A 230,686-nucleotide genomic window follows, 5' to 3' on the forward strand; every position below is an offset into this window, starting at 1 on the left:
TGTGGGCGATGGCTCATGATGGAATGGCACCAAAGCTGTTCGGTAAGTTGTCTAAGAGAAAGGTGCCGTTAAATGCCCTCCTTTTTACTATATCTTTTTCGCTATTATCGTTATTAACAAGTTTCATTGCTGCTGATACTGTTTTCGTCTTACTTATGTCGATAGCGGGAATTTCCGTTACAATTTCCTGGATGGGAATCGCCTTATCGCAATATATGTTTCGAAGGAAGTTTATTAAAGCGGGTGGGAGAGTAGAGGATTTACAATACAAAGTTCCTTTTTATCCATTCGTTCCATTGTTTTGTTTAGGGTTTTGTTTGTTGATTCTAGTCTTTCTTGCCTTTGATCCTACACAGCGAATTGGCTTATTTTATGGGATAGGGTTTTTAATTGCCTGTATAGTATTCTATAAATTTAAACTTGCAAAAAAAGTAGAATTATCAAAAAATATGGATAGTAGTAAAGAAAATAGTATGTAATAGTAACAGAAGGGGCAGCTGCTTCTTCTGTTAAGCTTTGTTTTTATCTTGAAGTGGTTTTAGCATTCACCATTATGACATAAAAGGAGTTACGAACGATGAATAATTTGAGATGGGGTACACCTGAGGAATTAAGAGCTTTACTAACTGAGCTTGTAAGCTGGAAGAGCATGACATTCTCAGAAGGTGAGCGTCAGTTTCCGATGAAATTACAAGCAAAATTACAGGATCTTGATTATTTTCAAGAGTTTCCTGAATACCTCTCCCTTCATAACGCTGATTTAAGACGGAAATTTTTGACGGCACTTTATAAACATCCAGATGCGAAAGATACGATTTGTTTAATTAGTCATTTTGATACAGTAAATACTGAAGAATATGGGGATTTTGAACCGTTAGCTACCCAACCAGAAGAGTTGACGAAAATATTTCTTGAAAGGCAAGACGAATTGCTTGATGAAGTGTTGAAAGATTTAGAATCCGGCGAGTATTTGTTCGGACGGGGAACAATGGATATGAAAATGGGGCTCGTTATGCATATGAGTCTGATTGAAAAAGCAAGTATTGAGAAATGGCCGATTAATTTACTACTATTAACGGTTCCAGATGAGGAGGTAAACTCTTCTGGTATGCGATATGCGGTTCCGACTCTTCTCGGTCTCCAAGAGGAACACAATCTTACTTATAAATTGTTTTTAAATGGTGAGCCTGTTTTCGAGCAAAAGCCAGGGGATCACAACTACTATATTTACTCAGGAGCTATTGGGAAAATCCTTCCAGCTGCACTCTTTTATGGGAAAGAAACACATGCTGGAGAGCCGTTGAGTGGATTGACGTCACCTTATATCGCATCATTTTTAACCCAGCAAATGGAATGGAATGATACCTTTCAGGAAACGAGTTTAGATGAAAAGACACCAGTTCCCGTTACCCTTCAGCAGAAGGACTTAAGGCTGGAGTATTCTACACAAACACCTTATCGCTCAGCTGCCCTTTATAATGTCTTTATTATGGAACGAAATGCGGCTGAAATCATGACTCTATTTGAGCAAGTAGCAAATGAAGCGGCCACTGCCTGCAATGAAGCTTACTTGAAGGTTTGCCAAAAAAATAAAGTCGACCCAATTGGGAATGTAAAAGTCATGCGATATAAAGATTTACTAGAGTACGCCACAAATAAGTTTGGAAGTGAATTTATAGAAGAAGTAAAGATGGAAATTTATGCTCATGAAGAATGGGATGATCGCGAAAAGTCATTTAGAATCACGGATAAACTAATGATTCAATGTCAAGAGCTTGCACCAAGTATCATTATTCTATTTGCTCCTCCCTACTATCCTGCTGTTAATTCCACGGGGGACGAGCTTGTTGAAGATTGTATAAAATTTGTAAAGGACAAGGCATTTGAAAAATTTCATTTATCAGCTGAAAGAATTCATTATTTTAATGGGATTTGTGATTTAAGCTATGTAAATTATACGGATTCAGGGGACGGTTGGACGGCATTTGAAAGCAACACACCTGTATGGGGCGATAGCTATACATTGCCATTTAAAGAGATGAAAAGTTTGAATGCTCCAGTATTAAATATAGGGCCATTCGGGAAGGACGCCCATAAACGGACAGAGCGCTTGCATATTAAAAATGCATTTGAACAAGTGCCATTGTTAGTAGAAGAAATGATTCATATGATTAGCAGGAAGTAGAGACAATAATTCTATAGTTGAAATCATTTTAGGCTGTTCTAAAAGGTTCAGGAACCATATTGTTTGTTTAGATAGAAGGTTTTCTTTTATGTGGTTCCCTCGGTTATGGGTGGTCTATTCTAGTTTCTAAACTAAGTTCTTTTTATTGTTTCCTAGTTTTATTCATGTGTTGTAAGTCAAATTTTTTTAAAAGAGAACGTTGAATAGACAATCGGTTAGTTTCTATTGTTTTTAGAATAGTAGACATGATATTATCTAAATATTAATAATTATCTAAATGTTTAGCGAGGGAATTTAGAGAAAGGATTATTCGTTGTAAAGCTTTCGAGGAAAAGTCAGTCTAGACTCAAGGGGGGAACAAAATGAAAAAGGTTTTGACACTGTTAATATGTGGAGTGTTATTAATGCTCACTGCTTGTGGTTCTGGGAGTGAAGAAAGCGGTACAGAAGCAAAGGAAGTAGTGAAATTAGGTATTTTACAACATGTTGAACACCCTTCTTTAGATGCTGCAAGGGAAGGGTTTATTGAAGCACTGAAAGAAGCTGGTTACGAAGAAGGGAAGAACTTGGAGATTAATTACCATAATGCCCAAAATGATATGAACAATAATATGACGATTGCGAATAAATTAGTTGCTGAAGAAAGTGATTTAATTCTAGCTATCGCCACACCAAGCGCCCAGGCTGTCGTTCAGTCAACAAAGGATATTCCGGTATTGTTCACGGCCATTACGGATCCAGTTGGGGCTGACCTTGTTGAAAGCTTAGAGAAACCAGGTGGAAATGTGACAGGAACATCTGATACACATCCAGAAGCCATCAAAAATACCATTGATTCTATTAATGAATTTATCCCTGACGCTAAAAAGGTTGGGATCATTTATAACGATGGAGAGCCTAACTCGGTTGTAAACGTAGAGAATGCAAAGAAAGCATTGGAAGAAATCGGCCTAGAAGCGGTGGAAACAACAGTTTCTACTAGTTCAGAGGTGAAACAAGCAGCAGAATCATTAGTAGGACGTGCTGACGTATTCTACATACCAAAGGATAATACGGTCGTGTCTGCGCTTGAATCTGTCATTACAGTAGCAAATGAGAAAAAAATCCCTACGTTTGTGGGAGAAAGCGATTCAGTAAAACGCGGGACCTTTGCTTCATACGGTTTTGAATATCATGATTTAGGGATGACTACAGGTAAGATGGCCGTTGATATTATCGAAGGGAAAAAACCGAGCGAGATTCCTGTTGGTTTCCCTGAAAATCTTGAGCTTGTGATTAACAAAAAAGCAGCCGAAAAAGAAGGAATTACTTTGACAGAAGAAATGATGAAAGACGCAACAGTTGTAGGTGAATAACATTTAAGAATGTTCATCAAAATTCAATCTCGATCAATCTTGCAAAGATTTAGAGATGCTTTTAGCTTGTAGACAAATCTGAGAAGTCAGGAAGGTCTACAAGCTTTTTTTGTCGATTTTGAAACAGGGATATTTTTTCTTTCCAGTAGGAAAATGGACTATATGTTTGTTCTGCATAATTCTGTCATAAAACATAAATGTAGGAATATTATCCAATGGTAATGAGTTCATGAAAAATCTTATTGTGCTTGTAAGCGACGTACGATTTAGAGAGATTAGTATGATCGGGGTTGGAAAACGTGAATATTTCTTTTTGGTCAAATTTAAATCTACTGACATAGTGCTGTCAGTGTTGGTTTTATATAATTTGTAAATAAGGGAGATCACTATTTTGAAAAGGTGATCATCATAGGATGTTCTTATTGGTGATGAAAGCGGGGGATGACAGACAATAAATAAAGACTTAACAAAAGAATAAGGTAGACTATTGAACAATTGGAGGATAAAGGCGATGGAGAAATCAACGAATATGTCGGCTTTTTTTAAAAACCGTTTCATCCGAGCTATTTTAATTTCTGGGTTATTTCTTCAACTTGGAATTTGGATTCGAAACTTTGCTGTATTATTGTTTGTAATGGAAAAAACAAACGGAGATCCTTTGGCGGTATCGATGATATCGGTTGCAGAATTTGCTCCAATCTTTGTATTCTCAATCATTGGAGGGACTTTCGCTGATCGTTGGAAACCAAAGAAGACAATGGTCTGGTGCGATTTATTAAGTGCGATCTCTGTCTTTTCGGTGCTTGCTACGCTTATGTTTGCTACTTGGCATGCGGTTTTTTTCGCTATGTTACTTTCCGCGATTTTATCGCAGTTTTCACAGCCGTCAGGGATGAAATTGTTTAAAATTCATGTACCGAAAGAACAGCTTCAAATGGGGATGTCTATCTATCAAACGATGTTCGCGATATTCATGATTATCGGTCCTATTATAGGTACATTTGTCTTCCAGCAATATGGGATTTATTTATCCATTGCGATTACAGGAGTGATGTTCCTGTTATCAGCGGGTGCCCTTCTATTCCTTCCAGCTGATAAGACTGAGGAAGAAAAGGAAGAGAAGACCACTCTTCTACAAGAGCTTGGTCAAGGCTTTAAATATGTAAAGAACAATCGGTTTCTCACGATTCTAGGCGGAAACTTCCTTGTTGCTGGTTTGGCGATTGGTCTTATTCAGCCTCTAGGAATCTTCATTGTGACAGAACAATTAGGAATGCCTAAAGAGTTTCTTCAATGGCTATTGGCAGTCAATGGGATTGCGATGGTGATCGGCGGTATCATGGCGTTAGCCTTATCCAAAAAGGTTTCACCCATCCGTATGCTTGCCATTGGTATGGCGGTGGATGCTGTTATGATTTCCGTTGTAGGATTTTCAAACGTGGTCTGGATTACTCTCGTTGCCCAGTTCTTTAACGGACTAATGTTACCAGCCATTCAAATCAGCATTAATACGATGATTCTAGAAAACTCGGAGGAGAACTTTGTGGGCAGGGTAAATGGGATCATGACTCCACTCTTCATGGGAGGAATGGTCATCATGATGAGTTTGGCTGGGGTTTTGAAGGAATTAATGAGTCTTACGATAGCCTATCAAGCAGCAGCTATCCTATTTGTGATCGGCATTGCCCTGATCTTTCCCCTGCTAATTATGCCTAATCATCCTGGTCAGGACAAAAAGGCGAAAGTGGAGGTGCAGTAATGGTTGAGCATAAAGGGTCGACTGATGCCGTGAATAAGCATGGAAGGGGAAATGGCGATAAGAAAAGAGTTCTTTAATGCCATAAAGTCGAGAAGATCCAAAATGGAGTCAACAAAGGAGCTCGAATTTATAATGCATCATATTAATTTACGGAATTTTACATTATTTAAGCTGATAAACCCATTACGCTTATTAGTTGAATTTTGAATTCAAGTGGTCAATACTGCCTTTAGTAGGGTGTAGAGATGGGGATTCAAGACATTTACCTCTTAATCAAACGTTTGATTAAAGAAGTATAAGCACTCTTATATAAAGAAAACAAGCCTGATTATAGGGGGCTTGTTTTCTTTTAGATTACATTTATTGGAATCAATCTTTATAATAGTATTATTTTTTGATTAGTCCCAAGGTCGTTACGTTCTCTAGTTATAGGAAGTTCTTACTTTATGAAAAACAAAATTATAAGTCTGGAGTCTTAGATTCATTTAATCCTAGAGTAGGGTTAATTTTTAGCGGAATTCTTCTAAAATAAAGTAAAGTGAGTTTTTTTAACCTTATAAAGGTGGAGAGGGTTGTTTCATTTGATAAAAGAAAAATACAAGTTTTCTTTAGAAATTTTGTTGAACCTTGCATTATCAGCCATAACCACCTATTTGTTATTTGCCTTTTTGCCTACGCTTTTACCAGTATATAAGGTTGCTTTTGTACTTATTATGTTAGGGATTGTGCTTCTTAATTTATCCTTTGTCTTATCAAATAATAAAAAGCTATATAAGATAACAAAAGTAGCTTTGATTGTCTCTTGTTCCTTTGTTTTTGTTATTATATTCCTTTTTTACATGACAAAAATTTTAGTACTAACTGATACGTATGGAGTCGAAAATGTTTTAAGAGAAAATTTAGCTGCAGCAAAGCTGATTTTTTTCTTGATTTGCTTTGCCCAACCCATTATTTTACCGTTACCAGAGGCTGTAACAATCCCTGCAGGAAGTGCTGTTTTCGGACCTTTGATTGCCGCTTGTCTAGGTTTCCTCGGAACGATTTTAGGAATAGTGGCGATGTTTTTCATAGCCAGAATAGGGGGAACGAAGCTAGCTTCAAAATTAGTAAAAGAAAAGCATTTGAAAAAATATCAAGAATATGTGGCGAAGAATGAGACGTTAATCCTTGTACTGCTGTTCATTGTCCCTATTTTACCAGATGAAATTATTTGTGTCGGAGCAGGTATTGGTGGTGTAACCTTCAAGAGATTCCTATGGATTGCTTTCATTTCTAAGTTCATCACATCCTCACTTTTAGCTTTTTCCGTTCAGTTTGCCAAAATGCTTTCGTTATCAAGGTCAGAATTGGTTCTTGCTTGTTCCGTTGTAATAGGCTTAATTTTTGTTGCTTCTTATATAATAAAAAGGTTTTTAATAAAAAATAAACCGGAGGAAGGGTTCGAGAAATAGTTATAAGAATTTGAGGATAACCGTAAACACAAAAAAGAATTCCCTTATTATATGATGTTCTATTCACTAACTTTTGATTGAATTTTCCACTCATTCTTTGTTTTTCCTTATAGAAATCAAACGATAAAATCATTCCAGCTCACTACATCAAAAGGAGAATCATCATTTTCCTTGTCTTGAAAGTGGGGATGCACAACTTTTTGATTTTATGCACGAAAATTTAGAGTGAATGCACAGGATTTCAAATTTATGCACATGTAAAAATGTAGGGGAACGATTCAAAACGGAATCCAACCTAACAATTCTGAAATTAATGATAAAAACAAAGGCTGCCCAAAACTAAGAGTCAGGAACCATAACTTGAATAGTTAGAAGAAGACCTCAGAAGCATCTTCTATCTATTTCCGATGCCTTTTTGGACAGCCTTCTTGTTTAGAATTGTTTTTTACTTACCATTTTTATCGAGGATATCGATATCTAACGTCTTGAGGTTTCTCATTTCCGTATGGATTTAGAAGAATCCATGAGTCAATCACCCTCACTTTTTCACTGGACAAGGCGTAATAGATCCTAGTATCACAGGCTCACTAGCACCAGTGGCATTTGGTACGTTTCCAGGGTTTCCATTAAGTGTTTCGTTAGCTAAAAGGGCAAAGGCTACGGCCTCCTTTGCCTCTGAAGAGAAGCCGATATCCTCTTGGACTTTAACCTCTTGATGTGGAAGTAGCTCACGGAGCCAATGAAGAAGTGTCCTGTTAAAGCTGCCGCCTCCAGCAACAATCACCTCGTAAATGTCATGGGTTGGGAACACAAATTTTTTATAGGCGTTTGCTATTGAAAGTGCTGTTAAGTAAGTAGCAGTTGCAATAAGATCCTCATTTGCTAAATGGTGATTTTCTTGTATTATTTTGTTCACGAACACTTCTCCAAACATTTCCCTGCCTGTTGATTTAGGAGGAGTTTTGTTGAAAAAATCGCTTTCCCATTCAAGCCAGTTTTGCGCTAATGTATCATGAACCATCCCCTTTGAGGCAATCATTCCTCCTTTGTCAAATGGTATTCCTTGTAGGCGTTCACATAATCCATCAATGACCATATTCCCTGGTCCAGTATCGAAGGCGAAAACATTTTGAAGACTAGGTTTCTTTGGAAGAACAGTGACATTTCCGATTCCGCCAATATTTTGTAACGCCCGTCCGTGTGAGTTACTTCTATATAAAAGGTAATCGCTGTAAGGAACGAGCGGAGCACCTTCCCCGCCAGCAGCCATGTCCATTGAACGGAAATTAGAGACAACCTTGGTTTTAGTATGATAGGCAATTATGCTTGGTTCTCCAATTTGTAGTGTTGACGGAAAGGTATCCTTTGTTTGAAAGGGCTGGTGATAAATCGTTTGTCCATGTGACCCAATAAAACTTAATTTATCTAAAGGAATATGAGCTTCCTTACAAACCTGTTTCACTGCATTAGCAAAGACTTCACCTAATTCAAAATTCAGACTGCAAATGAGAGCAGAAGTAGACTGATTCTCACTCATCGCTTGGAAAATCCTTTCTTTTAAATCAGGGGAGAAGGAGGTCGTAACAAAATGCACCAACTCTACTTTTGTATTCGTACCAGAACCTTCAATGGTCACAAGGGCAGCATCGATTCCATCTACAGAGGTTCCGGACATTAGTCCGACAGCATATTGCTTAGTCACGATGAATCATTCCTTTTTCCAAGTTTTTTAATACTTCCATTGCCCCGATTGCAGGGGATAATTCCTGTGTAAGGAACTTAACGCGGGGAGAATGAACCATAACAGCTTGTTTGAAAGCAGATTGAACAAATTGACTCTTTTCCAGGACGCTCCCTTTCATTGCTACCAAAAAGTCGTCAGTTATCATTAATTGATCTATTAATCGGATTGCCTGCCCGGCAAGCTGATGGCCTGCATTTGATAAGAACATAACAGCTTGCTCATTCCCTGCAATTGCCTCTTTATGTACTATTATTGCCAGCTGAGCAATTGCTCCTTTTGTAGAAGAATAAATAAAACCTTTTAATCCTCGAGAATTATCTGCCTGAATCTCTTGCAGAAGTGCTCTTGAGAGGGGAGAGAAAGGCTTGGATGTTTCTTCTTCCAAGAAAATCGTTTTACAAGCTTCGACGGCAATGCTGTAAGCACTACCTGGATCACCCAGGAGATGCCCCCAGCCGCCAGTAATTTTTTCGTGATTATCGTTACGTCCATAACTAATCGAACCTGTTCCAGCAATAGTAAGAATACCGTTTTGATTCCCTATTAAACTGTAAAAAGCTAATTGAGCATCGCTGATTACGAGAATAGGAACAGAGGTAAGTTTCTTTAAGTCTTTTACCAATCTTTTTGAAGTGTCTCCAGCTCCTGCGCCAGCCATTCCGATGACAATGTTGGAAATCTGGTTTGAACCAGTATATTGGAAACAATTTTTCATACATATTGAGATATTTTTTAAGGTTTCCTCATAGGATACGGCTGGATTTCCGTGCCCTGCTTTAGTTTCAAATAATACATTTTTAAGGTGATCTAGAACTAGTGCTTCGGTTTTTGTCCCGCCGGCATCAATGCCGATGACTTTCTTCATATAAGAAACCTCCAAGTGTAAAAGAAATGGCCTCAACTTGTAGCAAAAGCAAATTTCCCCCAAGGATTCAAGTAATCTAGTAAGAAAATTTCTTCTGCGAGGATATGTCCGACTACATTTGTTTTTCCTGAATTCTCCATATCTTTTAAGGCGATCTGAAGTTCACCTGCGTACTGTCCATATAAATCATTCTCTATTAAAATGTCACCTCGTTTAATATCTCTTGTGTTAAAAGGCTTAAATTCGCTTCCGCGGTATTTCACTCGGCTTTGGGTTGAACGTATCAAATAATCTGAAACATCTCCTCGATAAAAATGCGGTTCTTCGAAGATAATCGTCTTTTCCAAGTCACTGATGCCTTCTTCAACCTGAATATCAAAAGTTAATTTTGATTTATTTAGTTGGCTTAATCGTTGCAGTTCACGTTCTGAAGCATATGCATTCCCGATCATGACATCGTCGATTAAGTCTGTCGCAAATAGATGTTTTGCTTGAACCTGTATAGGAAGATTCCGATGCATTTCAACCGTTGGTAAACCTTCTACAATTGGCCAAGGTCCAAAGGTGGCGTCCTGTGAAGAAACAAAGGCAGCTGTTCTCATTCCTAGCTCCTTGAATTTTTTACTACAGTCGATAAAAAAAGGGTAGGACAATCCTGAGTATCGGTGGGGATAAAAGTTATGGCATCCGAGCAGCTGTTGTGTATTAGGTTGATAGGTCATGATATTATCTACATATTTAGTCGCATTACTCATATTCAGTTCAATTTTAAGATGATAAGGATTATAGGACATAATCGCTTCCTCATGGCCTGTATATCCAATATCAAGGCGTATCCCGTGGGCACCTAAATCAGCAAAGAAAGACAGATCATTATAGGAAATATTTAGTTCATTAAAAATTCGGGGGTTAATATCTGCAATGACTTCCATCCCTTTTTCCCGGGCAAATCCTATCGTTTTTTTAAAATCGGCTAGTATTTTACCTTTGTTTTTATCTACTGACAATAAACAAGTGAAGATTCGCTTGAATCCATAAGAAGCGGCTAATGTAATATATTTTTGATCTCTTTCTAGGGTAGAGTGGTTTGGATAAATTGATATCCCAAGTCTTTTTTCCATTAGAATCTCCTCCTGTTATCCTTGATTTTCAAAACGATGAATTCGTTTCACCATTTTAATCATCTGTTCAATCAGTGAGAGCTCACTAATAGAGGACATCAAATGGTCTTGTGCATGGATCATGAGCAGTGATTTTTCAAATTTTTCCCCGTTAATTTCAGCCTGTATGAGCGTAGTTTGCGTATTATGGGCTTTATTAAGTTCATGGTGAGCTTTTTCTATTAATTGATCAGCCTCCTCGAAATGTCCTTCATGAGCCTTATTTAAAGCTTCATAAGCAGTGCTTTTAGCATTTCCGCCATTTGATATAATCTCAAAAATCTCTAGTTCTACATTTCGAACTTCTGCCATTCTATCATCACCTCAAATTATTTTATTAGAATAAAATTAAAATTTAAATATTTCAGAATAATATTGAAATTTAATTTCAATATAGCATATAATCATATTAAATTGAAAGCATTTTCAAAATATTATTTCTGGAGGTGACTATGAATACGTTTCAAGTTTTAAAGCATATCGAAAGCCAACTAGAATATTACACTCCTTCGGAAATACTTGTGGCGGAGTATGTTCTGAAGTTTCCTGAAAAAGTGATGGAAATGACGACAAAGCAATTAGCGCTGGCTGCTGGGAGTAGCGAAGCAGCAATTATCCGTTTCTGTAAACGAATAGGGATTAATAGGTTTAGCGGGTTGAAGATTGAATTAGCAAAAGGCGTGAATATGAAAGAAGTTTATGGACGAGTAATGAATTCACCTCTTCACTTTGAGGATAATTTAGAAACCGTATTGAACAAAGTAATGGTCAATACTTCTCAAGCCTTGAACAATACGGAAAAATTAATCTCGCTTTCAGAGATTGAAAAAGCAATTGAATCGCTCCATAACGCAGAAAGAGTGTACCTTTATGGTGCCGGGGGCTCTGCCGTTGTTGTAGAAGATTTTACTCAGAAGCTATTAAGAGTAAATTTTCTAGCATTTCAAGCAAGTGATATTCATGTGCAGATGATGATGTCTGCGAACTTAACTAGTAAGGACGTTTTATTTGTGGTCTCCACTTCGGGACATACCAAAGAGGTCATCAAACTGATGTCGGTAGCTCAGGAAAAAGGGGCTACCATTATATTGCTGACACAGCACGGTAAATCTCCAGCAAGGAAGCTAGCAGGCATTACGTTAACCATTTCAGAGGAGGAACATAATCTCCGGATTGGTACGATGACCGCAAGGATTGCTCAATTAGTGGTGATCGATTGCTTATTTGTTTCACTTTGTATGAAAAAAGGACATGGAGTCTATGAGCAGATTATTAATACACATCAAGTTGTTCAAAGAATGAAAGAAGGGGAGGAATAAGTAATGAAGGTGTTGTTTGTATGTTCAGGTGGGATGTCCAGTGCCATTGTTGTAAATGCATTAAAAAAAGAGGCGGAGAAATCAGGTCTAGAAATGCAAGTCCATGCCATTGGAACTGGAGAAGTATCAGATGAAATCTCAAAGGGGTGGGATGTTTGCATGGTCGCACCGCAAATCCGTCATCGTTTTGACCAAGTAAAAAAGGAGGCAGATCAAGCCGGGATCCCTTGTGGTCCAATTCCACCACAAGCCTATACTCCACTGGGAGGTCCGACATTATTGAAAACCGTTAGAGAATTAACAGAGTGATTTTCTAAAAACAAGGGGGAATAAGTTATGCAATCGTTTGTGAACTTTCTTGAGAAGAATTTGTCAGGACCAATGGCAAGGCTTTCAGAACAAAGGCATCTTCAAGCGATCAGGGATGGGGTTATTTCAGCATTACCTTTTATTATTGTCGGTTCATTCTTCTTAATTCTCGCTTTTCCACCGCTACCAGATGCGGGCGTGTTTGGAGATATTAAACAATGGGCAGCAGACAATATTGTCGAAATTTTAATTCCTTATCGATTAACGATGTTTATTATGACCCTCTATATTGCTTTTGGGATAGGATATAACCTTTCAAAAAGCTATAATCTTGATCCTTTATCAGGTGCCCAAATCGCCGTTGCTGCATTACTATTAACGGTTACACCAAAGGCAATAGATGGAGAATGGATGCTTCCGATGACCAATCTTGGAGGGCATGGATTATTTGTTGCTATGATTGTTTCGATAGTCGCCGTTGAAATATTAAGATTCTGTAAGACGAAAAATATAACGATTAAAATGCCGGAGCAAGTACCAGCCTCGGTATCTAGAAGCTTTGAAGCACTTATTCCTGTAGCGATTGTCATTGTAATGATTTCATTAGTAACTGTAGCAGCTGGGGTTGATCTTCATCATTTAGTCAATCTCGCAGTAGCTCCATTAGTAACAGCAGGAGATAGTATTTTTGGTGTGTTAGTACCGGTCTTCTTAATTACGTTCTTTTGGTCATTTGGTATTCATGGTGTATCTGTAGTTGGAACAGTAGCTCGTCCCCTTTGGGAGGTTTTCCTTGTCAATAATGCGGATGCTGTAGCAAATGGAGAAGCGATACCTCATATTGCACCTGAAACGTTTTATCAATGGTTTATATGGATTGGCGGCTCTGGAGCTACCCTAGGGTTGGTTTTGGCGATGGTATTCTTCTCTCGTTCGAAGTATTTAAAAGCTCTTGGGAGAACATCGGTTGTGCCTGGAATTTTCAATATTAATGAGCCCGTCATCTTCGGTGCACCGATTGTACTAAATCCGATCTTAATTATTCCATTCGTGATAACACCAATTGTAACGGCATGTCTTTCTTACGCAGCGACAGTGATTGGGTTAGTTTCTCCAACCTATATTATGCCGCCTTGGACATTGCCCGCACCAATTGGGGCATTCTTGGCAACAGGTGGAGATTGGAGAGCAGTAGTCTTAGTCCTTATAAATATCGCCATATCCTTTGCGATCTATTTCCCATTCTTTAAAATGTACGATAAAAAAATGTCAAAATTAGAGGAAAGCGATCAGCAAGCAGCTTGACGATTAAAGGGAAAAGGACTATCCCAATATTGAAGATGTCAGGAACTACAATAAATAGAAGACACCTGCAAAACGTTTTCTATTTATAAAAAATATATTGTGGTTTCGGACCTCTTATGGGATAGCCTTTTCTATTCATTTATAAGGAGTGAAGATCATGACCGAGACAGTCATTCCAAAGCGGATTGGGTTTAAGAGTGTGTTCGTATTATTAGCATCATTATCAATAGGGATGTTATTGCTATCCAAACCACTTATGGATATCGGATTAACAAAAGATTGGAGTATTTTCTTGGCATCGGCCACTTCTGCAGCAGTAGGATTAATCTTAGTTTTATTAAAAATAGAAGGGCCTATTGAGAACCCTGCAGTTAAGAGGAAACGGATGATGTTGGCGATCATTCTCAGTGTCGTTTTAAGTTTTGTTTTAGCATTTGTAGCAAAGTAACAGAGGGGGGATCAACATGAAAGTAGTGACAATAGGCGGAGGCTCGAGTTATACTCCTGAATTTGTCGAAGGCCTGATCAATCGCTATGAGGAGCTTCCTGTTAAAGAGCTGTGGTTAGTCGATATTGAGGAAGGAAAAGAAAAGCTTGAAATTGTTGGTCATTTAGCAAAAAGAATGGTGGAAAAGGCTAATGTCCCAATGACGATTTACCTGACTCTCGATCGCCAAAAGGCATTGAAAGGAGCAGATTTTGTCACTACTCAAATGAGGGTAGGACAGCTTGATGCTAGGATTCTTGATGAGAGACTCCCATTAAAATATGGAATGATTGGTCAGGAAACAAATGGGGCAGGGGGATTGTTTAAGGGGCTTAGAACGATTCCCGTTTTATTAGATATTGCGGATGAAATGAATCAGTTATGTCCTGATGCCTGGTTAATCAATTTCACAAACCCTGCCGGCATGGTGACAGAAGCCTTATTGCGTTATGGTCGTCATGATAAGGTCATAGGGGTTTGTAATTTACCTGTTAATATACGGATGACGATTGCCAAGTTATTGAATGTGGAGGAAGAGAGAGTCCATATTGACTTTGCGGGATTAAATCATATGGTTTATGGAATTGATGTATTCGTCGATGGGGTTTCTGTATTGGATCATGTACTGGAATTAATGAGTTGTCCTGAAAAACAAATGTCGATGAGAAACATTGCCCCACTTCCATGGGACGCTGATTTTATCCGCAGTCTAGGTGTTATTCCTTGTCCATACCATCGTTATTATTATAAAAAGGATGAGATATTGGAGAAGGAACTTGAGGAGTACGAAACAGGGGTGACCCGTGCGGAAGTGGTTCAAAAATTAGAAGGAGAATTATTTGAGTTGTATAAAGATGAGGAATTAAAGGTCAAACCACCACAATTAGAGCAAAGAGGAGGAGCCTATTATAGTGACGCTGCCTGTAACCTGATGTCATCTATCTTTAACGACCGCGGTGACATTCAAACGTTAAACGTTCGGAATGATAGTGCTATTAAGGACTTACCATCGGAATCGGCTGTTGAAGTTAATTGTGTCGTAACGAAATCAGGTCCCAAGCCAATAACTGTTGGCCACCTTCCCGTAGCTATTAACGGACTGATACAACAAATTAAATCCTTTGAAAGAATAGCAGCTGAAGCAGCTGTCACAGGATCCTATGAAAAGGCTCTGCTTGCTATGACGATCAATCCACTCATTACAAGTGATATCAAAGCCAAGAGTCTTTTAAATGATATGCTTGAAGCCCATAAAAAATATCTTCCTCAATTTAAAGAGAGGATTTATATTACGCTGTGAAAGGCGTTATGTAGAAAGAGGAGGGGGCTGTCCCAAATGGGATCCGGAACCACCACGATCATCAATAGATAGAAGGGTCTATGAGGATTTTTCTATCTATTGAAATTGTGGTGCCTGGTCCCTTAAGTTTGGGACAGCCTCTTTCTTTTATTACTTTACAACCCTAACCGTTTTTGCCTTCTTGCTTTCTACTCCTGTGGGGGAAATTGAAGTAACTCCATACGTATACTTTTTATTAGACTCAATGGTTTCGTCTATATAGGTAGTAGTATCTTCATGTTTATAAACCACATCAATAATATTTGCTGGATTCTGATAATTGCCTTCTTTTACACCTTCAAAACGATAGATTACGTATTTTCTAGCATCCGAATGTTTTTTATCATCTATTACAATTTTCACTTCATCCTTTGCTTTTATCGCTTTAACATTGTTTGGTTTTTTCGGAATGTCATGACCATTCCATGGGGTAGCCGGTGTTAAGGCAGTATAGTTGTATAGCTCATTTTGGATAATGTCAGCATAACCAAGCGGGTTTTCTTGAATTTGTTGTAAAGAAAAATGCATCTGCCCTTTGACAGATTCTTTCTCGCGATTGTCTTGAATTTGTCCTGGTAATTCATAGGGATCAAACCATGCTTGGTCAAAATTGTCAGCGACTTTATAGTCGGCCATTCCAATATAAAGATTAATAGGGTGAGTACGATCATATTTTGTAACCTCCTGATTCCACCAATCTAATAGAATAGAATAATTAGCTACCTCCAATTCTCTTGACCAATAAATTTGTGGTGTCAAATAATCAATGCTTCCATCTTTTATCCATTGTCTGGTATCTGCGTATAAATCATCATAGTTTGTTTGTCCTGCTTGCGTATTGCTTCCTGTCGGGTCATCGGCTATATTTCGCCAAACACCGAATGGAGAAATACCAAATTGAACCCATGGTTTCACTTCTTTAATGGAGGAGTTAATGTCAGACACAAGCTGATTTACATTGTTCCGGCGCCAATCTTCTATATTTGAAAATGACTCACCATACTTTTCATAGGTTTCCTGATCTGGAAATGTTTCTCCTGCTATTTTGTACGGATAAAAATAGTCATCCATATGAACAGCATCAATATCGTAGTTTTGGACTAACTCTATTACCGTATCAATCAAGTAATCTTGCACTTCAGGAATACCAGGATTCAAATAATATTGCTTTCCGTATTTCAGTACCCAATCAGGATGCTGATGGGCAACATTATTGTCCGCAAGATCACTTAATTCCTGTCCTGGCATGGTAATTCGATACGGGTTGACCCATGCGTGGATTTCAATTCCCCGCTTATGGGATTCACCGACCATGATTTGGAGTGGATCATAGCCAGGGTCTGTGCCTTGTTCTTTACCTGTTATGTAAGTAGACCATGGGGCAAGCTCTGAAGGGTAAAGAGCGTCAGAAGTCGGCTTTACTTGATAAATGACGGTATTGAATCCTTTCATTTTCAATTCGTCGAGTGTTTTCTGAACCCAACTTGTGTACTCTTGTTTGTTCATTCCTGCTGCCATATCAATATTTTGCACGGTCGCAATCCAAGCTGCTCGCATTTCGTGCTTTGGTGAAGTGGATGTTGATGCATCTGCATTCTTTGGGAGGCTGACAAAAACTGAGCTAAATAGAAGTGCAATGACAATACCCAATCTTGTTAAACCAAAAGCTCTCACATTAATCCCTCTCTTTCATTTTTTATTGATGTTTTACGATGTGGAGTGATATTTCAAAATGTTTATAATTTTCTTGAAATATTATTTCTAATTCTATTATATCGACTCTATTAAAAATGGTACATAGTACCAATATCATATAATTTGAATTTTCAGAATAAATCATGACCTATTTTCAAATTTCATCTAGGTATAAAGACTTTAGGGAAAGATAAAATTTTACATAACAAGTGCCAGGTACAAAACCATCGAAATGTACCTGGCACAACTATTCATATAGAGTGAAATGGGATCAAAAGGGGTTTTAAGGTGGATATATGTATTTTTGAATAATTTCTATTTATCATAGTGAGAAATTAAAGCGAGTTTAATAAATCTGATTCTCACTTTGATGCCGTTTTTTTATTACCTTTTTTATTTTCGTTACACTAAGCAGGAGTATCGGCAAAACTAACCCAAAAGTTGCGGCATAAAACATCCAAATTTCTTTATTATACTCCATGACAACCTGAACATTTGGATAAACAATTAGAGAGAGTAAAGTCATCATCATTCCCAGAGGGGTAGCAAATGGATGGTGATCCTTTATGTTAAATAAATTGGCGAATACAACAACCGATACATAAAAGTACACAACGGCTCGAATATAGGTGGTAATCACCCATGTTACAGCGAGTACTGCTTCAATACGCATAATGAAATTCCCGATATTGATTTTTTTCGCTAATACATAACTGGGTGCAATATTATTTGCTGTTAAATTGGGGCCGAGTACTAAGAGATTTAGAAGGATGACAATAACGAGGATGATTCCCCCAATCAATGTTCCCATATAAAATGCTTTCTCTCCTTGTGAACGTTGATTAATTTTTGAAGGGAAAATCATCAGAAACATAATAGGAGACATCGAAAAAACACTCACATAAAAAAATGTCGCCTGAATAACCGGTTTGAATCCTTCTTCTAATACAGGTTGTATGTTATGTACATCTGCATGTGGAAGAATGGTAAGGATGAGAATGATAAGTAATAGTATAAAGGGAATGAATAAAATCTCTACAGAGCGAGTAAAAGTTTCAATTCCAAGACGTACAGCCATAACGACGATAAGGATAAATAAGATATTTAACATTGCTATAGGGGTTTCAGGCATCCAAAATATTTTAATGAAATCACCAACATAGAAAATGATCTCTGCGGCCGTTGAAAAAGCCCAGAAAAAAAGGGTGAAATTGACTGCCTTACCTATCCATCTTCCAAAAACCTTTTCAATTACTTGATCTAAAGTTATATCAGGATACAGCCTTCCGATTCTAATATACAACCATACGAAAGTTAAACCGATACAAGCACCCAAGGTGGAGGACAGCCATGCATCCTGCTTGGCATAACCAGCTAATGGTGCAGGAGTATGTAAAATAACGGTTCCAACCGAATACAAGAGAACTAAAATCATAAATTGCCGAGCTGATATTTTAAAATTCTCTATCATCTTCCCACCTTGGATCCTTTCTGTAAGAGGTGTATTCTTTAAAGTTCTTTTCGCAAGGATATGGAGTTATTTCAAAGCTTTCAAATTAGTAAATGGGCCAGCAGCCCATTTCGTCAATTCAATCATCTCTTGCAAAGTTTAAGAAAATTGCCTTTCTTTAAAAGAAATTTTATTACTTGAAAAAATTCATCATCACATCACTTATAGGTTTGTAAATGAAAGTAATGAAATCAAGGGGATTTGGAATTTTTATATCTAAGCTTTTCGCAATACTTAGCCCTGTTCCGAATAAAAGTAGAAATGAAAACACGATTAATTCCTTCTTCTTTTTTTTCTTCCATAAGGGGGGAACCTCGAAAGCAAAAATGAGGATCGTCACCAATAGTATTCCAGCTATAACCCACATAATAAGCTCCTTCCATTTCAATGATCATTAGAGACAAAACTAAATTATCCTAAAACTTTCACTCTTTTGGTTTTGGTGCAGGCGTGTCTTCACGCGTTATATTTTGCTGACTGATTAGCCGGGGTCTTGAAAATAACCCCCAATGTGGTATACGCAATAGAGCATCCTTCTGGTCGGCCTTAATATACGGGGCAAAAGGTGCCATATAAGGAACGCCAAAGGATCGTAAGCTGCATAAATGGAGAATAAGAGCAATTAAGCCAACAATAATCCCAAATAAACCAAATGATGCTGCTAAGCCCATAAAGGGAAAGCGTAGCATTCTAACAGCAATCGCCATATTGAAAGAACTTACGACAAAGCTTGATATCGCCGTAATGGATACAACAATGACCATCGCAGCAGAAACAATTCCTGCTTCAACGGCTGCAGTCCCAATGACCAACGTTCCAACAATGGAAACGGCCTGCCCTACTGCTCTTGGCATTCTGAGTCCTGCTTCTCGAAGAATTTCAAAGGTTACTTCCATCATTAGGGCCTCTATAAAGGCTGGAAATGGAACGCCTTCTCGCTGTGCTGCCAAACTAATCAAAAGGGGTGTCGGCAGCATTTCCTGATGAAAAGTAGTAAGAGCGATGTATAGTGATGGGCCTAATAACGCAATCATGAAACCTAAAAATCGTAACATCCGAAGTAATGTACTACTATCTGCTCTTTGATAATAGTCATCGGCAGTTTGAAAAAATTGTACAAATAGTCCTGGGACAAGCAAGGGATGCGGGGAACCATCAACCATGATGACCACCCTGCCCTCAAGTAATGCAGCTGACGTAACATCTGGACGTTCAGTATGAAATATAGTGGGAAAAGGTGTATAGGTTTCATCTTGAATTAATTCTTCAATATAACCACCGTCTAATATCCCATCAATATCAATTCTATTGAGACGAGTTCGGACTTCCTCTACTACTTTTTCATTCGCAATCCCATTAATAAATAAAATGGAAATGTCTGTTTTGGTTTCTTTTCCGATTTTCATGCTTTCGATCCAAAGGTTTGGATTATTGATCTTTCGTCTAACTAAGGCTGTATTCGTACGAAGAGTTTCAGAGAAAGATTCTTTTGGCCCTCTAATGGAAGGTTCATTGGTGTTTTCATTAACACCTCGATCCTGTCCTCCCTTCATATCTACTGAAAGACAATCTTTATAACCATCTACAAGTATAATGACCTTTCCAGATAACAAGCACGAAAACAATTTTTCGTAATCTTCTATATTTTCGATGTTCCCTACCGTGAGAATCGACTCTTTTATGTGCGACAAAAAGTTTCTATCTACTTTAATTTTAGTTGTGTTTATTTTTTGGAAATCTGACATTAACGTTTCTAGAATAAAATTTTGAATAGAGGGACAGTCTACGAGGCCCTCAGTATAGATGACAGCGATACTAGTATTAAAATCTTCACCAATTTTAATGCTTCTAATCGTAATATCATCACTATGTCCTGTTTTATCTTTAATAAATTGGATATTATCCTCCAAACCTTCGAAAATGGGGTGTTGTTCTGTACTTTTTACTTTGGTTTTTTGAAAATCGGAGGGGGTTCTTCGATTTTTTTTAAACTTACGCACTATAATCCTCCTAAACCATTTTTATAGACTTTCATGTCAATCCTTTAGTAAAACGATTATAATGGCATTTTATAGTTGTGTTCTATCTAGTCATCATTTTTAATCCTCGGTGATTTCATTTAAAGGTGAATTTGCTATCGTACCAATTCTGCGTATTTTAACATCTATGTCTACTTTTACTGGCATTTCTGTAAAAAGTTGATTCCAATCATCTTTATTCTTTTTCCAATATTCAGGGTTTGATCGATGGATTGCTTCCCCGAATCCAAATGCATCTGCTTCATATTCGTTTTGGGTCACTTTTAAAGCTTTTTTAATTTTATCTTTAATATTTTTTTCCGTTCTTTTTTCCAATTCAGCAATCTTCTTGGTTTGAGTTATGTCAAGTCCCTTGCACCCGACTTCAGCTACGTTCCCTTCAACTTGTATTTTAATGTTTCCTTGGGGTTGTCCATCTTTAATAGTCGCCTTTAGATCCGTTTTTGTTTCAAGGACCTCAACTCCTGCGCTCCCTTCTTCTTTAGGGCAAGAGATAGTGACAATGGTACTTTTCACTTTTCCCAGAGCATAGTGAAGACCTTTACTCTCGGATTCATTCAACCATCCAATTAATTTATCTCTTTTAAATATGGCTAAACCCTGATATTCCAATTGTGTTAATGGTACAATCTGTTCTATATTTTCTTGCTTTTGCCCTGTAGAAGGATCTCCATGGATGGCGATTCCTGTCAATTTTGCCTCGATCCCCTTACTGACCAATTCCATGATTAATTGGTCCAATGTCATAGTAGCACTAGGTGCCCAGGCTTTTTCTGATGTTTCAAGGGACGAAAATAATTTATTTGATGGAATATCTTCTAAGGGAGTTAAAACTTTTAAAACATCTTCCGCTCTTGCATCCTTTGCGATGGCGAAATAAAAATCAGTTCGAAGTTCTTGATCCCTCGATAACAAATCTAAAACCTCACTGATCCCTTCTGTTGCCATTTCACTTCCTATAACAACCATTCGAAGATGTGCGGCATAAATTTTCCGTGGTGCAGTGGTCGTCATTCTTCGTATCGCTTCAAGTAACGTTTTTCCAGTTGATTTATAAACAACAATGGGGGTTTTCCCGCCGCCCCCTGATTTTGCCGCGATTTCCCCTGGATTAACGACTTGAAAGGTAACCGTATATTGACCATCCGATTTATCAATACCCATTCCGATTCCAATAGCCAATTCATTTAACTCAATTCGGTTCCAGCACCCTGAAAGAAGGGTGCAAAGACATAGACAGATCGCTATTTTAATGAATCTTGTAAACATCCGAAATCTCCTAACTAGGTTTTTATCCGGTCACTCCAAAATAGATATTGAGTGATTGGGTATGGATTTATTCCTGTTAGTTTTTAATGAAAGAATAGTTATTATTCATGATTCAATTGATTAGTTCAAAAAAACAATGAGCAAGTAATGAATGGATATTATAGGAAGTTCCTAAGGGGAGGATCTTTAAAAATCGCTCTTTTCTAAACGATAGCTGTTTTAGAAATAGATTTTTTAAAAGCAAACCATCGATAAAGAAGTTAATTGAAGCGGAAGATACGAGACACCTGCAGAAAGCAAACTGGAGCGGAAATCACCCACATTTTTTTGGGGAAAATAGCAGCAAAGTATACGATAAAAAAATTAAGGCATTCGGCCCCCATAATAAAAACAAATTAAAAACGAGCCATGAAAGTGAAAGTCATGACTCGTTTAGCAATTAACAGCCTTTGAAGGAAGCGCCAATAATGATTAACAGAATAAATAGAACGACGATTAAGGCAAAGCTTCCGCCAAATCTATGGCCACCATACCCATATCCACCAAAACGATTGCAAAACATATAAATTCCCTCCTTACCTTTTCTCTAGCCATTTTATGAACAAATCATTCGTTTTGCTTGTACTCATGTCCATGGACAAATTCTGATCTAGAGGGGAAATTTTTTTTTGATATCTTTATACACTCTTTACATTATGAAAAAGTCATCTCAATATCTATTTGCTAGTCTATGAATGATTCTAGTAGGTAGAGGAGGAATTTTTTATGAGTCATCAGAATTCGAACAAAGGCTTGAATAGAAGGGATTTTATCAAAATTGGCGGTATGAGCACTGTTGCGTTAACACTTGGATCTGTCGGTCTTCCATCCGATTTGTTGGGGGAAAACACGGCTTATGCAAAAAAACATCAGAATGCCAAGCTTAAATTTAATCAGGATGGGAAATTTAAGGTAGTACAATTTAATGATACTCAGGATGATGAACGAATTGATCGAAGAACGATCGAACTTATGGAAAAAGTACTTGATTCAGAAAAACCAGACTTTGTTGTGCTAAACGGTGACAATATTTCCAGTGGCTGTGATACAGCTTTGGAGATGAAGCAAGCGATGAACAATGTTGTCCAGCCAATGGAAAAACGTGAAATCAAATGGGCTGTGACATTTGGGAATCATGACGAGGATTCGACGCCAAATAGTGGTGTTGATGAGGAAGCCATGCTTAAGTTTTATAGGTCATACAAATATAATTGCAACGAACCAGGGGAGAAAAACCTTACTGGAACGGGTAACATGAATCTCCTTATTAAAAACTCAAAAGGCAATAAAGCCGCTTTCAATTTATGGCTGCTTGATAGTGGAAGATACGCACCAAAATCGATTGCAGGACAAAGCTTTGAAGGATATCCTACATGGGATTGGCTTCGTTTTAATCAAGTCAACTGGTACTATGAGACTTCAAAGAAGATAGAGAAGGAGTCTGGGAAGAAGATTCCTTCGCTTGTCTTTATTCATATCCCACTATGGGAACATCGGAATATGTGGTTTGCCAGTGTGGATGAAAGAACGGATGCAAACCATGCAGTAGCTCTAGAGAGACATAGTATTGTCGGCGAGAGAAACGAAGACGAATGTCCAGGACCTGTTAACAGTGGTTTATTTTCAGCAATGCTAGAGCGGGGAGATGTCAAGGGAGTATTCTGTGGCCATGATCATATCAATACATATGCAGGTAATTATTATGGCATCATGCTTGGTTATGGTGGTAATACCGGGTTTGGTACCTATGGCCTGCCGGGTGCGGAAAGAAATCGATTGCGTGGAGCCAGAGTCTTTAATCTTGATGAAAATACTGAAGACGTTCTAGTCGACACCCATATGGTGTTTGCTAAGGAATATGGGATTGATTTGACTGCGAATGATCAGAGTATTGACCCATTGCCGTTAGAGGATAATAAGGGTAAAGTTCGCTCATAAAGGGGACTATTCAGTGAAAAAGATGATAAAGGTCCAAAAGGGTCCGCTTCATAAGGGTCATTTTTAAGTGGAACCCATTAATTTGTCCAAAATAGGCAATATTTTGTCCGCACCTGTCGATAATTTGTCCAGTTGCCCATATATATTGACCGCTCGACAAAATACTACATAAGTGGCAAAGCTGCTTTCTTGTACACAAAAGTAAAGTGACCAATCTGAAGATGGGGCTGTCCAAAAAAGGTTCGGAACCACATGATCTATATAGAAGTTGCTTTGAAAAATTCCTTCTATATAGTGAAGCTGTGGCTCCGGTCATTTGGTCAGCTCTTTTTTAAAGGCTCTTTTCGTAGAGATTGTTGTTTTTGGGGAATAAACATTTGACCGTTCCTTTTCGCTACAGGTACTTGCTTTCCGCGGGGAGGAAGTCGAGCCTCCTCGACGTTCCGTCTGCGGGGTCTCGACTTTTCCTCTGCATCCCGCAGGAGTCAAGTGCCTTCCGCTCCAATCCACTCTGCATTTTCCATGTTGTTAAAAGCAACAAACTTTTAGAAAAGAGCCTTTTTAAAATACAATACTCTATTGTCGACACCCTTTTTAAAAGAATAAAGTATGTGCTAGGATAAAAAGAATGAAGTGACAATGAACTAAGGGTGAAGAGAATGAGCGAAATGGAGAAGGATCAGTTAAGTATTGAAGTGGCAAAGCTTTATTATTTATCGAGCTTAGGACAGCAGCAGATTGCCGATAAGCTTAAACTATCCAGACCGGCTATATCAAGATTACTAAGCTATGCCAAAGAAAAAGGGTATGTACAGATCGAGATAAGGGATCCTTATACAGATATAGATCAATTAGCGAGGGATGTGAAGGAACGATATGGTTTAGAGGATATTATCGTGACCTCCTCACCATCAGACGATTATGAGACCATTAAACAATTTATAAGTGAAGCTGCGGCAGTTTATCTACAGAATCATGTAAAACAAGGAGATATTCTAGGCGTTAGTTGGGGAACGACTATTTACGAGACTTCTAAGCATTTGTTAAAACAACCGATAAAAGGCGTGACAGTTGTTCAGCTAAAAGGTGGGATTAGTCATTCGAAAGTTATGACGCATGCCTATGAAACAATCGATATGTTTGCTGATGCGTTTAATACGATTCCAATGCATTTACCGCTACCCGTCGTTTTTGATAATGCACAAGTGAAAAATCAGGTTGAAGAAGATCGCCATATACGTCGCATCATCGAAATGGGCCGTCAAGCGAATATTGCTGTTTTTACCGTCGGGACCGTCCGCGATAAGGCTTTATTGTTTAAGCTTGGCTATTTTAGTTCTGATGAAAAGGAGCTATTACAGAAGGAAGCTGTAGGGGATATTTGTTCCCGCTTTTTTAATGAGAAAGGTGAAATCGTTCATGAAGAAATTAACAATCGAACGATTGGAATTGAATTGCAAGAATTAGAGCAAAAAGAAAAAGCAATTCTAGTGGCAGGGGGGAAGCGTAAATTAAAAGCCATTAAAGGCGCTCTGACAGGCAAACATGCGAATGTTTTAATTACAGATCAATATACGGCAGAGAACCTACTAAGGGACGACTGAACAAAATTTCAGTTGTCCTTTTACATTTGTTCAAAATCGAGTTATAATGAAAACGAAATCAAAAAACAAAAGAAAAATTGGAGGATATAAATCTATGAATATAGCAAAATATATTGATCATACAGCATTAAAAGCAGATACAAGCAAGGAAGCGATTCAAAAACTAATAGATGAAGCAAAGCAATATGGCTTTAAATCTGTATGTGTGAATCCTGGATATGTTTCATTTGCAAGTGAGCAATTGAAAGATACAGGTGTTGAAGTTTGTACGGTCATTGGTTTTCCACTAGGGGCATCAACAACTGAAACGAAAGTATTTGAAACAAAGGATGCCATCGAAAAAGGGGCAACGGAAATTGATATGGTTATTAATGTTAGCCAGTTAAAAGATAAAGAAGATGCTGCTGTTGAATTTGAAATTAGTGAAATTGTGAAAGCGGCAAAAGGGAAAGCCATTGTTAAAGTGATTATTGAAACATCTCTTTTAACAGATGAGGAGAAAGAAAGAGCATGTCTTTTAGCGAAAAAAGCGAATGCTGATTTTGTCAAAACTTCAACTGGTTTTTCAACTGGTGGTGCAACCGTTGAAGACATTAAATTAATGCGTTCAGTGGTTGGTGAAGACATGGGAGTAAAAGCTAGCGGTGGTATTCGCACGATTGAGGATGTAAACAGTATGATCGAAGCAGGTGCAACTCGAATTGGAGCAAGTGCGGGTGTATCGATTATGAAAGGCGAAAATAATATCGTTGATAATTATTAAGATTTAGGACTGTCTCTTCAGGAATCACAACTCAAATCTTCTTCAATTTATGGGCGATCAATGTTGTTCCGACCACTTATGGGACAGCTCCACATTCATATAAGGTTCCAGGGATTTTTTTGTAAAAACCATCTTAGGATGGTTTTCCCTATTTTTGCACCAAAAGAAAACGCTTACTAGGAGATGAATTATGCACTATATTGTAGGTATTATCGGGCTTTTTGTGTTTTTATTTTTAGCTTGGGTAATGAGTAGTGACAAAAAGAAGATCAAAATCAAACCGATTATCACGATGCTAGTGATTCAGTTTGTTTTAGGTTTTATTTTACTCAATACCTTTGTTGGAACTTTTATTGTTGGACATATTGCAAGAGCTTTTGAAAAGTTACTAGGATTTGCAGCAGAAGGAGTCAACTTTGTATTTGGCGGCTTAGTAAATGCTGAAGAATCTACTTTCTTTATTGGTGTGTTATTACCTATTATATTTATTTCAGCATTAATAGGAATCCTTCAATATACGAAAATTTTACCGGTATTTATGAAGGGAATTGGTTTTGTCTTAAGTAAAGTCAGTGGTATGGGAAAATTGGAATCCTATAATGCGGTGGCAAGTGCTATGATCGGCCAATCTGAAGTTTTTATAACATTGAAAAATCAACTAGCACATATCTCCAATCAACGACTTTACACATTATGTGCCTCTGCCATGTCAACCGTTTCAATGGCAATTGTGGGCTCGTATATGACATTAATTAAACCGGAGTATGTTGTGACTGCTATCGTTTTAAATTTGTTTGGTGGTTTTATCATTGCATCTATCATCAACCCTTACACCGTTCATGATGAGGAAGATTTAATTGAAACGAAAGATAAGAAGCAGTCTTTCTTCGAAGTTTTAGGTGAGTATATTTTAGATGGATTTAAAGTAGCCGTGATTGTTGGAGCAATGTTGATTGGATTCGTTGCGATTATTGCGATGATCAATGGTATTTTTGATGCCGTGTTTGGCGTAACCTTCCAACAGGTGCTAGGTTATGTATTCGCACCACTTGCCTTTATGACAGGTATTCCTTGGTCTGAAAGTGTGAATGCCGGAAGTATTATGGCAACAAAGATTGTAACAAACGAATTTGTTGCAATGGGTGAGCTTGCAGGTACAACCATCGACTTTAGTGAGAGAACAACGGCATTAATCTCAGTATTCTTAGTATCATTTGCTAACTTTTCATCGATTGGGATTATTTCAGGAGCCGTTAAAGGCTTGGATGATGAAAAAGGGAATGTTGTTGCGAAGTTTGGGTTGAAATTACTTTACGGTGCAACATTGGTTAGCTTTTTAACTACAGCCGTTGTGGGATTAATCTATTAAGCTGACGAGTAAAAAGTGAACATAAAGGAGTGCATAAGCATGAGAATGGTCGATTTAATTGAAAAGAAACGAGAAGGACATGAATTAACAAAAGCCGAGATTCAGTTTATTATCGATGGTTACACTAAAGGTGATATTCCAGACTATCAAATAAGTGCGATTTTAATGGCTGTCTACTTTAATGATATGACGGATCAAGAGAGAGCTCACTTAACGATGGCAATGGTTGAATCAGGTGATACCATTGATTTATCCGCTATTCATGGAATTAAAGTGGACAAGCATAGTACTGGTGGAGTGGGGGATACAACCACATTAGTCCTAGCACCATTAGTAGCAGCACTCGATATCCCAGTGGCAAAAATGTCAGGTCGTGGACTGGGGCATACAGGCGGTACGATTGATAAATTAGAGAGTATTGATGGCTTCCATGTTGAAATTTCAACAAATGACTTCATTGAATATGTGAATCGAGATAAAATGGCCGTTATTGGACAAACAGGTAACTTAACACCCGCTGACAAAAAATTATATGCCTTACGTGATGTAACAGCGACAGTGAATGCGATTCCATTAATCGCAAGCTCGATCATGAGTAAAAAAATTGCAGCAGGATCCGATGCAATTGTCCTTGATGTAAAAACAGGCGCAGGTGCGTTTATGAAAACGATTGAAGAAGCTGAACAATTAGCTCGTGCAATGGTCAAGATCGGTCAAGAGGTCGGACGTCAAACCATGGCGGTTATATCTGATATGTCTCAGCCATTAGGATATGCGATTGGTAACGCTCTTGAAATGAAAGAAGCCATTGATACACTAAGAGGCGAAGGACCAGAAGATTTAACAGAGTTATCGTTATTACTAGGCAGCCAGATGGTTGTACTAGCGAAAAAAGCGGATACTCTTGAAGAGGCAAGAGGAATGTTACAAGAAGTCATTGACAATGGTAAAGCTCTCGAAAAATTCAAGGTTTTTATTAAAAATCAAGGGGGAGACCCTTCTATTGTCGATCAACCAGAAAAGCTGCCTGAAGCAACGTATAAAATCGATGTCCCAGCAAAGCAAAGTGGTTATATTTCAAAGATTGTTGCGGATGAAATGGGTGTAGCATCGATGTTATTAGGGGCAGGTCGTGCGACTAAAGAAGATGACATTGACTTAGCAGTGGGAATTGTCCTAAAAGCAAAAATTGGTGATGAAGTGAAAGAGGGCGAAACTCTAGTAACGATTCATTCAAACCAAGAAAATGTCGACGATGTCATAGGAAAAATATATGACTGCATTTCTTTTGCAGATGCTGTTGAATCACCTAAATTAGTTCATAAAGTGATTACTGAGTAATGATATAAAAAACCTTTCAAATTATAAATAGGGAGAGAACGAACCCTCATAGATTATGGGGGTTTTTATTATTCAATAAAAATATATTATATTTCAATTTAGCGTAATTTATCATGAACTGGGTGTGTTGAAGGTCACAAGTAGCTCTTTGGTACTGACTTGGTAAAGTGAATTTGTCAGTATAATATATTGGCTTAAAGTAGTGTTCCAAAAGGGGCGGAACACTACGATGATCATATATATAGATGCTTTAAGAAATGACTCTATATAGTAAAATTGTAATTTCTGGCATCTTTGATTTGGGATAGCCCCTTTGCTTTATTTACAAAAGATTAATAGAAAGTAGCATTGTAGTTCATAAAATATGATTAGAATACAATCAAAAGCACATTAAAATAACTAAAACAATATTGTTTATGTGTTTTTATTTGGTTTTGGGAAGGAGGAGTTCGTAAGAGGCTATAGCTATAACGCAAATAGGTAGGACCGTTTCTTTGAAAATTGTAAATGATATTCTTTTAAATTAGTAAAAATAGTATTAGGAGGAGTATTATGAAATTTAATATCAGAAATTTGTTAACCCTCATTGTAGCAATTGCTGTTGTCTGTGCTGCTATCCCTGTCCTTACTTTTGCTAAAGAATATGGTAAAGCTGTTGAAACTCCAAAAGCCTCAGAACCTAGTGGTAGATACGAAAATGCCAAAATCATTTCACTCAGTACTCAAACTAAGAATGCCGATATTTACTACACACTTGATGGAACTTTGCCAACTAAAAAAAGTAGGAAATATAATAAAAATAACCCTATAACCATAACAAAAACGACTAATTTAAGTGTAATAGCAATTAAAAAAGGGTTATCTAGTAAGCCAGCAACTTACTCCTATATTATAAAGACAAAAGAAAAACCATTACTTCAGTTTGTTGCAATGTCAGACGTACATGTTGGGTCACATGAAAAAGGGGATGCAAGATATGCAAGTTTTTTTGACACGATCGCAACGATTTTTCCTCAACCTGATGCTATTTTATCAGTAGGAGATATGATAAACGATAATGGTTTTGATAAACCGAATGATCATAAAATAGTAAAAGAAATATTTCTAGATAACTTAAAAAGAAAAAATATGACGAATACCAAAATACAATTGGCAATTGGTAACCACGATGCGAGCGTTTCTAAAATGCAGGAACATTACCCAGCTGAGTGGTTTACTAGTCAAAAAAATGGATATTATGAAACGCAGATTGGAGGATACTCCTTCTTCTTTCTGAATGGAAATAATTACAACTATGATACAACCCAAAGAAATTGGTTGAAAGGGAGGTTATCTGAAATTATAGCTGACCCTAAAAACATGAATAAACCTATTTTTGTAAGCGTGCATCAACCGATTTCCGGTTCAGTGATGGATGGTCAACAGTCTTCTAACCCAAACTTGTATAAAGATCTTAAAGAATATCCGCAAGTCATTACCCTTTCTGGACATTCTCATCTTAATATTAATGATGATCGCTCTATTTATCAGAATGATTTTACCTCTATTAATCTAGGATCCATGTCTTACATAGAGTCGGATCGAGGGTATCAATCTGTAACTTCTGAAGGAATTGCTGACAGATTTGAATTCCCTGTATCTCAAGCGCAATTTATCGAGGTATATGAGAATCGAGTGGAGATAGAGAGAGTCGCGTTAAATGCTGATCCTGGTGATATTTATACAAATGGAAAATGGTCAGCTGAACCGCAGCCACCATATAATAGCGCAGGAGCTACCGTGGGTGAAAAATGGGTAGTTGAGTTAAAAGGAAAAACCGATGAAGAAATTAAAAGCAATTTCAAATATACACCTGAAAACAGAAATCAAGTTGCTCCCCAATTTAAAGGAAACAGTAAACTTCATGTTAGAGAAAAAATGGGTGTCCCAAATTTATCATTTTTACAAGCTAAGGATGATCAAATGGTCCATCATTATGAAGTAAAAGTGAGAAATGAAAGCACGGACAAAATAGTAAAATCTTTGAAGGTGTTTTCTGATTATATGTACTCGCCGATTCCGGACAAAATGATCATTCCTTTAGAAGGCCTTGAAGCACAAACAAAGTATAATGTTGAAGTGGTTGCTGTGGATAGCTATGATAATAAATCATTATCTATTCAAAAAGTATTTAAAACAGGCGTAACGTTTTAGAGGTAATACCTACTATAATTAAGTATTAATGTCTGAGCAATTGCAAAAAAGTGATTCCAGTATCCATGTAAAATAGTATCGATTTATATAACCCGATCTTAGATGATAAAGGTAGAGTTATTCCTATTCGTTATGGATAATTTAATTCTTGGCGATTAGGAAGTGGTTTTTATAACAAATCCACTTCTTGGGCTGTCCCCTTATGGGACAGCCTCACTATTATTCAATCAGCTTGTACAACCGTATAGCCAGCTGGAGATTCAGTAGTTGCTGAGCATCTTGAATGTTGCATACCAGTTATAATATTATGTTAAAATTTATGTGTTTTTTTTTTGTAATTGACTTATAACCAGGATGAAAAGTGGGAGAAATAAACCAAAACTTAGAGTAAAGGCCCACCATGATGATAAAACGAATTTAATGAAATATGGTGAGTTTGGTACTATGATAAGAGAGAGGTTAACAAGAATGATGCCCATCGGTAATGTCACTATTTTTTGGTTATTAATTTTTAATATTTGAGCTAATCCTAATATTGTCGCATAAAAACAAATCAATAATTTGAAAAATAGAGTAATATACCATATAAAAGCTAATAATGCCTCAATTCGTTGGAAAAAGTTTCCGATATTGATTTTCTTGGCAATTGCATAAGAGGGATACATATTTCGATTGGTCAAATCAGCACCAAGAACGGTAATACTGAGAAAAATGATGATGGATAGACAAATACTTCCGATTAGCATTCCACTAATATAAGCTTTTGTAGCTTGACTTTTTTGATTAATATAAGGAAAAAACATTAACAGAATAACAGATTCTAAGTAATAGCCCATAATGGGAATAGTTCCCCCAAACAATGGTTTTATCCCATCTTCTAATACGGGTTGAATATTCTCGAACTTAATTTCAGGTGAAATCGAAATGATTAAAACGACAAAAAGAATCAACACCCAAGGTAAAAAAATTTCTGCTGCACGGGCCATAACCTCTATGCCAAGACGTGTCCCCATAATAATGATACTTAAAAAAAGAATAAGAATCGCTTGAATAGGAGTTTCCGGCATAATTTGCGTCTTCATGAAATCTCCTAGTTGCCAAAGAATAACACCTGCATCTATAAAAAAGAATGAAATAAATAATAGACCAATCATTTTTCCTACCCATGGGCCAAGAACTTTCTCACCGATCTGGATAATATTCTTAGACGGAAACTGATTCCCAAGCAAACTGTACAACGATACTAACAAAACTCCTAGTACGCTAGCTAATAGAGCTGAAATCCATGCATCCTGTTTTGCTAAAACGGTAACATTTGCAGGAATGAATAATATTGTATCTCCAATCACAAATAGTGTGAATAATACAGTAAATTGATTCGGGCTTATTTTTGTATTATCGACCATTTTTTTCCCCATTTCATACTTATAAGACAAATAACTTATTGTTATTGATTATCTCCTAAACTTACCCAAATTAGACATGCGATCAGAGTACTTGTACTACCTTAATGTATTAACAAAACGATGTAATTCTTATCCTTTTTAAGTAATTCTTGTAGGTATAGTACTATATCTCAGGAGAAGAACTATTAATCAAGTTTTATTTTTTGTATTGAAAGAATCCTCCTTGGCCTCAAATGGATAGTAAAAACTCCCTTTACTAATCCCGCATTCAAAATGTTATATTTAAATAATAGAATTTTCAGTAATCTACTAATTAGGAGCTCTGAGATGAAACGATTTTTACGAGTACCTCTTCAAGTCAAGATATTAGGCCTTGTCATTTCACTTTTATTGCTGGTTATTGGGTTGTTGACATTATTATTTGCATACATGGAAACAAATGAAGATGTAGAACAAGCAGAAGAGCTGGCATTACAGACGGCAAAGACCCTTTCCTTCATGCCGGTTATTCAAGATTCTTTTCGTGAAAATAAACCGTCAGAAAATCTTGCTGCAACTGCGGAACAGCTAAGGGATCAGGTAGACGCTTCTTCCATACTAATTGAGGATCGGGAAGGGCTGCCCTTTGGGTATGTTGGGCAAGGTTCGGGTGAGGATGATCCGAAAGACCGCTACCGGGCACTTGTGTTCGGTAGTTATTATGTGACACGAGAAGGGAATGGGGATGAGGAGGTTTTGAAAGGGATTGCTCCCATTATCATTCGCTATGATCAATATCAGAAAGTTGAAGGAACCGTCATCGTAGAATTTAAAATGAAAACGATCCGTGAGAACATGACGAAGGATATTCGAACGATGCTGATTCTTTCTTGTTTTGTCCTCTTTCTTGGGGTTTTTGGGAGTATTATTCTCGCCCATAGTATCAGAAAGGATACTTTCGGATTAGAGCCTTATCAAATTGCTGCGTTGTATCGGGAAAGGAATGCTGTTTTTCAATCCGTAAAAGAAGGAATAGTGGCTATTGATGAACACGGAATGATTACCATGATGAATCAATCGGCGAAAGAGCTTTTAGGAATTACATCACGTGTAAGAGGGTTAAAAGCCGAAGAGGTAATCCCTTCTAAGAGCATGCTGCAAGCTTTATATTCTAGTAAAATCCAATCTAATTTAGAACTACAGTATAACGAAAAAACGATGATTATAAACTCCCAGCCGATTATGGAAGAAGGGAAAATGGTTGGGACGGTAACGAGTTTCCGTGACCGCACAGAAATTAAAAAAATGGTAGATGCCTTGTCAGAAGTCAAACAATATTCGGAGGATCTACGTGCACAAACCCATGAGTTTAAGAATAAACTCTATGTTCTTTTAGGTCTCATCCAGCTGGGAAAACTAAAGGAGGCAATTGAGCTTATACAGGATGAAACAGAGCTCCAAGAACACCATAGCCATCTATTCTTTAATAGTATTCTAGATGAAAAGGTACAGGCGATTTTGCTGGGGAAGCTGGCGAAAGCATCTGAGAAAAAAATTCAATTTGAAATAGAGGAGGAGAGCTCATTGACTCCGCTGCCTGAACGAATCGGGCTTTCCCCACTGATTGTCATTCTTGGAAATCTTATCGACAATGCCTTCGAAGCAGTAAACGAAAGGAATGAGAGGGTTGTGTCGTTTTTTGTAACAGATATCGGGAAAGACATAATTTTTGAAATAGCCGATAGCGGCGCAGGGATTCAAGTAGAGAATGAAGGGCTGCTCTTTCATAAAGGAGTTTCTTCAAAAGGAGATAACCGCGGATACGGACTTGCAAATGTAAAAGAGGAAGTGGACCTACTAGGGGGTTCCATTGAATGGATCTCCAGAAAAGAAGGTGGCACAATTTTCACTGTTTTTTTACCGAAAGGATAGTTGATAGAAAGGGAGAATGAGTGATGATCAATGTTTTAATAGCTGAGGATGATTTCAGAGTCGCGCAGATCCATGAAGAATTTTTAGCAAAGAATAAACAAATGAAACTTATAGGAAAGGCCACTAATGCCAAGGAAACCTTTCAGCAGTTAAAAGAGCATAAAGTGGATTTACTTCTTTTAGATGTATACATGCCGGATGAGCTGGGAACCGAGCTCCTACATTCTTTAAGGTCCGATTTTCCAGAGGTGGATATCATCATGATTACGGCAGCGAAAGAAAAGTCATTTCTAGAAAAAGCCTTGAAATATGGAATACAAGATTACTTAATAAAACCAGTTACGATGGAGAAATTTCATAAAGCACTTGAAAATTATTGTCAAAAGAGAAGAACTCTTCAGTCCGCTTCAGAGGTTGATCAAGAGGTATTAGACATGTATTTTGGATCGAAGAAAAAAGTGTCCGAAAAGAAGAATGACTTGCCACCGGGAATCGATTATTTAACACTAAACAAAATTAGTAAACTATTAGCAAATGAAAAAGACGGGATCACCTCAGAAAGAGTAGGGGAAAAAATTGGGGCGTCTAGAACAACTGCAAGAAGGTACCTAGAATATCTCGTTGGTATGGAAGAAGCTACGATAGAGCAGGTATATGGAATTGTAGGAAGACCGGAAAGAAGGTATTGTATGAAAAAATAAAATAAAAACTTTTGAAAATTATGAACAAAATGAACAAAACACCCTTTAAGTTTTTAAAAGACAATATTTTGGAAACGTTTACATGGTGGTAGCAAGCCATTAGGATGAGAATAATCGTACTATACCTTAGTACAAATTATTCGTTAATATTGCTGTTTTCGGCGAGTAATAAGTGGATGGAATTACCCATTTTATTGCTTCCGGTCACTATGTTGGTTCGGAGATTTAAATAACAATATTAATGAAAAAACCAATATTAAAAAGGGGTGTACATTGTTTATGAAGAGATTAGGAATACTGTTGATCGTGTTTTTCATGATGTTAGTAACGGCTTGTTCGAACTCGGCTTCAGGTGGTGAGGAGTTTCCTTCGAAAAATATTGAAATCATTGCTCCCGCTTCTCCTGGTGGAGGTTGGGATTTGACTGCACGTTCTGTTCAAAAAGTACTGAAGGATAATAATCTTGTAGATGAAAATATTAATGTCATTAACAAGCCTGGTGGCGGTGGTGAGGTAGGATGGAAATACCTTGAAACTAAGGATTCCCATTACCTGGCGATTAATTCTAGTCTGGTGTTGACGAATAATCTATTGGGGCAAAGTGAACTAACACATGAACAATTTACACCGATTGCAACTCTTGCGACAGAGTGGCAGGCGTTAGCCGTACCAGTAGATTCAAAATACGAAACGGCTTCACAGTTACTGGATGCAATGAAAAAAGATCCTAAGTCCGTCAAGATCGGTGTAGGACCTGGGCTTGGGAACGATGACCATTTATCATTGGTTCAAGCTGCTAGTGAAAAAGGAATCGATCCTTCTAAGCTCGACTTCCTTGTATATGAAGGTGGCGGGGATGTGGTCACTGCTCTATTAGGTGGTCATGTAGATACTGTCACGACATCGCTATCAGAAGTAAAGGAGCAGCATCTTGCAGGGAAGCTGAAGATTCTTGCAGTATCTTCAGAAAAGCGACTAGAAGATATTAAAGATGTTCCTACTTGGAAAGAAGAAGGAGTGGATATGGTATTCCCGCACTGGAGAGGAATCATGGGGCCGCCGGATATGACAGAAGAAGAAATTGCTTACTGGGACGAAAAAATTGGGAAAATGGTTGAATCAGAAGAGTGGAAGAAAATGCTCGAAAATAATGACTGGGAAGATTTTTATAAAGACAGTAAAGAAACGGAAGTATTCATGAAAGAGCAGGCTGAACTTTATGAAGAGCTTGTTAACAACTCTGGATTAATGCAGTAAAGGGAGGCTGGATCCATTGAAAGTCATAAAAATAGGAATGCCCATCTTTTTAATTCTTTTAAGCTGCACCTTTTTGATTGCATCTATTAATTTACCAAAAGCAAATCTAGGAAATCCGAATGGGCCACTCTATTTTCCGTTAGGGTTGAGCGTTTTAATGATGATTTTTAGTGTTATCTATTTATTTCAAGAATTAAAAAGGCTGCATGAGAAGAATGAGAGTGTTAAAGATCTGCTTGAGGGAAGGACTCCTATGTTAATTGGTTTAACTGTTGTTTACGGTGCGATTTATGCCGTGATTTTTGAACAGATTGGATTCCTTTTCTCGACAATCCTTTTCTTAGGAGCCTTATTGTTTACCTTGAATGGACGGAAAAAATGGTTGGTGAATATACTAGTGTCCATCATTTTTTCCTTCATATCTTGGTATGCATTCAGCGAATTACTAGGTGTCAGTCTACCTTAGGAGGTTACAGGGAATGGATATGAGTAACTTTATGCAAGGCTTAATGACTGCCTTGGAACCGATTAATATTATGTGGGTAATTGTTGGAGGATTCCTTGGAACGATCGTCGGGATGCTCCCAGGGCTTGGACCTGCAACAGCTGTTGCGGTCCTTATTCCGATCACTTTTGGAATGGACCCTGTGAGTGCCATCATTTTAATGGCTGCTATTTACTATGGGGCAATGTATGGAGGCTCGAGAAGCTCTATTCTTTTAAATACGCCAGGTGATGGATCTGCCATTGCAGCAACATTTGATGGATATCCGATGGCTCGGAAAGGACAGACGGGACAAGCAATGGCGATTTCAGCGGTCGCTTCCTTTATCGGAGGGATAATGGCGGTTGTAGGGTTTATTCTTCTAGCAGAGCCATTGGCTAATTTCGCTTTAAAGTTCGGACCGGCAGAATACTTTTTATTAATGCTACTCACGTTATCGGCTATTGTGTCTCTCTCAGTAGGGAAAATGACGAAGGGATTCATCGCTATGTGTCTCGGTCTTATGTTGAGTACCGTTGGAATTGACACTCAAACGGGTGTATATCGGTTCACGTTCGGCAGCGCCCATTTAAGTGAGGGAATCGATTTTCTTATCGTCATTATTGGGGTATATGCAATCGGGGAAGTCCTTTATAACTATCTGAGTATCGATAAAGAGAAAAGGGAAAAAAAGAAAGTAGGAAAGATCTGGTTTACAAAGGATCAATGGAAACGATCAAAGTGGCCAATTTTAAGAAGTGGTCCACTTGGGTTTATTGTTGGGGTTCTGCCTGGTGCTGGCGGTTCTATTGCGTCAATGATCAGTTATTCCACAGAGAAGCAGATTTCCAAAAAGCCTGAAGAATTTGGCGAAGGGGCAGTAGAAGGGTTAGCAGCTCCTGAATCGGCAAACAATGCAGCTTCCGTTGGGGCGATGATTCCTTTATTGACCATGGGAATTCCAGGATCTGGTACGACAGCCGTTATGCTTGGAGCTCTAGTAATGCTTGGTTTAAAGCCGGGTCCGCTCCTGTTTGAAAATGATCCAAACTCAGTATGGACGTTGATCAACAGTATGTTTATCGGAAATATTGCTTTGGTCATTATCAATATTCTTCTGGTCGGACTACTAGTGAAAATTTTAGATACTCCAGCAAAAGTACTTTATCCAGTGATTGTATTATTAGCTTTTATTGGGACGTATACCTTAAGTTACAGCGCTATTGACTTCTTTTTGCTTCTTGTATTCGGAATATTCGGTCTTTTTATGAAGGTATTAGATTTCCCAATCGCTCCTTTAGTATTAGCATTGATCGTTGGAGGAGATATGGAGCAAAACTTCAGGAAAGCAGTACTTTCCTCTGATGGAAGTCTCTCGATATTTTTTGCTTCACCGATTTCAATAAGTTTAACGGTGTTAACGATTATTTCTCTTTTCTATCCATTACTTATTAAAGCTCTAAAGAAAAGAAAAATAGATACGAAGCCACCTGTTGACGGGAGTGTGTAAATCACGATTAAAGGAGAAATAGATATGTCTGATTTTAACTATGATGTTGTTGTTGTAGGTGCTGGGAATGCTGCCCTTTGTGCCGCTATTTCTGCAAGAGAAGAGGGAGCAAAGGTATTAGTTCTTGAAAAAGGACCAGAACACAAACGTGGAGGGAACTCTTTCTTTACTGATGGTGCAATCCGAGTGGCCTATCACCATTTGGAGGACATTCGCAAAGTAATACAGGATCTTACGGATGAAGAGGCTGAAAATATCGTAATGCCTGAATATGGAGAAGAAGCCTATCTTGAGGATATTATGCGGGTGACAGAAGGAAAAAGTGATCCGGAACTAGCAAACCAGTTAGTCAACCGTTCATTTGAGACGCTCTTATGGATGAGAAGCCATGGAGTAAAATTTGAACTTAACTATGACAACCAGTCATTTGAAAAGAATGGGAAGCGTGAATTCTGGGGTGGTCTCCCAGTAAAGACGGAAAACAAAGGCGTTGGCTTAATGAAGCAATTGTTTTCTCGAGCAGAAGAGCTTGGAATTGATATTTGGTATGAAGCTGCTGCAGTGGAGCTGTTAAGGGAAGAAGGTCAAGTTAATGGTGTTGTTGTGGAAAGAAATGGTGGAAAAATAATTGTAGATGCATCAGGTGTCGTTCTAGCTTGCGGAAGCTTCGAAGCCAATAAACAACAACGTAGTCAATCTATTGGGGAAGAGTGGGAAGCGGCGATTGTTCGTGGAACTGAGTACAACACGGGAGATGGCATTGCGATGGCATTAGCAGTAGGGGCACAAAAACATGGTGAATGGTCTGGCTGCCATTCCATTGGAACCGATTATAATGCCCCAAAGGTTGGTGATTTCACGAAACCCGGAGACATTTTTAAGAAGCATTCTTATCCATTAAGTGTCATGCTGAATAAAGAAGGGAAACGCTTTGTAGATGAAGGAGCCGACTTCCGAAACTATACGTATGCCAAATATGGACGAGAAATTCTGAAACAGCCTGGACATGTGGCCTACCAAATTTATGATTCGCAAGTACGCCCATTGCTTCGAAAAGAGTACGACTTAGAAGAAGCTACTTATTATAAAGCGGATACTCTAGAAGAGCTTGTTGCATTACTTCCAGTGGACAAATCAGAATTTTTAAAGACGATAACCGAATACAATGAAGCAGTTCAGGAAGGCGCCTATCACCCTACAGAAAAAGATGGGAAAGGTACAGTGGGAATTACTCCTCCTAAAACGAACTGGGCACTCAGAATGGAAGAAGGTCCATTCTACGCATTTCCGGTAACATGTGGAATCACCTTCTCATTTGGTGGATTACATGTTAACAACAGGGGGGAAGTGCTAAATAAAGAAGGAAACCCCATTGCTGGCCTATACGCAGCAGGAGAAATGATTGGCGGAATCTTCTATCACAACTACCCAGGTGGATCCGGACTAATGTCTGGGGCAGTATTCGGCAAACTAGCAGGACTAACAGCTGCAACAGCAGTTTCCGAACAAAACACCAACACAGTAAAGCACTAACGCACCCGGGGACGGTTCTCGATTACGGCACCGCGTTAAATCACTGCGGGACGGTTCTCGAGCGCGGTAATTCGTTAAAGCGGATAGAACAAGAATAATGACAAAAGTCACCTTTCGCTTGGTGGCTTTTTCATTTTCAGATTCATTAGTAGGATTTTGTGATAGGAGTATAAAAAATGAACAATAAACGAATTTTATTAGGTTTTTCACTATTATTATACTTAATGTTCTTTTTTCCTTGTTTTGATTGGGATATTCGATGGAAGGCAGTTATCGCTCTTGCGATTATCCAAATTTTGTGGATTGGTAGGGTCTTTCCATTGGCATTTAGTTCATTATTATTTATGTTAATTCTCTCCTTTCATTTTTTTAGCTATGAAGAAACATTGGGGTATTTCAGTTCCGGAATCGTCTGGTTGCTCTTCTCTACTTTTATCTTATCGAAGTCTTTCATTGAAACGGGTCTTGCAAGCCGAGTCTCCCTTTTCATCTTGAAGCTTTCAGCTGGATCGGGGAAGGCACTCATTCTCATTTCTTTTCTATTAATGATAGTGCTATCCATCCTTATTCCCTCTAATGTAGGCAAAGCAAGTCTAGTTTCTTCTGTATTAGATAGTCTAGTTAAAAGCTTAAAGCAGCTTGGGGAGGTTCGTAAGCTAGCAAAATCTTTATTTATTGGTATTGCTTACTTGGCGGCCATCTCTGGAGTATTTGTAGCTACCGGTGCTAGTTCGACTATCTACACGTTTGGAATCCTATCGGAAATTTCCCCAGACATCGATTATCTAAATTGGCTCATTCTTTTTGGAGTCCCAATCTTGTTGTATATTCTTCTACTTTGGATTATTTTTTTGGTGATTTTCCCACCAGAAAAAATAGATAGGAAGCTTATATTAAATTTTATCGATGACAAGATCAAGGAACTAGGAAAATTAAGTGTTAGAGAAAAGAAATTGATGATTTTAATAGGATTCACACTATTATTATGGATCACACAAAATTGGCATGGCTACTCCATCCCTCAGATTGGCTTATTAGGAGCATGTATAACTATATTGCCTTATATAGGGATATGGAATTGGGAGCAAGCCAGAAAATCAATAGATTGGGACATGATGCTCTTTTTCGCATCAACATTAATGGTTTCTGGGATGCTGGTTAAAACGGGGACAATTGATTGGATGGCTAGTGTTTTGAACACTCATCTTTCAGCCCAATCCACATGGCTGGCTGTACTGATATTAGTGATATTTACCGCTATTCTTAGGATCGTTTTTGTAAATATTCTAGGGTTTCTAACGATCATGCTCCCCCTCGCCGTCACTATTGGTGAAACAATGCCGGATGTCTCTCCAATAACGATTGCTATGCCCGTCTTTCTTGCAGGTGTTCCAGGCTTCTTTCTTGTCACGCAATCTCCAGTCCATCTGATTAGCTATACTTATAGTTATTTTAGTGATAAAGACCTATTCCGTGTTGGAGTTTATTCTGCATTTTTATGGATTGTTGTTATACTTTTTTCGGTGTTTTTTTGGTGGAGTTAGTAACAAAGTGTATTAGAAGTAAATTTAGGGTGAGAAGTTTTTATGCTGAAATCTAAAGAAGAATAACGTGCTTTAATTATAGGAAAAGGAGGTGAAAAAGATGGAAGAAATAATCCATCTACTGAAACCGTTAAAAGGTCAGAAAATAGAGAACCTAAACAACGAAAAAATATCAATAACAATAAAGATATTTAATGTTTTTAATATATAGAGATTAATAGATTATTAGACGAAAAAGTGAAATAAGGGAGTTAATTAAAATGAACTTATGTAAAACTTGGAAAAATCGTTATGAAGATCTTTATTATCAGGATTTCTGTTTTAAATGCTTTTTAAAATCAGATGACTTAGATTTAGTTATTGAAGAATTAGCCGAAATTCATTATCAGTAACACGCGTCAGAATGACCTTTAGAAAGGAGAGCATATGCAAGGTGTTTAGAAGAAAGGAGCAAAAACTGCCGGAACGATTGCTTTTCTTAAATACGCTCTCACGTGGATTATTGCAGGTATCCTGCTTCTTCTCACATCGATTTTCGGACCCGCATTGTTTGTTTCCATTAGCCTGGGTGGTACGAATCAGTTTGAATCTGGTATGTCAGGAGAGGGAGCCGGAGGAACAGCGCAAGTATCGGCTGAAGTATTACGCTATAAACCTCTTATAAGGAAATATGCTGAAGAATACGGAGTCGGTGAATATGTGGGGCTTATTATGGCTCTTATACAACAAGAATCAGGAGGAAGGCATTAGATGTGATGCAGTCTTCAGAATCCATTGGGCTTCCTCCTGGAACCATCACAGACCCCGAATATTCTATTCAAATCGGAGTCAAATACTTTGCAGAAGTGATGAAACAAGCCAAAGGCGATATTCACCTCGCCTTCAATCTTACAACTTCGGAAATGGCTTCATTGGGTACGCATTAGAGCGTGGTGGTTATTCCAAGGAAGTAGCCATTGAATTTAGTAATATGATGGCTGCTAAAATGGGGTGGTCCCGATATGGGGATGTCCATTATGTAGAGCATGTTCTTCGTTATTATAATGCTGGAAATGGCAGCGTTGTGGTAGGAGGCGATGGAACACAATCATTTGATGTAGAGGAAGTCCATAACATCATGAAACAGTTCCTTGGCCGACCTTATGTATGGGGGGAAGGACACCAGCAGTAGGAGGGTTTGATTGTTCTGGGCTACTAGAATATGCTTTCGCACAAATCGGAGTTGATCTATACGGAACAGCACAATCACAATACAACAAGACCATCCTAGTTCCTGAAGATCAAATTAAGCCAGGCGATTTAGTTTTCTTTTCCACTTATAAGCCAGGACCTTCCCACGTCGGGATGTATGTGGGAGATGGAAAATTCATTAACTCGAATGGGAGTAATGGTACTTCCTATTCTTCCGTTGAAGAATGGAAAAACTTATATCCCTTCTTAGGTTTTAGAAGGCTTCAGTAATGGAGGTGGAAGGGGATGGAACCAATCCAAAAGAAAAATTACATTTTACTGATGATCGGTTTTGTTGCTGCTGTTGTGATTATGTATGTCTTCAGTTTACGAATGCAATTGCAAGAAGTCCGAGCGAACCAAAGCAACTATGAAGAGAAGATTGCTTCGTTATCATCAATCCAGAACACAGATGCATTAAAGGTGAATCGAGAGTTTCTAAAAAGCTTTTTCACTTACCAAACCACTGCTGAACGATATAAGAATATTAAACCATTCATGACCGATCGGGGATATAAGGCTACCCACCCTTCAGGAACCAAACTTCCGGATTCGGACCAATCAGTGAAGTCATCCATGGTGGGATTAAAGCCTTTTGAATATCAATCATCAAAGAGTGAAGCAGAATTCTTTAATGAATTTAAACTAAGTACCGAATTTAATGATGTGACCAATACGGAAACCGTCATTGTCAAAACGTCCTTGATCTATGTCAAAGAGCAAGGATGGAAAATAGATGATGTTGAGTTTGTGGGGCAGTTAACAGGAAGGGGATAAAATGAAAAGGGAGAAGAAAAATATGAGAGTAAGGATGGTTTAATATGAAGAGTACAGGCATAGTTCGAAAAGTTGACGAATTAGGTAGAGTGGTTCTACCAGTTGAACTAAGGAGAAATTTAGAGATTGGGGAGAAACGTGAAGCTGTTTCCTCAGGAAGCTCTTTTATGAACGGTCCTAACAGCGTTATAAAAAAATTGAGTTTGTAGTTAGTAGCCAAGAATTTTTGAGCAATCGAGAAGAAGTTTTTAGCATTCTTATGTGATTAACTAAAAATCCATTGAACGTAATAAGGAGGATTCTATCATGGGTAATAAGTCAAGTAACAGGAGAACAGATTCTGCTTCAAGAGTGATTATGGCATCACCACAAACCATATATCGGCATTCATGAACCCGGAAGCATTGGTTTTGTGGCTTCCACCGAAAGGAATGTCGGGTCATATTGACATGTTTGATCCCGTAAGATAGAAAAAATAAGAGGCTGTTCGAAAAGGGCAAACTCATTAAAAACTGAAATTCAAGAATGTTGGTATAGCAGTATTCATTAACAAGTAATGGGGCGTCCAATAGCCGAAAAATCGACTTATTGGACAGCCCCATGTATTTGTGGATTGTTTTCTAAGAAAATGAAAGTATGTATACCACTAAACTTGAAAAAGAAGAGAAATTGATTAGCTGAAGTTCGGGCAGCAGCCTTTCACTTTGCCTTCTGTAAAATTAGTTAGCATATCTTAGGGAGTTTATTATTGGAATTAGTATTATTCTAATTGGAGGTTAAAAATGGAGAAGCGTAAAAAAAAATATTCATTTGAAATTCAAAATAAATATAGACAAAAAACCAGAAAAAAAAGAGAGAATAATAACAATAAATTTGAAGTGATAATTATTGCTATTATATTCTTAACAATAATAATAGTAAAATGGCTAGACTAAATTTATACTTAAGCGGGATTATTTGTAATAAGATAAGCTACTTTTTGTAAGGTTTTTCTTGAGTAAATTCTTTTTTAAAGGCTGTTTTCGCATAGATTGTTGTTTTTTCCACATACTAATTAAACCTTGATATAATCCGTTTTAAGGATGGTGTTTAGTGTGTGGGAGAATGTATATGAAGAATTTAGTGAATTGAATAAATCGCAATAAATTGCTTTATTTGAAGCAATAAAACAAGATTTGCTTCCAGAAGATCCTAAGAAAGTCGATAAAATGCTCAACTCTAACCGTGAGGCTCGATTTGCTTCAGGTATAGCCTGTGTTCATTGTGGAAGTAAATCTGTTAGAAGTAATGGTAAATATCGTTCAAGACAACGATATTTGTGTAAGGACTGCAAACATTCAATGATATAAAGAATACTCCCTTCTCAGGTTCGAAATATCCCGAAAAATGGGTCAGATACATTGAACTAATGGTGGAGGGCTATACGTTACCCAAGATTGCTAAACTCCTGCACATCCATATTTCTACTGATTTTTACTGGAGACACAAAATTTTGAACGCTCTTGGCAGCCTTGGCTTTGCACAATTAGAGGGTATCGTCGAAAGTGACGAAACCTTATTTCGTGAGTCATTAAAGGGGCGACGCGAAATTCCCCATAGAAAATCAAAGAAGCGTGGAGAGAAGGATTCTAAACGTGGGATTTCAAAACAAAAGATAGCTGTTGTAGTTGCACAAGATTGTAATGGGAAATATAATTGCCCGTAAAGCAGGTACAGGTCGGGTAAAAGCGGCAGAAATTGATGCAGTGATAGGTGGTTTTATTCACCCATCTGCTTTGTTATGTACCGATACTGCAACAAAACTATAAAAAATTTGCAAAGATAAAAGGCTTGCTGCACGAAACCATTAACGAGCGTCAGAAACAAAGGGTGAAAAAGGGAATATATCATATACAACACGTCAATAACTTCCACAATCGTTTAAAGGGCTGGATGGAGCGTTTTCAGGGCGTTGGAACATACTTTCTGGATCATTACCTAGACTGGTTTCGCTGGCTTGAATTAGGAAAGCATTTATCCCTGGATAAACGGGTTGAGCATATGTTGATTTCGGCTTGTCAGAGATCTAATTACAATTTTACAATACTGTAGCTATGTTAAGGAACTGATTTAATCGACAAATAAAAAACGCTCAGATTCTTTGCTCTAAACGTAAAAAATTTACTGGATCAGTTTTGGTGTTAACTGAATAAGACTATTCAAACTCTAATTTTTGTAATAACTCACTTTTTGTATTTTCAATCTCACTTGTTAAATCCACTACAGACTCTTCATTTAACTTGTACGTTAAACTGTCTTTATTTGTTAGGCTTTGGATATATCCTTTTCCGTCTGTGGTGAGCCATAAATGATACTCGTTAGTGTCATCATCTTGCATAACTAATGTATATGTAAGTAGTGGTGGTGTTTTAATTACCTTTTGTTTATCTAATTTTTCAGCATTGTTGGTAGCATTAACGAAATTAGATATTGTCTCATCTTCTTGAATGAATTCTGTTTCACTTTGCATTTCGTCGTTCAACCAATAATTTACCTTAATTTCTTCAACGTTTTCCTGATTAGCGTTAGAACAAGCTCCCATTGTAAAGATAATCAATATGCTCAGTAAGAATTTTATTGTATTCAAGAAATACCCCTCCTTAAAATTAATTCATCTTTTGTTTAGTTATCCTGCTCTTTGAGGAATAATCCTTTTTGTATATATAATACCATAAAAAGTAATTTATCCCTCGTCTTACTTGAAAACAACAATCTTTACGAAAAAAGCCTTTTAAATAATTGGAATTGAGTTATAGGGGCAGGTTAGTTAGAGAAGGAATCTCTCTTCTTTTTTATTTGAATATTTTGAACCTTTTCGCTCGTTGTTCGTAAGTAAATTATGAGGGGCCGCATTATGAGGGAAATTTTTCTTTTGCTTATCGCTGTATCTTTTCTTCTATTAGGGGTCACGTTATCAAAAGTGAAAAATTGTACGTTTAGACACAATTTAGACACAAATTTGCCGGTTACCTGTACGGTAAGAAACCGGCTGTTGTTTTCTTTTATTTCTTAACCCGTAGTGGTCGTAATTGATCTATTGTCCCATCCTGTTTCAGGTTCCACACATAATCCCCTGTTAATGCGATATGCTCCCAGCCCAAAGGGGATATATGCTGAAGATATTCTTCTGGAATTTCTACTCCTCTTTCACGTAATGATGTAATAGCCTGCTCAATATAGACGGTATTCCAAGAGACGATCGCTGACACGATGAGTTGAAGGGCACTCGCTCGGTGTAACTGATCTTCATACGAACGGTCGCGTACTTCACCTAACCGATTAAAAAATATGGCACGAGCTAATCCGTGCTTTGCTTCTCCTTTGTTCAGTCCAATCTGTACACGTCTACGGTGTTCAGGGCTTTGTAGCCATTTTAATGTGTACAAGCTTCTCTCAATGCGTCCCATTTCACGTAAAGCCACTGATATGCCATTTTGGCGAGGGTATGATGCCAGTTTTTTTAATATAAGGGAGGCTGTAACGGTCCCTGTCCGGACAGAGCTTGTTAACCGTAATAAATCATCCCAATGTTCCCTAATTTTCTTCACCTGAATAGTCCCGCCAATCATGAAATCCAACGGGATCCCTATAGACCGGTCAAACGTATACAGATTATTGTTTTTCACAGTTTTAATCCGTGGTGAGAACCGGAATCCAAGCATATAACACATGGCAAAAACATGGTCAACAAAGCCTGCAGCATCTGTATAGTGTTCTTCAATCTGTAGATCCGCCTCATGATACAACAAACCATCAATGATATGTGGTGCCTCTTCCGAAGTACTAATGACCTGGACATAAAAGGGGTCATATTGATCAGAGATATGACTATAAAAACTTACACCTGGATCTCTTCCGTACTTTGCATTCACTTGTGCAAGCGGACTTGAAGTACCACCAGCTCGAAAGTATTGTCCATCTGAAGAGGAAGTGGATCCATCACCCCAGTGTGAAGAAAATGGCTGTTTGGTATGGAAGTTTGTAACAGCGCCAAGCGCTTTGTTGTAGCTATCGTCCCGGATATACCAATCCGATACCCAAGCCAGTTGGGCATACGAGATATGAGGACAAGCATCTGCCATCTTGGTAAGACCAAGGTTGATTCCATCCGCCATAATAGCCGCAAATAATACGGATTTTTCTTTTGGTTGTGCGCCTGTATGTAGATGAACAAAATGTTTACTAAACCCCGTCCAACGATCTACCTCGACTAATAACTCTGTCAGCTTGATACGAGGCAATACGTCATAAATAAGTCTTGTAACATCCTTTACCTCATCTGGTACCACCTTCGACAAGGATTTCACTTGTACTTTATTGGCATACACCGTAGCATCCCGTAATTGTTGATTTTCTACAAGGTAACTGACTCTTTTAACTTGCTCTTCCATCTGTTGTGCTCGTTCTTGTAGATATTGATCCACACCTGTGGGAATAGGCAAAGGAATGCTCTCTGTTCGCTTCATGGTATCCCATTTGGATGAAGGCAACAGGTATTCTTCAAAGTCTTTGTATTGTTTACTTCCTGTTACCCACATGTCACCAGAGCGAAGGTGATTACATAACTCTGATAATACACTAAATTCATAGTAATGACGGTCAATGCCCTCTTCTCTAAAGACATGTTTGTTCCATTTTTTCTTGATAAAACTGGTAGGAGCTGTTTCAGGAATTTTCCGTTTCTTGGACTGATTTGCTTCCCGTAAAAGTTCAATCGCTTGGAAAAGAGAGCGACTTGCATTAGAAGCTTTAAAGACATAGGTTCGTAATAAGCGTGGGGCGAACTTCCGCAGTTGCCCATAATGATTGTCAATTAAGTCTAAGTAATCGAATTCTACAGGCCGTGCTAATGTTTCTGCTTGTTCGACAGTTTGAATAAATTGATCCCACGAAATGATAGATTGTAAGGATTCATACGGATCTAAATCCTCTTCTCTTGCTGTAATTAATGCTTTTCCTACTCTTGCATACAATTGTACTTTCTCATTAATTGCCTTTCCGTCTTTTTGAAAATTTTCTTTATGTACTTTCTCTCCACGGTTAAAGATTCTACCAATCAACTTCTCACTCATATGTAGTCCCTGGTCCGTCAAAAAGGCATAAATATGGATGAGAAAAGCCATTAAGGTGGCATGTCGTTTGAGCGTATGAAAGCGAGAGAGATGCTGGGTTGAATAACGTGAGCCTTCTCGAGCCATTTGTAGCAATCGATTTTGATGTATCTCTCGTCCATTATCCAGTGGTAAGTTGAGCTTTTGCATATACTCCAACCGGTCCATTAGCTTATGGAAATTCTTTACGGACACAACACCAGGTGGCTGGCGGAGCCACGATAAATCCGACTGCTTACCAGGTTGACTTACATGTAGTAATTGATCTAATTGCTGCTCTTGTTTTGGAGAGAGACCTTGCACAAGTTGTTTAAATGTACGTCTTTGTGCACGCTCACGCACCGCCCATGCTAGATGTTCTACAGCATATATGGCAGGCAAAATAATCTTACGCCTACGCATTTCTGTAACAAGAGCTTCTACGAGTACATATCCTTTATCTGTTCCCATTGCAGTGGGAAGAAGCCAATGAGATAACTCTCTGTATTCTCGCATGGTAAAGGAGCGAAAATGAAGTTCTTTCCGAATTCTACCCAAGTGTTCGCGTCGAGTTTCGTCGCGCCCTTGTGCATAGTGTTGAATAACGGAGGGAACAATCCCAAGCTGATTAGCAATCCTATGTACAAGATGCGCTGGAATCTTCTCTCTAGATGCTAACGGGCGACCTGGAAACCGCAAGTAAGCAATCTGGATAGCAAATCCCAACCGGTTTGTCGCACTACGCTGTTTGTAGATGATATTTAATTCTTCTTCAGATAGTGTATAGTACCGGATCGCGTCGCGATCACTCACATACTCTGGTACATCATAAAACTCTTTTCGTTGTGCTTCTGTAAGAAGTTCTTGTCTTGCCATATGTATTGCCCCCTTATGTATCTAATGTATGATCAATAATTATGTAGCGTAGCTCTCCCATGATTAGTTGTAAGGTAATGAAAGACTAATTACTAGCAATCTATCAATAGGGTATACCCTATTGATAGATTGCTCAAGTGTTGATTTTACTGTACAATCTAACCATCATATACACTTGTCTTTTGATTGGTGTTTTTGGGAGGGATTTTATGATTTATGGGTATGCGCGTGTTTCTTCGTTTGATCAGAACTTGGATTCACAAATTGAACAATTGCGAAATGCAAAAGTAGATCGAATTGTTCAAGAAAAAGTGTCAGGCGTACAAAATCAAAAAGAAGCGCTGAATCAACTACTGAATCAATTGGTCAAAGGAGATACCCTGATCATTACAAGGATGGACCGTCTGGGAAGAAATACGAAACAATTATTAGAGCTCATTGAAGAGTTAGAAGAACGTGGCATTCATTTAGTCATATTGAATCTAGGAATTGATACTAGAACTCCTTCAGGAAAATTTATTCTGACGGTTATGTCTGCATTTAGTGAGCTTGATCGAACGATGATCAAAGAAAAGCAACAAGCTGGAATTGCTATTGCGAAAAGAAAAGGGACATACAAAGGAAAAAAACAAAAATTTACTTTAAAGCATGAAGGTGTCAAACATGCGATGGAATTACATGAAACCACGAATAAACCTATAAAGGAAATCTGTAAGATCACCAATATAAGTGAAGCTACTTTTTATCGTCGATGGAGGGAGTATAAGAAACAGAAAAGTGAGCTGCCTGTATAGGGCATTTAATCTATGTATGTTCCGGCAGTATGTTTATTAATAAAGTAGTATGAATATACAATTCGTTAGATGAATTATTAGTTATTTTTATTCAAAATTTAGAAACTGCTTTGTTCCGTTATAGGGCCATTTAATGGAATAAAAGCAGGATATTTTGCAGGGAAATCGAAGTTGTTTATAAATCACATTCTGGTGGAGGGAATAGACAATGCAAATGCCAGTACATATCGTTGCAGCACTAGGTTTTGTAGAGAACGATCAGGAAGAGATATTGGTTGTTAAGGAACGACGAAGTGGTAAGTGGGTTTTTCCCGGTGGTCAAGTGGAGGTTGGTGAAAACTTGATGGATGGAATAATTAGGGAAGTAAAAGAAGAAAGCGGCATTGATGTTGAAATCTCCCATCTAACTAGCATTTATTCAAACACTGGAACATACGAAGGACATAGTGGTGTAAAAATTGTACCTACAAAAGTTATGTTTGATTTTGTATGCAAACCCGTGGGTGGAGGACTGGCAACATCGGATGAAACATCGGATAGTCGTTGGGTTAGTAAAGAGGAAGTTCTTGATATGGTATCAGACCCAGCTCTACGTATACGTTATCAAGCATATTTGGACTATAACGGAAATATCAATTATATGGACTATATAACTAGGCCGCAATTTGAATTGAAACTGAAGAGAAATGTGTAGGAATAACTGATTGACATATTCCGGAATTTTTGGGTCATCGAATAACACAGTATCCAATAAACGGGCGCATTTCTTAATAAAATGACGTCTCTGATTGGTTTTTAAAATAAAAGAAGGAGGAAAAATGGTTAATATAAAAGATATTATCTCTTTACACAGTTTACCTGTAGACACTTTCGAAGAATTAAAATCTGGGTATTCATCTGCAAAAAAATATAAGCTCTATTCAGTCGGTTGCAAACCATTATATTTATTAAAAATTTACACCATTGAGAAAAGGGATAGAGTTGAGCGTGAATTTGAATTATTAAACAAACATTACAAAAATAATGTTTTATGCCAAAAACCAATTATATTTGATTTTAAGAAAGAAGAGAAAATATGCTATGTAGTTTTATCATATATAGATGGCACTAGTGGCGATACAGCTTTAGCGACATTAGGGAAAGATTTACAATATGAGATTGGATTACAAGCTGGAAAAGAACTAAGGAAAATTCATTTAATAACACCAGATAACTCATTTAATTGGTATAAAAAGCGATTAGACAAATACCAAAATAAAATTGAGACTTGTAAAAGAATAGGACTGACTTTCTATAAACAAAAATTTATAGAAAGTTATATTAATGAGAACATAAATTTGTTGAAAAATAGTCCTATTTGTTTTCAACATGACGATTTTCATCCTCAAAATATTATTATCAAAAATAAAAAATTAAATGGCATTATTGATTTTGATTCATTTGACTGGGGCGACCCATTTGAGGAATTTTTTAAATTACCTAAATATACAATACAAACTAGTACTTATTTTGCGAAAGGTCAGATTATGGGATACTTTGATAACAAAATTCCTGATATATTCTGGAGAAAGTACAACTTGTTTGTTGCATTAAATCAACATGCAAGCCAAATTGGTGGTTACTCAATGGGGAATTTAAAGTATGTACAAGAAAGAACTCGATACATAATTGAAACGCATGACTTTTTAAATAATAAACCACCTGAATGGTTTGATAATTGTAACTTTTAACAAAGTGAAATTAAAGAGTAGCAATTGTTAAACGATATCATGTAATCTTCCGCAAACGTTGGCTATCATAGAACAAGGATAAGCGCTCATTTTTTATCTAAAGGCCAGATTCAAAAGTAAGAAATGGAATTAAATTGCACATCTAATCAAAGGGGGATAATCATGGAGAAATGGCTTGGCGCAGCAGGGGTATGTGTTAAAGACAAAAAAGTTTTAATGGTATTACAAGGAACAAAAGAAGAACCAAAGTGTTGGTCTGTTCCCTCTGGAGGGATGGAGAAGGGAGAGACGTATGAAGAATGTTGTATTCGAGAGATAAAAGAGGAAACTGGATATGATGTAGAAATCATAAAACCATTATTTCAGAAAGAAAGTCCTTACGGTGAGGTACATTATTTTGAGGCTAAAGTTACTGGGGGAAGTCCAATAATACAAGATCCTGATAATTTAATTTATGATATTGATTGGAAATCAGAAAGTGAAATTGAAGAATTGACTCTTACATATGAAGAAGATAGAGATTTTCTAATTAAAATAATTGGGAAATAAGTTAATATTTATCCTCTAAAATTACTTAAACAAAACAGCTGATATAATATTGTTTATTCCATTATAGGGCGCGTTTCCAGAACAGAGGGCACTGCAAAAGTAGTAGTTTTCGAAAAATGAATGATTTTAGGGGGTACAAAATGTCTCCCTATATGCTAAACAAGCCTTAGAAACGATTCTGGAGGCTTGTTTTTCTCTTTACCATTTTTCATATTAAAAAATTGTACTTTTGCAGTACCCTCAGAACAAGGAATGCGTCTTTTTTAATAGAATAAAGGATTGAGTCAAATTACAAATTTTAAAATAATTGTTACTAGGTACTCAGGGCTTATCTACAGTATCATCGAAAAAGTATGTAACGATAAGTGGTTAAGGACTTGACATGGAGCCTCTGTGGGTATGATGGGTCTTGAAAGGTTGAAGCAGTTGGTGTTTCATCAGGTATCCAAGCCTATCATACTAACCCCTCCACGTAAAGTCCTATCTTTGTGTACGTTGAATACTATAGATTATAACTGTAGAAAATGTTTCCTCGAAGTTAAATTCAGCCATTTTTGGTATCTAAAAATACGATGAATACGGTGGAAAAACATACTGTAGATAAGGAAAGAATTGTGGAAGAAGAAATTTAGATTTTGATAATACAATATGGGGGGAGATTAGATGAAAAAAATAAATTGGTTAATTTATGGGGCAATTGCTTTTTTTATTGCTCTGAGTTGGTTTGCATATCAACAAATCACTAATGACACGCATGAGGGAATGTCCATAATTCCAGAACACCACAAAGATATTCCTTTGTTTGAGGGATTGAAACCAACTGAACATCAATATGTGGTTAAAGGAAATAAATGGAATGATATTTATAACTTTTATTTAAAAGAGCTACCTGCTTTGGGGTGGAAAGTTGAGTATGAGGATTCTGCTCTTAATGATGGCGATACGGAAAATGATTGGTCAGGATTTTATTCCCGATGGAGAAAAGAAGGTTTTGACGGTGAGTTATGGATTTCGGCAAACTACAATGAATTTGAAGAACAAACAGAGGTCATCTTTGACAAAACATCTCTATATAATTCAACAACCTGGATTGAAGATGCTCCAGAAAGTATCTGTATTTATCAGAATCAAAATGATGAAAAATGTTCTGAAATAGAAGAAAAATCTAAGATAGAGAAAATCGTAAGGTTTATAAATGATGCGATTGATTGGGATAAAGAAGTATTATCTCGTGAAAAAACAAGTGTCATTGAATTAGGAAATATAGAAATAAAGGTTTTTTATGAAAATGACAAAGAAATATATTTTCAATCAGAAAAAGGTACAAAAATGATGAAACCAGACCCTGATTTCTTTAAACTTACAAACCTTTAATAATTATTGTCTAATTGCATTAAAGGGGCTTTTCTAGAACATCTGTGGAGCCCCCTATACCTTAATCAACGATCTTCCGCAATCGGGCGCGATTGTGGAGTAAAGCTTAGATTTTTAAACGACTTTATTGTTACATCTAAGAAGTGTTATTAAGCAATTGTACCAAAAATTAAACAACTTTATTTTTACACCGTCCACATCTGTGGACGGTGTAATGCGTATTTGCGACTTCAAAATTAAACAACTTTATTGTTATTACACAACACTTTTGTAAGCCCTCAATTATTAGGGTATTGAAAGGTGTCCTAACTTAGAGTCAAAAATAAAACTATATTAGTAGTAGTTTTGTATTCTTCAACAAACGGGCCAGTTGGTTAGGGAAGTAGTAGAGATGGATGGGAATTTTACACTAGATGGGTATCCAACTCTTCAGTTGGATTTAATACGATAAATTTGGTTGAAATATAAAGTAAATCACTTTTTTATTACAGAATCAGAGATTTCCAAAGAACTACAAAAAATTGTAGTTCTTTGGTTCTATTTGTATTAAATTGTAAAAAGCACCCTCGAATTATACAACATTATGTTAGAATAGGTTTGTGTTTCCAAATTATCTATTTATTTGGTAAAAATAAAGGTTTAGGGGGAGTATTATGAAAAAGTTATTAGAATCAGTTGTCATAGCATTTGCTTTATGTTTTTGTGGAGGAATATTTGCTGAAGCTAAGTCGGATGAGATTATTTATGAATCTACAGAAAATAATGTGTATCTTGATTGGAAAGATACTGGTGATAACTATAAAGTTTATAGAGACGGGGAATTAATTGCTTAAGGTAAAGAATCTTTTATAAATGATACTGCTGTAAAGGAAAATTATTTGTATACATATAAAGTTGAGGTATATAACAATAATGAATTAACGGATATACTAGAATATAAAATTAAAACTAAAAATAAATCTAAAGAAAACAAAACGGATACCAATTCATATGAAAATAAGACTGAAATAGTTTCACTGACTAAGAAGAATCAAGTAATTCTAGATTGGGAAGACCTTGAGGATAAAGATGGTACCTATGAAATCTATAAAGATGGTGAATTCTTAGGGAAAGCTAATAAGTCTTTCTTTAAAGATAAAAATATTAAGAGTGGAATGTCATATCATTATCAGATAATTGCTGAAAAACCTGTTTCTGATAGTAAAAAGAAAGAAATAATAGAAAAATCTATTGAAAAAGGATATTCATTATTTGAAATACCTTCGTCTGCATTTTTAGAAAGAAAGACAATTAATAAATTAATAAAAACACCTGAAGAAAATAGTACTAGTGAACTAAGTCAAAAAAGTGGTATTGTTACCCTTTCTGCAAGTACTCTTGATAGCTTTATTGTTAGATACACAACTTTTATACCTTACTATAAAGTTGATAATCCCAATATTTTAGAAGAATGGTTTGAGTCAGGCGTTCCTACAGGTTCTTATGTTACTGGAGATGGGTATTCTAATGGTACTCTAAGGGACTTTAACTATTTTAATAATAGCTATAGAACGAGAATTGACGTGTATGCAGAGTGGTATAACTCCTCTCCTTCATACACATCGTACAAGTACGTTATGCCAACACATTTATATGGTCCTGATGGGACATTAGTTGATGAAGAGACTGCCCCTAAAGATGGAATGACGTTTAGTGGGTTAGGAAAGCTCTCTGATCGAATTTCTTGGAAAGTATTCCATGATGTAGGATTAGGAACATCATCAACATCACCTAATATTAATTATGAATATACTGCTACCATGTATAAGAATGGAAATATATCAGCTAGTGGAGAACATGACAGCGCACCTAACCATGAAGTCTACTTAGCACGTGCATATTCAGGATTACCACCTGTTACTTTGCATACATACTCTGTTAATAGTAAAGATGACTTTAAATACTTGTTCCCATTTTACACTAATGAACATTGGCAAAGTAGTTAATAAAATAGGAACGCAAACAGCTTTAAGCTGTTTGCGTTTTTCAAATGGGGGTTCTTTTTTGAAAACTTATAACAATCTATATACAAAATGTGTTTCCTTGTTAATTTGTAGTCTTATTATAACCTTTATTTATTTTTATCAAAACTTTGAAAGTCCTCCTCAGATAATAGATTTAATAATTTACCTATTTCTAACTTTATTAGTTATATTGTTTTTAGGTTTACCTATTTCTCTTGTAATTGATTGGATCTCCTCAAGGTATTATAGTAAGAGAAGAATTATTTCAAAAGTGCTTCACTCTACTGTTTTTTGTATTATTTTATTACCCTTTAACTTTGAAGAGTTCTCCACAGCTAATACAGATTTAGTATTTTATTTTTTATATTTTTCTTTGGCACCTTTACTATTTTGCTACATTAATATTTTTCTTATTGAAAAAAAATATAAAAAATAACAATCCCAGACAACAGTCAATAGCTAGTTGCTTATACGAACCAGTTAATAAGAGCTTATTGTTTATTCAAGAAAAGAGCGCTTAAATGGAATAAATAGTAAAGAAAAAGACCGCAAAATATACAAAGTTTTATACAAAACTTATATATTGCGGTCTTTTTAATATGCAAAAATTATACTGTTATTTCATACATAAATTAAATGCCAAATATATGAGCTGCCTACATCTACACACTAAAAGGCCTCTTAAAATTGCCAATAGGTTGCGTATGGACGCGACCTAATTGGTTCTACCAACGTATATTTTCATTATTAATCAATGTCTTCCGCATTTTATATTTTCTGTCTTACCGTACAGGAAACCGGCTAAAATGTGTCCAAATTGTGTCTAAACGTACAATTTTTCACTTTTGGTGACGTGACCCCAAATACTGGCTACTCGTTCGGCAGCCATTTGCATTTTGAACATCGGGTTAAATATGAGCCCGTAAAAAGACTCGAGAACTTTAGAGACCCTAAGTTTATTCTTGGTTTGTAAGAAAGGGGAAGAGACATGAAGCGGTATATCATAATGGGATTTTCGGTTTGTGTACTTCTAATCGGGTATCTATTTTTCCATACAGGTCAATTAAAGGAAGAGTTAAAAACCGCCCGAACAGATGTGAAACAATTGCAGGAAGAAAATAGATCGATTGCAAAAACACCTGAAGATCAGCAGGAAGCAAAAGCCCTAACAGTAGCAGAAAAGTTTATCAATAACTATTACGTTTTTGAAAATACACCAGACCAAAAGAAGGTAGAAGCATTATTAACCGAAAAAGCCAAAGAAGTGGTCTTTTTTGAAGGCGATTCCGAAGTGAATTTTGAAGGTAGTCATGTTACCTCAACAATTGAGAATGTAAAGCTCTTTAGAGGTGATTATACGGATAACCGAATGCAAATTCTTGCTACCTTCAACAATATTATTACGGCTAATGAGATTTCGAGTAAATCAATCTCCTATGCCACACTTGATCTGCTCAAAGACGGCGATACATGGAAAATTGATGATCTAAACATTGCTCAATACTAATTAAGAGAATATGGTTATTTATGGATGTTGGAGAAACGCTCTGTGGCGCAATTAGAAAGATATTTTATGAACTATGGTACTTAAAGTGGTAGAAATAAGTGAAATAAATGGAGGATTTCAAATGGAAATGTTAACTGGGATTATTAGACAAGAAGATTTTACACATAAGTCTAAATTTTCATATGCCTTTGATAGGGAAAATCATATTCTTCATCTGAGAGATAAAGATGATCATGATGGTGCTAGTCTCATAAACACAATTGATTCAAACTTCAGGGATAAAGTAACTAAGATTGTTGAACAGGAATATGGTATTTCGGTTAATTCGGAAAAAGTTAGGTGTTTTATTTATACCGATGGAGACGGGGACTTTTTCGGTCATGAAGTAGATGAATATGTTTTTGTTTATGAAAGTGAAAATAAAAATCCATTTGAGTCTGTGAAAAAAGAGGATAAACCTTTACTCTATTGGTATAGGGGATAGCGTCAATTTAAACACAATATTTTACTTGTTTCTTCTTCTGCTTTCAAATATGAAAATGGCAGTTATTCCGAGCAAATAAGAGATCGTCCTTTTTCAAAAAAGGGCGGTTTTTTATTATTTTCCAAAGGGTACCGCCAACATTTTCTAAGGGATAATTTTCCCGGGTGCGTTCCTTTAAAATTGATATATAAAAGACGAGCAGTTCTAATTCGGGATTAATATACATAGAGTATAGCAATATGAAAAAAGGGGTGAATCCTAAATTGAAAAAAAAGGGAATTATAATTACATTATTAAGTTGTTTAATAGTAATAGGGGGCTTTTCAATTAATTATTTTACTGAATTTGTAGGTGCTGATTCAACTGGTCACCCATTCGACTTGCATTCTACTGCTGATAAAACGAAAAAAATAGATTTTACCGAGATACTTGAAACATCTTTAAAAGAAGAAGGATATGAGACAGTAGATGGGATGGTTCTTCAACAAGGTAAACAACTATCTAGAGCTACTATTTTTATTTCAAAGAAAGAGTATAAAGGTGAGACAACTAGAAAAAGTATAGAAAAAATAGTTAATCGTTTAGCAAAAGAAAATGAAATTGGTAGTTTCAAAGTTTTGGTTAAAACAAAAAGCTGATCGGACAAATTGATCAGCTTTTGTTTTTTAATCATCTATACGGACGGTAACGCTGTCAGCACTATGCTGTCCTTGCATTTTTAAATAAAGTTCTGCATAATCTCCATCTTTATAATGGTCTACATTAATACTACTTGAACAATAACTACCGGTAAAAGTTATATAATCTACTGTTCTATCAAGTGAATCATCTGACCTTAATTCAACAGTAATACTATTGCCACTATTAACACCACTTAAGCAAACTCTTACATTTCCCCCACCTGAAAGAACTGTACGAGTTGTTGTTACCGATGGTAATCATATACTGTGTAATTACTTTTTAAAATAATATCCCACTCTCCTGCACCAAGTGGTGTAACATCACCAGTATTTGCAAACGCTGAAGTTGGAACTAACGCGATAATTAATGCTAAAACCATCATTCTAAGCTTTTTCATGTTTTTATCTCCCCTTAAAATCAAATTGTGACACAGCCTTACAAACAACTATGTAGAAACGTGTTGTAATGACAGTAGCCTCCTTTCATTTTATGGAATTATATTAATATTTCGTCATTTATTGTAATTTACCTGCAATAAATTTGAATAAAATGAAATATCTTGAAATATTATATCTCTTTTTGCTTAGTAAGCATCCCTACACGGGGTAATTTTAGAAATATGGTTAAGTTGTAAATACGGAATATTGGCGGTACCTCTTAACAAAAAATCCTTGTTACTTAATTGGGGAATTGTAAGATTATGAGGAAATGAAAAATTAACCGAATAAGTGTAATGGTTTTTTTCTCTAATTTCAAATATGAAAATGAGAGTTATTCGGAGCAAACAAGAGATCGTTCTTTTTGAAAAAGGGGCGATTTTTTAATTATTTCCCAAAACGAAAATCGGCTGAAATCACTCCATAGGGCGAAATTTGAGGGGCGGAGTGTTGGGGAACTTCCTATAGGTACAATTATGTAAACTAGAGTCTCTTATCTTTGGATATTAATATTCAATTATAATTTATTACTAATTACACTGTTCGGGTTTTCATCATTTCAGGAATCCTGGTCAACAAAAAACGTTCTTGTTTTTTAAGAATTTTGTCCAGGTATTCGGATCTACAGCCAGCTGTAAACTGCATAAAAACCGAACGATTAAGTTAAATTGATATTATTCTTTTAGGGCTAAAACAAGCAACTGGCTACTGAGGGGCAATGTGACCATAAAATGGAAAAGGACTTTTTTGGCATTTAAAAAAATGCTGTTTACGGCAGTATGTTTTGGATAGAAAAAAGCCGAAAATATGCAAGAAATGAATAAAAACTTGCATATTATCAGCCTTTGGTTATTTTAGCCATTCACTAAAGCGCCCTTATGTGGAGACTCGAATTCAAGATAATCTTAAAAGATATTGCCCCCCATTGTTAAGGAAGAAAACTTAATTTTTCAAATCTTACTAACGTTTTTTCGGAAATTTCAATCTGGTTAATATCAAAGTTATTGATTTGGAGGGTTATCTATCAAATTTAATTTTATTTTGCATAGAAAAAGCCTTGCTAACTTTTTAAAATGGTTGTCAGAAATCAATTTAATTCTAATAATGTAGTAATAAAAACAAAATCTCCATCATTCTGCCTCTATCGCCTCTACAATCAATTATATCTATCCTTAAAGATGAGGATCTTCTTTCTGAAATAAAAGTAACTGATTTGCAATAAATGTGTTAAAAAAGAAGGACTTTACTTAAATTACCTAGAATTAGTTAGTAAAATAGTAAAAATAAGGAAAAGTAGAGAATAAAATGAAAAGATTGTTAAAGTTGTTAATGTCAGTAGGGTTCTCTTTCACCATGATACTCGTTGTATTTTCTACTAATGTAAACGCTGAACAATGGACTATCAATGATGGAAAAGAGGGTCCGGCTAAAGTTGGCGTAAAATTAGAGTCGAAAAAGAAAAACGATGATTTTTCAACCCAACATTTAGTTTATTGTGAGGGTTATAGCTATTTATATACCTCTGGAAGTGGAAGCTATGTAAACGGTATGGGCTGGTCAGATTGCGGTCCTAATGTAATCGAAAAAATTGCTGTTCATACCGAATTATTGAAAAACGGTAATATAATGAAATCCGGTTCTGATACCCAAACGTATAGTAATCTTGCAGAAGCTTATGCCGGTCAAATTCCTCACGATCGATGGGAGGACTACAAAGAACGTTCTACTCATTTTTATATTCATGACGGAACTGGCGCTACAGCATATTCAGAAGATAACTGGCTATAAAGGATAAAGAATATAAAGGGAAATCCAACTTGTCTGGATTTCCCTTATTTTCAGGAGTGAAAAGCGTTGAAGAAGTTATGTTATGTAATTAGTATCGTTTTCTTATTACTAGTTAGTTGTTCTAATCAAGGTGAAAATAAAAATAAGGTGGAAAAGGAAGTGGTTAATAAACAAACTGAAACAAATTCACCACAAATTGAGGCATTACCCACTGAAGTTATTGAGGATGACATGCTAGGCTTTCAAATAACAGTAGTAGATGAAACAACTTCAAACAAACAAAATTTCACTCATAATATACAGGAAGGACAGTCTTATACCCCTTTTGTACAGATCATTAATGACCACCCTAAAGATACACCTTATCGGATTTATTTTCTTTTAGATTATCAATTGATTCCTGTAACTTATAAAGGACAAAAAAATCAATACATTGATGTAACAGTACCTAAAAGTAGTATTTATAGGTTAAAGGATATTGAGATTAATGGAATCGGCCGAGGACTTCACGACTTTATTGTATTATTAGTCAGGAAACCAGAAACTTATCTTAGTAAAGAAAGGTGGATCCCGTGGCACCATGAGAAAATTTTTCGAAGAGTGACTGTACTAGTTGGGGAAGAACCGGACTCTCCAAAAATAAAATTTCACGAGATAGAAAGTGAAGAAACCGAACAATTTATAGGACATATGTTTTTAAGTAAAGAACCAACTAGAAATCTTCAAAAAGCAAAGTCAATAATAAAGGATCCAAAGGAGAAACTATGGCTAAACATTGACATCCAGAAAGCACCTACAACTATTGCTATTGGAGCTATTGTAGGAGGAGAACAAGTTGAATTAACCGGCCCTTCATCTTATGTTAAAGCAACTAGTAAAGGGGTTTTGCATATTCCTTTAGACTTAAGTAGTATAGATTATAATAGTCAGAAAAATCTTATTGTTTTTGCCGTAGCCAATCCTTATGTAAGACAGGAGAAAGACGGGAAACTAAAGGACATTCCTTTAGAAGTTAATCTTAATAATCGTGTCACTATTCAAGGGAGGTGAATTTTTGAAAAAAATCATAATGGCCCTGGGGATTTTATTTCTCTTAACTGCTGGTTATTCATTAGTAAATGCTAGCAACGGTAGTAAAATACCAGCAGGAGCTGAAGGAGTAAAAATTAAAGTTGGCGATCCTAATGAACCTGCTCCTGATTGGAATAAGAAATAATTCATTTAGTTGATTAAAGCCCCATAAAGTGGGCTTTAATCATCATTTTTTTTCTTATAGATATATTTGTAACCAAGATAAATAATATATAATCCCACTATCGTTACTAACATTTCAATTCCATTCGGACAATCCATGAATTCAAATTTAATCATTTGACAAGGTTTAATACTGGGCACTTAAATCATTCCTTTAAAATAAAAAGTTAATATAACTTTAAAACCAACAATAAAGGGTACAACGTAATGGATTGTATTGTATTAAGTATTTTGCATTTCAGTAATATTGTGTGATGCTAGTATAATGTATGCATAAAAAAATGTAGTTAATAAAGATTTACACACTTTTATCTTTTACTATAAGCTTACCGTGATACTGGCCCAGATTGTTCAGTAAGAAAGTTAAAAGTTCTTAGAATTGATGGAGTCGGTACTTTTCTATACTAATGAGTGTAGCAAGCATAGAGAGTATAGACAAGGAGAATGTCAAAAACACACGAAGTTCCAACTCCAATTTAAAAAACGGAACTTTATATAAATAACAATTTTTTGTTTCTAAAAATAAAAAACAAGGAATCTGATTAGATACCTTGAATCTGTTTTTCCATTATATGGTTACGTTACCCCTCAGTAGCCAGTTGCTGGTTTTACCCCTGAATGAATTCTGTTTCACTTTGCATTTCGTCGTTCAACCAATAATTTACCTTAATTTCTTCAACGTTTTCCTGATTAGCGTTAGAACAAGCTCCCATTGTAAAGATAATCAATATGCTCAGTAAGAATTTTATTGTATTCAAGAAATACCCCTCCTTAAAATTAATGCATCTTTTGTTTAGTTATCCTGCTCTTTGAGGAATAATCCTTATTGTATATATAATACCATAAAAAGTAATTTATCCCTCGACTTACTTGAAAACAACAATCTTTACGAAAAGAGCCTTTTTAAATAATTGGAATTGAGTTATAGGGGCAGGTTAGTTAGAGAAGGAATCTCTCTTCTTTTTTATTTGAATATTTTGAACTTTTTCGCTCGTTGTTCGTAAGTAAATTATGAGGGGCCGCATTATGAGGGAAATTTTTCTTTTGCTTATCGCTGTATCTTTTCTTCTATTAGGTTGTAGCAGCAACAGTAATGGAGAAAGTTTGGCAACATACGATTACAGCCAGCTTGTAAGTGATTTAGAAAAAGAAGGGATTGAACCTAAATTACCGACAGGATTTCCAATAGGTATAACAGAATACGAACTGTTGAAACCGTCACACGAAACACCTCTTATTCAATAAAAGGGCGAGATTGTAGAGCAACACAGAGTAGAAAGTGAAAAATTTATATTAAACAACACGAGGTCGCCTTAAGGCGACTTTACATAAAGCACAGAAATGATACTTAGAAATATAAATCCCGACCAGATCCGCCTCTTTCTATTTTTTCCTGAAACTTTAAAAGCAATTAAATTTGCACTCTCTAAGGCTAAGACAATTATTACAATAAATAGCCTCCATTACACCATCACCTTTCACTAATAGCTGCCCTTATCAGGAGAAACCGATGAGCAATCACGTATCCAGTAATCGCCCCCTTTCTTGGGTAAGGGAAAATGCAGATTTTTAATTTTTTAACTAATTAAAGATATTTCTTTCATAGAATTTGCCATAATTACTAATTGGCTAATAGTTATTTTCTCACCCTTGGACTTCATTGCCAATGTATGAGTAACATTGTCATTATCTGTCCACTCTATAATTTTTACATCGTCCTCATCTTTTTTTATATAAGCTTGAACTCCCCCGTCTAATACAGTTGTTTGATTACTTTTAGTTTTATCTAAGCCTTCAGCATAACTGGTCGTCAAGTGAATATTTATCTTATCGCTTAGCTCTGCATCAACAGGTTCAAAATCAACAGCTGTTAAGATAACTTGCTCCTTCACTTCATCTTTTGAGAAATTCAAGAACTCTACCTCAAATGGAAATTCAGTTGGGACTTTCATTTTTTCTTGGTATTCTTTAGGTAATTTACTTACCTCTTGAAGAAATGTTTGAGGATATTCATCTAGTGGTAACTCAAACGTCTTTTGATTGGAACAAGCCACCATCATAAAACAAAATATGATAATCATTATCTTATTCATAATAATTAAACCTCCCTCTATAGATTAAAAACCTACAGTTACCAAAGGATAAATTTCAATTTACTTTTAAACCTCTTATTTAACAATCCTGCCCTTCTGGCATATCTACAAATTCAAGATGGACCATTTAATTTCCTTTCTTACTCCAGAATATGGCCCTTTAATGGAATAGAATGTAGCACTAAGTGTTTGTAAAAGTACACCTTTCCGAACGGTTCTTTTATTTCTAAAATCAATCATATATTACGTCCGTTAAAGTTTGAAATCAATTTACGAACGTTCGTTGATTATCATACACTTTTACGAACGTTATTTGATAGAATAATAGGAAAGAAAGTTGAAAAGGAGTAATAAAATGGATATTCGGAAATTTGGTTACATACGGTAAGAAGCAAAGATCAAAATGAAGGTAGACAATTAGATGCCATCAAAAAATTAGGAGTCGATGAACGAGACATCTTTATGGACAAACAGAGTGGAAAAGATTTCAATCGAGCTCAGTACCAAATATTGAAACGAGTACTCCGGAAAGGGGATATTCTTTATATTCATTCCCTTGATCGTTTCGGAAGGAATAAAGAAGAGATTCTGCAGGAGTGGAATGACATTACAAAAAATATTCAGGCGGACATCGTCGTTTTAGATATGCCATTGTTGGATACTACTCAATTTAAGGATAGCCTTGGCACTTTCATTGCGGATCTTGTTTTACAGATCCTTTCTTGGATGGCACAAGAAGAACGAGATCGTATTCGGAAACGGCAGCGTGAAGGAATTGATGTAGCTTTGCAAAACGGCACAGAATTTGGTCGTCCAAAAATTCAAATGACAGATGAATTCAAAGAAGTGTATAAACGTTGGAAATTGGGAGAGATGACAGCTGTTAAAGCTATGGAAGAATTAGCTCTTAAAAAGACAACTTTTTATAAGTTGGTTAAAGAGTACGAAAGAGAAATAAAAAATCGGACTATATAATAGAAGAAACTCGTCAAAAAAAGTATTAGCTTTACGATGAATTAATGGTTGCATATCTTCAACAAAAGGGCCATATTCTGGAAAAAGGAAGGGATTTAGATAGGGCATCTAGAAAGTTAAAGTTATTCCCAAAAAAGGGCAGTATTTTCGCTCTGCTCGGCTCCTATGGGGCGGGCAAGACAACGGTTGTAGAATAAACGTCTGATGAACACATTGCTCTATGCTAAGTGCAGGACATATCTCGATTCTGATAGCCCAGAAAAGGAGGTGAGCCAGATTTTGATTGCCAATATTCATTCTCTTTGATGCATCGAATCCACCTTTTAGACAAAGGGCTTTCAAGCATGAATAACAAAAGAGAATTTGTAGTTTAAAAACAATAGGGCTGATAAAAAAGTGAAAAGAGGGACCAAATTAAAAAGATTACAACAGAAGATTTTCGTTCATCAGGAAATGGAAAAAAGGAGAGATTCATGATGGGACAAAGTAACAAAGGCTTCTCCGAAACAGGTCTGCGCAAAATGCGTCAGGTGCTGACACGGCATGTCGATTCCGGGAAGATTCCTGGGCTCGTCGCTTTAGTCAGCCGAAACGGCGAGACGCACGTCGAAGCACTTGGCACGATGCGCCATGATGGCGGCGCGCCGATGCGCCGGGACACGATCTTCCGGCTGGCATCCACTACCAAGCCGATCACGGTTTCGCCGGTGATGATCCTGCTCGACGAGTGCAAACTACATTTGGACGACCCAGTAGACACATGGCTGCCAGAACTCGCCAACCGGCAGGTGCTGAAACGGCCCGACGGCCCGTTAGACGACACTGTGCCGGCCCGACGGCCAATCACGGTAAGAGACCTGTTGACCTCCACATTCGGACTCGGAATGGATCTGGCGTTGTTAGGCTCCCCGATCCAAAAAGCGATCTTCGAATCGGGGATATATGACACGCCAGAAGAGGATTTGCCCGAACCGGATGAGTGGATGAGACGCCTCGGCACACTCCCACTGTGCTACCAGCCTGGAGAGCGTTGGCAGTACCATATCAGCCTCGAAGTGCTCGGCGTGCTCGTTGCCAGAGTCACGGGTCAGACATTCGAGACGTTCCTGCGCGAACGCATCCTCGATCCGCTGGGGATGAAGGACACTGGCTTCTACGTGCCCGAGAGCAAGATTGACCGGCTACCACCCGCCTACACCCCCGATCCGCAGACCGGAGAGTTCATCGTGTGGGACGAGGCCGCAGGCGGACGATACAGCAAACCCCCAGCGTTCCAAGCAGGCGGAGGTGGGCTGCTCGCAACCGTCGACGACTATCACGCGTATTTGCAGATGCTTTTGAATCAAGGGATGTACGGGAACAAACGAATCCTGTCCCGACCCGCAGTCCAGCTGATGACCACCAACCGCCTCACGCCCGAACAACAAGCATTCCGAGACGATTTGGCCAAAAACAACGTCCATTTGTCGCACGGTCAAGGGCAGCACGGCGGCTGGGGCTTTGGGATGGCGGTACGTACCTATCGCGGCGACTACGCGTCTATCGGCCAGTTCGGCTGGGACGGAGGAGCTGGCACCGCGGCGTACGCTGACCTGGACAACCAGCTCACCGGAATTCTGTTCACCCAAGTTGGGATGTCCACTCCGGATTCATCGTATCTTATCCAAGACTTCTGGACCACAGTCTACCAGGCAATCGAAGACTAATACCGAGCCCGCGGGGCATCGTTTGTTTTAAAAAAGGCCGGTGCACCCTTCGCTTTGAACATTATTTTTACGATTCCCGCTTTAGCTATCTCAAACCCTGACACATATGCTCCTATATATCCATGGGTGCAACCAATGCTAGTCATGTTACCAACACAAAATGGGATTCTGAATGTCACCCAGAAACTACTATAACCATAATTCTTGCGGGAATTGCTTTTATTATTGGAGGTTGGCTTTACTTTATAAAACGGGATATACATGTATAACACAAACAGACGATCTAAGTGATACTTCATCTATGGATTATTTTTAAAAGGTGAACTTTCATTTGGAGGTTTGCCTTTTTTCTTATCAATTTAAACGGGAACTTTAGTAACAAAATAAGGAGCTATTTTTGATTTGATTTCTTTTTCATATACTGCAATCGGGAGCATTTCTTTGAAGAAGGAGAAGTGCACTTTAGTATAAGATTTAAAAATGAAACAATCGGAGTGTGAAATATGATTCATGCAAAAGAGTTATTGTCTGATCAATTATTAGCCAATGCCAATGATCCTAGCTGGTATCTTCCGTTTTCCGAATCAGTCAAAAACCTTAGAGAAGAAGCTTTTTGGAAATCTAACGGAAATGGCAATAGTATTGCTGAAATTGTGCAACACCTGCTTTATTGGAATGAAACATGGCAGATAAGATACCAAAAATCTCATGTTAATGCCGTCTCTTCGTTAGAAAATAATGATAAGAGTTTTGTAGTACCCGAAAATGTGAAGTTTGATCAATTGAAGGGACGTCTTTTAGAGGTCTTGTTGAATTGGCAAGACTTATTATCTGAAGAAAAAATGGAAGACGATGTGATAGGCTTTTCTGTACCTGCTAAATGGTGGTCCGTCATTGGAAATGTCACCACCCATAACGCTTATCATATTGGCCAGATCATATACATTCGTAAGCTGCAAAAGAGCTTGAAAGTTGAATAAGTGTAGACCCAAACAATTAGAATTTATGTAAAGATCCTCTAACTTTATATATCTCAATGTTCGGGCGCTTAAATGGAATAAGAACAAAACCCTATCATTAAAATAATGGGGTGTTTAAACTTCATAATTTCTTTGCTTAGATAAAACGCTACATACTCAAATGCAATTATTTTAATTAGTTCATATTTGGCTATTCTACAGACCGTATTGATTAGTAAGTTTCTTTTTATATAAAAAATAAAGGAGGGTTTTATATGGAATTAGATTTTTAAACATATTGATATATTTTGAATTATGTATCGCTCAAAGCTTCCTAAATAGAAAAAAGAGCGTATTTTAAAGAAAAAGAGCGTATTTTAAGGAAAAAGTCATTTTTAGTTTAATAAATGGGTGATTTTGTTAATATATGAACAATTATTTGTTTAAAATCGACTTTTGTTTTCTTTACAACTCAAAATTTGAAGAGTAATATATCAACCATCAAATTAATATTCTATTTCGCTTAATCAATATAGCGGGGGAACCAAATTCTGTGTAGAGTATTTCTACTTGGGGTGAGTCCTTTTATTAAAGGTAGGGTTACTTCCATGACCCAAATCCGACAGCTAACCTCGTAAGCGTATTGGGAGAGGATGTGATACTTGTGATCAAAAAATAAAGGCCACAGGCATAGTTCCTTGTGGTCTTTTTGTGCATTCATAAAATTTCCAATAGGGGTTATTCTAAACAGTATATCGATTTAATTACATAATTGGGGGATTTGAAGTGAAAAAACAATTTGCTGTCATTGGTTTAGGAAGATTTGGTGGGAATCTTGTGGCAGAACTAAGCAAACTAGGGGTTGAAGTATTAGCCATCGATTTAGATGCTGAAGTTGTAGATAAGTATGCAGATATTGCTACCCATGCTGTACATGCTAATGCTATGGATGAGTCGGTTTTAAGACAACTGGGGTTAAGAAATTTTGATCATGTTATAGTTTCCTTTGGTGAGAACATCGAGGCAAGTATTCTGACTACATTACAGTTAAAAGAACTTGGAGTAAAAGAGGTGTGGGTGAAAGCTTCAAATGCTTATCATCAAAAGGTACTAGATAAAATTGGAGCCGATAAAGTGATTCATCCAGAGCGAGACATGGCACGAAGAATTGCTCATCATATTACCTCAGAGAAGATTATTGATTTTATTGAGTTATCAGATGAATATAGTATTGTTGAAGTTTTAGCTACCAATAAAGTGGCGAATAAAAGCTTAATAGATCTTGATGTCCGTGCTAAATTTGGATGCAATATTATTGCCATTCAACGTGGGGAAGATACCATTGTATCTCCCCCTGGAGAGGAGGTTATTCAGAAAAATGACCTTCTAATTGTAATTGGGCAGAATCGAGACATTAATCGTTTTGAAAAAGTAGGGGTTTAACCATGAAAAATAAGATTAAAAATCTGAGTCCACCACAGCTACTAATTACAGTTTTTTTATTTTTTATCATTCTAGGTACCTTTCTTTTAAAACTACCATTTGCAACTACAGAATCTGTGTCGTGGTTAGATGCTTTATTTACGGCTACTTCAGCTATGACGGTGACTGGATTGATTGTGGTTGATACTGGAACAGCCTACACTCTTTTTGGTGAAATTATTATTATGAGTTTAATTCAAATTGGCGGACTCGGAATCATGTCCTTTGCTATGATTATTTTTATAATGTTAGGAAAAAAAATTGGATTTAAAGAACGGTTACTTGTACAACAAGCATTAAATCAAACATCTTTTGGCGGCGTTATTCGACTAGTAAAGCATCTATTTATTTTTTCTTTTATTGTGGAAGGCTTTGCATTAATACTTTTAGCTTCAGAATGGATTCCAGAGTATGGGTGGGGTAAGGGGTTTTATTACAGTTTATTTCATTCCATATCTGCTTTCAATAACGCCGGTTTTTCAATCTGGTCTGACAGTTTAATGGGGTATGTAGGTAATCCTTTAGTAAACATAGTAATTGCCGGTTTATTTATTATTGGAGGTATTGGTTTTACTGTGTTGACAGATATGTGGTATTCGAAGGAATTTAGAAGACTTTCACTTCATACAAAGCTTATGCTTATTGGAACGTTAATCATTAACATAGTTGCTATGTTTCTTATTTTTGTTCTTGAATTCAATAACCCGAAAACATTGGGAGAGCTGCCACTTCCTGATCAAATTTTAGGTTCTTTCTTTCAAGCAGTTACCCCACGTACAGCTGGTTTTAATTCAATTGATATTGGAAGTATGGAAGATCCAACTATACTATTGACAATATTTCTTATGTTTATTGGGGCAGGAAGTGCTTCTACTGGAGGTGGGATCAAGTTAACGACTTTTTTAGTAATAATACTCTCTGTATTTGCTTTTTTACGCGATAAAAACAAAATACTTGTTTTTAGTAGGACCATCGACCATCCTTTCATTTTTCGGGCATTAGCGATCACAATGATAAGTGTATTACTGGTGTTTTCAGCCTTATTTGTCTTAACTATCACTGAAAAAGGTGCACCATTTATTCAAATTTTATTTGAAGTAGTATCTGCATTTGGTACTGTTGGACTCTCGATGGGTTTAACAGGTACACTAACCTGGATAGGGAAATGTATCATCATTTTCGTTATGTTTGTCGGAAAGCTAGGTCCATTAACACTTGCTTTTTCTCTTTCTAAACCAAGTAAAGATAAAATCGGTTATCCAAAAGAGGACATTCTCACAGGTTAAACTCAAAATATTTATTTCGTTTCCTCGAAAAAGCAGTTTTCCTAAAAAAGGAAAGCTGCTTTTTGAATAGGAGAAGAATTTTAAGGGTTGATGAATATTTTAATCGATACGTTCTATAAAGACTAAATTATCTCCACTTTGAATTTTTAACTTAGAATAATGATTTAAACTTAAGTGGTCTCCTTGAGTAATTCCAAGCGGTACTTTTCCTTCCTCTATTACTTCCTTGAAGTATTGGGAATAGGTCTTATTAATATGATTGTTTGGTATCTTTATACAATTGATGACATTTTCATCATTGGAAAGTATCTCTAACAAATTCAACTTATTTTTTTCATTTGAAAATCTATGTAAATTAGAAGCAGCAGATAGAATATTAGAACAAATAATTTCATCAGCTCCTGCTCGTTTAGCATTATTAAACTGTTCGTCAGTTAAAATTTCAACTATACAATGAGCATTAGGATTTAGGCACTTAATAGTTAACAAAGAAAGTATAGTTTCTTTATCGGCATTCCTTTCATTTTTATGATGATTCGATGTAATGAGTATGTGATCCGCATTAAATATGTTAGCTTGTATTAGGGTTTCTCTATAAAGGGAACTTCCTTTTATAAAATGAATTATTCCTTCATTAATAGGATTAGTATTTAATGTATTGTCAATTAAACACATTAGTAAATGAGGATACTTACTATTCAATTTATAGATGATGTTTTTTGATCCTTCATTCCAGCCAATAATCAATAAAGTTTTAGAATCCATTGTTCTATTCATACTTTTGCCCTCTTTTTACTAAAGTTAATCTCTATTATTAACAATGTTAACTTTTTTAAGCAAAGGGGGTATAAATAATTATCGTCCCTTTTAGAATTTAAATAATATTTAAAAGGAAATATTGAAATTATTTCTTTGCTTAGCTTGAAACACTACAACTCAAAATCTTTTAAACTTTTTATTCAACAAACGGGCCATATTGTTGAATAAGCCTTTATAATAAAAAACGACTCCTTTCAACGTTTAGGTTCTCTTCTTTGTACCCGAGAAGGGATCAAACGTTCATAGGAGTCTGGCTATTGTAAGATAAATTTATTTCTTGGTTAAGCTTTTTATTAGTCAATATCTGAAACTTCTTGAATCTTAAAAGAATCAGATTTATAAGATTGAATCATAACGTTGATGAATTCTTTTGTTGTGGGTGTTACCTCATTAAATGAGTGTGTTATTATACCGATATCACGGGTTATCCTCGGATTAATGTTTTTTATGATTAAATTATGAGACACAGAAGAAAGTGTAAATTTCGAAATAATACCTATACCTATATTATTTTTGACCATATTAATTAAAGTTTGAGCATTTTGGACTGTTAGGTTCTCTTTAAACTCAATATTATTTTTTTGAAATATTTTTGATATAGCAATTTCATGTCCACCTTTACAAAAAATAATTTCATTCTGATATTTTTCTAAATCAATCTTTTTTTCTTGACTTAATCTATGATTTTCAGGAATTATTGCAACCATATAATCATTGTTTATTATTTCAAATTCATACGGATCAAAGGGAGAGGCAACGATACCCATATCAACAGTCCGATCCTCCACCCATTCTTTTATTTGATTTGATGTCCCTTCTACTAATTCTATAGTAACAAGTGGGTATTTTGACCTAAATAATGCGATGGTGTTTGGTAAAATATTTGTTGATACAGCAGGAAAAGAACCTACTTTAATCTTACCACTAAGAAGTTTATTTTCTCTATCTGCAACTTGATATATTTTGTTCTCAATAACTTTCATTTGTCTCGCCAAAATCAGAATTTCTTTCCCCACTTCAGTAAGCATTAATCCCTTTTGTTTATCCCTAATGAATAATTTAATATTTAGGGACTTTTCTAAATTTTTTACCGCCTTACTTACTGCTGGTTGTGATATAAATAAATCTTTAGAAGCCTCTGTAATATTCATTTTTTCGGCGACTTTCATAAATATTTTTAGGCTATTCATGTTCATAACCAATAGGTTATACCTCCTATAAAATAAATGTATTTGAGTTATAAATAAATATAACATAATATGAAATCACTTCAGAAGAAAGGGGATTAAATTATGTTTAAAGTTTTCTTGGGAATGATCTCTGTTACTCTTGTTTGGGGGTATACATGGGTTACGATGAAAATAGCAATTAGTGACATCCCCCCGATTTTATTTTCATCTCTACGTTTATTAATTGGGGCGATTCCTTTGTTTATCCTTCTCATAATACAAAGGAAAAAGCTTAAAGTAGGTAAGGAGAATTTTAAAAACTATCTCATCATGAGCTTGTTCATGGCTTTAGGTTATATGGGATTATTGACTTATGGTATGCAATTTGTTGATTCAGGAAAAACTTCTGTTTTAGTGTACACAATGCCTATATTTGTTACCATTATTAGTCATTTTAAATTAAATGAGAAAGTTACTATTTATAAAATGGTGGGATTGATATTTGGTCTAGTCGGTCTTTTATTTATTTTAGGAACAGAAATTATTAATTTTGATCCAAAAGTAGTATTTGGAGAGTTATTAGTATTATTTTCAGCCCTTAGTTGGGCATCAGCAAATGTTTTTAGTAAACTAAAGTTCAAAAATATAGATATTATTCATATGAATGCTTGGCAACTTATTATGGGAACATTATTTTTATTCATTTTCTCTTTAATATTAGAACCAAACCATTCAATCGAGTGGTCTAATGAGGCAGTGCTATCACTATTATTTAATGGTTTGTTCTCAACTGCCTTTACATTTGTAGTTTGGTTTTGGGTACTTAAAAAAATAGATGCTTCGAAAGCATCTATGGCATTAATGTTTGTTCCTATTTTAGGTATTATATTTGGATGGCTACAACTTGGGGAGATCATAACAATTGGTATTATTATCGGGGCACTTCTTATATGTGCTGGTATCTTTATGAACATGTACAATTTTAAAAGCACCACAACAATAAAGAAACAAGAGGATTTATCATGCGAAAAATGTATTAATGGATTAAGGTCAAAGCTCAACTAATCATTTCCTATCAATCAGTGGCCAAAAGGTAACTTATTTACCTTTTAACGTCATCCCTTTCTTTTTTTGCAATCGGATGGCGTTTGTTGATGGGTTAGGTTTCGGTAGGTATTACCTCTAATTTAAGTTGTTGTATTTATTCAAGAATCGGGCGCTATCCTTGAATAATGGCAGTGCTTTTTTCTTTAAAAATATTTAGAAAATCCAGTTGACTGTCAAGCTACTGCGTGTTACGATATACCTGTAATAAGTAACACCAGATACCAACACTACTGAGTAGAGAGGTTGCAAAAATATTTTTAATTAAAAATATTTGACACCCCTGCTACTCGGTGTTACAATGTACTTGTAATAAGTAATACTTGATAGCATGATTTCTCAAAAGCTATTCAGCGAAAATTTACCTTAGTACTAAGTTATACTGAATATAAGTTAGACAAAATAGAGGTGGAGCTAAACATGGAAAATTTAACTGAAATGCTGAAGGGTTCGCTGGAAGGCTGCGTGCTGGAAATCATCAGCCGCCATGAAACCTATGGCTACGAGATTACCCGCCGCCTGAACCAGCTTGGGTTTACCGAAGTCGTGGAAGGGACTGTCTACACCATCCTCGTGCGATTAGAAAAGAAAAAACTGGTGAACGTAGAAAAGAAACCGTCAGATATGGGGCCGCCCCGCAAGTTTTACTCACTTAATGAGGCTGGCCGCCAGGAACTTGAATTGTTTTGGGAAAAATGGGATTTCGTCTCGAGCAAAATTGACGAACTCAAAACGAAAATAAAATCAAAAGGAGAATTAATATGATGAGTATTTTAGAAAAAATCTTTGGAGATTTTAGCGAAAAGAAAACATGGCGTGAAATGGAAAACCGCGCAAAAGCCTTACCTAAAGACTACTACAACGCCTACAAAGCGATGCAAAAATATCTCTGGAACACTGGCGGCGTGATGGATTGGCAAGAAACGAAATTCGTCTTTAATCACATCATCGACCTTCTTGAAGAAGCCGCAGCCGATGGTAAGCGCGTTAAAGAAGTTACTGGCAACGATGTAGCAGCCTTCTGTGATGATCTCGTCATTGATGCAAAATCGTGGGTTGATAAGCAACGTCATAAACTGAACGATGCGATTAAATAATAGAACTTTGCTGAACAGCTTAGTATCTAAAAGGAGACTACAATGAACTTTTTTGAAAAAATAACCGGCAGTGATATGACTAAAGAAATGAAAGGTTTTGAAGCACGAGCAAAAGTCTTGCCAGCTGAATATCAAACTGCTTGGAAAGAAATTATAAGTAATCTCTGGATTCACGGAGATTTCACCGGTCGTAATCTGATGCCTATTCTTGACAGTGCTCTTGAACTGCTTGAAGTTACATCAGCAGACGGCCAGAGCGTCGAAGAAGTACTAGGAGATGATATCAAAGGCTTCTGCACAGCGCTTGTTGGTGACGAAGGAGCAAAAACTTATAGAGATAAATGGCGTGATCAACTCAACAAGAACGTAGCAAGAAAATTAGGAGGACTGAAATGAGTATCAAAAAAATCATCGCAGGTAAAAAACAATGGAGAGCCCATGTTTCTCGTGTCAAAGCGCTTCCACAAGATTACCAAATTGTCTATAAAGAGATCCAAAAATATCTCTTCAAAGTCGGTCCTGTTGAGCTAAACGAAGGTATCGGACTGCTCTCTGAAATTCTCAGCTTCTTTGAAGAAGGCGCAGCTGCTGGGAAAGGTGTACTTGAAGTCACAGGAACAGACGTTGCTGCTTTCTGCGATGCGCTGATTGAAGATTCAAAAACTTACGCTGATCTCTATCAAGAATCGGTCATTCAAAAAGTCGATAAGGCTATGAAAAAATAGAAGGAACGTAGTACTTGATGGGAAAGTATCATGAAGCGATTGGGAAAAAAGTAAATTCAATAATTAATTCCGACTGAATAGCTGGTTACAAATGTGTCACTTTCACTATTCAGTTATATTTTTAACCATGTAGTAAGTAATACAGATTATCAGTCAGAATGAGTAGAAAAGTATAGGTAATCTATCGCCTTGTTGCGCGTTATAAAGGAGGAAAATAATTATGAGCAATGCAGCGATTTCTGTAAAGGGGTTAAAAAAATCCTATAAAGAAAATGAAGTTTTAAAGGGGGTGGATTTTGAGGTACGGCGTGGAGAAATTTTCGCACTGCTGGGTTCAAATGGATCGGGCAAGACGACGACGGTCAACATCCTCTCAACGCTGATGAAGCCCGATGGCGGCGAAGTAGGTATTTACGGCTTTGACGTCCAGCGTCAACCGGATCATGTTCGCCAGAGCATCAGCCTGACAGGGCAGTTCGCAGCTTTAGATGGCATGCTCACAGGAAGGGAAAACCTGATGATGATCGCCAAGTTGCGGGGAGTTTCCGATCCCGCTCAAGTCGCCGACAATCTGCTTGCAAGATTCAATCTGACCGATGCGGCCAACCGCCGGGCTGACAAGTATTCCGGCGGGATGAAGCGCCGGATTGACATTGCCATGAGCCTGATCGGGACGCCAGCAGTGATTTTTCTCGACGAACCGACGACTGGGCTTGACCCCGAAGCGCGGATTGAAGTCTGGGATACCGTCAAGGAGCTTGCCGGCGGCGGTACGACCATCTTGCTGACAACCCAGTACCTGGAGGAAGCCGAACAGCTGGCGGACCGTATCGCCATCCTGCATGGCGGAAAAATCATCACGACCGGTACCCTTACCGAACTCAAAGAGATGTTCCCGCCAGCGAAAGTGGAGTACATCGAGAAGCAGCCGACATTGGAGGAAATTTTCCTCGCGATCATTGGCAAAAAGGAGGAGATGTAAATGAAAAGCAAAACAGGGGTATTACTAGGGCGTTTAATGCGCAACATCATGCGCAGCCCAGATACGATTATCACGGTGGCAATTACGCCGATTATGATGATGCTGCTGTTTGTCTACGTATTTGGCGGCGCCATAGAGACAGGCACGGACAACTATGTCAATTATTTATTGCCGGGAATCTTGTTGATGGCTATCGCATCCGGAGTCGCTTACACTACCTTGCGGCTGTTTAACGATGTAAAGAGCGGGCTGATGGCACGTTTCATTACTATGCCCATCAAGCGCTCGTCGGTATTGTGGGCTCACGTGTTGACTTCGCTTGTTTCCAATGTGCTTACTCTTGTGGTGGTTTTCCTTGTCGCCCTCTTGATGGGCTTCCGTTCTAGCGCTGATTTTCTGGATTGGCTTGCGGTAGCTGGGATACTCGGGCTGTTTACGCTGGCACTAACGTGGATTGCGGTCATTCCTGGATTGACAGCGAAATCTATGGAAGGAGCGACAGCCTACTCGTACCCGCTGATTTTCCTGCCGTTTATCAGTTCGGCTTTTGTCCCCACCGAAACCATGCCTAAACTTGTTCGTGCATTCGCTGAGAACCAGCCCGTGACTTCAATCGTGAATGCGATTCGTGCCCTCTTGTATGAAGGGTCTGTTGGCAACGATATCTGGATCGCGCTTGCCTGGTGCGTCGGCATCATGGTCATCGCTTACTTCTTCGCCAGTAAAGCATTTAAACGCCAGTTAGGGTAAGTACACCATTATGGGATTAGCCATATCTATAGTCAGCCGTTGCGATGAATGCATTTACTACACATAGAAGGCTGCTTAAATCCCGGTGCAACCATCGATGAATTAGGGCTCTAGCTTTATTTAATTATCGTTATTCAACAAACGGGCGCTTTAATTGAATAAAAACAAAACCCTATCATTAATTTGATGGGGTTTTATTCTTCCTTATTTCTCTCCTTACCTGAAAACTTTCTACATATCAAAATCTTTTAAACTTTTTATTCAACAAACGGTCGTTTATGGCACTTTTTTCACCAATTGGACAGGTTTGTAGTGCGCAATACAAAGGTGTGAGTAGAAGATTGCGTTTTTTACTCATGTTTCCTTATATGTTGAATAATAAACTTAACATATTAATAAATTGAAGGGAGTAAATATGATGAATACATTAGTATCTGCAAAAAATGTGACAAAGATTTACAACAAAAATCAATTACCTGGACTTAATAAAGTATCTTTTGACATTGAATCGGGTGAATTTGTTGGGATTATGGGGGCGTCCGGATCAGGGAAGACAACTTTATTAAATATCCTATCAACCATTGATACGCCTACAGATGGAGATGTTTTGATAAATGGTGTCAATATTAAAACACTTAATGATAATAAATCTGCGGATTTTAGGAAGAATCATTTAGGCTTTATTTTTCAAGAGTATTTTTTACTCGATAGTTTAACAGTGCAGGAAAATATTGCTGTGCCACTTACTCTGTTACACAAATCCCCAAGAGAAATTGAATCGTCTATAAATAGTTTAGCAAAGCGTTTCGGGATATTCGAACAATTATCAAAGTACCCTAGTCAACTATCTGGAGGGCAAAAACAAAGGGTTGCGGCAGCAAGAGCGATTGCGAAACAGCCAAGTATTTTATTTGCAGATGAACCCACAGGTGCGTTAGATTCAAACTCTGCGACAGAGCTACTTCAAAAATTAAGAGAAGTAAATGAGGAACTTCATACAACAATTTTAATGGTAACTCATGACGCTTATGCAGCAAGTTTTTCAAGCAGAATCCTAATATTTAAAGATGGGGGTATTATAAAAGAATTAATAAACAACGGACAGGGTCGCAAAGAATTTTTTGAAGAGATATTAAAGGAAATCTCTAAAGTTGATGAAAAACGATATAACTAAGTGTAAGAAAGGAAGACATGAGCGTGGGATTATTAACAATAGCAAAAAAGAATCTGAAGAATAACTTTTCCTTCTATTCGTTCTATTTTGTTTCAGTAGCTTTTGTGCTGATGGTGTTTTTCTCCTTTATTTCTTTTTCCATGAACGATACTATCATGGAAAAGATTTCGTCTGATGGTAGAGTAGAAACAATGTCGAGAACGGTGGCAGTCTTTGTTATGACATTTGTATTATTTTATATGTCATATTCCAATACTTTCTTTATGAAAAAAAGAATGAAAGAACTTGGAATTTATTCGCTCTTGGGGTATCGAAAGTCAACCATGGTAAAGCTATTAACCTTTGAAAATATTGTTATTTGTTTTGCTGCTCTAATTGTAGGGATCACTTTTGGTGCTATTGCTCATAAAGGAATTGTCGAAGCGATAGTTAGAGTACTAAAATTACAAATTGATACTTCTGAAGTGCCAATTATTAATCCTAATGCGGTACTATTCACTTTTGTTTTTATATTTGCTGTTTTGACTGTTTTATTTTTATCAAACTGGATAATTCTTCGAAAAAGTTCCTTATTGACTTTGGTACGTATGGAAAAAAAGGAAGAAAAAAAAGTAAAAATCAATACAGCTTTCTCGTTACTGGGATTATTCTTGATTTTAATTGGTTATTTCTTAGCTCTTGATATTACAAGAGGAACTAAATCATTTTGGAAAACGATAGGGTTTTCACCAATCGCACTTTTAACAATGTTAAGTGTAATACTAGGGACAATTTTCTTTATTCAATCTTTTTTACCATATGCCATTCAAAAATTGAAGAAAAAGAAAAATTGGTTTTATAAGGAATCGAATATTATTATCATTCCAAACTTTATATTTAAAGTCCGTTCGAAGGCAAAAACTTTAATTTTGCTAACTTTATTAGCTGCAGGAACTTTGGCTATATTTTGTTCCACTATACTGACTCTCTACTACCCTGTTGCTGCTACAGAACGTATCATACCGTCAGCTATTGAGTTTCCGGTGGAGGATAAGCAATTAGCTACTAAAGCAATTAAAATCGCACAAGATACAGTCGGCAAAGAAAATATGAAGTATAAAGAAACGACTATTATCCACGCAACATCCTCTTCTGACAATTTGCCTAAAGAATATAGCGCAAAAAAAGAACATGGATTTGATCTTATATCCGAGTCGGATTACAAGGAATTAATAAATATTCAGGATAAAAATGTAGAGTTTAAGAATTTAGCTAAAAATGAAGGTATCTTAGTAAAATATCGACCTGAAAAAGAAAAGTTAGATAAAGGGAAAATATATACTCTGAACTTAACACCTACAAATAACGTGGATATAAAAATAAAAGAGACTACATTACTTAATCCAATCGGATTTGCAAATAGTGTAGGAACTCTTATTATTTCGGACCAACTTTACAAAGAAATAAAAATCTTAGGGCTTACAGGAAAGACTATGATGAGCTTTAATGGAGCAGATATGAGAGATAACAAGGAAGTTTATGAAAACTTAGCTCCACTATTTAAAAATAATATTTATTTTACAAGTAGTTACCAAAAAGTAGACTATATTATTCAACAAAATAGCTCAACATTCTTGCTCATTAGTTTTGTTACTATCATCTTCTTTATTGCAACAGGTAGCATTCTCTATTTCCAAAACCTTTCAAGTATGATGTCGAATAAAGATGAGTTTACAATTCTAAAAAGAATGGGGTATAACAGGAAAAATATAAAAAGAATAATAAGTAAAGAAGTCTTTACGTTATTTAGCATCCCCTACGTATTAGGGTTAACGCATAGTATTTTTGCACTGCTGGCCTACAAAACTGCTTTAATGGACGATTTATTAGGAAAAAGCAGTGCCTTTATATTACCTATTCTTGTTGCGGTAATTATTTTTACCCTGGTGTATATCATTTATTATTTGTTAACAAAACGAGCATGCTATAAAATCATATTTAACGATAAAAAGTAAAAATTTGTAGATAAAGCTGATGATAGTAGGCAAACATCAGCTTTATCTGTATTTAACCTAGTAAAGGCAAGTGAGTTTATGGAAAAGTACTATGAGCAAAAACAAATCTTTATTTTAATTAATCAACTTTGTATGATTATTTTTTTATGTTATGAATTTTTGCAAAGTAATATTGTAGGAACAGCAAAGTTACTTCCACTAACGCTTATAACGATAATGCTCATCTACGGAGCATACATCAGTTTTGTAAACGTAAAAGAAAACAACACGCTATCACAATTTTCTAATTTGCTACTCTTTACTTCATGGCAGTTTTTACTAACGCTTAATGGGAGTGAAATTTTTTATACACTAAGTATGCTACTTAGTGTAGTGCTTCTATATATGACAGTACAATTTTTGCTCCTGTTCTTTTTCCAAGATTCTAACTTTACTTATAAAAAAGAAACAGATTGGATTCTACAGGTTACATGTACATTAACATTAATTGCGAACTTTATAAACGATAAAATATTTGCCATTTTATTTTCATGTCAATGGATTTTTAGTTTTAGTTGTATTATTTTTCTGTTCTTGAAGCATCGAAAACGAATTAAATTTGTCTTCAAAAGTGAAAAGAAGCATTTGCTTAGATCTGTTACTATTCTTATTTTTCCCTTTAGTATATATGCTATGGTGTTTGCAGAGAGTCCCGAATATTTAAGTAATTTAGGATGGTATATAGTGATCCTGTTACCACTATTTAGTATTACTGCAATAGCTTTTAAAAACCATATATCTATGAGGCAATATTTTCTCTTAAAAGAAGATAAAATGGGCTTAATATTTTTATGTTTTCTTGTTTTTATTAGTTCGCTTGGGGTGTTGTTTAGATTTAATATGATTACTTATTTCATCATTATACATACAATTTTTTGGTTTATTCAGCTTTATTTCATATTATTATTTCAAGAAACAAAAAATACTATCTTAAATTCAGATACAGAAGAACTAAAAACCTTGCCAGAGAGCTCTTACGTTCATAACCTCGTACAGATAGCTAAAGAGGAAAAATTAAAAAGTGGGTTTTCTGATTATTTACATGATGAAATATTACAAGATATATTAGCTGTTAAAAATATGATGAATAAATCTAATAAAGAAGAGATCCATGAAATGATAGTAGAAACGCTGAGAAACTTAAATCAGTCAATACGTGTACAAATGCAAGAGTACCATCCAACCCTATTAAAAACACTCACATTAAAAGAAAATTATAGAAATTTGCTTGAGATGCTACAGCATAAATATGGAATGAAAAATATTAATATATCTTTTAAGTGTAATGAAAATTTATTTTTAGTTGAACCCTATCATCTTGTTATATACCGAATTTTAAAAGAATTGGTAACAAATGCATTCAAACATTCGGAATGTTCAAAGCTAGTTTTGAGTTTGACACAAGAAAATAGTGAAATAGAACTTATAGTAAAAGATAATGGTAAAGGCCTGATGGCTACCGAAACAGGCGCTCTTAATGGCCATAGAGGATTGAATTCGATTAAAGAACAGCTATTTTTATTAAACGGTAAAATGACAATTTCAGAGTGCAATCCTACTGGATTATGTGTTGCTATTCTTATTCCCATGAGAGGAGATGATTCCTATCAATATTTTATTAATAGATGACCATGCTTTGTTTGCAAAAAGTTTGGAGATAGCCTTAGAAGATTATCCTGAAATAGACCATTTTTACTCATTACACTTATTACAAAATATTGAAAATGTCATTGCAATCATCAATGAGTTTAAGCCAGACATTACCTTAATAGATATTAACTTAAGTTACATCAGTAGTGAAGATGGTTTAGGAATAGCAAAAAATATTTTAGATAGTAAATGTGAAACGAAAATAGTCATATTAACAGGCTATGATTTGCCTGTTTATCGGTATGAAGCTCAAAAAATCGGTGTAAGTGGTTTTATTAATAAAAACATTATGCCAGATAAGTTATTGCAAATTTTAATTGAGATTAATGAGGGTATTTTCTATTTTCCAATGTCCACGGACTATGTTGAGGAATTGACCCATAGCGAAAAACAAATCTTACAATTACTATGTGATGGATATAAGCGTAAAGAAATTGCGTCTATGTTATATGCTAGTGAACGCACAATTTCAAACCATATTCAACACATATTTGATAAGTTGGATGTTTCATCCTCGTTAGAAGCTGTAACCAAAGGAATAAAATCAGGTTATATTCAGCCTAATTATTAAAAATAGTTAATTAAACTAATAGCTTTAAGAAAAAGAAAAACGGAGCATGACAGTCACAAAGATACAAGTCACGCTCTCGTTGCTTTATAGATTGATGTTCTTCTAAGCGTACAAAATTCGCGTTTTGCGGTTGGGACCCCATAAAGAACTATTAACCTATAAAATTGGACTAACTGATTGGGTAAAAGATTGGAACGGAAATGACAAAGATATAAAAAATGAGCAATATGATGTATAAAAACTAAACAACATAATATCTGATTATCAACCGAAGTATTTATGTTTTAATGGGAAAAGAGCTGCAAAAGAATATTTAAATAGGGGTAATTATGTAAACTGCATAAAAAAAGACAGTTCATAACGGAAAGCCCTCTTTAAGAGGGCTTTTTCTGTAATTCTATTTTGAAACCCAACCGCACCAAATAACATAACCCTTCCCTCTCCACATTTGTTGTAGAGGTATCCAGTGTATCCATCTTTATTGTAATAGTAAGGTGGTGTTTTAATATACTCTCTTGGTCCAAAATAATCTTTAACTTTTACATATTTAGAGTCGCCACTGCCACCACCAGGTCCTGTGTCTGACATTGTACTTGGCGGTTCTGCAGCAGAAGCACCTGTGCTTAGTGATACTACCATTACTAGTCCTGAAACAATAGAAAATAATTTCTTTTTCATTTTTAAGTCCTCCATTTCTTTTTCCTACAAGAGTAATGGTAGATTCAATCTATTAATATTACAAATTAAGTAAAATATGTTTATTATAGGTAATACCTTATGAATATAACGGATCATCTATTTTTTACAATATTTGGAAAATTATTCTTTCAGGCATGAAACCTAAAAAAAACTATAAAATGTTGAGATATCAAGGCAGAAGTGAGACTATGTTTATATCAAAAAAACATATTTAGTAAGTGAGGTATGAATATGGGCTTGAGACAAGAGAGAATTGAAACCAACGTAATGGTTTCAAATTCAACAGGTCATTCATTAGGGATTTTTGTATTCGTTTGCTTGTTTGCTATTTTAGTGATCCCTTTGATTATCTTTGGAACAGATGACGTGGAAAGGTACGAAGAAATAGGGAAGAATGTTTCTATTAAGGTAATAGAACGTTTAAATAGCGAAGGCTATGTAAAGGATAAAGATAATTCAAAATGGGATTTACGAGATGTAAAATTAACCCTTAACTTTGAGGGGAAGGGAGAAGGGCAGGTTAAAACGATTAATGAGGAGTATGAATTTCAATTCCATTATCAATCTAAAGATAATATTAAGGTTGTGGAAACGAAAATTCCAGCCCCTAAATAACGATTACAGCCGTTCTTCAACGGCATTGTGAAATAAGGCTTAAGGCTTTTTTGAAGTCTCACATAACTTGTCTCAAAATGCTTATCGATGTAAATCCGCATTTTCGGGATGCTACCCCATTATGGAGTAACACAGTTGGGAAAATAATCAAACTTTATATTCAATAACATGAGATCGCCTTGAGGCGGCTTTTTTTTTCTTGAGAAAGTATGTTCATTTAAGGTACACCCTAATAATTCATTTTTAAATGTTCTTCAACTAGGATTGAAAGTGGTTAATAAGGGTTGTACAAACAAATTAATCATAAATAAAGAAGAGTCACTTTAAAAGCGACTCTTCTTTCAGCTATATATTTATATAGCTAATTAGGGTGCTCAGAAACAGAAAAAAGTCTCTAAATGTAATTGTTTCAAACGAAATCCGGATATTAAGAGATATCCTTATCTTCATTGCCAGATCCATCCCTTTAGAGGAGGGCGTGTTTACGTAGTATGTATGCGCTTCGCCACTTCCGACGAATACTCCGGCATTGGTAATACATTCGGGATACAGTAGAACAAAGCAAACATAATCCACTCCATCCTAAGATTAACAATGTAATAAAATTATAACATTTTACGATTTGAAAGAAGGATACTTTGTATAAGTGTCATAACTTAAAAGTTTTGATACCATTTTTCTATTACTGTACTATCAAGTTATTGAAAGGTTTCGTATCTTAGTGTCATATATATAGTTATAAAGGGTACGGAAACGATTCGAGGATTGAAGGGCAACTTTGGAAAACTAAAATAAAAATCAAGAATTAGATGTTTAATGTCAATGGAGTTGTTCCAGAAAAGGGCCATTTAACGGAGGAAGAAACTCAAGGAAAATGGAATACCTATGGTATTGCTTGTATGGTGTTTGAATGATTGTACTTAAAAAATGCCGTTATGTTGAAGATGATAATTGGATTTTAATGTAAAATGGTATCATAGAAGTCTTCACAGGGCCTTATCGATTCCATTTTCTTTTACACGAACTCTCAGGATCCAACATACTAAACTGATTCAAATAAGGGTGTGAAGTCGGTCGGTTTTTGATACGGACTCGAAAATGGTCCCAAGGGCTGTTCGACCTTCCTTCACTTCTACTATAAAAAAATAGTAGCACAAACCATGGCCTTGGTCTGTACTACTGATGTTAGTATGTTTTTGTTTTGAAAAAATTCCCTCACTTTACTTGCGACAGCAAAAGAATTGAAAATCATTTACATTTCCCCCCTCGAACATCCCTAAAAATGATAAAATACTCTATATATTGACAAATTTTGATGAGATTTATACTAGGAGGAAGACAAAATTGAACACACAATTTAACAGACCTAAGGGGTTTGGGGAAATATTGGATCACACCTTTCGATTAAGTAAAAGCCATTTTACTAAATTCTTTTTGATTTTACTTATTGTCTTAGGCCCTATTTACTTGCTTCAAGCGATTGCCGATTTTATGTCTGGAACGAATTTTTTTAGAGAAGTGGGTGTAGGCGGCCCTTGGTATGAACAGATTATATCGGGTTTTGATCAATCAGCTGAAGCGGACTACGAGGAGTTTACACCGACTAGCCTAATAGCAAACTTGATTTTTATCATTGGAGGATTGATTAGTGTTTTTGTTGCTCCCGTTGGAGGGGCTGCCATCCTGATTGGTGTAGACCGGCTTAGAAAGAAGGAAGAGTTCACAGTTAAATCCGCATTGAAACAAGCTTTTTCAAGATACTGGCCGATTTTAGGAAGTAGTCTATTATTCGGTGTCATTGTTTTTGGGATGATCATTGGACCTATCTTCATTTCTGGTTTTGTAGGGATTTTTGGTGCAGTTGCCAATCCTTTTTTAGGTATATTAATGGCGATCTTATTATTCTTAGGTTTTGCTGTCGGAATTGGATACTTTTTAACCCGTTGGAGCTTTTTCTTTGCCTCGGTTGTTTTGGAAACAGATTCACCAGGTCTTTCAAGAAGCTGGAGGTTAACACGTAATCGCGGCTGGATATGTATGGGGATATATTTTGTATTTATTCTTATTACGTCATCTGTCAGTTTTGCTATAGAGCTCTCATTTGGGTTGTTGTTAGGAAACAGCGTCCTGTTAATGATCATTGGGGATCTAGTAAGCCTATTTACGACTGTTATTCTTTCTGTTGGATTTGCCGTCATGTATTTTGATTTAAAAGTTAGAAATGATGCTGATGATCTCGATGAAATGATGGATGAGTACACGGCTATTCAATAGTTTTTTCTCGTGAAGGTTAGGTGATGTTTGAATGCTAGATTCAGATAAAGCAAGAGATGATCTTGAAGATATATTGAATAATCGAGAATATACGGTTTACAATGACCGTTCCAGCGGGATACTTTCGAGTTGGTGGGAAAAGATAACAAGTTGGATAGAAGATCAATTATCCGACTGGTTCCCGGCTTTGGAAGCGACAAGCGGGGTAGCTAGTGTTGTTACGATCAGCTTGATTGTGTTGGCTATTATGCTGTTATTACTCTGTCTATTTTATGTTGCTCGGGGTGTTAGACGTAATCTGAAATACAAAGACAAAAAGCCTCTCCAATCATTAAATGAAATCCATTGGTCATCGAGTAAACATCTGTCTGAAGCGGATAAACAATCAGCTTTTGGCCAATACTCGCTTTCTACCAGACATTTATTTTTAGCTTTACTTCTTCATTTTCACGAGAAGGAGTGGTTAGAGGCGAAGATATGGAAGACAAATTGGGATTATTATGATGAACTGAGAAGAGTCAATAAAGTTTCTGCAGTACAATTCTTTGAACTGGCTTTACTATTTGATGAAGTAACATATGGTGAGAAAAAGCTCGAGAAAGAGGAATATTTACAGTATCGAAAAAAAGTCATGATGTGGTTAAAGGAAGATCATCAAGACCAGCTCAATGTAATTTAAGGTAAAGGGGGAAGGATGTGCCTTGCAGATAAGAATTTCTAATAAAAAAACTGTGATATGGCTAGCGATTCTTCTTCTTTTATTTATCGCCTTAAGCTATCTCATGACATCACCTGAAGCAAAACAATATTCTAAATATCTTTCCCAGTCTCCGTCACCGAGCGGAGTGAAAGCTATTTATACATATTTGGAAAAAGAAAACGGTTCTGTTGAAAAGTGGAGCAATACTCCTGGAATGCTATCGAATCAGGATGAAAATCAAGTTCTGATAATGGTAGGACCCTATTTTACTCCTGATCAGGAAGAGATAAAAGCTTATCAAAGCTTTATGGAAGCAGGAAATACAATTCTATTATTTAAAGAAAACCCTAAAGGAATGTTCGATGTCAACACCGCTCCTTTAACAGAATCAGTCGCTACAGATGAGGAAGTGACTGTCGTATCTGACGGAGAGGGAGGGAGTTACAAAGCTAAAATTAAATCATCCATACGTTTGCAAACAAATGACAAAGATGAAATTTTATTAAAGGATGATTTAGGGATCATTGCTTTAAGGAGAGCTTTTGGTAAAGGGCAATTAATTGTGTCTAATTCTCCTGAGTGGATGACCAATGGTGCGTTATTAAAGCAAGACCATCTTTCTCTCGTGTTTTCTTTAATCAATAAAAGCAATGCGGGCTCAATCCTGTTTGATGAATATAGTCACGGTCAAGAGAATGCCTCGAAAATAGGAACGCTTTATCCTAAATGGTTCCTCATTTTCATTGTGCAAGGAACTCTGATTACCGTTATGTGGCTCTTACTAAAAGGAAAACGATTTGGTCCAATTCTCGTTTCAAGGAATGAGACGGTTCGGTTTAGTGATGAAAGGGTTAAAGCGTTAGCCGCTTGGTATATGAGAGGCAAACGATATCAGGATTCTCTATTTATACAAGCTGATTATGTGAAACTTTTATTGCATGAGAAGTGGGGCATAGCCTATGGGAGGGAATGGAAAGAGATTTCATCCCAGCTTGAAAGAAGGTGGAAAGGGGTACCTGCCAGTGAGATTACTAGTTTTCTAGAAGGATTAAAAAATGTACTAGAAAAAAGACAAATCAATAAAAATGAATACTTGGTGTGGTCTAAGAAACTTGATCGATTACGGAAAGAGGTGGAGGAAGGATGAAACCTGAATTAGCATCCTTGCTAGAGAAATATGAAGAACGGATATTAGGACAGTCAAGAAATCTGAAGCTATTGTTATCGGCAATATTAGCTGGGGGGCATGTATTAATTGAAGGGGTTCCTGGTACAGGGAAGACACAGACGGTTAAAACGCTTGCTAATCTCCTGGGTGGAACCTTTAATCGGATACAGTTTACCCCAGATCTACTTCCAAGTGATATTACAGGAAGCACGATTTATAACATGAAAGATAGCTCCTTCCAAACATTAAAGGGACCTATCTTTACAAACATTTTATTGGCAGATGAGATTAACCGTACTCCAGCAAAGACTCAAGCCGCTCTTTTAGAAGCAATGGAAGAAAAGCAAGTGACCATTCAAGGGGAGACCTACTTTTTACCTGACGTGTTTTTTGTTGTGGCTACTCAAAACCCGATTGAATTTGAAGGGACATACCCGTTACCTGAAGCACAGCAGGATCGCTTTTTATTTAAACTAAACATTGATTTTCCTTCCTTTGAAGACGAAAAAAATGTGTTGAAGCAAGTGATCGAAAACAATGCAGAGCTTGGTCAAGTAAAATCAATTTTAGATATAGAAACATTTTTAAATATAAGAAAAGAGATTCAAAATGTAACCATTAGTGATAGTATTCTTGATTATATCATGCAAATTGTAAGAAGAACGAGGGAGACTGAATCCATTCGTTTTGGAGCAAGTACACGAGCAGGAATTTCTATTGGGAAAGCAGCACAGGCTTGGGCTTATTTATCAGGGAGAAATTATGTCACTCCAGACGATATCAAAATCGTAGCCCGCCCAAGTTTAAGACATCGAATTCAACTATCTCCACATATGGAATTGGAGGGAGAGACCGTTGACCAAACCATTGAAGAACTTGTGGGGGCAATTCCTGTTCCAAGGTAGGGGGATTCTCCCTACTTATAGACTACTAATCGTTTATCTCATTCTTTCTATCGGATTAATCATTGGGACAGCTTGGGGGATTACATGGAGTGTTGTGATTCTATTAAATGGTTTGATCCTATTAGGGAGCCTAATTGACTTATTATTTTCAGCGAAAAGAAGTCAACTGATCATCCATCGTACATTACCAGAAGAAATGGAAAGAGGACTATCCTGCAACGTTCAAATTACGATCACAAACGCTTCCGGCAGTCCCATTCGTTTTCGGCTAGTAGATGGAATTCCTCAATCGTTCAAAAGACCATTTCCATTGCATGGCTTGATTTTGAACGATACCACTTCTGTCCTACAGTATGAGACAAAAGCTGCTGTAAGAGGAAAATACAAAGTAACTAAGCTCCATTTTCGCTATAAAAGTACGATTGGATTATGGGAAAAACAAACAACATTTGAAATTGAGGACACAGTAAAAGTGATCCCAGATTTAACTGAGACAAAGCAATTTCTAGAAAGTGCGCAGCAATTCTTACTTTACGAAGGGCTGAAGATTCGAAAACAAAAAAGTGGTCCTGGAGAATTTTCGAAGATTCGTAATTATGTAGTGGGAGATGATCCACGTAAAATTAACTGGCGACAAACAGCAAAGCTTCGAGAGGTTATGTCAAATGAATATGAACCTGAGCATGGAAAGTACATGACAATCTTGATAGACTGCGGGAGAATGATGGGAGCAGAGCTTTCAAAGGGAAACCGGTTGGAAAAAGCGTTAGAAGCAGCGATAACGGTAGCAGCTGCTGCATTAAAAAATGGGGACTATGTGTCTGTTTTAGCTTTTTCCAAAGAGGTAAAAGTCTTTGTTCCACCAGCAAAGGGAATGGAACAGCTTCAAACCATTCTACACTCCATATACAATATTCAAGTAGATTCTAATGAGTCGAATTATGCAGCAATCCTTCATTATGTACAAACGGTTCAAAAGAAACGAAGCCTGTTCTTATTATTTAGTGATGTGCGGACATTTCTTCACGAAGAAGGAGCACTATCTTATTTGAAACGACTGAGAAGACGCCATTTGTTTTTAATGATTGGAATTGAAGATGTGACGCTATTAACAAGAATTAAAGATATGCCTGAAACCGTTCAAACCGCGATGGTAAAAAGTATGGCGCAGCAGCAAATGCTCATTAAAAAGCGTGAAAAGCTTAAATGGGAAAAACAAGGCCTCCAAATGATAGAGGCCCGTGAGGAAAAGCTAGCCGCCACTGCCGTTTCACATTATGTTGATATTATGAATCGAGGCTTACTGTAGAACTATTTTTCGTTAGTACTAGCTTTCCAATGACGATATAAAGAATGAGTCCTATGACAGTTAAAAGAGCAACCAAATATTTGGCTTCAAGAGAGATAGCAGCAGGGGTAATAAAGCCTTCAATCGCACCTGCAATCACAAACAAAGGAATCGTCCCAAGCAATAATTGGACAGAGCGCTTGGCCTGTTGCTTCAGTTGGTATCCTCTCGAATAATGTCCGGGCACAAAGAGCTTATAGCCCATCAATAGTCCAGCTCCTCCAGCAATAAAGATGGCTGTAAGCTCAATCATTCCATGGGGAACGATGTATGCCCAGAACTCATAGGTTTTATCATAGTGCCAAAATACTGCAGCGATTCCCCCAACGATGAGTCCGTTATATATCAATAAATAGACGGTCAATAATCCGAATGTGACACCCCCTGCAAAAGCAAGGATGGCAACCTGGATATTGTTTGTCATAATGCTAGTGGACATAAGGGCAGAGTCAACTTGACCATCATTCTTCCCCAATTGATCAGGGTCAACACTTTGAGCTATATTTTCCGGAAGAACCGAATAAGCATTTTGAGGGTCATCCAAAATCGAGAAGAAGCTGCCTAACGCTCCTATGGTAAAAAGAATCATGGCCACGACGATCCATTTCCACTGTTCTAATAGTAGACCAATAAATTTCACACCAAAAAAGTGGCGGATTTGCTTCATACTGGATAGTTGATCTCGGTATAAAAGGTTATGTGACTTCGAAACAAGTTCATTTAAGTAGAGGGTCACATCCTCTTCTGGAAAGTAAGTTTGGCAATACGAAAGGTTTTGTGCCGATTTTTGATACAGTCGATTAAACTGATCAATATCTGACCCTTTGATCTTACTTTTTCTTCTATGTAATGTGGATACCATTTGTTCAAGCTGCTGCCAATCTTCTCGATGATGTTTGACGAATTGTTTCACATTCATTTTTACACCTGCTCGCTTTAGGGAAATTAGATGGTTTCATTCATCACTTCATTATTAATTATAGTAAGTTTATAGAAAAATAGAAACAGCTTACAGGAAAAAACAGTAAGAAAGGGGGGGATATTGTGAATCAAGAATATATAGATATCAAAACACCAGAATTTGTAGCACTTCAATTTCGTCCTGCCGGATTGGGAAGCAGAGCAGCAGCACTCATTATTGATCAGTTAATCCTATGGATTATTAACATTTTATTGTTTGTCCTTTTGTTTTTCGTCATCCTTGGTCAGGAATCAATTTTCATTCCGGATATAACATCTATACCGATTACCATTACGCTTATTCTTTTATTTATAATCAATTGGGGATACTTTTTTGCCTTTGAATATTTTGCAGGTGGTAGAACCATAGGGAAGAAGGCAATGGGGATCCGAGTTATTCAGGAAAATGGCCAAAGTATCACATTGCTCTCAAGCTTTATCCGGAATTTCTTAAGAATCATTGATTCCCTGCCAACGGGATATTTACTCGGGATCATAATGGTTTTCTTTCATTCCAAACATAAAAGAATTGGTGACCTCGTCGCCGGTACCATTGTCGTTCATGAGCGAAAAAAGAAAAGCCATAAGAAAACGCCAATTGAAAAGGAAATTGAAAGAAGAGGTTTGTTGAAATCGGATCTCGTTATAGATCAGTGGGAATTAAAAAAACTTGGAGTAAAAGAGTGGAATCTAGTAAAAACCTATAGTGACCGCTTTCTACATTTACCACCTTCCCAAAAAGAATTGCGAACAAGACAAATGGCGAATATCCTATTGCCTAAGATCGGTCTTGAAGTTGAGAAGAAGAGCTTGACAGAGATAGAAAATACACTATTTGTACTTTACCTGGTGCTTAGAGATGAATGGGAGTATGAGGTGTAATCTTAAAAATCGCTCACTCTACGTTTATGAAGAAGAAAAACCCATCTCGACTGAATCGAGGTGGGTTTTTAACATTTTTCCATTTATCTCTCCTTTTTAGGACTAATCCGATCAACATCATCCTGAAAAAGGAAGTAGGAAATCACCCCCGAAAAGAGTGTCCCGATTGAGATAATCAGGATTCTCGTTTGAAGTGGAACATCGGAATAATTTTTACCTAGGAACCACGATGCCACAAGGGCAACAATAATCATAATGGGAATGACTATTATGAGTCGTTTCACGATGACACATCCTTTATTCTTCCAAATATCCTTTATAGTTTAACATACTTTAGTAGAAGGTCTTGTGATATGGACGAATTTGCTTTGCTTGGAAAAATAAAAGATATTCTAAAGAGCTATCTTTCCTCTGCATAAAGGACGGAAATTTTTTCTTTTGATACGTTTAAACCTACGTATTTTGTGTTTATCCTTCAGCTAGCTCCTTCCGTAATGTAGCTCTGATCTGGTTAGTTTTTGAACAGTAACCAGTCTAATCAGGTTAACCTACGATGTTATGGTAAGGAGCTAGTTTCGTTCATGATCACTTTGTTGCTTTGGATTAATTATCATTAATTCAAAACTAGTAAACCATTACTTTGCCGAAAATCTCACTGAAAACTTGATCATTACGGGTTTCTATTCCTGTTTGAAAAACAATAATCTATACGAAAACTACTTTTATACTAAAAGTTCGTGAATTTCAGCGAAATCTTATGCTACAGTCATCGTTATTTTCATTATTAGTGATATTTTAAAAGAGTGATGGATTATAGCCTCAAATATCTATTTATTTCAAGATTAGCTAATTGATTTCTCCCATTTATTCGTTTTATTTTCAACTTCGGCTAATTTTTTCAACTTCTCTAGTTTTATTCTCAACTTTCCTACTTTTATTCTCAACTTTGGGCTGTTTATCGATATCTCGACAGTAAACGACAATATTCACGGTCCGAGATCGCGCTCTTCTTAATGCTATTAATCTAAGAGTATCGATAAAGAAAATTATACAAAAAGTGAAATCTTTTCGAAAATTTGACCCCTTCATAAGATAGCTTCCTTGACGAATTTCATAGAAACCCCTTTATCAAGCGATTTTAAGAGGGGGAAGCAATCATTTACCTACATATATTTACAGTAAATTTACACAACTTAATATAGTATAATAGCGGGAGCATGTTTGCTTTTACTATAACCATTGAATTTCCTTCTTAAGATGTTGCATAAGATTGTTCGTGTTGATTGGAAGGGTCGATTCTACGACAGGAGATTTTGATGTTAGAATACAAAGTTTACAACAGTTTGGGAACCGATTATTTGGTTATGATTCATGGATTCGGTGGCAACTCAAGCATTTTTCATAAACAAATACGTTATTTTCAGAAGCATTTTAAGGTTGTGACCATCCATTTACCAGGTCATGGTCAATCTCCATGTACGGAGCAATACTTAGAACCACTCTCCTTTGAGCTGGTTGCAAAAGAAGTGATAAAAGTGTTAGATCACTTAAGGATTGATCAAGCTCATTTTATGGGAATGTCTCTTGGATCGGTCGTTGTCCATTCTATATTAAAGCAATTCCCAGAAAAAGTAAGTTCGACCGTTTTAGGAGGAACGATTACTCGATTTAATAGGAAATCCCACTTCTTAATAGGGTGCGGAAAAGTGATCAAATCGTTCACCCCTCATATTTGGTTATATCGCCTATTTGCCCATATCATTATGCCTAGGAGTAATCACAAGGAGTCAAGAGATACCTTTGTGAAAGCGGCACGAAAAATGAAACGGACAGACTTCCTGAATTGGTTCTCGATCGTAGATAAAGTAGAATCGATTTATAGAATTTGCAAGAGAACAAGTAGGATTCCTAAACTCTATCTATCAGGTAGTGAAGATCATCTCTTTATTAGACCGCTTCAAAAAGATATTCAAAATGATCCAAATGCGGAATTCATTCTTATCGAAAAGTGTGGCCATGTATGTAATCTTGACAAATCAGATGAATTTAATAGACTTGCGTTAGCTTTTTTACAGTCTTTAATGGATAAAAAACGAATTGTTTCATAATACGTTAGATTATTAAAAACAGCAGGAGTGAAGCAGTTGAATTTATTTTTAACAGGAGCAACAGGATTTCTTGGTGGGAAATTGATCAAGAATCTTCTATCGAATAAAGATCATGAAGTATTTTTGTTAGTAAGAAATGTGAAAAAAGCAGATAGATTGAGAGCCTCTTTTCTTCAAGAAGAGCAGAAGAGAATGCATATTTTCCAGGGGGACATCACTCTTCCTAACGGAGGACTAAGTGATGAGGATATTGAATGGCTAAGCGGGAAAATCGATGCCGTCTATCATTTGGCCGCCCTTGTTAAATTTGATTTAGAATTACGGAAGGAACTGTTTGCTGCTAATTATGAAGGGACAAAAAATATCTTGTCACTTGCGATGAGTTTAAAAGCGAAAAAATTCTTTTACGTAAGTACTGCTTATACTGTTGGGAAAAAGAAATACGGTGTCGAGGAATTATACCCATTCGACAGTGATGTTCATAACCCATATGAAGAAAGTAAAGTAAAATCAGAACACCTTGTCGATTCATATCGTAATCAAATGGATGTTTCGATTTTCCGCCCGGCGATTATCGTAGGTGACTCCAAAACGGGTGAGGCTGACTCTCATTTTACTTTGTACGGATTTATGCGCGCATTAGATATTTTCAAGCGTAAGATCTCAAGGGGAAAAGGAGAAGAGCGAACCTTTCGCCTAGTGGCCGCTAAAGAAGGGACATCCAATCTTGTCCCTGTCGACTATGTAGCCAATGTTTTAAGCTTAGCACCAGAAAAAGCAGAAGCAAATAAAATCTATCATATCACTAATCCGAACCCGCCAACAAACTTGGAGCTTCTACACTATTTGAAAACAGCTTTACAGTTTAAGAGTTTATCAGTTGTAGAAGATGCTGGGAAGTATGAGTTGGATGAGGTTGAAGAACGACTCAATAGCATGGTGGATGTCTTTAAGGTATACCTCTCTGGTGATATCACTTTTGATGATCAAAACACACAGAAATTGATAAGAGGAACGAATGTTGATCATTTAAAGATGACAGATGCGATGATTGAAATGATTATTTTTGCTGGTGTTGGTAGGGGAGTTGTGGCTTCTTAAAGCGATACTATAATAAAGATTAACTGATTAGCAGAGAAATGTGGTGATTTTATTATTCATTTCCCTGCTTTTTTCTATAAACGTTTAACTCGATAATGGTATCTAATTTCATTGAAAATAATATAGATCACTACCAGAAGGAAGGCTGCGATAAAGCTAACCCATATCGAATAGATGGATGAGTGGAAACGAAGTGAGATCATTCCCGAAACCCAACCAACTAAAGAACAATAGGGTAAATAAGTTGGAACTTTCTTCGAGTAAAAAAGAATCGTTATCATGGTAGGGATGATGGCAACATACACTTGACCGAAAAAGAAGATAAGCTCTAATAAATTTGGCGTTAATACTGAGCTAATGATAAATAATAGAAGGGAAAGAATCCCAGCAATAAAATAGGTTTTTTTCAATTGATTCTGTTCACTCCACTTTTTTTTAACGTTAACCATATTACGTACAACCATAATCGATGTGGCATGTAGCTCAGCACCGATAGTAGATGCGAGAGCACTAAAGCAGCTTCCAATAAATAATAGAGTGAGAAATAAAGAATCGATTTTCTCAATAAGTTCATATAATACTGAATAGATATTTTCATAGCCCTGATTAAAGATGGCAATCACTGTCATGGCAGAGAAGGCAAGGGGGATGGTAGCCCATATAAACCCTGACATCATAAAAGACGTTCTCACCTTGGTTTTTTCAATGATATAAAGTCGCTGCCAGCTGGCTCTATCAATTAATACTTGTCCAAAACCGATCAATAAAGCTGTCAGTATAAAGGGGGTGACAGAGCTGTTCTTTAAAAATAAAAGATAGGGATGATAGAGATGAAGACCGTCATAAACAGGAAAAACTCCTTCTTGAATAAAAAAGTAGACAGGGATGAAAATAATGGCTGCAAATATGAGTGAAATGTGTAAACCTTCAAATCGATGAATTCTTTTCATGCCACCTAATCCCGCTAGAAGGAAACAATAAATGAAAAAGAAAAATAAGCCAATAAATGCAGGAATATTAAAGATCAAATGAAATAGGATTCCAACCCCTAGTGCTTGTACGAATAATGAATCGATACTGGTGATCAAAAGGACCATCAGGACAAACCAGTAGGACTTACCGCTAAGTCTCTCCTGTAACACATCACCTATTGTCATCGCATTCGGGAATCGTTCTCTTATTTTTGGAGCCATCCAGCCAAATAAAAAAAGAGCAAAGGCTCCCATTAAAGCGTAACCTACCCCTCCTAATAGCCCATATTTAACAAGAGTTTCCGGTGATGAAAGGATCGTGTTTCCTGTAATCCACCTTGCTAATAAGGAGACGACTCCATAAGCGATACCAAATTTAATTCCACCTTGTATATAGTGCTGATAAACCCCTTGCTTCATTCGTTAAACCTTCTCCCTTAATCTGTATTCTCTTGGTGATAATCCAACTTGCTTTTTAAATAGAACACTAAAATAGTGCTGACTATTAAATCCACACTCTTCTGAAATCGATGAAATCGGTTTCTCGCTTTTATCTAGTAATGATTGTTTTGCCATTTCAATTCGATAATCATTTAAATACTCCGAGAAACTGACCTTCATTTCTTCATTAAACTTTCTGCTTAAATAGGTACTGTTGATGTGGATTTGATTAGCTAGGATAGAGAGAGAAAGCTTTTTGCTATATTGTTCATGAATGATATTTAATGCTTGTTGAACAATGTGAGATTGGACATCTGTATGATGATAATTCTCTAACACTTTGCATAATTCTTCTTCAATGATCGGTTTGGTAATATAGTCTTTCGCGCCCAGTCGAATGGACGCTTGTGCATAATCGAACGATTGAAAGGCTGTTACCATAACGATATCTATGCTATCTTTCATTTTTATTTCCATCCCTAGTTCGATGCCTGATTTTCCTGGTAACTGAATATCTAGTAATGCAAGAGCTATTGGGTAATCCTGAATCATTTTTAACGCCTGTGAGGCATCAATGGCTTTATGAATGGTCCAATAAGGAAAACGGTGCTGAATGATGTAATCGAGTTGTTCTAATTCAAGGGGTTCATCATCAACAATCAGAATATGCATGTCTATCTCTCCTTTACGAAGCTATAGTGCCCTTCTAAGCATACTTTTGGCCAAATCGTTTGGACGCTTGTCCCATGCTCTTCGTGGCGAAGTTGGAGCAGTGTTTGTTTTTGTGGAAACAACATCTGTAACCTTTTACGGATATTTAATAGCCCTAACCCATGTTCTCCTTGTCCATGGTACAAAGAGTGATCCTCGAAAGAAGTTGAACTATTCCAGACTTCTAAATGAATACTGTCGTTCTCTTCTTTAAAGAAAATTTTTAGTCTGACCTTCCCAGGAGTCTTTTCTAACCCATGTTTGAAAGAGTTCTCTACTAGCGTTTGGAGCAGAAAAGGAGGGACAAGGGCGTTAAGGACCCCTTCGTCAATATTCCAGATAATTTCAAGTCTCTCTCTAAATCGGAGCTTTTGAATATCGAGGTAATACTGAGTGTATTGGACTTCCTCATTGATGGTAATGAAGGGCTCTGTTTTTTTATATTTAAATTTAAAATACTTGGAAAGGGCTTCAATTGAAGAAATTAATTCTTCTTTTCGATTCAAGCGTGCCAAACTAAGTAAAATATTCAGTGTATTAAAAAAGAAATGGGGCTGAATTTGTTGATTAAGTTGATTGTATTTAGCTTCTTGTAGTTCCTGTTCAAGTAGCAGCTCGTTTTTTTCTTTCTTTAATTGGTCTAATCTTTTCTCAAAAATAAATAGGAATAATAAGCTAAAAGCCCCAAGTAGAGGGGCTAATACACATAACATGATATAAACAGAAAATGTTTCTAGAGTGAGCATTGTTTAAACTCCTAAAGGTAGTGAATAACTCTATTTTATAAGAAAAAGAAGATTCTGAAAACACATCCTCCTATTGTAAATAATGACAGCGGGCGAAGTGACCCTCATTTCCAATCATAGGTGGTAGTTCGGCTTTACAAAGCTCGGTTGCCAAAGGGCAGCGAGTATGAAATTTACATCCAGATGGCGGGTTTAATGGAGAAGGAACATCCCCTTTCAAAATGATTCTTTCTCTCGACTTCGTAGTGATATCTGCCACAGGAATGGCGGATAATAAAGCTTTTGTATAGGGGTGAGCAGGCTGTTGAAATAATTGGTGTTTCGAGCCTACTTCTACTAGCTTTCCAAGATACATTACCATTACTCGATCAGAGATATGTCTAACAACACTTAAATCATGAGAGATAAAAAGATAGGTTAAATGAAATTCCTTCTGAAGTCGCTTCAATAAGTTTAAAATTTGTGCCTGAATCGAAACATCCAAAGCGGAGACCGCTTCATCACAAATGATGATCTTTGGATTGACCGCTAAAGCGCGGGCAATCCCAATCCGTTGCCTTTGTCCGCCGCTAAACTCGTGAGGTAAACGGTCTAATGAAATGATAGGTAGTCCAACATAATCTAATAATTCTCTCATTCTTTTCTCTTGCTGAGAGGGTGGAACCACCTTCTGGATGGTCATCGCTTCCTTTAGAATCTTTCTCACAGTTTGTCTAGGGTTTAACGATGCAAAGGGGTCTTGAAAAATAACCTGAATATCTCCTCTCATTTTTCTCATTTCTTTTTTGGATAAGCTGTTTAGATCTACTCCGTTGTATTTTATGGTGCCTTCTGTTGGTTTATCTAACTGTAAGATCGCTCGTCCTGTTGTCGATTTTCCACAACCTGACTCCCCAACGATACTTAAGGTTTCTCCTTCAAAAAGGGTGAAGCTGATATCATCTACCGCCTTCACTTCCTGTCTTGGCTGAAATAGAGATTCACGTTTAACGGGAAAGTATTGCTTTAGTCCTTTGATTTCTAATATCGGCTTTCTCTTTGTTAAAGTTGTTGTCATTCAGCTTCCACTCCTTTTTGTTGAATGTTCTGGCTATAAAGGAAGCAACGAATTTGACTGCCGTCATCTAAAGTGTTGAGAGAAGGTTCTTCTACATGACACTGTGCTGTCGCCAAAGGGCAACGCGGAGAGAAACGGCATCCTTTTGGCATGTCATAAGGTGAAGGGACATTTCCTTTCATTGTTTGTAGTTCCTCTTGGTCCTCATGCAGTTTTGGCAGAGAGGACATAAGACCTGACGTGTATGGATGTTTAGGGTTTGTAAATAATTGTTCTGCAGTACTGTACTCTACGATTTGACCTGCATACATGACGGCAACTTTGTCACACAGCTCAGCTACAACTCCAAGATCATGGGTAATAAAGATAATCCCCATATTTAATTTCTTCTGAAGATCTTTCATCAACTTCAGGATTTGCGCTTGAATGGTAACATCAAGAGCTGTTGTCGGTTCATCAGCAATGAGTACTTCAGGATTACAAGCAAGCGCCATGGCAATCATTACACGTTGCCTCATTCCACCACTCAATTGAAACGGCTCCTGCTTCGCTCGTTTTTCAGGTGAAGGAATTCCAACAAGCTCCAACATCTCTACTGCTTTTTTCCATGCTTCCTTCTTGTTTAACCTTTGATGTACTCGAATGGCTTCTGCAATCTGTTCTCCAACAGGGATCACTGGATTTAATGACGTCATTGGTTCTTGAAAGATCATCGAAATTTGATTTCCTCTTACATGACGCATTTCTTTCTCTGACATTTGTAAAATATTTTTTCCTTTTAAGCTAATCGTTCCATCAACTATTTCCCCTGGGGGAGAAGGCACGAGCCTAAGAATAGAAAGGGAAGTCATACTTTTCCCGCATCCAGATTCTCCAACAATCCCGAGTGTTTCACTTTCATGAAGGACGAAATCAATACCATCCACTGCTTTTGTTACACCATTCTTTGAAGAAAAGTGCGTTTTAAGATTGCTCACTTCTAACACTACTTCTTTGCTCATATTAAAACACTCCTTTCTAATTTAGTTCAATTCGCTTATTGAAGAATCGATATAAAATATCAACAAATAGATTAACAAAGACGAAGACGAGGGAAGCAATAAGAACTCCACCTTGTACCATTGGCAAATCTCTCATCCGAATCGAGTCTATAATCATCCGGCCAAGACCGTTAATAGCAAAAACAGATTCAATCAATACCGTACCTCCTAATAGTGCACCGAATTGAAGTCCTACAACGGTGATGACAGGTATAAGTGCGTTACGAAGGGCGTGTTTATAAATAATAACGATTCCTTTAAGTCCTTTCGCACGAGCCGTACGAATATAATCTTGGCGCACCACTTCGAGCATGCTGGACCTAGTCATCCTTGCTACAATAGCCGCTCCACCAACCCCTAGCGTTAAGGCTGGTAAAATAATATGGAGGATACTGTCCCAGCCCGCAACCGGAAGGATTTGTAATTGAACAGAGAAAACATACATTAATAACAATCCGAGCCAGAAGCTTGGTAGAGAAATTCCTAATAAGGCGACAATCATCACCGTAATATCAGTCGCTGAATAAGGTCTTACAGCTGAGATAATTCCCGCTGTCATTCCAAGCACAATCGTGATGAGAGTACTATAAAAGGCTAATTCGATCGTGATCGGTAATCTTGCCATTACTTCTTGGAGAACGGGCTGCTGACTTTTCAATGATGTTCCGAAATCTCCCTGAAAGACATTCATAATATAATCCCCATATTGAACATAGAGTGGTCTATTTAACCCGAGTTCTTCCCTCAATAAATTAATCGCTTCTTTTGACGCTCCTTCTCCTGCAAGGATGACAGCCGGATCTCCTGGTACCATCTGCATGATGAAGAATACAACAAGAGTGACGCCGAACACCACGGGTATAACTTCTAATAATCTTCTAAAAATGTAAAATGCCACTGTGATTTCCTCCTTTTCATTTGATTTTAATGTGTTGAGGTTTTTTAATAAGAGAATTGGCAAATTGTCCAGTTTCATCTTTTGGTCGGCTTTTTATTTTTATTGGTCAAAACTACCTATATATCTCATTCGACAAATAGCGACTCTCAACACTCGCTACATTCTTAAATTTAATTAAGCAGTAACAAAATTTGCGTCATTTAAGATTTAAGTCTCGGATCTAAGGCATCGCGTAGTCCATCTCCAAATAAATTAAACCCAAGCACTAGAATGGAAATGGCTAGTCCAGGGAAAATAGCCATATATGGGGCACTAAATAAAAAATCCCTGCCATTAGAGAGCATGGTTCCCCATTCTGGTGAAGGCGGTTGTGCTCCCAATCCTAGGAAAGAGAGTCCCGCCGCCGATAAAATCGCTGTTGCCAATCGAAGGGTCCCTTGAATAATAATCGGTGATAGGATATTCGGTAAGATATGCTTGAATATGATCGTTGCGTCGTTTGCTCCTAATGATCGGATGGCATCGATATACTCGAGTTTCTTCGTTTCTAACATTGAACCCCTCACGACCCTTGCAAATAAAGGAATAGAGAAAACCCCTACAGCAATCATGACATTGATCAGGCTTGGTCCTAGTGCACTGATGATGGCAAGAGCTAATAGTATTCCTGGAAACGCAAGCATCACATCTAGAATTCTACTAATGATCGTATCGAGCCAACCTCCATAATACCCAGCGACTAGTCCCATAATGATTCCGAAAAAGGCACCGAATGTTACCGCAGCGAACCCCACTCCCATTGATAATCTTGACCCATAGAGGATTCTTGCTAATATATCTCTCCCTTTATCATCTGTTCCCATCCAATGCTCCATGCTTGGGGGCTGAAGCTTATTAGTAAGATCAATCTCGTAAGGATCATAGCTGGCAAGCAAAGGAGCAAAAAAAGCAACTAATATATAGATAAGGACAATCGCTCCACCTAAAACAGCCGCTTTATTTTTTGAGAAAGATTCCCAAAACTGTTTCATTCTCTCGCGAAACAAGGAAGTTTTTGATTCAGTCAAAGCAGGTTGAATCTCTTCCACTTTCAATTCCGATGTCATTATTTGTTCCTCCTTAAACCTATTTTGTTTTGTGTAATTCAAAGATAGAGGAAGAAGGCAGGAAAAAAAAGATGATATTTTTGAATTGTCAAAATAATAAAAAAACAGGTAAAGATATTGCAAAAAATTTGGAGATTTCTTTTTTATAATGCAAATAAGCCTTACCAATTATTAAAAAGGAGAGTGGAACAAATTGAAAAAAACTTGGAGAAAAGAGAAGAGCATGAAAGGTCTTATCGTTCTTTTTATCATCATGACTATGCTGTTTGTGCAAGCTTGCTCAACGAGTAATACTAGTAACGAGACTGCTGCAAATGAAAGTAGTAGTGAAAAGAAGGGGGGAATATTGAAGGTAGTCCGTTTATCAGATGCAACGAACTTAGACCCTCACTTCATCACAGATATACCATCTGCAAATGTGTTATATCAGAAGGTTTATGAGACATTAGTTACGTTTAATAAAGAGATGGAAATTGTTCCGGGGTTGGCGAAAAGCTGGGAACAACCTGACGAAACAACATGGGTATTTACATTGAATGAAGGAATTACATTTCATGACGGTTCAAAATTTAACGCGGAAGCAGTGAAAAAGACATTTGAACGATTATTAGAGCCTAACACAGGTTCACCTCAGAGAGACAAGCTGAGCATGATCAAGGAAGTTAATGTTCTTGATGAGTATAAAGTTGAACTAAAGTTAAGCGCACCATATGCACCGCTGTTATCGATTTTAGCTAGTAATGAAGGAAGTATTTTAAGTCCGAAATCTTTAGAGGAAAATCCTGATACACTTTCTAAGCATCCTGTGGGAACAGGTCCCTTCAAGTTTGAATCATGGAAATCTGGAGAATCGATTACCCTTATAAAATATGATAAGTATTGGGGAGAGAAGCCTAATATTGATGGGATTGAGTTTAGCGTTGTACCTGAGGAAGCTACTCGTTTAGCAATGATTGAAACAGGAGAAGCTCACATTACGGATCAGGTACCAGTGACAGAAATTGAACGTATTGAAAGCTCAGATACTATTAATCTATACCGTACAGAAGGGCTAGCGGTTGAATACGTTGGTTTTAACACACAAAAGGCTCCTTTTGATAATGTGAAAGTTCGTCAAGCGATCTCTTCTGCGATAGAAAGAGAAGCGATCATTAAAGGGATTTATAATGGAGTTGGGACGTTAGCGAATTCTGCGATGAGCCCAAAAGTGTTCGGATATAGTAAGAATATTAAGCCTTATGAATACGATCCGAATAAAGCGAAGCAGTTATTAAAAGAAGCAGGATTCGAAGATGGCTTAGAGCTTACACTGATTACAAGTGACAGGAAAGAACGAATTAATATGGCGGAAGTGATTCAGTCTCAATTAAAAGGAATTGGTGTAAAAGTAGATATCCAAGTTCTTGAGTATGGTGCCTATATTGAAGCCGTCGATAGTGGCGAACAAGATATGTTTATTGGTGGATGGGGAAATGCCACAGGAGATGGCGACTATAATCAGTACAATCTGTTCCACTCTTCTTCACATGGTTCACCAGGAAATCACTTCTTCTACACGAATGAAAAAGTAGATAAGTTAATCGAACAAGCAAGAAAAGAAACCAACCCAGAGGTTAGAAAACAGCTGTATGAAGAAGCGATGACCATTGAAATGGAAGAAGCTGTCTATATTCCAATCCGTAACTATGAACACTTAGCTGTATACAACAATGATGTTAAGAACTTCTGGCTGAACGCTGTTAACTATTTAATGGTTAATGAAGCAACAATAGAATAGTGTATCAAGGGTGACTCGAAGATTTAATAGAGTAAAAGGGTTTCGGGTTTTTGAGTCACCCAATCTGTTTACGTTTAATCGAAGGAATGGAGGAGTAAAGATGAATACATTTTGGATGAAAAATGTCAGACTTGAAACAGGCTTTGAATATGAAAACGATAGGGTGATTGGGACGACTACAGAAGTATGCCATTTGAAAATAAAAGATGGGAAAATGATTAGGATATCGACAGATGGTGGAGATATCGATAAAGATTCGATCCCAATCATGGATGCAAAAGGAAAGCTAATGATGCCATCATTCCGTGAAATGCATATTCACATTGATAAAACCTATTATAGTGGCCCTTGGAAAGCCTGTCGCCCAATTACAAATGGAATTTTCACAAGGATAGAGGAAGAAAAGGAATTGCTTCCTAAACAACTGCCATTTGCTTTAGATAGAGCGGAGAAAATGATTGAATTATTGCTACATAATGGACACACACATATTCGGACACATTGTAATGTAGAACCCACTTCAGGTTTAAAGAACCTTGAAGTTACAGTAAAGGCACTTGAAAAGTATAAGGATTCCCTGACTTATGAAATCGTTGCCTTCCCGCAGCATGGATTACTGTTAAGTGACTCTGTTTCATTAATTAGAGAAGCCATGAAGAATGGGGCTACACATGTTGGGGGGGTGGACCCAGCAACCGTCGACCGCAATATCGATCAATCACTTTGGACAACATTTGATATTGCGGCAGAACATAACGCCGGAATTGATATTCACCTACATGATCCGAATACGCTAGGAGCGTTTACCTTCGAACGTCTAGTTGATTTTACAAAAGAGGCGAAAATGAAAGGACAAGTGACCATCAGTCATGCCATCGCATTAGGTGACCTTGAAGGACAATCTTTAACAGAGATTATGACTTTATTAAAAGAACAAGAGATTGATATTGCGACTACGGTTCCGATCAACCGTCCAACGATTCCGATTCCAACATTAGACCAACATGGGTTGAGAGTATCTGTTGGTCATGACAGTCTTACAGATCACTGGTCGCCATTTGGTTCAGGTAACACAGTGGAGAAGTTAAGTATCTTAGCCGAACGCTTCCGCTTCATTGATGAATATTCATTAAACAGAACGTGGAAATATGCTTCAGGAGGGGTGACACCTCTTAATGATCAGGGGGAACAGGTATGGCCGCGAGTCGGGGAAGCTGCTGACTTTGTCCTAGTGGATGCCAGCTGTTCAGCAGAAGCAGTGGCAAGAAGATCGACCATTGATTCCGTCTATAAAAATGGAAATAGAGTAGATAACACTCGAATTGCAACTATAAATAGCAGTAAGTAGAAGGGAGAGGTATTTACATGAAATGGTTGAAAAATGTAAAGTTAGAGGTCGGAAATCAAATTAGTGAAGATGGTCTTATCGAAACGAAAACAGACTTCTTTCATTTGGGCATAAACGAAGGAAAATTAGTTGAGCAACGACACTACTCCAAAAATGTCCCAGAACAAGATGAAGTAATCGATGCTAACGGGCTACTAGCAATTCCAACCTTTAAAGAAATGCATAATCACCTGGATAAAACCTATTTATCATTAGACTGGAAGGCGTGCAAGCCAGTAAAAAACTTAAAAGAGCGACTTGCTTTTGAAGCACAAGAATTATCAGATCTTGCTCCATCTGCGAAACAAAGAGCCATGAGTATGATTGAAAAGATTTTGTCAAATGGATCGACCCATATTCGAACACATGTAAATATTGATCCTTATATCGGATTGAAAAACCTAGAGGGAGTATTAGAAGCCCTTGAAGAGTATAAACATGCAATCACAGCGGATGTCATAGCGTTTCCACAGCATGGTTTACTTAGAGATGACGTTCCTAAGCTGATGAGAGAAGCCATGCAAAACGGAGCAAATATGGTTGGGGGGCTTGACCCAGCTGGGATCGATCGTTCCATCGAGAAGTCACTGTATGAAACAATGGAAATGGCAATCGAGTTTAATGCTGATGTCGATATCCATCTACATGATGGTGGGCATGTAGGCTATTATACGATTGATAAATGGATGGATTTTGTAGAAGAAGCGAACTGGCAGAACCGCTCTGCTATCAGCCACGCTTTCTGTATCGGAGAAGTTCCGGAAATACAGCAAAAGGCATTAGCAGAACGTCTAAAGGAAAATGGGGTCGCCATCATGTCTACGATCCCACTAACGAAATCATTACCACCAATCGAGCTATTAGATGATCATGGTGTCAATGTCCACCTTGGTTGTGATGGCTTCTATGATTCTTGGAGTCCTCATGGGAATGGGGATGTGCTAGAAAAGGTTCAAAAATTTGCTCAAATTAGCCGCAGAAGTGAAGAAGTATTGTTACGTGAGAGCTTAAAATGGGCAACAGGTGGTATAACAGCTTTAACAAAGGATGGAGAATATCGTTGGCCGAAGATAGAAGATGATGCAAGTTTCATCTTTGTAGATGCTTCCTCCTCTGCAGAAGTCGTTGCCAGACGCCCTTATAGAAAGGCTATTATGAAAAATGGAGAAATGGTTTATGGTTCATTAAGTGAATCGTTTGAGTATATAAAATGATGCAGAAATGGATGACAAAGCCCATGTTCCTTTACATGGGTCTCCTTTTTTGTGTGATCTGCTGGGGAAGTAACTTTATCTTTGGAACCATTCTCGTAAATTACTTTCAACCGATGGAAATTGCTTTCTTACGATTAATCTTTATTAATTTATTTTTATTTGTTTTTTTGTTCAAATCGGTTAGAAACTTTAAGTCAATTAAGACTGTTATACTGTCTTTCATGTTGATTGGTTTCATTGGCGTCACATTAAACCACTGGACCTTTTATGCTAGCTTAACAAAAGCGGACCCTGTTACAGCAGCACTTATATTAGCGACGGCACCGATTTGTACTTCGCTAATGAATTTTTTTGTTTTTAAGGAAGAAAAAAGCTTTGCCTTTTGGGTTTGGAGTCTACTTAGCTTTATAGGGGTCATCCTAGTAATCTTGAAAAAAGGGAAAATTTCATTTGGTGAGGGTGAAGCGTATATATTTCTGACAATGCTAACCTTTTCAATTTTTATGATCATGATTGAAAGAAACGCAAACAAATTTTCTACTAGTGTCATAACCTTTTATTCAAGTTTTTTTGGAATGATCTTTATGGCAGGATTACTCCCGTTTGCAGAAGTCAACTTAATAAGAACAGCACCAAGCGATATTTGGATTTTATTAATTGCTACTGCTATTATAATGCATGGAATCTGCCCAGTAATCTGGAATTATTGCATTACAAAAGTAGGTTCAACGAATACTTCACTACTTCTAAACTTAGAGCCTTTTATCGCGATGGTAGTGGGTTACATTGTTTTAAAAGAATCGGTAAGTGTCCTGCAATTCATGGGTTCCTTGCTCATCTTAGTCAGTGTGACAATGGCGGTTCAGTCGAATAAGAGGTATGTTTTAAGAGGGCGGCTTAATAAAAATATGAGTGTATAGAATCCATTTATATGAGGTGAATTAACTTGAAGAAGCTATTACTAACCGGTTTTGAACCATTTTTAGATTATCCAACCAATCCAACAATGAAGGTTGTGGAAGTGTTAGATGGAAAGGAAATTGGTGAGTTTGAAGTAATAGGAAAAATATTGTCGGTTGATTTTAAACAATCGGGAAGTCAACTAGTAGAGTATTTTGAAGAAGTGAAACCTGATGCCGTTATTTCTTTAGGATTAGCTGCGGGACGATATAAAATCACTCCTGAACGAATTGCTATTAATTGTAGTGATGGGGACCGTGATAACAGTGGTCATCGCCCTTTAGACGAAAGGATTGTTGAAAATGGCATGGACGGCATGTTTAGCACGCTTCCGATACGTAATATGGTAGAAAGGCTAAATGGTGAAGGGTTTCCTGCAGAAATATCAAATACGGCCGGCACGTATTTATGTAACAATGTCATGTATACTATGCTCCATTATCTTCAGCAAAAAGGACTTACTATCCCTTCGGGGTTTATTCATATTCCTGCTTCACATGAGCTTGGGCTACAGTATGGGAAAGTTCCAAGCTGGTCGCAAAGTGATCTTACTAGAGCGATAGAATTATGTGTGGAGGAGTTAAAAATCTATGCCTGAGGCTCAGTATTGTATATGTCAATCAATTCATTTCTAAGCAGAGAAGTGTGGTATTAATCACATTTCTCTGCTTTCTTTTTTTTAATGAACCTCATAATAACCAGGGGCATCCTTTCAAATATAATACGAAACGTTTCATTTTTGAAACATTCCCCTCCAACTCTAATATGAATACCTATTCAAATCGCGGTTGCTGCATTTGGCATGATTCTTGCATTTTATAGAATAAAGAAAGTAAATCAACAAGGAGTTGTTGGGGATGAAGGGGGAAAAACCGTTATCTGGATTGAAGGTTTTAGAAATGGGGCAGCTCATTGCTGGACCCTTTACAACAAGAGTGTTGGCTGAATTCGGAGCAGAAGTGATTAAGGTAGAACCACCGGGAAAAGGGGATCCGATAAGGGAATGGCGGCATATTTATGAGGGGAGTTCCCTTTGGTGGAGGATCCAATCAAGGAACAAGAAATCAATAACGATTAATTTAAAAAGTGAAGAGGGCCAACAAATTATCCAAGAGCTTGTCAAAACATGTGATGTGGTCGTGGAGAACTTTAAACCAGGCACGCTGGAAAAGTGGAACTTAGGTTATGACCGATTATCTAAAATAAACCCGAGGTTAATTCTTGTAAGGGTATCAGGCTATGGGCAAGATGGACCTTATAAAGAGAAGCCGGGGTTTGGAAGTATAGGAGAATCGATGGGGGGATTACGTTATATCACCGGCTATCCTGACCGCCCTCCAACTCGAGTGGGGATTAGTTTAGGAGATTCGTTAGCAGCCATGTATTCCATTATTGGGGCACTAATGGCTTTATACCATCGTGATGTGAATGGAACAGGCGAAGGGCAGGTCATTGATGTTGCGCTATACGAAGCCGTGTTCAGCCTTATGGAAGGCAGTCTATTAGAATATGATAAATTAGGTGTCATGCGTGAACGTACTGGCTCCTCACTTCCTGGAGTGGCTCCCACCAATACCTATCCTTGTGCAGATGGGAAATATATCGTGATTGGCGGAAATAGGGATAGTATTTTCAAACGTCTCATGATAGTCATTGGTAGAGAAGACTTGGCGAATAATCCCGAACTTGCTACAAATAGTGGAAGAGCGAAACAAGCAGATGTTCTTGATGAAGCCATTACACAATGGACGAAAAACCTGCCATTCGAAAAAGTGTTAGCCACATTAGATGCAGTACGTGTCCCTGCAGGAGGAATTTATAGTATGGAGGACATTGTAAATGACCCTCATTATCAGGCAAGGGAAATGATTCAATCATTCCCACTCAATGAAAAGGAAGAGATTAAAATTCCAGGGATTATTCCGAAAATGAGTAAAACGCCTGGGGAAACGGAGTGGCTTGGACCAGCATTAGGAGAGCATACGGATGAAGTATTACTGAATTGGTTGGATTATGATTCAGACAGAATAGAATCTCTAAGAGCAAAGGGAGCTATTTAAAATGATTCAAGAAGTGGGTCCGAGAGATGGATGACAAAACGAGACAAGCTTTTTTTACTAACCGGAAATTAAAAGATTTATATAGAGGACAAGCCTTAATTTATCTAAAAAATGAATTTTATTTATGATAAAATTTCAGAAAAATTAAAATTTTAAAACAAGGAGGAAAGCTTGTGGAAAAGAAAAAGGAACCAATCAAGAATGTAAAGATTTGGGTCATTATTTTAGGTATTTTTCTCTTAAGTATTCCATGGTATTTACCTGAGGGATCTAGTTATATTTTAGCGTTTGGGATTCCGTATTGGGGATGGATGGTTCTGGCTGCTTCCCTTGGGATGTCCATTTATTTGACTTATGTGTTGAATCATGAGTGGCAGATGGAAGAGGAAGAGACAGGAGGTGATCAGTCATGACAGATTTGGCGTTTGGCGGATGGTCTGGTGTTTTGATTATGGCGGTTTATGGATTGATTATGTTAGGGATTGGTTTTATCACTTATTTAAAACATAAAGGAATCCATCAGTCTAATAAAGAGTATTATCTAGGTGGAGGAAAATTAAGTTTGATGGTACTATTTTTTACCTTCTTTGCCACGCAATACAGTGGTAATACGATCATAGGATATGCGCCAAATGCATATCGGTTGGGTTTTAGCTGGCTGCAATCCATAACCTTCTTTATCTTAATTATCGTAGGGTATTTATTATTTGCTCCGCGTCTTTATTCAATTAGTAAGAAGTATTCGTTTATCACCCCTTCTGACTGGCTTGAGAAACGTTTCAAATCAAAAGGGATCACGATATTAGGATCTCTACTGATGCTTTATGGATTATGTAATTATTTACTAGAGCAACTTGTAGCTATTGGGCAAGGTGTGAGTGGCTTAACAGGAGGTACGGTTCCTTATCAATTAGCAGTAGTATTCTTTGTCGTCATCATGCTTATTTACGGTTGGCTCGGAGGAATGCGTTCTGTAGCGTATACCGATACGATGCAAGGGATTGCCTTATTGGTCGGGGTGTTTGTTCTTTTAATTGGATCGATTATTTATTTTGGAGGCTTACCAACGGCAACTAGCTATATGGAGGTTTATTCTCCTGAAAAGCTAGGCGTTCCAGGTGGCGAGGCAATTATGAGCTGGTTTAGTTTATTAATCATAGTGGCCATTGGGGGAGCGATTTACCCTCATGCCATTCAACGGATATTCGCAGCAAGTAGTGAAAGGGTTTTAAAGAAATCCCTAATACGAATGGCATGGATGCCTTTCATCACTGCGGGATTTGTTTTTATTATTGGAATCATTGGGATCAACGTATTTCCTGATTTAGATGTAGGACAATCTGAACAATTGGTAGGAATGATGGCCAATGAGTTAGCTGGTAAAAATGCCTTCTTTTATTGGGCGATGGTGATTTTATTTGGAGGGATTATTGCCGCCATTATTTCTACTGCTGACTCTGTACTACTCACTTTCTCTTCCATTATTTCAAAAGATTTATATGGAAGGTATATAAATCCTAACGCACCTGAGAAAAAGCAAATTTTAGTAGGGAAATGGATTGGGATACTAGCAGTCGCGGTTCTTCTAATCATTGCTTGGTATCCACCAGCTACATTATATGAAATTTTTGTATTGAAATTTGAAGTGCTCGTTCAAGTAGCACCTGCTATTATATTAGGACTCTATTGGAACAGGCTTCATAAAAATGCGGTATTCGCTGGCATGTTAGTAGGGACGATAACGGCCGCTGTAATGACATTTGCCAATATTGAATTCCTTGGAATTTTAAGCGGAATTTGGGGGCTGCTTGTCAATCTCTTGATCTGTGTCGTAGGAAGCTTGGTTATGAGTGTAAGTGTGAAAGAAGAAGAGGATGCAAAGCAAGTAGTAGGAATGTAATGATAAAAAAAGTCAGCCGAAACAAGGCTGGCTTTTTAAATATATTTGGAGAACTTGAACATATAAGGGGAGTACATATGCTAAATAAATATATGGTAGAGAAAAAGGGGTTCTTCGTTATCCTGCTTATATCGTTTTTAACGATATGGGGATATGGGGCTCAACGCGTAATCGTGCCGGTTCAGCTGAGCTCTCTTGAAACGAATTTACTAGAGATGGGATTGATCTTATCCTTGTTTGGTATTCCAAGAGCAGCCATGAATATTTTTGGAGGGTATCTATCTGATCGTTTCTCCAAACGAAATAACTTGATCCTATCGGTGCTTCTATTTGGCGTCATTTCTCCCTATTTTATTGGTGCGGGGGAATCAGGAGCTTCGGTTGGAATATGGAGGTTATTCCTTGGAGTGGGCCTAAGCTGGGGAACGACCGCTATGGTTTCCTATATAGCAGATATCACCTATACAAGGTTTAGAGGAACAGCCATTGGAATTCAAAAAATGATTACTTGGTCTGGAATGGCGCTTGCTGGCGTGATTGTTCCGATTTTATTAATGCAGATGTCCTTTTATAAGTTGATGACGATCACATCTGTTTTATCAATTATTGCCTTATTTTTTATCTTCTTTTTTGTAAAGGAAGTAAAGATAAAAGAAGAACTAAGCCCAACGACTAAACCGGTTAACAGAATAAATCAAAATCACCTTTCATTTATGCAAAAAGTCGTTTTAGCTTGGAATGGGTGCTTTATCAAAATGATTGAGGACGGTCTCATAACATTTTTTATTCCTATTTACATCATGACTCAATATGATGATTTGGTTACTGTCGGAATTTTAGTTTCTGTTTTCACCGCCGTTTATGTTATCTCTCAACCATTGGGAGGTTGGTTAAGTGATCGAATCGGTGCAGTAAAAGTTATCCTCATAGGGATGTGCTTTAACTTTATTGGTTTATTCACCTTTTTGTTTTCAAATCAATTACCTATGATCTATATGGTGTTAGTCGTTCTTGGAATGGGCTGTGGAATGGTAGTGACAAGTGGTGAAACCGAAGTCAGCCTAAAAGGTGATAGAAAGAAAAGGTCAAGAAATCTAGGGTATTGGCGTTTTTATCGAGATCTCGGCTCAACAATTGGACCTATCTTTGTAGGCATATGTTTGTATAGTAGCTCCTATCAAGTCATTTTGGTATTGATGACCGTAATCGCCTTTCTATCCTTACTATCTTCCTCCTGGTTAGTGAAGGAGGAACAAAATTGTCTTTCCTGTGGTTGGCAGCAGAACGGGAAAACATCTATTTAAACCGTTTTAGATTTCATAACTATGACATTCCCCCTTTAAAGTCATGTTGTTCATTCTTTAATAAAAAGGAGATTGATAGAAATATGAAGAAGATAATAAAAAATGGTTTATTAGATGAGGTGAGGTTGTTGAATCAGAGAATTGTGGTGATTAGTTATCATTTTTTAACCCAGCTTGTAAAAGAAGCAATTAAGGAAATAGAGACGTTGATCCCGATCGATATTATGGAAGTCGAATTAGGGAAATCGAAAGAAATCGCCCGGAAATTAGATGAGGATGAAAATGTAGCCGCAATTGTAGCACCGCGTGGCCATGCAAGCTTCATATCTGAGCTAAACCAAACCCCTTTAGTTGTCATTGATGTAACGGATAATGACTTTTTAATCGCTTTGAATAAAGCGGCAAAAGAGTCAAATGAAGTGGTGATTATGAGGTATGGGAAGATTTTTAAAGAGTTTCAGCTCTATGATCATTTATTTCATTTAACTATCCATCATGACCGCTACTTTTCCACAATAGAAGCAAAAGAAAAAGTTCATAAATGGATTCAAAAAGGGATAAAAAATATTATTGGAACAACGGTTGTTTATAATGAGGCAAAGAAAGAAGGAGCTCATGCCGTTTATCTATATTCTATTCAAACAATAAAGGAACAATTAAAGCAAGCAGTAGAAATTGTCCGCTCAAGAGAACAAGATCAAGCAAAGTTAAAATGGATAAACGCGGTCATCTCCAGTACGAATCATGCTGTTATTTCTACAAATCACAAAGGCGAAATTACCTTAACAAACGAACAGGCCTCTAACCTGCTAAAGCTGTCTTCTTCATTCATACAGGGGCAAATGGTGAAAGAGATCTTTAAAGAAGTCAATGTAGAACCTGTTTTAAAAAATGGACAATCACTGGAAAATGTCATTATTCATTTTCAACAACAACATCTCATTGCTAATGTTACACCTATACAGGTTGAAAAACGTATTATCGGTTCTGTCTTTCTTTTTCAAGAAATCTCTAAGGTCAGTGATGCTGAGAATAAAATTAGAAAAGAACTTACTAAGAAAGGGCTCGTAGCTAAAAATAACTTTAGTGCCATTATTCATCAATCAACCAAAATGAAAAGAATAATTAAAAAGGCTAAGATTTATGCAAAAACCAATTTATCCATTCTTATTCAAGGTGAAACCGGTACCGGTAAAGAACTTTTCGCACAAAGCATACATAATGAAAGTGAAAGACGTGACCAACCGTTTGTTGCCATCAACTGTAGTGCACTACCAGATCAACTGCTAGAGAGTGAATTATTTGGCTATGTTGAAGGTGCCTTTACGGGTGCAAAAAAAGGCGGTAAAAAAGGACTGTTTGAATTAGCCCATGGAGGAACGATTTTTTTAGATGAAATTGGGGAGATCAGTGAAAGCTTACAGGCCCGCTTGTTAAGAGTCCTGCAGGAAAAGGAAATCATGCGTGTGGGAGGGGAATCGGTGATTCCGATTGATGTAAGAATTGTGGCGGCAACCAATAGAGAGCTAAAGAAGATGGTAGACACTCGAGAATTTCGAGAAGACCTGTACTATCGCCTAAATATATTGGACTTAACTCTGCCAGCCCTTAGAGAAAGAAAAGAGGATATCCCTTTATTAATTAAATATTTTATCAAAAAGAAAGGTTTGCCTATTAAAGAAAATTTACTGTTAGACACTAGGATTGTGTCTCAATTAATGAATATCAAATGGTCTGGAAATATTCGCGAATTGGAAAACCTGCTTGAACGAATGATGGTGATCTATGAGCATACTTCGGATAGGAAAATGGTTGAAGAAATCATTGAAGAGTGGAAGGTTAAACAGAATTATGGAAATGAATCTACAAGCAGGCCGAGGCTCGAATTCCAATTGAAAAAAGCAGAAAAAGAAACCATCTTAAAGGTATTAAATGAAGTAGGTGGAAATAAAGAAATAGCAGCTGAGCGTCTGGGAATTAGTCGTTCAACGTTGTGGAGGAAATTGAAGCAATAGGAGGAAGATTTTCTTTTTAAAAGGGCTAGTAATGAAAAAGTTTATATTATCTGAAAATTATGATATATTTAAAATGGAGCTTGTTAGTGAAAGCAATAGGCAAATTTAAGAGATTGCTTTCACTTTATTTTCCTTCTTTGCGCAATCGATTGCATGTTATTAAAATTCAATAAAGGAGAGGGTATTAGTGAAGCGGATTCCAGCCATTTTTATCACGTTACTCATGATTTTTAGCCTTTCCAATTCTTCCTTTAAATCATCCACTGCACAAGCTGAAAGTACATACGATTCAGTGGTGCTGCGGGGAAGTGAATCACCCTTAGATTGGAACTCCAATAATCATTCACTAAGGTATGATGAAGCCGATGATGTTTGGAAAAGTAATCCTATTCCATTAGTGGGTGGAAAGAAGCTTGAATTTAAATATGTATATGATGGTGAATGGATGCCAGGTGACAATCTAACATTTACTCCTGATAGGGATGGAAATTATATTTTCACTTTCTATCCAACTGATGAACGTAAAGTAGATGTTACGTTGGCCGATGAGTTTGAAGGGAAAGTAACGCTTCAAGTCACGTTGCCAGAGTCCACTCCAGAATGGGTCACACCAACAATTGCAACAAGCTTAAATGGCTTTGACTACAGCCTTACACCACTCGAGAAGACAGCTGAAGCCCGAGTTTGGAAACTTGATCTTGTTGGACATCCAGGGGAAGAGTTTTCATATCTCTACGGTTTAGGTTCAGAGCGATACAAGGAGGCACGCACTGAAAAACGGACAGCCACTTTTTCAAAAGAAGGAGCAATAATTGAAGATACTGTTACAGAATGGTCCGCCATTCCAATCGCTGAGAGTGTGACGCACAATTTTAACCATAAACCATTTTTGCCAACGAATAATGATGATGTCAAAATTACCACAATGGTTGAACATTATGGACGAATCGATGCAGGAGCTGTTTATTTTACGATAGATGGCACGGCACCAGAAGGCAAGCGTGGGGAAGCAGCAAATGGGGAAGCGGCGGAATTAACTGTACATTCCACTGAAGAAAAAACGAACGGTTTAAAGGTCTCCACTTTAATAGGAACGATTCCAAAGCAAGACAATCAAGTACGGGTGAAATATAAACTTGATGTGTGGAATACAGGTGGCGAAGGAACTCAATTTGCTGATACCAATAGTTTTGACCCGAAAGAAGCAACTGAATTTGCCTATTATGTTGATCAGTTTACTTCTCCAAAGTGGGCGAAGAATGCATCTATTTATCATGTGTTTGTGGATCGATTTCGTGATGGAAACGAAGGGAATAATGAGCCAGGGAATGAAGATCTTCCTTATGATGAAAGATTAAAAGGCTGGATGGGGGGAGACCTTGCAGGTGTTAAAGAAAAGCTTGATTACATTAAAGGTCTAGGAGTTAATACAATTTGGATTTCGCCAGTGTTCGAAGGGCCATACTCACACGGTTACCACCCTGCTGATTTTAAAAAGATTGATGATCACTTTGGTGACAAGGAGTTAATGAAGCAGTTGATCGATGAAGCACATGCAAAAGGAATGAAAGTGGTCTATGATTTTGTACCAAACCACACATCCGATCAGCATCCATTTTTTGAAGAGGCAAAAGCAAAAGGGGAAGGGAGCCCTTATTATAATTGGTACACATTTACAGAATGGCCCGACAAATATAAATCTTTTTATGGAATTAGCGAGCTTCCGGAATTAAATAACGACAACTATGAAACGAGGGAGTATATTTTAAATGATGTCGTTCCCTTTTGGTTAACGGAGTTAGACTTTGACGGATTTCGTTTAGATCATGCCAAAGGCCCAAGTTACAGCTATTGGGTCGATTTCCGCCACAAGGTAAAAGAAATCAATCCTGATGCCTTTATCTTTGGGGAGGTTTGGGATCGTCGTGAGAAAATCAACTCCTATGCTGGTAAGCTTGATGGAGCTCTTGATTTTGGTCTTTCTGATACGATGGTGAATGTTTTCGCTAAAGATCAATCGATGGTGGAGCTGAGTAATACGGTTAAAGCCAACTTAGCTGCGTACCCTCATGAATATTTGATGGTTACGTTCTTGGATAACCATGATAAACCTCGCTTTCTATTTGAAGCTGGTGGCGATGTTGAGAAGCTTAAGCTTGCTGCAGCAACTCAATTTACACTCCCAGGGGTTCCGACAATTTATTATGGAACAGAAGTCGGACTATCACAAAGTAAAGACCATAACTTGGTTGATGAATGGAAGGACCGTTATTTCCGTGAGATGATGCCTTGGAAGGAAGAAGATCAGAACCTTGAGCTGAAGGCATTCTATCAAGATATTATCGAGCTAAGAAATAGTGAAGAAGCACTAAGAACAGGGGATTTTAAAGAAATTCATGTGAACGATGATTTGTATACCTTTGAACGCGCGACTGATGAGAAGAAGCTTCTTGTGGTGGTTAACAAAGGAGATGGAGTAGAAGTATCGCTCAACGATCTATATAACCAACCCAAAATAAATAAAGTGACTCTTCAAAACGCACGTAATAAAAAAGACAAAGTGAAAAGTAAAAAAGGCAAATTATCGATAACCATTGAAGCAAAAACCTTTGCTGTATATGAAGTTGTTAAAGGAAAACTCGTAAAAGCAGAATAAAGGAATCTTGGTGCCTGGCACGACCCGGAATTTGTCGAATGATGATTAATAATATTCAAAACCCCCACTATCGTATCGGATGTGGGGGAGATATTTACTCTTTTAAAGTGGTTTTATAAAAAAATTTACCGCTCTCGATTCCATATTCAAATGTTTTATAAGCGGTTAAGGTGAAGCATTCCGTTTCTTCTGTGTTAAGAAATTGTAATGCTTCATTTTTTATTTCATTTAATCGCTCTTTCACCCGTTTTGAAAAAGCCTTTTTAAGGGGGTGGGTCATCATCCCTGCTTCTTGTTGCATGGAAAAAGTAAATCCATCTGCGAACAAATAGAGATTATGAACATCCATAAACCGTTGGAGAAAGGAAGACTCTAAAATCGAATTCGTATTCATCAATTCGATTTCACCTTCTGCCACTTCACATAATGTCTCAAATATTAAAGGGATCGTTTCCGAATAATAAGCGGCAATTTCATGTTTAAGAATTTTTAGTTTTACCTGTAAATCAGGGGGAAGCATCGTTTCGTCAACGATAAAAGCTGAATGGGTCATTGGGGTACCTCCGTATTGGGGAATTTTTTTTAGGTCAGTGATTGGTTTGGGAAAATAAGGGTTATTAGAGAGGAGTTAGTCTAACCTGGTTACTTCCTGAAGTTTTTGAATATCTGTTTTCACTTGAAAGTCTTCTTATACTTGTACTTTCATATGTGCAAGGATATCGTCTTGAAATTGTTCGTTTTTTACTCTACTTTCTAATAAATCAAATTTCTTTTCAAGGGAATCTATTCTCTTCACGAGTTGATTGAATTTTGTATCCATATGCTCCCTGGATTCTATCATTGCCTGTAAAATTTGCTGCTCCATATTCTCACCTCCTTTTTTCTTAGTATATCACGGATAATAAGTTTAATTGTACTGAAGAAATGTAAAAATATTGAAAGTATAAAATAATTCGACATATTCCGACTGGTGCCAGGCACGGCCCGAGATTTGTCGATTTTTTCTGGGGGAGTGACTGGAAAGCTTGAAGGAAATTCGATAGAATAAGGGGTAGAGTATGGACATGTTATGAATTGAATTTATACATAGAAGGAGTCGTTTACGATGAGTAAAGTTTTCATTTTTGGTCACAAAAATCCTGATACAGATACAATTTGTTCTGCAATTGCGTATGCGGATCTTAAAAAGGAATTAGGTATCGACGCTGAGCCAGTTCGGCTTGGTGCTGTCAATGGTGAAACGCAATTTGCTCTTGACCAATTCGGTGCAGAAGTTCCACGTCTTGTAGAAACTGTTGCTAACGAAGTAAATGAGGTAATCCTTGTTGACCACAACGAGCGTCAGCAAAGTGTAAGCGACATTGAACAGGTTCGCGTTCTTGAAGTTATTGATCATCATCGAATTGCAAACTTTGAAACAAGTGATCCATTGTACTACCGCGCTGAACCAGTTGGGTGTACGGCAACAATCTTAAATAAGCTTTATAAAGAAAACGGTATTGCAATCAAGAAGGAAATTGCTGGTCTAATGCTATCAGCGATCATTTCCGACTCACTCTTATTTAAATCACCTACTTGTACGGAGCAAGATGTAGCAGCTGCTCACGAACTAGCGGAAATTGCTGGTGTAGATGCTGAGAGCTATGGGCTGGAAATGCTTAAAGCGGGAGCAGACATTAGTGACAAAACCATCACTGAGCTGATTACCCTCGATGCAAAAGAGTTCCAAATGGGCGATCATAAAGTTGAAGTTGCACAAGTGAACGTGGTAGACCCTAATGACGTATTAGCTCGTCAAGAGGAAGTGGAAGCAGAGATCTCCAAAGTCGTTGCAGAGAAAAAATTAGATCTTTTTGTTTTCGTTGTTACGGATATTTTAAATAATGACTCTGTTGCTGTGGCTCTTGGAAGCAAAACAGAAGCAGTCGAAAAAGCGTTTAATGTCTCTCTTGAAAATCATACAGCTATTCTTAAAGGTGTTGTATCCCGTAAGAAACAGATCGTTCCAGTATTGACAGACGCTTTATCAAATTAATTTACCAACAAAAAACTGCGGAACCTTCTTTAAGGCCCCGCAGTTTTTTCTATTCTTCTAAGTCTTCTCCGATAATCCGTACTTCACGTTCCAGCTGTACATCAAATTTTTCTTTTACTGTTTTTTGTACATGACGGATTAAGGCAATATATTCAGTAGCTGTTGCGTTATTTTTGTTTACAATAAAGCCAGCATGCTTAGTTGAAACCTCAGCCCCACCGATACTTGTACCTTGAAGCTCGCTGTCTTGAATTAGTTTTCCAGCAAAAAGCCCCGGCGGACGTTTGAAAACACTTCCACAAGAAGGGTATTCAAGTGGCTGCTTGGATTCTCTTTTAAACGTAAGATCATCCATAATCGCTTTTATTTCATCGTAGTTACCAGCTTTAAGTTGGAAAGTAGCTTCAAGAACAATGTCTTCTTTTTCGGCAATATTACTTGTACGATAGTCAAGGTCCAAGTCTGCAGCTGTACGCTTCACAAGGTTTCCGTCGATATCGACGACAAGAGCATGGTCGAGACAATCCTTGATTTCACCGCCATAGGCCCCAGCGTTCATATAAAGGGCACCGCCAACCGTTCCTGGAATTCCACAAGCGAACTCAAGACCGCTTAAATGCTCTTGTAATGCTTTTCTAGAAGCCTCAATGATGGCAGCACCACTCTGAGCAACGAGGACATCACCTTCTGTCGTAATACTATTAAAGTGTTTTAAGAGAAGCACTATTCCGCGAATTCCACCGTCCTTAACGATAAGGTTCGAGCCATTTCCTAACAAGGTGAGTGGAATCTTCTCTTCTTTTGCAAACTTCACGACATTCTGAACCTCTAAATAAGTCGTTGGCGTCACAAGAAGATCTGCCTTCCCGCCAAGTCTTGTATACGTATGATTTCTCAGAACCTCATCCAATTTAATGTTATCTTTATGAACATAAGATAATAATTTCTCGTAAGTTTCAAGGTATTGATTCATGATTTTTCATTCCCAATTCATAGTGTAATTTTGTTAGATGTGAAAAAATCACACATCCACTCAAATCTCATTATATGACTAAATTGGGCAAATGTTAAATCCTTCAGTGCAGAAAGTTTAGAATGGACAAAAATTCCAATCGGTGCTGGGTACAAAATCCCGGAAAAGTGCCAAGTACAAAACCTCGGAAGTGACCAGGCGCAAAAAGGCAGAAATGTACCTGGCACAAAACGCATTTGGTGTGAAGGATTTTTCGATAGGATGAAAGAATTATATAGGATATAGATATCCTTTTTTAGAAACAGCCTCTGGTGAAAGGAGTCCAGTCAATATGTTTAAAAGAAAGCTTGTCATGATTCCACTCTTTATTTTGCTCATTGTAGGTATACCATTTGGTGTCTATTATTATTTAGATTCACAGACTAGTACTAGTACTGCAAGTGGTTCGAAAAATAACGATGGTGACTCGCAGAAAAGTGGGAATGCAGCTATATCAAAAGCTCAGGATGTTGAAAAGGGAGCGGAAGGAGAAAATCCGTTTAATGAATCAATGACTGAGCCAATTGCTGAAAATATCATGATGCAGTATATTCATGCGATGAGTCACCAAAAGGTATCTGCATCCGAGAAGTGGTCATATTTTCGTTTAACGGATGATAGAGTTAGCTATTTACTTGATCAATTGGAAATGAAGGATTATAAGCATGAAAAGGTATATAAAGACATTTTAACACGATGGTCAGAGGAAGATTTTTCAGAGGTAGATCATGATCATAATGAAATATGGAATTTGCAGGATGGAAGTGTTGGAGAAGCGAAAGGAATTTTATCAGAGAAAGAGGAAGAAGCATTTATCCAAAAACAAAATAAAGAATCACGTTAAAGAATTAGCAGGTTTCCTTCCCATAATTATGCAGAGCTTTTGTTATTAACTAATAGATTAGGCAAGGAAACCTTAGAAAATTAAACAACTTTCTTTAACCTTGAATTCTGGCTAATAGCTTTTAATATAAACAATTTGTCTTGGGTCGATAACATTCTCCAACTTCTTACATTAATAATCATACTAAAATCAGCTCCTTTATACTATTTATTCTTTTTTACCGCGGTTTTTTGCCGAACAAACAACAAAAATATCTACAAATTTTGATGTTGTGTTAGAAGGATCAGGGGCATTATTTGTCATTTTCTTGATGAAAATGTCACTTCGTAAAAATTTCCTATTTTTGCGATCCTTTTTTCATAAAAAATAGTTTTACGTAATAAAAATGGGGAAAGGAGGTACTAACTTTTTGAACAGGAGGTGAAAGCGGTTGACTCTTTTGTATATGAAAGCGAGAGAGTTATATGAGCAGGATGCAAAAAGTAGCTTGGAAAAGAAAAGTGCTGTTGCTAGTTATGGGAAAAGTCGACGTAGAATCCGTTATTCATTTAAAAAGAATAGAAGAGGTTAGAAGACGTTCTAACGTGAATAATTTTGATTGTAGCAACCAGCCGAGACTGGTTGTTTTTTTGATGTCGGCGGCGGAATTTGTTGGTATGTGTCGAACGGTCAATAAATATAGGATTACGGATAAATAACTCCCGGTTACGGACAAATTAATACTCAATCTGGACAAATAAATGGCCATGACGGACAAATTAATCCTTTCAGTGGTGAAGGAATGCTATTCCAAAAGCTGAAAAAGGAACCCAGACGTCTTTTTGATTAGAGAACCTTTCGAATAAACATACATAGCTTCAAAAAGTCATATGGATAAGTATAGACTTGCCCAATAAGAAGGTGATTTGATGCGTCGAAGGAGAGGCCCGCTTCCGTTCCTCCTTGTAGTGGGATGTTTGGTTATCACGGTTATTGTTTTTGTGAGTTGTTCGGTGCAGTCGTTAACTACTAATGATCCAGAAGAAGTCATTGAAGAATTTTATAATAGTGAAAAAGACGGCGAATTTGGTCAATCATGGGAATTATTTCACTCTGAAATGAAGAAAAAATTTAAGAAATCATCTTATATTCAAACCAAAAACCATGTGTTCATGGGGCATATGGAAGTAGATACATTTGAAGTTGAAGTAGGGGACCTAAGGGAAATCAACAAATGGAAATTTAGCAAAGACGGTCCAACCTTTAAAGAAGTAAAAGCAGCAGACGTTGAACTCACATTCGAAAGCCAATTCGGACTCCTCACCATCACCCAAACCTGCTACGTAGCCAAAGACGACGGCGAATGGCGCGTGCTTTGGGACTACAACTTCTAAAGAAATATCGGGTGGTGCCAGGCACCACCCGGTTTTTGTCGAATAATTTCAGGAGGATTTCCGCGAGTTTGGTAGAATCTTATCAATTAGAGTAAAAACTATGCCGAGGTGACCCTATGGGAAGAAAACGAAGGGTTTGGAGCCCTGATCATTTTTATCATATAAGTGCTCGTGGAAATAGAAGAGATCTCCTCTTTCAGGATGAGAAAGACTTCCAAGCATTTTCACATATCCTCACATCCCTCTATGAGACAACTTTGTTTGAGACGGCATCTTATTGTTTTATGACGAACCATTATCATATACAAATTCGATCCCCTTACACGCCTATCTCCCAATTAATGGCCCACATTAACAAGAAATATGCTACCTATTTCAATTCGAGGTATAACCTCACAGGCCACGTCTTTGAAAACCGCTATTATGGTGAACCGATCAAAGGGATGACTGGCCACCTCAAAGTAAGCCGCTACATTCATTTAAATCCTGTTGAAGCAAACATTGTCAAAGACCCTTCCCTTTACCGATGGAGCAGCTATCCAACACTACTATCACCAAATCCACATTATAATGAAACACCTTATTTCAACCCTGACCTTCTCCTAAATATCTTCCAAGGAACAAAGCTAGAAAAGCAATCTAAGTACTCGAGATTGGTAGAGAAAGAGAATAGTAAATCATGGCATTTACTAATTTAACGACCATCACAAAGTAATTCAAACATTATTCCACTAACACTTCCAGCCTCCAAAACTCAATTAATCAAACGTTTAATTAAAGACCCCTCAACGTCTCCATGTAAGAAATAATAGCTAGATAAAATAGGATTCCATAACACTAAAAACACTTTCCAAGAATAATACTATTCTCACTAAATAAAAAATCTTTAAACCTAAACAGGAATTTCCAACTTTATATAGAATTTAATCATTAACGGAATTATTAAGGAATTTTTCCTTTAATAATCAATTCGATCAATAAAAGGAGACGTTCTAGATGAATCTGAAACAGCTTGTGAAATCAGTAGAGGATGAAGTGATTGAATTACGACGTTATTTTCACCAGCACCCGGAAGTAAGTGGAGAAGAATTTGAAACGTCAAAAAAAATTCAGGAAAAGCTTCATCAAGCAGGGATCCCTTTTAAAACGGGTTTTGCAGCAACAGGAGTTCTTGGCATTATTCAAGGAGAGAAACCAGGGGGAACGGTAGCCCTAAGAGCGGATATTGATGCCTTACCAATCCAGGAAGAAAATGATCATAGCTATCAATCAAAACATGCCAACAAAATGCACGCATGTGGTCATGACGCCCATACGGCTATGCTCTACGGAGTAGGGAAAGTGTTAAATCAACTGAAATCTGAGTTAGCGGGAACGGTTCTTCTTGTGTTTCAACCTGCGGAAGAAAACGCCCCGATTGGTGGGTCTCAGCAAATGATGGATGATGGTGTTTTCCGCGAATTTAAGCCAGACGTGATTTACGGACAACATGTATGGCCCGATCTCCCCTCAGGAGCAGTTGGCGTTCTGCCGAAAGAAATGATGGGAGCATCCGACCGCTTTAAAATCACCATCAAAGGATCAGGTGGACACGCAAGTATGCCTCATCAAGCAAATGACGCGATTATCATTGCGGGTAACATGATCACACAGCTTCAAACGATTGTGAGTCGAAACACGGATCCATTAGACTCAGCCGTCGTCACGATTGGAAGAATTGATGGAGGCTATCGTTATAATGTTGTTGCCGATAAAGTCATACTTGAAGGAACGGTAAGAACGTTCAAAAAAGAAGTGAAGAATATGGTAAAGGAGCGTTTTTCTTCCATAGTAGAAGGGGTAGAGAAAAGCTTTACTGCAAAAATAGAATTCGATTATTTAGATGGCTACCCGGCAACCGTAAACACTCCGAAATGGGCTGAACAGGTTAAAGAGTCGGCACATAAAATCCTTGGAGAAGACTCAACACCAATAGTTTCACCATCCCTGGGAGGCGAAGATTTTTCTCGTTTTCTGCAGCAATACCCAGGTGCCTTTTATTGGTTAGGGGCATCTGTGTCAGACACTAGCCAACAGTATCCTCTTCATGATTCTCGTTTTAAATTAAATGAGGAAGCATTAATTAAGGGTGTTGAGCTCATGGTTCAGCTAGCAGTAGATACATTAAAAAAGATAGAGAAAGAGGAGCCAGGATTACATGAATCATATTGAAAATTTTATAAAAGAGATATCACCTAAATTAACGACATGGAGAAGAGCACTTCATCAAAAGCCGGAGCTTGGTTTCACGGAATACGTAACCACTTATTTGATTGGAAAAGAACTATTAAAACTCGGATTTACCATTTATGTCGGAAAAGAAGCTCTCGAAAGCAGTGAAAGGATGGGAGTCCCTGCTTCCGATTATCTAGAGCTTCAAGAAGAACGAGCAAGAACAGAAGGAGTAGAGGATCAATGGTTAGAAAAAATGAAGGACGGCCATACGGGGCTTGTAGCAACACTCGATACAGGGAAACCTGGTCCCCATATGGCGTTCCGGGTTGATATTGATGCCCTCCCTATTACCGAATCAAATGATAAAGGTCACTCTCCTTATCAGCACGAATTTCAATCAAAACATGATGGTGTGATGCATGCTTGCGGACATGATGGGCATACGTCGATTGGATTAGGTGTCGCAACCTATCTTTCCCAGTTTCAAAATCAGCTAAAGGGTAAGTTCACCCTGCTTTTTCAACCAGCAGAAGAAGGGGGAAGAGGAGCGAAAGCGATGGTGAAAAAAGGCTGGTTAGACGGTGTGGATTACTTCGTGAGCGGACATATTGGGATCCGCGATACGAAATTAGGAATGATTGCAGCGACGACCGATTCCTTCTTAGCCTCATCAAAACTAAATGTAATCTACAAAGGGAAGGCTGCCCATGCAGGTTTAGAACCTGAAAAAGGAAAGAATGCCCTATTAGCTGCGGCTGCCGCAAGCCTTCATCTTTACAATATTCCCCGGCACTCGGATGGAGAGACAAGAATCAATGTTGGGAAACTACAAGCGGGTACTGGAAGAAATATTATCGCTGATGAAGCCTATTTAGAAGTAGAAACCCGTGGTCAGACGACAAAAATTAATCACTACATGCTAGAAGAAGCAAAAAGAATCCTCCAATCAGCGGGAGGTTTATACAATGTCGCCACACGAATTGAAACGGTCGGTGAAACCATTGAAGCGGCATGTAATTCTGAATGGATTCACTGGATAAAGGAAATAAGCAGTGAAAGTCCATTGATAACAGATGTCTCAAGTAGTATGTCATTAAAGGCGTCAGAAGATGTGACCTACATGATCAATGAAGTGCAGAAGCAAGGTGGAAAAGCAACCTACATGGTGTTTGGCACTTCTTTAAAAAATGGACATCACCACTCCCGATTTGATTTTGAAGAAGGGGTGCTAGAAGTAGCAGTGGACGCTTTTATACGTCTCATTTCTAAATTATCGCGGCACTAAAATCAAAAAGTCCTTCACACCTTTTTCCACAAAAAAGAAAGGAGAAAATAATATGAATGAATGGTTAGAAAAAACATTAAAAGAACTGAACCTTGTCGATACAATGGATCAACCTATCGGCTTTACTAGATTGGGATATTCAGTGGAAGAGCTAGAATCAATAAAAGCATTTAAGAAAGTCGCAAATGAACTAGACTTAATGGTTCATAGTGACCAGGCGGGAAATACGTTTGCTCGTTGGGAGGGGGCGACCGATTTTCCCGTTGTCATGACAGGTTCACATCTCGATACGGTCGAATCAGGTGGGGGTTATGATGGAGTGGCAGGGGTCCTCTGTGCCCTGGGAGCAATTAAAAGGTTAAAAGAAAAAGGGTTTCAACCGAAACACCCGATTGAAGTGGTATGCTTTGCTTCAGAAGAATCTGCTCGTTTCGGTGTTTCAACAATAGGAAGTAAAAGCGTTGCAGGAATCTTAGATAAGTCGGTAGAAAACGTACAGGACCGTCATGGTGTAACGATTAAAGAAGCGATCGAATCGACGGGGCTTAACTGGAGTAACATTGAGGAAGCAGAACGTCCTAAAAATGAAATTAAATCCTTCGTCGAACTCCATATTGAACAGGGGACACAAATTGAAGATCACCGGGCTCATTTTGGGATCGTAAGAGGGGTTGCATGTCCTATCAGGCTAAAAGTAAAAGCTACTGGTATGGCGGGGCATACCGGAACAACACCAATGGGAAAACGCAAGGATGCTTTAGTAGCTCTTGCCCCACTTATCACCTACGTCTCTCAAGAAGCAGAAAGATTATCAGCAATTTCCTCGAAACCACTAGTAGCAACGGTCAGCACAATGGAAGTGAAGCCGAACGGCATGAACGTCATCCCTGGATATATCGAGCTAGGCATTGATATCCGCTCAGTAGACGACAGCCTAAAACGTCAAATGGCCGACAAAATCATTCAGAAATGTACCATCTTAGAGACAAAGTTTAATGTTACAATAAACATAGAAACCCTTGTGGATAATCCTTCGATACTTCTAGATGAAAAGCTTACTGCTTCTGTAAAGGCAGCAGGAGAGCAACTAGGCTATATTAGCTATGAAATGGATAGCGGTGCAGGGCATGATGTCATGAATATGGCTGCCAAGTGGCCATCTGCTTTGATCTTTATTCCGTGTGAAGAAGGGATCAGTCATCATCCCAAGGAGCATAGCACGATATCGGATTTACAAACCGGGGTGGATATTCTAACTGCCGTTTTGCAGCAAGAAGCAGGTGAGTAATGATTGAATGTGAAAATTGGTGTAGTGGGACCTGACGATTCGATACAACGAATCAATCATGTAGCTACCCACTTTAAAAATATTGAACTTCTTAACTTTCCATACAAACAAGTGAGTGAAATTGAGGGAATTATAAAAAACAATCGTCACAACATAGACCAATGGTTTTTCTCAGGTCAGTCCCCATTTTACTATGCACTTGAACATGAAATGATTTCAGAAAAGGAAGGGAGCTTTCCGCCCCTTCATGGCTCAAGCTTTTTTGGCGCATTATTAGAGGCGCAGATGAAAGAGAATACGATTTTGAAAACCATTAGTCTTGATACGATTTCTAGGGAAGAAATTGAAAATGCTGTTCAGTTTCATGCTTTTGAACAACTCTCAATATCAAGCTACCCTTATGAGGGGTATCGGAATGCCGATGAGTTGGTTGATTTTCATCGTTCTTTATATGAAAAGGGAGAAGTTGAAGTGGCGATCACGTGTATCCAGACGGTTCAGTCAAGGCTTCTCGATCTAGGAATTCCTTGCTATCGTGTCGTTCCGACGAATCTTTCCATTCGTATGATTTTACAATTCTTATTAGAAAGAGCCCATTCACGGAAATACCGAAAATCACAAATCGCGATTGTTGGAATTGAAGTCATTTATTCAACTCATAAGGATGAATCACTTTTTTCCTTTAAAATGAAACATCAAGAATTAGATCTTAAACGATACTTGCTTGATATTGCTCAGCAAATGAACGGCTCCATGGTTCAATTAGGAGATGGCTTGTTTTTCGTTTATACCACTAGAGGTGAACTAGACCTACATGAGAAGGTTTTTTCTACCCTCATTCAAGAAGTAAAAGCACATACTAATCTCGACATTCGTGTTGGGCTCGGGTTTGGCGTGACAGTGCTTGAAGCAGAGCATCATGTTCGCCTCGCTTTCCAGCACGCGAGAAAGCATGATTCCTCGATTGTTGTAAGTGTAAGTGAAGACAAGAAAATTACAGAGACCCTTAATTCCAATGAGAGCATTACATTTTCACTTCAGGATTGGGGACAAGACTGGGAAGAAAAGTTCAAAGAAGCTTCCATCAGTACAAAGATGGTATCAAAGATCATGTCTCTTTCCCGACATTATGATAAAGAATCGATTACCTCTCAGGATCTTTCTCGCTGGTTAAATGGAACTGAACGAAATGGACGCAGGATCCTTAATGAAATGGAACGCCTCGGTGTGGTCAGAATTTGTGGAGAAGAACAAAGCGGCGGGAGAGGCCGTCCGAGGAAATTATATCGTTTTGAGGCGGCTTTCCAATAAGGTTCCATTGCCCATATTGAGCTGTCTTGGGGATTACTTCTATACATGAAATGTGGTTTCTGACACTTTGGTTTCGGAACAGCCTTAACTCAAAAAGGATTGACAAACCATCAATACATGTTACGATTACATCGAATACAAAAATTATATATGACGATCCACTAGGGGTGCCTTACCTTAAAGGCTGAGATTAAAGTGCGACTTTAAGACCCTTAGAACCTGATCTGGTTGAAGCCAGCGTAGGGAAGTGGTAATTGGATGCTAGGTAGAACGTTTAATCTACTAATCTCACGACCACTTTCTGTATGCGCTACGCATAATAGGAAGTGGTTTTTTTGTTCGAATTTATAGGGTTCAGCAGAACAAAAAACGTGGGTCGTCTGAGAATAGGAGAGATTGGTTATGTCATTTTCACAATACTTAAGGAAAGAAGCAGATGCGATTTGGGAAGCAAGCTTTAACCACCCGTTTGTTAAAGGAATTGGTGACGGTACATTGTCACTTGAAAACTTCCGCTATTACGTGCTTCAGGATGCCTACTACTTAACTCATTTTTCCAGAGTGCAAGCGTTAGGTGCTGCGAAAGCAACGGACCTAGCGACTACGGCAAGTATGGCTGCACATGCTCAAGGAACAAATGAGGCTGAGCTATCCCTGCATGAGAATTTTTCAAAGAGACTCGGGATCACGGATGAAGAGCGACAAAATTTTAAACCAGCTCCAACAGCCTATGCCTATACATCACATATGTACCGTGCCGCTCAGTTCGGCCACTTAGGAGACATCATTGCGGCGATTCTCCCTTGTTATTGGCTTTATTACGAAATTGGAGAAAGATTACAAGAGTGCAGCCCTGAAGAATCCATCTACAAGGATTGGATTGCTGCATACGGCGGAGAATGGTTTAGGGAACTTGTTGAGGAACAAATACAGCGTCTTGACGACATTGCTGAGACTGTCACAGAGTCAGACAGACAACGGATGAAGGAGCTTTTTATCACAAGCAGCATTTATGAGTTACAGTTCTGGGAAATGGCTCATACCTTGGAAGAATGGCCGTTTGGGAATGAAGTCTTTCAAACTGTTACGGCAGAAGTCGGTGAAAAAGCATGAATAGAGGATTGAAGCTCACAGATATATTAGTCACCATCGTGATTTCGATAGGCTTTGGAATTGTCTACAAGCTATGGGGGCCGCTCTATTATTTTGTCAAACCATTCGGACTACACATCGACCAGCTGATTTATGGAATGTGGTTTATCGCAGCGACCGTTGCCTTTCTCATCATTCGAAAGCCGGGAGTGGCACTATTAGCAGAAATCGCAGCTTCCTCTGGTGAATTCATAATGGGTTCTGAGTGGGGACTTGAAGTTCTCTTATTCGGAGTTGTCCAAGGTCTATTTGCTGAATTAGTATTTATGGCGTTCCGTTATAAACGATCTGGGATCCTAGTGGTGAGTATGGCTGCGGCTGGATCTGCAGTCGGTTCGATTATGATGGACTATTATAAAGGATATATTGAAGATTTAGCCCTGTGGAATTTAAGTCTATTCCTGGGATTTAGAATTATTGGTTCCATCATTATTGCAGGAATTGGCGCTTATTACTTAGTCAAAGCATTAGAAAAAACCGGTGTCACTAGTCTCGTTCGCCCAACAGAACAAGAGGATTATGACGCATTGAACCAGTAAATAGGAGGGTGAAAGATGAAAGTAAATAATCTTCGCCTCAAATTTCCGGGTCATGAAAAGCTATTATTTAAGGATCTCAGTCTTTCTGTTGAAAAGCATGAAAAAGTATTATTGCTTGGACCGTCCGGCTGTGGTAAATCAACACTGCTCCAAGTTCTTTCAGGAGTCATTCCGAATTCGATCGAGGTTCCTATGAAAGCTAACGAAATCAAGCATCCTGACTCATGGGGCTATGTCTTCCAAGATCCGGATTCACAGTTCTGTATGCCATTTGTGGATGAGGAATTGGCGTTTGTTTTGGAAAACTTGCAAGTACCTCGAGAAAAAATGCCTGAGCGTATCAAGGAGCTACTTAATGAAGTTGGTCTGCAGTTTGATAATCTCCATACAAATATTAACCGGCTTTCAGGTGGGATGAAGCAGCGACTTGCGATTGCGTCGGTACTTGCCTTAAATCCTGACACCTTGTTTCTTGATGAACCGACCGCTTTATTAGATAGTAAAGGAACAAAAGACATATGGGAAACGGTGAAACGGATTGGTCAAGATAAGACATTAATCATCGTTGAACATAAGCTTGACCATGTCCTAGAACTAATAGACCGCATCATTCTATTTGATCTTGATGGAAATGTACTAGCAGATGGGGAAAAAGACAAAATTCTTAATCAGTACAAGGAAACCTTTCAAGAACAAGGAATCTGGTACCCGGGTGTTTGGGAGGATTATCTTCACGCTACCCCTCCTAAAACGATTGAAACGAGGGACGAAGCCATCCTTACACTTCAGGACTTTAAAGGGTTCCATCAAAAAGAGGCGAAAATTTCTATTCCCCAAGCTAGTGTCAACGCCGGGGAATGGCTCGCTATTGTGGGTGAAAATGGAGCAGGGAAATCGACTCTTCTTCATGGCTTAATGCAGTTTATCAAAACGAGCGGGTTGTACCTTCTATACAATAACTCTGTTAAGCCTAAACAAGTTCCAAAGGATCTCACCTTTGTTTTTCAAAATCCTGAATTTCAATTTGTAACCAATTCAGTTTTTGATGAAATCGCTTATAGTCTTCGGCTGGAAAAAGTCGATGAAGAGCAGGTAACCATAAAGGTTGATGAGCTTTTAGAGCGATTTGGTCTTAAAAACCATCGAGAGCATCATCCCTATCAGCTTTCAATGGGGCAAAAACGAAGATTGAGCGTCGCTGCATCGATTGTCAAAAATCAGCCGATCATGCTATTAGATGAGCCAACCTTTGGGCAGGATTCGCAAAACACCTTCGCTTTATTAGAAATGCTTCAAGGCTATCAGCAAAAAGGAGCAACGATTTTAATGGTTACCCATGATGAAAAGATCGTCGACCATTTCGCAACAAAGGTTTGGACAATAAAGGATGGAGTGCTTATTCAGGATGAGTTCGTTGAAGATCGGAGCGAGTCTTCACTTAGGAGTGTTGTGTTATGAATCTTGAGTTTAACTACCAGCAGACATGGCTGCACCAGATCAATCCAACCCTTAAGCTATTCATCATGATGGGCTTGTTTATTTTTGTTTTATTCGTTCATCAGTTAAATTGGCTTGTAAATTTAACTCTAGGGGCTTTTGTGCTGTTCTGGTTTTTTTCTGGACATTCAAAAAAGCATGTGGCCCTTATGCTGATCCCGTTTTTGGTTGTATTTCTTTCTACTGCCTCCTCGATGATCCTTTTTGGGAAAGGGGAGACAACCTGGTTCAAATGGGGCTTGATTCATATCACAGAAGAAAGCTTTTATAGGGGGATTCATCTCGGGTTCAGAGCGTTTATTTTTGCGACGCTGGGTTTGACATTTGCCTTAACAACGAGACCTGTTCAGCTATTTTACTCATTGATGCAGCAGGTTCGATTAAAACCGAAATATGCATATAGCTTTATGGCTGGACTTCGTTTAATCCCTATCATGATAGAAGAATTTTTTACGATAAAAAATGCCATGAAAGTGCGGGGAGTCGAGCAGCAAAGTGGAATCCGAGGCCTGTTTTTTAAGTTGAAATCCTACTCGATTCCACTTTTATCACAAAGCATTCGCAGAGCCCATCGGATTGCAGTGGCTATGGAAGCGAAACGATTTTCAAGCGTCAAAGAGCGTACGTATTTTTATCAAATAGGTTTTTCAAAATACGATAGCTATTTCGTTGTGTATGTCGTCCTGCTTATACTCCTTGCTTACTATGTATCATCTGTCCTACCGATTTTTCCAGTAGGAGATGTAAGGTATGAATAGGCAATTACATGTAATCTCAACCGGACAGCAATCGAAAGAAGAGTTTGGAAGGATTGCAAGTACCATTCATGAGTATGTTGATGGATTTCATCTACGCGAGAAGAAGTGGACAGCGAAAGAACTGGTGGCTGCAATTCAATCCTTATCAGAACAAGGAGTACCACTTGAGAAAATCATTGTAAACGATCGTGGTGACGTTGCACATAGTATGAAAACGGGTGGCGTTCAGCTTGCCCACCATAGTATGGATGCATCTTTAGTTAAGAAAGCTTTTCCGGCATTACAAATAGGTTGTTCCGTTCATTCACTAGCAGAAGCAATGGGGGCAGAAAAAAAGGGAGCTAACAGACTTCTCTACGGTCACATTTTTTCAACTGCCTCCAAACCAGGAGTTCCTCCGAGGGGATTGAGGGAACTGGGGGAAATCGTTCAGAACGTAACGATCCCGGTCTTTGCGATCGGAGGAATTACACCTGGGAATGTAGAAGAAGTACTGGCAACCGGTGTGGAAGGAATCGCCGTTTTGTCAGGAATTTTAAAGGCTAACGATCCTTTAGAAGCCGTATTGGAATATAGAAAAAAGATGAAGGGAGAGGGTTGAGAACCATGAACATCCATTATGATGCCATTATAGTCGGCGGGGGAGTCATAGGGAGCTCGATTGCTTTTCATCTGAGTAAACGCGGGAAAAAAGTGCTGATCGTTGAAAAAAATCAATTAGCTACTAAAGCATCCAGTGCAGCAGCAGGCATGCTTGGAGCGCAGACGGAACTGGAAAAAGACAGCCCGCTGTATCGGCTTGCTCGTAAAAGCCGGGCTATGTTTCCGAAACTCTCACAGGAGTTAAAGGAATTATCAGGGATTGATATCGAATTAGTTCAAAATGGAATGGTTAAAGTGGCGGAAACAGATGAAGAAATGTCCCTGCTTCAGTCCCTCGTTCCTCTCCAGCAAAAACTTGGAGAGGAAGCAGAGTGGATTCCTTCTGAAGAGTTACGCACTCAAGAACCGGCACTTTCCGAACACATCAAGGGGGCCATGTCCATTCCTAACGATGGCAATGTTTCGGCACCTTCGCTTTCAAAGGCTTTTGCCCATTCAGCGGTTGCGTTAGGGGCAGACATTCAGGAATATACAGAAGTCTATGATTTTATAAAAGAAGAAAATAAAGTCAAAGGTGTTCAAACGCTGGCTGGACGGCTTTATGCTGATGAAACGATTGTAGCTGGAGGTGCTTGGAGTGAGCAGTTGTTAAAACAAGCAGGAATCCAACTTAACACATATCCCGTTAAGGGTGAATGTTTTTCTGTAAAGGTAGAAATCAGCCCAATAATGAGAACGGTCTTTGCTAACGGCTGTTATATTGTACCTAAACTGGGAGGTCGTCTTGTTATTGGAGCTACGGAAAAAGCGAATACCTTTGATGAATCTGTTAGTCTAAAAGGTGTTTCAAGACTAATGGAGAGAGCAACGAAAATCATCCCGGAGCTTGAAAATGCTCAGTGGGAAAAAGCATGGGCAGGGATTCGCCCGCAAACAGAGGATGGATACCCTTACCTGGGAAGACATCCTGAATGGGAAGGAATGTCGATTGCCACTGGTCACTATCGAAATGGGATCCTGCTATCGCCGATTTCGGGATGGCAGATGGCTGAATTACTAGATGGAAAAGAACTTGATGATCACTTCCGGGTTGAGAGGAATTCGATAAGGGAGTTGAGAATATGAAACTACGAATCAATGGAGAGTTTGTAACGGTTCCGAATACGATTGCAACGATTACCGATTTAATCGAGCATTTTGAGATAAGCAATCGTGTCGTTATCGTCGAGCATAATGACACGATATTGGAAAAACAAGACCATTCAGGTTCGAAGGTATCAGATGGAGACATTATAGAATTAGTTCAATTTGTAGGAGGCGGTTGAGAGTGTTAACAATCGGAAAACACCAATTTCAGTCTAGATTATTATTAGGAACAGGAAAATATCCAAATTTTGATGTCCAAAAACAAGCCGTTGAAGTGTCAGATACGGAAATATTAACGTTTACCGTTCGTCGAATGAATATTTTTGAACCAAGTCAGCCTAATTTTCTTGAAAAATTAGATTTAGAAAAATATAGCCTTTTACCAAATACAGCAGGAGCGAAAACAGCCCAGGAAGCGGTTCGTCATGCAAAGCTTGCAAAAGCATCCGGGCTTTGCGACATGATTAAAGTAGAAGTCATTGGCTGTGACAAAACATTATTACCCGATCCAGTCGAGACATTGAAAGCAACAGAAGAGTTAATCAAAGAAGGATTTACTGTACTTCCATACACATCTGATGATGTTGTCCTTGCAAGGAGACTAGAAGAGCTTGGTGCACACGCGATTATGCCAGGTGCTTCCCCGATTGGATCAGGTCAAGGGATCATCAATCCATTAAACTTGAGCTTCATTATCGAACAAACAAGTGTCCCAGTTATCGTGGATGCTGGAATTGGTTCACCTGCAGATGCTGCACAAGCGATGGAGCTTGGAGCGGATGGCGTTCTTTTAAATACAGCCGTTTCGGCGGCTAATGATCCAGTGAAAATGGCTCAGGCTATGAAACTAGCCATTGAAGCAGGACGTCTAGGATATGAAGCAGGAAGAATTCCGAAGAAGCGTTCGGCGACGGCAAGCAGCCCAATGGAAGGCTTGAGTATTGGATGAGTGACCGCTATTCAAGACAAACCTTGTTCGCACCAATTGGTGAAAAAGGGCAGCAAAGAATTGCCGAGAAGCATGTCTTAATTATTGGAGCGGGGGCTCTTGGAACGGGAAATGCCGAAGCGCTTGTTCGTGCAGGCGTTGGAAAAGTAACCATTGTCGACCGAGATTATGTCGAATGGAGCAATCTGCAACGGCAGCAGCTATATAGCGAAGAGGATGCCAAGAATCGTATGCCGAAAGCGATCGCGGCAAAAGAGCGCCTTCAAAAGATTAATTCTGAGGTAGAAATCGGAGCCTATATTTTAGATGCGACTCCACTGGAGCTTGAGCGTTTTACAACTGGAGTTGATTTGATTCTCGATGCTACTGATAATTTTGATACGAGAATGATGATCAATGATATTTCTCAAAAATATGAGATTCCTTGGATCTATGGGGCTTGTGTTGGGAGCTATGGAATTAGTTATACCATCATTCCTGGAGAAACACCGTGCCTCCACTGTTTACTGGAAAGTGTACCATTGGGCGGTTTAACCTGCGATACAGCAGGTATCATAAGCCCAGCTGTCGGGATGGTCGTTGCTTATCAGACAGCAGAAGCGTTGAAGATCCTCGTGGAAGATTGGGGAGCGATAAGGAAGAAATTAATTTCTTTTGATCTTTGGACAAATCAGCAAACAGCGATTAATGTTTCTAAGATAAAAAAAGAAAGCTGTTCTTCATGTGGAGTGGAGGCGACCTATCCGTTTCTTTCTTTTGAAAATCAAACGAAAACGGCTGTACTTTGTGGGCGAGAATCCGTTCAAATTCGCCCTGCCCATGTTCAGAAGCGTGATTTGCAAATGATAGCTGAGACGCTTTCCGGGAAAGGGGGAAAGGTAGAACAAAATCCTTATCTCCTTTCCTTTACGATTGACGAGCAACGGCTAGTCATGTTTCAGGATGGTCGGGTGCTTGTCCATGGAACGAAAGATATAACAGAAGCCAAAACCCTTTATCATCGATATTTTGGCTAGAAGGAGGGAAGGATTATGACGACTTTTAAAGCATTAACGATTGCTGGATCGGATAGCGGCGGCGGAGCAGGGATTCAGGCCGATCTGAAAACCTTTCAAGAGCTTGGTGTTTACGGAATGTCTGCATTGACAGCTATTACGGCCCAAAATACGCTCGGCGTACAAGGTGTCTACCCGTTATCAGTAGAAGCCGTGAAAGAACAAATGAAATCAATTGCCGATGATTTATCGCCTCATGCATTAAAAACAGGGATGTTGTTTAATGCGGAGATCATTTCAGCTGTAGCGGATGCTGTAAGAATTTATTCCTGGGAAAAACTTATCGTAGATCCAGTCATGATTGCTAAAGGTGGAGTATCACTCTTACAACAGGAATCCGTACAAGCGCTAATCGAAAAATTAATCCCTCTTTCTTACGTAATCACGCCTAACATTCCAGAAGCGGAAGTGTTAACAGGAATGAAAATTGTTACGGATGAGGGTGTAAGGAAAGCAGCTATGAGCCTTCATAATATGGGGGCAAAGCATGTTGTTATCAAAGGCGGGCATGCGGCACACCCTGATGAAGCAGTTGATGTGCTTTTTGATGGAACTGATTTTTTCGAGTTTAGTAGTCCTAGATTCCAAACAGAGAATACACACGGAACAGGATGTACTTTTGCAGCGGCCATTACGTCTGAACTTGCAAAAGGGCAATCCCTCTACGACTCTGTAAAAACAGCAAAAGCGTTTATTACGGCAGCCATTAAGAATGAGTTAGGCATAGGGAGCGGACATGGTCCTACTAATCATTGGGCATATAAAAGAACAGGAGTTTCAGTGTAATGAAGTTGAAAGAACAACTAGAGCTTTATTTTGTGATGGGAAGCGTGAATTGTGATCGTGACCCTAGAGAGGTGTTAACAGAAGCCCTTGAAGGTGGAGTGACGATGTTTCAATTTCGAGAAAAGGGTGAGCCGTGTCTTGAGGGAGAAGCCAAGTTAGAGCTAGCCAAGGATCTTCAAAAAATTTGCCAGCAATTTAGTGTCCCTTTTATCGTGAATGATGATGTCGAGCTTGCACTGCTTTTGAACGCAGATGGAGTACATGTGGGGCAGGAAGATGATGATATTGAAGAGGTTAGAAGAAGAATAGGGACGAAACTCCTTGGAGTATCCGCTCATAATGTAGAAGAGGCGAAGAGAGCAATCGCATTGGGAGCGGATTATCTCGGTGTCGGCCCTATGTTTCTAACAACAACAAAAGCCGATATCCGTAAGGTCGAAGGGCCAAATGTCCTTAAGAAAATCCGAACAGCTGGAATCACCATCCCACTAGTCGGAATCGGTGGTATCAAACTAAACAATGCTTCAGAAGTCATTCAAGCAGGAGCAGACGGAATCGCCGTCATCTCCGCCATTTCCCGCGTGCCAGGTACCGCTCGGAAAATGTCGAATTTGCTTCGTGCCAGGCACGACCCGGAATTTGTCGAATAATTTTATGAAGAGACCCCGATCTGGGTCTTTTTTTGTTTAGATGTGCATAAATTTGGTTTTTCGTGCAATTTCATCCATAGTAACACTGTGAAATTCTTCCATAAGTGAATTTCGGAACCACAATGATTACTCATATTAATGAAGATTTAGTTCATTCCTCCTTAGTTTAGAGTAATCAAGTATTTAATCTTCATTTATCTGATTTATTCTCCTGTAAGTTTTTATCCTCTAACAAGGAAGCTAAGCTACGATATACAGTAAAAGAACTTCGAAGCTCTTAAAAAAACATCATTACAGTGATTATGCTAATGTATCCAAAAAATCTATTTTGTTCCTCCGATGAACCCTTCAATAATTATATATTATAAATTTTCTAAAAATAATTAAATTTTATAAAGGATTTTATCAATTCGTATCGAATTAGGTATTAACGGAAGTAATAAGGAATTATTCCTTAAAAGAAATGGATAAAGGAGTGACCTGATGACAAATCCAAATTTAGAGACAAATTCACCGCAAAACCAAAAAGGATTCCTTCGTTTTTTAGGTGGAATTGAAAAGGTAGGGAATAAGCTCCCTGATCCTTTTATGCTATTTGTGTACTTATCATTGTTTATTGTTTTATTTTCATGGTTTATTGCAAGTTTGGATGTGACGGTTGAGCACCCGAAAACAGGTGAAGTGCTTGCCATTAAAAGTCTTGTTTCTGGAGAGGGTCTTCAATATATTTTGACCTCGATGCTTGAAAACTTTACGGGCTTTAAACCTTTGGGGCTAGTGTTAGCCATGATGCTTGGGATTGGCTTAGCTGAAAAGGTAGGTTTACTAGAAACAGCTATTAAGAAAACCGTTCTAAATGCACCAAAAGGTTTGGTTACCTATGCTGTGATCATGGTAGGGATTATGGGGAACTTGGCTTCAGATGCAGCCTTTGTTATCATTCCACCCCTTGCGGCCATGGTGTTTTACACAGTAGGGCGCCATCCATTAGCTGGTCTTGCTGCTGGATTCTCCGGAGTAGGAGCTGGGTTTACAGCGAACTTTATTATTACAGGAACAGATGCCCTCTTAGCGGGAATCTCAACAGAAGCGGCTAAATCCTTTGAGGTGGTTGTTACTCCTGTTGATAATTGGTATTTTATGATGGTGTCCGTTGTGATTCTTACCATTGTTGGCGGATTAATCACAGAAAAAATTGTTGAACCTAGATTAGGAAAGTATGAAGGAAGAGTAGACAAAAAATTAGAGGAAGAAAGTCCTTTAGAAGGTAAAGGGTTAAAAAATGCTGTCCTCGCAGGAATGGCCTATTTGGCTGTTCTGTTCATTGCCATCTTCTGGCCGGATTCACCGTTACGGAATGAGGATGGGGGATTGATTCCTTCTCCGTTTTTATCTGGGGTTATCCCGATTATTCTTTTCTTTTTCGTAGTCATGGGAGTTGCCTACGGGGTGACAGTGAAAAAAATCAACTCTACACGTGACATTCCAAAATATATGGGAGAAGCGATGAGGGATATGTCTGGATACATTGTCTTGATCTTCGCTGCTGCCCAATTTATCGCCTATTTCGATTGGACGAACCTTGGAACATGGGTAGCTGTGAGTGGTGCGAACTTCTTAGAGTCTATTAATATGACGGGCTTAGCAGCAGTCGTCGGATTTGTATTACTGACAGCTCTATTAAACTTGTTAATCTTTAGTGGTTCTGCACAATGGGCATTGGAAGCGCCCATTTTTATCCCGATGTTTGCCACTCTTGGGTACAATCCTGCGTTTATTCAAGCAGCCTATCGGATCGCAGACTCATCTACAAATATTATCACACCAATGAACCCATATATCATTGTCATCTTGGCATTTATGAGAGAGTACGACAAAAAGGCAGGTCTTGGAACCTTAATCTCCCTCATGCTGCCTTATACAATTGCATTCCTGTCCGTTTGGATCGTACTATTGCTAGCATTTGCTTTACTAGGGATCCCGTTTGGACCTGGGGTTGGGGTTTACTTGTAAAAATGAGATTCTAATTTCTTAATAATCTAATCGGGTCGTGCCTCTCACGACCCGATTTTGTCGATCATCCTTTCTCACTTTAAACAACTGAGGGACGGTTCTCGAGTACGCTGCCGCGTTAAACCAGTCGAGAACCGTCCCCAAGTACGCTGCCGCGTTAAACCAGTCGAGAACCGTCCCCAACTACATTCCCGCGTTCATCCATTAAATGAATTAATTTCCTTGTCCTAAAGAAAAGGCAATGGAGTAGTATGTAATATAAACAAAATTTTCTAATAACATCCCAACTCTTCAAAAAATTAGATACACAAACTGTGCTCAATAGGAATTTAAATTGTAAGCGTTTCCGCATATAGTTTTATTAAGGAGGGGCCACTCACATGTTGGAAAGTAGAAGTATTAAAACGTTTACCCATCTGATGGCTAGTCAGCCCAAACAATATGAGCTATTTCTTGAAACCTATGGCTTAACGGAAAGACAGTTTTTCTATGATCTAGAAAAAATTAATGAATGGTTAAAAAATCGAAGCCTTCCTATTATCCAAACCAAGGGAAGCACTATCACCATTCCCATCAAAGCCTATCGCTATTGGCAGAGCTATCAAAAAGAAATGGTTTCAAAAGAGATTCACTTGAATGAGCAAGACCGGATCCTATTCTTATATCTTTATACATTTATTCGCCTAGAGCCGCTTTCTAATGCCCACTTTCGCTCATTACTTCAAATCAGTAAAAACACCGTTAGTGCGGATGTGAAAAAGGCAAATGAGCTAGGCAAAAGTTTTAGGGTCGGAATAAAGTACACAAGGGAAAATGGCTACCATCTAAGAGGCTCCGAAGAAGATAAAAGAAATTTAGCTCTCAAATGCATTTCAGTATTATCTCTTAACCCACTTGCCAAAGAAATGCTTACATCTATTTTTAAACAAAGTGGCAATAAAGATGATTACTTGAGCTATGAAAGAGTTTTAATGGAGGTGAAAAAGCATTATACACTCGACTTTATTGAAGAAAGAATGTTTGAATTCATTTCCCTTCTTCAAATGGTACACATTCGTCAGCAGCAAAACAAATGGGTGCAAATGTACCCTGATACGAAAGAGTTTCTAGAAAACCATGAAATGTTTAAAGTAGCGGAAACCATACAATCAACCCTTTCACACTCAACAAGAACAGAAGAGTTAACGTTCTTGGCAATCCAGCTACTCGGCATTTCTCAGGGTCAGATAGAGCTACAATCACAAGATGTAATAACCACAGTGTTAAAGAAAGCGCTAGACGATTTTGAAAAATACATCTGTGTAGAAATCATAGACAAGTCAAAAGCCCTAGAATCCTTGTACAGTCATTTTAAACCTGCATACTTTAGAATGCTTTATAAAATTCCGATTACCAACCATTTGCTTGCAGATATCAAGCAAGAACATCCTTATCTCTATACATTTGTACAAAAGGTGATGAACCCCATCCAAGATATGCTGAATATTAAAATACCTGAGGATGAACTCGGCTACTTAACGATTCACTTTGGAGCTCTTCTCGAACAAAATCAAACAAGATCAATGAAAACAAAAGCTATTATTGTCTGTCCAAATGGAGTTAGTTCCAGCCTTATGCTTGAGACACAGCTGAAGAGTTTATTCCCACAATTTCAATGGAAACCATCCCTTTCCAAGCTCGAATTTCAGCAGCAGCCAACAGAATCGTATGATCTCATTTTTTCGACTGTTCCTATTCAATCGGTCAAGCCGCTCTTTATCGTAAAACCATTTATGAACGAAGTCGATAAACGGTTACTTCATCAACATGTCTCAGAAAAAATCTTTCATTATGAATCACCGTATCTGACACCAGAACAGCTCATGAGAATGATTGAACAATACGCGGATGTTAAAGAGCCGGATAAATTGAGAAAATCACTTTCCCATATGGTATACGGCAATGTGAATACAGATTATAGGAGGAAGCAACCCGTGCTGAATGAACTTTTAACAGAAGAAATGGTCAACGTCCATTCCGGTATAACGGATTGGAAGGCTGCCATAGCTCTTGCAGCAGAACCTTTAATACAGAATAACCACATTAGTCCCTCTTATATCGACGCGATGATTTCCAATATAGAAACTCTTGGGCCTTACGTTATCGTTGGGCCGGAAATTGCTATTCCTCATTCACGACCAGAAAACGGGGTTCACCATGTTGGCATGAGCCTGTTAAAGCTAGATCAGCCCGTTCACGTACTAGACAGCCCAGAGCATCCGGTAAAGATTTTTATATGTTTAGCGGCAACTGATAACTCAACACACTTAAAAGCACTATCTCAATTAACGAAATTGCTTAGCAAACCAGAGACATTAACAAGGCTTAAAGCTGCTCAATCAAAGGATGAAATCATGAACTTAATCAATGAATACTCTGCATCTTAAGGAGGGTGAAAATATGAAAATAGTAGCTGTATGCGGTTCAGGTTTAGGAAGTAGTTTTATGTTGGAGATGAATATTCAAGAGGTTCTTAGAGAGTTAGGTGTCACAGGAATTGAGGTAGAGCACTCAGATTTAAGCTCGGCCACACCGGACATGGCGGACCTATTTGTGATGGCCAAAGATATTGCAGAAGGCGCAAGTTACTTAGGGGAAAAAATTGTGTTGGATAGTATTATCGATCAAGAAGAGCTAAAGAGAAAACTAGAAGAAAGAATGAAAGATCTAGGGAAACTATGAAAACTATGAAAACTTAGGGGGTACTATGATGGGGCAAGATTTTCTAAAGTTAATGATGGATATTTTAAGTCAGCCTGCTGTACTCATTGCGCTTATTTCATTTGTAGGATTAATGATTCAGAAAAAGCCAGCAAGTGATGTCATAAAAGGAACAACTAAATCATTTCTCGGCTTCATTGTCATTGCCGCTGGTGCTGGAATCCTTGTAAGCTCACTTGAACCATTCGGGCTAATGTTTCAAGAAGCATTTAATGTGAACGGTGTTGTTCCGAATAATGAAGCGATTGTCGCCATGGCACTTTCAGAATACGGATCTGCCACTGCACTTATTATGTTCTTTGGAATGCTGGCCAATATCTTGATTGCTAGATTCACAAACTTCAAGTACATCTTCTTAACAGGTCATCACACGCTTTATATGGCTTGTATGATTGCGGTTATCTTAGTTGTCGCGGGAATGGAAAGTTTTATGCTTGTCTTCGTCGGATCACTCGCTTTAGGCTTCACAATGGCTATCTTTCCAGCGTTAGCTCAACCCTTCATGAGAAAAATCATTGGAAATGATTCCGTCGGGTTTGGTCATTTTAGTACATTAGGATATGCCCTGTCAGGAGCAGTAGGAACTGTTGTTGGAAAAAATTCCCGTTCCACAGAGAAGATTAATTTCCCAAAAGGATTAGGGTTTCTTCGTGATAGTTCGGTCAGTATCGCTTTAACGATGACGATTCTTTATGTCATTGTAGCCCTATTTGCAGGGTCATCCTATATCGAGAGTGAGCTTAGTGGAGGAACACAATATCTAGTCTTCTCCGTCATTCAAGCCGTAACCTTTGCTGCGGGAGTATTCATAATCCTAGCAGGTGTACGCTTAGTACTGGCAGAAATTGTTCCTGCCTTTAAAGGAATTTCATCCAAGCTTGTTCCGAATGCGAAACCAGCCCTGGATTGTCCTATCGTCTTCCCTTATGCCCCTAATGCCGTGTTAATTGGATTCTTTTGTAGCTTCTTGGGCGGACTGGTGGGGATGGCCTTTTTAGGAGCAATCGGAGCTGTCATTATATTACCAGGAGTCGTTCCACACTTTTTCACTGGAGCTACAGCCGGGGTGTTTGGAAATGCTACAGGAGGAATTCGCGGGGCGACAATTGGTTCCTTCTTAAATGGATTACTCATTACTTTCCTGCCAGTCTTTCTCATGCCGGTATTAGGAGACCTTGGCTTTGCCAATACAACGTTCTCTGATGCAGACTTCGGTGCGGCCGGAATTGTTCTAGGCAATGCTGCCAAATACTTTGGAGCTATTGGACTTAGCATCATGGTCATAGGCATTGTAGCTCTCTCCGTTATCTGGTCACTCATTCGTAAAAATAAAAGCAAAGACCAATCGATTTCTGCCTAAAGGAGGCTAAAAATGAATCCCAATGAACTTGAACAATTTCGAGATCAGATTCGATTATGGACATTGAAAGCATTAAATCATCTTGGTTTTGGTCATTATGGAGGGAGTCTATCCATCGTCGAAGCGTTGGCCGTTTTATATGGTAAGGTAATGCGCTCAGAAGCTAATGATCGCTTTATTTTATCAAAAGGCCATGGCGGACCTGCCCTTTACGCAACACTAGCCATAAAGGGATACTTTAACCATGAACTCCTCTATACGTTAAATCAAAATGGAACAAAGCTGCCATCCCATCCGGATCGTAACTTAACACCAGGTGTGGAAATGACAACGGGTTCACTTGGGCAAGGAATATCGGTTGCAACGGGTGCAGCCCTTTCTAATAGGCTGAAAAATGTTGATGCTTGTACGTATACCATTGTTGGAGACGGGGAGCTTAACGAGGGACAATGCTGGGAGGCAATCCAATTTGCCGCTCATCATAAACTTCATAATTTATTTGTATTAGTAGACGATAACAAAAAGCAATTAGACGGATTAACGAAAGACATTTGTGATCCTCTAGATTTTGTTGAAAAATTTCATGCGTTTGGCTTTCACGCGAAAAGAGTTGATGGAAGCAGCTTAAAACAAATCGAAAATGCCATCGAAAATGGAAAAGAACAGCATGATAAACCAGTGGCGATCATATTAGACACAATCAAGGGCCAAGGCGTATCCTATCTGGAAGAAAAAGCTGACAATCATCATATAAGACCCACAGAGGAAGACAAAAAAGCGATAAAAGAAGCGATTGAAGAACTTGAAGCGAAATGGCCGAAAGAGGAGGTGAACGTATGACAACATCTCTAACAACACTAGAATTAGATCAAAAAGAAATGAGGCAAGTCTATAGTGAGACCATCCTAGAATTGGCGCAATCCGATCCGAAGGTGGTTGCCTTAGAAGCTGATTTGATGAGTGCCATTACAACAAACAAGATTCAACGATTGATCCCCAATCAGCTCATTAATTGTGGCATCATGGAAGCGAATATGATGGGGGTAGCAGCAGGGCTAGCGTTGAATGGACATATCCCGTTTATCCATACGTTTGCCCAATTTGCTACCCGCCGAGCTTTTGATCAACTTTTCGTATCTGGAGCCTATGCCAAACTCAATCTGAAAATATTAGGGTCCGATGCAGGGGTAACGGCTGAATTTAATGGCGGAACCCATATGGCCTTTGAGGACTTAGGGCTTATGAGATTAATTCCAAAGGCAATTGTCTATGAAGCTAGTGATTCCACCATGCTCAAAGCCCTGCTACAACAAGTGCACAAAGAATATGGAATACACTATATAAGGACGATACGTAAAAATGCGGTGAAACTATATGAGGATAACGAATCCTTCCCAAAAGGGAAAGGAAAGCTTTTAAGAGAAGGAAATGACGTCTCGATCATCGCTTCAGGCATTATGGTGGCAGAAGCTCTTCAAGCAGCAGTGGAGCTCGAAAAGGAAGGAATCGAAGCGAATATTATCGATATGTACTCCATTAAACCCATCGATCGAGACCTGATTGAAAAAACAGCAAGGAAAACCGGATGCGTCGTAACCGCCGAAAATCACAATGTCATTGGCGGATTGGGAAGTGCAGTAGCAGAAGTACTAAGTGAAACTTATCCTGTTCCACTAAGAAGGATCGGAATCCACGAGCAATTTGGGCAAGTCGGGAAAGTGGATTATTTGAAAGAATACTATGAACTCACTGTGAAGGATATTGTAAGGGCGTGTAAGGAAGTATGTTTAACTAAAAAACGCAAGTAACAAAGAAAAAGCGGGTCGTGCCAGGCACGACCCGCTTTTTGTCGGAATTTGTAAGGTGTCGTAAACCTAGTAAATATTAAACTGTATCAACAAGCACAAAAGGGACGATTTGTACTGGTACGATCAAAGATTAGATTTAAAATTAACTCATGTCTAAATAATCAAAGAAAATCCGGGTCGTGCCAGGCACCACCCGATATCTATCGGAATTTGTCGATTCTGCTATTGTCCTAGGTAGGAAGATTGAAATTATAGTAAAGGTGGCATATCATTGAATTAGTGAAATAATTTGGAATTATACTAGTTAGAAGGGGATGGACAATTACATGAAAAAAGTATGGTTTCTTCTTGCAAGCATGATCGTCATTCTCGCACTTTCTGCTTGCCAAGAAAAGCCGCAGCCGGATGATCGACTACAGGCATATACCGATTTATGGAACAAGCAGAAATTCGAGAAAATGTATGATAGCTACTTAACATCTTCAACAACGGACACATTCAAAAAAGAAGACTTCGTGAAGAGATACAAAGACCTTTACAAAGACTTAGAGGTTGATAACTTAAAAGTTACCTATAAAAAGCCTCAAGAAGACCAAGATTTCAAAGACAAAGAAGAAGTAAAACTCCCGATTACGATTGAAATGAAAACGCTAGCGGGAGAAATTAACTATGAAAAAGAAGTAACCTTAACAAAAGAAAAAAGAGATGACAAAGAAGATTGGTATATCCAATGGGATACGACTTTTATCCTTCCGAACCTGGAAGAAGGAGACAAAGTTCGAATTGGATCCATACCAGCAAAACGAGGGGAAATCTTCGACCGCAATGGTGAACCGCTAGCCGTCAATGGCCAAGCCTACGAAATTGGAGTGGTTCCCCAGGATTTTAACGAAAAAGATCTAGACAAGCTAAGCAAGTTATTAGAAACAACACCAGAATACATCCAAGAACAAATGGGGCAATCATGGGTGAAGCCATCCCATCTCGTTCCATTAAAAAAATACCCGCTAACACAAAAAGAAAAAGTGGAAGAGATTGTGAAAATAGGTGGAGTCCTTTCCCCAAAAACAGAAGCAAGGGAATACCCTTATGCAGAAGCTACCGCCCATCTTATTGGCCATCTTGGAAATATGACAGCTGAAAAATACGAAAAACTAAAAGATAAAGGTTACTCAAAAGAAGATAGAGTAGGGATCAGAGGGCTAGAGCAACTCTTTGAAGAAAAATTAAGAGGCCAAAGCGGCAAGAGTATATACATTGAAAAAGAAGATGGCGAAACCGAGACCATTACGGAAATACCCGTAAAAGACGGAGAGAACATGACACTTACGATTGATGCCGAAATGCAAAAAACGCTTTATCAACAAATGAAAACGGAGGCTGGAACGGCTACAGCCATTCATCCTAAGACAGGAGAAGTATTGAGTTTACTCAGCACACCTTCCTACGATCCAAATGAATTTGTTCTTGGCATTTCCTCTTCTCGTTATAAAGCACTAGAAGAAAATCCGAAAAAGCCATTACTCAATCGATTTTCATTAGCCTACTCACCAGGCTCTACGATGAAAGGAATCACATCGACTGTCGCTTTGAATAATGGATTAGATCCTAATAAAACCTTCTCGATTCCAGACAAACAATGGCAAAAAGACAGTTCATGGGGAGATTACAAAGTCACAAGAGTATTCACGAATGACTCATCCGTTGACCTTGAGAGTGCCCTTAAGTTCTCAGACAACATCTACTTTGCCCAAATCGGCTTAGAAACCGGTGACAAAAACTTTGTGGAAGGCCTTAAGAAATTTGGGTTTGGTGAGGAAATTCCATTCACATACCCGATTACCGCTTCTCAGGTTTCTAATAATGGAAAAATAAGTTCAGAAATCCAACTAGCCGATTCTGCTTTTGGACAGGGGGAAATTCTCATGAGTGTTCTTCACCTAGCCAACTCATACTGCGGAATTATCAACGATGGAACGATGATGAAGCCCATTCTATTAGACAGTGAAAAAAGTGCAGAATGGAAAACAGAACTCCTTTCAAAAGAGCATGCAGAATTGTTAAAAACAAACTTTAGAAAAGTGGTTACAGAAGGGATCGCCGGGAAAGCAGCAGTGAAAGGAAAAGCCATCGCAGGAAAAACGGGAACAGCCGAGATAAAATCAGAACAAGGCACAACCGGTACTGAGAACGGATCCTTTGTATCCTATGACCAAAACAATCCGAATATGGTTCTAGCCATTCTTCTAGAAGATGTGGCGGAGCGTGGAGGGAGTACGCATACAGTTGAGGTGACGAAGAGGTTTTATGAGAGTTGGAAATAACAGAAATGGAAAAGAGATTGGCCTGATAGGTCAATCTCTTTTTACTTAACCTATAAAGTATCGAATCAAACAGACATTTTCGATACTTTATCACTTTAGATGACTGAGGGACGGTTCTCGATCGCAGTAAAGCGTACAGAATGTTTTATGTAACCAAGCACTCAAAATACCTTCCCAAAATATTATCTACTCCCATGCTGGATATCCGTGATCAGTAATGGTTTGATTCCCTCTAATATGGCTGAAATATTCTTTTTCACCATTATTGTCTTTATAGAAATTTATCTCGTAAGTATATCGATCCCAAATGGAGGTATCTGGAATAGTCTGTTGGATATCTTTGTTTGCCTGTTTTGTCATACTGAGTAGGAATTGATGACTGATTTCCTCAAGTTGGGCCTTAGTAGTTCCATCTTTTATGGAAATCTCAAAAATCAAATCATGATTTTGACTAACAATAGATGCATCAAGGAAAACATTATTTTTAACGAGAGCCTCTTTTGTAGAAGTAAACCATTTAGTTTGAAAACGGTATGAAAATTCATCTAAGTATTTTACATCATTAGGACCAGGAAGTGAATGGCCTTCTTGATGAAATAATGAAACTTTTGTAATAACTGCATCTCCGTCAACAGCAACAATTTTTTCGCTATTATCTTCAAATTTTACTTCGTGTAAACCTTTGGTGCTGAAATGAATTGCGTTATCTCCTACTTGATATCCAACTTATTAAGCCACCCATGAAGTCTGGATAAAAATAAGGTTTTCCAAAACTATTTATAACCTGTTTAATTGTCGTTTGATCAGTATTCAATGCATCGATTTTAGAGACTGGATAAAGCCTATCGTAGTCCGTACTAATATGGTAATCCCCATATTTTGCTCCCCATCCTCCTTCTGAAAATACCCCTACCTCATCTGGTTTACCATACTTTTTCTCTATTTCGTCATACATAATCCCCAACCTAAAATCTGTATTATAAATTTCCCCCCCTTTAGCAGCTTGAAAGAAAGCTTCTTTCTTATTTAATATAGAACTTAAACTAAAGGAATAATCTCCAGACGGTGTATTCGGTTCTATGGGTGTTTCTACTTCTTCCATTTCATTTTCGTCAACATTTACTGACGATTCATTGGAGGATTTTTCTTTTTCTTTTTCATTTTCACTTTCTGTTTCTTCATTTATTTTTGCATTGTCTTTTGTAAATAGAGATAAAAACCTCCTGTGTAATATCTTGCGCAGTACTCCAGTCTTTCATATAGGTATAGGCATATTTTGTAATCTGCCATTCAAACTGATCAATTAGTGCCTCAAATGTGACATCTTTAGATGGGTGGTTATTTATTAATTCTTCATTCTTTATTTTGTCTTCCACCTATTTCCCCCTCTTCCTCAACTTCCCGTGTTATAGACGAAGCAAAAGCTACTTTTGTCTCAAAATCAAAAATTGTATTGATTTAAACCTAGAGGAATCTTTTTAAATAGCATAGTATTAATAATAAAATTCATTGGGAAGCAGTGGCTTATATTATGTATAGTGAGAAATGTGTAGTAGAAAATAAAGAAATAGAATAAAAAATGAAAAAGCAGTTGACCTTTCGAGATCAAGCTGCTTTTTGAATTAAAATTTATTTTATTTCCATATGCTCTTTTAAAGTCGCTTGTATGGAGCTTAATTCCTCATCAGGAATTACATAATAATAAATCCCATTAATTTTTGTCCCCGAACCATTTTCAATCTGAATCTGCTCAATGTCTTTTGAAGCAGCTTTATAGTGCTTTTGAATATCTACCATTTCTTCAAAAGTAAGATTTGTTTTAACATTATTACCAAGTGCCTTAAAGATGTTATCGAAATTCCATAGACTAGATAGGCTTGCCCCTTCTTGGATGACCCCCTGTATTACTTCTCTTTGCCTCAATTGACGTCCGAAATCACCACGAGGATCTTCTTTTCTCATACGGGAAAAAGCAAGAGCTTCGTTTCCGGATAATGTTAGCTCTCCTTCTGGAAAGTTATAACCTTGATAAGAAAAATTAAGGTCATTATTAACTGTTACACCACCAACGGCATTAACAATGTCTTCGAATCCATCCATGTTAATTTGAACGTAATAGTCAATAGGTATATTCAATAGGTTTTCAACCGTATCCATCGACATGCCTATACCTCCAAATGCATAGGCATGATTAATCTTATCTTTAGATCCTTTACCGACGATCTCTGTTAGAGTGTCACGTGGAATACTAAGCATTCTTACAGACTTGTGTTCTGGATTTACTGTCAATACGATCATACTATCTGATCGACCTGTATCATTCTCTCTCTCATCAACCCCTAAGAGTAGTACGGAGAATGGGTCTTTATTTTTAAATTTAATATCATTTTCTCTTTTATTAGATTTTTCTCGGTCAATTGGAGAGTGCATTGTTTCAACGGCATTGTTTAGTGATTTGTATATAGTGAATCCGTAAACAGCTCCGCCGATTATAAATAATCCTAAAAACATAAGTAGGATTTTTAACCATGTTTTTTTCTTTGTTTTATGTTTGTCTGCTCTCATTTTATTATCCTCTCATTATAATAGATCTATTTACTAGAATACCAAATTATTCGAATTAACCATACTAAAATCCTATAATTAAGCAAAAAATTCTTAACTTTTACATAAAGGAATTAAATCGACATAGGTCTATAGTTTCGTTGAAGAATTTTGAACCTTTATTAGTGTAGAAATTAAATCTATCATTTATTAATAAAAGTGTCATTCTTTTAATCTCTTTTTAATCAGGAATTAATAGTGATGAAAAAACCCTATTTTTTCAATTATAAAAGGCTTTATAAATCAAAATTGACGTTTACTTTCAAGTTTTTTTATTATACCTTAATATAGGAACATAGATAGAAATAGTATAAAAAGTGGAAAATTCGAAAAGTAAACCATCACTATACTGGAGTTGATAGTTTGTTTAAATTTGATGAGAAAGTATTTAAGGGAGACCTTCCTATAAATTATGTGTTTGAGTCGGGTAATGTAAACCAAGATCATTTAATTGTAGTGTTTTCGGGGTTTAATATCCCAAAAACAAAAGCAAAAGAAAATATGAAACATACTTATAACTATATAAGAACCTTAAGGAATATCGATTGTAATAAACTGTTTATTTTAGATAATTATGGTCCGAGGGGCTCTTATTATATAGGGAATAAAGAAACCATTGGGTTAGAAAAATCTATTAACGAACTAATAGAATATATTTTACAAGAAAATGGAATTGCACGTGAAAATGTTATTACTGCAGGATCATCTAAAGGTGGAAGTGCAGCTCTTTATTATGGATTGAAATATAATTATGGACATATAGTTGCAGGCGCACCTCAGACGAGAATAGCCGATTATATCAAAGCATTTGCTGAAGAAACATTTGAATATATGGTTGGGAAAAGCCCAACTGAGAAAGAAATTGAATCACTAAATCAATTATTATTTAGACAACTTCATTCGGGCGTTGGTAATGATTTAAGAATTCTAACTTCTGAAAACGATATTCAGTATAAAAAGCATATTGTTCCACTTATAGAACAACTTAATGAACATGAAATAGAATTTAATTTAAAAATCGATAATAATATACAAAGTCATGGTCAAATTGCGGAACATTTTCCTAGTTACCTTATAACAAATATTTTGGATATTATTGATGGTATTAAAATAAAGGAATTAAAAACAATTCAAGTTGACTCAACAAAATGGAGAATCGGAATTGAGTATGAGAATTCTCTCCCGTCGAACTATAGACAAAAATTAATTGTAAAAGATCAAAACGTTAATGTTTCAGAAAGTGAAATTAAAGATGTATATGAATTTGATTTAAGGTCATTAGATTTTAATGGAACGGCAATATTAGATGTTATGTTTGTATTAGAGAGAAACCAAGATGGTATTTTAAATCTACCTTTAACAAAACAATTTGTTTCTAATGGATCAATCCTGAAAGGAACAGAATTCTCTATAAATAACAATACGATAAATTTCAGTATTGACATAGAAGAATCAACTAATTTAGAGTATGCCTTTTACGTGAGAAGAAATAATAAAGTTATTGATAAAATTATGTATCAGAAATCCAGGGAGCTTAAATATCCAATTAATGAACCTGGTAAATACCAAATTCACTATTTTATTCGTCCAAAAAACGGCGAGAAATATAGTGATCGCTCTAAGGTAATTACTGTTTAGAACTTAAGATGTGAATATTATTTTAGGAGTGTACGAAACTTGAAAAAACCATTAGATCGCATTTCTGAAGCATATCATGATGAATTAGGAACGAAGTTTGGAAAAAAAGTAAGAGACCGAATACATTGGGTAGCTAATCAAGTGAAGGGTCAAAAAGTTTTAGATGTGGGATGCTCACAAGGAATTCTCCCAATCATTTTAGGAAGAGTCGGTAAGGAAGTGCTAGGGATTGACATCTTAGAAGAGTCTATAGCTTTTGCAAATAAAGCACTTGAAAAAGAAGAAAAGTCGACAAAAGACCTAGTTAGCTTTAAACTAATAAACTTTATAACTCACGACTTTGGTGTTAGGAAATATGACACAATTGTATTCGGAGAAGTACTAGAACATGTAACAAATCCAAATGAATTTGTAAAAAAAGCTGATACCATTTTAAATGAAGAAGGGCGTATTATTATTACAGTTCCATTTGGTATCAATGATTATTTTGACCATAAAAGGACTTATTATCTTTCTGGATTATACGATTTAGTAGAAAAATCATTTAATATTGCCGAAATAAAGTTTTTTGGAAAATGGATTGCTATTATTTTGGAAAAACAAGATAACAACCAAACCGATAATCAACTGAATATAGGAATGCTTCAAAGGTTGGAAGAAAGTTTTGAAGGTATTGAAAGAGAATGGATGAATACAAATGAAAAACTGAAGAAGAAAATTTATTTATTAGAAAAAGAAAAGGAAGAGAATCTCCTAAAGATAAAGAGATATGAAGAAGAACAACAAAATGAAATCTTGAAAACACTTAAAGAAAATAACCAACTAATGAGAGACCTAAAGAGTAGATATAATGTGGGCAGTGATCAAGAAAGTACAAATCTTCGCTATAGTAGTGAGGACAACTTATTAGAACTTCAAAAAACAAAACAAGTGTTAATTGATGAGAAAAAAGAGAAAATACAATTTCAAAAAAAACTTATGGATGCTTATAAGAATGAAGAGATGTTATTGAAATCATATAAAAAACTTATAAGCAAGTATGAAGCCCTCAGTCGTTCTAAGCTCGGTCGCCTTACGATTAAATATTGGAATGTAAAGAAGAGAATGCACGGAGGGAAAAAGAGTGAATAATACGCTTATCGATCAGCGATTAGAAACTGTAAAAACAGAAATTCAACAACTTTCAGAACAAATCGCTAATGAAAGAGAATTAATAAATATTTTGAAATCTGGTAAAGAAATAGAAGATTATATTAGAATTTCTAAGCTTCAAAAAACATATACAGTAGAAGAATACCTTAAATATCGAGATGAAATTTCTGACAAAACCTTTTTTGAAAAGGTAAAACCATTACTTGATGAAATCCCGGAAAGCAATGGAAGTAGATACTATCAAAAGTTAGATGTCAATATAGGAATGATAGCCGACGAATTTTTATTTCAAGCCTATAATAATATCGCTAACATAAATTTTATTACAAAGGAAAATTATAAAGATTTTGATGGAAAGCTAGATATTTTTTTAATCGCCTCAGCATGGAAAGGGTTAGATGAGGAATGGAGAGGTCTAGCAAATCCCAAAAACACAAAACTGCGTGATGAACTAAATCGAATGATACAATTTTTCCGTGAACAAGGAACAAAGATAGTTTTTTATTCAAAAGAAGATCCTGTAAATTATGATAGGTTTGTCGATATTGCAAAAAATTGTGATTATATTTTTACTACTGCTTCTGAAAAGTTAGAAGACTATAAAGCAGATTGCCAAAATGAAAATGTATTCTTATTAGAATTTGGGGTAAATCCGCTATATCACAATCCTGTTGGAGTTAGAAAATACAAAAAAAGAGAAGAAGTTCTTTTTGCTGGATCGTGGTATGAGAAGTACAAGCACCGTCAAGAAGAAACAAGAATGATCTTTGATGGTGTATTAGAGTCGGGGAGAGAGTTAAAAATTATTGATCGAAACTTTTCTTTGAATAATTCGAATTACTTCTTTCCTAAAATGTATTTATCATATGTTTCACCATCAGTTACTCATGAGTATTTACAAAAACTTCATAAACTCTTTGATTGGTCAATTAACCTTAATTCAATTAAGTATAGTGATACTATGTTTGCTAATCGTGTTTACGAATTACAGGCAATTGGTAATTTAATCTTGTCTAATTATAGTGTTGGAGTAAACAATAAATTCCCAAATGTCTTTTTAATTAATGAATCTAATGAAGTAAAAGAAATTTTAAACGGATATGATGAGGAAGAAATATTTAGACAGCAATCACATGGAATTCGAAGAGTTATGACAAGTGAAACAACGTTTGATCGCCTAGAATTTTTAATGGAGCGAATTGGTCTTACAAACAAAAAGACAATTAGGAAAGTAGCAGTTGTCGTCAAAGAAATGAATGACGACATTCAAGGTTTTTATAATAGACAAACTTATGCACATAAGGAACTAATAATTGAAAAAGAGTTTACTCAAGAGGTAAAAGATAAATTTGATATTATCGCTTATTTCAGCCCTTCAAGACAGTATGATGAATTTTATTTGCAAGACATGGTTAATGGATTTAAATATACTGATTCAGATTATATAACTAAGGATAGCTACTATGATGGTGAACAATTATGTGAGGGTGTGCAGCACGATTTTGTAGATATCATGAAGGACAGATATCGAACGGTATTTTGGTCAAAATCATTTACATTAGAGGAACTAATTAACCTTGAAGAGGGTACAAGTCTACCTAACGGATATAGTATAGATCCTTTTGAATATAATGTTTCGCAGTCTCAAGTACTAACTAAAGTTAAAGATGATCCTGAATTATCTGTAATTATCCCGATTTATAATAATGGGGAACATTTATTAAACAAATGCTTTAATAGTTTAAAAAGAAGCAGTATTTTTAAGTATATGGAGATTTTACTTGTAGATGACGGTTCTGCAGAACAAAAGACACTCGACTACGTTAAGCGTTTAGATAATCTTTATGAAAATGTAAAAACCTACTATTTTAATGACAATGGAAGTGGAAGTGCTTCAAGAGCAAGGAATAAGGGATTTGAATTATCCACGGCTCCTTTTATCACATACCTAGATCCAGATAATGAAGCAGTAAATGATGGTTATGCAGTATTATTAGATACGATTAAAGGTAGCCAATATGATATGGTAGTGGGAAATATTTCACGATTAGATAATAGAAAGAGTGTAAAATTTAATTACTATAATACTGTAATTGGTTATGCAGGTAATTCAGTTATTAATAACACTAAACAGTTCTTAATAGATTCAAATCTGAAAGCTCAAAGTATACAAGCTGTTGTAGTTAAAAGAGAGATTATAGGAAATAATAATATAAAAATGGTATTGAACGCAGGAGGACAAGATACACTTTTCTTTCACGAATTGCTGTTAAATTCTAATATAGTGAAAGCAATTGATTTAGATATTCATCTCTATTATGCAGCTGTAACTGGTTCAGTAACTAATAGTATCTCGAAAATGTTTTTTAATAAGTATAGAGTTTTAGAAAAGTATCGGATTCCATTCTTAAAAGAGCAAGGATTAATGAAGACATATATGGAAACACGATTTAATTATTATTTTAAACATTGGTATATGAAGAGGCTACCACGATTAAAGGATGGAGAAGAACAAGAGGCGATCGAAATCTTGTATGACATTTACCTTATGTATAAAGATTATTTAGTTGTAAATGATGAGATGATTGAGAGTTTTGCAAAACTTGCAAGTAAAAAGGAATACAAGAAAATAATTAATTTTAGTGAACAAATTTCTTAATGAATATTAACAGGAGGGGATAACTTAAACAGTAGAGTATTTATACTGTCTAGGTTAATCCCCTCTCTTGATATTAAAATTAACATCATCATAATAACAATTAATCCTAAGTTCTTCCTTAATAAAACGAGTTTTTATATAATGTCATACTATATTAGAAAATTCTTTTTAAATTGAGAGGAGTACCGTTATATGGTTTTTAGTAATCTAGTGTTTCTATACATATTTTTACCAGCTGTATTATTTTCTTATTTTATTGCACCGCGATTCTTGAAAAATACAGTACTTCTACTAGCTAGTTTGTTTTTTTATGCTTGGGGAGAACCAACTTATATTTTTTTAATGATTTTTTCAATTATTATGAACTACCTTTTTGGTATTTTTATTTCGAATTCACGAAATATTTCAATTAGGAAATTAATTGTAATATTATCGGTTATTACAAATATAGGAATTCTAGGTTTTTACAAATATGCGAACTTTTTAGTTGGAAACGTAAATTCATTATTAAATACAAATTATAATCTACAAGAAATTCCCTTGCCTATCGGTATTTCCTTTTTTACATTTCAAGCAATGAGTTACGTAATTGATGTATACAGAAAAACGGTCCCTGCTCAAAAAAACTTTTTAGATCTATCTTTGTATATATCTCTGTTTCCACAGCTCGTTGCCGGCCCTATTGTGAGATATAAAACGGTTGCAGAACAAATAAAATCAAGGATTATATCCCTCGAGAAATTTTCCGAAGGAGTAGAAAGGTTTATATTAGGATTATCTAAAAAAGTTCTAATTGCTAATCCTCTTGGTGCAATAGCTGATGAAATTTTTTCACTACCAGCATCTGAATTGACAACTACTACGACTTGGATAGGTATTATTGCATATACTTTACAGATCTATTTTGATTTTTCTGGATATAGTGATATGGCGATTGGATTAGGTAAATTATTTGGCTTTGACTTTGAAGAAAACTTCCGGTATCCATATATTTCAAAAAGTATATCAGAGTTCTGGCGTCGCTGGCATATTTCTTTAGGAAAATGGTTTAGAGATTATGTTTATATTCCGTTAGGTGGTAATAGGGTTAAGATTTGGAAAGTCTACTTTAACCTTTTGATAGTGTGGACTTTGACGGGGTTTTGGCATGGGGCAAGCTGGACATTTATGATTTGGGGTTTTTATTATGGATTCATAATTTGTTTAGAAAAGTTCGGGCTGGAGAAATTATTGCAAAGAGCTTGGCAACCAGTACAGCATCTATATGTATTATTAATCGTCATGATAGGCTGGGTTTTCTTTAGGGCTGATAACTTCGCTTTTTCGAATAATTATATTAAAACAATGTTTGGCTTTGCTGGTGATTTCCATAATACCCAAGCATTATTGTATATCATGGATAATTGGATGGTTTTTTTATTAGGAATAATATTTAGTATGCCGATTTATCCAATTATTCGTAACAAAATAAATGAATTTTCGAATAAAATGAAAGGTTTATTATTTATTAAAGAATTTTCGGAGAGTTTATTTTACTTAATTCTACTGCTGGTTTGTACAATGTACATTGTTAATTCAACTTATAATCCATTCATTTACTTTCGTTTTTAAAGGAGGTCTATTATGAAATTAGGAAAGCTTATTACTAGTCTTGGATTTCTAATTATTATTTTTTCATTAGGTTTTATTACAGTGACAAAAGAAGATAATAAAAAATCAGAGTTTGAAAACAGAGCCCTTGCCCAAAGACCTTCAATCAGTAAGAATGAAATCTTTTCAGGTGAATTTTTCAAAAATTATGAGACCTATTTTACCGATCAATTTTATCAACGTGATAAGTGGGTTAAGACTTTTATATTGTGGCAGTTAAGGTCAAATAAAACGTATGTAAATGGATATCATGTTACGGATGATGGATGGATCTTAGGGAAACCAATGGAAGGTTTAGCAAAGAAAGACTTAAACATTTCTGCGAAAAATATTAAAGAGCTTTCGGACTATCTCAGTCAGAAAGATAGTGAATTATATTTTTCGCCATTTCCTGCTAAGGTCAACGAAACAACTGGTTCCCTACCTTGGTACGTTTCAAAAGGGACTGGAAATGAAAATTATCATTATCTAATGTCAAAATTGGAAGAAAAAAACATAAATTTAATTGATATTTCTGGGAAATGGAATGAAAAATTTAGTGATGAAGAAATTAAGGAATTTTATATGAAAACAGACCATCATTGGAATATGCTTGGTGCATTTAAAGGGTATCAATTGATAATGGAAAATTTGTCAAGTATTTATGAGGGAATACCTACAGATTATAATAAGGAGAATTATAAGTACACTTGTGAGAAAGATAAAAAATTTGTTGGGAGCTGGAATAGGTCCCTCTATAAACTAATTGATACTTCAATTGATGATTTTTGTTACTTTACACCAGTAAACTATAGCTTTCAGGATTTGAAGGTTTATAAAGGAAAAGTAAGCAAAAAAAATATGGTTTCTGATAATAGGGAAATCTATGCTTCGGGTGTAAAAGATGATTTGGAGGAATTCAATTATCACACTGCATATGCAGACAATTACCCTGAACTAAACATTATCAATGAGGAAAGTAAAAATGACCTTAAAGTTCTTATATTAAAAGACTCTTATACAAACCCTCTTATTTTCCATATGGCCCATCATTTTCACCATACGACTATTTATGATTCAAGGTATAATTATGATAGGTCAGTGTATGATTACCTTGAAAAAAATGACTATGATATAGTTCTGATTACCCTTAATACCAATAATATAAGAGGGAAAATGTATAATTTTGAACAACCTGGAAAAAAATAAATCAATTTCATTTTAAAATGTTACAAACCGTTTAAAAATATCTCTAATTACTGAAATTTATACTAACATTATTGAAAAGTCATTGGTTCATGCTATAATTATTAATTGGTATTTGAGAAATATTATTTTTAATAGTTTAGCCTATACAGAAAAAATATAGAAAGCGGGGATTCCCTTGAAAATTTGTACTGTAGGTTTAGGATATATTGGTCTTCCTACGTCTATCATGTTTGCTAAACATGATGTAGAAGTGGTAGGAATTGATGTAAAATCAGAGGTTATCGATTCATTAAATGCAGGTAAAATTCATATAGAGGAACCAGGTTTACAAGAGGCTTTGAATGAAGTTATTAAAAAAGGAACTTTTAAAGCTTCTATGACTCCAGAAAAATCAGATGCATTTATTATATCTGTACCGACGCCTAATAATGATGATGAATATAAATCATGTGATTTAACTTATGTATTATCTGCTGTAAAAAATGTATTACCATATGTTCAAAAAGGTAACGTGATTATTGTTGAATCTACTATAGGGCCACGTAGCATGGATGATCATGTTAAGCCATTAGTAGAAGAAGCTGGATTTACTGTAGGGAAAGATATTTTCTTGGTACATTGTCCTGAGCGTGTACTGCCCGGACAAATAATGCACGAGCTTATCTACAATAACCGAATTGTTGGTGGAATCACACCTGAATGTACAGAAGCTGGTGCTATGGTCTATACGACATTTGTAAAAGGCGAGATCATAAAAACAAATGCTAAAACTGCTGAAATGTCAAAATTGATGGAGAACACTTTCAGGGATGTTAATATTGCTCTTGCAAATGAATTAACAAAGGTTTGTAATGAGTTAGAAATTAATACGCTTGATGTTATTCAAATGGCAAACAAACATCCACGTGTTAACTTGCATACACCGGGTCCTGGTGTAGGTGGACATTGCCTTGCAGTTGATCCCTATTTCATTGTAGCAAGTGCTCCTGAATCAGCAAAAATGATAAACTTAGCTAGACAAATCAATACTTCAATGCCACAGTATGTAGTGGAAAAAGTAAATGCGTTAATGGAGAAGGTTAACGGAAAAACCGTTACTATTTTCGGTTTAACATATAAAGGGAATGTTGATGATATTCGTGAGAGTCCAGCAATGGAGATATATGATATTCTTAAAGCTGATAAAAAATATGAAGTGAGGGCTTATGATCCTCATGTTGAAAAAGATTTTGTAGAAAAAGATTTAGAAAATGCAATTAATCATTCTGATTTAGTGTTAATCTTAACCGATCACAACGAATTTAAAGAATTAGACTTTTCTTCAATGAAGAAAATGGACAACAAACAAATTTTTGATACTAAGAATGTTGTAACCAATCGATCAGATGATTTTGTATATGCAAACTTTGGTAATATTCACAATGTATTAAATAATAAAAAAGAAGTTTACTCTTAAATAAATTTTTAATATGCTAGGGCTGAGTTTTTCAGCCCTTTTTTACATCATAATCCATTTGATGAAAGATGATTATATATTATTGTTACATAACATTAATATATACGATGCGCAGATTATGTAAAAACTGTGCTAATATTAATATGTTTTTTTATGAAGTAGTTGTAGGGTAAACACACATTATGCTAGGGGATTTTTTTATGAATGCTTACAAAAAATTTTATAGTGAAATAAAAGATAATTTTGATTTGATAAGATACCTTACAGTTTTTGATTTGAAAACTAACATTTCAAGAACCTATTTAGGGTTTATATGGTGGATCCTTGATCCTCTTTTATACATGGCCATATTTTATTTGCTTGTTCATGTTATTTTAGGTAGAGGTGGTCCTGATTACCCTATCATATTATTTACTGCTTTAATTCCTTTAAAATGGACTACATCATGCTTAGTAGAAGGTACTTCAGCTATATCTGGAAAGGGCAGGATTATAAAACAAATCTATGTACCAAAAATTGTATTTATAATTGTTAGGCTTCTTGTAAATACAGTGAAATTTTCAATAAGTGCAATAGTGTTATTGTTATTCCTGTTTTTTTATGGTGTTGATTTAGGTATAACAGTGTTATATTTTCCTTTGATCATTCTATTACATGCATTAGTAATCCTCCCTTTTATGGTGTTATTTGCCCATTTAGGAATCTATGTTAAGGACATCAAAAATATGATGCAGTACATAGCAAGGATGCTAATGTACCTTTCTCCAGTTTTATTTACATTGGATTCTGTACCAAGTAATTTGGTTAACCTATTTTATCTAAATCCATTAACTACTTTTATTGAATCGTATCGGAGTATTTTAATTCACGGTGATCAACCGTTATGGCTCCTGATTGGGGCAATGATTGTTTTCTCAGTCATATTGTTAAATATCTCGCTCCATCTTTTATTTAAGTATGAAAATCAGTACGCGAAGGTGATATAAGTGTCTGAACCAGTGATTAAACTAAAAGATCTTTGGGTTTCATATCCACGACAAACCGAAGGAATAATAAATAATTTAAAAAGGGCAATAAGAAAAGAAGAAAAAAAGAAAGAGTTTTGGGCATTAAGAGGACTTGACTTTGAAGTTCAAAAAGGTGAGGTTCTTGGAGTTATTGGAAGAAATGGATCTGGGAAAAGTACGTTATTAAAAATACTAAGTGGTTTAATTACTCCAGATAAGGGTGAGTTTGATGTAAAAGGGAATCTACCGGTTTTACTTTCACTCGGTGCTGGGTTTGAACCAGATTTATCAGGTAAAGAGAATATTTATTTAAATGGGTTATTATTAGGTCAAACAAAAAGTGAAATAGATGAGAAAATGAATGAAATAGTAGATTTTTCGGAGCTAGGTGATTTTATTTACGAACCAGTTAGAACATATTCATCTGGAATGAGGTCTAGGTTAGCTTTTTCTATTGCCATTACCATAGACCCTAATGTTCTGTTGATTGATGAGGTGTTAGGTGTAGGTGACCAATCCTTTAGGGATAAGAGTAAAGATGCTATTTTGGAAAAAATAAAGCAAAACCGTACTGTAATATTAGTAACTCACTCTGCTAGTTTGGTCCGGGAGATTTGTGATAGAGTGGTTTGGATTCATTTAGGTGAGCAGAAGGAGATAGGAACTGTTGATGAAGTTGTACCTAAATATGTACAGTTTATGAGGGAAATTAGAGGACAAAAGCAATGAATCATGTGACGATGCTTCTCTTTAAAGATATATACTATGATGCACGAGTAAAAAGAGAAGCAATTTCCCTTGCTGATGAAGGCTATCGGGTTAGAATAATTTGTCTAAAAGAGTATGACGAAATTCCAGACGATATAATTCATTCAAAAATTGAGATAATTAAAGTTGCTATTACATCTAAAAAAGCTAAGTATAAATTTGGAAAACAATCGAATTCAAATAACGATAAAAACAAATTAATAGGTACTTTAAAAAAGTATTTAATAAAATTAATTCGCATTCCATTAATCAAACTAATTAAAGATGTGATCTCCTACCAAGAATTTTATTCTAAATCTAAAAAAACCATTATCGAGAGTGATCTTCCAGTAGATGTGATCCATTGTCATGATTTAAATACACTTAAAACTGGGGTGAAACTCTCAGGAGATTTTAATGCAAAACTAGTTTATGACTCCCACGAGTTATTTAATGAAATGGCTGGAAGAAATAGATTAGATCGGTGGTATGGATATCAACTAGAAAAAAAAATGATAAGGAGAATAAACCATTTAATTGTAGTAAATCCTTTTGTTAAAGAAGAATTTGTCAAAATGTATGGAGATATTCCAATAACTATAATACAGAATACACCTATTAGCAATATAGGTATTCATAGTGAAATTGAAAAGAATTATTTTAGAAAACAGTACAAATTAGACCAAAGTGATATTATTCTTTTATATCAAGGTGGACTGAATCCTGAAAGGGGAATAGAAGAGAGCATATTATCACTTAAATCTCTTCCTAAACAGTACAAGTTAATTCTAATGGGTGAAGGAAGATTGGTTGAACAATTGAAAGAGCTAGTAAACGATGTAAAGTTAAATAATCGAGTTTTCTTTCATGAACAAGTTCCATCTTCAAAAGTTCTTGAATTTACAAAACAAGCAGATATTGGTCTAGTTATGTATCTTAATACAAGTAGAAATAATTACTTCTCCACTCCCAATAAGATTTTTGAATACATGATTGCAGGAATTCCGACGGTAGCTTCTAATCATCCTGGGAAAAGCTATGTAGTGGAGGTTGAAAAAACGGGTTTGTGTACAGAAGAAACCCCTGAAGCAATAAGTGCTGCCGTATTAAAGGTATTTGAAAATTATGACTTCTTCAAAAATAATTGTCTTGATAAGTCTAAATATTATACATGGGAAGTGGAAAAAAATAAATTGGTAGTTCTATACCGTTCTTTATTAGCTACAGAAAAGGCTAATTCCTAAATTGGATTTTATTAACAAATATGTTTATTTTTAATGAGAAGGGAAGCGGTAGCTTTCCTTTTTGTTGCATAAGGAGGTTTAAACAATGAGGTTGATTATATTTAAGTATGCATTACTAATAAGTTTATTTATCGATTCAGAACCAATTCAAAATCGTTTATTTAGAGCATACATAAAGAACTTTAAAAGATTTTCTGATCAGAAGGGATTTATTAGCATTACAAAAAGGTATAACAAAACTTTCATACTCAGTAAAGTTGTGAAAAGGGCTGTTTCAATAAAACCTGTCGAAAGATATTATTTGCTTGCACAAATCCACTATGTAGAAGGAAACCTATTTAAAGCAGCTGAGGAATTAGAAAATATCCATTCTACTCCTACAGAATTGCAATCGTTTAAAATAAATGTTTTATATAAATTAAAAAAAGTAAAAAAGTTAATTGAATTGTCCCAAAAAGTAAATTTAAGTGAGTATTTATCCACAAATCAATTAGAGGAATTACAATTCTTTGCGTATACTAAACTAGATCCGGATATAGCTAATAAGTTTATAGACTCAATTCAGGTAGAAATACTATCAGAAAAATATAAGGATAAAATTAATGCACTCATTGAATTAAAAAAGTCCCAATCTAATAATGATTTTACTAACTTAGAAAAAATAAATGTGAAATTGAAGAATTCTTATACCTATGATCCTTTAAAAAATGAAATTTTCTTGATACATTCACTTTCAAGGATAGAAAGTAGCCCGGAATTATACAAGAATTTTATAATGGAATTGGATGATACTATCGGTTCAAAGAAATTATATAAGTTTTATGAGAAAACCACATGGAAAAAAATTTATGAAGGTGTGCGCTTAGCAAATAATGAAAACTATAATCAGGCATTAATTTATTTTACTAAAGCATATGACCAGGGAGAGAGATCTCCTTTACTTAGACGATTAATACTAGATTGTTTTCATAACATAAATTCGTTTAAAGAGATTCAAGAAACAGCATATAGAAGGTTGTTTGAGTCTAAATTTATTGATTTCAGAGATCAAACAGTATTGGAAGTTTTAAAATCAAATAGTCATATTGTTGAAATGTTTAAATACTATTCAATATCTGATTTAACAAGAAAAGAGTTGGAACTGTTAGTTAAACAAGTTAATTCTCTTAATGAGAAGACTAAAAGTATTTTAATGAACTATCTTTATGGAAAAATCATTAAGATAGAAGGTAAAATTCCAATTGGTAAGGAAACTTTATTTACGATATTGTCGTCAATATCAGAGCCTAAGGACCGAATTCTTTTAGAAGGAAGATGGATAATCGAAAATCAGCCTAATAGAGAGGCCATAGACCGATTAATAGGTGTAGAAAAAGTTAGTCGCAAAGCACTTTTAAAATTATCTGATATAGCTTACAGTATGCAACAATATAGTTTATCATTGATTCTTTCCGAAAGAGCTTTGGTTGCATCGCCAATGAACCCCATGATTTTTAAAAGACTGGTAAGTATACATCATAGGCTGGGGAATTTGGAACAGAAATTATTTTATTTAAAGAAGCTTAAAAAGATAACCGGTAATCTTTTAGTGAATGAATATGAAATTGCAATAGATGAATTATCCCTATTAGAAAAGAATTGGACATGGGCTCCAAACAAAAAATACACTATCTCGTCAAGTAATAAAGTTATTCACGTTTTAAATAAATCTATGCCTGAGATTAATGGATATACAATTAGAAGTAGAGAGATAGTCCAACATCAACTTGATTTAGATATTGAACCAATAGTCGTGACCAAATTAGGCTGGTCTACCCATGAAGATTCAGCATCTAAGGAATATACAATATATGACGGTATAAAACACTATCGGTTACACCATAAAGGGATAGTATTAAATACAGTTCCTCTAAGTGTATATTTCGATGCTTATGCTGATGAATTTGCTCAATTTCTTAAAAAAGTTCAACCGAAACTAGTCCATGCTGCCTCAAACTTTCAAAATGCATTACCTGCATTAATGGTAGCTAACAAATATCAAATTCCGAGCGTTTATGAAGTAAGAGGATTCTGGCATGATACTACCTCTAGTAAGATAGAAGGATTTGATCAATCTCAGAGATATCAATTACATGAAAAATATGAACTGTATTGTTGTCATCTTGCAGATAAGGTTGTCGCAATAGGAGAGAGTTTGGCTAAAAAATTAATTGACTTAGGGATTCCTAAAGAAAAAATATCAATTGTTCCAAATGGTGTTGATTCAGAGTATTTTTCACCAATTCCGAAGGAGGAAGAGTTGAATAGAAAATTCAAATTAAAAGATAAACTAGTGTTTGGGTTTATAGGAAGTGTTACCCATTACGAAGGCATTGATTATGCATTTAAAGCATTGAGGGTCCTTAAAGATGAGGGATTTTCTTTTCATTTTATATTAGTTGGTGACGGACCAGCACTTCAGGATTTAAAAAATTTATCTAGAGATCTTGATTTGCATGGGAATATTACTTTTGTTGGTAGAGTTCCACATACTGAAGTCAAGAAGTATTATTCAATTATAGATGTCTTTCCTTTTCCTAGGACAAAAGCAAAAGTGTGTGCTTTAGTCACTCCTTTAAAGCCTTTTGAAGTTATGGCTATGGGGAAGCTTTCTATAGTAAGTGATATTCCAGCATTAAATGAAATGGTTATAGAAGATGAAAATGGGTTGAAATTTGAGTCAGAAAATGTTGAATCATTATATTACTGTATGAAAAAGGCGAAGTATAACTTAGATATTGGGAGAAAAGCAAGGGAATGGGTAATTGAACATCGTGACTGGAATACCTTAATTAAAAAATATAATAAAGTTTATAAATTAATTTGACTTAATCTTTAGTGTATAAATTCGATAAAACAATTGGTAAATTAAATTGTGAAAGGGTAGTGTAAAAAATATAATAAGCTAGATCGATAAATGCTTTAGCTCAAAGGCTGTCGACAATATTGACAGTCTTTTTTGTTTTTATAAAAAGTAAGTTTCGAAAAAATTTATCTCTTTTTCACCTGATATCCGTTTGGATGTCTTTGACAAAAGAGTTTGGACTACCTTGTATTGCAGGCTTTTAGTAAATGTAATATCTTTAATTAATTTGAGGTTGTTTCACTTTTTAAAAAAAATAGGGAATTTTGTCTTGTATTGTTCTACTTTGTAAAATAAGATAATAAATGTGCAATAAATATGAAATAAAAGTAAGGAGGAGTTTGAAATTTACCGCTTTCTCATCAAGATGATTGTTTGTATGGTGGTTTTATTTCAAGTATTAGCCCTATTACCAAGTAAAAGCAGTGCTTTTTCTGAGGAAGATTTATATAAGGCAATCAAACTAACAGAAGACATTATAATAAGTTCAACCAAGGGTCAAGAATTGGGGGAAATATATAAAAATGTAATTCTTTATTCTAATAAGGTTTCTGTTGATGAGAGTTTTGTATTACAGTGGGGAAATGAAGAAATATTAATCACTACTTCTGCTTTTGAAGTCATTGAAGAAGAAAAACCTTTGAAGGAAGAAAAAACCGCACTAGGTATGATACATACTGAAGATGAATCTATTCAAATTATGAATATTGATCAAGAAATAGTTGGAGAAATTAAAATTGGAAACTCTTTAGAAGTTTTTCTATTTAATCAAGAATATTTTTATGTTTTGATAGGTGATCAGAAATTTCTCGTAGATCGTTCAAAGTATGAGAAGTATTTGAGTCTTTATTCCAATGGCATTGATGAAATAGAAAATGAAAATGTTACAGATATAAATGATGAAAATGCTAATAAAGATACCTCAATTGTTGAACAAGAAGGTAGTACTGAATTAACACCATCGGAAAATCAAAATGAAGAGTCAACTGCTAAACAACCGAATGAAAAAATAATTGACAATGAACCTGCTGAACTGAATGAGCAGAAATCTACATTCGATACTAAAAGAACTCTATCATTTACTTCAACTTCTGATGAATCAGATACTGTACGATTTGAGCCAGATGATAATTTTTTCACAGTGACAACGGAAAGTGTCCCAATATATGATAATAGTTTTACACCAATGAAAATTATAGGATATTTATCTCAAGGTGAGGAATATCCTAGAACACGTGATTATACTAGTTGGCATGAAATCCAATTTGGTGATTCTACCCGTTTTGTTCCAAAAGAAGGAACCGTTCCAAGTGATGGCAAGAGTCTTTTAAATCAAACGAATGGTCAATCCTTTACAGGGGAAATACAAACAACTAAGTCTGTTGACGTATATGACAATACTGGTAGCTCTTTAGTTTCATTTGGTACCCTTAAGGCTGGTATTAAACTTCCTTATATAAAAGAATATACTAGCTGGTATAGTGTGGTAATTTCTGGCAGAGTTGGATTTATCAAGAAATCTGGGGCTGAAAATCTATCTAACATTTCTGATCCTAATGAATTTACACTAAATGATAAATACTTTAGAGTAACTGAGGATCACCAACCTATATTTGAAAAAAGAAATGGTGAACTTGTTGAAGTAGGGTATTTAGATAAAGGAGAGTATCCTAGAACAAGAGGTTATACAAATTGGCATGAAATAAAATTTAATGGATCTACCGCCTTTGTTCACATAGATTCAACGGTTCCATCTGACGGAAATAATATTACCAACTTAAATAACCAGTATGTTAATGGAGTAAGAAGCTTTTTAGTAGAGAACGATGTAGCAGTATATGATAATACTAAACCAGAGGGGCTTGTGCCTTTTGCTAGTCTTAAAACAGGTGTTAAATACCAAGTTGTAAATGAAAGTGAACACTGGTATCGAATACTAATTTCTGGTCTAGTAGGCTTTGTAAGGAAATCGGATGTTAAAGGGAATTTTTTACCCGAAGATAAATATTTTAAAGTTAGAAAAGATACACCAGTTTATGACAACAGAAGTGGTTCTTTAAAGCAGGTAGGAATATTAAAGGCTGGAGAGGTATATCCTAGAAGAAGAGATTACACAAGTTGGCATCAAATCCAATATAGTGATTTTTTTGCTTATGTTTCCAAGGATAATACTGTACCAGATTCAGGGACAACTTTGACTAATAAAAATACTAATTGGAAAAATAGCTTAAGAGAATTTGCAGCTACAGAGAATATTCCGGTTTATGACAATACTAAATCAGGTCCATTAATTCATTTTGGAACTATATTAGAAGGTGAACATTACTATATAGCTGATGAAACACCGAGCTATTGGGGAGTTATTCTAGCAGATCGGATTGGCTGGGTGAAAAAAGAAAACACCATTGCTGGTGTAATTAAAAAGTTTGAATACACTGATTATGATATTTCTATTGATGAGTTTTTAGAGAAACAGAAAGCTGTAAATCCTCAAACTGACCTTTATGATATAGGTTACGTTTCAGGGGATTATATACAAACAACCTCAAGTACGAGTTATCCGAAATCAGGAACAGTTACTGATAATTTAAGAATTCGAAGTGGTCCAACCACAAGTGGAACAACTACCTATATGATTACTCCTAAAGGAAGTACTCTTACCCTTCTTCGAGAAGAAGATAATGGATGGTATAAAGTGAGACTCCCACAAACCTGGGTTAATGCTGAAGATGATGATATTCTGCACTATTTAGATGCATCTAACTTTTATGATGATTCTAGAGGAATTCTTCAATTCTTAGTTTTATCTAGAAATGCAGGATTACCAGTTTCTGAGATAAATGGATTACTCACTAACAAAGGAATACTTCATGGTAGAGGAGAAGCATTTATTATGGGAAGTTCCCTATATAATATTAATGAGGTGTACCTTGTATCCCATGCTTTATTGGAAACTGGAAATGGCTCTTCTAAACTAGCTACAGGAATTAAAGTAAATGAGGTAGATGGAAAACCTGTTCCTGAAAGAATAGTTTATAACATGTATGGAATTGGAGCCTATGACTCTGATCCACTAAAATACGGAGCAGAATTTGCTTATAAGCAGGAGTGGTTTACTCCAGAAGCGGCCATAATTGGAGGGGCTAAGTTTATTGGAGAAACATATATTCACAATCCTGATTATCAACAAGATACTTTATATGAGATGAGATGGAACCCTGCGTTACCTGCTACTCACCAGTATGCAACGGATATTGGCTGGGCATATAAGCAAACAGCGCATATCTCAAGTCTTTACAGTCAATTAAATAGCTATATATTGTATTTAAATATTCCGAGATTTTTAGATAAATAGTAAAAAACGGTCTCATTGACCGTTTTTTTTATCGGAATTACATGGAAAAAATTAAAAAAAGAGGGATTAATATGAAATCAACTAAACTGATTTTTGTTATTTTTTTATCTTTAATACTTATTACTTCGGGTATATTTCCGATAAATAATAGTAGTAAAAATAGTGTAAAAGCAGCAAATATCTATAATCCATTTAAAATTACAATTAAAAAAGCTACCTATCTATATAAAAAGTCAGGAAATAAATTAGTTAGGTATAAGTATGCATCTGCAGGAAGGATATTTACTCCAATTACGCGCTCAAGTGATTATTTTGTTATACGACCGTACAGCACATCTTACTATATTCCAGTGTCTGATGCAGAACTAAATACAAATTCAATTTATATGAGTACTCTTACAAGTGGAGTATACGAGAGGCTAATACAAGAATTTTACACAAGATCAAATAGGGGAGAAAAATCATATATATATAACCAATATTCAAAGGATAAATTGAAAGAATATGCTGATTCTGCTATAAAGGGTAACTGGAAGTTGTTAGCTTATCCTCATGATGTGAAGGTGGAAAATTTAGATGAGTTCGATTGGAGACATGGTCTTCCATACGTCAATTCTTATCTATTTCAATTAAATTATCTCATGGTTGTTGAGCAACTCACTCAGGCATATAAAGAATATAAGAATCCAGAATATTTAATTTATGCTAGAGAAGTAATTAAGGATTGGCATGAAGATTTTCCAATTGAAGGATATAGAAGCTATAAATGGGGATACAATGATCACGGGACAGCAATAAGAACTTTTATTTTGATTGACTTTTGGAATACTTATAAAAATACTTCCTTGAATAATCTCCATGAATCTGAATTCGCAAATGAAATAATGACTATGTTTTATGAACATGGATGGTTACTAAATTTGTGGAGCTTCTATAGACCAAACAATAATCATGGGATGTTCCAAGACTTAGCGTTGCTTGCGATTTCAGAAACATATCCAGATCTTGCTGCTGCATCTGAATGGAAAAATACTGCTAAAGATAGACTAATGGATCAAATAGAACATGGAATTTCAATTGATGGTCTTCATATGGAGCACTCTCCTATGTACCAACATTATATTTATACTAGTTTAATTGGTTTCGTTGATTGGGCTGAACAAAATAAGTTTGAATTGCCTAATGAGATGATTCGTCGCGTCAAAGAAATGCCTCGAAATTTAACGTATCTAACTAAACCAAACGGAGTAATGCCAATATTTGGTGACTCTCCTGCTACTTTAATGACTCCAGGGATTGTTCCTTATGCATCCTCTTATCCCGAAATGGTTTATGCAATGACCAGTGGAGAGGATGGGGGAAGTCCTAGTAAAAATGCAGTGAATCTTTCTGATCAATATGCGATTTTCAGACAACATTGGGGTGAGGAGAAGCCTTTCGATCAATCTATTTTCTTTGGAATGACATCTGGATTTCATAGTACAGCTCATAAACACCCTGATGATCTTAGTATTGAATTATACGGCTTCGGTGGTGACTATATAGTTGAAACTGGACGTTATGCATATATTACATCAGATGAGAGAAGAGAGGCATTATCTACAGCAGCACATAATGTAGTCCAAGTGGAAGGGACCGAATTTTCTCTGGATACTGATAACATCGGTAAAAGTAAAATTGAAGATGTAAATGTAAAAAGTAATGGAACTCTAGAGGCGGTGGGGTCTCATAGCTTAACTCCAGGAATAGTTCACAGAAGAAGGGTATTATACGATAAGAATAAAACCTTTCTTATTTCGGATACAGTTAAAGGAACCTATACTAGAAACTATATTCAAAGATTTCATTTAGCTCCGGAATTTACAGTCGAAAAAAATGATGTAAGGTTAACGGTAGCTAAACATCCCTCTGGGAGAACACTTTCATTAATACAGGTTTATGCACCAACATTAATTACTCCAAATAAACAAACGAGCCATGTTTCATATAAAGATTATACTTGGACTCCCCGAACACAATTAACATACGAACAAAAACATAGAAGTGTTCGATTTATGACTTTAATTCATTTAGGTGAAAATAATGGTGATATTCTAACAGATGCTAAAGTTACAAGAGATGGAGATATTTATACTGTTCATTATCAATCTAATAATGATACTGAGTATAAAGAATTTAATTTTACATCTGAATGGTAAATACTCCTTTAAAATGTGATAAGTATTATTACTATGATAATTATCTTTCAGTTTGATTTTAGAATATAGAAGAGGGTATAATTTACTTTAAAGTTTGGAATTTAAAAGGAGTCTTATTATGAATCGCAAACTAAAAGTAATGACAATTTTCGGTACAAGACCGGAAGCCATAAAAATGGCCCCGCTTGTCCTTGAATTAGAAAAGCATTTAGAAGATATCGACTCAATTGTGACTGTAACAGCCCAGCATCGTCAAATGCTAGACCAAGTCCTTGAAATTTTTAATGTGACCCCTGATCATGATTTAAATATCATGAAAGATAGACAAACCTTAACCGGTGTGACGACAAGGGCTCTAGAAGGTTTAGATAGTATTATGAAGGAAGTAAAACCTGACTTGGTGCTTGTGCATGGCGATACAACTACAACTTTTGTGGCAAGCTTAGCTGCTTTCTATAATCAAATTGCGGTAGGGCATGTAGAAGCTGGCTTAAGGACATGGAATAAATACTCCCCGTTTCCAGAAGAGGTAAATCGTCAAATTACAGGAGTTATTGCTGACCTTCATTTTGCGCCTACACAGAAGGCAGAACTAAACTTGATAAATGAAAATAAGAAGAATGATACAATTTTTGTAACTGGGAATACTGCTATAGATGCTCTTAAAACAACAGTGAGTGAAGATTATAGTAGTGAAGTTCTTGAAAAAGTAGGGGATGATAGAATGATCCTCCTTACTGCTCATCGCCGTGAAAATCTAGGGGAACCAATGAGAAATATGTTTAAAGCAATTAAACGCCTGGTAACTGATCATGAGGATGTTCAAGTGGTCTATCCAGTTCATTTAAACCCTGCTGTAAGGGAAATAGCTGATGAAATTCTTGGGGATGATTCTAGAATCCATTTAATTGAGCCACTAGGTGTATATGATTTCCATAACTTTGCATCTCGAGCGCATATCATACTAACAGATTCCGGTGGAGTTCAAGAAGAAGCACCTTCACTTGGAGTTCCTGTACTAGTATTGCGAGATACCACTGAAAGACCAGAGGGGATTGAAGCAGGAACTCTTAAACTTGCAGGTACTGAAGAAGATACTATTTATAATTTAGCTCATGAATTATTAAATGATCAAGAAGCATATGATCAAATGGCTAAGGCATCTAATCCTTATGGGGATGGACAAGCTTCGAATAGAATTGTTCAAGCCATTCTTCATCACTTTGGAAAGAGAGATCAAAAACCAGAACCATTCTATCAAAAATAATTCAAAGAAGTAAAAAAATAAAATAAACATAAAAATCGGCATGGGCTTTGTATTTGTCAAGGCACATGCCGATTTATTATTATGTCATAGATTTAGGAGGCTTTTGTTTAACTTCTTTGCTAGTTTTTTTCGATTAAAATTATCTGAAAGGTGATATTGCATGGTTGTTTTCATGTGATCAAGAGTAACTTGGCTGTTCTTAGCTTCTAATAGAGCCCTGATAAAATCTTTTTCGTTTTCCGGTTCGAAAAATAACCCTGCACTATTTTTTTCAACGATTTCCCTAGTTTCTCCGTCAACTCCTACCAAAGTAGGAACCCCCATTGCCATATAATCGAAAAGTTTTGACGGAATGGTTATTTCAAATAATGGCTGTTTTTTTAAGCTGACTATTCCTATGTCGGTTTCATAGTAAAAAGATTCTAAGTCTTTTTTCGGCAAACTATCCATAAATAGAATATTAGTTAATTTTAAATCCCTTGCTTGTTTCACTAGGGCATCCTTTTCTACTCCTTCACCAATAAAGAGAAAAAATATTGATGAATCTATTTGGTTAACTTTTCTTGCAGCATTTACAACGGTTTTAAGCCCTTGTGCAGCGCCTATGTTACCAGCGTAAAGCACTAGAAATGAGTCTTTAGGAATATTATATTGTTCCTTTATATCTATTTTTCTAGTCGGTGATTTTATATCCGAAGGGTTCACCCCATTATAAATGACAGAAATCTTTGTTTCGGGAATTCCTAGGGAGATTAGTTTATCTTTATAACCATTTGTTACCACGACAATATGGTCCGCTTTTTTATAAAGAAATCTTTCTAGTTTTCTAGCTAAATTTAGAAGACGCTTATTTTGAAATTGCCCTAAAATTTCTGCAAAATCAACCCATAGATCTCTTACTTCAAAGACAAATTTTGCTCGATGGATTTTACTTAGAAAGTAGCCTGTCACCCCTTGGAATAGTTGTGGTGACGTTGCATAGACAATATCTGGTTTTCGAACACGCAGACCAGATATGAATGAGGAAATGGCGAAACTGATATAATTTGCCAGTCTCCGAAAAGAGCTAGATTTGGTATCCTTTATACTAATTGAACGGTATATATTTAATTTATTTGTTTTTTTCTTTTCAAAAAGTTTATTAGACTTCATATTATTTGGGAAGGACGTTAATATGTGTAGATCGTGTCCTAACTCAGATAGGTTAGAACTCATGTCAAAAGCTCTTCCTTGTGCAGCACCTATTTCGGGTGGGAAATGTTGTGAAACATATATTATTCTCATATTAATCCCTTTCGTTTATGGTAGTAATAGCAATTATCATTAAATTATTGTAAATTATAATTGCGTAATAAACAACTTAACAATAAAAAGGATGTTTTTATGAAGAAAAAGGTCTGTGTTATTACATCGGTTCATCAAGCATATGATGGGAGGATTTACCATAAACAATGTAAAAGCTTAGTTAAGCACGGTTATGAAGTGATTTTGATTGCTCCTACACCTGAAAATATAACGATAGCTAGAGAAGACAATATTAATTTAATAACGATCAATAAACCAAACAGCGAATGGAAAAGATTTTTAAAAACATTAACAGTAATAAAATTAGCATTAAACACTAAAGCCGATTTATTCCATTTCCATGACCCAGAATTAATCCCAGCGGGTACACTAATCCGATTAATTAGCCGAAAACCAGTCATTTTTGATGTTCATGAACATTATCCCAATGCCATAATGAGCAAAAGGTATTTAAAAACATGGCTGAAAATACCTATCAGATGGGTTTATGAGATTATAGAGAAGGTATGTCTACCTGTAATGTCAGGAATAGTTTATACTACTAAAGAGATTGGTGCACGTTACAAAAAGTATAAAAGTGTTAAAATTGAGAATTACCCACTTAAAGGCATGTTTACCCAAACTAGAAAAGACTGCATAGCTCCGAAAAAATTATTATATTTAGGTGGAATTACAGCCATTAGGGGAATAGAAGAGCTTATACATGCAATGGAAGTGGTTGTGAAAAATGAACCCGAAACTACTACTTTAACATTTGTAGGAGCTTTTGAATCAAAAGCATTTGAAACGAAAATAAAAAACTTAATTTCAGAGTTGGATTTGGAAAACCATATCCTTTTTAAAGGAAAGGTACCTTATGAAGATATAGAAAAGTATCTATCAACGTCTTCAATAGGGATCATTCCTTATCTTCCAGTACCTAATCATTTAGTATGTTTACCAAATAAACTTTTTGAATACATGGCTTCAGGAGTAGCTGTAGTCGCTTCAGATTTCGATCATTATGGAGAAGTTGTTAACCAATCTAATAGTGGAATTACAGTCGATCCTTCAAACCCTTTGTCTATCGCACATGGTTTACTCTCGTTAATGAGAGACCCGGAAAAAGTAAGATCTTTTAGTAGTAATGGTCAATACTGGTTTAACGAAAAATATAATTGGGAAATAGAAGAGAAGAAGTTAATCAACTTTTATCAAAACTTTATTTAATGGACTAGGGGATAAATGGTTTTTGTTATACTCCACCGAAAAGTAGTAAAAACTAATATTAACTTTTAAAAGTTTTCTGTCACATAAGAGTAATAAAAAACTTGTTGAAAGTTATAAAATTTTTGCTATGATGAAGGAAGTGTAACTATACCCTTAAGAAGGTGTTTCAGATGACGCACACAATTTTAGAATTAATCATTGCATTTGTTATTTCATTTATTGTTTCAATTTGTGTTACTCCTTTAATAAAAAAGTTTGCATTTAAAATTGGAGCTGTTGATCATCCAAATGCAAGGAAGGTTCATGTAGGTGTTATGCCTAGATTAGGTGGACTTGCTATATTTATTGGATTTTTAGCTGGTTTTTTATTCTTGATGCCAAGTTCTATATATATGAATGAAATCGTACTAGGTGCTTTAATTATCTTAGCGGTAGGAATCCTTGATGATTTGTATACCCTTAGTCCAAAAGTTAAACTAGTCGGTCAAGTTATTGCAGCTCTATTGGTCATTTCTTCAGGATTATTGATAGATAAATTAACTCTCCCTTTTTTAGGAGTTGTTTATTTAGAATGGTTGAGTATACCAGTTACCTTACTCTGGATAGTAGGTGTTACCAATGCAATTAACCTTATTGACGGTTTAGATGGTCTAGCTGCAGGAGTATCATCCATAGCACTTAGCAGCATTCTTGTTATGGCGGTAGCTGATAACCAGTTAGTTGTAATAGCATTGTGTGTAATATTGATCGGTAGTAGTATTGGTTTCCTATTTCATAACTTTTATCCAGCAAAAATATTTATGGGTGACACTGGAGCGTTATTTTTAGGATATTCCATTGCCATTATTTCGATGCTAGGTTTGTTTAAAAATGTCACTTTATTTAGTTTTATTATTCCTATAATTGTGTTAGCTATCCCAATTTTTGACACACTTTTTGCCATTATAAGAAGAGCATTAAATAAGAAAAACTTTGCACAGCCAGATAAACAACATCTTCATTATTGTATTGTGAGTTTGGGGTTTTCTCACAGAACCTCAGTACTTATCATATACTTTGTAAGTGCTTGTTTTGGTGGTGCAGCCATTCTTTTTTCAAATGCTACATTGTGGGTGTCGATAATAATCATTTTCGTACTTTTACTACTGATACAGTTTTCAGCAGAGGTAATTGGTTTAATCGGACATAACCACCGGCCTTTAATTAATGCAATCAAGCGGTTAATAGAAGTGAAGAGACCACAAAAAGACCAATAAAAAAGTCACCCGGAGTTCGGGTGACTTTTTTAATATTCTTCAGATTCTGATTCTGTCATTGTTGATTTAGAGTCATGCTCTAGATGTTTTTGTAATTTCTCTTGTAGAATAATTAATTCCTCTTCATCAGGGATAAAGTAGGAAACCCCACCTATATATTCAGGAGCTCCTTCAATTGTTAAACTTTTAATATTAGATGAATCAAAGGAGGAATATTTTCTAAAGAATGCAAGCCCGTCTGATACCATAAGATTGGTCTCTACATTAGTTCCCACTACATCGGCTATCTCATCAACTTTAAAAAGGGTTTTGCCTGATGCTAATTCATCAATAACTGCTTGAACGACTTGTTTTTGTCTTTCATTTCTCCCGATATCTCCCCTTGGATCTTGAAGCCTCATACGGGCATATGCCAATGCTTCACGCCCATTTAATTTCATCGGTCCTTCCGTAAAGACTAGCTCTTCCGCAATTCTGTCGTCACTATTCTGAGTAAAGTCGAATGGAACTTCTACTGTTATTCCTCCTAAAACATCAACAATATCTTTAAATGCTTCAAAATTGATGGTGACATAATAATCAATTGGGATATCAAGGAAGTTTTCTACAGTTTCTATGGTTTCTTCTTTCCCGCCATATGCAAATGAATGATTTATTTTCTCTAATGCACCGGTGTCTGGCATTGGAACTCTTGTATCCCTTGGTATACTAACTAAATTCATTGTAGCGTCTTTTGGATTGAAAGTGGCAACCATTAAAGTATCTGATCGGCCATTAGCTCCACCAGAGGAATAATCTTCTACTCCCATAATTAATACTGAAACAGGATCTTTTAAAATGGTGACAGCTTCATCTCTTAATTTTGATTTTTCCCTTCCAATATCGTCGTATGAATTACTTGCAGCTTGGTATGTTTCTAAGAAAACATAGGCAAAATAACCAATAGCTACAGTAAAAATTAATAAGAAAGAAAGTAAGATTCTTTTTATTATCCTACGTTTGCTTTTTCTTTTTTTTATTTTAAGTTCTTGTCTATTCATAAAGTTTCTCCCCGTTTTTTTTTCTATATAGTTTAAATATGTGTCAATCTGTATTGAAAATTCGAAGTAAAATTAGTTAATTTACTTTGGCTAAGGGACAATGTAATTAAAACTAAATATTACAAAAATGCTTAAAACTAAACTAACTTATTGTACTATGCTTAACGATAGTCGTAAAATGAAAATTTCATTACAAAAAACATAGTGTGTAATAGAAGGTTAATGTACTAAAGTACTAATAGAGGTTCTCAATTATAGCAATTAAGCACTATAATAAAACTTTGAACAAGCACTTTAAAGTTTTAAAAAATATCCTCCTCCAAATACTCCACATCCCCCTCCACAATCTCACCTTGCCCATTCGTCAATTCCGTCATCCATTCGACAAATTGCTCTTTTTCACCTTCAACGACATAGGTGTCAATTTCTACCGATTCTAAGTAGTGGATTTCTTTCAATTGATAGTGAGAGGAGCGGACTTCATTCTCTACTTTCCCGAGCCAGGTGTAATCGATTTTTGTTTTCATAATTCGCATGAGTTTGCGTTCGACGACTCCAGTGGAATTGAGTCCTTCAGAAGTGGCTTTTCCATAAGCGCGAATAAGGCCGCCAGCACCTAGTTTTATGCCTCCGAAGTAACGGGTTACAACTACAACTGTATCTTTAAGGTTCCTCTTTTTTAGAACTTCTAACATGGGAACTCCTGCCGTTCCACTTGGCTCTCCGTCGTCATTTGCTTTTTGAATTAAATTGTTTTCTCCTATCATATAGGCAGAACAATTGTGATTGGCGTCCCAATGCTTTTTCTTGATGTCTTGAATAAACTCTTGGGCTGCTACTTCGGTTTCTGCTCTTTTTACATAGGTGATAAATCTTGATCGTTCTATAGTGATTTCGCTTTCTCCATAGCCTTTGACAGTAAAATACTGATGTAGCATTAGATCGCTCCTTCTATACCTAGTTCTTCTGTATGACTGAAGTTTAATTGATCTCTCTTTCGACAAAACTCTACATACTTAACTATACCGTGAAATGGCGAATGCGAAAAGCGAGAACCAATATGAAATGATCAAGTTGAATGTTATTTTTGAATTTTTTTAAAAAACTGACACTTGAATGGGTATTTCCATTACAATGGCTTTTATCATATAGCATATATAACGCTAATGTTTTTTTATTTCTATACGATCATCTTGAGGTGTAAGCCTATTCTTATCGTCGGCTTTTAAGTCTCCATACTTACGACTGACTTCTGCAAAGTGAATGACTTCTTCATTATGAATAAATACAACTAAATTAATATCGTCCCTTGAACTTATATTACTAGGGTCTTTGAATTCTAATCTTAATTGTTTTGTTATAATTTCTTGTGGGGGATAAGGTGTAAAAATAAAAGCTTTATCCCAAGTAAAAATCTGTCAAAGTGTTTAATTCGAATGGATCAATATTATCTTTTTGCATAACCGAATGGAAGGACTCTTCTAATTCTTTGTTATGATGAGCCCAATTTTGGTTACAACTCATTAACTATATTAGAGATAAAACGATTCCAATCATTTTTTTCAAAATTACACCTACTTATTTATAAACCCTCGTAATGGAAGAGTATCATAAGGGGAATCCATTGATAATGGATAATTCTACTAGAATCTCTAATAGATTAACGCTTTACCGCAATCGAGGACGGTCCTCGAATAGATTAACGCTTTACCGCAATCGAGAACCGTCCCCGAATGCTTTAACGCATTACAGTAAACTGTATTTCCACTTTTTGTCTCTACATAAAACTTTTGCAATAAAGTAATTACAATGTAACTAAACTTTAATCTCCGACAATATGTGACATGGTATAATAGACGTGCTGAATCTCACAGTGGACAGCACCTGAAATTATGCCTAGATGAATAAAGGGAATTTGATAAGTATATGGAATTTAAATTATAGCAATGAATAGGGGAGGGAATGGGTTAAAAGGCATGCAAGGGTCTTAAATGACTGTGTCTTTATAACTATTTTGGTATTATTACCATAATTTTCTCTGTTCTATAATAGTCTGCAGAAGACTTTCCATGTACAATAAATTAGGTAATTAAGGAGGTGCCCCGTGTCTTTAAAAAAGGTGAACACCGAGATGTTAGATGACATTTTAGAGAAGATGATCGACACGGTTGGGCGCAGTAAAGATGAAGTTTTTCAAATTGGAGAACAGTGTCGAACAGACTTTGCATCCATTACTGATGAACTAAAAGACATTAAGGAAATGGTTGCGCGGGTAATTGATGAAGGCGATGAACTTGAGCGAAAGTCAAGGTTTGCCAGGAAACGATTATCTGAGGTAAGTCAACATTTTCAAAACTTTTCTGAAGAGCAAGTAAGAGATGCTTATGAGAAAGCTCATGACCTCCAAATGAGGCTCTCGTCGAATAGACAGAATGAGCAGCGTTTGCGGGATAGACGAGATGAATTAGAGCGCCGATTGTACTCTTTACAGTCCACCATTCATCGTGCTGAGCATCTCTGTTCACAAATATCCGTTGTGATGAATTATTTGAGCAGTGATCTTAAGCGGGTTGGTGAGGCACTAGAAGATGCTAAGCAAAAACAAGATTTTGGTCTGAAAATTATTGAAGCTCAAGAAGACGAAAGAAAGAGATTGTCTAGAGAAATCCATGATGGACCAGCTCAAATGATGGCGAATGTTCTCATGCGTTCAGACTTGATTGACAGGGTGTATCGTGAAAAAGGTGCTACAGAGGCGATAAAAGAGATACGGGATTTAAAAATGATGGTTCGTTCCGCTCTCTATGAGGTGAGAAGAATCATTTATGATCTCCGGCCGATGGCATTGGACGATCTTGGATTGATACCGACACTCAAAAAATACTTAAGTACCATCGAGGAATATAACAAAGTGACGACAATTGATTTTGTGAATATGGGTCATGATAAAAGACTTCCTTCTAAATATGAAGTCGCGTTATTCCGTTTAGTCCAAGAATCTGTTCAAAATGCATTAAAGCATGCGGAGGCAACCAATATTCAAGTGAAGCTCGAAGTGAAAAAAGATCGTATCACTGTCGTTGTAAAAGATGATGGCAAAGGGTTTGATATGAAAGAAAAGAAAAAAGAATCCTTTGGCATCATGGGGATGAGTGAGCGGGTCGACCTGTTAGAAGGGGAGATCACGATCGATTCTAAAATAGGGTCTGGGACAGTAATCCTGATTCAAGTCCCATTAACAGCATAAACTTTTTCGTAGTTTAGGGAGGCGAAACAAAATGGCAACAAAAATTGTCATCATCGATGATCATCAGTTATTTCGCGAAGGTGTAAAGAGAATTCTGGAATTTGAACCTACATTTGATGTGGCAGCAGAAGGCGACGACGGTAATGAAGCTTTAGCTTTAGTGGAAGAGCATCATCCAGATGTGGTCTTAATGGATATAAATATGCCCGAAATTAATGGGGTAGAGGCAACAAGACAATTAGTTCAAAAATACCCTGGCACAAAGGTTATCATCCTTTCCATTCATGATGATGAAAGCTATGTTAATCATGCGTTAAAAACAGGTGCAATGGGCTATCTTTTAAAAGAGATGGATTCAGATGCTCTTGTAGATGCTGTGAAAGTCGTTGCTGAAGGTGGCTCATACCTTCACCCGAAAGTCACTCATAATCTTGTACAGGAATATCGCCGTTTGGCGAATTCACATAACAACGGAGGCTTTCAGCAAGTTGAAGTTCGCCGACCATTACATTTATTAACACGTCGTGAATGTGAAGTGCTGCAAATGCTAGCAGATGGGAAAAGCAACCGTGGAATTGGAGAATCACTCTACATCAGTGAAAAAACGGTTAAAAACCATGTAAGTAATATTCTTCAAAAAATGAACGTAAACGACCGTACACAGGCTGTTGTAACAGCTATTAAAAACGGTTGGGTTGAAGTGAGATAATAGAAGCCCCTTGTTAGGGTGGATCAGAAAGGCGCTGTCACAAGCTGTGGCGGCGCCTTTTAGTCTGTTTGCAAACCTTGTTGCCTTTTAGTACAAAAGAAAAGGCTTTTGTAACGGGGCGGTTTCCAAGCAATTGGCAATTTGCCATTAACCTTACTAAATGAGATCTTCAGCTTATTAAAAAACAACCATTCTCGAAAAGAGCTTTTTTAAAAAACCACTCTATCATGAGGGCGGTTTCAAGCTTTTCGCCTTGCAAAATCAACAAATTGAAACTTATCTAATCGATGTCTTGACTCTGTGTATTCAAAAAGGGTTGCGTCATCTAAGTAGACATAGTTTTTGACGACTACAATATGATTAAATCCTTCTAAATCTAAGTATTCACGATCTTCTTCTGTACATTCTTCCACGACGATTTCTTTCTTTGCAAACGAAATCGGTAAGTGCAATTCTCCTTCAAGGTATTCGTAGATTGATTTTTCACAGATTTCTTTCGAAAGGAGTGGGACAAATTCTTTTAAAAAAAATCCTTTATCCAGAATGATTCGTTCTCCTTGAATCTGCCTTGAACGAACGATTTTCCACACTTCATCCACAGGAGCGCCATTAAATTGCTGTGATAGCCAATCATCGCCTTGGATTAAGCCGAAATCATGAACAATGGTTTTCGTATCACGACCTAACGAATGTTGGAGCTCTTTGAAGCTGACCAGACCTGAAATTGGAAAACTCATTTTCGATACATCAAGAACGAGAGAGCCTTTTCCACGGATTTTTTGAATAAAGCCTTTCTGAGCTAAAAGGGTTAGCGCCTTGCGAATCGTTTCTCTAGAAGTGGTATACATCTCAGATAATTCGTTTTCAGAAGGCAGAATTTCATTCGGAGGGTAGACCCCATCTTGAATTTTGTCAAGTAGCTCATGATAAATTTGCATATATTTATTGCTTTTTGTCATAATATCACCAATATTTATTTTACCATATAGAATTCGCTTGAGTGTTTAGAATATTTTCAATAAAATGGAGTTAGTGCATATTTTAGAAAAGGGTGAAGGATTTTGTCGAAGCAACTATGGAGATCACTACTTGTAGGTGTTGGAATCAGTACACTTTTACTAGCTGGATGTGGTCAAGAAGAGAAGGATGCTGAAAAGCCGAAAGAAGAGGAAAAAGCAGTAGAAGAAAATGCAGAACAAGATAAAGGGACAAAAGAGAATTCGAGCAATCCGTTGATGGATGATCCTAAGTCTTTACAAGAAGTAACGGACATCCCTCCAGAAGAAAAGGAAGCATTGCTCGCTACTTTTGATCAATATATTCGTTCATTTAATACGGAAGATGTCGATGCCTATATGGAAACGATTTCGAAGAAGCCTCTGAATTTTAAATATGATGAAGAGAAGAAAGCTGTTGAAAAGGTATTTGATCAAGTCGATGTTAACCGAAAAGCTGAAAATGTGAAAATCATTAGCTACCATGGAAAAAAAGCAGACATCTACGCAGATCTTACTGCTAAAACGACAGATCCTAAATCTGGAAAAGAAGTAGAAAAGTCCGGCAAACAAGTCACGGTCTTTAATAAGACGGATGAAGGATGGAAAGTAGCCGCCATCTTTTTCTTAGGAGATGAAGGAGAGAAAGAAGCAACACAATAACAACTATGAAAGTGACGCTGAATGGATCTGCGTCACTTTTTTATTTTTTAAAAATGGCTATTGACTATGTGGTGCACCCTAAGGTTTATGATGATGTAGGGAGGATCGGGATGTACAAGATTAACGAGTTTGCTGAGATGACAGGATTGAGCAAGGAAACGTTACGGTATTATGCAGAAGTGAAATTACTTGAACCGGCCTATACTGATCCGAGTAACCACTATCGCTATTACGATGATGGCAGCTTCTTTCTTGCAATCCTTTTAGTGAAGCTGAGAGGGTTTGGGTTTACGATACAGGAAATGATATCTGTAATGGAGGACGAGTCTTTTGAGCATTTAGAGGATTTATTAATTCAAAAAAGAAATAACATTCAGATGCAAATAGAAGATCTTCACCTTAGGATTGAAGAGATCGATGATTTTCTTGCATCTGGAAAGGAGGAAAATGAGTGATTCAGTGGAAGGAAGAAATCATTATTGAGACCAATATTGAGAATGTGTGGGAATTATTTTTCGATAAAAACATTAAGAAGATTATGCCGAAAGTGGAAGAACATATCTTGATTGAAAAGAAGGAAGGGGAGGTAGGGGCAAAGCATCAGCAGAAATATCGTGAAGGAAAGCGTGTAGAAACTTATATTGTGGAGACTTTAGCATATAAAGATAGTGAGGTTGAAAAGATGAAGAAAATTAGCTTTGTGTTGGGTAAAGCTTTTGAAATTAATCTCACATTTAGGTTCCTTAAGATCGATGATACACAAACGAAATTTATTTACGAGGGGCGGAATAAAGGCGTTAATTTTGTTGGTAGAGCTATGTTGAAATTAGGGAGCGAGAAAAGCAATCAAAAAGTGGTTCAGGAATTTTTGCAAAAGGTTCATCAGGAAGCTATGAAGGTTTGATTTTTATTTCCTCTCAAATATTTTTAATATATAAGAAGGTGTCAGGATCTACATTATTGCTTCCTGACACCTTAGGTTTGTTACATCCATTTTCATTTATTTTTCAGGTGAAAAACAAGCGATTCGTAGGGACGAAGTGTGATGTTTTCGTATTCGTTTTTGGAATCCAGGTAATTTGAGATGAGCATTTCACTGTTCCAGCCCTTGGATGGGACTTTATCTAATGGGAGCTGAAATTCGGCTTCTCCATCGTAAAAATTATTCACAACGAGTAGCTTTTCATTGTCAAGATTGCGAACATAGGCAAATATTTGTGGATGTTCATCTAAAATTAGTTGGAAGTCACCATTTACGATGATGTCGTTACTTTTCCGAAGTTGGATCAGTTTTTGATAGTGATAGAAGACGGAATTTTGGTCTTCTAGTGCGTTTTCAACATTGATCTCTTCATAGCCCTTTCCTACTGGAATCCATGGTGTACCTGATGTAAATCCGGCGTTTTCTTTGCCATTCCATTGTACGGGTGTACGCGAATTGTCCCGTGATTTATGGCGGAGAATTTCGAGAATTTCTTCTTCGCTCATGCCTTTTTCTCGAAGAGTGTTGTAGATATTCAGAGATTCCACGTCACGATATTGGGAGATGTTCGTGAATTTTGGGTTAGGCATTCCAATTTCTTCACCCTGGTAAATGTATGGCGTTCCTTGCATCATGTGAATCGTGGTAGCCAACATTTTTGCTGATTCCTGATGAAACTCGTGATCATTACCATAGCGGGAGATGATTCGCGGCTGATCGTGGTTACACCAGAATAATGCATTCCAGCCACCACCTTCGTACATCCCTTTTTGCCAGGTGGAAAGGATATCTTTTAACTGTTGAAAATCAAAATCAGCGACACTCCACTTTTCTCCATTTGGATAATCGACTTTTAAATGATGAAAATTAAACGTCATGCTCAATTCATTTCGATCAGGGTTTGAGTATTTAATACAGTTATCGATGGTGGTAGAAGACATTTCACCGACGGTCATAATGTCGTATTGAGAAAAGACCTTACGGTTCATTTCCTGCATGTAGTCGTGCACCTTTGGCCCGTCTGTATAAAATTTTCGTCCATCACCAGGAGCTATAGACCCATCATCATCTGGAAAGGATTGACCTTTAGAAATCAGGTTAATGACGTCAAGTCGAAAACCGTCGACACCTTTTTTTAGCCAGAAATGCATCATATCGAACACTTTCGTGCGGAGTTCTTCATTTTCCCAGTTTAGATCTGCTTGTGTGATATCGAAAAGATGTAGATAATATTGGTCTGTTTCCTCGTCATACTGCCAAGCGTTACCGCCGAATTTTGATTGCCAGTTCGTTGGTTCTGTGCCGTCGGATTTGCCGTCTTTCCAAATATAGTAGTCACGATATGGGTTGTCTTTAGACTTACGGGATTCAATAAACCACTTGTGTTCTGTTGAAGTGTGGTTCACGACGATATCCATGATAATCTTTATGTCACGCTTATGAGCTTCTTTAAGGAGTTCATCAAAGTCTGCCATTGTCCCGTATTCCTCGTGAATATGGAAGTAATCGCTAATATCGTACCCATTATCATTCTGAGGGGACGAATAGATTGGGGTCAGCCAAACGACATCAATCCCAAGCTCCTTTAAATAATCAAGCTTCGACGTAATCCCTCTAATATCTCCAACCCCATTACCGGAAGTATCACAAAAACTCTTCGGATAAATCTGATACACAACCGACTTCTTCCACCAAGGCTGCTCCTGTCTCTGCATATCGCCAAACACCTTCCATTCATATAAGTTTAATCAGCTAGGGACGGTCCTCAATCACTCTACCGCGGTGAAGTTCTCGGGGACGGTTCTTGGTTGCGTTACTACGGTAACGCAACCAAGAACCGTCCCCACACTTATTAACGCATCACCGCAATCGAGAACCGTCCCGTGTTGCTTTAGTGTGTTACAGTAATTAAATAGGAAAAGGGAGTAATGGTGTTGTTCCATTCTCCCCCTATATTTTAACTTGTATATACAAGTTACCTCAATGTTTTTCTCTCTATTATATTTCTTTTTGTTTGGTGAATCTTGACCATACTAGTGTTAAGACGAATGGTACAACGAGTGCGATTCCCATTCCTACGAAGAACATTCCCCAATACTCGTTAATGATCGATAGGAATCCAGGTAGACCGCCAACACCGATTGAGAATGCTTTTACTCCTGCGGATGCCATGATCAGACCTGCAATCGCTGAACCGATTAGCGCACTAATAAATGGATAGCGGTATCTTAGGTTAACACCGAACATCGCAGGCTCCGTTATTCCAAGATAAGCGGAGAGGGCTGAAGTCCCAGCTAAGCCACGTAGCTTTTCGTTTTCTTTTTTTGCGACAAACATCATAGCTAGTGCTGCAGATCCTTGGGCAATATTTGAAATGGCAAGGATTGGCCATAGGAAGGTTCCCCCGGCATTTCCGACTAATTGTAAGTCAACCGCTAGGAACGTATGGTGCATCCCGGTTACAACCATTACTGCATATAATCCACCGTATAAAAGTCCACCTAACCATGCGAATTGGTCAAAGACCCAAATAACGCTGTCAGTTAATACGTTTCCAATAAAGAAAGTAACAGGTCCAATTAGTATAAATGCTGCAAACCCGGTAATTAAAAGGGCAACAGGTGCTACTACCAATAATTTAATAGAATCATGAACTCTTCGATCTAAGAACATTTCTATTTTAGCTAATAAATAGGAGGCAAATAATATCGGTAATACTTGACCTTGATAGCCGATCTTTTGAATCTCAAATCCAAAGATATTCCATGTTGGAATTTCTTCTGCACTTCCGTAGCTCCAAGCGTTCAATAAGTCTGGATGTACAAGCATTAATCCAAGAACAATACCAAGGAGCGAACTCCCCCCAAACCGGTTTACTGCAGACCAACCAATTAACCCTGGCAGGAACACGAAGGCTGTATTAGCAATTAGATTTATAATTCCGGCAAAATCAGCCCATTGTTTATGAACATCAATAACAGATTTTCCATCGTAAAAAATATCCGGTCCGGTTAGGATGTTGTTTAATCCCATTAACAGACCTGCCGTTACGATTGCTGGAAGGATCGGTATAAAAATATCTGCTAGAACCTTGATCGCCCGTTGAAGAGGATTTAAGTTTTGCTCTGCAGCATTTTTAACATCTTGCTTTGATGCCTTTTCAATCCCCGTTTCTTCAGCTAGGATTGCATATGCTTTGTTTACCAACCCTTGACCAATCACTACTTGAAATTGCCCGTTGGTGGAGAATGAACCTTTGACAATGTCGATATTATCTAATGTCTCTTTATCGACCTTACTTTCATCGTTGAGGACAAGACGTAGGCGTGTCACACAATGTGTAGCGGTATGGATATTTTCCTTTCCACCTATAGCCTTAATAATTTCGAGAACAGACTCTCTACTTACGCTCATTCCTTAATTCCCTCCCTTTGTGAACATCGCTTGGTGGTCCGTGCCTGGCACCACTCGAAATTTGTAGAAAACGATTTGATACCGTTTTCATTTTACCTAGTAATAATTTCCCTTACATAGTGTTCGAAAACATAGAATTCTATTCTTCATTAGATTATATGAAGGATAGAAGAACGCTTACATTAATCGATATGATGTATATACAAGTTCTATAACTATTGTATTCATGTATATACAAGTTGTCAATATTCGAACTTTTCATGTGCTTTTATCCTTTAACGTAATCGAGAACCGTCCCGCGGTGCTTTAAAGCACTGCGGGACGGTTCTCGATTGCGGTGATGAGGTAAAGCGAAAGTCCTGGTTTTGGTCTTTGGTGACCGTGGAATAAAGTAGAGGGGTGTCGATTTTTGTCAATATCGATAGGAGGATGGAAGTTAAAATAGAATGGTAGAAGTGAAAATTGGAAGGTCAAAGTTGAAAACTAAATGCTTGAAGTTGAAGATAGAAAGCCTAAAGTTAAAAATTCAACGAAATTTGAGGGGAAAGATGAAATTTATAGGTACCGTAGCCATGAAAGGACTATATAATGAAGAATTTAAAGGTTTTCTCCAAAAAAGCACATCTTGAAATTAATGATAAGGAAAATAAGCCCCATTTTTTAAAAAAAGAACCGCGCTTGGAAATCTTGATTAAGTTCATTATCCACAACAATCCCTCAAATCAAAAAGATTGACCCTATGAGAGGTCAATCTTCTTTAAATCCTTTTAACCGAAATAGCATTTCTCATTTTCTGAAGCGCGTCTTGGCCTTTTGCTTCACGGCGCACCATGATGTTCACGTAAAGAGCATCAATTAGTGTCAATTGAGCAATCCGCGAAGAGAGGGCTTCTGAGCGATAGTCGGTTTCTTCAGATACGGTGTAAAGTGGAATATCCACTTTGTCACTGAGTGGTGATTTCGCAAAGTTCGTGATCCCAATCGTCTTTGCTCCGGTTTCTTTTACTTGATTTAGGATCTGGAGAATATCTTTGGTCGAGCCAGAGTGGGAAATAAAGACTGCACAATCAGCTTCCGTCATTTGTGACGCTGTCATCAGCTGGATATGGCTGTCACTTGTGGCATGCACACGCATTCCCGTTCGAATGAATTTATGATAAGCATCTAGGGCGATTACGCCTGACCCTCCGCTGCCAAAAAACTCAATGCCTCGTGCCCCGTCCATGGCATCAACGGCTTTCAAAAGGTTTTCTTCATTTAAGACCATTAAAGTGTCTTCAATCGTTTTCATATTCGAACGAAAGACCTTTGTCGCCACTGCTTGAACAGAGTCGCCTTCGTCCACTCGTTCATGAATGTCTTTAAGAGGGGTGACGATTTCCGATGCCAAAGCAATTTTCATCGCTTGATATCCTTTGAATCCAATCCTTTTACAAAAGCGAAAAACTGTGGAATCGGCGACGCCCAAATCTTCAGCCATTCCGTTAATGGTCGAATGGATAATGTGGGTAGGGTTTTCTAATATATAATCGGCTATTTTTTTCTCCGTCACACTAAATTGAGGGTAGTGGGAGCGGATGCTTGCTAAGCAATGCTGATGATCCTTTTTCATATACAACACTCCTGAAAGGGTTTCCATAGTTTCATTATACAAGAATAATAGAAAAGAAAAAATATTTTTTTGGAAACGGTTGCAATCAGAAAAATATTTTTTATAATAGAAACTATAAGAAAAAATTTTTTTCACAATGAATTAGGCGGTGACATTAATGCAAGTAGGTATGATTGGTTTGGGAAAGATGGGTTATCAGCTTTCTTTTAATCTAGTAGAAAAAGAATATAAAGTAATCGCAACGGACCTTAATGAAGAAGTGATGAAAAAAATTTCTTCAGAGGGTGTGGAAACGGCACAGACAATAGAAGAGTTAGTTTATAAATTAGAAAAACCCAGGACGGTTTGGATGATGGTTCCGGCTGGAGAGGCAACAGAAAGCGTTTTCCAAAAAGTTTTGTCATTGTTAGAACCAGGTGATCGCATCATTGACGGCGGAAATGCACATTACAAAGAATCCCTTAGACGAAATGAAGAATGCGAAGCAAAAGAAATTTATTTCTTCGACTGTGGGACAAGTGGTGGAGTGGATGGAGCTAGACATGGTGCCTGTACAATGATTGGTGGACACGAGGGTGCCTTCAAGGAAATTGAACCGATTTTTCGTGATCTTTCTGTTGAAAACGGTTACCTCTACACAGGGCGAGCTGGAAGTGGTCATTTCTTAAAAATGGTTCACAACGGAATTGAATATGGAATGATGCAAGCCATTGCGGAAGGCTTTGAAATCCTTGAAAAAAGTCCATTTGATTATGAGTACGAAAAGGTTGCTAGAGTATGGAATCACGGTTCCGTTATCCGCTCGTGGTTAATGGAGCTCATGGAAAATGCTTTTTCAAAGGATGAGAGGTTAGAAGATATCAAGGGGATTATGCATTCTTCTGGAGAAGGAAAATGGACGGTGGAAACAGCTCTTGATCTTCAAACGGCTGCACCAGTCATCGCCTTATCATTGATGATGCGTTATCGCTCATTAGAGGATGATACTTTTACTGGAAAAGTAGTTGCAGCACTTCGAAATGAATTCGGTGGACATGCTGTAGTTAAAAATGAAAGGTAGGGAATAAGATGAACGATCAAATGCTCATATTAGTTGCATTAGCAGGAATTTTTCTATTATTATTTTTAGTCATTAAAACAAAGCTTCATGCATTCGTTGCTCTATTATTAGTAAGTTTAATTGTTGGTATTGCTGCTGGGATGCCTCTTGAAGACGTCGTCACCTCCATTGAAGATGGAATGGGAGGTACCCTAGGATTTGTGGCCGTTGTCGTTGGTTTAGGGGCGATGTTCGGTCGTATGCTTGAGGTATCCGGTGGAGCTGAGCGTCTAGCACAAACAATGATCAAGAAATTTGGGCAGGACAAAGCACAGTGGTCACTTGGAATTACAGGATTCTTAGTTGCGATTCCCGTCTTTTTCGATGTAGGCTTTATCATTCTTGTCCCAATTGTTTATGGATTAGCTAGAAAAACAGGAAAGTCCTTGCTTTACTATGGAATTCCTTTACTTGCTGGCCTTGCGGTAACCCATAGTTTTATCCCGCCAACTCCAGGACCGATTGCGGTTGCGGATCTTATTGGTGCAGAGCTTGGCTGGGTCATCTTATTCGGTGCCATTGCCGGTCTTCCAGCGATGATTATTGCAGGTCCGATTTTCGCGAAATATATTTCGAAAAAAATTCATGTTACGGTTCCTGATTATATGGAAGTAGAAGAGAAAGAATATGATAAAGAGCTACCAAGCTTTGGATTGATCGCATCCTTGATTTTCATTCCTTTAGTGTTAATTCTTTTAAATACGATTTCAGGAGTGCTTCTTGAAGAAGGAAATATGGTTCGCTCGATCTTGACCTTCTTAGGACATCCATTTGTGGCCTTAACGATTGCAACGATTCTAACGTTTATTTTCTTAGGAACGAAACGTGGCTACACTCGTGATGAAGTACAGGAAATTGCTACAAAATCACTTGAGCCAGCGGGGATTATTATTCTTGTAACAGGTGCTGGTGGTGTATTCAAGCAGGTCTTGATTGATTCTGGTGTTGGAGAAGTGCTTGGAGAAATGATGGCAGGATCTAATCTACCTCCAATTGCACTGGCATTCTTAATTGCCATGGTTGTTCGTATTGCTCAAGGATCAGCAACCGTTTCAATGGTTACAGCAGCAGGATTAATGTCTCCACTTATTACAACGATGGGAATGGAAGGTCCGGTTCTAGGATTGATGGTTATTGCCATCGCTTCCGGTGCAACAGTATTCTCTCATGTAAATGACAGTGGCTTCTGGCTAGTGAACCGTTATTTCGGGTTGGATGTTAAAGACACGTTGAAATCGTGGACAATGATGGAAACCATTATTGGATTTGTCGGTTTCGGTGTCGCCTTTATTTTAGGAATGTTTATAGCATAATATAAAAGGAGGGGGAAGAGCGATAATGCTTCTTCCTTTTCTCCATTTCACCAAGGAGGAACAATGATGTCTCAACAAATGATTGGTGTCGATATTGGAACAACAAGTACAAAAGCAGTACTTTTTAATGAAAAAGGGGAAATGCTTTTTCGATATGGAGTGGAGTATCCGTTACATACACCAGAGCCTGGGACCGCTGAACAGGACCCGGAGGAAATTTTCCAAGCCGTACTCAAATGTATGAGAGAAGTATCTTCCCACGCAAACGGGGATATTGAATTTGTTTCCTTCAGTTCGGCAATGCACAGCTTGATTTTAGTGGACGAAAAGGATCAGCCTATCACAAATTCCATTACATGGGCGGATAACCGAAGTGCATCCTGGGCTGAAAAAATAAATACAGAGTACAATGGCATCGAGATTTATCGAAGAACGGGTACGCCGATCCATCCAATGTCACCTCTTGTGAAATTGGCTTGGCTGCAAAATGAACATCCCGGATTATTTTATAAAGCGTCAAAATTCATATCGATTAAAGAGTTTATTTTTCATCGTTTATTTGGAAAATATGTGATCGATTATTCAATAGCATCTGCCACCGGTATGTTTCATCTTGAAAATTTGGATTGGGATGAAGGGGCATTAAAAGTAGCTGGAGTCACAAAGGATCAGTTATCTAAACCGGTGTCTACAACGGAAAGCTTGATAGGATTAAAAGAAGAATATGCCAGGATGACTGGGATTGCACCAGAAACACCGTTTGTTGTAGGAGCAAGCGATGGAGTTCTCTCTAATCTCGGAGTGAATGCCATTGAACCTGGAGTGGTAGCCGTAACGATTGGGACAAGTGGAGCGATTCGTGCTGTAACTGATAGACCTGTTACAGATCCGAAAGGGCGAATCTTCTGTTACGCGTTGACAGACAAACATTGGGTTATTGGAGGCCCAGTCAATAATGGCGGGATGATTTTTAGATGGGTCCGTGATGAACTCGCTGCTGCTGAAGTAGAAGTAGCCAAGCGATTAGGGAAAGATCCATATGAAGTACTGACAGATATCGCCGAAAACGTAGCTCCAGGATCCGATGGATTAATTTTTCACCCGTATATGTCTGGGGAAAGGGCTCCGCTTTGGAACGCCAATGCACGTGGATCCTTCTTCGGCCTTGGGATGCACCACAAAAAAGAGCATATGATTCGTGCGGTTTTAGAAGGAATTATCATGAATTTGTACAGTGTGTTGCTAGCTTTAGAGGAATTGATTGGGACACCGAAACGCGTTCAAGCAACAGGGGGCTTTGCTAGATCTGAGCTATGGCGCCAAATGCTCGCTGATGTTTTTGATCAGGAGGTACAAATTCCGGAAAGCTTTGAGAGCTCCTGTCTAGGGGCGGTGGTGTTAGGGATGTATGGCCAAGGTGATCTGGAATCCTTAGAAGAAGTAAGGGAAATGGTTGGTTCCGTACATTCCCATGAGCCGAATCCAAAAGCAACAGAAGCGTACCGAAAGCTGATGCCGATTTTCATCCGATTGCCTAGGATATTGGAAAGCGAATATGCGGCGATTAGTGCCTATCAACAGGAAAGCTGACTCTATTGAGTTAGCTTTTTTAGTTATTAGTAAGAAGAAAAAAATGATATTCTTCGCTGATTTCTGGCATGAGAAGCAATCAATTTTCAATTTTCTCAGTTTCATTTTCAACTTTAGTCGTCCTATCGATTTCTCGACAAAACACCACAAATTTGGCAAAGTGCTCCTCTCTCTTTTTTTAGTGTCTAGTACACAGAAAAGCTTTATAAAACTTTTTCACAAATAATATGACGAATTCAGAGATTTTTATCTTGTTTATCTACTAAAATAGAAGGTAGTTCTTTTAGGCAGAAAAATAATGAAACATGCAAAATGGGGGATGAGAATGTGCTTCGATTATATTCAGCTCTTATATTTCTCAGTTTAATCTGGGGGTTGAGTTTTGTTTTTATAAAATGGATGGTGGAACCTGCAGGAATTTGGGGGACCACGTTTTTACGATGTTTAGCTGGAGCACTGATTTTGCTGCCACTTTTTTATCGTCAACAGAAAAAAAGTTCGGGTGATCCCTTGAAATGGAAACCATTAATCATTGTTGGAATCTTCAATGCAGCGGTTCCTTGGTCATTGATCGCATTAAGTGAAACTCAGATAAACAGCAATACGGCCTCGATTCTTAATGCTACCACACCGCTATGGACAGGATTGATCGGGTTTTTAGTATTTTCGGTTACGTTGACACGCTTCCAGTGGGCGGGGATCGCAGTAGGGTTTTTGGGAATTTTGATTTTGATGGATTTTCAAGTTGGAGGACTTTTCACAAGTCATTTTGTCGGCGTGGGGACCATGCTTATTGCGGCAATGAGCTATGCTTTTTCTTCCCAATATACGAAGAAGGCGTTAGCAGGTGTTAGTGTAGTAGTGATTTCCTCTATCCAGCTTGTCGTCGGTGGGTTCGTTGGGCTTATCGGCATGTTTGTTCAGGGTGGGGTGGATTGGAATGGACTTGTAGAGCCAAAAGCGTTGTTAGCCATTGTAGGGCTAGGATGCTTTGGATCAGGGATTGCTACTCTTCTTTTCTTTTATATTGTGAAAAAGGGAAGTCCGGAATTTGCATCGACGGTAACCTATCTAATTCCGGGAACAGCAATGGTTTGGGGGTTTGTCCTATTAGATGAGCCTGTTACTTCGAATCTGATCATTGGATTACTCGTTATTTTCATAGGAGTTTTCCTCTCATCAAGGAAATCGAAGAAGCAAATCAAAGCAGTCGTGGGGCTAGAGGGGGGGAGTAGTACCGCTGCTCAATGTGAACATAAACCTTAAACAAGTGATTACTTTAATGCTTTACCTTGGTGAGGGACGGTTCTCGACCGCGTTAAAGCGGTCGAGAACCGTCCCCGATCACTTTACTGCGTTAAAGAAGCATTCCTAATATAATAGGTGCATTCCAGCCCAAATTCATATAAAATATATAAGGCATATAATCGGATTTGCAGAAAACCTTTTATAGACTCTTTTAAATTAACGAATAAGGCAGGTAATAATATGAAAACGGCAATTGTAACGGATAGTACCGCTTACATCCCGAAAGAATTGCGCGATCAACTCAACATACATATGATTCCATTGGACGTCATTATTGGTGGAAAATCCTATCGTGAAGAAGTCGATATCTCCGCAAATGACTTTTATGAACTGGTAAAAAAGGAAGACAAGCTTCCATCAACTTCACAGCCAGCGCTTGGAAGCTTTGTTGACCTCTATGAATCCCTCTCAAAGGACTACGATGAGGTCATTTCCATTCATTTATCAAGCGGCATAAGCGGTACCTTCCAAGGGGCACATCAAGCCCAAGGGATGGTGGAAGGCATTGAGATTCACCCTTTTGACTCCGAAATTAGTTGCATGGTTCAAGGTTACTATGCAGTGGAAGCAGCAAGACTTGCGAAACAAAACCTGGCAGCGAAAGAAATTGTCGCCAAACTAGATGAGCTAAAGCAATCAGTGAACGCGTATTTCATGGTCGATGATCTATCACATCTGCAGCGCGGAGGACGCTTAACAAGTGCACAAGCGATAATCGGAAGCCTTCTCCAGGTAAAGCCACTTCTCCATTTTGAAGACAAGGTGATAGTTCCATTTGAAAAAATTCGAACACGTAAAAAAGCGTTGAAACGGATCGTGGCCATTTTTGAGCAAGAGGTTAACAAGGGAGAACCCCTTCAAGCAGTGATTATCCACGCAAACCGTGAAAAGGAAGCCCATGAATGGAAAGAAGAATTACAAGAGACATATCCAGATGTTGACTTTACTGTTAGCTACTTCGGACCAGTTATTGGTACACACTTAGGTGAAGGCGCAATGGGGTTTGGGTGGTCAAGAAAAATGGGGTAAAGAGCGTCATTCTTTGGAGTGGCGTTTTTTCTTATGGCAAAGACCTTAAAAAATATTGAAACTTACCAATCACTAAAATCGTATTAGTATTGGAGGTGAAGGATGATGGCACAATGTAGTTAAAACGCAGCAAATCTTCACATTGGGTTATTTAAGTCCTCTATTTATTTTGCTGTTCCCCTTTTTTATCAAACTAAATGATAAGGACGAACCTTTATGGTGACTCTTTGACATTCATTACCGAAGAAAGGAATGTTGCCCATGAAATTCAGCTATCAAAATGAAAAACTTACACCAGATCCACTTGAAAAAAACTCCACTCATACAACCCGAATCGCCAGCATTGAAAATCTCACTCCACTTCCATTAAACTCAAATTATTCTCCTTCGACAAAACTTCAAAAACACCTTTCAGGACGAGCTCTTTTATTAGACGAAATCCCTTTTCCCTTAACAGAAATTCAAGATCACTATCTTAACGGCTACCTCTACTATTCAAAAGGTTTGACAAATCACGGCAAACTCGAATGTCTGCGCTGTGGCAATACGGATCATCACTTGTTTGGAAATATGCCATGCTCCCGCTGTCATCAAGCTTGTTCCTACTGTCGCAACTGTATCATGATGGGGAAAGTTTCGGAATGCTCGCCTCTTGTCAGATGGTCTGGCCCCAATCCTAAACATATGATTGATTCACCACTCGACTGGGATGGAGTTTTATCAGAAGGTCAGAAAACCGCTTCAGCAAGAGTGGTTGAAGCGGTGAATAAAAAGTGTGATGTCTTAGTTTGGGCGGTATGTGGTGCTGGAAAAACCGAGGTTCTCTTTCAAGGAATAAATGAAGCTCTTTCGTTAGGTCTTCGTGTGTGCATTGCAACGCCGCGAACCGATGTAGTTCTAGAACTTGTCCCAAGACTTCGAAAAGTGTTTCCCGCTATTAAACCAGCTGCACTTTATGGAGGAAGTGAAGAACGTCATGAATACTCCCAACTAACCATCGCCACGACCCATCAGTTATTTCGTTTCAAAAAGGCCTTCGATGTCATGATTGTCGATGAGGTCGATGCGTTTCCTTATTCCTTTGACGCCTCTCTTCAACGGGCAGTGGAAAAAGCTCGTAAAATCGACTCGAGTAAAATTCTATTAACGGCTACTCCTAATCAGAAATTACAAAGGGAATGTAAATCAGGAAAACAGAACTATGTCACCATCCCAGCACGCTACCATCGTAAGCCTCTTCCAATACCGACCTTTCAATGGGGTGGTGATTGGAAAAAGACCTTCAATAAAGGTAAAATCCCTTATCCAATAAAAGAGTGGGTGGTAAACCGACTCGAAATCAAAAAACAAGCCCTCATCTTTTTCCCAGATATTGAAATAATGGAAAAAGCCCTGCCGCTTTTTCAAACGCTTCATTCAAAAATCCTCTCCGTCCATGCAGAAGATCCAGAAAGAAAGGAGAAGGTTCAAAAAATGAGAGATAGTGAAGTGCCCATTTTGTTGACAACAACCATATTAGAAAGGGGAGTGACCATCCCTAACATCGATGTCGCTGTCATAGGAGCCGATGATGAAACCTTTACTGAAAGTGCCCTTGTCCAAATTTCCGGGAGAGTTGGAAGAAGCTCGAAGTTTCCTAAAGGGACAATTACTTTTTTTCATTTTGGGCGATCGCGGGACATGATGAAAGCATTATTCCATATTGACAATATGAATAAACAAGCAAGGAAAAGAGGGTTAATGGATGAATGAAACCTGCCTTTATTGTCAGCAAAAGCTCCGATTTGACGTCACGTGGTCGACATTATTATTAAAATTCCAGGAGCAATGGTTGTGTGAAAAGTGTGCTAGTCAACTAGTAAAAATAGAGGGGAAAAGCTGTACCCATTGCTCCAGGAATCTTGAAAAACTAGATAGTAGTCTAGTAGATGAGGATATTTGCTTTGACTGTCATAGATGGGAAAATAACGGGGAGTGGAGAGGAGTCCTAACTCGGAACACGTCCATTTATGAATATAACGATTTTCTCAAAGAATATTTAGCCCGATTCAAATACCGTGGAGATTATGTGTTAGCTAGAGCTTTTTCACAACAAATTCATGAGCTAGTTAAAACATTTCAATACGATCTCGCCGTTCCAATTCCTTTAAGCAAAGAAAGGCAATATGAAAGAGGTTTTAATCAAGCAGATGCCATCTTAATAGAAGCTGGACTAAAATCCAATCATCTCCTTACACGACTTCACTCTGAAAAACAATCAAAAAAGTCGCGCTCCGAACGAATACAAAACCAACATGTTTTCCAAACCACCAATTCCTCTTCATTGAAAAACCAGTCAATCCTTCTAATAGACGATATTTACACAACAGGCTCTACCCTCCGCCAAGCAGCCAAAACACTTAAACAAGCAGGGGCAAAAGAAGTCAACTCTCTCACAATTGCACGTTAAAGCTTTTTCCCTATTATGTCGATATAACCATTAAGAGAAAGCAAGGTAGAGGTGAACTAAATGGGAGAACTGTTAAATTGTCCTACGTGTAATGACATTTTTATCAAAAATCAATTTCGCGATGTTTGCGATCAATGCTATAAAGAGGAAGAAAAAATGTACGAAGCGGTTTATCAATTTTTACGAAAACGAGAAAATCGTGCAGCAACCATTGAGCGAGTTGTTGAAATCACTGGTGTCGATGAACAGTTGATTCATAAATGGGTTAAGAAAAGACGGTTACAGCCTGCTCACTTTCCTAATATGGGGTACCCATGTGACAATTGTGGAAAAATCATCAACAAAGGCAAGATTTGTGATGAATGCACTTCTGGGTTTAAACACGATGTTCAGTCTTTCCAGGCACAGGAAGAGTGGAAGGAGAGTTTAGGAAAAAATAATAAAAAAACGTATTATTCTAGGGGTTTGAACAGAAGGTAAAGCAGCACTAGCAGTAAAATGGAAAAGAACCACCCTTTCTTGAGGTGGTTCTCTTTATGGGAAAATCATTCTAGCTTATAGATTAAAACCTTCTTGGAAAGGATACGATAGGTAGTAAGTTACAAGTAAATGAATGGTAAGAAAGGGTGTGAGATGATTATTGAAAACGGTAAAATGCTTGATAATGGTTTAATATCCACATTTCAATTTATGATATTAACCTTTTTATTTACAATCGGTTCGGCCATTTTAGTCATTCCGTCGATATTGGCTGCCGAGTCAAAGCAGGACGCACCTATTGCCGTCATCCTTAGTATCGGAGTAGGAATGTTCATTATATTGATTTATACCGCTTTAGCCAATTTTTTCCCTAAAATGTCAATTGTAGAGATCATTGAACATTTATTAGGGAAATGGATCGGTTCAATAGTTTCTTTCACTTTCATTTTCTTCTTATATTATAATGCATTAGCATTACTATTGTATGTTGGGGAGTTTATGACGACCCAATTGATGCCGGAAACACCGATTGAATCAATCATGTTTCTTTTTATAATTATTGTTATTATGGGAATTTGGCTTGGTCTTGAAGTGATGGCCCGTTCCGCAGAAATTCTATGTTTTTGGTTTATTTTTTTATTTATTGTTCTCGTCATTTTTATTTCACCGCAAATTGATTGGAAAAATGCCCAACCTGTCCTTGAGTCAGGGGCAAAACCAATAACATTGACAATCGTTTATTTTTTGAGTTTTACCTTTTTCCCTTTGGTCGCATTACTTATGATCTTTCCTGCACGTGTTAATCAACTGAAGAATGCTCGTAAAGGTTTTTTCCTTGGTTCATTATTGGGTGGAATCCTTTTATTTATTATTGTCCTTTTAAGTATTTTGGTACTTGGTCCCGACCAAACAGCAAGACACTTATACCCAAGCTATGTATTAGCGGAAAAAATAAACATAGGAGATTTTATCCAGCGAATTGAAGTTATAATCGCTGTCATGTGGATCATTTCATTATACATTAAAATGACTCTCTATTTTTACGGTTCCATTATAGGGTTCGCACAGCTCTTTAAATTTAAAGACTATCGTTTCCTTACGCTGCCTTTCGGAATGATCATGATTCCGTCAGCATTAATCTTTCATCCAAATGTTGTTCATTTACAAACATTTGATACGAAAACATGGCCACCATATGGAATCACCTTCGGATTAATCTTGCCTTTGTTATTATTAGGGATTGCTGTTATTCGGAAAAAGATTGAGAAAAGCAGGAGTTCTTGAGGAAAGAGTTGAATAGGAGTTCATGTAGCTCTAAAAAAGAAGAAGTTCAAGGGGGAAGATAACGGTTGAAACAAAATATAACTACTCTTATACAACGGCTACCGAATCTTGAATCAGGTAGCCGTTTTATTTTGGGTGTCGATGGGTTAAGTCGGTCTGGAAAAACAACTTTTGTGAAAAGCCTTAGTATGAAGCTGGAAGAACAAAGTACCCAATTCTGTATTTTTCATATGGATGACTACATTGTAGAACGTAAGAAACGTTACAATACTGGTCACGAAGAATGGTTTGAGTATTACAGCTTGCAGTGGGACATTGATTGGTTGAAGCACAATTTTTTCGTTAAGCTTAAAGGCTCTGATCAACTAACTCTTCCATTTTATGATCCTCAAACGGATACACATGGTCATAAAAATATTATTCTTCCTAAGACTTGTTTAATAATTATAGAGGGAGTTTTTCTGCATCGGAGAGAATGGAGAGACTACTTCGATTATTCCGTTTATCTAGACTGTCCGTGGGATAAAAGATTTTTACGGGAAAGTGAACAAACACAAAAGAATATGGCGAAGTTTGAAAATCGTTATTGGAAAGCGGAAGAGTACTATTTGAAGTTGGAGGATCCTGAAAATGGTGCGGATTTGGTGTTGGAGGGGTAGAATGTTTTAAACAATAAGTACGAGCTTAGGAACTAAAAGCGACTTCTACATCAGCTTGAATTTGACAGCTGGTGGGGTTATCGAATTTAGTAATTAATCCTATTGTTATAACCACGGTTATACGAAAGGAAAGTCACTTATGTTAATGGGGATACTAGGTTCTACATATACCATACTGTTCGTAATACTTGCAGCTTTTGGTGTTAAACAAGTAACAAGATTAATACCAAATGACAAAAATCACGAATGGCATTTTTTCTTTAAAGCTTTATTTCTAGGGGGAATATCTTCAATAGTTTTATATGTGAATTCTAGATATTTTTTGTTAGAATCATTTGCTAAAGCAGGAATAACCATCACTCTGCTACTATTAATTCTAATACCTGTGTTAATAGTTTTAAAGAATAGAAAGCCAGAATCCTATATTAGTTTAATTAATCAAATCAATAAGTTTATTTAAAAGTTAAATAGTATGAAAAAAGCGAAAACCCCGTGATATAAAAGGGGTTTTCGCTTTACTTATAATACGTCCCAGGCGAGATTCGAACTCACGACCTACAGCTTAGGAGGCGGTCTTACGTGGTAGGAAGCACTCTGAACATATTAGATGAAACCTTGTTAAATTAATGTTTTTAGACTGTGAATATGATTAATTTGGTTGCTTTAAGTCGATTAGGGATGAGTTTCGACCCCAAACCGACCCCAAGGCAACCCCATTATTTATGCTTTCTTTTCAAAGAAGGATTCAAAGTGAGTAGCTGCTGTTTTGTCAGCTTCTTCAAGTACATGACCGTATATGTTCATTGTCGTGGAAATATCAGCATGACCTAATCTTTCACTGATAACCTTTGCGTGAACACCCTCATTAATTAAAAGTGTAGCAGAAGTATGCCTAAGATCATGAAAGCGAATATGCTTGAATTGATTACTTGTCGTAAAGCGTCGCCACCATTGACCAATGCTATCTGGCCGAATAGGTTTTCCAAATTCATTGGCGAATATAAAAAAGTGATCTGGCCACTCTAATAATTCTCCAACCTTTAGCTTTTCTTCTTTTCGTAAACGTTCTAATGTTTTTAACATGGTTAATAAAGTGTCAGGTACAGTAACTGTACGATCCTTTCCTGTCTTAGTTCCTTTTAGCTTTACACCTTCACCTTTTATTTCTGAAATCGCTTGTTCAATTCGTATAGTACCTTTTTCAAAGTTCAGGTGTTTCCATTCAAGAGCAGCAATTTCACCTTCACGTGCGCCGGTTGATACAGCCATCATGATAAGAGTTTTCCAGAAAAGTGGTTTATTATCTAGTAAATTTAGTAACTCAGATAGTTCCTCTTTTGAATAGACCTCTGATTTCTTAGACTTTCCATTTGGCGGCTTGGCTCCAATGGCAGGGTTCTCCTTTATCAATTTCCATCGATGTGCACAAGAGAGGACGTTATTAAATGCCTTGTAACAATTTAGGATGGATGATGCAGATAGTTTTCCTTTCTTCCCATCAAGACGTTGACCGTCTTTTTTTAGATCGTTAACGAAGTTTACAACATGGATTGTTTTAATATCTTCCAGTTTAAAATGTCCGTATTTTGGGAGGATTCTATTATTCAAGATACTTACATAGTTTTGTAGGGTGTCTGGAGATAAAGTGTCTTTAGCATGTTTCTCTATCCACTGTGGATAAAATGCTGTTAATGTCATCTTATCCTCTGCCTTAAAAAACTTTCCTGTTAGGATTTCAGCCTCAAATACAGTAAGCATCTTCTTGGCTTCCTTCATATTTTTTGCTTTTACTGTTTTTCTTTCTCGAATTGGGGTGCCTTTGTCGTCATATCCCAGAATAACTGTCAAACGATAGCTACCATTTTTGCGATCTTCAACATTAGCCATACAATCACCTCATCATCATAAATGATTTTGTTCTTTTATTAGGAAGGTATGATAAAACTTCCTCTATATCAGGAATTTGCACAATTAATTGCCTAACGACATATGGATCCACACCGTATTGATCAATACGTTTCTTTACAAGTTTTAAATTAATCCCTAGTTGATGACCCTTTCTAATAAAGTCAGCTGCATAAATAGATGCACTCACGACTTCATCGTCAAATTCATCGCGTTCAAAAAATTCAAAAGGTGCTATTGGTGTATAAAAATAGAAATCTTTATCCCAATCAATTTCACCAGGTCTAAAAGTAAGTACGTACCAGTAAGGAATTACTTTCCCATCTACATCTTCGTAATAGAGTCTCTGCTGCGGCATTTGGCTCATCCTTTTATACAGTCATGTTTAAAATTTCTGCTATATCTTGAGTTAAAAGTACAAAATTTGATATTTCGTTTGATTTTGCATCATATTTCTCTAACCTTTTTTTAATTCTGCATAAATTAATTCCAAAACTATTTGATTCAGTACCAAGCGTTAAATCTCCCATATTAATAGATAAATTCATATCAAATTGGTCAAATTCCTCTGCATTGTGTTCATCAAAGGGTTGCTGTATGGGTACATGAAGTATATTCTCATTCCAATCAATGGTACTTCTTTTTACATCTATAACGAACCAAATTGGTAAGGTTCCATCATGATGATAATGGGAGTAGACTTTGTGATGGATCAATTAAAAACACCTGCCTGATTTTTTTTAAATGCTAAAGCTCTTTCGACTATTTCATTAGTATGACTAGGAAATTTTCTAGGGGGAATCCCCTTTGAATAGTTATAAACCGGTTCTTTTCTCTTTCTTAGCTCTTCATCTGATTTTGCTTGAAGTAACTTATTTCTAAACTGTCGTAGTCGAGTTTTTGCAAATTCCTCAGTAACTTTAAACTTGTCCATGATAAAAGGAATGCCAGCTGCAACATCTAAATTAGCAATTTCGTATTTTAATAGCATGAAAGTAGGTATAGCACAGTGTAATGCAAAGTTTTCCGCCTTATTTTCTTGAAGTAACTTAAATGTCTTCGCCATCTTCGTCTGATTACCTGGGTGAAGGAGAGAATGACAAAGTTCGTGAAAAAACTGTTCTCTTTGCTTAGTAATAATTTTTCTTGAATCAACATTAATAGCGCGTATTCCCGAAATATTAAGGTTATAAGAAGGACCCTTTTTATTTGAAAGAGATATACTTAAGTATCTCGAAATCGCTTTTTCATTAATTTCTTCTGGAACTAATATTCCCATTTGTTGATAAAACTCTTGAATCCATTCTTCTAGATGTGTTTTTACATATTTGCAGCTCACTGTGAATTCACCTCGGTGTAGAATGTATGTTCGTATTAAAGCTATAAAGTTGCCCTATCCTAAAGATAGGGCTGTTAAAATGTAAACAAAATAATGCTTTTTGAATAATTTATTACATGTTAAGATAATAATAATAATATGGGAGGTGTTAGGATGTTTAATAATAATAAAAATGATCTATTTAATAAATTTGCGAAAAAGATCATTGATCAAGAACATAAAAACGATCAATTTTATGATAAAACAAGACAAAACATTTCTTCCCATAAGAAACAAATGATGAAAAGAAGAGAGGCTTTTAGCCTTATTCGAAATAAATAGCTATTGGTGAAATAATTAAGTCGCCTTTCTTAATTATTCCTAAAGGACTTAATACACTATTTAATATTGCAGGGATTTCAAAGAAGGGGTCCTTATTAAATTCGGGCATATTTGTATCTGTTATTTTTTTAGTCACTTTTCCTACCAAGGTTACCGTTAAGCTAGAGCTTGCGCCTCCATATTTAAACATTAATTCATTTGCTTTCTCTCTTAAATATTCATTTTTTAATGGGGCAATAGCATTTCCAATTACAATAAATGATTCCATGGGTAAAATATCAATTAAGTAGTTTATTGATTTTTCAATTTTCTCAAACTCTTCTTTTTTATCTTTTTTTATCTTATCCATCTTAGATTGCTCTTGATTAATCAAAGCCTTTTGTCTCGTTCTTTCTTGCTTGTTAGGAGTACTGTCTATTTCTTTTATTAAAGATTGCATTTCTTTATCTGTTTGCATGAACATAAAATCTATTAAAGTTTGAGGTTGTATAATTTTCTTTAAATACTTAAAGTCAATTATTTTAAAATTTGACTTTACCTTTACCATTTTCCCTTCCATTTCACCACTTGCAATTTCATGCATTTTTCCTTCATCTTCTAATTGAGTAACAAAAGCTTCTAAAGCATTATCGTGCAGTTGTTTTGAAATTATTTCTTTTCCACTTTCTATCTGAGTCATTACTGATTTTTCAGTAGCGAATTTTCCTGGTTGAATTACTACCTTAAATTCACCTTCTGGTGTTTTTAATAATACTGGAATTTCAAATTTTCCTGATTTAAGTTTTGCTTCAAAGGAAGTTCTACTTTGAAATCCATTAGCCTCTTCGTTAGTATCTTGAATTTCTTCTCCTCTTTCATTACTAGTTGCAGTTGGTAGCCCATCATTATGTTGAGCGATATAAGAATGTAGTATTCCGGTATCTAAATAAATAATTTCTTTCATTGGTAAATTCCCCCTTGGAATATATGTTCGATTTGTTTTTTAAAAGAAAAGCCCGAAAAAGGGCTAAGTACTCTATGATTTTTCTTCGATTTTGTATTTTGCTTCTACGAATGTAACAGGCATTTTTGCTGGGTCATTACCTTCGAATTGAACAGCAGTTACTGTATATTCACCTGGATCTAACAGTTCCTCTTGAAGGTCTAAAGATGTTTGGTTCATCTCACCAAATTGATCGGTAGTTAGAAACTTTTTGTTTATGTAAATGAACGTTTCCTTATCACCTTGGAAGTTTTCAGCATCTAAACCAATTTGAATTAACATATCATCCTCGTTCACAAACAAAACAGGAACATTTCCATTAGATGAATCTCCAGCTGGTGTACTAACTAAAATAGACGCATCACCAACAGGTTGAGCATTTTCTGGGAATGGGTATTTACTATCCGACTCTTCTGTACTTTCGGTTTCAACTTCCTCACTGGAAGCTTTTTCTTTGGAATCAGGATTTTCCTTTTTTGATTCTTCGGAAGTACAAGCACCTAGAAGAAATAACGAAAGAGTAAATATAAACAAAAATAGCTTTTTCATTCTTTGAAACTCCCCTTTAATTTTTGTTATGAAACTTTTATATTTAAATAGCCTAATAGACTATTGATAACAGAATGCATAAATAAATAGTTTGGTAAAATCGACAAATATTGACTGTTATGTATCAAAGAAAAGACACGTTATTTATCCGTGTCATTTTTTTTAGCTTTTTTCCTTAAATGTTCAATTTGGTTTTTGATGAATTCAATATCGTCTTCATCTAGACCTTCCATATCGAAGAAGTGGATTGAATCACCCTCTTCTAAAGGGAGTTTTTTTAGTTTTTCCTCATTTGAATTAGAAGGATCATCTGTTCTTCCATGCAGAAAATCTGTAGAACAGTCCAATGCATCAGCTAACTTTGCGACATCACTTTGAGAAGGCTCAGTGTAACCTCTTTCCCAATTGGAAATAACTTGCGAAGAAACATTAACCTTTTTAGCAAGGTCTTCTTGTCTGAGGTTTTTTTCTTTTCGTCTATTTTTTATTCTTTTTCCGATATCCATAAAATCAACCTCTATTAACATCAATTATTACTAATTTTAACACCTAGTAACGGCATTAGATACTTAACTAACGGTATATGAGAAAATATTTTCAAAAAGTGTTGACATTAACGGAATTCGTTATTAATATGTAATTAACGGATAACGTTAGTGATTGGAGGTGACAACATGATTCACAAAAATGTCGAACGAATTAGGGAAGCAAAAGGTGTTTCGAAAACTCACTTAGCAAAAAAATTAGGTATGTCATTACAGGGATATAGACACATAGAAAGTGGTTCAACCCGGTTAGATGTTGAAAGATTAAAAGTAATTTCTATAGCTCTAGGAGTAGAGCCAGGTGTTTTTTATGATACTAAACTAACGGAATCCGTTATCAAACAATTAAGTATTAACACTGCCTAACAAGGAGGTAACACCATGAACCTCGCAGAGCAAACCTTGAAGGCGCAAATCAAATACATGGTTTTAGAATCCGCAATGATGATCCAAGACGGTTACACCGACCAAGATGTAATTAACCGTCTGATGGAAATTGTTGAGTTGCTGGATTATTTACCACAAAGGGAGGTGAAATTATGCAACGACGAACTCTAAAGGTTCAAGAGGTTGCTGACTACCTGGGAGTACATCAAGACACCATCTACACAATGGTTAGAGAAAAACAAATTCCTCATTTCAAAGTGCGTCGCAGAATCCTTTTCACAGTTGAAAGTATTGATGCTTGGATTCGCGAGAGAGAATCAGAAATAACTAAGGAGGCTATCTAATGAATCAATTAAAACCAATTATCGAAAATAACCAACGGGTATTACTTACTTCTCAATTGGCAGAAGCATATGGAGCAGATTCTGAAAGAATCGTTAAGAATTTCAATCGAAATAAAGACCGTTACAAAGAAAATAAACATTACCTTCTTTTAGAAGGTCAAGAATTAAGAGAGTTCAGAGCAAAAGGACAAATTGACCTTTCGCTAAATTTAAATCGTTTATATCTCTGGACTGAAAAAGGAGCTTGGCTACATGCAAAATCATTAAACACTGACCAAGCGTGGGACGCTTACGAAATGCTTGTTGATGAATATTACACAGTAAAAGAAAATGTCACACCACTTTCTAAAGAAAAAGCCCTTGTAACTGTCTTAAGAACGACAGCTGATCTTGTAGAAAGTCATGATTCGATTATCAAGGAGCAACATGAAATAAGAAAGTTAATTACATCTGTTGATAACAAAGTAGAAGAACAGATCACACTCACTAGTGGTGAACAACGTCGCTTACAAAAAGGTGTAGCTCGTCGAGTTTATGAGTTCACGGAAGATAAAACAGAAGCCGCCAAGCTTTTCCGTGAACTCTATCGAGAGATTAAAGATCGTTTCGGAGTTGCCAGTTACAAAGACGTTAAGCAAAGGGAATTACAGTCAGCCATTCGGTACATTGAAAACTGGATACCTAGGAAAGTCTCTTAATCTAGTTAAATTGTAAAACAGTTCCAAGTCTATTAACAGAATACCGTAAGTACAAAGGAGTGATTAATATAAAGCTAACTGAAAAAAGAAAAAACTTGCTGAAAAGAGCAAGTCGATTCCGTTCAGTACCTGGTCATGGTCCAGATATTTTAAAGATGTCAGATGATGAGTTAGAAAGATATGTTTCCATCTTGGAAGCAACTTTTGAAGAAGCATTTAAGGAAGAGGAGGAATAGAAATTGTCTATCGGCAGAACCATTGCCGAGTGTCGTTACGAAAGGGAACTTACTCAGGAACAAATGTCACTTAATCTACCGATCAGTAAAGAATTACTCGGCAAAATTGAATTGGATAAACGGAAATTAAAACAGGATGTGATGCCTTATATAGCTTCTGAGTTAGACCATGTAAAGGCTACAACAGCCTTATGGGGAGAAGTTGCGGACGGTGTCACAATCCCTTACTTAGATGGTGACTACATAGATCACACACCAGCTGCTCTAATCGCTAGAGCAAATCGAGAAATCGATGAAGCCAAACGCCATCTTGATGAAGTAGAAGCAACAAAGCCAATTGGATTTATGAACCTAGAAGAAGTAAATACCCTACGAAATGCCAATAAGGAACTATTAGACATTGCAGCTGTTGCCATCACGTTAGTGGGTGATAACTGCGAATGGCACGGCCTATCATTTGCAGATGAAATTAAACAGTGGCATGTCTCATTAAAAGCTAGGAGGCTAAAAAAATGAATATAAACCAGTATCACGTTCAAGACATGGAAAAGGCATTATTAGAACATATTTGTTCTATGGACTTACTCAATCACGCAAAACACGCTCTTAGCTTTGATGATCTAGAAGAAGTTAAACGCTCATTGAAAGATATTGAGAAATCAGTGAATGAATTGGAGAAGTTGAAAGAGAAAAAACGAAATTATAATCAACTAGTAAAAATAGCACAGAAATTAGCACAAGACGGAGTTTTGATTTCGGTAGTTCAAAGGAGAATGAGAGGATGATCGGAGCACTATTCTTCTATATCGCATTGATCTTCTTACTTGGATTTATGATAGGCGGTTTTTTGAAAGATGAAAAACAAAAATAAAAAGACAGCTATCCAACGGACCCATGTTAGATAACTGCTTCAGAATCAGCACTTTCATTATACCACTCTACTATGGTAGGTGCCAACTGGTACCTATCAAACTACTAAGAAGTTGAGGTCTATCCCCTGCCTCGTTATAGCTTCTTGGTAGTTTGATGGGGATCACGACCATCAGAGGGAGGTGAAATAATGCTAGAACTTCCAGCAATTACTCTAGTAAATCGGACAGGCTATGAAACTATGACAATTCAACCAGAACATTGTGGAATTGATTATTTCGGTGACGAGATCTTAGCTGGCGATGATGTTATTGAGGATGATGGAGAATTAATTTTGAAAGACAACCTAGAACGTTATTTGGCAGAAAAATATGAGTTTAAGTTCAAAACGGCATGAAAAAAGCTCACTTGGCAGAGTGAGCTCCTAAAAAACAATTTAATTATTTTTAGTTTAGTAGATTTTCTTAAATAAAGCAAACGGAGGTTGAACTGATGGCAATGAATTTAAACGCTGTTCCTACTCATGATATGACCCGCGCTGAATGGTTAGAAGAACGTACGAAAGGAATCGGAGGCAGTGATGTTGGGATTATCCTTGGATTAAATAAATATCGTACTCCATTCGAATTATGGCTTGAAAAAACAGGACAAGTTGAGCCGGTAGAAATTGATAACGAAGCAATCTATTGGGGTAACGAAATGGAGAATGTAGTAGCAAAAGAATTTGAAAAACGTACTGGAAAAAAAGTAAGAAGGTCAAACTTTATGTTTACACATCCTGAAATTCCATATGCAAAGGCAAACGTCGATCGTTTTGTTGTTGGAGAATCATCTGTTTTGGAATGTAAGACAGCCTCAGCATATCTTGCAAAAGATTGGGCAGAAGATGAGGTTCCTGATACTTACCTGGTCCAAGTTCAACATTATCTAGGGGTTACCGGTAAAGAGAAAGGGTATATTGCTGTCCTTATCGGAGGTAACCGATTCGTCTGGAAAGAGATTGAACGGGATGACGAACTGATTGACATGATTTTCAAAGCTGTTAAACACTTTTGGGAATTTCATGTACAGCAAGGAAACCCTCCTGAATTGGATGGATCCAGTGCAGCAGAAAAATTCCTGAAAGAAAAATATGATCGTGCTGAAAAAGAAAAACAGATCATTCTTCCAGCAGAATATAAAGACTTAATAGATCAATACAGACAACTAAAAGCTGATGAAAAGCTAGTTACAACAGCAAAGAAAGAAATTGAAAACAAAATTAAAGATACCCTAAAGGATGCTGAAACAGGTACAGTCGGAGATTATATTGTTTCTTGGAAAAACCAATCTCGGACAAGCGTTGATTCTAAGGCTCTTAAAGCGAAGTTTCCTGATATCCATAAAGAAGTATTAAAACAATCGTCCTTTAGAAAATTTGATGTAAAGGAGGCTAATTAATGGCTACGAATAGCACATTAAAAAATCAATTAGCCAATAAGCAGGAAACCTCTGCACAGCAAGTTTCTGCTAATTCTCTTGGATTGAAATCATTATTAAATACACCAACGATGCAAAAGAAATTTGACCAGGTATTAGAAAAGAAAGCGCCACAGTTCATGGCTTCCTTATTGAATCTATACAACGGTGATCCAAGTCTCCAAGCAGCTGAACCAATGTCCATTGTTTCAAGTGCCATGGTAGCAGCAAGTTTAGATTTACCGATTGATAAGAACTTAGGGTATGCCTGGATTGTTCCTTTCTACGATAAGAATAAAGGTCATAAGGCTGCACAATTTCAACTTGGATATAAAGGTTACATTCAATTAGCCCTTCGCACAGGTCAATATAAAGCGATTAATGTCATCGAGGTAAGAGAAGGAGAACTAAAAAAGTGGAATCGCCTAACAGAAGAGTTAGAGCTCGATTTGGAAGGTACGAGCAGTGATAAAGTGATTGGTTATTGTGGTTATTTCCGATTAGTAAACGGTTTTGAAAAGACCGTCTACTGGACGAAAGATGAAGTGGAAGCTCATAGGATTAAACATAACAAGATGAAGGATAAAAAGGCTTTAAACAATGTCTGGAAGTCTGATTATGATGCAATGGCAATGAAAACAGTCCTTAGAAACATGTTAGGGAAATGGGGTATCCTCTCCATCGAAATGCAAAAGGCCATTTCGGAAGATGAAAGAGAAGTTAAAGACATTACAGATGATGCAAGTGAGGAAGAACCAGAAAAAATTATTGATGTTGAATATACAGAAACTGATCCGGAACCTAAAAAGAAAAAAGATAAAGAGTCAGCACAAGATGTAATGGATATGAGTTTTGATTAATAACAACGTTCCTTATCGTGTCTTACTCCCAAAAAGATTGTGGAGTGAGGCACGGGATAAAGAACATTTAAAAAGGCTTGTACTAGAGTATATGCAGCGTTATCCGAATTATGTCGTGAAAGGTGTTAAAAACGGCATGGCAATTTGTGAAAGGGAGGAAATAAAACAATGAAAGCAACTGGAATCGTTAGAAGAATAGATGACTTAGGACGTGTTGTTATCCCTAAAGAAATTAGAAGGGCTAAAGGAATTGAAGACGGAGATCCATTAGAAATTTTTGTTGATAATAACGGGGCTATTCTTCTTCGTCACTTCAAACCAAGTACGGAAAGAAATAATGTTCTTGAATGGCTTGATAACGCCTTGGCAGAAGCTAAAAATGACAAAGACAGGGAATCAATCATACAAGCCATCTCATTTGTTAGAAAGGGCTAAGAAAATGAAAGAGAGGTGAGGCTGGATGGCTGATGTACAACCGGAAAAAGGCTACATACGAATAGCGACAGAGCTAATGAATGAAATCATCAGGAGAGATTTTTCGAAGAGACAATTAGCCATCCTTCACTTCATCATTCGCCTGTCGTATGGATGCCATAGAAAAGATTGTATTGTAAAAAGATTTAACTTTTTTGAATTAGCTGGATTAAATAAATCGGATGTCAAAAAAGAATTGAAATTTTTACGAGAATGCAGAGTCGTAAATTGGGACGAAAACACCATGACTTTTTCCTTGAATAAGGACTATGAAAAATGGCAGATAAATCCTTCTAAGGGGTTCGAAAAGGAAAAATTTGATCAATTAATTCATGAAAATCTCAAACAAAAAGTTGGTGAAATACCAACTAAATCAAGTGAAAAAGTTAGTAAAACACCAACTGATTTAGAAAGCCTAGTTGGTAAAACACTAACTAATTTAGGCATAAAAGTTGGTAAAACACTAACTACGAAGTTGGTAAAACACCAACTCGAACTGCACGGAAACGATTGGGAGAGTAAGGACGAAGAGGTCCTTAAAGATAGTATTAAAGATATTTATTTAAAGATAAAAGATCATGATGATAAGGATGATAAGATGCAGCAAAATTATTTTACCGAATATGAAAAGGCGTTTGGTTATCCTCCTGCTTTATTAATCTCAGATTTTGAACACTGGATTGACAGTGAGGAAAGTCAATTTACTGAACCAGAAGAAATAATCATCGAAGTTGTTCATAGAGCCAAAAAGCAAATACCTAGAAATCCTGCAAAATACGTCTCTGGAATTCTGAAAAGATTACATGACATGGAGCTCTATTCTTTGGATGCTGTGAAAGCCTATAACAAAAAGTTTGACGAAAAAATGAGTGGAGGTGCGAAGGATGGAGCGAAGGTTCACCAGTATCGCTCAGGTTATGGACGATCTACAGAAAAAAGCAATGATGACTCCATCACAGGCGGTCAAGTCGGATGGATCGGAAAACAAAAATCAATATGACTGTCAGAAGTGTAAAGACAAAGGTTTTATTCTTACCAACCTTCCTGATTTTGATGACGATGGTGAACAAAGAACTTGGCCAAATGGAACACCTAAGTTTTTAGAAACCTTACTAGACTGCGAATGCTCAAAAAAGCGCCAATCATCACACTTGATGAAATTCAGCGAGATTACAGACGATTTCAAAAAAATGACGTTCACTAATTTTTCTTTGGAAGGAAAACACGAAATGATTCATGGTGCTTACCAGTGCGCGGTGAATTACTTCAAAGACTTCGACCAGATTAATTCTAGCCGCCACAATAGTATCAGCTTACTAGGGCAACCAGGAACGGGAAAAACACATTTACTAACAGCTCTAGCAAATAACCTGATTTACAAAAAACAAATTAGCGTTCTTTATTTTCCTTTCGTAGAAGGATTTAACGACTTGAAAGATGACTTTAATTTACTCGAAGAAAAGCTTACGAAGATGAAACGAGTACAGATACTATTCATCGATGATCTGTTTAAAGGTCGAGAGACACCTACTCAATTTCAACTGGAGCAGACTTTTGGAGTCATCAATTATCGATACCTTAATCATAAACCGATAATGATTTCCTCTGAAAAAACGGTAGATGAACTTTGTGACATTGACGAGGCTTTAGGAACAAGGATTTACCAAATGTCTAGAGACTACACAGTGGTTCTCAAGGGAGATAGAAAAATACTTAATCATAGATTGGCAGGGATGGCGAGTGTGTAACATTTGCAACGGAACACATGTAGCAAAGAGCATGAACGGGTTCACTATCGAATTTGTACCTTGTCCAGATTGCGGTCCAATGGATCCAAAAGTCAAAGCAGAGAAAAATAGACTTTTTGAAGAACGGTTAGCAGCAGCGGAAATGAAGTTTGAAGTTAAGAGTGCTTAATAACTTTATGACGTTATTAACTCAAATAGCGTAGTAAGGGAGTGAGTTTGTTGGAGAAGGTAAGCGAAGAAGTCTTAGAACTCGCTAGAAAAATTCGTAGTGAAGACAATTTGTACATTTGGGAAACAACTATAAAAGAAGCTGAACGAATTTTAGAGAACAGAAAAAAGATGAAAGCAGTTAATAGTTATTACACTAAACAATACTGAACAATTCGACTCTATAAAGCGAAGAAAGGAGTGTACTCATGCCAGCAGAAATCGTTGAAAACCGTATTGATTTTCTTATCAACAAACTAATCGATTACGGCTATCACAAGCATCCTGACGGACGAGATTTATACGAGCTGTCGTTATTCGAACTAGAAAGCATTTATATCAATCTACGGATCCAAAATGCTAGAAAGCAACCAATCTATCAAGCACCAGGAATCTACTACATCATGCCGATTGCGGGCAAACCAAAAAAGAGGTGTGGATGTGGGCGTTCTGTACAAAACAGTTAAGAATACTCAAGCAATCCAGAAACAAAGCATGATAAGTGATCTAATGGCTAGAGGAATTACGGAAACGCAAGACGGAAAAAGCATTCTTGATCTTGACTACTACGAATTGCGTCACGAACTGGTACTTGCGGAGATTAGGAAAACGGATATTGAAAGCCCAGAGAACAAGTGGTTTTAGGAGGTGCAGCATTGATTAAGTTCACAGTTTACGGAACACCAGTAGCACAAGGAAGACCAAGATTTAGTTCTCAAGGAGGATTTACTAGAGCATATGACCCTAAGAAGTCTAAGGACTTCAAGGAATATGTGAAGTTAGTTGCAGCAGAAAATAGACCAAATAAACTTCTTGAAGGACCTTTAGCAATGAAAATAGCAGTCTATAAACCTAGTTTGAAAAGCTTCAGCAAAAAGAAAGTTCTTGCTGCTGAAAAAGGTGAACTAAGACCACTTACTAAGCCAGATGTAGACAACTACGCAAAAGGGATTAAAGATGCTCTTAAATCAGTTATCTGGAAAGATGACAGCCAGGTAGTGGAGCTAACAATAAGTAAATGGTATAGCGAAAACCCGCGCATTGAAGTAATAATCCAACCAATTTAGGAGGTAATCACATTGACACAAATCGTAGATTTAAACGAATTCGCAGATGGTGCAGTAGCAGAACGTTTTAACTTGGAATTACAGAAAGTCTTAGAGAACTTTGCGGATTTAAACACTGATCCAACTGCTAAAAGAAAAATTAATTTAGTCATTACTTTAGCAGGGGATGAAGCAAGAGACGTTATCCTAGCTAACGTTCAGGCTAAAACTTCTCTTGCTCCAGCCAAGAAGCTCGAAGCCAAAATTATTATGGACCTTGATGATAAAGGAAAAGTAACTGGTAAAGAACTTAAATCGGGAGTGAAAGGCCAAACCCGAGTTGATCTTGAAACAGGAGAAATTCAAGAGGATACAGGATCTAGAATTTATAGCTTTAGACAACCAAAGGAGGATGTTAAGTAATGATTAAAGAGGCGATTCAATACATTGTTGGTTTAGGAAACACACGCATTGAGAAAGTTGGAGATCAGGTTTACTCAACACAACCAATTCACAAAGTGAGCATACCTACACCTAATACGATTCAGGTAAGAAGCCTTTCAGGTTTAGTAGAATACTTACAATCAGGATTCGACGGAGAGGAACAGTTAATGATCCATGTTGAATCACCAACTGATGTTTCAGTGTTCAGCTCTTTCAACCGTGATTTTAATCGAAAAGCATTGATTGAAGCAAAAGCCATGATACCTGGGTACTCTTTTGAACGCTGGTACGATGCTGAAGAATTTAATATCAAATTACAATCTGTATTCGTAAAGAATGAAGATCGTGACATCATGCTGAAAGTGGTTGGAAATATCAAAGAAGAAGATGTTCGAACTGTTGGTGACAATGGAGTTAGTCAATCTGTAACTGCAAAAGTAGGAGTTGCAACTGTTGGACAGGTAGAGGTTCCAAATCCAGTAGCACTTAAACCATATCGGACCTTCGTTGAAGTAGATCAACCAGAAAGTGACTTTATCTTCCGTATGCAAAACGGTCCACGATGTGCACTGTTTGAAGCTGATGGTGGAGCTTGGAAAGTACAAGCTATGAGGAACATTAAGGACTATTTACAATTCGCTCTTCAAGAAGAGTTTAATGCCGGAAAACTAGTGATCATCGCATAATGGCACAAGTCATCATAGCTGATGATCGAGCAGAATGGATGAAAAAAGAAGATAGAGTGGCAGCGTGTATGCGCTGCTCTTTCTTCAAAAACTGCCAGACAAGGTGTGGAACGGATTGTAAACATTTTGGAGGGAATGTGATACCCAAGATTAGGAGGAAGAGTAATGGATTTAGAAAAGCTGTTTCAGACTCAAAAAGTTTTAAGAGATAAAATCAATTACAACGAATCGGATAGACTAAATAAATTGGTGTTAGCATTGCTAGTAGAATTAGGCGAATGTGCAAATGAATGGCGAGGGTTTAAGTTTTGGAGTAAGGACCAAATGCCAAGGATTTTCGTTCCGATCCACAAATGGATTGAAGGATTAAAAAGAGTTGTCGGTCATACAAATCCACTCTTAGAAGAATATGTGGACGGATTACATTTTGTATTGGAATTGGGATTGGAATGGGGATTTCAAGATAAAAAGCCTTTTCTTGTTCATATTGGAAAAACAGAAGAAATGTTTTTGAGAGTTTATAAATGCGCACTTTTATTAAAACAATGTGGTACTGGAAGATATCATAAAGAATTTTACTTTGGTGAGTTATTGAGTAATTACCTTGGTCTAGGTAAAGCCCTTGGCTTCACATGGGAAGAAGTAGAAGAAGCCTACATGAATAAGAATGCCATTAATCATAAGAGACAAGATTCGGGTGTGTACTGATGAAAACCATAGAAAAATCACAAACCATTAAACACTGTCCGAATTGTGAAATAGTCGGAGAAGTAGTAAAAAATTCTCGTGGATATTTAACCATGATATGTCCATCATGTGAGGCAAAGTGGAGAACGGATTCGGAATTGTGCGGTCGTTGTCATAAGCCCAATGGATTTGCAGTGCCAGGTCTTTGTTCCAAGTGTTATGCGGATCATTTGGAGTTTAAATGGTAGAAGTTATCTATAACATTTTGGGTTTAGTTATATTGTTTTATATAACTTGGTTATTTTACTACGCTATTAAAAATGAATTGTTATTAGATACTATCGGAGCATTTGTTTTTATTGCATTTGGAATGATCGTTTTTAGATTATTGATTTGAAAGGCTGATTGTAATGAGTAAAGTCACGGTTTGGTACATGACCGAGGAAGAACGCCTCGCCTACATCGAAAAACATCCAATTAGGCCTACAAAAAAGCCTAAACGAATAGATGAAGCTGACTTTCACAAAAAAGATTTTACCTGGCGTGGAGAAAAAGGTGCGGAAGCCAGATGGGGAAATCGAGACTCAATTTAAAGGAGGGGTCTTGATGAAGACAGATACAGAGAAAATGACGGCAGAAATTGATTTGATGAGCAATTGCATCTACGTCGTAAAAGATGGGCATGTAACCAAGATTGAAGCTCCTCAAACAGGATATGGTGAATATACTGCTGTTTGGAAAGATGGGAAAGTACTGGACATAATCAAACAGGAAAGAGTGAGAATTAAATGAATAGTACTCAAGAAGAAACTTTGAACGAAATAGTTCAACGAATCCGCCAAGCGATACATGAACTTGCTAAATTTCTTGCTCCTTTTGTTAAAAAAATTATAGAAGTTTGGAATGCCATTAAAGATTACAAGATCAAACATATTGAGTATCGAGAGAGCGTAAGAGCAGTTAGATCGACATGGCATTCCCAAAAAGACACCCGAAAACCTAGTCAGTATCTTCAAAATAAGCCAAGATTCATTGTTAGAAAGATAATTAGATAAATAGCCTTACTGAAGAACAGAGGGCACTGAATGAACGCATTAGCGTTTGTTTGGTGTTCTTTTTTTATTTGATAAAGGGGCGTGAGAATGTGAATTATCTGTGGATAGCTTATTTCATAATTGGATTGATATTATGTCTCATTCAGGAAGAACCAGAAGAAGTGGATGAGGACGAAGGCGTTACTTATGCTTTCATTTTGTTCTTATTGATCTTGATTATTTTATGGCCTGTTGTACTTATTTGGCAAGGTATAAAGGGGATGAAGTCATGAGGGATTTTAAAGAGCAATTGAAACAATGGAAACAGCAACATAGAGAAGTTAAACGATATGGTCGTAAAAAGCCACAGAAGCGCCGAGATGAAGTTTTAACAGATGCAGATATTAGGAGTCTCATGGGGATGAACAAAGCCACGTATCGAAGAGGAAAAGGCGGAGCATATAGACAAAAACAATAGGAGTTGATTCCATGACAGTTCAAATGACGAAGTGGCAAATTGAAGAATGGATCCATGACTATAACTTTATGTTAAGAGAAATCTCACGTCTTTCACGTATTCTTAACAGGGTCTCATTTGGAGGTAATAGTTTAGTGGCGCAATATGGAATAGATGCGGCAATGCCAAAAGGGAGTTCTGGCATTAGTGAAGCTGAAAAGAAACAAATTGAATACCAGGAGAAAAGATTAAAAAAATATCAAGAAACTATATCATTTCTTGAGTTAGTTCACGGTTTTTTTGAAACAGAAAAATACAGAGTGGTCTATGAATGTATGTTGGACGGGATGAGTTATAGGGCTATCGCTAAACACCTTGGGGTTTCAAGAGATACTGTTAGAGAAATGAAAGAAGAAATTTTAAGTATAATCGTCCAAAAAGGCCAAAAAGACCACATTCCGCAATTGTTGAAAAAAGAAAAATCCGTGGTGTAAAATGGAAGGCAGGACGGGGAGTCGAATATCTCTCCGGTATAGAACGGAATTATGTAATGAGCGCTTGCTTTGGCAGGCGTTTTTATTATGAAAATTAAGATATTGTTAATATTATGTAAAATAGTGGGAATTAGCCTTTTCTGTGTCGAAAGAACTAGTAAAAGGAGATGATCACTATGAGTAGTACAGAAAAATGTGATGTATGTTTAACGAATGAATCAGTAATTGAAGGATTATGTATTTATTGCTTAAAACGTATGGAACCAGTAAAAGAAAACCTTAATATTCTCATGATCTATATGAATACAATGACAGAAATGATGATTGAAGCTGGAGTTATTGATCTTTATGAGTTTAAACAACGGTTTCAACGTAAATTGGAGCATGATAAAAGTATTAATCAATAGCAGGAAATTATCTCCTTTTTGGCGAAGTAAGTCGAAAAGGGGGTGAAAAATACATGGGAAGAAATAGTGGATTCGATGATTTGGGTAAACAACTCAAAAAAATGGAGAGGAACATTAAAGACTACGAAAACGGAAAAGAAGTAGGTTTTAACGAACTCTTTAATGAGTCATTCATGAGAAAATATACTGACTTCGGTAATATTGATAATTTCTTTGAAGAAAGTCCTTTTACTGTTGAGACAAATGAGGATCTAGAAAACATTGACGATTCAAAATTAGATGCATATGTTTCACAAACAACTCGTTTTTCTACTTGGGAAGCAATGCTGAATGAAGCAGGAAAAATTCATCTAACAAAGAAACTTGGATTTTAGTTTACGGTAAAGAAGCATCCTTCGGGGGTGCTTTTTCTTATGTCCAAAACAATACTCGGGGGTGGCGGTGAATGTAAATGCCTAACTGGAATGAAATAAGAAATGAATATGAATCAAGTAAGATAACTTTAAAAGCATTAGCAGAGAAATATGATGTGAAAATAGGGACTCTAAAAAGCCGAAAGAGTCGTGAAGGTTGGTCGAGGGATCCAACGAAAAAGGATGCAACCAAAAGTAAGGTTGCAACCCCTAAAAAGAAAGTTTCAACTAAGAAGAAACAACAAAATAGAAGTGGTAATCCAAATCCTTCTCATAAGTTTCCGAATCACAACAGCTTTCGAACAAAACATGGTCTTTACAGTAAGTTTTTACATGCAGAGCAAGTTGAAATCATGCAAGCCATGGAAGATTTAAATATTGCTGATCAATTGTGGTTCCAGATTGAAGTAAAGTTTTCAGCTATAGTCCGTATGCAGAAGATTATGTGGGTTGAAGATGCTCACGATCATCTAAAAGAAGAAAGTGGAAGTAGTTGGGGAGAAGGCGGTGGCGGCGAGTCATTTAAAGTCTCATTCGCTTATGAACGTTATGAATCTTATATTAAGGCTCAAGCTCGTGCTATGGCTGAATATAGGAATTTAACAAAGCAATTCTTAGAATTAGCCCACGAAGATGATGAACGTCGATTGAAGCTAGAGCAAATGCGCTTAAATATCGAGAAAACGAAAGCTGAAATAAAAGACGAGGTTTCTACAGGAAGTCGTGTTGTGATTGTCAATGACAAAGAAGCAATGAGGAAGGCGTTAGAAAATGACAGCAAAAATGATTAAAGTTATGGATTTAATGAATGTCAATTTCTATTCGCTATGGCTTGCTGAAGCTTCTCACATTGTAGCAAAAGGCGGACGTTCTTCTATGAAGTCATCCGTTATATCTTTGAAGCTCGTTACAGATTTTTTAGAAGATGACCAGGGGAATGTTGTTTGTTTAAGGAAAGTTGGTAAATATCTCTCTACTTCGATTTACGAGCAAATTAAATGGGCCATATATATGCTTGGTGTTGAGGGTGAGTTTTATTTCGGGAAATCACCTTTAATTATTCGTCATAAGCCAACAGGAACAGCATTTTACTTTTATGGCGTTGATGATCCTATGAAAATTAAGTCAGCCAAGATTGCAAAAGGATATGTTATGGCATTGTGGTATGAGGAAGCAGCAGAATTTGCAGGTGTAGAAGATATAGACATTGTCGAGGACACTTTTATTCGTCAAGAGATTGAAGGGAAAGAGGTTAAAGTATATTTCTCTTATAATCCGCCTAGAAACCCTTATTCATGGATTAATGAATGGCTAGATACTAAAGTGGGTGACGAGGACTATTTTGTCCATCACTCTAGTTATTTAGATGACAAAAAAGGCTTCCTATCGGATCAAATGATTAGGAAGATCGAGAAGTATAAAGAAAATGATATAGATTATTGGCGCTGGATGTATAACGGCGAGGTTATCGGTTTAGGTGATATGGTTTATAACGTTAACCATATTCGTGAAATAGAAGAGTTGCCAGAAGATGACGACATTATTCTTATTGATACCGCTTCTGATACAGGTCATCAAGTATCCGCTACTACCCATCTAGCATTAGCTCTTACGAAAAAACAGAATGTGATTTTGTTAGATACTTACTATTACAGTCCAGAAAACAAAGCGAATAAGAAAGCTCCTAGCGAACTATCGAAAGAATTACATGAATGGTGTGAAAGTGTAAAGAGCGAATACAAAAAGAATTTTGATGTACAAACAATTGACTCTGCCGAGGGTGCTTTACGAAATCAGTATTTTAAAGACTACGGTGTTCGCCTTCATCCAGTAGCAAAGAAAAAGAAAATAGATATGATTGACAACGTCCAAGACTTATTTGCGCAGGGGCGTTTTTTCGTGTTGAAAACCAAAAGCAATGAGATATTTTTAACCGAACATAAGAAATATCAATGGGATGCCGATACTCTTCAAAGTGATGATCCGAAAATAATTAAGGTAGATGACCATACTTGTGACGCTTTTCAATACTATGTGAATGACAACCTAAGGAAATTGAATCTGAAGTATTAGGAGGTGATTCGGTGTTTAAAAACCTAATCGCCAAGTTAAGGCAGGTGATGTACAAAATGAAGCTGTTGAAAGGCATTAAGAAGCTGTCCGACTATAAAGACATCCAACTATCTGATGAACAATATCAACTGATAGACGTTTGGAAATCGCTTTATAAAGGATTTTATGAAAAATGGCATAAACTTTCCTACCGGACGATAGCAGGAGAAAAAACACGTCAAATGGCTACCCTTGGAATGCCGAAAGTAATCTCTCAAGAAATGGCTACTTTAGTATTTAACGAAAAATGCGAGATTAGTATTTCAGATAAAATGCTAGGAGAAGATATTGAGAGTGTATTTAAAGCCAATAGTTTTTATAAGAACGTCCAGGACTACTTAGAGTATAGCTTTGCTCTTGGTGGCATGGTTGTAAAAGCTTTTGCGGAAGTCAAAAAGATTAAACTTTCTTATGTGACCGCAGATTGTTTTATTCCTATTTCATGGGACAACAAAGGTATTTCAGAGGGTGTATTCATTAATGAATTCCGAAAGGGTGACAAGAAATACACTCACCTTGAATGGCATTTATGGGAAGGTTCTAAATACATTATCAAAAATGAAGTATATGAAAGTACTAACAGTGAAGAGTTAGGAGTTAAAGTGCCTTTGAAAAACTTCTTCCCTAATTTGGAGGAAGAGGTCCAAATCGATGGTCTAGAGAGACCTCTTTTCGTGTACTTCAAGCCGAACACTGCCAATAACATTGACACATCAAGTCCTCTTGGAATTTCAGTCTTTGCTAATGCATTGGACACGATCAAATCACTCGATATTGCTTTTGATAGCTTTCAGAGAGAATTCAAGCTAGGGCGTAAACGTATCTTAGTCCCTTCTTTTGCGATTAAATCGGTTATTGATCCAGAGACCGGTAAAACTCATCGATATTTCGATGACACGGATGAAGCATATGAGGCTTTCAATTTTGAAGATGGCGTGAACGATATTAAAGATATATCGGTAGAATTACGCGTAGAAGAACATATAGCAGCCATTAACGCTTTTTTAAATATCCTAGCGATGCAAATTGGATTTAGTGCTGGTTCTTTTACCTTTGATGGTCAAGGAGTTAAAACTGCAACAGAAGTGGTTTCCGAGAATAGTAAGACATTCCGAACAAAGCAAGGTCACGAAACAGTAATTGAAGCAGGGATTCAAGAGTTAATTGAAGTGATCGTTCAAGTAGCAAAGCTATATAAGATTTTTTCTGCTCCAGATGAATTTGAGGTGACCGTCACCTTTGATGATTCGATTGCAGAAGATAAGGCAGCTGAAATCAACAAACAAATTCAGCTTATTACTAATGGCCTGAACAGTAAAAAAAGGGCTATTATGAAGATTCATGGTATGACAGAAGAAGAAGCTGATAGGCTCCTTGAGGAAATTAATGAGGAACGAAAAACGGCTACTCCTGAAATGGGAGATCTTTTTGGTGGTGCTGAGTAATGGAACCACTCAAACAACAGCAATTAACACTTCCAGTCGTTGAAGTTTTTCTTGCTATTGAAGAACAAATCCTTATTAACATTGCAAAACAACTAAGGAAACACAGGAGCTTGCTTACAGAGGACAAGATATTGTCTTGGCGAGCCGAACAAACCAACATGCTAGAGAGTCTCACACAGCAGAATATTGTCACGGTAGCCAAAAATAGTGGTCTAGCAATCGATGAAGTTACTAAAATTCTTAAACAGGCAGGATTCAGCACTGTTGAACAGTATGAGGGTGACTTACAAGAAGCTGTTCAGGAAGGTTTGCTAATCGCTCCACCAGCTGTTGAAGAAAGTTCTGTTTTACAGGATATTCTTGCTGCATACCAAGCACAGGCAATAACTACTTTCAATCTAGTCAATACCACTCTTATAGAACAAGCCTATCAAGCTAAATTAGACATTATAAATAAAACGGTAGGTAAGGTATTGGCAGGGGTTCAAACTCCGCAGGAAGCACTCAGGGACGTTGCTAGACAATGGGCTAATGATGGTATTCCTGCCCTTATAGATAAAGCCGGCAAGAAGTGGTCCACTGAAGCATATGTGAATATGGTTATGCGATCTACTTCAAATCGAATATCTAATGAAATGCAAGATGCTCGAATGGATGAATACGGTGCCGATCTCATTGAAATATCATCACATATGGGAGCAAGACCTAAATGCGCTCCATATCAAGGGCGTGTTTTTAGTAGAAGTGGGAATGACAATAAATATCCTGCTTTTAGTTCTACGACATACGGACAACCAGATGGATTATTCGGGATTAATTGCAGACATGTTAAATATCCTTATATTCCTGGTATCTCTAAACAACGTTATGAGCCATATAACGAGAAGGAAAACAAAAAGGCATATAAAGAAAGCCAGCAACAGCGATATATGGAGAGACAAATCAGAAAAGCAAAGCGTGAGCTCGCTATGATGATGGAAATGAGAGATCCATACGGAGTAAACGAAGCTGAAGAAAAGGTAAAAGATGTTCAGGCGAATATGCGTGAGTTTATTCGTGCTACTGGAAGAACACGACGTTATAACCGTGAAAAACCATATTAGGAGGATTTGAAAATGAGTGAACAAATTGAAAACAATTTTATGTACCATGCTCCAAAAGAAGGGCAACCAGAAAAATATACAGCTATTCGTGAAAAAGCAAAGGAATTAGCTTATCTAATCGAAGAGACTTGCCCGAACAGCCGTGAGAAGTCAGTTGCATTTACTAATTTAGAGACTGCTGTTATGTGGGCCAATGCTTCCATAGCACGTAATTAGGAGGATTATAGTGGCTAAATACCGTAAAAAGCCTGTTGTTATTGAGGCTGTTCAGTACAATGGTCTTGTATCAGAAATAGTTGATTTCGCTGTTGAAGAACATCCAGACAACGTTTTTAAAATTTTTAATTATTTTGATGGGGAACTGTTCATCAACACTTTAGAAGGTAAAGTGAAAGCAAATAAAGGTGATTATATCATCAAAGGGGTAAATGGTGAGTTTTATCCTTGTAAACCAGATATTTTCGAAAAGACTTATGAAATTGTCGAATAGGTGGTGATAATATGTTTGCTACTAAAAAAGAAATTGAAGAACTTAATAAAAAAGTAGATGAAAAAATAAAAGAACAGGATAAGACCATTAATGAATTAGGGTTTCATCTTATCCAATTGCAAGAAGAAGTAAATGAATTGAAGAAGCCCAAAGAGCCCACCTATTTCGGTTAAGGCTTTTTATTTTGGTCTTTTTAAAGGCTAGACCCTAAAGAGGCGTATTCCTTAGCGTGGAGGGTTACACGTTGAAAAAACTAATAAGGAGCGAAAATAGATGCCATTACAAAAGTTATTAGGTGAAGAATTATATAAACAGGTCATGGAAAAAGCAGGAGATAACAAGATTGCTATTGTTTCAGATGGCAATTGGTTTCCTAAAGACAAGTTTAATCAGGTCAACGATGACAATAAGGAATTAAAAAAGCAGTTAAAAGATCGTGATACTCAACTAGACGATTTAAAAACTAAAGCAGCCGGAAATGAAGACTTGCTTAAGCAGTTAGATGACTTGAAAGCAGAGAATCAAAAAACGGCTAAGGATTATCAAACAAAGCTGGACCAACAATCTTTTGATTTTGCTTTAAAAGATGCTCTAAGTGGAGCGAAGGCAAAGAATCCCAAAGCAGTTGAAGCTCTACTAAACAAAGAAGCTATTAAACTTGATGGAGATAAGTTACTTGGGTTAGAAGAACAATTGAAAAACATCAGAGAAAGTGATGCCTATCTATTTGATGAACCTGAACAACAAAAACCAAGCACTCCACAATTCTCACAAGGAAGTCATCAAAGGCAAGGTGGTTCAGAGCCTGCCACTTTAGCAGATGCACTGGCTCAAAGGTTTTCTACTAATTAATTTTAATACTAAAATGGAGAGTGAAATTATATGCCAATCACATTACAACAAGCAAAGGTCGGTATGGCCGATCATGTAGACCAAATGGTCATTGACGAGTTTCGTCGCAGTTCTTTACTTTTAGATGCTTTAACTTTCGATAATGCCGTTTCACCAGGTACTGGAGGAAGCACTTTAACATACGGTTACACTCGTTTGAAAACTCCTGCTACTGCTGGATTCCGTGCATTAAATAACGAATACACAGCAAACGAAGCTGACCGCGAGAATCAATTCGTTAATCTTAAAATCTTTGGTGGAGCATTCCAAATTGACCGTGTTATCCAAGACACATCAGGTCAAATCAATGAAATGAACTTCCAGTTACAACAGAAGATTCTAGGGGCTCGTAATCTATTCCATCACACTGTCATTAATGGTGACTCAGCAGTGGATACTGATGCATTCGACGGGCTAGATAAGGCTCTTACTGGTTCAAGCACGGAATTAAATACAGGTACTGTAATTGATTTATCCAACGAATCTGGGCTAGAAACAAACAAGTTCTCTTTCCTTGATGAACTAGACAATTTCTTAGCTGAATTAGATGGTCGTCCTACAATGCTAATGGGTAATAGCAAACTGATCACAAAGATTAAATCAATTGCTCGTCGTGCGGGATATAGAACTAGTTCAGAAGATGCATTTGGTCGTAAAGTCTCTGGATATGACAATATTCCATTAGTTGACCTTGAATACTTCTACAATGGTACTGGTACAGTTCCTATTGTTCCGATTGAAGATCGTACTGTTGGTACTGCTCAAACAGGATTAACAGATCTATATGCAGTTTCTCTTGGAATGGACGGATTCCACGGTGTTTCTCCTACTGGAAATAACGTAATTCGTACTTTCCTTCCTGATTTTAAAGCACCAGGCGCAGTCAAAACAGGTGAAGTTGAAATGGTTGCAGCAGTAGCGCTTAAAGCGACTCGTAAAGCTGGTGTACTTCGCAACATCAAAGTTCAATAATGAAGGGAGTTCTATAAATGCCGAAAATTAAAAGCCCTAACCCTAGTTATAATGGGGTTAGTGCTTCTCTTCATTTTGTGAATGGAGAAGCGAAAACAGATGATAAATGGTTGATTGGATGGTTTAAAAATAAAGGTTATAAGGTTGTTGAAGAAGTACCCTCACCACCAGCTGATAAGGATGGACAAAAAGAAGGGGATAATTCTAGCAAGGAAATTACTAAAATGACCCATAAGGAATTAGACGCTTATGCTGCTGAACTTGAAGTTCCTGAGGAACTCTACCCAAAGAGTGGCAAGATTGATGAGAAAGTTTTTGCTATCCAAGATTATCTGAGTGGTGAGTAAAGATGCCTTACATCGACAAAACCTATTATGACGAAACATATGGAGGTGTTCCCATCGCTGATGTGGACGCCTTTTCTCGTTTGTCTAAAAAAGCTAGCGATATTATTGATCAGATAACAAACTATTCCCTTACTGGTGTAGAATTCACACAGTTGGCTCAATTTCTTCAAGACCAAGTGAAGAAGGCGACTTCAGCCCAAGTTGAATACATGGTTTCTATGGGCGGCGATACTGCGACTCATGGAGGGGGATATGCTTCTGTAGGTGTCGGGAACTTTAGTTACTCCGAGGGTGATAGCACTTCGAAACTTAACAGAGAACAACAAAGGACTAGTCCAGCAGTGATTGAATATCTCAAACCTACTGGCCTTTTGTATCGAGGAGTGAACACTCATGATTCGTCCTATTCCTGTTAGTTTGCTGATCCATGAGGTTACCTATGAAGAACCTATTCCTGATGATGGTTGGTCAGAGGAAAGCTATAAGCCAGCTATCACCTTGAAAAATGTTCGTGTTGAATCGTCATCGAATATTAAAAGGACCAATACTGGAGAGCAAATTCTTTATAAGTCCTTGCTGATTGTTGACGTTGTAAATTCTTCTCCCATTCCGGAGTTTAAAGAGAAGTCTAAAGTGACTTTTAATGGTGATGTCATGTATGTGAACAAGGTAAACCCTATTCACGCCTTTACTCTTCACCATTACGAAATCGAGTTGACGTAAAATGATTAAGTTTAATGTCAAAGTAAATCTTGATGAGGCTAAACTAAAAACAAAACGAGAACAATCTAAACAAGCAGCACAAATGCAACTGGATCAGGATGTTTTGAAGGATTCTAACTTCTTTATTCCAAAAGAAACTGGAGAACTAGAGCGTAGTTCATTTAGACATAGTAGAATCGGTCTTGGTCTTTTAGTGTGGAAATTACCACAAGCAAGGCGTTTGTATTACAATCCACAATACAATTTTTCTAAGGACGCTAACCCCCATGCACAAGGGTTATGGTTTGAAGCTGCAAAAGCGCTGAAAAGACCTGAGTGGATGAAGGAAATTGGTAGAAAATACGCTAAATATTTTGATGGGAAGTAGGTGATTGGGTGGATTTCATGATAAGAGCAAAGGAATATTTAGAAACAAATTTAACATTAAATGCGACAATCGCAACGCCTTCATTATTAACAGAACCAAAATCTATCGCTATTCGCCCAACACCTTCTACACCGAATGATCCGTATTTAGACAGAGATAAAACAATCAACTTTGCTTTTCAAGTTTTAGTTAAAGACCCAAATAGCATGACAGCGTATCGAAAATGTCATGACATATATAATGCTTTAGATGAACTGCCCAAGGGCTCCATATCGAGCCAAGACGGCAGTTTTTTATTGCTCAGATGTCATTGCACTACAATGCCGAATTGGGTGGAAGAAAATGAACATGGAGAGCACACATATACCGCATTATTTAATGCTGAACTAACAAAAGGAGGTTCATAGAATGCCAGGAGAATTTTATTTACAGTCAGCTCATAAATTCGAAATTCAAACAGGGACTGATACAACTACACAGGAACCGATTTATAGCCGGCTTGCTGGGGGATTAAACAGCGTGGAACCTAGTAATAACGAGGAACTATCACAGGATAAATACCTAGATGGTGATGGATATGGGGAAACCGATGTAATTGGAGCTCAACAAACTTTGAGTTTCTCGGGTCATCGTAAATATGGTGATGAAGCTCAAGATTTCATCTATAGCAAGAGACTTGAATTAGGAAACGCACGACGTACCAATTTCCGTTGGACAGAACCAGATGGAGGTATTTTGGAAGGTCCAGCCACTATCGTAGAAATAGGTGGTCCAAGTGGTGAAGCTGGTTCAAAGGGAGAGATTAGCTTTGGTATTCATTTCAATGGAAAACCAACTTACACACCGCCAGTAGCATAAAGAGGGGGGATTTCCCCTCTATTTTCTTTTAGGAGGATCATAGGATGAGGAAATTTGAATTTCAGAAAGCATATGAAGAGATTGAAATCGCAGGCAATGTCTATCGTGTCGATTTTAGCGACGCCAAAATTAAAGAATACCAGCAGGAGTTTTTTGCTTTCCAAGATGACATTAAAAAACTAGAGAGTGTTGATGAAACCAAGCTATCAGAAGAGGACCAATGGAAACATTTCGAAGAATTGAAAACATTGGTGAAAAAGATAATCAACACCGTTCTTGGGGAGGATTCATTCGAACCTCTTTATAAAGCAGCTGGTAAGTCGGTCATGAACATGCTCGACTTAGTTTGGCATTTAGCAGAAATCGTAAATGACCGTAAAACACGAAACCTCGAGGATAAAAAATCTAAATACGTCAAAGGGAAGAAGAAGTGATGTTCACTCTCACATCATCTTTTGATGATGACTGCTTTGAATATGAGGACAATATTATCCATGTCGATATGGCTTTCGATAACATTCTAAGGTTGTTTGAAATGTTTGATGATGAGTCCTTGCTTGAATTCGAAAAGATTTTTATAGCGTTAGAAATGCTTTTATATGAGTACGATCTAGTAAAAAAGAAATCATATGAAGAACAATTAGAGTTATTCAAATTTGTTATGAAAGAGTTCTTAGAGATTGACCTGGATTCAGACAAAAAAGAAGAAGGCGCACCACCGAAAAAGTTCATGGATTACAAACAAGACGCGGATCTTATCTTTGCGTCTTTTTTTGCGGTTTATAAACTTGATCTATTTGAACTTCAAGGGAAACTTCACTGGAAGAAGTTCGAAGCGTTAATGACACATTTAGATGATAATTCCCCATTTAAACAAGTTATCGGCTATCGAACTATGACTGTTCCAAGCGAGAAAGAAGCTTCAAAAGAGTACATTGCTCACGTTAGAAAAATGAAAAGAGTTCACGCTTTGAAATTAGATGAAGAACAACAAAATAATGACGATGCATTAAGTTCCGCCTTCTCGGCTTATAAGAAGGGAGGGAAATAGATGGCAGATGGTAAGGTTACAATAGAATCTGAAATTGATGATAAGGGAATTTCGCAAGGGATTAAAAACATAAAGGACAAGCTACGAAGCTTGGATTCTGGACTAATTAAAACCGCAGCACTTGGAGCAGCCATTAACATTGCCCCTGCTGCCCTTCCAGCGGTCGCTGCATTAACAGGTGGGGTATTGGCTTTATCTTCAGCATTCGCTGCAGCAGGGATTGGAGTCATTGGTTTTGGAGCAGTAGCAATTCCAACATTAACTGATATTTTCGAAGCAAACCAGGCTATTGCAGATGCAGAGGAAAAGCTTGCGAAAGCTGACACTGCAAAAGAGCGTGCGGCTGCTATGGAGGAATTAAGGCTAGCGACGATGGGGTTATCGGATGCGCAGAAAGAGGCGTTAGGATCACTTCAAGAATTCCAGACCTTTTGGGATGGGTTCGCCAAGTCATTTGAAACACCTGTTGTCCAAGCATTCGGTAAATCGTTAGATGCACTTAAGGGAGTATTAGAACTATCTAAACCAGCTATTAAAGGTGCTGCTGATGGGATTAATACTTTGTTAGATTCGCTGAATCGATCGTTAGGAACGAGTGAAGTCAAAGCATTCTTTGAATATGTCGGTAAAGATGCCGGTCCAGCAATCGTTACCTTTGGACAAATTGCCGGAAATGTTCTATTGGGATT

At 37.0% G+C, this 230,686-nt stretch carries 228 protein-coding genes, 6 pseudogenes and 2 riboswitches (2 of these 236 running past the window's edge); of the genes and pseudogenes, 186 read left to right on the top strand and 48 right to left on the bottom strand.

The features are described from left to right. The 5 genes from JOC86_RS10470 to JOC86_RS10490 form a co-directional block, all read left to right on the top strand. A protein-coding gene (locus JOC86_RS10470) for an amino acid permease (RefSeq protein WP_205171913.1) crosses the window boundary here: on the top strand, positions 1-479 show its 3' end. It extends 937 nt beyond the left edge of the window; the window shows 479 of its 1,416 coding nt (coding positions 938-1,416); its start codon lies beyond the left edge, outside the window; its stop codon occupies positions 477-479. 98 nt (positions 480-577) lie between these two features. After that, the gene (locus JOC86_RS10475; RefSeq protein ID WP_205171916.1) at positions 578-2,185 is read left to right on the top strand and encodes a M20/M25/M40 family metallo-hydrolase; all 1,608 of its coding nucleotides are present in this window, start codon (positions 578-580) and stop codon (positions 2,183-2,185) included. 362 nt (positions 2,186-2,547) lie between these two features. Next, positions 2,548-3,540: an ABC transporter substrate-binding protein gene (locus JOC86_RS10480; protein ID WP_205171920.1), complete on the top strand. Its 993-nt coding sequence runs from the start codon at positions 2,548-2,550 to the stop codon at positions 3,538-3,540. 511 nt (positions 3,541-4,051) lie between these two features. Beyond that, entirely contained in the window at positions 4,052-5,299 is a 1,248-nt protein-coding gene (locus JOC86_RS10485; RefSeq protein ID WP_205171923.1) for an MFS transporter, read from the top strand. 572 nt (positions 5,300-5,871) lie between these two features. Beyond that, positions 5,872-6,750, top strand: a complete 879-nt coding sequence (locus tag JOC86_RS10490; protein ID WP_239587521.1) for a TVP38/TMEM64 family protein — start codon at positions 5,872-5,874, stop codon at positions 6,748-6,750. 538 nt (positions 6,751-7,288) lie between these two features. On the opposite strand, the gene anmK is transcribed toward JOC86_RS10490, so the two are convergent. From anmK to JOC86_RS10510, 4 genes are read right to left on the bottom strand one after another with little or no spacing between them, the layout of a single operon-like run. Beyond that, entirely contained in the window at positions 7,289-8,452 is a 1,164-nt protein-coding gene (anmK, locus tag JOC86_RS10495) for an anhydro-N-acetylmuramic acid kinase AnmK (RefSeq protein WP_205171926.1), read from the bottom strand. Further along, the gene (locus JOC86_RS10500; protein ID WP_205171928.1) at positions 8,445-9,359 is read right to left on the bottom strand and encodes a BadF/BadG/BcrA/BcrD ATPase family protein; all 915 of its coding nucleotides are present in this window, start codon (positions 9,357-9,359) and stop codon (positions 8,445-8,447) included. Before JOC86_RS10500 ends, anmK begins: the two co-directional genes overlap by 8 nt. A 32-nt stretch (positions 9,360-9,391) precedes the next feature. Beyond that, complete coding sequence (locus JOC86_RS10505) at positions 9,392-10,480, bottom strand: DUF871 domain-containing protein (protein ID WP_205171931.1); 1,089 nt, start codon at positions 10,478-10,480, stop codon at positions 9,392-9,394. Positions 10,481-10,495: 15 nt separating this feature from the next. After that, a complete protein-coding gene (locus JOC86_RS10510) occupies positions 10,496-10,831 on the bottom strand; it encodes a PTS lactose/cellobiose transporter subunit IIA (RefSeq protein ID WP_205171934.1) in 336 nt (111 codons plus the stop codon). Positions 10,832-10,971: 140 nt separating this feature from the next. Here JOC86_RS10510 and JOC86_RS10515 point away from each other — a divergent pair, with 140 nt between their 5' ends. The 5 genes from JOC86_RS10515 (at position 10,972) to JOC86_RS10535 (ending at position 15,239) form a co-directional block, all read left to right on the top strand. Beyond that, a complete protein-coding gene (locus JOC86_RS10515; protein WP_205171937.1) occupies positions 10,972-11,838 on the top strand; it encodes a MurR/RpiR family transcriptional regulator in 867 nt (288 codons plus the stop codon). 3 nt (positions 11,839-11,841) lie between these two features. Continuing rightward, entirely contained in the window at positions 11,842-12,147 is a 306-nt protein-coding gene (locus JOC86_RS10520) for a PTS sugar transporter subunit IIB (protein ID WP_205171950.1), read from the top strand. A 27-nt stretch (positions 12,148-12,174) separates the two neighbouring features. After that, entirely contained in the window at positions 12,175-13,452 is a 1,278-nt protein-coding gene (locus JOC86_RS10525) for a PTS sugar transporter subunit IIC (protein WP_205171953.1), read from the top strand. Positions 13,453-13,609: 157 nt separating this feature from the next. Continuing rightward, positions 13,610-13,900, top strand: coding sequence for a hypothetical protein (locus tag JOC86_RS10530; protein WP_205171955.1), 291 nt, complete (start codon positions 13,610-13,612; stop codon positions 13,898-13,900). A gap of 16 nt (positions 13,901-13,916) precedes the next feature. After that, complete coding sequence (locus JOC86_RS10535; protein ID WP_205171956.1) at positions 13,917-15,239, top strand: 6-phospho-beta-glucosidase; 1,323 nt, start codon at positions 13,917-13,919, stop codon at positions 15,237-15,239. Positions 15,240-15,389: 150 nt separating this feature from the next. Here the strand turns inward: JOC86_RS10535 and JOC86_RS10540 are convergent, their stop codons facing one another. The 5 genes and pseudogenes from JOC86_RS10540 to JOC86_RS24660 all read right to left on the bottom strand — a co-directional run. Continuing rightward, positions 15,390-16,952, bottom strand: a complete 1,563-nt coding sequence (locus JOC86_RS10540) for a glycoside hydrolase family 10-like protein (RefSeq protein ID WP_419096050.1) — start codon at positions 16,950-16,952, stop codon at positions 15,390-15,392. A 367-nt stretch (positions 16,953-17,319) separates the two neighbouring features. Beyond that, the gene (locus JOC86_RS10545; RefSeq protein ID WP_205171958.1) at positions 17,320-18,444 is read right to left on the bottom strand and encodes a GerAB/ArcD/ProY family transporter; all 1,125 of its coding nucleotides are present in this window, start codon (positions 18,442-18,444) and stop codon (positions 17,320-17,322) included. A gap of 464 nt (positions 18,445-18,908) precedes the next feature. Further along, the gene (locus JOC86_RS10550) at positions 18,909-20,483 is read right to left on the bottom strand and encodes a spore germination protein (RefSeq protein WP_205171960.1); all 1,575 of its coding nucleotides are present in this window, start codon (positions 20,481-20,483) and stop codon (positions 18,909-18,911) included. Positions 20,484-20,582: 99 nt separating this feature from the next. Beyond that, entirely contained in the window at positions 20,583-21,791 is a 1,209-nt protein-coding gene (locus JOC86_RS10555; RefSeq protein ID WP_205171961.1) for a Ger(x)C family spore germination protein, read from the bottom strand. 439 nt (positions 21,792-22,230) lie between these two features. Next, positions 22,231-22,320, bottom strand: a pseudogene (locus JOC86_RS24660) (YjcZ family sporulation protein); the annotation flags it as partial. A 236-nt stretch (positions 22,321-22,556) separates the two neighbouring features. Between JOC86_RS24660 and JOC86_RS10565 the strand changes: the two are divergent. The 6 genes from JOC86_RS10565 to JOC86_RS10590 all read left to right on the top strand — a co-directional run bounded on the left by JOC86_RS10565 (position 22,557) and on the right by JOC86_RS10590 (position 31,038). Beyond that, positions 22,557-23,768: a metallophosphoesterase family protein gene (locus JOC86_RS10565; protein WP_205171974.1), complete on the top strand. Its 1,212-nt coding sequence runs from the start codon at positions 22,557-22,559 to the stop codon at positions 23,766-23,768. 659 nt (positions 23,769-24,427) lie between these two features. Further along, positions 24,428-25,372 carry a sugar-binding transcriptional regulator gene (locus JOC86_RS10570; RefSeq protein WP_205171977.1) on the top strand — a complete coding sequence of 315 codons (945 nt, stop codon included), beginning with the start codon at positions 24,428-24,430 and terminating at the stop codon, positions 25,370-25,372. 94 nt (positions 25,373-25,466) lie between these two features. Next, positions 25,467-26,135 (top strand): deoxyribose-phosphate aldolase, encoded by a 669-nt coding sequence (gene deoC, locus JOC86_RS10575; RefSeq protein ID WP_205171979.1) that lies wholly within the window; start codon positions 25,467-25,469, stop codon positions 26,133-26,135. Between the two features lie 190 nt (positions 26,136-26,325). Beyond that, a complete protein-coding gene (locus JOC86_RS10580; protein WP_205171982.1) occupies positions 26,326-27,504 on the top strand; it encodes a NupC/NupG family nucleoside CNT transporter in 1,179 nt (392 codons plus the stop codon). Positions 27,505-27,543: 39 nt separating this feature from the next. Beyond that, complete coding sequence (locus tag JOC86_RS10585; RefSeq protein ID WP_205171985.1) at positions 27,544-28,845, top strand: pyrimidine-nucleoside phosphorylase; 1,302 nt, start codon at positions 27,544-27,546, stop codon at positions 28,843-28,845. Between the two features lie 552 nt (positions 28,846-29,397). After that, entirely contained in the window at positions 29,398-31,038 is a 1,641-nt protein-coding gene (locus tag JOC86_RS10590; RefSeq protein ID WP_205171988.1) for a chitobiase/beta-hexosaminidase C-terminal domain-containing protein, read from the top strand. A gap of 317 nt (positions 31,039-31,355) precedes the next feature. On the opposite strand, the gene JOC86_RS10595 is transcribed toward JOC86_RS10590, so the two are convergent. Beyond that, a complete protein-coding gene (locus JOC86_RS10595; protein WP_205171991.1) occupies positions 31,356-32,444 on the bottom strand; it encodes a GerAB/ArcD/ProY family transporter in 1,089 nt (362 codons plus the stop codon). A 327-nt stretch (positions 32,445-32,771) separates the two neighbouring features. On the opposite strand from JOC86_RS10595, the gene JOC86_RS10600 reads away from it, so the two are divergent. From JOC86_RS10600 to JOC86_RS10660, 15 genes and pseudogenes are all read left to right on the top strand, one after another. Beyond that, positions 32,772-34,355, top strand: coding sequence for a sensor histidine kinase (locus tag JOC86_RS10600; RefSeq protein WP_205171994.1), 1,584 nt, complete (start codon positions 32,772-32,774; stop codon positions 34,353-34,355). 23 nt (positions 34,356-34,378) lie between these two features. Beyond that, complete coding sequence (locus JOC86_RS10605) at positions 34,379-35,056, top strand: response regulator (RefSeq protein WP_205171997.1); 678 nt, start codon at positions 34,379-34,381, stop codon at positions 35,054-35,056. A gap of 279 nt (positions 35,057-35,335) precedes the next feature. Then, positions 35,336-36,313 (top strand): tripartite tricarboxylate transporter substrate binding protein, encoded by a 978-nt coding sequence (locus JOC86_RS10610; protein WP_205172000.1) that lies wholly within the window; start codon positions 35,336-35,338, stop codon positions 36,311-36,313. Positions 36,314-36,329: 16 nt separating this feature from the next. Then, entirely contained in the window at positions 36,330-36,779 is a 450-nt protein-coding gene (locus JOC86_RS10615; protein ID WP_205172003.1) for a tripartite tricarboxylate transporter TctB family protein, read from the top strand. A 19-nt stretch (positions 36,780-36,798) separates the two neighbouring features. Further along, positions 36,799-38,307, top strand: a complete 1,509-nt coding sequence (locus tag JOC86_RS10620) for a tripartite tricarboxylate transporter permease (RefSeq protein WP_205173494.1) — start codon at positions 36,799-36,801, stop codon at positions 38,305-38,307. A 24-nt stretch (positions 38,308-38,331) separates the two neighbouring features. Continuing rightward, the gene (gene tcuA, locus JOC86_RS10625) at positions 38,332-39,840 is read left to right on the top strand and encodes an FAD-dependent tricarballylate dehydrogenase TcuA (RefSeq protein ID WP_205172006.1); all 1,509 of its coding nucleotides are present in this window, start codon (positions 38,332-38,334) and stop codon (positions 39,838-39,840) included. 176 nt (positions 39,841-40,016) lie between these two features. Then, on the top strand, positions 40,017-41,384 hold the full coding sequence (locus JOC86_RS10630) for an SLC13 family permease (protein WP_205172009.1): 1,368 nt from the start codon (positions 40,017-40,019) through the stop codon (positions 41,382-41,384). A 260-nt stretch (positions 41,385-41,644) separates the two neighbouring features. Further along, the gene (locus tag JOC86_RS24985; protein ID WP_275583394.1) at positions 41,645-41,776 is read left to right on the top strand and encodes a hypothetical protein; all 132 of its coding nucleotides are present in this window, start codon (positions 41,645-41,647) and stop codon (positions 41,774-41,776) included. A gap of 202 nt (positions 41,777-41,978) precedes the next feature. Then, positions 41,979-42,310, top strand: a pseudogene (locus JOC86_RS24990) (lysozyme family protein). Next, complete coding sequence (locus JOC86_RS24995) at positions 42,295-42,555, top strand: lysozyme family protein (protein ID WP_338021754.1); 261 nt, start codon at positions 42,295-42,297, stop codon at positions 42,553-42,555. Before JOC86_RS24990 ends, JOC86_RS24995 begins: the two are co-directional and overlap by 16 nt. Continuing rightward, complete coding sequence (locus JOC86_RS10640) at positions 42,531-42,845, top strand: C40 family peptidase (protein WP_205172012.1); 315 nt, start codon at positions 42,531-42,533, stop codon at positions 42,843-42,845. Before JOC86_RS24995 ends, JOC86_RS10640 begins: the two co-directional genes overlap by 25 nt. Before the next feature lie 15 nt (positions 42,846-42,860). Then, complete coding sequence (locus JOC86_RS10645) at positions 42,861-43,391, top strand: hypothetical protein (RefSeq protein ID WP_205172015.1); 531 nt, start codon at positions 42,861-42,863, stop codon at positions 43,389-43,391. A 44-nt stretch (positions 43,392-43,435) separates the two neighbouring features. Then, a pseudogene (locus JOC86_RS10650) lies at positions 43,436-43,528 on the top strand (transition state regulator Abh); the annotation flags it as partial. A 645-nt stretch (positions 43,529-44,173) separates the two neighbouring features. Continuing rightward, positions 44,174-44,326, top strand: a complete 153-nt coding sequence (locus JOC86_RS10655; RefSeq protein ID WP_205172018.1) for a hypothetical protein — start codon at positions 44,174-44,176, stop codon at positions 44,324-44,326. 210 nt (positions 44,327-44,536) lie between these two features. Then, positions 44,537-45,482: pseudogene (locus JOC86_RS10660) on the top strand (IS1595 family transposase). A 103-nt stretch (positions 45,483-45,585) separates the two neighbouring features. Here JOC86_RS10660 and JOC86_RS10665 read toward each other — a convergent pair. Both JOC86_RS10665 and JOC86_RS10670 read right to left on the bottom strand, forming a co-directional pair. Next, entirely contained in the window at positions 45,586-46,017 is a 432-nt protein-coding gene (locus JOC86_RS10665) for a YhfM domain-containing protein (RefSeq protein WP_205172020.1), read from the bottom strand. Positions 46,018-46,432: 415 nt separating this feature from the next. Then, positions 46,433-49,396: a Tn3 family transposase gene (locus JOC86_RS10670; protein ID WP_205172022.1), complete on the bottom strand. Its 2,964-nt coding sequence runs from the start codon at positions 49,394-49,396 to the stop codon at positions 46,433-46,435. Positions 49,397-49,605: 209 nt separating this feature from the next. On the opposite strand from JOC86_RS10670, the gene JOC86_RS10675 reads away from it, so the two are divergent. From JOC86_RS10675 to JOC86_RS10720, 10 genes are all read left to right on the top strand, one after another. Further along, complete coding sequence (locus JOC86_RS10675) at positions 49,606-50,190, top strand: recombinase family protein (protein WP_205172024.1); 585 nt, start codon at positions 49,606-49,608, stop codon at positions 50,188-50,190. Between the two features lie 208 nt (positions 50,191-50,398). Then, positions 50,399-50,884, top strand: a complete 486-nt coding sequence (locus JOC86_RS10680; RefSeq protein ID WP_205172026.1) for an NUDIX hydrolase — start codon at positions 50,399-50,401, stop codon at positions 50,882-50,884. 124 nt (positions 50,885-51,008) lie between these two features. After that, the gene (locus tag JOC86_RS10685; RefSeq protein ID WP_205172030.1) at positions 51,009-51,920 is read left to right on the top strand and encodes an aminoglycoside phosphotransferase family protein; all 912 of its coding nucleotides are present in this window, start codon (positions 51,009-51,011) and stop codon (positions 51,918-51,920) included. A gap of 162 nt (positions 51,921-52,082) precedes the next feature. After that, positions 52,083-52,469 (top strand): NUDIX hydrolase, encoded by a 387-nt coding sequence (locus tag JOC86_RS10690; protein ID WP_205172032.1) that lies wholly within the window; start codon positions 52,083-52,085, stop codon positions 52,467-52,469. 663 nt (positions 52,470-53,132) lie between these two features. Then, a complete protein-coding gene (locus JOC86_RS10695; RefSeq protein WP_205172034.1) occupies positions 53,133-53,843 on the top strand; it encodes a hypothetical protein in 711 nt (236 codons plus the stop codon). Positions 53,844-54,496: 653 nt separating this feature from the next. Next, on the top strand, positions 54,497-54,676 hold the full coding sequence (locus tag JOC86_RS10700) for a hypothetical protein (protein WP_205172036.1): 180 nt from the start codon (positions 54,497-54,499) through the stop codon (positions 54,674-54,676). A 45-nt stretch (positions 54,677-54,721) separates the two neighbouring features. Next, positions 54,722-55,828 carry a hypothetical protein gene (locus JOC86_RS10705; RefSeq protein ID WP_205172038.1) on the top strand — a complete coding sequence of 369 codons (1,107 nt, stop codon included), beginning with the start codon at positions 54,722-54,724 and terminating at the stop codon, positions 55,826-55,828. 1,006 nt (positions 55,829-56,834) lie between these two features. Continuing rightward, positions 56,835-57,353, top strand: coding sequence for a coiled-coil domain-containing protein 6 (locus tag JOC86_RS10710; RefSeq protein WP_205172041.1), 519 nt, complete (start codon positions 56,835-56,837; stop codon positions 57,351-57,353). Positions 57,354-57,474: 121 nt separating this feature from the next. After that, a complete protein-coding gene (locus tag JOC86_RS10715; RefSeq protein ID WP_205172044.1) occupies positions 57,475-57,837 on the top strand; it encodes a hypothetical protein in 363 nt (120 codons plus the stop codon). Positions 57,838-58,076: 239 nt separating this feature from the next. After that, positions 58,077-58,475: a hypothetical protein gene (locus JOC86_RS10720; RefSeq protein ID WP_205172047.1), complete on the top strand. Its 399-nt coding sequence runs from the start codon at positions 58,077-58,079 to the stop codon at positions 58,473-58,475. Between the two features lie 287 nt (positions 58,476-58,762). On the opposite strand, the gene JOC86_RS10725 is transcribed toward JOC86_RS10720, so the two are convergent. Then, positions 58,763-58,915 (bottom strand): hypothetical protein, encoded by a 153-nt coding sequence (locus tag JOC86_RS10725; protein WP_205172050.1) that lies wholly within the window; start codon positions 58,913-58,915, stop codon positions 58,763-58,765. Positions 58,916-60,260: 1,345 nt separating this feature from the next. On the opposite strand from JOC86_RS10725, the gene JOC86_RS10730 reads away from it, so the two are divergent. The 3 genes from JOC86_RS10730 to JOC86_RS10740 all read left to right on the top strand — a co-directional run bounded on the left by JOC86_RS10730 (position 60,261) and on the right by JOC86_RS10740 (position 61,959). Further along, entirely contained in the window at positions 60,261-60,743 is a 483-nt protein-coding gene (locus JOC86_RS10730; RefSeq protein ID WP_205172053.1) for a hypothetical protein, read from the top strand. Between the two features lie 66 nt (positions 60,744-60,809). Then, a complete protein-coding gene (locus tag JOC86_RS10735; protein WP_205172056.1) occupies positions 60,810-61,793 on the top strand; it encodes a hypothetical protein in 984 nt (327 codons plus the stop codon). Between the two features lie 4 nt (positions 61,794-61,797). After that, positions 61,798-61,959 (top strand): membrane lipoprotein lipid attachment site-containing protein, encoded by a 162-nt coding sequence (locus JOC86_RS10740; protein WP_205172059.1) that lies wholly within the window; start codon positions 61,798-61,800, stop codon positions 61,957-61,959. A 646-nt stretch (positions 61,960-62,605) separates the two neighbouring features. On the opposite strand, the gene JOC86_RS10745 is transcribed toward JOC86_RS10740, so the two are convergent. Continuing rightward, positions 62,606-62,755 (bottom strand): hypothetical protein, encoded by a 150-nt coding sequence (locus JOC86_RS10745; protein ID WP_205172062.1) that lies wholly within the window; start codon positions 62,753-62,755, stop codon positions 62,606-62,608. Between the two features lie 286 nt (positions 62,756-63,041). Between JOC86_RS10745 and JOC86_RS10750 the strand changes: the two genes are divergently transcribed. Beyond that, positions 63,042-63,242: a hypothetical protein gene (locus JOC86_RS10750; RefSeq protein WP_205172065.1), complete on the top strand. Its 201-nt coding sequence runs from the start codon at positions 63,042-63,044 to the stop codon at positions 63,240-63,242. A 332-nt stretch (positions 63,243-63,574) separates the two neighbouring features. On the opposite strand, the gene JOC86_RS10755 is transcribed toward JOC86_RS10750, so the two are convergent. Then, positions 63,575-64,090 (bottom strand): hypothetical protein, encoded by a 516-nt coding sequence (locus tag JOC86_RS10755; RefSeq protein WP_205172067.1) that lies wholly within the window; start codon positions 64,088-64,090, stop codon positions 63,575-63,577. Positions 64,091-64,445: 355 nt separating this feature from the next. Here JOC86_RS10755 and JOC86_RS10760 point away from each other — a divergent pair. The 5 genes and pseudogenes from JOC86_RS10760 to JOC86_RS10780 all read left to right on the top strand — a co-directional run bounded on the left by JOC86_RS10760 (position 64,446) and on the right by JOC86_RS10780 (position 70,498). Next, a pseudogene (locus JOC86_RS10760) lies at positions 64,446-65,065 on the top strand (recombinase family protein). 476 nt (positions 65,066-65,541) lie between these two features. Further along, positions 65,542-66,771, top strand: coding sequence for a serine hydrolase domain-containing protein (locus JOC86_RS10765; protein ID WP_205172070.1), 1,230 nt, complete (start codon positions 65,542-65,544; stop codon positions 66,769-66,771). Positions 66,772-67,274: 503 nt separating this feature from the next. Then, the gene (locus JOC86_RS10770; protein ID WP_205172073.1) at positions 67,275-67,751 is read left to right on the top strand and encodes a DinB family protein; all 477 of its coding nucleotides are present in this window, start codon (positions 67,275-67,277) and stop codon (positions 67,749-67,751) included. A gap of 489 nt (positions 67,752-68,240) precedes the next feature. Next, positions 68,241-68,387, top strand: a riboswitch (cyclic di-AMP (ydaO/yuaA leader). Between the two features lie 129 nt (positions 68,388-68,516). Further along, positions 68,517-69,173 carry an NAD-binding protein gene (locus JOC86_RS10775; RefSeq protein WP_205172087.1) on the top strand — a complete coding sequence of 219 codons (657 nt, stop codon included), beginning with the start codon at positions 68,517-68,519 and terminating at the stop codon, positions 69,171-69,173. A 2-nt stretch (positions 69,174-69,175) separates the two neighbouring features. Further along, on the top strand, positions 69,176-70,498 hold the full coding sequence (locus tag JOC86_RS10780; RefSeq protein ID WP_205172089.1) for a TrkH family potassium uptake protein: 1,323 nt from the start codon (positions 69,176-69,178) through the stop codon (positions 70,496-70,498). A 99-nt stretch (positions 70,499-70,597) separates the two neighbouring features. On the opposite strand, the gene JOC86_RS10785 is transcribed toward JOC86_RS10780, so the two are convergent. Continuing rightward, a complete protein-coding gene (locus JOC86_RS10785) occupies positions 70,598-71,275 on the bottom strand; it encodes an NAD-binding protein (protein ID WP_205172102.1) in 678 nt (225 codons plus the stop codon). Between the two features lie 335 nt (positions 71,276-71,610). After that, positions 71,611-72,519, bottom strand: a complete 909-nt coding sequence (locus JOC86_RS10790; protein ID WP_205172103.1) for a LysR family transcriptional regulator — start codon at positions 72,517-72,519, stop codon at positions 71,611-71,613. A 90-nt stretch (positions 72,520-72,609) separates the two neighbouring features. On the opposite strand from JOC86_RS10790, the gene JOC86_RS10795 reads away from it, so the two are divergent. From JOC86_RS10795 to JOC86_RS10845, 11 genes are all read left to right on the top strand, one after another. After that, the gene (locus tag JOC86_RS10795) at positions 72,610-73,551 is read left to right on the top strand and encodes a DMT family transporter (protein ID WP_205172105.1); all 942 of its coding nucleotides are present in this window, start codon (positions 72,610-72,612) and stop codon (positions 73,549-73,551) included. Positions 73,552-74,010: 459 nt separating this feature from the next. Then, positions 74,011-74,355, top strand: a complete 345-nt coding sequence (locus JOC86_RS10800) for a PadR family transcriptional regulator (protein WP_205172107.1) — start codon at positions 74,011-74,013, stop codon at positions 74,353-74,355. Further along, on the top strand, positions 74,355-74,687 hold the full coding sequence (locus tag JOC86_RS10805) for a DUF1048 domain-containing protein (RefSeq protein WP_205172109.1): 333 nt from the start codon (positions 74,355-74,357) through the stop codon (positions 74,685-74,687). The genes JOC86_RS10800 and JOC86_RS10805 overlap by 1 nt, the downstream gene beginning before the upstream one ends. 42 nt (positions 74,688-74,729) lie before the next feature. Next, on the top strand, positions 74,730-75,083 hold the full coding sequence (locus JOC86_RS10810; RefSeq protein ID WP_205172111.1) for a DUF1048 domain-containing protein: 354 nt from the start codon (positions 74,730-74,732) through the stop codon (positions 75,081-75,083). Next, positions 75,080-75,412, top strand: coding sequence for a DUF1048 domain-containing protein (locus tag JOC86_RS10815; RefSeq protein ID WP_205172113.1), 333 nt, complete (start codon positions 75,080-75,082; stop codon positions 75,410-75,412). Before JOC86_RS10810 ends, JOC86_RS10815 begins: the two co-directional genes overlap by 4 nt. A gap of 220 nt (positions 75,413-75,632) precedes the next feature. Further along, positions 75,633-76,394, top strand: coding sequence for an ABC transporter ATP-binding protein (locus JOC86_RS10820; protein WP_205172131.1), 762 nt, complete (start codon positions 75,633-75,635; stop codon positions 76,392-76,394). Further along, positions 76,395-77,144 (top strand): ABC transporter permease, encoded by a 750-nt coding sequence (locus JOC86_RS10825; RefSeq protein ID WP_205172134.1) that lies wholly within the window; start codon positions 76,395-76,397, stop codon positions 77,142-77,144. It begins immediately after the preceding gene. 418 nt (positions 77,145-77,562) lie between these two features. Then, complete coding sequence (locus JOC86_RS10830; RefSeq protein WP_205172137.1) at positions 77,563-78,318, top strand: ABC transporter ATP-binding protein; 756 nt, start codon at positions 77,563-77,565, stop codon at positions 78,316-78,318. Positions 78,319-78,341: 23 nt separating this feature from the next. Continuing rightward, positions 78,342-80,312 (top strand): FtsX-like permease family protein, encoded by a 1,971-nt coding sequence (locus JOC86_RS10835; protein ID WP_205172140.1) that lies wholly within the window; start codon positions 78,342-78,344, stop codon positions 80,310-80,312. Positions 80,313-80,390: 78 nt separating this feature from the next. Next, positions 80,391-81,980, top strand: a complete 1,590-nt coding sequence (locus JOC86_RS10840; protein ID WP_205172143.1) for an ATP-binding protein — start codon at positions 80,391-80,393, stop codon at positions 81,978-81,980. Then, on the top strand, positions 81,949-82,572 hold the full coding sequence (locus JOC86_RS10845) for a response regulator transcription factor (RefSeq protein WP_205172146.1): 624 nt from the start codon (positions 81,949-81,951) through the stop codon (positions 82,570-82,572). Before JOC86_RS10840 ends, JOC86_RS10845 begins: the two co-directional genes overlap by 32 nt. A 327-nt stretch (positions 82,573-82,899) precedes the next feature. Here the strand turns inward: JOC86_RS10845 and JOC86_RS10850 are convergent, their stop codons facing one another. Continuing rightward, the gene (locus tag JOC86_RS10850; RefSeq protein ID WP_205172149.1) at positions 82,900-83,250 is read right to left on the bottom strand and encodes a hypothetical protein; all 351 of its coding nucleotides are present in this window, start codon (positions 83,248-83,250) and stop codon (positions 82,900-82,902) included. A gap of 252 nt (positions 83,251-83,502) precedes the next feature. On the opposite strand from JOC86_RS10850, the gene JOC86_RS10855 reads away from it, so the two are divergent. From JOC86_RS10855 to JOC86_RS10880, 6 genes are all read left to right on the top strand, one after another. Continuing rightward, the gene (locus tag JOC86_RS10855) at positions 83,503-83,886 is read left to right on the top strand and encodes a hypothetical protein (protein WP_205172152.1); all 384 of its coding nucleotides are present in this window, start codon (positions 83,503-83,505) and stop codon (positions 83,884-83,886) included. Positions 83,887-85,230: 1,344 nt separating this feature from the next. Beyond that, positions 85,231-86,160 carry a hypothetical protein gene (locus JOC86_RS10860; RefSeq protein ID WP_205172155.1) on the top strand — a complete coding sequence of 310 codons (930 nt, stop codon included), beginning with the start codon at positions 85,231-85,233 and terminating at the stop codon, positions 86,158-86,160. Between the two features lie 31 nt (positions 86,161-86,191). Further along, positions 86,192-86,839 carry a DUF4129 domain-containing protein gene (locus JOC86_RS10865; protein WP_205172157.1) on the top strand — a complete coding sequence of 216 codons (648 nt, stop codon included), beginning with the start codon at positions 86,192-86,194 and terminating at the stop codon, positions 86,837-86,839. Positions 86,840-86,861: 22 nt separating this feature from the next. Then, complete coding sequence (locus JOC86_RS10870; RefSeq protein WP_239587524.1) at positions 86,862-88,007, top strand: DUF4350 domain-containing protein; 1,146 nt, start codon at positions 86,862-86,864, stop codon at positions 88,005-88,007. Further along, the gene (locus JOC86_RS10875) at positions 88,004-88,933 is read left to right on the top strand and encodes an AAA family ATPase (RefSeq protein WP_205172160.1); all 930 of its coding nucleotides are present in this window, start codon (positions 88,004-88,006) and stop codon (positions 88,931-88,933) included. Before JOC86_RS10870 ends, JOC86_RS10875 begins: the two co-directional genes overlap by 4 nt. Next, a complete protein-coding gene (locus JOC86_RS10880; protein ID WP_205172163.1) occupies positions 88,884-90,242 on the top strand; it encodes a DUF58 domain-containing protein in 1,359 nt (452 codons plus the stop codon). The genes JOC86_RS10875 and JOC86_RS10880 overlap by 50 nt, the downstream gene beginning before the upstream one ends. Here the strand turns inward: JOC86_RS10880 and JOC86_RS10885 are convergent. Beyond that, a complete protein-coding gene (locus JOC86_RS10885) occupies positions 90,220-91,200 on the bottom strand; it encodes a stage II sporulation protein M (protein ID WP_205172165.1) in 981 nt (326 codons plus the stop codon). The genes JOC86_RS10880 and JOC86_RS10885 overlap by 23 nt on opposite strands. A 125-nt stretch (positions 91,201-91,325) precedes the next feature. Between JOC86_RS10885 and JOC86_RS10890 the strand changes: the two genes are divergently transcribed. Continuing rightward, positions 91,326-92,123, top strand: a complete 798-nt coding sequence (locus JOC86_RS10890) for an RDD family protein (protein ID WP_205172168.1) — start codon at positions 91,326-91,328, stop codon at positions 92,121-92,123. An 83-nt stretch (positions 92,124-92,206) separates the two neighbouring features. Here the strand turns inward: JOC86_RS10890 and JOC86_RS10895 are convergent, their stop codons facing one another. Further along, positions 92,207-92,407, bottom strand: a complete 201-nt coding sequence (locus JOC86_RS10895) for a hypothetical protein (protein ID WP_205172171.1) — start codon at positions 92,405-92,407, stop codon at positions 92,207-92,209. 1,032 nt (positions 92,408-93,439) lie between these two features. Here JOC86_RS10895 and JOC86_RS10900 point away from each other — a divergent pair. Together JOC86_RS10900 and JOC86_RS10905 are read left to right on the top strand one after the other, a co-directional pair. After that, positions 93,440-94,231: an alpha/beta fold hydrolase gene (locus JOC86_RS10900; RefSeq protein ID WP_205172174.1), complete on the top strand. Its 792-nt coding sequence runs from the start codon at positions 93,440-93,442 to the stop codon at positions 94,229-94,231. A gap of 36 nt (positions 94,232-94,267) precedes the next feature. Beyond that, positions 94,268-95,332 (top strand): SDR family oxidoreductase, encoded by a 1,065-nt coding sequence (locus JOC86_RS10905; RefSeq protein WP_205172177.1) that lies wholly within the window; start codon positions 94,268-94,270, stop codon positions 95,330-95,332. 74 nt (positions 95,333-95,406) lie between these two features. Here the strand turns inward: JOC86_RS10905 and JOC86_RS10910 are convergent, their stop codons facing one another. The 7 genes from JOC86_RS10910 to nikC all read right to left on the bottom strand — a co-directional run bounded on the left by JOC86_RS10910 (position 95,407) and on the right by nikC (position 102,302). Next, complete coding sequence (locus JOC86_RS10910; RefSeq protein WP_205172180.1) at positions 95,407-96,723, bottom strand: SLC5/6 family protein; 1,317 nt, start codon at positions 96,721-96,723, stop codon at positions 95,407-95,409. A gap of 3 nt (positions 96,724-96,726) precedes the next feature. Beyond that, the gene (locus JOC86_RS10915) at positions 96,727-97,416 is read right to left on the bottom strand and encodes a response regulator transcription factor (protein ID WP_205172183.1); all 690 of its coding nucleotides are present in this window, start codon (positions 97,414-97,416) and stop codon (positions 96,727-96,729) included. A gap of 2 nt (positions 97,417-97,418) precedes the next feature. Further along, positions 97,419-98,201 (bottom strand): sensor histidine kinase, encoded by a 783-nt coding sequence (locus tag JOC86_RS10920; RefSeq protein WP_205172185.1) that lies wholly within the window; start codon positions 98,199-98,201, stop codon positions 97,419-97,421. Positions 98,202-98,271: 70 nt separating this feature from the next. Further along, on the bottom strand, positions 98,272-99,258 hold the full coding sequence (locus tag JOC86_RS10925; protein ID WP_205172187.1) for an ABC transporter ATP-binding protein: 987 nt from the start codon (positions 99,256-99,258) through the stop codon (positions 98,272-98,274). Beyond that, the gene (locus tag JOC86_RS10930; protein WP_205172189.1) at positions 99,255-100,259 is read right to left on the bottom strand and encodes an ABC transporter ATP-binding protein; all 1,005 of its coding nucleotides are present in this window, start codon (positions 100,257-100,259) and stop codon (positions 99,255-99,257) included. Before JOC86_RS10930 ends, JOC86_RS10925 begins: the two co-directional genes overlap by 4 nt. Positions 100,260-100,275: 16 nt before the next feature. Then, on the bottom strand, positions 100,276-101,196 hold the full coding sequence (gene nikB / locus JOC86_RS10935; RefSeq protein ID WP_205172191.1) for a nickel ABC transporter permease: 921 nt from the start codon (positions 101,194-101,196) through the stop codon (positions 100,276-100,278). A 200-nt stretch (positions 101,197-101,396) separates the two neighbouring features. Continuing rightward, a complete protein-coding gene (gene nikC, locus JOC86_RS10940) occupies positions 101,397-102,302 on the bottom strand; it encodes a nickel transporter permease (protein WP_239587525.1) in 906 nt (301 codons plus the stop codon). 223 nt (positions 102,303-102,525) lie between these two features. Here nikC and JOC86_RS10945 point away from each other — a divergent pair, with 223 nt between their 5' ends. The 11 genes from JOC86_RS10945 to JOC86_RS25155 all read left to right on the top strand — a co-directional run bounded on the left by JOC86_RS10945 (position 102,526) and on the right by JOC86_RS25155 (position 117,575). Beyond that, positions 102,526-104,079 carry a glutathione ABC transporter substrate-binding protein gene (locus tag JOC86_RS10945; RefSeq protein ID WP_205173497.1) on the top strand — a complete coding sequence of 518 codons (1,554 nt, stop codon included), beginning with the start codon at positions 102,526-102,528 and terminating at the stop codon, positions 104,077-104,079. Positions 104,080-104,179: 100 nt separating this feature from the next. Next, positions 104,180-105,427, top strand: coding sequence for an amidohydrolase family protein (locus tag JOC86_RS10950; RefSeq protein WP_205172193.1), 1,248 nt, complete (start codon positions 104,180-104,182; stop codon positions 105,425-105,427). A 17-nt stretch (positions 105,428-105,444) separates the two neighbouring features. Beyond that, a complete protein-coding gene (locus JOC86_RS10955) occupies positions 105,445-106,680 on the top strand; it encodes an amidohydrolase (RefSeq protein ID WP_205172195.1) in 1,236 nt (411 codons plus the stop codon). Between the two features lie 35 nt (positions 106,681-106,715). Further along, positions 106,716-107,600, top strand: a complete 885-nt coding sequence (locus JOC86_RS10960) for a DMT family transporter (RefSeq protein ID WP_239587585.1) — start codon at positions 106,716-106,718, stop codon at positions 107,598-107,600. A 26-nt stretch (positions 107,601-107,626) separates the two neighbouring features. Beyond that, positions 107,627-108,238 (top strand): pyroglutamyl-peptidase I, encoded by a 612-nt coding sequence (locus JOC86_RS10965; protein ID WP_205172199.1) that lies wholly within the window; start codon positions 107,627-107,629, stop codon positions 108,236-108,238. Between the two features lie 259 nt (positions 108,239-108,497). Beyond that, positions 108,498-109,700 (top strand): CaiB/BaiF CoA transferase family protein, encoded by a 1,203-nt coding sequence (locus JOC86_RS10970; RefSeq protein ID WP_205172202.1) that lies wholly within the window; start codon positions 108,498-108,500, stop codon positions 109,698-109,700. A gap of 173 nt (positions 109,701-109,873) precedes the next feature. Next, positions 109,874-110,113, top strand: coding sequence for a hypothetical protein (locus JOC86_RS10975; RefSeq protein WP_205172205.1), 240 nt, complete (start codon positions 109,874-109,876; stop codon positions 110,111-110,113). Further along, positions 110,110-111,600 carry a sodium:solute symporter family protein gene (locus JOC86_RS10980; protein ID WP_205172207.1) on the top strand — a complete coding sequence of 497 codons (1,491 nt, stop codon included), beginning with the start codon at positions 110,110-110,112 and terminating at the stop codon, positions 111,598-111,600. The genes JOC86_RS10975 and JOC86_RS10980 overlap by 4 nt, the downstream gene beginning before the upstream one ends. 77 nt (positions 111,601-111,677) lie before the next feature. Further along, positions 111,678-112,904 (top strand): MFS transporter, encoded by a 1,227-nt coding sequence (locus tag JOC86_RS10985; protein ID WP_205172208.1) that lies wholly within the window; start codon positions 111,678-111,680, stop codon positions 112,902-112,904. Positions 112,905-112,987: 83 nt separating this feature from the next. After that, positions 112,988-114,919, top strand: a complete 1,932-nt coding sequence (locus JOC86_RS10990; RefSeq protein ID WP_205172217.1) for a sigma 54-interacting transcriptional regulator — start codon at positions 112,988-112,990, stop codon at positions 114,917-114,919. Positions 114,920-115,106: 187 nt separating this feature from the next. After that, positions 115,107-117,575: an alpha-amylase family glycosyl hydrolase gene (locus tag JOC86_RS25155; RefSeq protein WP_205172218.1), complete on the top strand. Its 2,469-nt coding sequence runs from the start codon at positions 115,107-115,109 to the stop codon at positions 117,573-117,575. Positions 117,576-117,669: 94 nt separating this feature from the next. Here JOC86_RS25155 and JOC86_RS11000 read toward each other — a convergent pair whose 3' ends face one another. Together JOC86_RS11000 and JOC86_RS11005 are read right to left on the bottom strand one after the other, a co-directional pair. After that, positions 117,670-118,128: a hypothetical protein gene (locus JOC86_RS11000; RefSeq protein WP_205172219.1), complete on the bottom strand. Its 459-nt coding sequence runs from the start codon at positions 118,126-118,128 to the stop codon at positions 117,670-117,672. A 135-nt stretch (positions 118,129-118,263) separates the two neighbouring features. Then, positions 118,264-118,440, bottom strand: a complete 177-nt coding sequence (locus JOC86_RS11005) for a hypothetical protein (protein WP_205172220.1) — start codon at positions 118,438-118,440, stop codon at positions 118,264-118,266. Between the two features lie 240 nt (positions 118,441-118,680). On the opposite strand from JOC86_RS11005, the gene JOC86_RS11010 reads away from it, so the two are divergent. Then, complete coding sequence (locus tag JOC86_RS11010; RefSeq protein WP_205172221.1) at positions 118,681-119,610, top strand: manganese-dependent inorganic pyrophosphatase; 930 nt, start codon at positions 118,681-118,683, stop codon at positions 119,608-119,610. Between the two features lie 49 nt (positions 119,611-119,659). Here JOC86_RS11010 and murB read toward each other — a convergent pair whose 3' ends face one another. Beyond that, a complete protein-coding gene (murB, locus tag JOC86_RS11015) occupies positions 119,660-120,583 on the bottom strand; it encodes a UDP-N-acetylmuramate dehydrogenase (protein WP_205172227.1) in 924 nt (307 codons plus the stop codon). A 331-nt stretch (positions 120,584-120,914) separates the two neighbouring features. On the opposite strand from murB, the gene JOC86_RS11020 reads away from it, so the two are divergent. From JOC86_RS11020 to JOC86_RS11145, 26 genes are all read left to right on the top strand, one after another. Next, positions 120,915-121,466 carry a DUF6241 domain-containing protein gene (locus tag JOC86_RS11020; protein WP_205172229.1) on the top strand — a complete coding sequence of 184 codons (552 nt, stop codon included), beginning with the start codon at positions 120,915-120,917 and terminating at the stop codon, positions 121,464-121,466. Positions 121,467-121,896: 430 nt separating this feature from the next. Beyond that, positions 121,897-122,037 (top strand): hypothetical protein, encoded by a 141-nt coding sequence (locus JOC86_RS11025; protein WP_205172230.1) that lies wholly within the window; start codon positions 121,897-121,899, stop codon positions 122,035-122,037. A 337-nt stretch (positions 122,038-122,374) separates the two neighbouring features. Continuing rightward, positions 122,375-122,839, top strand: coding sequence for a hypothetical protein (locus JOC86_RS11030; RefSeq protein ID WP_205172231.1), 465 nt, complete (start codon positions 122,375-122,377; stop codon positions 122,837-122,839). A gap of 116 nt (positions 122,840-122,955) precedes the next feature. Beyond that, positions 122,956-123,537 (top strand): transposase, encoded by a 582-nt coding sequence (locus tag JOC86_RS11035; RefSeq protein WP_205172236.1) that lies wholly within the window; start codon positions 122,956-122,958, stop codon positions 123,535-123,537. 298 nt (positions 123,538-123,835) lie between these two features. Beyond that, positions 123,836-125,050, top strand: a complete 1,215-nt coding sequence (locus tag JOC86_RS11040) for a M20 metallopeptidase family protein (protein ID WP_205172238.1) — start codon at positions 123,836-123,838, stop codon at positions 125,048-125,050. Beyond that, on the top strand, positions 125,037-126,338 hold the full coding sequence (locus JOC86_RS11045) for an amidohydrolase (RefSeq protein WP_205172240.1): 1,302 nt from the start codon (positions 125,037-125,039) through the stop codon (positions 126,336-126,338). The genes JOC86_RS11040 and JOC86_RS11045 overlap by 14 nt, the downstream gene beginning before the upstream one ends. A 52-nt stretch (positions 126,339-126,390) precedes the next feature. Continuing rightward, complete coding sequence (locus JOC86_RS11050; RefSeq protein WP_205172242.1) at positions 126,391-127,626, top strand: M20 family metallo-hydrolase; 1,236 nt, start codon at positions 126,391-126,393, stop codon at positions 127,624-127,626. Between the two features lie 9 nt (positions 127,627-127,635). Beyond that, positions 127,636-128,937: a hypothetical protein gene (locus JOC86_RS11055; RefSeq protein WP_338021755.1), complete on the top strand. Its 1,302-nt coding sequence runs from the start codon at positions 127,636-127,638 to the stop codon at positions 128,935-128,937. 153 nt (positions 128,938-129,090) lie between these two features. Continuing rightward, positions 129,091-129,200: riboswitch (TPP riboswitch) on the top strand. A gap of 139 nt (positions 129,201-129,339) precedes the next feature. Then, positions 129,340-130,050 carry a thiaminase II gene (gene tenA / locus JOC86_RS11060; RefSeq protein ID WP_205172257.1) on the top strand — a complete coding sequence of 237 codons (711 nt, stop codon included), beginning with the start codon at positions 129,340-129,342 and terminating at the stop codon, positions 130,048-130,050. Next, a complete protein-coding gene (locus JOC86_RS11065; protein WP_205172260.1) occupies positions 130,047-130,628 on the top strand; it encodes an ECF transporter S component in 582 nt (193 codons plus the stop codon). Before tenA ends, JOC86_RS11065 begins: the two co-directional genes overlap by 4 nt. A 15-nt stretch (positions 130,629-130,643) precedes the next feature. Beyond that, on the top strand, positions 130,644-132,086 hold the full coding sequence (locus tag JOC86_RS11070) for an ABC transporter ATP-binding protein (RefSeq protein ID WP_205172274.1): 1,443 nt from the start codon (positions 130,644-130,646) through the stop codon (positions 132,084-132,086). After that, positions 132,083-132,883 carry an energy-coupling factor transporter transmembrane component T family protein gene (locus JOC86_RS11075; protein ID WP_205172276.1) on the top strand — a complete coding sequence of 267 codons (801 nt, stop codon included), beginning with the start codon at positions 132,083-132,085 and terminating at the stop codon, positions 132,881-132,883. Before JOC86_RS11070 ends, JOC86_RS11075 begins: the two co-directional genes overlap by 4 nt. Beyond that, complete coding sequence (gene tenI / locus JOC86_RS11080) at positions 132,876-133,484, top strand: thiazole tautomerase TenI (RefSeq protein WP_205172278.1); 609 nt, start codon at positions 132,876-132,878, stop codon at positions 133,482-133,484. Before JOC86_RS11075 ends, tenI begins: the two co-directional genes overlap by 8 nt. Positions 133,485-133,489: 5 nt before the next feature. Continuing rightward, positions 133,490-134,611 (top strand): glycine oxidase ThiO, encoded by a 1,122-nt coding sequence (thiO, locus tag JOC86_RS11085; protein ID WP_205172280.1) that lies wholly within the window; start codon positions 133,490-133,492, stop codon positions 134,609-134,611. Beyond that, positions 134,608-134,811 carry a sulfur carrier protein ThiS gene (gene thiS, locus JOC86_RS11090; RefSeq protein ID WP_205172282.1) on the top strand — a complete coding sequence of 68 codons (204 nt, stop codon included), beginning with the start codon at positions 134,608-134,610 and terminating at the stop codon, positions 134,809-134,811. The genes thiO and thiS overlap by 4 nt, the downstream gene beginning before the upstream one ends. A 2-nt stretch (positions 134,812-134,813) precedes the next feature. Further along, complete coding sequence (locus JOC86_RS11095; RefSeq protein ID WP_472925688.1) at positions 134,814-135,581, top strand: thiazole synthase; 768 nt, start codon at positions 134,814-134,816, stop codon at positions 135,579-135,581. Next, complete coding sequence (locus tag JOC86_RS11100) at positions 135,578-136,597, top strand: thiazole biosynthesis adenylyltransferase ThiF (protein ID WP_205172288.1); 1,020 nt, start codon at positions 135,578-135,580, stop codon at positions 136,595-136,597. The genes JOC86_RS11095 and JOC86_RS11100 overlap by 4 nt, the downstream gene beginning before the upstream one ends. A 15-nt stretch (positions 136,598-136,612) precedes the next feature. Then, on the top strand, positions 136,613-137,422 hold the full coding sequence (gene thiD / locus JOC86_RS11105) for a bifunctional hydroxymethylpyrimidine kinase/phosphomethylpyrimidine kinase (protein ID WP_205172291.1): 810 nt from the start codon (positions 136,613-136,615) through the stop codon (positions 137,420-137,422). Further along, a complete protein-coding gene (gene thiE, locus JOC86_RS11110) occupies positions 137,422-138,072 on the top strand; it encodes a thiamine phosphate synthase (protein WP_205172294.1) in 651 nt (216 codons plus the stop codon). Before thiD ends, thiE begins: the two co-directional genes overlap by 1 nt. A 483-nt stretch (positions 138,073-138,555) precedes the next feature. Beyond that, the gene (locus JOC86_RS11115; protein ID WP_205172297.1) at positions 138,556-140,085 is read left to right on the top strand and encodes an AbgT family transporter; all 1,530 of its coding nucleotides are present in this window, start codon (positions 138,556-138,558) and stop codon (positions 140,083-140,085) included. Positions 140,086-140,465: 380 nt separating this feature from the next. After that, positions 140,466-142,511: a BglG family transcription antiterminator gene (locus tag JOC86_RS11120; protein ID WP_205172300.1), complete on the top strand. Its 2,046-nt coding sequence runs from the start codon at positions 140,466-140,468 to the stop codon at positions 142,509-142,511. Positions 142,512-142,524: 13 nt separating this feature from the next. Continuing rightward, positions 142,525-142,806 carry a PTS sugar transporter subunit IIB gene (locus tag JOC86_RS11125; RefSeq protein WP_205172302.1) on the top strand — a complete coding sequence of 94 codons (282 nt, stop codon included), beginning with the start codon at positions 142,525-142,527 and terminating at the stop codon, positions 142,804-142,806. A gap of 28 nt (positions 142,807-142,834) precedes the next feature. Beyond that, positions 142,835-144,205, top strand: coding sequence for a PTS ascorbate transporter subunit IIC (locus tag JOC86_RS11130; protein ID WP_205172305.1), 1,371 nt, complete (start codon positions 142,835-142,837; stop codon positions 144,203-144,205). A gap of 12 nt (positions 144,206-144,217) precedes the next feature. After that, positions 144,218-145,045, top strand: a complete 828-nt coding sequence (locus JOC86_RS11135; RefSeq protein WP_205172308.1) for a transketolase — start codon at positions 144,218-144,220, stop codon at positions 145,043-145,045. Beyond that, positions 145,042-146,013 carry a transketolase family protein gene (locus JOC86_RS11140; protein ID WP_205172311.1) on the top strand — a complete coding sequence of 324 codons (972 nt, stop codon included), beginning with the start codon at positions 145,042-145,044 and terminating at the stop codon, positions 146,011-146,013. The genes JOC86_RS11135 and JOC86_RS11140 overlap by 4 nt, the downstream gene beginning before the upstream one ends. Positions 146,014-146,339: 326 nt before the next feature. Continuing rightward, positions 146,340-148,337: a penicillin-binding transpeptidase domain-containing protein gene (locus JOC86_RS11145; protein WP_239587526.1), complete on the top strand. Its 1,998-nt coding sequence runs from the start codon at positions 146,340-146,342 to the stop codon at positions 148,335-148,337. Positions 148,338-148,523: 186 nt separating this feature from the next. Here the strand turns inward: JOC86_RS11145 and JOC86_RS11150 are convergent, their stop codons facing one another. The 4 genes from JOC86_RS11150 to tagU form a co-directional block, all read right to left on the bottom strand. Beyond that, a complete protein-coding gene (locus JOC86_RS11150; RefSeq protein WP_205172317.1) occupies positions 148,524-148,697 on the bottom strand; it encodes a hypothetical protein in 174 nt (57 codons plus the stop codon). A 343-nt stretch (positions 148,698-149,040) separates the two neighbouring features. Beyond that, on the bottom strand, positions 149,041-149,439 hold the full coding sequence (locus tag JOC86_RS11155) for a DUF4309 domain-containing protein (protein ID WP_205172320.1): 399 nt from the start codon (positions 149,437-149,439) through the stop codon (positions 149,041-149,043). Between the two features lie 76 nt (positions 149,440-149,515). Next, on the bottom strand, positions 149,516-149,713 hold the full coding sequence (locus tag JOC86_RS25160; RefSeq protein ID WP_205172323.1) for a sigma-70 family RNA polymerase sigma factor: 198 nt from the start codon (positions 149,711-149,713) through the stop codon (positions 149,516-149,518). A gap of 253 nt (positions 149,714-149,966) precedes the next feature. After that, complete coding sequence (tagU, locus tag JOC86_RS11165) at positions 149,967-150,902, bottom strand: polyisoprenyl-teichoic acid--peptidoglycan teichoic acid transferase TagU (protein ID WP_205172339.1); 936 nt, start codon at positions 150,900-150,902, stop codon at positions 149,967-149,969. Positions 150,903-151,304: 402 nt separating this feature from the next. On the opposite strand from tagU, the gene JOC86_RS11170 reads away from it, so the two are divergent. The 13 genes from JOC86_RS11170 (at position 151,305) to wecB (ending at position 173,404) form a co-directional block, all read left to right on the top strand. Beyond that, positions 151,305-152,579, top strand: coding sequence for an accessory Sec system protein Asp2 (locus tag JOC86_RS11170; RefSeq protein WP_205172342.1), 1,275 nt, complete (start codon positions 151,305-151,307; stop codon positions 152,577-152,579). 39 nt (positions 152,580-152,618) lie between these two features. Next, the gene (locus JOC86_RS11175) at positions 152,619-153,710 is read left to right on the top strand and encodes a methyltransferase domain-containing protein (RefSeq protein WP_205172345.1); all 1,092 of its coding nucleotides are present in this window, start codon (positions 152,619-152,621) and stop codon (positions 153,708-153,710) included. Further along, the gene (locus JOC86_RS25165) at positions 153,703-156,390 is read left to right on the top strand and encodes a glycosyltransferase (RefSeq protein WP_205172348.1); all 2,688 of its coding nucleotides are present in this window, start codon (positions 153,703-153,705) and stop codon (positions 156,388-156,390) included. The genes JOC86_RS11175 and JOC86_RS25165 overlap by 8 nt, the downstream gene beginning before the upstream one ends. Positions 156,391-156,582: 192 nt before the next feature. Next, a complete protein-coding gene (locus JOC86_RS11185) occupies positions 156,583-158,001 on the top strand; it encodes an MBOAT family O-acyltransferase (protein ID WP_205172351.1) in 1,419 nt (472 codons plus the stop codon). 12 nt (positions 158,002-158,013) lie between these two features. Beyond that, entirely contained in the window at positions 158,014-159,228 is a 1,215-nt protein-coding gene (locus tag JOC86_RS11190) for an alginate O-acetyltransferase AlgX-related protein (protein ID WP_205172354.1), read from the top strand. A gap of 175 nt (positions 159,229-159,403) precedes the next feature. Then, a complete protein-coding gene (locus JOC86_RS11195) occupies positions 159,404-160,684 on the top strand; it encodes a nucleotide sugar dehydrogenase (protein WP_205172367.1) in 1,281 nt (426 codons plus the stop codon). Between the two features lie 200 nt (positions 160,685-160,884). Then, entirely contained in the window at positions 160,885-161,670 is a 786-nt protein-coding gene (locus tag JOC86_RS11200) for an ABC transporter permease (protein WP_205172370.1), read from the top strand. 87 nt (positions 161,671-161,757) lie between these two features. After that, the gene (locus tag JOC86_RS11205) at positions 161,758-162,420 is read left to right on the top strand and encodes an ABC transporter ATP-binding protein (RefSeq protein WP_419096066.1); all 663 of its coding nucleotides are present in this window, start codon (positions 161,758-161,760) and stop codon (positions 162,418-162,420) included. Then, positions 162,417-163,682 (top strand): glycosyltransferase, encoded by a 1,266-nt coding sequence (locus tag JOC86_RS11210; protein WP_205172376.1) that lies wholly within the window; start codon positions 162,417-162,419, stop codon positions 163,680-163,682. Before JOC86_RS11205 ends, JOC86_RS11210 begins: the two co-directional genes overlap by 4 nt. A gap of 85 nt (positions 163,683-163,767) precedes the next feature. Next, on the top strand, positions 163,768-166,548 hold the full coding sequence (locus JOC86_RS11215; protein ID WP_205172378.1) for a glycosyltransferase family 4 protein: 2,781 nt from the start codon (positions 163,768-163,770) through the stop codon (positions 166,546-166,548). Positions 166,549-166,951: 403 nt separating this feature from the next. After that, complete coding sequence (locus JOC86_RS11220; protein ID WP_205172381.1) at positions 166,952-169,939, top strand: N-acetylglucosaminidase; 2,988 nt, start codon at positions 166,952-166,954, stop codon at positions 169,937-169,939. A gap of 71 nt (positions 169,940-170,010) precedes the next feature. Next, positions 170,011-172,137, top strand: a complete 2,127-nt coding sequence (locus JOC86_RS11225; RefSeq protein ID WP_205172384.1) for a heparinase II/III family protein — start codon at positions 170,011-170,013, stop codon at positions 172,135-172,137. Positions 172,138-172,255: 118 nt separating this feature from the next. Then, complete coding sequence (wecB, locus tag JOC86_RS11230; RefSeq protein ID WP_205172387.1) at positions 172,256-173,404, top strand: non-hydrolyzing UDP-N-acetylglucosamine 2-epimerase; 1,149 nt, start codon at positions 172,256-172,258, stop codon at positions 173,402-173,404. A gap of 84 nt (positions 173,405-173,488) precedes the next feature. Here wecB and JOC86_RS11235 read toward each other — a convergent pair whose 3' ends face one another. Further along, positions 173,489-174,619: a glycosyltransferase family 4 protein gene (locus JOC86_RS11235; RefSeq protein WP_205172390.1), complete on the bottom strand. Its 1,131-nt coding sequence runs from the start codon at positions 174,617-174,619 to the stop codon at positions 173,489-173,491. Between the two features lie 168 nt (positions 174,620-174,787). Between JOC86_RS11235 and JOC86_RS11240 the strand changes: the two genes are divergently transcribed. Together JOC86_RS11240 and JOC86_RS11245 are read left to right on the top strand one after the other, a co-directional pair. Next, the gene (locus JOC86_RS11240; protein ID WP_205172393.1) at positions 174,788-175,918 is read left to right on the top strand and encodes a glycosyltransferase family 4 protein; all 1,131 of its coding nucleotides are present in this window, start codon (positions 174,788-174,790) and stop codon (positions 175,916-175,918) included. A gap of 170 nt (positions 175,919-176,088) precedes the next feature. Continuing rightward, the gene (locus JOC86_RS11245; protein WP_205172395.1) at positions 176,089-177,174 is read left to right on the top strand and encodes a glycosyltransferase family 4 protein; all 1,086 of its coding nucleotides are present in this window, start codon (positions 176,089-176,091) and stop codon (positions 177,172-177,174) included. Positions 177,175-177,203: 29 nt separating this feature from the next. Here the strand turns inward: JOC86_RS11245 and JOC86_RS11250 are convergent, their stop codons facing one another. Then, entirely contained in the window at positions 177,204-178,214 is a 1,011-nt protein-coding gene (locus tag JOC86_RS11250; protein WP_205172397.1) for an LCP family protein, read from the bottom strand. A 302-nt stretch (positions 178,215-178,516) separates the two neighbouring features. Then, a complete protein-coding gene (locus JOC86_RS11255) occupies positions 178,517-179,152 on the bottom strand; it encodes a YigZ family protein (protein WP_205172399.1) in 636 nt (211 codons plus the stop codon). A 1,193-nt stretch (positions 179,153-180,345) separates the two neighbouring features. Here JOC86_RS11255 and JOC86_RS11260 point away from each other — a divergent pair. Both JOC86_RS11260 and JOC86_RS11265 read left to right on the top strand, forming a co-directional pair. Then, positions 180,346-181,461 carry a sensor histidine kinase gene (locus JOC86_RS11260; protein WP_239587589.1) on the top strand — a complete coding sequence of 372 codons (1,116 nt, stop codon included), beginning with the start codon at positions 180,346-180,348 and terminating at the stop codon, positions 181,459-181,461. A 31-nt stretch (positions 181,462-181,492) separates the two neighbouring features. After that, positions 181,493-182,170 carry a response regulator gene (locus JOC86_RS11265; protein WP_205172403.1) on the top strand — a complete coding sequence of 226 codons (678 nt, stop codon included), beginning with the start codon at positions 181,493-181,495 and terminating at the stop codon, positions 182,168-182,170. Positions 182,171-182,409: 239 nt separating this feature from the next. On the opposite strand, the gene treR is transcribed toward JOC86_RS11265, so the two are convergent. After that, positions 182,410-183,129: a trehalose operon repressor gene (treR, locus tag JOC86_RS11270; protein WP_205172405.1), complete on the bottom strand. Its 720-nt coding sequence runs from the start codon at positions 183,127-183,129 to the stop codon at positions 182,410-182,412. 102 nt (positions 183,130-183,231) lie between these two features. Here treR and JOC86_RS11275 point away from each other — a divergent pair, with 102 nt between their 5' ends. The 3 genes from JOC86_RS11275 (at position 183,232) to JOC86_RS11285 (ending at position 184,732) form a co-directional block, all read left to right on the top strand. Then, entirely contained in the window at positions 183,232-183,828 is a 597-nt protein-coding gene (locus tag JOC86_RS11275; RefSeq protein ID WP_205172406.1) for a Cif family virulence factor, read from the top strand. Between the two features lie 110 nt (positions 183,829-183,938). Next, positions 183,939-184,283: a MerR family transcriptional regulator gene (locus JOC86_RS11280; protein WP_205172408.1), complete on the top strand. Its 345-nt coding sequence runs from the start codon at positions 183,939-183,941 to the stop codon at positions 184,281-184,283. Further along, positions 184,280-184,732 (top strand): SRPBCC family protein, encoded by a 453-nt coding sequence (locus JOC86_RS11285; protein ID WP_205172410.1) that lies wholly within the window; start codon positions 184,280-184,282, stop codon positions 184,730-184,732. Before JOC86_RS11280 ends, JOC86_RS11285 begins: the two co-directional genes overlap by 4 nt. Before the next feature lie 92 nt (positions 184,733-184,824). Here the strand turns inward: JOC86_RS11285 and treC are convergent, their stop codons facing one another. The 3 genes from treC to JOC86_RS11300 all read right to left on the bottom strand — a co-directional run bounded on the left by treC (position 184,825) and on the right by JOC86_RS11300 (position 189,836). After that, positions 184,825-186,525 (bottom strand): alpha,alpha-phosphotrehalase, encoded by a 1,701-nt coding sequence (gene treC, locus JOC86_RS11290; RefSeq protein WP_205172413.1) that lies wholly within the window; start codon positions 186,523-186,525, stop codon positions 184,825-184,827. Positions 186,526-186,808: 283 nt separating this feature from the next. Continuing rightward, positions 186,809-188,224 carry a PTS system trehalose-specific EIIBC component gene (gene treP / locus JOC86_RS11295; RefSeq protein ID WP_205172421.1) on the bottom strand — a complete coding sequence of 472 codons (1,416 nt, stop codon included), beginning with the start codon at positions 188,222-188,224 and terminating at the stop codon, positions 186,809-186,811. Between the two features lie 757 nt (positions 188,225-188,981). Further along, the gene (locus tag JOC86_RS11300) at positions 188,982-189,836 is read right to left on the bottom strand and encodes a MurR/RpiR family transcriptional regulator (RefSeq protein ID WP_205173498.1); all 855 of its coding nucleotides are present in this window, start codon (positions 189,834-189,836) and stop codon (positions 188,982-188,984) included. A 157-nt stretch (positions 189,837-189,993) separates the two neighbouring features. On the opposite strand from JOC86_RS11300, the gene gnd reads away from it, so the two are divergent. The 10 genes from gnd to JOC86_RS11350 all read left to right on the top strand — a co-directional run bounded on the left by gnd (position 189,994) and on the right by JOC86_RS11350 (position 201,047). Next, positions 189,994-190,896, top strand: a complete 903-nt coding sequence (gnd, locus tag JOC86_RS11305; protein WP_205172422.1) for a phosphogluconate dehydrogenase (NAD(+)-dependent, decarboxylating) — start codon at positions 189,994-189,996, stop codon at positions 190,894-190,896. An 8-nt stretch (positions 190,897-190,904) separates the two neighbouring features. After that, positions 190,905-192,248 carry a GntP family permease gene (locus tag JOC86_RS11310; protein ID WP_205172424.1) on the top strand — a complete coding sequence of 448 codons (1,344 nt, stop codon included), beginning with the start codon at positions 190,905-190,907 and terminating at the stop codon, positions 192,246-192,248. Positions 192,249-192,326: 78 nt separating this feature from the next. After that, complete coding sequence (gntK, locus tag JOC86_RS11315; protein WP_205173499.1) at positions 192,327-193,838, top strand: gluconokinase; 1,512 nt, start codon at positions 192,327-192,329, stop codon at positions 193,836-193,838. Between the two features lie 327 nt (positions 193,839-194,165). Next, on the top strand, positions 194,166-195,104 hold the full coding sequence (locus JOC86_RS11320; RefSeq protein WP_205172427.1) for an EamA family transporter: 939 nt from the start codon (positions 194,166-194,168) through the stop codon (positions 195,102-195,104). Between the two features lie 222 nt (positions 195,105-195,326). Beyond that, positions 195,327-196,175, top strand: a complete 849-nt coding sequence (locus JOC86_RS11325) for a DegV family protein (protein ID WP_205172430.1) — start codon at positions 195,327-195,329, stop codon at positions 196,173-196,175. 261 nt (positions 196,176-196,436) lie between these two features. Then, entirely contained in the window at positions 196,437-197,927 is a 1,491-nt protein-coding gene (locus JOC86_RS11330; RefSeq protein ID WP_205172433.1) for an ATP-dependent helicase ComFA, read from the top strand. Further along, entirely contained in the window at positions 197,920-198,624 is a 705-nt protein-coding gene (locus JOC86_RS11335) for a ComF family protein (RefSeq protein WP_205172436.1), read from the top strand. The genes JOC86_RS11330 and JOC86_RS11335 overlap by 8 nt, the downstream gene beginning before the upstream one ends. A gap of 60 nt (positions 198,625-198,684) precedes the next feature. Continuing rightward, positions 198,685-199,104 (top strand): TIGR03826 family flagellar region protein, encoded by a 420-nt coding sequence (locus tag JOC86_RS11340; RefSeq protein ID WP_205172451.1) that lies wholly within the window; start codon positions 198,685-198,687, stop codon positions 199,102-199,104. Between the two features lie 129 nt (positions 199,105-199,233). After that, a complete protein-coding gene (locus JOC86_RS11345) occupies positions 199,234-200,388 on the top strand; it encodes a GerAB/ArcD/ProY family transporter (protein WP_239587527.1) in 1,155 nt (384 codons plus the stop codon). A gap of 65 nt (positions 200,389-200,453) precedes the next feature. Then, the gene (locus tag JOC86_RS11350) at positions 200,454-201,047 is read left to right on the top strand and encodes a kinase (RefSeq protein WP_205172453.1); all 594 of its coding nucleotides are present in this window, start codon (positions 200,454-200,456) and stop codon (positions 201,045-201,047) included. 720 nt (positions 201,048-201,767) lie between these two features. Here the strand turns inward: JOC86_RS11350 and JOC86_RS11355 are convergent. From JOC86_RS11355 to JOC86_RS11370, 4 genes are read right to left on the bottom strand one after another with little or no spacing between them, the layout of a single operon-like run. Beyond that, positions 201,768-202,934, bottom strand: a complete 1,167-nt coding sequence (locus JOC86_RS11355) for a tyrosine-type recombinase/integrase (protein ID WP_205172456.1) — start codon at positions 202,932-202,934, stop codon at positions 201,768-201,770. A gap of 4 nt (positions 202,935-202,938) precedes the next feature. Next, the gene (locus JOC86_RS11360) at positions 202,939-203,310 is read right to left on the bottom strand and encodes a hypothetical protein (RefSeq protein WP_205172458.1); all 372 of its coding nucleotides are present in this window, start codon (positions 203,308-203,310) and stop codon (positions 202,939-202,941) included. A gap of 13 nt (positions 203,311-203,323) precedes the next feature. Further along, positions 203,324-203,668 carry a hypothetical protein gene (locus JOC86_RS11365; protein ID WP_205172459.1) on the bottom strand — a complete coding sequence of 115 codons (345 nt, stop codon included), beginning with the start codon at positions 203,666-203,668 and terminating at the stop codon, positions 203,324-203,326. Beyond that, complete coding sequence (locus tag JOC86_RS11370; RefSeq protein ID WP_205172469.1) at positions 203,665-204,231, bottom strand: ImmA/IrrE family metallo-endopeptidase; 567 nt, start codon at positions 204,229-204,231, stop codon at positions 203,665-203,667. The genes JOC86_RS11365 and JOC86_RS11370 overlap by 4 nt, the downstream gene beginning before the upstream one ends. Before the next feature lie 213 nt (positions 204,232-204,444). Between JOC86_RS11370 and JOC86_RS11375 the strand changes: the two genes are divergently transcribed. After that, positions 204,445-204,612, top strand: coding sequence for a hypothetical protein (locus JOC86_RS11375; RefSeq protein WP_205172472.1), 168 nt, complete (start codon positions 204,445-204,447; stop codon positions 204,610-204,612). Here the strand turns inward: JOC86_RS11375 and JOC86_RS11380 are convergent. The 3 genes from JOC86_RS11380 to JOC86_RS11390 all read right to left on the bottom strand — a co-directional run bounded on the left by JOC86_RS11380 (position 204,596) and on the right by JOC86_RS11390 (position 206,649). Then, complete coding sequence (locus JOC86_RS11380) at positions 204,596-205,555, bottom strand: DUF6414 family protein (protein WP_205172475.1); 960 nt, start codon at positions 205,553-205,555, stop codon at positions 204,596-204,598. The two genes, JOC86_RS11375 and JOC86_RS11380, sit on opposite strands and share 17 nt — an antisense overlap. A gap of 72 nt (positions 205,556-205,627) precedes the next feature. Beyond that, a complete protein-coding gene (locus JOC86_RS11385) occupies positions 205,628-206,143 on the bottom strand; it encodes a hypothetical protein (protein ID WP_205172478.1) in 516 nt (171 codons plus the stop codon). Between the two features lie 140 nt (positions 206,144-206,283). Further along, positions 206,284-206,649 (bottom strand): helix-turn-helix domain-containing protein, encoded by a 366-nt coding sequence (locus JOC86_RS11390; RefSeq protein WP_205172480.1) that lies wholly within the window; start codon positions 206,647-206,649, stop codon positions 206,284-206,286. A gap of 168 nt (positions 206,650-206,817) precedes the next feature. Between JOC86_RS11390 and JOC86_RS11395 the strand changes: the two genes are divergently transcribed. From JOC86_RS11395 to JOC86_RS11625, 47 genes and pseudogenes are all read left to right on the top strand, one after another. Beyond that, complete coding sequence (locus JOC86_RS11395; protein WP_205172482.1) at positions 206,818-207,054, top strand: helix-turn-helix domain-containing protein; 237 nt, start codon at positions 206,818-206,820, stop codon at positions 207,052-207,054. A gap of 15 nt (positions 207,055-207,069) precedes the next feature. Continuing rightward, complete coding sequence (locus JOC86_RS11400) at positions 207,070-207,246, top strand: hypothetical protein (RefSeq protein ID WP_205172484.1); 177 nt, start codon at positions 207,070-207,072, stop codon at positions 207,244-207,246. Next, entirely contained in the window at positions 207,228-207,419 is a 192-nt protein-coding gene (locus tag JOC86_RS11405) for a helix-turn-helix domain-containing protein (RefSeq protein WP_205172486.1), read from the top strand. The genes JOC86_RS11400 and JOC86_RS11405 overlap by 19 nt, the downstream gene beginning before the upstream one ends. Further along, positions 207,419-208,117 (top strand): ORF6N domain-containing protein, encoded by a 699-nt coding sequence (locus JOC86_RS11410; protein WP_205172488.1) that lies wholly within the window; start codon positions 207,419-207,421, stop codon positions 208,115-208,117. Before JOC86_RS11405 ends, JOC86_RS11410 begins: the two co-directional genes overlap by 1 nt. Before the next feature lie 95 nt (positions 208,118-208,212). After that, complete coding sequence (locus JOC86_RS11415) at positions 208,213-208,353, top strand: hypothetical protein (protein ID WP_205172490.1); 141 nt, start codon at positions 208,213-208,215, stop codon at positions 208,351-208,353. A gap of 3 nt (positions 208,354-208,356) precedes the next feature. Then, complete coding sequence (locus JOC86_RS11420; RefSeq protein ID WP_205172492.1) at positions 208,357-208,869, top strand: hypothetical protein; 513 nt, start codon at positions 208,357-208,359, stop codon at positions 208,867-208,869. After that, positions 208,866-209,138 carry a hypothetical protein gene (locus JOC86_RS11425; protein ID WP_205172495.1) on the top strand — a complete coding sequence of 91 codons (273 nt, stop codon included), beginning with the start codon at positions 208,866-208,868 and terminating at the stop codon, positions 209,136-209,138. The genes JOC86_RS11420 and JOC86_RS11425 overlap by 4 nt, the downstream gene beginning before the upstream one ends. 275 nt (positions 209,139-209,413) lie before the next feature. Further along, positions 209,414-209,620 (top strand): YqaI family protein, encoded by a 207-nt coding sequence (locus JOC86_RS11430; protein ID WP_205172498.1) that lies wholly within the window; start codon positions 209,414-209,416, stop codon positions 209,618-209,620. 101 nt (positions 209,621-209,721) lie between these two features. Continuing rightward, positions 209,722-210,663 carry a YqaJ viral recombinase family nuclease gene (locus tag JOC86_RS11435; protein WP_205173501.1) on the top strand — a complete coding sequence of 314 codons (942 nt, stop codon included), beginning with the start codon at positions 209,722-209,724 and terminating at the stop codon, positions 210,661-210,663. Then, the gene (locus JOC86_RS11440; protein WP_205172510.1) at positions 210,663-211,541 is read left to right on the top strand and encodes a recombinase RecT; all 879 of its coding nucleotides are present in this window, start codon (positions 210,663-210,665) and stop codon (positions 211,539-211,541) included. Before JOC86_RS11435 ends, JOC86_RS11440 begins: the two co-directional genes overlap by 1 nt. A 168-nt stretch (positions 211,542-211,709) precedes the next feature. Then, positions 211,710-211,836: pseudogene (locus JOC86_RS24685) on the top strand (AbrB/MazE/SpoVT family DNA-binding domain-containing protein); the annotation flags it as partial. A 165-nt stretch (positions 211,837-212,001) separates the two neighbouring features. Beyond that, positions 212,002-213,015: a replication protein gene (locus JOC86_RS11450; RefSeq protein ID WP_205172528.1), complete on the top strand. Its 1,014-nt coding sequence runs from the start codon at positions 212,002-212,004 to the stop codon at positions 213,013-213,015. After that, positions 212,933-213,763 (top strand): ATP-binding protein, encoded by an 831-nt coding sequence (locus JOC86_RS11455; RefSeq protein WP_419096053.1) that lies wholly within the window; start codon positions 212,933-212,935, stop codon positions 213,761-213,763. The genes JOC86_RS11450 and JOC86_RS11455 overlap by 83 nt, the downstream gene beginning before the upstream one ends. Beyond that, positions 213,756-213,932 (top strand): hypothetical protein, encoded by a 177-nt coding sequence (locus JOC86_RS11460; protein WP_205172532.1) that lies wholly within the window; start codon positions 213,756-213,758, stop codon positions 213,930-213,932. Before JOC86_RS11455 ends, JOC86_RS11460 begins: the two co-directional genes overlap by 8 nt. 50 nt (positions 213,933-213,982) lie before the next feature. Continuing rightward, complete coding sequence (locus JOC86_RS11465) at positions 213,983-214,141, top strand: hypothetical protein (RefSeq protein ID WP_205172534.1); 159 nt, start codon at positions 213,983-213,985, stop codon at positions 214,139-214,141. 38 nt (positions 214,142-214,179) lie between these two features. Continuing rightward, positions 214,180-214,437 (top strand): Fur-regulated basic protein FbpA, encoded by a 258-nt coding sequence (locus JOC86_RS11470; RefSeq protein WP_205172536.1) that lies wholly within the window; start codon positions 214,180-214,182, stop codon positions 214,435-214,437. After that, positions 214,412-214,615, top strand: coding sequence for a hypothetical protein (locus JOC86_RS11475; RefSeq protein WP_205172537.1), 204 nt, complete (start codon positions 214,412-214,414; stop codon positions 214,613-214,615). Before JOC86_RS11470 ends, JOC86_RS11475 begins: the two co-directional genes overlap by 26 nt. Positions 214,616-214,626: 11 nt before the next feature. Further along, positions 214,627-215,037: a RusA family crossover junction endodeoxyribonuclease gene (locus JOC86_RS11480; RefSeq protein ID WP_205172539.1), complete on the top strand. Its 411-nt coding sequence runs from the start codon at positions 214,627-214,629 to the stop codon at positions 215,035-215,037. 12 nt (positions 215,038-215,049) lie between these two features. Next, on the top strand, positions 215,050-215,439 hold the full coding sequence (locus tag JOC86_RS11485; RefSeq protein ID WP_205172541.1) for a replication terminator protein: 390 nt from the start codon (positions 215,050-215,052) through the stop codon (positions 215,437-215,439). Next, positions 215,439-216,146 (top strand): hypothetical protein, encoded by a 708-nt coding sequence (locus JOC86_RS11490; RefSeq protein ID WP_205172542.1) that lies wholly within the window; start codon positions 215,439-215,441, stop codon positions 216,144-216,146. The genes JOC86_RS11485 and JOC86_RS11490 overlap by 1 nt, the downstream gene beginning before the upstream one ends. 165 nt (positions 216,147-216,311) lie before the next feature. Then, positions 216,312-216,854 carry a dUTP diphosphatase gene (locus tag JOC86_RS11495; RefSeq protein WP_205172546.1) on the top strand — a complete coding sequence of 181 codons (543 nt, stop codon included), beginning with the start codon at positions 216,312-216,314 and terminating at the stop codon, positions 216,852-216,854. Positions 216,855-217,243: 389 nt separating this feature from the next. Beyond that, positions 217,244-217,426 carry a hypothetical protein gene (locus JOC86_RS11500; RefSeq protein ID WP_205172549.1) on the top strand — a complete coding sequence of 61 codons (183 nt, stop codon included), beginning with the start codon at positions 217,244-217,246 and terminating at the stop codon, positions 217,424-217,426. Positions 217,427-217,439: 13 nt separating this feature from the next. Next, positions 217,440-217,625 carry a DUF3954 domain-containing protein gene (locus JOC86_RS11505; protein WP_205172552.1) on the top strand — a complete coding sequence of 62 codons (186 nt, stop codon included), beginning with the start codon at positions 217,440-217,442 and terminating at the stop codon, positions 217,623-217,625. After that, the gene (locus JOC86_RS11510; protein ID WP_205172555.1) at positions 217,622-217,888 is read left to right on the top strand and encodes a hypothetical protein; all 267 of its coding nucleotides are present in this window, start codon (positions 217,622-217,624) and stop codon (positions 217,886-217,888) included. The genes JOC86_RS11505 and JOC86_RS11510 overlap by 4 nt, the downstream gene beginning before the upstream one ends. 89 nt (positions 217,889-217,977) lie before the next feature. Next, complete coding sequence (locus tag JOC86_RS11515; protein ID WP_205172558.1) at positions 217,978-218,160, top strand: hypothetical protein; 183 nt, start codon at positions 217,978-217,980, stop codon at positions 218,158-218,160. Then, positions 218,157-218,345, top strand: coding sequence for a hypothetical protein (locus JOC86_RS11520; RefSeq protein ID WP_205172561.1), 189 nt, complete (start codon positions 218,157-218,159; stop codon positions 218,343-218,345). The genes JOC86_RS11515 and JOC86_RS11520 overlap by 4 nt, the downstream gene beginning before the upstream one ends. A gap of 11 nt (positions 218,346-218,356) precedes the next feature. Continuing rightward, a complete protein-coding gene (locus JOC86_RS11525; protein WP_205172563.1) occupies positions 218,357-218,818 on the top strand; it encodes a helix-turn-helix domain-containing protein in 462 nt (153 codons plus the stop codon). A 176-nt stretch (positions 218,819-218,994) separates the two neighbouring features. Beyond that, positions 218,995-219,225 carry a hypothetical protein gene (locus tag JOC86_RS11530; RefSeq protein WP_205172566.1) on the top strand — a complete coding sequence of 77 codons (231 nt, stop codon included), beginning with the start codon at positions 218,995-218,997 and terminating at the stop codon, positions 219,223-219,225. A gap of 53 nt (positions 219,226-219,278) precedes the next feature. Then, entirely contained in the window at positions 219,279-219,599 is a 321-nt protein-coding gene (locus tag JOC86_RS11535; RefSeq protein WP_205172569.1) for a hypothetical protein, read from the top strand. Between the two features lie 77 nt (positions 219,600-219,676). Further along, positions 219,677-220,429, top strand: a complete 753-nt coding sequence (terS, locus tag JOC86_RS11540; RefSeq protein ID WP_205172572.1) for a phage terminase small subunit — start codon at positions 219,677-219,679, stop codon at positions 220,427-220,429. Beyond that, entirely contained in the window at positions 220,410-221,711 is a 1,302-nt protein-coding gene (locus JOC86_RS11545) for a PBSX family phage terminase large subunit (protein WP_205172581.1), read from the top strand. Before terS ends, JOC86_RS11545 begins: the two co-directional genes overlap by 20 nt. An 11-nt stretch (positions 221,712-221,722) precedes the next feature. Beyond that, complete coding sequence (locus JOC86_RS11550; protein WP_205172594.1) at positions 221,723-223,195, top strand: phage portal protein; 1,473 nt, start codon at positions 221,723-221,725, stop codon at positions 223,193-223,195. Beyond that, on the top strand, positions 223,195-224,298 hold the full coding sequence (locus JOC86_RS11555) for a phage minor capsid protein (protein ID WP_205172597.1): 1,104 nt from the start codon (positions 223,195-223,197) through the stop codon (positions 224,296-224,298). The genes JOC86_RS11550 and JOC86_RS11555 overlap by 1 nt, the downstream gene beginning before the upstream one ends. A 12-nt stretch (positions 224,299-224,310) precedes the next feature. After that, complete coding sequence (locus JOC86_RS11560) at positions 224,311-224,514, top strand: Acb2/Tad1 domain-containing protein (RefSeq protein WP_205172600.1); 204 nt, start codon at positions 224,311-224,313, stop codon at positions 224,512-224,514. A gap of 4 nt (positions 224,515-224,518) precedes the next feature. After that, on the top strand, positions 224,519-224,788 hold the full coding sequence (locus JOC86_RS11565; RefSeq protein WP_419096067.1) for a hypothetical protein: 270 nt from the start codon (positions 224,519-224,521) through the stop codon (positions 224,786-224,788). 11 nt (positions 224,789-224,799) lie between these two features. Next, on the top strand, positions 224,800-224,961 hold the full coding sequence (locus tag JOC86_RS11570; protein ID WP_205172605.1) for a hypothetical protein: 162 nt from the start codon (positions 224,800-224,802) through the stop codon (positions 224,959-224,961). 100 nt (positions 224,962-225,061) lie between these two features. After that, entirely contained in the window at positions 225,062-225,640 is a 579-nt protein-coding gene (locus tag JOC86_RS11575; protein ID WP_205172608.1) for a phage scaffolding protein, read from the top strand. A 30-nt stretch (positions 225,641-225,670) separates the two neighbouring features. Then, positions 225,671-226,651 carry a major capsid protein gene (locus JOC86_RS11580; RefSeq protein WP_205172610.1) on the top strand — a complete coding sequence of 327 codons (981 nt, stop codon included), beginning with the start codon at positions 225,671-225,673 and terminating at the stop codon, positions 226,649-226,651. A 17-nt stretch (positions 226,652-226,668) separates the two neighbouring features. Beyond that, positions 226,669-226,998 carry a hypothetical protein gene (locus JOC86_RS11585; RefSeq protein ID WP_205172612.1) on the top strand — a complete coding sequence of 110 codons (330 nt, stop codon included), beginning with the start codon at positions 226,669-226,671 and terminating at the stop codon, positions 226,996-226,998. A gap of 2 nt (positions 226,999-227,000) precedes the next feature. Continuing rightward, complete coding sequence (locus JOC86_RS11590; protein ID WP_205172614.1) at positions 227,001-227,414, top strand: head-tail connector protein; 414 nt, start codon at positions 227,001-227,003, stop codon at positions 227,412-227,414. Beyond that, positions 227,392-227,721 (top strand): putative minor capsid protein, encoded by a 330-nt coding sequence (locus tag JOC86_RS11595; RefSeq protein ID WP_205172616.1) that lies wholly within the window; start codon positions 227,392-227,394, stop codon positions 227,719-227,721. Before JOC86_RS11590 ends, JOC86_RS11595 begins: the two co-directional genes overlap by 23 nt. A gap of 1 nt (position 227,722) precedes the next feature. Beyond that, positions 227,723-228,088 carry a minor capsid protein gene (locus JOC86_RS11600; RefSeq protein WP_205172618.1) on the top strand — a complete coding sequence of 122 codons (366 nt, stop codon included), beginning with the start codon at positions 227,723-227,725 and terminating at the stop codon, positions 228,086-228,088. A 17-nt stretch (positions 228,089-228,105) separates the two neighbouring features. Beyond that, a complete protein-coding gene (locus JOC86_RS11605) occupies positions 228,106-228,495 on the top strand; it encodes a minor capsid protein (protein WP_205172620.1) in 390 nt (129 codons plus the stop codon). 1 nt (position 228,496) lies between these two features. Then, entirely contained in the window at positions 228,497-228,946 is a 450-nt protein-coding gene (locus tag JOC86_RS11610) for a phage tail tube protein (protein WP_205172623.1), read from the top strand. A gap of 44 nt (positions 228,947-228,990) precedes the next feature. Further along, positions 228,991-229,380 carry a hypothetical protein gene (locus JOC86_RS11615; RefSeq protein ID WP_205172626.1) on the top strand — a complete coding sequence of 130 codons (390 nt, stop codon included), beginning with the start codon at positions 228,991-228,993 and terminating at the stop codon, positions 229,378-229,380. Beyond that, the gene (locus JOC86_RS11620) at positions 229,380-229,997 is read left to right on the top strand and encodes a Gp15 family bacteriophage protein (protein ID WP_205172629.1); all 618 of its coding nucleotides are present in this window, start codon (positions 229,380-229,382) and stop codon (positions 229,995-229,997) included. Before JOC86_RS11615 ends, JOC86_RS11620 begins: the two co-directional genes overlap by 1 nt. Next, on the top strand, positions 229,998-230,686 hold the start of the coding sequence (locus JOC86_RS11625) for a phage tail protein (RefSeq protein ID WP_205172632.1). The gene runs 1,714 nt beyond the window's last position; the window shows 689 of its 2,403 coding nt (coding positions 1-689); it begins with the start codon at positions 229,998-230,000; its stop codon lies beyond the right edge, outside the window. It begins immediately after the preceding gene.

Source organism: Rossellomorea pakistanensis, assembly GCF_016908495.1.
Lineage (GTDB): Bacteria > Bacillota > Bacilli > Bacillales > Bacillaceae_B > Rossellomorea > Rossellomorea pakistanensis.

What these genes read in the sequence shown, in the direction of transcription:
- JOC86_RS10475 (WP_205171916.1), top strand. Translation starts at nt 578, where the DNA reads ATGAATAATTTGAGATGGGGTACACCTGAGGAATTAAGAGCTTTACTA.
- JOC86_RS10480 (WP_205171920.1), top strand. Translation starts at nt 2,548, where the DNA reads ATGAAAAAGGTTTTGACACTGTTAATATGTGGAGTGTTATTAATGCTC.
- JOC86_RS10485 (WP_205171923.1), top strand. Translation starts at nt 4,052, where the DNA reads ATGGAGAAATCAACGAATATGTCGGCTTTTTTTAAAAACCGTTTCATC.
- JOC86_RS10500 (WP_205171928.1), bottom strand. Translation starts at nt 9,359, where the DNA reads ATGAAGAAAGTCATCGGCATTGATGCCGGCGGGACAAAAACCGAAGCA.
- JOC86_RS10505 (WP_205171931.1), bottom strand. Translation starts at nt 10,480, where the DNA reads ATGGAAAAAAGACTTGGGATATCAATTTATCCAAACCACTCTACCCTA.
- JOC86_RS10510 (WP_205171934.1), bottom strand. Translation starts at nt 10,831, where the DNA reads ATGGCAGAAGTTCGAAATGTAGAACTAGAGATTTTTGAGATTATATCA.
- JOC86_RS10515 (WP_205171937.1), top strand. Translation starts at nt 10,972, where the DNA reads ATGAATACGTTTCAAGTTTTAAAGCATATCGAAAGCCAACTAGAATAT.
- JOC86_RS10520 (WP_205171950.1), top strand. Translation starts at nt 11,842, where the DNA reads ATGAAGGTGTTGTTTGTATGTTCAGGTGGGATGTCCAGTGCCATTGTT.
- JOC86_RS10525 (WP_205171953.1), top strand. Translation starts at nt 12,175, where the DNA reads ATGCAATCGTTTGTGAACTTTCTTGAGAAGAATTTGTCAGGACCAATG.
- JOC86_RS10530 (WP_205171955.1), top strand. Translation starts at nt 13,610, where the DNA reads ATGACCGAGACAGTCATTCCAAAGCGGATTGGGTTTAAGAGTGTGTTC.
- JOC86_RS10535 (WP_205171956.1), top strand. Translation starts at nt 13,917, where the DNA reads ATGAAAGTAGTGACAATAGGCGGAGGCTCGAGTTATACTCCTGAATTT.
- JOC86_RS10545 (WP_205171958.1), bottom strand. Translation starts at nt 18,444, where the DNA reads ATGATAGAGAATTTTAAAATATCAGCTCGGCAATTTATGATTTTAGTT.
- JOC86_RS10555 (WP_205171961.1), bottom strand. Translation starts at nt 21,791, where the DNA reads ATGTTTACAAGATTCATTAAAATAGCGATCTGTCTATGTCTTTGCACC.
- JOC86_RS10565 (WP_205171974.1), top strand. Translation starts at nt 22,557, where the DNA reads ATGAGTCATCAGAATTCGAACAAAGGCTTGAATAGAAGGGATTTTATC.
- JOC86_RS10570 (WP_205171977.1), top strand. Translation starts at nt 24,428, where the DNA reads ATGAGCGAAATGGAGAAGGATCAGTTAAGTATTGAAGTGGCAAAGCTT.
- deoC (WP_205171979.1), top strand. Translation starts at nt 25,467, where the DNA reads ATGAATATAGCAAAATATATTGATCATACAGCATTAAAAGCAGATACA.
- JOC86_RS10580 (WP_205171982.1), top strand. Translation starts at nt 26,326, where the DNA reads ATGCACTATATTGTAGGTATTATCGGGCTTTTTGTGTTTTTATTTTTA.
- JOC86_RS10585 (WP_205171985.1), top strand. Translation starts at nt 27,544, where the DNA reads ATGAGAATGGTCGATTTAATTGAAAAGAAACGAGAAGGACATGAATTA.
- JOC86_RS10590 (WP_205171988.1), top strand. Translation starts at nt 29,398, where the DNA reads ATGAAATTTAATATCAGAAATTTGTTAACCCTCATTGTAGCAATTGCT.
- JOC86_RS10595 (WP_205171991.1), bottom strand. Translation starts at nt 32,444, where the DNA reads ATGGTCGATAATACAAAAATAAGCCCGAATCAATTTACTGTATTATTC.
- JOC86_RS10600 (WP_205171994.1), top strand. Translation starts at nt 32,772, where the DNA reads ATGAAACGATTTTTACGAGTACCTCTTCAAGTCAAGATATTAGGCCTT.
- JOC86_RS10605 (WP_205171997.1), top strand. Translation starts at nt 34,379, where the DNA reads ATGATCAATGTTTTAATAGCTGAGGATGATTTCAGAGTCGCGCAGATC.
- JOC86_RS10610 (WP_205172000.1), top strand. Translation starts at nt 35,336, where the DNA reads ATGAAGAGATTAGGAATACTGTTGATCGTGTTTTTCATGATGTTAGTA.
- JOC86_RS10620 (WP_205173494.1), top strand. Translation starts at nt 36,799, where the DNA reads ATGAGTAACTTTATGCAAGGCTTAATGACTGCCTTGGAACCGATTAAT.
- tcuA (WP_205172006.1), top strand. Translation starts at nt 38,332, where the DNA reads ATGTCTGATTTTAACTATGATGTTGTTGTTGTAGGTGCTGGGAATGCT.
- JOC86_RS10630 (WP_205172009.1), top strand. Translation starts at nt 40,017, where the DNA reads ATGAACAATAAACGAATTTTATTAGGTTTTTCACTATTATTATACTTA.
- JOC86_RS24985 (WP_275583394.1), top strand. Translation starts at nt 41,645, where the DNA reads ATGAACTTATGTAAAACTTGGAAAAATCGTTATGAAGATCTTTATTAT.
- JOC86_RS10640 (WP_205172012.1), top strand. Translation starts at nt 42,531, where the DNA reads ATGGGGGGAAGGACACCAGCAGTAGGAGGGTTTGATTGTTCTGGGCTA.
- JOC86_RS10645 (WP_205172015.1), top strand. Translation starts at nt 42,861, where the DNA reads ATGGAACCAATCCAAAAGAAAAATTACATTTTACTGATGATCGGTTTT.
- JOC86_RS10655 (WP_205172018.1), top strand. Translation starts at nt 44,174, where the DNA reads ATGGAGAAGCGTAAAAAAAAATATTCATTTGAAATTCAAAATAAATAT.
- JOC86_RS10670 (WP_205172022.1), bottom strand. Translation starts at nt 49,396, where the DNA reads ATGGCAAGACAAGAACTTCTTACAGAAGCACAACGAAAAGAGTTTTAT.
- JOC86_RS10675 (WP_205172024.1), top strand. Translation starts at nt 49,606, where the DNA reads ATGATTTATGGGTATGCGCGTGTTTCTTCGTTTGATCAGAACTTGGAT.
- JOC86_RS10680 (WP_205172026.1), top strand. Translation starts at nt 50,399, where the DNA reads ATGCAAATGCCAGTACATATCGTTGCAGCACTAGGTTTTGTAGAGAAC.
- JOC86_RS10685 (WP_205172030.1), top strand. Translation starts at nt 51,009, where the DNA reads ATGGTTAATATAAAAGATATTATCTCTTTACACAGTTTACCTGTAGAC.
- JOC86_RS10690 (WP_205172032.1), top strand. Translation starts at nt 52,083, where the DNA reads ATGGAGAAATGGCTTGGCGCAGCAGGGGTATGTGTTAAAGACAAAAAA.
- JOC86_RS10695 (WP_205172034.1), top strand. Translation starts at nt 53,133, where the DNA reads ATGAAAAAAATAAATTGGTTAATTTATGGGGCAATTGCTTTTTTTATT.
- JOC86_RS10700 (WP_205172036.1), top strand. Translation starts at nt 54,497, where the DNA reads ATGAAAAAGTTATTAGAATCAGTTGTCATAGCATTTGCTTTATGTTTT.
- JOC86_RS10710 (WP_205172041.1), top strand. Translation starts at nt 56,835, where the DNA reads ATGAAGCGGTATATCATAATGGGATTTTCGGTTTGTGTACTTCTAATC.
- JOC86_RS10715 (WP_205172044.1), top strand. Translation starts at nt 57,475, where the DNA reads ATGGAAATGTTAACTGGGATTATTAGACAAGAAGATTTTACACATAAG.
- JOC86_RS10720 (WP_205172047.1), top strand. Translation starts at nt 58,077, where the DNA reads ATGAAAAAAGGGGTGAATCCTAAATTGAAAAAAAAGGGAATTATAATT.
- JOC86_RS10725 (WP_205172050.1), bottom strand. Translation starts at nt 58,915, where the DNA reads ATGAAAAAGCTTAGAATGATGGTTTTAGCATTAATTATCGCGTTAGTT.
- JOC86_RS10730 (WP_205172053.1), top strand. Translation starts at nt 60,261, where the DNA reads ATGAAAAGATTGTTAAAGTTGTTAATGTCAGTAGGGTTCTCTTTCACC.
- JOC86_RS10755 (WP_205172067.1), bottom strand. Translation starts at nt 64,090, where the DNA reads ATGAATAAGATAATGATTATCATATTTTGTTTTATGATGGTGGCTTGT.
- JOC86_RS10765 (WP_205172070.1), top strand. Translation starts at nt 65,542, where the DNA reads ATGGGACAAAGTAACAAAGGCTTCTCCGAAACAGGTCTGCGCAAAATG.
- JOC86_RS10770 (WP_205172073.1), top strand. Translation starts at nt 67,275, where the DNA reads ATGATTCATGCAAAAGAGTTATTGTCTGATCAATTATTAGCCAATGCC.
- JOC86_RS10780 (WP_205172089.1), top strand. Translation starts at nt 69,176, where the DNA reads ATGAAAAATAAGATTAAAAATCTGAGTCCACCACAGCTACTAATTACA.
- JOC86_RS10785 (WP_205172102.1), bottom strand. Translation starts at nt 71,275, where the DNA reads ATGAATAGAACAATGGATTCTAAAACTTTATTGATTATTGGCTGGAAT.
- JOC86_RS10795 (WP_205172105.1), top strand. Translation starts at nt 72,610, where the DNA reads ATGTTTAAAGTTTTCTTGGGAATGATCTCTGTTACTCTTGTTTGGGGG.
- JOC86_RS10800 (WP_205172107.1), top strand. Translation starts at nt 74,011, where the DNA reads ATGGAAAATTTAACTGAAATGCTGAAGGGTTCGCTGGAAGGCTGCGTG.
- JOC86_RS10805 (WP_205172109.1), top strand. Translation starts at nt 74,355, where the DNA reads ATGAGTATTTTAGAAAAAATCTTTGGAGATTTTAGCGAAAAGAAAACA.
- JOC86_RS10810 (WP_205172111.1), top strand. Translation starts at nt 74,730, where the DNA reads ATGAACTTTTTTGAAAAAATAACCGGCAGTGATATGACTAAAGAAATG.
- JOC86_RS10815 (WP_205172113.1), top strand. Translation starts at nt 75,080, where the DNA reads ATGAGTATCAAAAAAATCATCGCAGGTAAAAAACAATGGAGAGCCCAT.
- JOC86_RS10820 (WP_205172131.1), top strand. Translation starts at nt 75,633, where the DNA reads ATGAGCAATGCAGCGATTTCTGTAAAGGGGTTAAAAAAATCCTATAAA.
- JOC86_RS10825 (WP_205172134.1), top strand. Translation starts at nt 76,395, where the DNA reads ATGAAAAGCAAAACAGGGGTATTACTAGGGCGTTTAATGCGCAACATC.
- JOC86_RS10830 (WP_205172137.1), top strand. Translation starts at nt 77,563, where the DNA reads ATGAATACATTAGTATCTGCAAAAAATGTGACAAAGATTTACAACAAA.
- JOC86_RS10840 (WP_205172143.1), top strand. Translation starts at nt 80,391, where the DNA reads ATGGAAAAGTACTATGAGCAAAAACAAATCTTTATTTTAATTAATCAA.
- JOC86_RS10845 (WP_205172146.1), top strand. Translation starts at nt 81,949, where the DNA reads ATGATTCCTATCAATATTTTATTAATAGATGACCATGCTTTGTTTGCA.
- JOC86_RS10850 (WP_205172149.1), bottom strand. Translation starts at nt 83,250, where the DNA reads ATGAAAAAGAAATTATTTTCTATTGTTTCAGGACTAGTAATGGTAGTA.
- JOC86_RS10855 (WP_205172152.1), top strand. Translation starts at nt 83,503, where the DNA reads ATGGGCTTGAGACAAGAGAGAATTGAAACCAACGTAATGGTTTCAAAT.
- JOC86_RS10865 (WP_205172157.1), top strand. Translation starts at nt 86,192, where the DNA reads ATGCTAGATTCAGATAAAGCAAGAGATGATCTTGAAGATATATTGAAT.
- JOC86_RS10875 (WP_205172160.1), top strand. Translation starts at nt 88,004, where the DNA reads ATGAAACCTGAATTAGCATCCTTGCTAGAGAAATATGAAGAACGGATA.
- JOC86_RS10885 (WP_205172165.1), bottom strand. Translation starts at nt 91,200, where the DNA reads ATGAATGTGAAACAATTCGTCAAACATCATCGAGAAGATTGGCAGCAG.
- JOC86_RS10900 (WP_205172174.1), top strand. Translation starts at nt 93,440, where the DNA reads ATGTTAGAATACAAAGTTTACAACAGTTTGGGAACCGATTATTTGGTT.
- JOC86_RS10910 (WP_205172180.1), bottom strand. Translation starts at nt 96,723, where the DNA reads ATGAAGCAAGGGGTTTATCAGCACTATATACAAGGTGGAATTAAATTT.
- JOC86_RS10915 (WP_205172183.1), bottom strand. Translation starts at nt 97,416, where the DNA reads ATGCATATTCTGATTGTTGATGATGAACCCCTTGAATTAGAACAACTC.
- JOC86_RS10920 (WP_205172185.1), bottom strand. Translation starts at nt 98,201, where the DNA reads ATGCTCACTCTAGAAACATTTTCTGTTTATATCATGTTATGTGTATTA.
- JOC86_RS10925 (WP_205172187.1), bottom strand. Translation starts at nt 99,258, where the DNA reads ATGACAACAACTTTAACAAAGAGAAAGCCGATATTAGAAATCAAAGGA.
- JOC86_RS10930 (WP_205172189.1), bottom strand. Translation starts at nt 100,259, where the DNA reads ATGAGCAAAGAAGTAGTGTTAGAAGTGAGCAATCTTAAAACGCACTTT.
- nikC (WP_239587525.1), bottom strand. Translation starts at nt 102,302, where the DNA reads ATGACATCGGAATTGAAAGTGGAAGAGATTCAACCTGCTTTGACTGAA.
- JOC86_RS10945 (WP_205173497.1), top strand. Translation starts at nt 102,526, where the DNA reads ATGAAAGGTCTTATCGTTCTTTTTATCATCATGACTATGCTGTTTGTG.
- JOC86_RS10950 (WP_205172193.1), top strand. Translation starts at nt 104,180, where the DNA reads ATGAATACATTTTGGATGAAAAATGTCAGACTTGAAACAGGCTTTGAA.
- JOC86_RS10955 (WP_205172195.1), top strand. Translation starts at nt 105,445, where the DNA reads ATGAAATGGTTGAAAAATGTAAAGTTAGAGGTCGGAAATCAAATTAGT.
- JOC86_RS10960 (WP_239587585.1), top strand. Translation starts at nt 106,716, where the DNA reads ATGGGTCTCCTTTTTTGTGTGATCTGCTGGGGAAGTAACTTTATCTTT.
- JOC86_RS10970 (WP_205172202.1), top strand. Translation starts at nt 108,498, where the DNA reads ATGAAGGGGGAAAAACCGTTATCTGGATTGAAGGTTTTAGAAATGGGG.
- JOC86_RS10980 (WP_205172207.1), top strand. Translation starts at nt 110,110, where the DNA reads ATGACAGATTTGGCGTTTGGCGGATGGTCTGGTGTTTTGATTATGGCG.
- JOC86_RS10985 (WP_205172208.1), top strand. Translation starts at nt 111,678, where the DNA reads ATGCTAAATAAATATATGGTAGAGAAAAAGGGGTTCTTCGTTATCCTG.
- JOC86_RS10990 (WP_205172217.1), top strand. Translation starts at nt 112,988, where the DNA reads ATGAAGAAGATAATAAAAAATGGTTTATTAGATGAGGTGAGGTTGTTG.
- JOC86_RS11000 (WP_205172219.1), bottom strand. Translation starts at nt 118,128, where the DNA reads ATGACCCATTCAGCTTTTATCGTTGACGAAACGATGCTTCCCCCTGAT.
- JOC86_RS11005 (WP_205172220.1), bottom strand. Translation starts at nt 118,440, where the DNA reads ATGGAGCAGCAAATTTTACAGGCAATGATAGAATCCAGGGAGCATATG.
- JOC86_RS11010 (WP_205172221.1), top strand. Translation starts at nt 118,681, where the DNA reads ATGAGTAAAGTTTTCATTTTTGGTCACAAAAATCCTGATACAGATACA.
- murB (WP_205172227.1), bottom strand. Translation starts at nt 120,583, where the DNA reads ATGAATCAATACCTTGAAACTTACGAGAAATTATTATCTTATGTTCAT.
- JOC86_RS11020 (WP_205172229.1), top strand. Translation starts at nt 120,915, where the DNA reads ATGTTTAAAAGAAAGCTTGTCATGATTCCACTCTTTATTTTGCTCATT.
- JOC86_RS11030 (WP_205172231.1), top strand. Translation starts at nt 122,375, where the DNA reads ATGCGTCGAAGGAGAGGCCCGCTTCCGTTCCTCCTTGTAGTGGGATGT.
- JOC86_RS11035 (WP_205172236.1), top strand. Translation starts at nt 122,956, where the DNA reads ATGGGAAGAAAACGAAGGGTTTGGAGCCCTGATCATTTTTATCATATA.
- JOC86_RS11040 (WP_205172238.1), top strand. Translation starts at nt 123,836, where the DNA reads ATGAATCTGAAACAGCTTGTGAAATCAGTAGAGGATGAAGTGATTGAA.
- JOC86_RS11045 (WP_205172240.1), top strand. Translation starts at nt 125,037, where the DNA reads ATGAATCATATTGAAAATTTTATAAAAGAGATATCACCTAAATTAACG.
- JOC86_RS11050 (WP_205172242.1), top strand. Translation starts at nt 126,391, where the DNA reads ATGAATGAATGGTTAGAAAAAACATTAAAAGAACTGAACCTTGTCGAT.
- tenA (WP_205172257.1), top strand. Translation starts at nt 129,340, where the DNA reads ATGTCATTTTCACAATACTTAAGGAAAGAAGCAGATGCGATTTGGGAA.
- JOC86_RS11065 (WP_205172260.1), top strand. Translation starts at nt 130,047, where the DNA reads ATGAATAGAGGATTGAAGCTCACAGATATATTAGTCACCATCGTGATT.
- JOC86_RS11070 (WP_205172274.1), top strand. Translation starts at nt 130,644, where the DNA reads ATGAAAGTAAATAATCTTCGCCTCAAATTTCCGGGTCATGAAAAGCTA.
- JOC86_RS11075 (WP_205172276.1), top strand. Translation starts at nt 132,083, where the DNA reads ATGAATCTTGAGTTTAACTACCAGCAGACATGGCTGCACCAGATCAAT.
- tenI (WP_205172278.1), top strand. Translation starts at nt 132,876, where the DNA reads ATGAATAGGCAATTACATGTAATCTCAACCGGACAGCAATCGAAAGAA.
- thiO (WP_205172280.1), top strand. Translation starts at nt 133,490, where the DNA reads ATGAACATCCATTATGATGCCATTATAGTCGGCGGGGGAGTCATAGGG.
- thiS (WP_205172282.1), top strand. Translation starts at nt 134,608, where the DNA reads ATGAAACTACGAATCAATGGAGAGTTTGTAACGGTTCCGAATACGATT.
- JOC86_RS11100 (WP_205172288.1), top strand. Translation starts at nt 135,578, where the DNA reads ATGAGTGACCGCTATTCAAGACAAACCTTGTTCGCACCAATTGGTGAA.
- thiD (WP_205172291.1), top strand. Translation starts at nt 136,613, where the DNA reads ATGACGACTTTTAAAGCATTAACGATTGCTGGATCGGATAGCGGCGGC.
- thiE (WP_205172294.1), top strand. Translation starts at nt 137,422, where the DNA reads ATGAAGTTGAAAGAACAACTAGAGCTTTATTTTGTGATGGGAAGCGTG.
- JOC86_RS11115 (WP_205172297.1), top strand. Translation starts at nt 138,556, where the DNA reads ATGACAAATCCAAATTTAGAGACAAATTCACCGCAAAACCAAAAAGGA.
- JOC86_RS11120 (WP_205172300.1), top strand. Translation starts at nt 140,466, where the DNA reads ATGTTGGAAAGTAGAAGTATTAAAACGTTTACCCATCTGATGGCTAGT.
- JOC86_RS11125 (WP_205172302.1), top strand. Translation starts at nt 142,525, where the DNA reads ATGAAAATAGTAGCTGTATGCGGTTCAGGTTTAGGAAGTAGTTTTATG.
- JOC86_RS11130 (WP_205172305.1), top strand. Translation starts at nt 142,835, where the DNA reads ATGGGGCAAGATTTTCTAAAGTTAATGATGGATATTTTAAGTCAGCCT.
- JOC86_RS11135 (WP_205172308.1), top strand. Translation starts at nt 144,218, where the DNA reads ATGAATCCCAATGAACTTGAACAATTTCGAGATCAGATTCGATTATGG.
- JOC86_RS11140 (WP_205172311.1), top strand. Translation starts at nt 145,042, where the DNA reads ATGACAACATCTCTAACAACACTAGAATTAGATCAAAAAGAAATGAGG.
- JOC86_RS11145 (WP_239587526.1), top strand. Translation starts at nt 146,340, where the DNA reads ATGAAAAAAGTATGGTTTCTTCTTGCAAGCATGATCGTCATTCTCGCA.
- JOC86_RS11150 (WP_205172317.1), bottom strand. Translation starts at nt 148,697, where the DNA reads ATGACAAAACAGGCAAACAAAGATATCCAACAGACTATTCCAGATACC.
- JOC86_RS11155 (WP_205172320.1), bottom strand. Translation starts at nt 149,439, where the DNA reads ATGGAAGAAGTAGAAACACCCATAGAACCGAATACACCGTCTGGAGAT.
- tagU (WP_205172339.1), bottom strand. Translation starts at nt 150,902, where the DNA reads ATGAGAGCAGACAAACATAAAACAAAGAAAAAAACATGGTTAAAAATC.
- JOC86_RS11185 (WP_205172351.1), top strand. Translation starts at nt 156,583, where the DNA reads ATGGTTTTTAGTAATCTAGTGTTTCTATACATATTTTTACCAGCTGTA.
- JOC86_RS11190 (WP_205172354.1), top strand. Translation starts at nt 158,014, where the DNA reads ATGAAATTAGGAAAGCTTATTACTAGTCTTGGATTTCTAATTATTATT.
- JOC86_RS11200 (WP_205172370.1), top strand. Translation starts at nt 160,885, where the DNA reads ATGAATGCTTACAAAAAATTTTATAGTGAAATAAAAGATAATTTTGAT.
- JOC86_RS11210 (WP_205172376.1), top strand. Translation starts at nt 162,417, where the DNA reads ATGAATCATGTGACGATGCTTCTCTTTAAAGATATATACTATGATGCA.
- JOC86_RS11215 (WP_205172378.1), top strand. Translation starts at nt 163,768, where the DNA reads ATGAGGTTGATTATATTTAAGTATGCATTACTAATAAGTTTATTTATC.
- JOC86_RS11220 (WP_205172381.1), top strand. Translation starts at nt 166,952, where the DNA reads ATGATTGTTTGTATGGTGGTTTTATTTCAAGTATTAGCCCTATTACCA.
- JOC86_RS11225 (WP_205172384.1), top strand. Translation starts at nt 170,011, where the DNA reads ATGAAATCAACTAAACTGATTTTTGTTATTTTTTTATCTTTAATACTT.
- wecB (WP_205172387.1), top strand. Translation starts at nt 172,256, where the DNA reads ATGAATCGCAAACTAAAAGTAATGACAATTTTCGGTACAAGACCGGAA.
- JOC86_RS11235 (WP_205172390.1), bottom strand. Translation starts at nt 174,619, where the DNA reads ATGAGTTCTAACCTATCTGAGTTAGGACACGATCTACACATATTAACG.
- JOC86_RS11240 (WP_205172393.1), top strand. Translation starts at nt 174,788, where the DNA reads ATGAAGAAAAAGGTCTGTGTTATTACATCGGTTCATCAAGCATATGAT.
- JOC86_RS11245 (WP_205172395.1), top strand. Translation starts at nt 176,089, where the DNA reads ATGACGCACACAATTTTAGAATTAATCATTGCATTTGTTATTTCATTT.
- JOC86_RS11250 (WP_205172397.1), bottom strand. Translation starts at nt 178,214, where the DNA reads ATGAATAGACAAGAACTTAAAATAAAAAAAAGAAAAAGCAAACGTAGG.
- JOC86_RS11255 (WP_205172399.1), bottom strand. Translation starts at nt 179,152, where the DNA reads ATGCTACATCAGTATTTTACTGTCAAAGGCTATGGAGAAAGCGAAATC.
- JOC86_RS11260 (WP_239587589.1), top strand. Translation starts at nt 180,346, where the DNA reads ATGTTAGATGACATTTTAGAGAAGATGATCGACACGGTTGGGCGCAGT.
- JOC86_RS11265 (WP_205172403.1), top strand. Translation starts at nt 181,493, where the DNA reads ATGGCAACAAAAATTGTCATCATCGATGATCATCAGTTATTTCGCGAA.
- treR (WP_205172405.1), bottom strand. Translation starts at nt 183,129, where the DNA reads ATGACAAAAAGCAATAAATATATGCAAATTTATCATGAGCTACTTGAC.
- JOC86_RS11280 (WP_205172408.1), top strand. Translation starts at nt 183,939, where the DNA reads ATGTACAAGATTAACGAGTTTGCTGAGATGACAGGATTGAGCAAGGAA.
- treC (WP_205172413.1), bottom strand. Translation starts at nt 186,525, where the DNA reads ATGCAGAGACAGGAGCAGCCTTGGTGGAAGAAGTCGGTTGTGTATCAG.
- treP (WP_205172421.1), bottom strand. Translation starts at nt 188,224, where the DNA reads ATGAGCGTAAGTAGAGAGTCTGTTCTCGAAATTATTAAGGCTATAGGT.
- JOC86_RS11300 (WP_205173498.1), bottom strand. Translation starts at nt 189,836, where the DNA reads ATGAAAAAGGATCATCAGCATTGCTTAGCAAGCATCCGCTCCCACTAC.
- gnd (WP_205172422.1), top strand. Translation starts at nt 189,994, where the DNA reads ATGCAAGTAGGTATGATTGGTTTGGGAAAGATGGGTTATCAGCTTTCT.
- JOC86_RS11310 (WP_205172424.1), top strand. Translation starts at nt 190,905, where the DNA reads ATGAACGATCAAATGCTCATATTAGTTGCATTAGCAGGAATTTTTCTA.
- gntK (WP_205173499.1), top strand. Translation starts at nt 192,327, where the DNA reads ATGATTGGTGTCGATATTGGAACAACAAGTACAAAAGCAGTACTTTTT.
- JOC86_RS11325 (WP_205172430.1), top strand. Translation starts at nt 195,327, where the DNA reads ATGAAAACGGCAATTGTAACGGATAGTACCGCTTACATCCCGAAAGAA.
- JOC86_RS11330 (WP_205172433.1), top strand. Translation starts at nt 196,437, where the DNA reads ATGAAATTCAGCTATCAAAATGAAAAACTTACACCAGATCCACTTGAA.
- JOC86_RS11335 (WP_205172436.1), top strand. Translation starts at nt 197,920, where the DNA reads ATGAATGAAACCTGCCTTTATTGTCAGCAAAAGCTCCGATTTGACGTC.
- JOC86_RS11340 (WP_205172451.1), top strand. Translation starts at nt 198,685, where the DNA reads ATGGGAGAACTGTTAAATTGTCCTACGTGTAATGACATTTTTATCAAA.
- JOC86_RS11345 (WP_239587527.1), top strand. Translation starts at nt 199,234, where the DNA reads ATGAATGGTAAGAAAGGGTGTGAGATGATTATTGAAAACGGTAAAATG.
- JOC86_RS11355 (WP_205172456.1), bottom strand. Translation starts at nt 202,934, where the DNA reads ATGGCTAATGTTGAAGATCGCAAAAATGGTAGCTATCGTTTGACAGTT.
- JOC86_RS11360 (WP_205172458.1), bottom strand. Translation starts at nt 203,310, where the DNA reads ATGCCGCAGCAGAGACTCTATTACGAAGATGTAGATGGGAAAGTAATT.
- JOC86_RS11370 (WP_205172469.1), bottom strand. Translation starts at nt 204,231, where the DNA reads ATGGGAATATTAGTTCCAGAAGAAATTAATGAAAAAGCGATTTCGAGA.
- JOC86_RS11375 (WP_205172472.1), top strand. Translation starts at nt 204,445, where the DNA reads ATGTTTAATAATAATAAAAATGATCTATTTAATAAATTTGCGAAAAAG.
- JOC86_RS11380 (WP_205172475.1), bottom strand. Translation starts at nt 205,555, where the DNA reads ATGAAAGAAATTATTTATTTAGATACCGGAATACTACATTCTTATATC.
- JOC86_RS11385 (WP_205172478.1), bottom strand. Translation starts at nt 206,143, where the DNA reads ATGAAAAAGCTATTTTTGTTTATATTTACTCTTTCGTTATTTCTTCTA.
- JOC86_RS11390 (WP_205172480.1), bottom strand. Translation starts at nt 206,649, where the DNA reads ATGGATATCGGAAAAAGAATAAAAAATAGACGAAAAGAAAAAAACCTC.
- JOC86_RS11395 (WP_205172482.1), top strand. Translation starts at nt 206,818, where the DNA reads ATGATTCACAAAAATGTCGAACGAATTAGGGAAGCAAAAGGTGTTTCG.
- JOC86_RS11400 (WP_205172484.1), top strand. Translation starts at nt 207,070, where the DNA reads ATGAACCTCGCAGAGCAAACCTTGAAGGCGCAAATCAAATACATGGTT.
- JOC86_RS11405 (WP_205172486.1), top strand. Translation starts at nt 207,228, where the DNA reads ATGCAACGACGAACTCTAAAGGTTCAAGAGGTTGCTGACTACCTGGGA.
- JOC86_RS11410 (WP_205172488.1), top strand. Translation starts at nt 207,419, where the DNA reads ATGAATCAATTAAAACCAATTATCGAAAATAACCAACGGGTATTACTT.
- JOC86_RS11425 (WP_205172495.1), top strand. Translation starts at nt 208,866, where the DNA reads ATGAATATAAACCAGTATCACGTTCAAGACATGGAAAAGGCATTATTA.
- JOC86_RS11430 (WP_205172498.1), top strand. Translation starts at nt 209,414, where the DNA reads ATGCTAGAACTTCCAGCAATTACTCTAGTAAATCGGACAGGCTATGAA.
- JOC86_RS11435 (WP_205173501.1), top strand. Translation starts at nt 209,722, where the DNA reads ATGAATTTAAACGCTGTTCCTACTCATGATATGACCCGCGCTGAATGG.
- JOC86_RS11440 (WP_205172510.1), top strand. Translation starts at nt 210,663, where the DNA reads ATGGCTACGAATAGCACATTAAAAAATCAATTAGCCAATAAGCAGGAA.
- JOC86_RS11450 (WP_205172528.1), top strand. Translation starts at nt 212,002, where the DNA reads ATGGCTGATGTACAACCGGAAAAAGGCTACATACGAATAGCGACAGAG.
- JOC86_RS11455 (WP_419096053.1), top strand. Translation starts at nt 212,933, where the DNA reads ATGGACGATCTACAGAAAAAAGCAATGATGACTCCATCACAGGCGGTC.
- JOC86_RS11470 (WP_205172536.1), top strand. Translation starts at nt 214,180, where the DNA reads ATGCCAGCAGAAATCGTTGAAAACCGTATTGATTTTCTTATCAACAAA.
- JOC86_RS11490 (WP_205172542.1), top strand. Translation starts at nt 215,439, where the DNA reads ATGATTAAAGAGGCGATTCAATACATTGTTGGTTTAGGAAACACACGC.
- JOC86_RS11495 (WP_205172546.1), top strand. Translation starts at nt 216,312, where the DNA reads ATGGATTTAGAAAAGCTGTTTCAGACTCAAAAAGTTTTAAGAGATAAA.
- JOC86_RS11500 (WP_205172549.1), top strand. Translation starts at nt 217,244, where the DNA reads ATGAGTAAAGTCACGGTTTGGTACATGACCGAGGAAGAACGCCTCGCC.
- JOC86_RS11505 (WP_205172552.1), top strand. Translation starts at nt 217,440, where the DNA reads ATGAAGACAGATACAGAGAAAATGACGGCAGAAATTGATTTGATGAGC.
- JOC86_RS11510 (WP_205172555.1), top strand. Translation starts at nt 217,622, where the DNA reads ATGAATAGTACTCAAGAAGAAACTTTGAACGAAATAGTTCAACGAATC.
- JOC86_RS11520 (WP_205172561.1), top strand. Translation starts at nt 218,157, where the DNA reads ATGAGGGATTTTAAAGAGCAATTGAAACAATGGAAACAGCAACATAGA.
- JOC86_RS11525 (WP_205172563.1), top strand. Translation starts at nt 218,357, where the DNA reads ATGACAGTTCAAATGACGAAGTGGCAAATTGAAGAATGGATCCATGAC.
- JOC86_RS11530 (WP_205172566.1), top strand. Translation starts at nt 218,995, where the DNA reads ATGAGTAGTACAGAAAAATGTGATGTATGTTTAACGAATGAATCAGTA.
- JOC86_RS11535 (WP_205172569.1), top strand. Translation starts at nt 219,279, where the DNA reads ATGGGAAGAAATAGTGGATTCGATGATTTGGGTAAACAACTCAAAAAA.
- terS (WP_205172572.1), top strand. Translation starts at nt 219,677, where the DNA reads ATGCCTAACTGGAATGAAATAAGAAATGAATATGAATCAAGTAAGATA.
- JOC86_RS11545 (WP_205172581.1), top strand. Translation starts at nt 220,410, where the DNA reads ATGACAGCAAAAATGATTAAAGTTATGGATTTAATGAATGTCAATTTC.
- JOC86_RS11555 (WP_205172597.1), top strand. Translation starts at nt 223,195, where the DNA reads ATGGAACCACTCAAACAACAGCAATTAACACTTCCAGTCGTTGAAGTT.
- JOC86_RS11560 (WP_205172600.1), top strand. Translation starts at nt 224,311, where the DNA reads ATGAGTGAACAAATTGAAAACAATTTTATGTACCATGCTCCAAAAGAA.
- JOC86_RS11570 (WP_205172605.1), top strand. Translation starts at nt 224,800, where the DNA reads ATGTTTGCTACTAAAAAAGAAATTGAAGAACTTAATAAAAAAGTAGAT.
- JOC86_RS11575 (WP_205172608.1), top strand. Translation starts at nt 225,062, where the DNA reads ATGCCATTACAAAAGTTATTAGGTGAAGAATTATATAAACAGGTCATG.
- JOC86_RS11580 (WP_205172610.1), top strand. Translation starts at nt 225,671, where the DNA reads ATGCCAATCACATTACAACAAGCAAAGGTCGGTATGGCCGATCATGTA.
- JOC86_RS11585 (WP_205172612.1), top strand. Translation starts at nt 226,669, where the DNA reads ATGCCGAAAATTAAAAGCCCTAACCCTAGTTATAATGGGGTTAGTGCT.
- JOC86_RS11590 (WP_205172614.1), top strand. Translation starts at nt 227,001, where the DNA reads ATGCCTTACATCGACAAAACCTATTATGACGAAACATATGGAGGTGTT.
- JOC86_RS11595 (WP_205172616.1), top strand. Translation starts at nt 227,392, where the DNA reads ATGATTCGTCCTATTCCTGTTAGTTTGCTGATCCATGAGGTTACCTAT.
- JOC86_RS11600 (WP_205172618.1), top strand. Translation starts at nt 227,723, where the DNA reads ATGATTAAGTTTAATGTCAAAGTAAATCTTGATGAGGCTAAACTAAAA.
- JOC86_RS11605 (WP_205172620.1), top strand. Translation starts at nt 228,106, where the DNA reads ATGATAAGAGCAAAGGAATATTTAGAAACAAATTTAACATTAAATGCG.
- JOC86_RS11610 (WP_205172623.1), top strand. Translation starts at nt 228,497, where the DNA reads ATGCCAGGAGAATTTTATTTACAGTCAGCTCATAAATTCGAAATTCAA.
- JOC86_RS11615 (WP_205172626.1), top strand. Translation starts at nt 228,991, where the DNA reads ATGAGGAAATTTGAATTTCAGAAAGCATATGAAGAGATTGAAATCGCA.
- JOC86_RS11620 (WP_205172629.1), top strand. Translation starts at nt 229,380, where the DNA reads ATGTTCACTCTCACATCATCTTTTGATGATGACTGCTTTGAATATGAG.